Origin of the sequence: Noviherbaspirillum suwonense, from assembly GCF_900182955.1 — a bacterium.
Classification (GTDB): Bacteria; Pseudomonadota; Gammaproteobacteria; order Burkholderiales; family Burkholderiaceae_D; genus Noviherbaspirillum_A; species Noviherbaspirillum_A suwonense.
This window is the reverse complement of the sequence record NZ_FXUL01000001.1, coordinates 508236-713741: the sequence shown is the minus strand read 5'-3', so window position 1 is coordinate 713741 and position 205506 is coordinate 508236. Positions and strand designations below refer to the sequence as shown.

General features: G+C 64.8%; 172 protein-coding genes, 2 tRNA genes and 1 pseudogene (1 of these 175 cut by a window edge). 84 read left to right on the top strand and 91 right to left on the bottom strand.

What is annotated here, in order from left to right:
* The first annotated feature begins 785 nt into the window (after positions 1–785).
* Both QOL82_RS03255 and QOL82_RS03250 read left to right on the top strand, forming a co-directional pair.
* Positions 786–1157, top strand: coding sequence for a hypothetical protein (locus tag QOL82_RS03255; protein WP_283440780.1), 372 nt, complete (start codon positions 786–788; stop codon positions 1155–1157).
* 65 nt (positions 1158–1222) lie between these two features.
* Complete coding sequence (locus tag QOL82_RS03250; protein ID WP_283440779.1) at positions 1223–2161, top strand: DNA-methyltransferase; 939 nt, start codon at positions 1223–1225, stop codon at positions 2159–2161.
* Here the strand turns inward: QOL82_RS03250 and QOL82_RS03245 are convergent.
* The 7 genes from QOL82_RS03245 to QOL82_RS03215 all read right to left on the bottom strand — a co-directional run bounded on the left by QOL82_RS03245 (position 2085) and on the right by QOL82_RS03215 (position 9150).
* Positions 2085–3254 (bottom strand): BsaWI family type II restriction enzyme, encoded by a 1170-nt coding sequence (locus QOL82_RS03245; protein WP_283440778.1) that lies wholly within the window; start codon positions 3252–3254, stop codon positions 2085–2087. The two genes, QOL82_RS03250 and QOL82_RS03245, sit on opposite strands and share 77 nt — an antisense overlap.
* Before the next feature lie 662 nt (positions 3255–3916).
* Positions 3917–3993 (bottom strand) — tRNA-Arg (locus tag QOL82_RS03240).
* Between the two features lie 71 nt (positions 3994–4064).
* Positions 4065–4141 (bottom strand) — tRNA-Pro (locus tag QOL82_RS03235).
* A gap of 59 nt (positions 4142–4200) precedes the next feature.
* Positions 4201–5538, bottom strand: coding sequence for a phosphoglucosamine mutase (gene glmM / locus QOL82_RS03230; protein ID WP_283440777.1), 1338 nt, complete (start codon positions 5536–5538; stop codon positions 4201–4203).
* Positions 5539–5566: 28 nt separating this feature from the next.
* On the bottom strand, positions 5567–6406 hold the full coding sequence (folP, locus tag QOL82_RS03225; RefSeq protein ID WP_283440776.1) for a dihydropteroate synthase: 840 nt from the start codon (positions 6404–6406) through the stop codon (positions 5567–5569).
* A gap of 85 nt (positions 6407–6491) precedes the next feature.
* The gene (ftsH, locus tag QOL82_RS03220) at positions 6492–8375 is read right to left on the bottom strand and encodes an ATP-dependent zinc metalloprotease FtsH (RefSeq protein WP_283440775.1); all 1884 of its coding nucleotides are present in this window, start codon (positions 8373–8375) and stop codon (positions 6492–6494) included.
* A 130-nt stretch (positions 8376–8505) separates the two neighbouring features.
* Complete coding sequence (locus tag QOL82_RS03215) at positions 8506–9150, bottom strand: RlmE family RNA methyltransferase (protein WP_283440774.1); 645 nt, start codon at positions 9148–9150, stop codon at positions 8506–8508.
* Between the two features lie 31 nt (positions 9151–9181).
* On the opposite strand from QOL82_RS03215, the gene QOL82_RS03210 reads away from it, so the two are divergent.
* Positions 9182–9652: a YhbY family RNA-binding protein gene (locus tag QOL82_RS03210; protein ID WP_283440773.1), complete on the top strand. Its 471-nt coding sequence runs from the start codon at positions 9182–9184 to the stop codon at positions 9650–9652.
* An 86-nt stretch (positions 9653–9738) separates the two neighbouring features.
* Here the strand turns inward: QOL82_RS03210 and greA are convergent, their stop codons facing one another.
* The 5 genes from greA to QOL82_RS03185 form a co-directional block, all read right to left on the bottom strand.
* Positions 9739–10215: a transcription elongation factor GreA gene (greA, locus tag QOL82_RS03205; protein ID WP_283440772.1), complete on the bottom strand. Its 477-nt coding sequence runs from the start codon at positions 10213–10215 to the stop codon at positions 9739–9741.
* Positions 10216–10324: 109 nt separating this feature from the next.
* Entirely contained in the window at positions 10325–13555 is a 3231-nt protein-coding gene (gene carB / locus QOL82_RS03200) for a carbamoyl-phosphate synthase large subunit (protein ID WP_283440771.1), read from the bottom strand.
* Complete coding sequence (gene carA, locus QOL82_RS03195) at positions 13548–14702, bottom strand: glutamine-hydrolyzing carbamoyl-phosphate synthase small subunit (RefSeq protein ID WP_283440770.1); 1155 nt, start codon at positions 14700–14702, stop codon at positions 13548–13550. The genes carB and carA overlap by 8 nt, the downstream gene beginning before the upstream one ends.
* 255 nt (positions 14703–14957) lie before the next feature.
* Entirely contained in the window at positions 14958–15365 is a 408-nt protein-coding gene (locus tag QOL82_RS03190) for a GlcG/HbpS family heme-binding protein (RefSeq protein ID WP_283440769.1), read from the bottom strand.
* 35 nt (positions 15366–15400) lie between these two features.
* Positions 15401–16321, bottom strand: a complete 921-nt coding sequence (locus tag QOL82_RS03185; protein WP_283440768.1) for a response regulator — start codon at positions 16319–16321, stop codon at positions 15401–15403.
* Positions 16322–16430: 109 nt separating this feature from the next.
* On the opposite strand from QOL82_RS03185, the gene QOL82_RS03180 reads away from it, so the two are divergent.
* Positions 16431–16967, top strand: coding sequence for a C40 family peptidase (locus tag QOL82_RS03180; protein WP_430438426.1), 537 nt, complete (start codon positions 16431–16433; stop codon positions 16965–16967).
* Between the two features lie 26 nt (positions 16968–16993).
* Here the strand turns inward: QOL82_RS03180 and QOL82_RS03175 are convergent, their stop codons facing one another.
* Entirely contained in the window at positions 16994–17932 is a 939-nt protein-coding gene (locus QOL82_RS03175) for a patatin-like phospholipase family protein (RefSeq protein WP_283440766.1), read from the bottom strand.
* A 143-nt stretch (positions 17933–18075) separates the two neighbouring features.
* On the opposite strand from QOL82_RS03175, the gene QOL82_RS03170 reads away from it, so the two are divergent.
* A complete protein-coding gene (locus QOL82_RS03170) occupies positions 18076–19113 on the top strand; it encodes a Fe(3+) ABC transporter substrate-binding protein (RefSeq protein ID WP_283440765.1) in 1038 nt (345 codons plus the stop codon).
* 15 nt (positions 19114–19128) lie between these two features.
* Here QOL82_RS03170 and phoR read toward each other — a convergent pair whose 3' ends face one another.
* Genes phoR through pstC form a run of 6 tightly spaced genes read right to left on the bottom strand, consistent with a single transcriptional unit; the run spans position 19129 to position 24591 of the window.
* Positions 19129–20448 (bottom strand): phosphate regulon sensor histidine kinase PhoR, encoded by a 1320-nt coding sequence (gene phoR / locus QOL82_RS03165; RefSeq protein ID WP_283440764.1) that lies wholly within the window; start codon positions 20446–20448, stop codon positions 19129–19131.
* 17 nt (positions 20449–20465) lie between these two features.
* Positions 20466–21155, bottom strand: coding sequence for a response regulator (locus QOL82_RS03160; protein WP_283440763.1), 690 nt, complete (start codon positions 21153–21155; stop codon positions 20466–20468).
* A 5-nt stretch (positions 21156–21160) separates the two neighbouring features.
* On the bottom strand, positions 21161–21868 hold the full coding sequence (gene phoU, locus QOL82_RS03155) for a phosphate signaling complex protein PhoU (protein ID WP_283440762.1): 708 nt from the start codon (positions 21866–21868) through the stop codon (positions 21161–21163).
* 32 nt (positions 21869–21900) lie between these two features.
* Entirely contained in the window at positions 21901–22695 is a 795-nt protein-coding gene (pstB, locus tag QOL82_RS03150) for a phosphate ABC transporter ATP-binding protein PstB (protein ID WP_283440761.1), read from the bottom strand.
* 19 nt (positions 22696–22714) lie between these two features.
* On the bottom strand, positions 22715–23575 hold the full coding sequence (gene pstA, locus QOL82_RS03145; protein ID WP_283440760.1) for a phosphate ABC transporter permease PstA: 861 nt from the start codon (positions 23573–23575) through the stop codon (positions 22715–22717).
* A complete protein-coding gene (gene pstC / locus QOL82_RS03140; protein WP_283440759.1) occupies positions 23572–24591 on the bottom strand; it encodes a phosphate ABC transporter permease subunit PstC in 1020 nt (339 codons plus the stop codon). Before pstC ends, pstA begins: the two co-directional genes overlap by 4 nt.
* Positions 24592–24848: 257 nt before the next feature.
* Here pstC and ppk1 point away from each other — a divergent pair, with 257 nt between their 5' ends.
* The gene (ppk1, locus tag QOL82_RS03135) at positions 24849–26948 is read left to right on the top strand and encodes a polyphosphate kinase 1 (protein ID WP_283440758.1); all 2100 of its coding nucleotides are present in this window, start codon (positions 24849–24851) and stop codon (positions 26946–26948) included.
* A gap of 8 nt (positions 26949–26956) precedes the next feature.
* Entirely contained in the window at positions 26957–27415 is a 459-nt protein-coding gene (locus QOL82_RS03130; RefSeq protein ID WP_283440757.1) for a SixA phosphatase family protein, read from the top strand.
* 90 nt (positions 27416–27505) lie between these two features.
* Here QOL82_RS03130 and QOL82_RS03125 read toward each other — a convergent pair whose 3' ends face one another.
* From QOL82_RS03125 to QOL82_RS03115, 3 genes are all read right to left on the bottom strand, one after another.
* A complete protein-coding gene (locus QOL82_RS03125) occupies positions 27506–28744 on the bottom strand; it encodes a DUF445 domain-containing protein (protein WP_283440756.1) in 1239 nt (412 codons plus the stop codon).
* A 33-nt stretch (positions 28745–28777) separates the two neighbouring features.
* Positions 28778–30235 carry a Ppx/GppA phosphatase family protein gene (locus tag QOL82_RS03120; RefSeq protein ID WP_283440755.1) on the bottom strand — a complete coding sequence of 486 codons (1458 nt, stop codon included), beginning with the start codon at positions 30233–30235 and terminating at the stop codon, positions 28778–28780.
* Positions 30236–30371: 136 nt separating this feature from the next.
* On the bottom strand, positions 30372–30782 hold the full coding sequence (locus tag QOL82_RS03115; protein ID WP_283440754.1) for a hypothetical protein: 411 nt from the start codon (positions 30780–30782) through the stop codon (positions 30372–30374).
* Positions 30783–31083: 301 nt separating this feature from the next.
* On the opposite strand from QOL82_RS03115, the gene minC reads away from it, so the two are divergent.
* The 6 genes from minC (at position 31084) to QOL82_RS03085 (ending at position 36233) form a co-directional block, all read left to right on the top strand.
* Positions 31084–31860 (top strand): septum site-determining protein MinC, encoded by a 777-nt coding sequence (gene minC / locus QOL82_RS03110; RefSeq protein WP_283440753.1) that lies wholly within the window; start codon positions 31084–31086, stop codon positions 31858–31860.
* 39 nt (positions 31861–31899) lie between these two features.
* Positions 31900–32715, top strand: a complete 816-nt coding sequence (minD, locus tag QOL82_RS03105; protein ID WP_283440752.1) for a septum site-determining protein MinD — start codon at positions 31900–31902, stop codon at positions 32713–32715.
* Between the two features lies 1 nt (position 32716).
* A complete protein-coding gene (minE, locus tag QOL82_RS03100) occupies positions 32717–32974 on the top strand; it encodes a cell division topological specificity factor MinE (RefSeq protein WP_283440751.1) in 258 nt (85 codons plus the stop codon).
* A 136-nt stretch (positions 32975–33110) separates the two neighbouring features.
* The gene (locus QOL82_RS03095; protein WP_283440750.1) at positions 33111–33269 is read left to right on the top strand and encodes a hypothetical protein; all 159 of its coding nucleotides are present in this window, start codon (positions 33111–33113) and stop codon (positions 33267–33269) included.
* 25 nt (positions 33270–33294) lie between these two features.
* Positions 33295–34095 carry a DUF429 domain-containing protein gene (locus QOL82_RS03090; RefSeq protein ID WP_283440749.1) on the top strand — a complete coding sequence of 267 codons (801 nt, stop codon included), beginning with the start codon at positions 33295–33297 and terminating at the stop codon, positions 34093–34095.
* Positions 34096–34322: 227 nt separating this feature from the next.
* Positions 34323–36233 carry an AsmA family protein gene (locus tag QOL82_RS03085; protein ID WP_283440748.1) on the top strand — a complete coding sequence of 637 codons (1911 nt, stop codon included), beginning with the start codon at positions 34323–34325 and terminating at the stop codon, positions 36231–36233.
* Between the two features lie 33 nt (positions 36234–36266).
* Here QOL82_RS03085 and QOL82_RS03080 read toward each other — a convergent pair whose 3' ends face one another.
* Positions 36267–38261 (bottom strand): acetoacetate--CoA ligase, encoded by a 1995-nt coding sequence (locus QOL82_RS03080; RefSeq protein ID WP_283440747.1) that lies wholly within the window; start codon positions 38259–38261, stop codon positions 36267–36269.
* A gap of 335 nt (positions 38262–38596) precedes the next feature.
* Here QOL82_RS03080 and QOL82_RS03075 point away from each other — a divergent pair, with 335 nt between their 5' ends.
* Entirely contained in the window at positions 38597–39346 is a 750-nt protein-coding gene (locus tag QOL82_RS03075) for an ElaB/YgaM/YqjD family protein (protein WP_283440746.1), read from the top strand.
* A gap of 101 nt (positions 39347–39447) precedes the next feature.
* Positions 39448–39813, top strand: coding sequence for a hypothetical protein (locus QOL82_RS03070; protein ID WP_283440745.1), 366 nt, complete (start codon positions 39448–39450; stop codon positions 39811–39813).
* Between the two features lie 24 nt (positions 39814–39837).
* Here QOL82_RS03070 and QOL82_RS03065 read toward each other — a convergent pair whose 3' ends face one another.
* The gene (locus tag QOL82_RS03065) at positions 39838–40764 is read right to left on the bottom strand and encodes a 3'-5' exonuclease (RefSeq protein WP_283440744.1); all 927 of its coding nucleotides are present in this window, start codon (positions 40762–40764) and stop codon (positions 39838–39840) included.
* A 255-nt stretch (positions 40765–41019) separates the two neighbouring features.
* On the opposite strand from QOL82_RS03065, the pseudogene QOL82_RS03060 reads away from it, so the two are divergent.
* From QOL82_RS03060 to QOL82_RS03050, 3 genes and pseudogenes are all read left to right on the top strand, one after another.
* Positions 41020–41274 (top strand): annotated as a pseudogene (locus QOL82_RS03060) (type II toxin-antitoxin system Phd/YefM family antitoxin).
* Positions 41271–41699, top strand: a complete 429-nt coding sequence (locus QOL82_RS03055; RefSeq protein ID WP_283440743.1) for a type II toxin-antitoxin system VapC family toxin — start codon at positions 41271–41273, stop codon at positions 41697–41699. The pseudogene QOL82_RS03060 and the gene QOL82_RS03055 overlap by 4 nt, the downstream one beginning before the upstream one ends.
* 367 nt (positions 41700–42066) lie before the next feature.
* Entirely contained in the window at positions 42067–44271 is a 2205-nt protein-coding gene (locus QOL82_RS03050) for a YgiQ family radical SAM protein (protein ID WP_430438425.1), read from the top strand.
* Between the two features lie 279 nt (positions 44272–44550).
* Here the strand turns inward: QOL82_RS03050 and QOL82_RS03045 are convergent, their stop codons facing one another.
* A complete protein-coding gene (locus QOL82_RS03045) occupies positions 44551–46686 on the bottom strand; it encodes a putative bifunctional diguanylate cyclase/phosphodiesterase (protein ID WP_283440742.1) in 2136 nt (711 codons plus the stop codon).
* A 209-nt stretch (positions 46687–46895) separates the two neighbouring features.
* On the opposite strand from QOL82_RS03045, the gene QOL82_RS03040 reads away from it, so the two are divergent.
* On the top strand, positions 46896–47390 hold the full coding sequence (locus tag QOL82_RS03040) for a dihydrofolate reductase (protein WP_283440741.1): 495 nt from the start codon (positions 46896–46898) through the stop codon (positions 47388–47390).
* Positions 47391–47510: 120 nt separating this feature from the next.
* Positions 47511–49766 (top strand): arginine/lysine/ornithine decarboxylase, encoded by a 2256-nt coding sequence (locus QOL82_RS03035; protein WP_283440740.1) that lies wholly within the window; start codon positions 47511–47513, stop codon positions 49764–49766.
* Positions 49767–49815: 49 nt separating this feature from the next.
* On the opposite strand, the gene QOL82_RS03030 is transcribed toward QOL82_RS03035, so the two are convergent.
* The 7 genes from QOL82_RS03030 to QOL82_RS03000 all read right to left on the bottom strand — a co-directional run bounded on the left by QOL82_RS03030 (position 49816) and on the right by QOL82_RS03000 (position 59646).
* On the bottom strand, positions 49816–51774 hold the full coding sequence (locus tag QOL82_RS03030) for a leucine-rich repeat domain-containing protein (RefSeq protein ID WP_283440739.1): 1959 nt from the start codon (positions 51772–51774) through the stop codon (positions 49816–49818).
* 156 nt (positions 51775–51930) lie between these two features.
* A complete protein-coding gene (locus QOL82_RS03025) occupies positions 51931–53847 on the bottom strand; it encodes a leucine-rich repeat domain-containing protein (protein WP_283440738.1) in 1917 nt (638 codons plus the stop codon).
* 97 nt (positions 53848–53944) lie between these two features.
* Positions 53945–55498: a DHA2 family efflux MFS transporter permease subunit gene (locus QOL82_RS03020; protein ID WP_283440737.1), complete on the bottom strand. Its 1554-nt coding sequence runs from the start codon at positions 55496–55498 to the stop codon at positions 53945–53947.
* Between the two features lies 1 nt (position 55499).
* Positions 55500–56735 carry an HlyD/EmrA/EmrK family protein gene (locus tag QOL82_RS03015; protein ID WP_283440736.1) on the bottom strand — a complete coding sequence of 412 codons (1236 nt, stop codon included), beginning with the start codon at positions 56733–56735 and terminating at the stop codon, positions 55500–55502.
* Positions 56732–58219 (bottom strand): efflux transporter outer membrane subunit, encoded by a 1488-nt coding sequence (locus tag QOL82_RS03010; RefSeq protein WP_283440735.1) that lies wholly within the window; start codon positions 58217–58219, stop codon positions 56732–56734. Before QOL82_RS03010 ends, QOL82_RS03015 begins: the two co-directional genes overlap by 4 nt.
* Complete coding sequence (locus tag QOL82_RS03005) at positions 58216–58764, bottom strand: MarR family winged helix-turn-helix transcriptional regulator (protein ID WP_283440734.1); 549 nt, start codon at positions 58762–58764, stop codon at positions 58216–58218. Before QOL82_RS03005 ends, QOL82_RS03010 begins: the two co-directional genes overlap by 4 nt.
* A 495-nt stretch (positions 58765–59259) precedes the next feature.
* Entirely contained in the window at positions 59260–59646 is a 387-nt protein-coding gene (locus QOL82_RS03000) for a hypothetical protein (RefSeq protein WP_283440733.1), read from the bottom strand.
* A gap of 233 nt (positions 59647–59879) precedes the next feature.
* Here QOL82_RS03000 and QOL82_RS02995 point away from each other — a divergent pair, with 233 nt between their 5' ends.
* From QOL82_RS02995 to QOL82_RS02980, 4 genes are read left to right on the top strand one after another with little or no spacing between them, the layout of a single operon-like run.
* The gene (locus tag QOL82_RS02995; RefSeq protein WP_283440732.1) at positions 59880–60875 is read left to right on the top strand and encodes a S1C family serine protease; all 996 of its coding nucleotides are present in this window, start codon (positions 59880–59882) and stop codon (positions 60873–60875) included.
* A gap of 19 nt (positions 60876–60894) precedes the next feature.
* Positions 60895–61911: an AAA family ATPase gene (locus QOL82_RS02990; RefSeq protein WP_283440731.1), complete on the top strand. Its 1017-nt coding sequence runs from the start codon at positions 60895–60897 to the stop codon at positions 61909–61911.
* Positions 61886–62833 (top strand): DUF58 domain-containing protein, encoded by a 948-nt coding sequence (locus tag QOL82_RS02985; RefSeq protein WP_283440730.1) that lies wholly within the window; start codon positions 61886–61888, stop codon positions 62831–62833. The genes QOL82_RS02990 and QOL82_RS02985 overlap by 26 nt, the downstream gene beginning before the upstream one ends.
* On the top strand, positions 62834–63889 hold the full coding sequence (locus QOL82_RS02980) for a VWA domain-containing protein (RefSeq protein ID WP_283440729.1): 1056 nt from the start codon (positions 62834–62836) through the stop codon (positions 63887–63889).
* Positions 63890–64064: 175 nt separating this feature from the next.
* On the opposite strand, the gene mdoH is transcribed toward QOL82_RS02980, so the two are convergent.
* The 7 genes from mdoH to QOL82_RS02945 all read right to left on the bottom strand — a co-directional run bounded on the left by mdoH (position 64065) and on the right by QOL82_RS02945 (position 73961).
* Entirely contained in the window at positions 64065–66557 is a 2493-nt protein-coding gene (gene mdoH / locus QOL82_RS02975; RefSeq protein ID WP_283440728.1) for a glucans biosynthesis glucosyltransferase MdoH, read from the bottom strand.
* Positions 66557–68104, bottom strand: a complete 1548-nt coding sequence (locus QOL82_RS02970) for a glucan biosynthesis protein G (RefSeq protein ID WP_430438424.1) — start codon at positions 68102–68104, stop codon at positions 66557–66559. Before QOL82_RS02970 ends, mdoH begins: the two co-directional genes overlap by 1 nt.
* Positions 68105–68384: 280 nt before the next feature.
* Entirely contained in the window at positions 68385–69419 is a 1035-nt protein-coding gene (gene gntR, locus QOL82_RS02965; protein WP_283440727.1) for an HTH-type transcriptional regulator GntR, read from the bottom strand.
* A 1131-nt stretch (positions 69420–70550) separates the two neighbouring features.
* Positions 70551–71570 carry a TRAP transporter substrate-binding protein gene (locus QOL82_RS02960; protein ID WP_283440726.1) on the bottom strand — a complete coding sequence of 340 codons (1020 nt, stop codon included), beginning with the start codon at positions 71568–71570 and terminating at the stop codon, positions 70551–70553.
* A gap of 74 nt (positions 71571–71644) precedes the next feature.
* On the bottom strand, positions 71645–72922 hold the full coding sequence (locus tag QOL82_RS02955) for a TRAP transporter large permease (RefSeq protein WP_283440725.1): 1278 nt from the start codon (positions 72920–72922) through the stop codon (positions 71645–71647).
* Positions 72919–73449 carry a TRAP transporter small permease gene (locus QOL82_RS02950; RefSeq protein ID WP_283440724.1) on the bottom strand — a complete coding sequence of 177 codons (531 nt, stop codon included), beginning with the start codon at positions 73447–73449 and terminating at the stop codon, positions 72919–72921. Before QOL82_RS02950 ends, QOL82_RS02955 begins: the two co-directional genes overlap by 4 nt.
* Positions 73450–73472: 23 nt before the next feature.
* Complete coding sequence (locus tag QOL82_RS02945; RefSeq protein ID WP_283440808.1) at positions 73473–73961, bottom strand: gluconokinase; 489 nt, start codon at positions 73959–73961, stop codon at positions 73473–73475.
* 758 nt (positions 73962–74719) lie between these two features.
* On the opposite strand from QOL82_RS02945, the gene QOL82_RS02940 reads away from it, so the two are divergent.
* Positions 74720–74959 (top strand): hypothetical protein, encoded by a 240-nt coding sequence (locus QOL82_RS02940; protein WP_283440723.1) that lies wholly within the window; start codon positions 74720–74722, stop codon positions 74957–74959.
* A 307-nt stretch (positions 74960–75266) separates the two neighbouring features.
* Here the strand turns inward: QOL82_RS02940 and QOL82_RS02935 are convergent, their stop codons facing one another.
* Genes QOL82_RS02935 through QOL82_RS02925 form a run of 3 tightly spaced genes read right to left on the bottom strand, consistent with a single transcriptional unit; the run spans position 75267 to position 77912 of the window.
* Positions 75267–76028: an ABC transporter permease gene (locus tag QOL82_RS02935; RefSeq protein WP_283440722.1), complete on the bottom strand. Its 762-nt coding sequence runs from the start codon at positions 76026–76028 to the stop codon at positions 75267–75269.
* A 10-nt stretch (positions 76029–76038) separates the two neighbouring features.
* Positions 76039–76824, bottom strand: a complete 786-nt coding sequence (locus tag QOL82_RS02930; protein ID WP_283440721.1) for an ABC transporter ATP-binding protein — start codon at positions 76822–76824, stop codon at positions 76039–76041.
* 56 nt (positions 76825–76880) lie between these two features.
* Positions 76881–77912: an ABC transporter substrate-binding protein gene (locus QOL82_RS02925; RefSeq protein ID WP_283440720.1), complete on the bottom strand. Its 1032-nt coding sequence runs from the start codon at positions 77910–77912 to the stop codon at positions 76881–76883.
* A gap of 222 nt (positions 77913–78134) precedes the next feature.
* Here QOL82_RS02925 and QOL82_RS02920 point away from each other — a divergent pair, with 222 nt between their 5' ends.
* Positions 78135–79556: an amidohydrolase family protein gene (locus QOL82_RS02920; protein WP_283440719.1), complete on the top strand. Its 1422-nt coding sequence runs from the start codon at positions 78135–78137 to the stop codon at positions 79554–79556.
* A 103-nt stretch (positions 79557–79659) separates the two neighbouring features.
* Positions 79660–80607 (top strand): alpha/beta hydrolase, encoded by a 948-nt coding sequence (locus QOL82_RS02915; RefSeq protein WP_283440718.1) that lies wholly within the window; start codon positions 79660–79662, stop codon positions 80605–80607.
* Here the strand turns inward: QOL82_RS02915 and QOL82_RS02910 are convergent.
* From QOL82_RS02910 to QOL82_RS02865, 10 genes are all read right to left on the bottom strand, one after another.
* Positions 80548–81555 (bottom strand): aromatic ring-hydroxylating oxygenase subunit alpha, encoded by a 1008-nt coding sequence (locus QOL82_RS02910; RefSeq protein ID WP_283440717.1) that lies wholly within the window; start codon positions 81553–81555, stop codon positions 80548–80550. The genes QOL82_RS02915 and QOL82_RS02910 overlap by 60 nt on opposite strands.
* A gap of 1 nt (position 81556) precedes the next feature.
* The gene (locus tag QOL82_RS02905; RefSeq protein WP_283440716.1) at positions 81557–82063 is read right to left on the bottom strand and encodes a nucleoside deaminase; all 507 of its coding nucleotides are present in this window, start codon (positions 82061–82063) and stop codon (positions 81557–81559) included.
* 233 nt (positions 82064–82296) lie between these two features.
* On the bottom strand, positions 82297–83070 hold the full coding sequence (locus QOL82_RS02900; RefSeq protein WP_283440715.1) for an SWIM zinc finger family protein: 774 nt from the start codon (positions 83068–83070) through the stop codon (positions 82297–82299).
* A gap of 33 nt (positions 83071–83103) precedes the next feature.
* On the bottom strand, positions 83104–85830 hold the full coding sequence (locus QOL82_RS02895) for a DEAD/DEAH box helicase (protein ID WP_283440714.1): 2727 nt from the start codon (positions 85828–85830) through the stop codon (positions 83104–83106).
* Between the two features lie 28 nt (positions 85831–85858).
* Positions 85859–86830 (bottom strand): D-erythronate dehydrogenase, encoded by a 972-nt coding sequence (gene denD, locus QOL82_RS02890; protein ID WP_283440713.1) that lies wholly within the window; start codon positions 86828–86830, stop codon positions 85859–85861.
* Between the two features lie 13 nt (positions 86831–86843).
* On the bottom strand, positions 86844–87620 hold the full coding sequence (gene otnI / locus QOL82_RS02885) for a 2-oxo-tetronate isomerase (protein ID WP_283440712.1): 777 nt from the start codon (positions 87618–87620) through the stop codon (positions 86844–86846).
* 20 nt (positions 87621–87640) lie between these two features.
* On the bottom strand, positions 87641–88303 hold the full coding sequence (gene otnC / locus QOL82_RS02880; RefSeq protein ID WP_283440711.1) for a 3-oxo-tetronate 4-phosphate decarboxylase: 663 nt from the start codon (positions 88301–88303) through the stop codon (positions 87641–87643).
* Entirely contained in the window at positions 88300–89595 is a 1296-nt protein-coding gene (otnK, locus tag QOL82_RS02875) for a 3-oxo-tetronate kinase (protein ID WP_283440710.1), read from the bottom strand. Before otnK ends, otnC begins: the two co-directional genes overlap by 4 nt.
* Before the next feature lie 10 nt (positions 89596–89605).
* Entirely contained in the window at positions 89606–90520 is a 915-nt protein-coding gene (ltnD, locus tag QOL82_RS02870) for an L-threonate dehydrogenase (protein WP_283440709.1), read from the bottom strand.
* A 273-nt stretch (positions 90521–90793) separates the two neighbouring features.
* A complete protein-coding gene (locus QOL82_RS02865; RefSeq protein ID WP_283440708.1) occupies positions 90794–91762 on the bottom strand; it encodes a LysR family transcriptional regulator in 969 nt (322 codons plus the stop codon).
* 118 nt (positions 91763–91880) lie between these two features.
* Here QOL82_RS02865 and QOL82_RS02860 point away from each other — a divergent pair, with 118 nt between their 5' ends.
* From QOL82_RS02860 to QOL82_RS02835, 6 genes are all read left to right on the top strand, one after another.
* Entirely contained in the window at positions 91881–92483 is a 603-nt protein-coding gene (locus tag QOL82_RS02860) for an FMN-dependent NADH-azoreductase (protein ID WP_283440707.1), read from the top strand.
* A gap of 1036 nt (positions 92484–93519) precedes the next feature.
* Entirely contained in the window at positions 93520–93834 is a 315-nt protein-coding gene (locus QOL82_RS02855; RefSeq protein ID WP_283440706.1) for an EthD family reductase, read from the top strand.
* A gap of 252 nt (positions 93835–94086) precedes the next feature.
* Positions 94087–95136: a hypothetical protein gene (locus QOL82_RS02850; protein WP_283440705.1), complete on the top strand. Its 1050-nt coding sequence runs from the start codon at positions 94087–94089 to the stop codon at positions 95134–95136.
* Positions 95137–95184: 48 nt separating this feature from the next.
* Positions 95185–95994: a hypothetical protein gene (locus QOL82_RS02845; RefSeq protein ID WP_283440704.1), complete on the top strand. Its 810-nt coding sequence runs from the start codon at positions 95185–95187 to the stop codon at positions 95992–95994.
* A 195-nt stretch (positions 95995–96189) separates the two neighbouring features.
* Positions 96190–96684, top strand: a complete 495-nt coding sequence (locus QOL82_RS02840; RefSeq protein WP_283440703.1) for a hypothetical protein — start codon at positions 96190–96192, stop codon at positions 96682–96684.
* 7 nt (positions 96685–96691) lie between these two features.
* Positions 96692–97252, top strand: coding sequence for a hypothetical protein (locus QOL82_RS02835; protein WP_283440702.1), 561 nt, complete (start codon positions 96692–96694; stop codon positions 97250–97252).
* Positions 97253–97366: 114 nt separating this feature from the next.
* Here QOL82_RS02835 and QOL82_RS02830 read toward each other — a convergent pair whose 3' ends face one another.
* Entirely contained in the window at positions 97367–98215 is an 849-nt protein-coding gene (locus QOL82_RS02830) for a CheR family methyltransferase (RefSeq protein ID WP_283440701.1), read from the bottom strand.
* Positions 98212–105027, bottom strand: a complete 6816-nt coding sequence (locus tag QOL82_RS02825; protein ID WP_430438423.1) for a HAMP domain-containing protein — start codon at positions 105025–105027, stop codon at positions 98212–98214. The genes QOL82_RS02830 and QOL82_RS02825 overlap by 4 nt, the downstream gene beginning before the upstream one ends.
* A 284-nt stretch (positions 105028–105311) precedes the next feature.
* Here QOL82_RS02825 and QOL82_RS02815 point away from each other — a divergent pair, with 284 nt between their 5' ends.
* Genes QOL82_RS02815 through QOL82_RS02800 form a run of 4 tightly spaced genes read left to right on the top strand, consistent with a single transcriptional unit; the run spans position 105312 to position 107848 of the window.
* Positions 105312–106937, top strand: a complete 1626-nt coding sequence (locus QOL82_RS02815) for a response regulator (protein ID WP_283440700.1) — start codon at positions 105312–105314, stop codon at positions 106935–106937.
* Complete coding sequence (locus QOL82_RS02810) at positions 106934–107326, top strand: hypothetical protein (protein ID WP_283440699.1); 393 nt, start codon at positions 106934–106936, stop codon at positions 107324–107326. Before QOL82_RS02815 ends, QOL82_RS02810 begins: the two co-directional genes overlap by 4 nt.
* Complete coding sequence (locus QOL82_RS02805; RefSeq protein WP_283440698.1) at positions 107323–107580, top strand: DUF5985 family protein; 258 nt, start codon at positions 107323–107325, stop codon at positions 107578–107580. Before QOL82_RS02810 ends, QOL82_RS02805 begins: the two co-directional genes overlap by 4 nt.
* On the top strand, positions 107573–107848 hold the full coding sequence (locus QOL82_RS02800) for a DUF5985 family protein (protein WP_283440697.1): 276 nt from the start codon (positions 107573–107575) through the stop codon (positions 107846–107848). Before QOL82_RS02805 ends, QOL82_RS02800 begins: the two co-directional genes overlap by 8 nt.
* A 123-nt stretch (positions 107849–107971) precedes the next feature.
* Here the strand turns inward: QOL82_RS02800 and QOL82_RS02795 are convergent, their stop codons facing one another.
* The 6 genes from QOL82_RS02795 to QOL82_RS02770 all read right to left on the bottom strand — a co-directional run bounded on the left by QOL82_RS02795 (position 107972) and on the right by QOL82_RS02770 (position 114465).
* Positions 107972–109057: a type II asparaginase gene (locus QOL82_RS02795; protein ID WP_283440696.1), complete on the bottom strand. Its 1086-nt coding sequence runs from the start codon at positions 109055–109057 to the stop codon at positions 107972–107974.
* A 1145-nt stretch (positions 109058–110202) separates the two neighbouring features.
* Positions 110203–110562: an aminoacyl-tRNA synthetase gene (locus QOL82_RS02790; protein ID WP_283440695.1), complete on the bottom strand. Its 360-nt coding sequence runs from the start codon at positions 110560–110562 to the stop codon at positions 110203–110205.
* A gap of 38 nt (positions 110563–110600) precedes the next feature.
* Positions 110601–111854 carry an ergothioneine biosynthesis protein EgtB gene (egtB, locus tag QOL82_RS02785; RefSeq protein ID WP_283440694.1) on the bottom strand — a complete coding sequence of 418 codons (1254 nt, stop codon included), beginning with the start codon at positions 111852–111854 and terminating at the stop codon, positions 110601–110603.
* 21 nt (positions 111855–111875) lie between these two features.
* Entirely contained in the window at positions 111876–112817 is a 942-nt protein-coding gene (egtD, locus tag QOL82_RS02780; RefSeq protein WP_283440693.1) for an L-histidine N(alpha)-methyltransferase, read from the bottom strand.
* 16 nt (positions 112818–112833) lie between these two features.
* Positions 112834–113361: a TlpA disulfide reductase family protein gene (locus tag QOL82_RS02775; protein WP_283440692.1), complete on the bottom strand. Its 528-nt coding sequence runs from the start codon at positions 113359–113361 to the stop codon at positions 112834–112836.
* Positions 113362–113385: 24 nt separating this feature from the next.
* Positions 113386–114465 (bottom strand): transglutaminase-like domain-containing protein, encoded by a 1080-nt coding sequence (locus tag QOL82_RS02770; protein WP_283440691.1) that lies wholly within the window; start codon positions 114463–114465, stop codon positions 113386–113388.
* A 168-nt stretch (positions 114466–114633) separates the two neighbouring features.
* Between QOL82_RS02770 and QOL82_RS02765 the strand changes: the two genes are divergently transcribed.
* The 4 genes from QOL82_RS02765 to QOL82_RS02750 all read left to right on the top strand — a co-directional run bounded on the left by QOL82_RS02765 (position 114634) and on the right by QOL82_RS02750 (position 120809).
* Entirely contained in the window at positions 114634–115308 is a 675-nt protein-coding gene (locus QOL82_RS02765) for an ABC transporter ATP-binding protein (RefSeq protein ID WP_283440690.1), read from the top strand.
* Positions 115305–117824, top strand: a complete 2520-nt coding sequence (locus QOL82_RS02760) for an ABC transporter permease (protein WP_283440689.1) — start codon at positions 115305–115307, stop codon at positions 117822–117824. The genes QOL82_RS02765 and QOL82_RS02760 overlap by 4 nt, the downstream gene beginning before the upstream one ends.
* Positions 117824–118918 carry a lipocalin-like domain-containing protein gene (locus tag QOL82_RS02755; protein WP_283440688.1) on the top strand — a complete coding sequence of 365 codons (1095 nt, stop codon included), beginning with the start codon at positions 117824–117826 and terminating at the stop codon, positions 118916–118918. The genes QOL82_RS02760 and QOL82_RS02755 overlap by 1 nt, the downstream gene beginning before the upstream one ends.
* A 106-nt stretch (positions 118919–119024) precedes the next feature.
* Positions 119025–120809 carry an ABC transporter transmembrane domain-containing protein gene (locus QOL82_RS02750; RefSeq protein WP_283440687.1) on the top strand — a complete coding sequence of 595 codons (1785 nt, stop codon included), beginning with the start codon at positions 119025–119027 and terminating at the stop codon, positions 120807–120809.
* A 78-nt stretch (positions 120810–120887) separates the two neighbouring features.
* Here QOL82_RS02750 and QOL82_RS02745 read toward each other — a convergent pair whose 3' ends face one another.
* Positions 120888–122219: a DUF3422 family protein gene (locus QOL82_RS02745; protein WP_283440686.1), complete on the bottom strand. Its 1332-nt coding sequence runs from the start codon at positions 122217–122219 to the stop codon at positions 120888–120890.
* Between the two features lie 170 nt (positions 122220–122389).
* Between QOL82_RS02745 and QOL82_RS02740 the strand changes: the two genes are divergently transcribed.
* Together QOL82_RS02740 and QOL82_RS02735 are read left to right on the top strand one after the other, a co-directional pair.
* The gene (locus QOL82_RS02740) at positions 122390–123361 is read left to right on the top strand and encodes a thymidylate synthase (protein ID WP_283440685.1); all 972 of its coding nucleotides are present in this window, start codon (positions 122390–122392) and stop codon (positions 123359–123361) included.
* 562 nt (positions 123362–123923) lie between these two features.
* Positions 123924–124376 carry a type III secretion system chaperone gene (locus tag QOL82_RS02735; protein WP_283440684.1) on the top strand — a complete coding sequence of 151 codons (453 nt, stop codon included), beginning with the start codon at positions 123924–123926 and terminating at the stop codon, positions 124374–124376.
* Positions 124377–124387: 11 nt separating this feature from the next.
* On the opposite strand, the gene QOL82_RS02730 is transcribed toward QOL82_RS02735, so the two are convergent.
* Complete coding sequence (locus QOL82_RS02730; protein ID WP_283440683.1) at positions 124388–125752, bottom strand: heavy metal sensor histidine kinase; 1365 nt, start codon at positions 125750–125752, stop codon at positions 124388–124390.
* Positions 125749–126435, bottom strand: coding sequence for a heavy metal response regulator transcription factor (locus QOL82_RS02725; RefSeq protein ID WP_283440682.1), 687 nt, complete (start codon positions 126433–126435; stop codon positions 125749–125751). Before QOL82_RS02725 ends, QOL82_RS02730 begins: the two co-directional genes overlap by 4 nt.
* A gap of 219 nt (positions 126436–126654) precedes the next feature.
* On the opposite strand from QOL82_RS02725, the gene QOL82_RS02720 reads away from it, so the two are divergent.
* The 6 genes from QOL82_RS02720 (at position 126655) to QOL82_RS02695 (ending at position 135198) form a co-directional block, all read left to right on the top strand.
* A complete protein-coding gene (locus QOL82_RS02720) occupies positions 126655–127242 on the top strand; it encodes a YceI family protein (RefSeq protein ID WP_283440681.1) in 588 nt (195 codons plus the stop codon).
* 64 nt (positions 127243–127306) lie between these two features.
* Entirely contained in the window at positions 127307–128122 is an 816-nt protein-coding gene (locus QOL82_RS02715; RefSeq protein WP_283440680.1) for a hypothetical protein, read from the top strand.
* Positions 128123–128365: 243 nt separating this feature from the next.
* Entirely contained in the window at positions 128366–130141 is a 1776-nt protein-coding gene (locus QOL82_RS02710; RefSeq protein ID WP_283440679.1) for a hypothetical protein, read from the top strand.
* Positions 130141–131808 (top strand): pentapeptide repeat-containing protein, encoded by a 1668-nt coding sequence (locus tag QOL82_RS02705; protein WP_283440678.1) that lies wholly within the window; start codon positions 130141–130143, stop codon positions 131806–131808. The genes QOL82_RS02710 and QOL82_RS02705 overlap by 1 nt, the downstream gene beginning before the upstream one ends.
* A 39-nt stretch (positions 131809–131847) precedes the next feature.
* The gene (locus QOL82_RS02700; protein WP_283440677.1) at positions 131848–132267 is read left to right on the top strand and encodes a hypothetical protein; all 420 of its coding nucleotides are present in this window, start codon (positions 131848–131850) and stop codon (positions 132265–132267) included.
* Positions 132268–132270: 3 nt separating this feature from the next.
* Positions 132271–135198, top strand: a complete 2928-nt coding sequence (locus QOL82_RS02695) for an NHL repeat-containing protein (RefSeq protein WP_283440676.1) — start codon at positions 132271–132273, stop codon at positions 135196–135198.
* Positions 135199–135201: 3 nt separating this feature from the next.
* On the opposite strand, the gene QOL82_RS02690 is transcribed toward QOL82_RS02695, so the two are convergent.
* A complete protein-coding gene (locus tag QOL82_RS02690) occupies positions 135202–136452 on the bottom strand; it encodes an Hsp70 family protein (RefSeq protein ID WP_283440675.1) in 1251 nt (416 codons plus the stop codon).
* A 148-nt stretch (positions 136453–136600) separates the two neighbouring features.
* On the opposite strand from QOL82_RS02690, the gene QOL82_RS02685 reads away from it, so the two are divergent.
* Both QOL82_RS02685 and QOL82_RS02680 read left to right on the top strand, forming a co-directional pair.
* Positions 136601–136963, top strand: a complete 363-nt coding sequence (locus QOL82_RS02685; RefSeq protein ID WP_283440674.1) for a hypothetical protein — start codon at positions 136601–136603, stop codon at positions 136961–136963.
* Between the two features lie 26 nt (positions 136964–136989).
* On the top strand, positions 136990–137565 hold the full coding sequence (locus tag QOL82_RS02680; protein ID WP_283440673.1) for a glycine zipper family protein: 576 nt from the start codon (positions 136990–136992) through the stop codon (positions 137563–137565).
* On the opposite strand, the gene QOL82_RS02675 is transcribed toward QOL82_RS02680, so the two are convergent.
* Both QOL82_RS02675 and QOL82_RS02670 read right to left on the bottom strand, forming a co-directional pair.
* Positions 137562–138371, bottom strand: a complete 810-nt coding sequence (locus QOL82_RS02675; RefSeq protein ID WP_346772279.1) for a DUF72 domain-containing protein — start codon at positions 138369–138371, stop codon at positions 137562–137564. The genes QOL82_RS02680 and QOL82_RS02675 overlap by 4 nt on opposite strands.
* A 300-nt stretch (positions 138372–138671) precedes the next feature.
* Entirely contained in the window at positions 138672–138854 is a 183-nt protein-coding gene (locus tag QOL82_RS02670) for a hypothetical protein (RefSeq protein ID WP_283440672.1), read from the bottom strand.
* Here QOL82_RS02670 and QOL82_RS02665 point away from each other — a divergent pair.
* Positions 138853–139269 carry a response regulator gene (locus QOL82_RS02665; protein ID WP_283440671.1) on the top strand — a complete coding sequence of 139 codons (417 nt, stop codon included), beginning with the start codon at positions 138853–138855 and terminating at the stop codon, positions 139267–139269. The two genes, QOL82_RS02670 and QOL82_RS02665, sit on opposite strands and share 2 nt — an antisense overlap.
* A gap of 81 nt (positions 139270–139350) precedes the next feature.
* Here QOL82_RS02665 and QOL82_RS02660 read toward each other — a convergent pair whose 3' ends face one another.
* From QOL82_RS02660 to QOL82_RS02635, 6 genes are read right to left on the bottom strand one after another with little or no spacing between them, the layout of a single operon-like run.
* Positions 139351–140322: a formylglycine-generating enzyme family protein gene (locus QOL82_RS02660; protein ID WP_283440670.1), complete on the bottom strand. Its 972-nt coding sequence runs from the start codon at positions 140320–140322 to the stop codon at positions 139351–139353.
* A complete protein-coding gene (locus QOL82_RS02655; RefSeq protein WP_283440669.1) occupies positions 140319–141938 on the bottom strand; it encodes an arylsulfatase in 1620 nt (539 codons plus the stop codon). Before QOL82_RS02655 ends, QOL82_RS02660 begins: the two co-directional genes overlap by 4 nt.
* 36 nt (positions 141939–141974) lie before the next feature.
* The gene (locus QOL82_RS02650; protein ID WP_283440668.1) at positions 141975–143027 is read right to left on the bottom strand and encodes an ABC transporter ATP-binding protein; all 1053 of its coding nucleotides are present in this window, start codon (positions 143025–143027) and stop codon (positions 141975–141977) included.
* Positions 143024–143863 (bottom strand): carbohydrate ABC transporter permease, encoded by an 840-nt coding sequence (locus QOL82_RS02645; protein WP_283440667.1) that lies wholly within the window; start codon positions 143861–143863, stop codon positions 143024–143026. The genes QOL82_RS02650 and QOL82_RS02645 overlap by 4 nt, the downstream gene beginning before the upstream one ends.
* Positions 143860–144777, bottom strand: a complete 918-nt coding sequence (locus QOL82_RS02640; protein WP_283440666.1) for a carbohydrate ABC transporter permease — start codon at positions 144775–144777, stop codon at positions 143860–143862. The genes QOL82_RS02645 and QOL82_RS02640 overlap by 4 nt, the downstream gene beginning before the upstream one ends.
* A gap of 8 nt (positions 144778–144785) precedes the next feature.
* Positions 144786–146198, bottom strand: a complete 1413-nt coding sequence (locus QOL82_RS02635) for an ABC transporter substrate-binding protein (RefSeq protein ID WP_283440665.1) — start codon at positions 146196–146198, stop codon at positions 144786–144788.
* A 259-nt stretch (positions 146199–146457) separates the two neighbouring features.
* Between QOL82_RS02635 and QOL82_RS02630 the strand changes: the two genes are divergently transcribed.
* Positions 146458–147519, top strand: a complete 1062-nt coding sequence (locus tag QOL82_RS02630) for a LacI family DNA-binding transcriptional regulator (RefSeq protein ID WP_283440664.1) — start codon at positions 146458–146460, stop codon at positions 147517–147519.
* Positions 147520–147573: 54 nt separating this feature from the next.
* On the opposite strand, the gene hrpA is transcribed toward QOL82_RS02630, so the two are convergent.
* Entirely contained in the window at positions 147574–151512 is a 3939-nt protein-coding gene (gene hrpA / locus QOL82_RS02625; protein WP_283440663.1) for an ATP-dependent RNA helicase HrpA, read from the bottom strand.
* Positions 151513–151567: 55 nt separating this feature from the next.
* Between hrpA and argA the strand changes: the two genes are divergently transcribed.
* The 4 genes from argA to QOL82_RS02605 all read left to right on the top strand — a co-directional run bounded on the left by argA (position 151568) and on the right by QOL82_RS02605 (position 154175).
* Entirely contained in the window at positions 151568–152878 is a 1311-nt protein-coding gene (gene argA, locus QOL82_RS02620; RefSeq protein ID WP_283440662.1) for an amino-acid N-acetyltransferase, read from the top strand.
* Between the two features lie 43 nt (positions 152879–152921).
* The gene (locus tag QOL82_RS02615) at positions 152922–153194 is read left to right on the top strand and encodes an oxidative damage protection protein (protein WP_283440661.1); all 273 of its coding nucleotides are present in this window, start codon (positions 152922–152924) and stop codon (positions 153192–153194) included.
* A 194-nt stretch (positions 153195–153388) separates the two neighbouring features.
* Positions 153389–153649 (top strand): hypothetical protein, encoded by a 261-nt coding sequence (locus QOL82_RS02610; protein WP_283440660.1) that lies wholly within the window; start codon positions 153389–153391, stop codon positions 153647–153649.
* 4 nt (positions 153650–153653) lie between these two features.
* Positions 153654–154175, top strand: a complete 522-nt coding sequence (locus tag QOL82_RS02605) for a helix-turn-helix transcriptional regulator (RefSeq protein WP_283440659.1) — start codon at positions 153654–153656, stop codon at positions 154173–154175.
* 61 nt (positions 154176–154236) lie between these two features.
* Here QOL82_RS02605 and rpiA read toward each other — a convergent pair whose 3' ends face one another.
* The 4 genes from rpiA to edd all read right to left on the bottom strand — a co-directional run bounded on the left by rpiA (position 154237) and on the right by edd (position 159217).
* Positions 154237–154908: a ribose-5-phosphate isomerase RpiA gene (gene rpiA / locus QOL82_RS02600; RefSeq protein ID WP_283440658.1), complete on the bottom strand. Its 672-nt coding sequence runs from the start codon at positions 154906–154908 to the stop codon at positions 154237–154239.
* 50 nt (positions 154909–154958) lie between these two features.
* Positions 154959–156293 carry a hemolysin family protein gene (locus QOL82_RS02595; protein WP_283440657.1) on the bottom strand — a complete coding sequence of 445 codons (1335 nt, stop codon included), beginning with the start codon at positions 156291–156293 and terminating at the stop codon, positions 154959–154961.
* A gap of 342 nt (positions 156294–156635) precedes the next feature.
* Positions 156636–157274: a bifunctional 4-hydroxy-2-oxoglutarate aldolase/2-dehydro-3-deoxy-phosphogluconate aldolase gene (eda, locus tag QOL82_RS02590; RefSeq protein WP_283440656.1), complete on the bottom strand. Its 639-nt coding sequence runs from the start codon at positions 157272–157274 to the stop codon at positions 156636–156638.
* Positions 157274–159217 (bottom strand): phosphogluconate dehydratase, encoded by a 1944-nt coding sequence (gene edd, locus QOL82_RS02585; protein ID WP_283440655.1) that lies wholly within the window; start codon positions 159215–159217, stop codon positions 157274–157276. Before edd ends, eda begins: the two co-directional genes overlap by 1 nt.
* 245 nt (positions 159218–159462) lie before the next feature.
* Here edd and pgi point away from each other — a divergent pair, with 245 nt between their 5' ends.
* The 4 genes from pgi to tal are packed head-to-tail and all read left to right on the top strand — an operon-like array spanning position 159463 to position 164474.
* A complete protein-coding gene (gene pgi / locus QOL82_RS02580) occupies positions 159463–161130 on the top strand; it encodes a glucose-6-phosphate isomerase (RefSeq protein WP_283440654.1) in 1668 nt (555 codons plus the stop codon).
* A 4-nt stretch (positions 161131–161134) separates the two neighbouring features.
* Positions 161135–162607, top strand: coding sequence for a glucose-6-phosphate dehydrogenase (gene zwf / locus QOL82_RS02575; RefSeq protein WP_283440653.1), 1473 nt, complete (start codon positions 161135–161137; stop codon positions 162605–162607).
* An 8-nt stretch (positions 162608–162615) separates the two neighbouring features.
* On the top strand, positions 162616–163485 hold the full coding sequence (locus QOL82_RS02570) for an SIS domain-containing protein (protein WP_283440652.1): 870 nt from the start codon (positions 162616–162618) through the stop codon (positions 163483–163485).
* Positions 163486–163541: 56 nt separating this feature from the next.
* Positions 163542–164474, top strand: a complete 933-nt coding sequence (gene tal / locus QOL82_RS02565; RefSeq protein ID WP_283440651.1) for a transaldolase — start codon at positions 163542–163544, stop codon at positions 164472–164474.
* A gap of 89 nt (positions 164475–164563) precedes the next feature.
* Here tal and QOL82_RS02560 read toward each other — a convergent pair whose 3' ends face one another.
* The gene (locus tag QOL82_RS02560; RefSeq protein ID WP_283440650.1) at positions 164564–167200 is read right to left on the bottom strand and encodes a PQQ-dependent sugar dehydrogenase; all 2637 of its coding nucleotides are present in this window, start codon (positions 167198–167200) and stop codon (positions 164564–164566) included.
* Between the two features lie 738 nt (positions 167201–167938).
* Positions 167939–170560, bottom strand: coding sequence for an alanine--tRNA ligase (alaS, locus tag QOL82_RS02555; protein ID WP_283440649.1), 2622 nt, complete (start codon positions 170558–170560; stop codon positions 167939–167941).
* 224 nt (positions 170561–170784) lie between these two features.
* Between alaS and QOL82_RS02550 the strand changes: the two genes are divergently transcribed.
* The 7 genes from QOL82_RS02550 (at position 170785) to QOL82_RS02520 (ending at position 178086) form a co-directional block, all read left to right on the top strand.
* Complete coding sequence (locus QOL82_RS02550; protein ID WP_283440648.1) at positions 170785–171858, top strand: hypothetical protein; 1074 nt, start codon at positions 170785–170787, stop codon at positions 171856–171858.
* A 182-nt stretch (positions 171859–172040) separates the two neighbouring features.
* Positions 172041–173279, top strand: a complete 1239-nt coding sequence (locus QOL82_RS02545) for a CaiB/BaiF CoA transferase family protein (RefSeq protein WP_283440647.1) — start codon at positions 172041–172043, stop codon at positions 173277–173279.
* 125 nt (positions 173280–173404) lie between these two features.
* Positions 173405–173785, top strand: coding sequence for a DUF2306 domain-containing protein (locus tag QOL82_RS02540; protein ID WP_283440646.1), 381 nt, complete (start codon positions 173405–173407; stop codon positions 173783–173785).
* Positions 173786–173788: 3 nt separating this feature from the next.
* Positions 173789–174868 carry a sensor histidine kinase gene (locus QOL82_RS02535; RefSeq protein ID WP_283440645.1) on the top strand — a complete coding sequence of 360 codons (1080 nt, stop codon included), beginning with the start codon at positions 173789–173791 and terminating at the stop codon, positions 174866–174868.
* The gene (locus QOL82_RS02530) at positions 174865–175668 is read left to right on the top strand and encodes a LytR/AlgR family response regulator transcription factor (RefSeq protein ID WP_283440644.1); all 804 of its coding nucleotides are present in this window, start codon (positions 174865–174867) and stop codon (positions 175666–175668) included. The genes QOL82_RS02535 and QOL82_RS02530 overlap by 4 nt, the downstream gene beginning before the upstream one ends.
* Before the next feature lie 61 nt (positions 175669–175729).
* The gene (locus QOL82_RS02525; RefSeq protein ID WP_283440643.1) at positions 175730–176242 is read left to right on the top strand and encodes a DUF1499 domain-containing protein; all 513 of its coding nucleotides are present in this window, start codon (positions 175730–175732) and stop codon (positions 176240–176242) included.
* Between the two features lie 104 nt (positions 176243–176346).
* Positions 176347–178086 (top strand): glutamine--tRNA ligase/YqeY domain fusion protein, encoded by a 1740-nt coding sequence (locus tag QOL82_RS02520; protein ID WP_283440642.1) that lies wholly within the window; start codon positions 176347–176349, stop codon positions 178084–178086.
* A 186-nt stretch (positions 178087–178272) separates the two neighbouring features.
* Here the strand turns inward: QOL82_RS02520 and QOL82_RS02515 are convergent, their stop codons facing one another.
* The 3 genes from QOL82_RS02515 to QOL82_RS02505 all read right to left on the bottom strand — a co-directional run bounded on the left by QOL82_RS02515 (position 178273) and on the right by QOL82_RS02505 (position 181573).
* On the bottom strand, positions 178273–180192 hold the full coding sequence (locus QOL82_RS02515; protein WP_283440641.1) for a hypothetical protein: 1920 nt from the start codon (positions 180190–180192) through the stop codon (positions 178273–178275).
* Between the two features lie 349 nt (positions 180193–180541).
* The gene (locus tag QOL82_RS02510) at positions 180542–181108 is read right to left on the bottom strand and encodes an NADPH-dependent FMN reductase (protein ID WP_283440640.1); all 567 of its coding nucleotides are present in this window, start codon (positions 181106–181108) and stop codon (positions 180542–180544) included.
* Between the two features lie 216 nt (positions 181109–181324).
* Positions 181325–181573 carry an acyl carrier protein gene (locus QOL82_RS02505; RefSeq protein ID WP_283440639.1) on the bottom strand — a complete coding sequence of 83 codons (249 nt, stop codon included), beginning with the start codon at positions 181571–181573 and terminating at the stop codon, positions 181325–181327.
* A gap of 266 nt (positions 181574–181839) precedes the next feature.
* On the opposite strand from QOL82_RS02505, the gene QOL82_RS02500 reads away from it, so the two are divergent.
* A complete protein-coding gene (locus QOL82_RS02500; RefSeq protein WP_283440638.1) occupies positions 181840–183864 on the top strand; it encodes an ATP-binding protein in 2025 nt (674 codons plus the stop codon).
* Here the strand turns inward: QOL82_RS02500 and QOL82_RS02495 are convergent.
* The 3 genes from QOL82_RS02495 to QOL82_RS02485 all read right to left on the bottom strand — a co-directional run bounded on the left by QOL82_RS02495 (position 183850) and on the right by QOL82_RS02485 (position 187268).
* Positions 183850–184803, bottom strand: coding sequence for a crotonase/enoyl-CoA hydratase family protein (locus QOL82_RS02495; RefSeq protein ID WP_283440637.1), 954 nt, complete (start codon positions 184801–184803; stop codon positions 183850–183852). The two genes, QOL82_RS02500 and QOL82_RS02495, sit on opposite strands and share 15 nt — an antisense overlap.
* A 71-nt stretch (positions 184804–184874) precedes the next feature.
* Positions 184875–186122, bottom strand: coding sequence for a beta-ketoacyl-[acyl-carrier-protein] synthase family protein (locus QOL82_RS02490; RefSeq protein ID WP_283440636.1), 1248 nt, complete (start codon positions 186120–186122; stop codon positions 184875–184877).
* A 210-nt stretch (positions 186123–186332) separates the two neighbouring features.
* Positions 186333–187268, bottom strand: a complete 936-nt coding sequence (locus QOL82_RS02485; protein WP_283440635.1) for a helix-turn-helix domain-containing protein — start codon at positions 187266–187268, stop codon at positions 186333–186335.
* A gap of 129 nt (positions 187269–187397) precedes the next feature.
* Here QOL82_RS02485 and pobA point away from each other — a divergent pair, with 129 nt between their 5' ends.
* From pobA to QOL82_RS02465, 4 genes are all read left to right on the top strand, one after another.
* Entirely contained in the window at positions 187398–188579 is a 1182-nt protein-coding gene (gene pobA, locus QOL82_RS02480; RefSeq protein ID WP_283440634.1) for a 4-hydroxybenzoate 3-monooxygenase, read from the top strand.
* Positions 188580–188747: 168 nt separating this feature from the next.
* On the top strand, positions 188748–189923 hold the full coding sequence (locus tag QOL82_RS02475) for an ABC transporter substrate-binding protein (protein WP_283440633.1): 1176 nt from the start codon (positions 188748–188750) through the stop codon (positions 189921–189923).
* 180 nt (positions 189924–190103) lie between these two features.
* Positions 190104–191444 (top strand): tetratricopeptide repeat protein, encoded by a 1341-nt coding sequence (locus tag QOL82_RS02470; protein WP_283440632.1) that lies wholly within the window; start codon positions 190104–190106, stop codon positions 191442–191444.
* Positions 191441–193210 (top strand): tetratricopeptide repeat protein, encoded by a 1770-nt coding sequence (locus QOL82_RS02465; protein WP_283440631.1) that lies wholly within the window; start codon positions 191441–191443, stop codon positions 193208–193210. Before QOL82_RS02470 ends, QOL82_RS02465 begins: the two co-directional genes overlap by 4 nt.
* 58 nt (positions 193211–193268) lie before the next feature.
* Here QOL82_RS02465 and QOL82_RS02460 read toward each other — a convergent pair whose 3' ends face one another.
* The 3 genes from QOL82_RS02460 to sctD all read right to left on the bottom strand — a co-directional run bounded on the left by QOL82_RS02460 (position 193269) and on the right by sctD (position 195212).
* Complete coding sequence (locus tag QOL82_RS02460; RefSeq protein ID WP_283440630.1) at positions 193269–193511, bottom strand: EscF/YscF/HrpA family type III secretion system needle major subunit; 243 nt, start codon at positions 193509–193511, stop codon at positions 193269–193271.
* A gap of 61 nt (positions 193512–193572) precedes the next feature.
* The gene (locus QOL82_RS02455; RefSeq protein WP_283440629.1) at positions 193573–193794 is read right to left on the bottom strand and encodes a hypothetical protein; all 222 of its coding nucleotides are present in this window, start codon (positions 193792–193794) and stop codon (positions 193573–193575) included.
* A gap of 2 nt (positions 193795–193796) precedes the next feature.
* Entirely contained in the window at positions 193797–195212 is a 1416-nt protein-coding gene (gene sctD, locus QOL82_RS02450; protein ID WP_283440628.1) for a type III secretion system inner membrane ring subunit SctD, read from the bottom strand.
* 59 nt (positions 195213–195271) lie between these two features.
* Here sctD and QOL82_RS02445 point away from each other — a divergent pair, with 59 nt between their 5' ends.
* Positions 195272–195664, top strand: a complete 393-nt coding sequence (locus QOL82_RS02445; protein WP_283440627.1) for an STAS domain-containing protein — start codon at positions 195272–195274, stop codon at positions 195662–195664.
* A 35-nt stretch (positions 195665–195699) separates the two neighbouring features.
* Here QOL82_RS02445 and sctV read toward each other — a convergent pair whose 3' ends face one another.
* Genes sctV through sctX form a run of 3 tightly spaced genes read right to left on the bottom strand, consistent with a single transcriptional unit; the run spans position 195700 to position 198558 of the window.
* Positions 195700–197802, bottom strand: a complete 2103-nt coding sequence (gene sctV, locus QOL82_RS02440; protein ID WP_283440626.1) for a type III secretion system export apparatus subunit SctV — start codon at positions 197800–197802, stop codon at positions 195700–195702.
* A gap of 1 nt (position 197803) precedes the next feature.
* Positions 197804–198172 (bottom strand): type III secretion apparatus assembly chaperone SctY, encoded by a 369-nt coding sequence (sctY, locus tag QOL82_RS02435; protein WP_283440625.1) that lies wholly within the window; start codon positions 198170–198172, stop codon positions 197804–197806.
* On the bottom strand, positions 198169–198558 hold the full coding sequence (gene sctX, locus QOL82_RS02430; RefSeq protein WP_283440624.1) for a type III secretion apparatus assembly protein SctX: 390 nt from the start codon (positions 198556–198558) through the stop codon (positions 198169–198171). Before sctX ends, sctY begins: the two co-directional genes overlap by 4 nt.
* A gap of 263 nt (positions 198559–198821) precedes the next feature.
* Between sctX and QOL82_RS02425 the strand changes: the two genes are divergently transcribed.
* The 10 genes from QOL82_RS02425 to sctL form a co-directional block, all read left to right on the top strand.
* Positions 198822–199457 (top strand): hypothetical protein, encoded by a 636-nt coding sequence (locus tag QOL82_RS02425; protein WP_283440623.1) that lies wholly within the window; start codon positions 198822–198824, stop codon positions 199455–199457.
* 67 nt (positions 199458–199524) lie between these two features.
* Complete coding sequence (locus QOL82_RS02420) at positions 199525–200043, top strand: tetratricopeptide repeat protein (protein WP_283440622.1); 519 nt, start codon at positions 199525–199527, stop codon at positions 200041–200043.
* Positions 200044–200095: 52 nt separating this feature from the next.
* Positions 200096–201319, top strand: a complete 1224-nt coding sequence (locus QOL82_RS02415; protein ID WP_283440621.1) for a nucleoside phosphorylase-I family protein — start codon at positions 200096–200098, stop codon at positions 201317–201319.
* A 28-nt stretch (positions 201320–201347) separates the two neighbouring features.
* On the top strand, positions 201348–202454 hold the full coding sequence (locus tag QOL82_RS02410) for a hypothetical protein (protein ID WP_283440620.1): 1107 nt from the start codon (positions 201348–201350) through the stop codon (positions 202452–202454).
* Between the two features lie 46 nt (positions 202455–202500).
* Positions 202501–203001 (top strand): tetratricopeptide repeat protein, encoded by a 501-nt coding sequence (locus tag QOL82_RS02405; protein ID WP_283440619.1) that lies wholly within the window; start codon positions 202501–202503, stop codon positions 202999–203001.
* Positions 202994–203467, top strand: a complete 474-nt coding sequence (locus QOL82_RS02400) for a tetratricopeptide repeat protein (RefSeq protein ID WP_283440618.1) — start codon at positions 202994–202996, stop codon at positions 203465–203467. Before QOL82_RS02405 ends, QOL82_RS02400 begins: the two co-directional genes overlap by 8 nt.
* Before the next feature lie 9 nt (positions 203468–203476).
* Entirely contained in the window at positions 203477–203890 is a 414-nt protein-coding gene (locus QOL82_RS02395; protein WP_283440617.1) for an EscF/YscF/HrpA family type III secretion system needle major subunit, read from the top strand.
* A 14-nt stretch (positions 203891–203904) separates the two neighbouring features.
* Positions 203905–204735: a type III secretion system inner membrane ring lipoprotein SctJ gene (sctJ, locus tag QOL82_RS02390; RefSeq protein ID WP_283440616.1), complete on the top strand. Its 831-nt coding sequence runs from the start codon at positions 203905–203907 to the stop codon at positions 204733–204735.
* Positions 204732–205391 (top strand): SctK family type III secretion system sorting platform protein, encoded by a 660-nt coding sequence (locus QOL82_RS02385; RefSeq protein ID WP_283440615.1) that lies wholly within the window; start codon positions 204732–204734, stop codon positions 205389–205391. The genes sctJ and QOL82_RS02385 overlap by 4 nt, the downstream gene beginning before the upstream one ends.
* Positions 205358–205506: the start of a type III secretion system stator protein SctL gene (sctL, locus tag QOL82_RS02380; protein ID WP_283440614.1), read on the top strand. The gene runs 562 nt beyond the window's last position; the window shows 149 of its 711 coding nt (coding positions 1–149); it begins with the start codon at positions 205358–205360; its stop codon lies beyond the right edge, outside the window. Before QOL82_RS02385 ends, sctL begins: the two co-directional genes overlap by 34 nt.

The window sequence follows — 205506 nt, the reverse complement described above, 5'->3', positions numbered from 1 at the left end:
GGCCAGTTATATTGGCTATTCCTGCAAATCCAACACTGACCTATCTCAGCTAAGGCCGCATGGATACTGGGCGCCCGCCATATTTCAGCACCGACTAACTAACACCGGTGGTCCGGGAATACAGGGGCGAGACCACCAAAGGCGTACAGGTTAACATAAGGGGGCTAGGTCTGATCGGTAAGGGTGTTGGGGAGCTTATCGTTGCTGTGTTGGCGCAAGTCGCCGAGATGGAAAGGGAACGCATCAGGGAACGTACAGCTAACGGTAGGGACGTTGCTAGGGCATCGCTTGAAGCCACAGGCAAGACGCACAGGGGCAAGCCTAGCTTAGGTAGGCCGGCAGTTGCAGATGCCGGTGCCGTACGTGCATGGCGTAAAGAGAACAGCGCCAGCATCAGCGCCACGGCCAAACACTTCAACCTCTCAGACTCGACAGTAAAACGTTACTGCATTACGGTGTAACAGACCACAGGCTGTGATTACAGCCCCTTAGGGGGGGGTCAACTGCTTCCCTGTAGTCAAACCATGTAGTAGCTCCAAACGAACGCCTGTAAGATACTTTAAGGGCTTCAATGTGACAAGCACCCCACTGCCAAACCGTTAAGCACTGCCACCGCGCTTGCAAATATATTTCCATTAATCAATGTCACTTTCCCGGCATGCACCCCACCCTAAAATTTTTTTTAAAAATCGCCTTGGCTTCCTTCCTTTTCGGTTGTTGGTCTTAAGTCACTCGAACAGTGCAATTCCCTTAGACTCACCCGACCACACATCATTCTAGAAACGTTGCGTAATAAGCAACTATTTACTGGCCAGATTTTTGGCATCGGCGGTACAATTATTTTTCAGCCACACAGCACCGGGCATCGTATGACAACCAAAAAGGTTACCCCTGTTTTATTCAAAGAATCTAAAGTCCCGATGAATCTGCCGCCGAAAGAACGAGTGCGCAAAAGTCGTACTACACGTATCGAAGCGGGAAGCCTGCGATTAGATGTAATGGTATCTGACGGGATTACACAGAAATTATTTGAATTGATGGATATTTGGCAATTTCAAAAGCGCAAGGATGCTATTCAATACGCGATTGAAATTGCATACGAACGTGAATTACGGTTACGCGAACGCAAAATGAAAAAGCAAGAACGGGAAGATTGAAACCCCAACAGCATCGGGTCAAATCCTAAATTTATTTTTAATAACGACATATTGGCGGTGTTTGTATGCACGAAAAAAATATTATTCTTAACGTTAATTGCCTAAATGGTTTGAAGGCCATGGCGGACAATTCTGTCGACATCTGCGTAACGTCGCCTCCATATTGGGGCCAGCGAGGTGATGACGGCATTGGAACTGAAAAAGATCCAAGAGAATATGTCAGGAACCTAACTGAAATTCTGATAGAAGTAATGAGAACACTTAAACCAAGTGGATTACTTTGGTTAAATATTGGTGATTCCTACAATACCCCAATCAATTGGTCCTTTGAAGACCACATTCACAGCACACTTGGGGCTGACAAAAAGGGGCTTCCTGCAACGAATTCAGCTTATACAAAGAATCGTGGCAGTCGTCGTGCTTTCATTGATAAAAAAGATCAATGGCTTCAGTACGGGAATCTACTGATGTTGCCCAATAGGGTAGTAATGGGGCTTTGTGATGCTGGAAATCTTTATCGTGGCGAAGTGATATGGGCGAAACGCAAAGCCATGCCTGAAGGACGGTGCCGTAGACCGCATAGGAAACATGAATGTATTTACGTAATCGCCAAGTCCGAACGGCATGCTTTTCGAGTCTCACCACCAGTCCCGTCAGTCTGGGACATCAAGCCTGATATGAATAAGACGCCCCACACTTCAACCTTTCCATTGGATTTACCGATTAAATGCATTGAAGCAAGTGGTGTTGCTAGCGGTATTGTACTTGATCCATTTATGGGAAGTGGAACAACTGGCTTGGCAGCGAAGTTACTTGGATTTGACTATATTGGCTTCGAACTGAATCCCGAAAACGCCGAAATCGCCCGCGAAAGAATCTTGGCAGGCAATGGTGCGTTACTTAACCGTGAAGCCGACCTACCCCTTACTAAAAAGACCGTAGAGAACGAAACTGCTTCCATGCCCGGACAACTTCTTTTGGAAGCTGATCTTTTCCAGGACTGAATGTAGACACTAGTATTTTTTTCCCGCTTTTCGTGCTGGGGGCACTCGGTACGGTGCGGGTGTTATAACAAAAACATGCGCTGAAATCACCATGCGATTCTATGTAATCACGTTTGTTTGAAGGTTCGTTTAATGTTCCAAATTCCCCGTAATTTACAAGGTCTCCTGTTGGGGGCGGGTATGACTTCGCATCGAAAGTTAATAGATAACTCGCATACCCTTTTTCCATCATTGCCCTGCTGCAAGGAACGTCATCAGTTACACGTTCCGCCAAAGAAGCCTTAACATGGATGCCGCCGAATAATACCAGCTCGTCTTCTAATCTACCGTATAGGGCGATATCAAGCTTTGATTCGCCAACCATATCTTGAATGCCCATCTCGGACAGCGCACTTGCTCTTTTTGGATCAGATGACAACCAGACTAAGCAAATTCCATGATTTTGCAAAACACTGTTGTAATGCTTTTCTAAAAAAAGCTCAATCGCTTCTCCGCCAGCCCGCACCCAACTTCTATCCGCTTGTGTCCGATTATATTCACGCAAATACAAACGATAAATAATATGATGATAGATGTCACTTGGATTTACGTCTGGATGGGATGAAATTGCCCCTTGAAGTGCATAAGCAATCACTTCTCGGCTTTTTGAGTTTGTCGAGGTATTTAAAGCTTTAAACATTGAAGCGATATGTACTTCCATTGCCAAGTAATCTTGCACCGGCAAGCCTTCTATAACAACGTCTTTACGTTGACCACGCCACGCCATTTCTATGATGGTACCTTTAACGATACCATCTTCTATAAATGGCTCTGCTTTTCCGGGAACGGGCAATGCAGGGATACCGTTGTTAGTTTCTTGATCTAACCACCCAATGTCATGCAGGAATTTTTTAGGGCTATACCCTAATGCCTTGAGCCAGTCAAAAAGCTCAATGACATCAAGCCGCCGATCAAAGTTTTCCACTTTTGAAACTGTTGACTGGTCAAGCGCGAGGGATAGGGCCAGATCGACTTGGGTAAACTGCACCTCCTGACGAATTTCAATAAGGCGCTCTACTAGTTTGATGTAACGCTGATCGTATATGGTAGTCATACCTACCACTTTGAATCTAAATATAAAATATTCCAAAATCGAATATTTTTAGTACAAAAAAGGCAAGGTTTAGTCCCTGCTTGTTTGTCTAGTATGCTGTTCAATGTTGGTGCAGCGGTTGATCAACCGACGCGCAGTTGTTTGCAGCCCTGTCGCCATTTGTCCGCCCGCGCAAATGAACCTATCTAGTGTCATTTTCAAGGTCACTGCGCGTCAAGATTGAATACTACAAGTTGTTCAAGATAACGAAACTATTAAAGTACATATTAGAACCTACGAAAAGGGACATTTCTAGTCTGTCGTAGTGGCCCATGCGGATAGTCTAAGTCAACTACCTGAAACGATCGTTGGCTTTCCGATTTGCTGATGCAAAATGCATGATGGACGAAGCTGAGAAAGGAAATCTATACCCTGCCTTGGGTCATTCATACGATGGGCAATCTTGTTTATACCTTGAATACAATGCTCGTCTCTACCTAAGCTTTCAACGCACTTGAACTGAAAACTGATGCATAAGGCATATTGTCCCTCCCGTAGCAGCAATATCCATGCAAGCCATGCTTGATCGCAATAAATTTGCTTACATAGCGCTTACATGGAGACGCTTTGGAGAATCGAGAGGAAGGACTTTTCGTGTAAGTTATTGATTTTTATATAATATCTGGCCTGCCCAGAGGGACTCGAACCCCCGACCCTCGGCTTAGAAGGCCGATGCTCTATCCAGCTGAGCTATGGGCAGAACAAAACAGAATCAGGAAAACTGCTGCGGAATTGAAAACGGGCTGTCTAATGACAGCCCGTTTGTGTTACTGGTCGGAGTACAAGGATTCGAACCTTGGACCCCCTGGTCCCAAACCAGGTGCGCTACCGGGCTGCGCCACACTCCGAGAAGCAGAACTATACAGGATGAAAAACAGCCGGTCAATTTTCTACGGAAATAAAATCCTCAACAGGGCACGCAAGCGGCGATGCGCCTTGCCATGCGTTCGGCGGTCTCCGCATACTTCGCTTCCACCATCACACGGATCAGCGGCTCGGTGCCGGACGGACGTATCAGCACGCGGCCTTCATCGCCCAGCTCCTCTTCGACCAGCGCCTTTTCAGCGATGATGGATTCGTCGCTGCGCCAGTCGAAGCCGGCGTTGACCTTCACGTTGATCAGTGTTTGCGGATACATCGCGATGTCGGCCGTGCATGCCGCCAGCGAGTTACCGCAGCGCTTCAGCGCGGACAGTACCTGCAGCGCGGACACGATGCCATCGCCGGTCGTGTGCTTGTCCAGGAACAGCAGGTGGCCGGAGCCTTCGCCGCCGATCAGCCAGCCTTTCTCCTGCATCACTTCCAGCACATAACGGTCGCCCACCTTGGCGCGGGCAAAGCCGACGCCCATCTCCTTGAAGGCGATTTCCAGCGCCATGTTCGTCATCAGCGTGCCGACCGCGCCGCCGACGTGGCCGGACAAGAGCCTGTCCTTGACCATCACGTAGAGCAGTTCATCGCCGGAGTAGATACGGCCAGTGTTATCGACCATCAGCAGGCGGTCGGCATCGCCGTCGAGCGCAATGCCCAGGTCGGCCTTGTGCTCCTGCACGGCCTTGGCAAGGTTCTGCGGCGCGGTGGCGCCATGCTTGTCGTTGATGTTCATGCCGTTGGGCTGGTTGCCGATGGCGATGACTTCTGCGCCGAGTTCGTGGAACACATCGGGCGCAATGTTGTATGCGGCGCCATGCGCGCAGTCGACCACGAGTTTCAGTCCCTTCAGGTCCAGCTCGTTCGGGAAGGTGCTCTTGCAAAACTCGATGTAGCGGCCACGCGCATCGTCCAGGCGCTTGGCACGGCCCAGGTTTTCCGAGGACACGCAGTCCAGCGGCATTTCCAGCGCTTCCTCGATCGCGGCTTCCACTTCGTCCGGCAGCTTGTTGCCCTGGGCGGAAAAGAACTTGATGCCGTTGTCATGGAACGGGTTGTGCGACGCGGAGATCACCACGCCGGCGGAGAGCCGCAATGCGCGCGTGAGATAGGCGACTGCCGGCGTCGGCAACGGACCGCCGAGCATCGTGTCGACGCCGGCCGCGGCGAAGCCGGCTTCCAGCGCGGCTTCGAGCATATAGCCCGAAATGCGGGTGTCCTTGCCGATCAGCACGACCGGCCGGCCGCTCGACGAGGCGGATTGCGCCAGCACCTTGCCGGCGGCATAACCGAGGCGCATGACGAAGTCGGGTGTGATGGGCATCTGCCCGACGAGGCCGCGGACACCGTCCGTGCCGAAATATTTTCTTTTCATTTCAGGATTCCAGGTTAACTTAAAGCAATTACGTCAGTGCATGCCTGATCTTTAGCGCATCCACTGTTCCCGCGACATCGTGCACGCGAATAATGTCCGCGCCACGGTCGGCAGCCATCAGGGCGGCGGCCAAACTTCCCGCCATGCGTTCGGCCACCGGCCTGCCTGTGACCTGGCCTATCATCGATTTCCGGGATACGCCGACCAGCATGGGCAAGCCCAGTGCCTCCTTCATCGCGCGCAGGTTCTTGAAGAGCTGAAGGTTGTGCTCGAGGTTTTTTCCAAAGCCGAAACCCGGATCGACGCAGATGCGCGCACGCGCGACGCCCGCCGTCGACAGCCGGTCGACCGCCTGCTGGAGGAAACCGGACACTTCGGCGATCACGTCGTCGTAATGCGGCGCCAGCTGCATGTTTTCAGGGTCGTTCTGCATGTGCATGATGCACAGGCCGCAATCGGCCTCGGCCACCGCGTCGACCGCCTGTGCCGAGCGAAATCCATTGACGTCGTTGATCATGTCGGCGCCGGCCATCAACGCTTCGCGCATGACCAGCGGGTTGCGGGTGTCCACCGACAGCGGCTTGCCGCAGTCGCGCAGCGCATACAGCACCGGCAGCAGGCGCCTGAGTTCTTCCTCGACCGGCAGCGCCCTGACGCCGGGACGGGTCGATTCGGCGCCGATGTCGATGATGTCCACGCCGTCGCTCATCATCTGTTCGGCATGGCCCAGCGCGCTTTCCAGCAGGTTGAAGCGCCCGCCATCGGAAAATGAATCGGGCGTGACGTTCAGGATGCCCATGACCAGCGGACGCGATCCGTCTTCCGCCAACGGCAAATCATAGCGGCCGCATTGCAAGATACGCTGCATCGGTTTCCCACAAAAAAATAAAGGTGGAGATTTTACTCCCCACCTTCCATCAGAACAGGTAATTAGAACGCCGTTTCGACCTGGGTCAAGCCGGCGCCGTGGCCGTCGGCGTCACGCCGCCGCTGCCGTTATCGGTCGGGCGCTTGGTCGGCACGCCGTACTTCGGCAGCCTCGGCTCACGGCCTTCCATGATGTCGTTGATCTGGTCGGCGTCGATGGTTTCCCATTCGAGCAGCGTGTTGGCCATCAGCTCGACCTTCGCCTTGTTCTCTTCGAGCAGGCGGCGCGACAGCGCGTACTGCGCATCCAGGATCGTGCGGATTTCCTGGTCGACCTTCTGCTGCGTCGCCTCGGACACGGTCTTGGCCGACATGCGGCCGAAGTAGTTGTCCTGCTCGGCATCCTCGTAGACCATAGTGCCCAGGGTCTCGGACATGCCATAGCGGGTCACCATCGCACGCGCCAGCTTGGTCGCACGTTCGAAGTCGTTCGATGCGCCCGTCGACATCTGGTGCATGAAGATTTCCTCGGCAATCCGGCCGGCGAACAGGATGGCGATTTCCTCGAGCATCTTGTCCTTGTACATGTTCACGCGGTCATGTTCCGGCAGCTGCCAAGTCAGGCCGAGCGCAAAACCGCGCGGCATGATGGTGACCTTGTGAACCGGGTCCGCCTTGGGCAGCAGCTTGGCGACCACCGCGTGGCCCGACTCATGGAACGCGGTGTTGCGCCGCTCTTCCTCGCGCATCACGGCCGACTTGCGTTCCGGGCCCATGACGATCTTGTCCTTCGCGTCCTCGAAATCCTGCATCTCGACCAGGCGCTTGCTGCGGCGGGCTGCGAACAGCGCAGCCTCGTTGACCAGGTTGGCCAGGTCGGCGCCCGAGAAGCCGGGCGTGCCGCGGGCCAGAATATCGGCCTTGACGTCAGGCGCAATGGGCACCTTGCGCATGTGGACGTACAGGATCTGCTCGCGGCCGCGGATGTCCGGCAGGCCGACGATGACCTGGCGGTCGAAACGGCCCGGGCGCAGCAGCGCCTTGTCGAGCACGTCGGCACGGTTGGTCGCGGCAATCACGATCACGCCGGCATTGGCTTCGAAACCGTCCATCTCGACCAGCAGCTGGTTCAGCGTCTGCTCGCGTTCGTCGTTGCCGCCTCCCATGCCGGCGCCGCGGTGACGGCCGACCGCATCGATCTCGTCGATGAAGATGATGCAGGGAGAATGCTTCTTCGCGTTTTCGAACATGTCGCGAACGCGCGACGCGCCGACGCCGACGAACATCTCGACGAAGTCCGAACCGGAAATGGTAAAGAACGGCACCTTGGCTTCGCCGGCGATCGCGCGGGCCAGCAGGGTCTTACCGGTACCGGGAGGGCCTACCATCAGCACGCCGCGGGGAATGCGGCCGCCGAGCTTCTGGAACTTGGTCGGGTCGCGCAGGAAGTCGACCAGCTCCTGGACTTCCTCCTTCGCTTCATCGCAGCCGGCAACATCGGCAAAGGTCACGGCATTGCTGTTTTCATCCAGCATGCGGGCCTTGGACTTGCCGAAGGAGAAAGCGCCGCCCTTGCCGCCGCCCTGCATCTGGCGCATGAAGAACACCCAGACGCCGATCAGCAACAGCATCGGGAACCAGGAAATGAAGACCTGCGACAGGAAGGAAGGCGGTTCCGGCTGCTTGACATCGAACTTGACGTCATTGTTCACCAGGTCGCCGATCAGGCCGCGATCGAGGTTGGTGACGGTGGCCTTGATCTTCTTGCCATCCGAGGTCGTCGCAACGATGGTGCGGTCCTCAATCGTGGCGTCCTTGATCCGCTTGGCCTTCACCTCGTCGAGGAAATCCGAGTAAGGAATTGGCGTCGCGCCGCCCGCCAGTCCGCGGTCATCGAACTGTTTAAAAACAGTAAAGAGGACCAACGCTATGACCACCCAGATGGCGGCTTTGGAAAACATGTTGTTCACTAGAACTCCTTGGGCTCAGAAGGCCCTTTTACGCGTTCGCAAATTCTACCCGCATTAAAGGCCGCTTACTAGGCACGATATCGGGCTGAAAACACCCTTAATCAAGGGCTAAAACTCGCTGATTCCTTGTTTAAACCAGATTCTTCAGCGTTTTCCCAAGCAAAAAAATCTCGGAGGATTTATCGCGGCTGGCTTTTGGCTTTTTCTGGACGACGGTCTTGAATTCCTTCCTGAATTTGAGCACGAGTTCATTAAATCCTGTTCCATTAAAACATTTGACGAGCAGCGAACCCGAAGGTTTCATGTGGGCACGAGTGAATTCGATGGCGAGGTCGATGATGTGCTCGACCCGCGCGGCATCGGCCACGGCGATGCCGGACAGGTTGGGCGCCATGTCCGACAGCACCAGGTCGACCTTGCGGCCGGCGAGTATCCGTTCCAGTTGCACCAGCACTTCCTCTTCCCGGAAATCGCCCAGGATGAACTGGACATCGGCGATCGGCTCCATGGGCAGCATGTCCAGCCCGATGATGGTGCCGTTGATGCCGCCGTTTTCGCCGCCCGCCAGCTTGTGGCGCGCGTACTGCGACCAGCTGCCGGGCGTGCTGCCGAGGTCGACGATGATCTGGCCCGGGCGGATCAGTTTTTCGGTTTCATCGATTTCCTTTAATTTATAAGCAGCACGGGCACGATAACCCTCTTTCTGCGCGAGCTTCACATAGGGGTCGTTAATGTGGTCGTGCAGCCAGTTTTTGTTTAATTTGTTCTTTGCCATTCGCGTAGAATACTGCTTTTAAAGGATTTTTATGTTGAAACTCACTCCCGCCGAGCGCAGCGAACTGCGCTCCCAGGCCCACGGACTCAAGCCCGTCGTACTGATCGGAGACGCTGGCCTCACGCCTGCCGTCATGAAGGAAATCGATGCCGGGCTTAATGTGCACGGCCTGATCAAGGTAAGGGTGTTTGGCGACGACCGCGACGCGCGGGTCGGGATGTACGACACCATCTGCTCGGAACTCGGCGCTGCGCCCATCCAGCACATCGGCAAGCTGCTGGTTGTATATCGCCCCAAGAAAGAAGATGAAAAGCAGCGCTCGGACCGGAAAGGCCCCGGCATGCGCGAAGTGACCATCGTCAAACCCAGCCCCAGCGGCACCAAGCGGCCTTCGGTCACCCGTGTACTGCTCAAGGGAAACGAGCGGGTCACTGCCGGCGGCAACATCAAGCGCGCAAAGCCGCGTCAGTCCAGCCAGAAAAAATCGTCGTTGGGCAGCTGACCAACGCAGCCGTGTCGGCTACGCACACCGGACCATGCCGGGTGCGCCAGCCAGGCAAGCCGCCTGGCCGCAATTTCAGCAGATAACTAGATATAACGGACTTCCAGCACTTCGTACTCGCGAACGCCTGCTGGCGCCTGCACCTCGACCACATCCCCGGCTGACTTTCCGATCAGCGCGCGTGCGATGGGCGACGTAATCGATACTTTCTTTTCCTTCAGGTCGGCTTCATCGACGCCGACGATCTGGTAGGTTACCTCGTCGCCGCTGTCCATGTCCTCGAGGCGTACCGTCGAGCCGAACACGATGCGGCCGTCTGCGTCCAGCAGCACCGGGTCGATGATCTGCGCGGCGCTCAGCTTGCCTTCGAGGTCCGCGATCCGGCCCTCGATGAAGCTCTGGCGCTCCTTGGCGGCATCGTACTCAGCATTTTCGGACAGGTCTCCCTGCGCCCGGGCTTCCGAGATCGCATTGATGACTGCCGGGCGGTCCTTGGTTTTCAGGCGGGCAAGTTCTTCCTTGAGAAGTTCTGCGCCGTATTTCGTGATAGGTACTGAGCTCATATTTTTGACCGATAGAAATGAAAACCACAGGGGCCACAAAGAAGATTCCCCGGCAAGCCGGGGAATGCTGTGCGTTGTGGCCGCTGTGGCCTTGGGTTGAATCGCGGGGCTAGTTTAAGGTGTTATGCAGGCCTTGTAAATCATAGGCATGCAACTCGTCCAGATGGGCCATGCCTTCGACCGCCGCTTCCGCGCCGGCGATGGTGGTATAGGTCGTGACCCGCGCCGCCAGCGCCGACGTGCGTATCGCACGGGAATCGGTGATGGCATTGCGCTTCTCTTCCACCGTGTTGACCACCAGCGCGATTTCGTGGTTCTTGATCATGTCGACGATATGCGGCCGTCCCTCGGCCACCTTGTTCACCACGTCGACCGGGATGCCGGCCGCGCTGATCGCCGCGGCGGTGCCCTTGGTGGCGACGATGGAGAAGCCGATGCCTACCAGGTCGCGCGCGACCTGCACCGCGCGCGGCTTGTCGCTCGCCTTGACGCTCAGAAACACCTTGCCCGAACTCGGCAGGCGGATGCTCGCGCCCATCTGCGACTTGACGAAAGCCTCGCCGAAGGTCATGCCCACGCCCATGACTTCGCCGGTCGACTTCATTTCCGGGCCGAGGATGGTGTCCACGCCCGGGAATTTGACGAAGGGGAACACCGCTTCCTTGACGCTGAAGTACGGCGGCACCACCTCGTTCATGATGCCCTGGCTGTCGAGCGACTGGCCGACCATGCAGCGCGCGGCGATCTTGGCCAGCTGCAGGCCGGTCGCCTTCGACACGTAGGGCACGGTGCGCGATGCGCGCGGATTGACTTCCAGCACATAGACCACGTCCTGCAGCTGGCCGTCGATTTCCTTCTGCTGGATCGCGAATTGCACGTTCATCAGGCCGACCACGTTCAGGCCCTTGGCCATCAGCGAAGTCTGGCGCTTGAGTTCGTCGATGGTGGCCTGCGACAGCGAATACGGCGGCAGCGAGCAGGCCGAGTCGCCGGAGTGCACGCCCGCCTGTTCGATATGCTCCATCACGCCGCCGATGAAGGTGCGCTTGCCGTCGGACAGGCAATCGACGTCGACCTCGATCGCGTCGTTCAGGAAGCGGTCCAGCAGCACCGGCGAGTCGTGCGACACCTTGACCGCCTCGCGCATGTAGCGCTCGAGGTCACGCTGCTCGTGGACGATTTCCATCGCGCGGCCGCCCAGCACGTAGGACGGGCGGACCACCAGCGGATAGCCGATTTCCTGCGCCAGGCGCAGCGCGTCTTCTTCTGTGCGCGCGGTGCGGTTGGGCGGCTGGCGCAGCGCCAGGTCCTGCAGCAGCTTCTGGAAGCGCTCGCGGTCCTCGGCGGCGTCGATCATGTCCGGCGAGGTGCCGACGATGGGCACGCCGTTGGCTTCCAGGTCCAGCGCCAGCTTCAGCGGCGTCTGGCCGCCGTACTGCACGATCACGCCGTACGGCTTCTCCTTGTCGACGATTTCCAGCACGTCTTCCAGCGTCAGCGGCTCGAAGTACAGCCGGTCCGACGTGTCGTAGTCGGTGGACACGGTTTCCGGATTGCAGTTGACCATGATGGTTTCATAGCCGTCTTCCCGCATTGCCAGCGCCGCGTGCACGCAGCAGTAGTCGAACTCGATGCCCTGCCCGATCCGGTTCGGTCCGCCGCCCAGCACCATGATCTTCTTGCGGTCGGTCGGGCGCGATTCGCACTCTTCCTCGTAAGTCGAATACATGTAGGCGGTATCGGTGTCGAACTCGCCGGCGCAGGTGTCGACCCGCTTGTAGACCGGGCGCACATTCAGCGCATGCCGCCTCTCGCGCACTGCCTTGTCGGTGGTCTTCAGCAGCTTGGCCAGACGACGGTCGGCGAAGCCCTTGCGCTTCAACTGGAACAGCACATCCTTTTCCAGGCTTTCCAGCGCCTGGGTTTCCAGCCACAGCTCGATGTCGACGATTTCCTTGATCTGGGCCAGGAACCACGGGTCGATATGGGTCAGCTGGTGCACTTCCTCCAGCGTGAAGCCCTGGGCGAACGCGTCGCCGACATACCAGATGCGGTCCGGGCCCGGCTCGCCGAGCTCTTCCTCGATCACTTCGCGGTCGGTGGTCTTCTCGTTCATGCCGTCGACGCCGACTTCCAGGCCGCGCAGCGCCTTCTGGAAGGATTCCTGGAAGGTGCGGCCGATGGCCATCACCTCGCCGACCGATTTCATCTGGGTCGTCAGGTGGCTGTCGGCCTGCGGGAATTTCTCGAAAGCAAAGCGCGGGATCTTGGTGACCACGTAGTCGATGCTCGGCTCGAATGACGCCGGGGTTGCGCCGCCGGTGATTTCGTTGCGCAGCTCGTCGAGCGTGAAGCCGACCGCCAGCTTGGCCGCGACCTTGGCGATCGGGAAGCCGGTGGCCTTCGAAGCCAGCGCCGACGAGCGCGACACCCGCGGGTTCATCTCGATGACGATCATCCGGCCATCTTTCGGATTGACCGAAAACTGCACGTTGGAGCCGCCGGTGTCGACGCCGATTTCACGCAGCACCGCCAGCGAGGCGTTCCGCATGATCTGGTATTCCTTGTCGGTCAGCGTCTGTGCCGGCGCGACCGTGATCGAGTCGCCGGTATGCACGCCCATCGGGTCCAGGTTTTCGATCGAGCAGACGATGATGCAGTTGTCCGCCTTGTCGCGGACCACTTCCATCTCGTACTCTTTCCAGCCGATCAATGATTCCTCGATCAGCAGTTCGCTGGTCGGCGATGCTTCCAGGCCGCGCTTGCAGATTGCCTCGAATTCCTCGGCGTTATAGGCGATGCCGCCGCCGCTGCCGCCCATCGTGAACGATGGCCGGATGATGGACGGGAAACCCAGTTCCTTCTGTACCGCCCATGCCTCGTCCAGGCTGTGCGCGATGCCCGACCGCGCCGAACCCAGGCCGATCTTCGTCATCGCTTCCTTGAACTTGGAACGGTCTTCCGCCTTGTCGATGGCTTCCGGCGATGCGCCTATCAGTTCGCACTTGTACTTGTCGAGCACGCCATGCCGGTGCAGGTCCAGCGCGCAGTTCAGCGCGGTCTGGCCGCCCATGGTCGGCAGGATCGCGTCAGGGCGTTCCTTGTCGATGATGCGTTCGACCATCTGCCAGGTGATTGGCTCGATATAGGTGACGTCCGCCATTTCCGGGTCGGTCATGATGGTCGCCGGATTGCTGTTGACCAGGATGACGCGGTAGCCCTCTTCGCGCAGCGCCTTGCAGGCCTGTGCGCCGGAGTAATCGAATTCGCAGGCCTGGCCGATGACGATGGGGCCGGCGCCGATGATCAGGATGCTTTTAATGTCGTTGCGCTTAGGCATTTTTGTATTTCTCCATCATCGCCATGAAGCGATCGAACAAGGGTGCGATATCCATAGGGCCAGGCGATGCTTCCGGGTGGCCCTGGAAGCAGAAAGCCGGCTTGTCGGTGCGCTCGAATCCCTGCAGGGAATTGTCGAACAGCGAAACATGCGTGACGCGGCAGTTGGCCGGCAGCGTGGCCTGGTCGACCGCGAAGCCGTGGTTCTGCGAGGTGATCATCACCTTGCCGCTGTCGAGGTCCTGCACCGGATGGTTCGCGCCATGGTGGCCGAATTTCATCTTCAGCGTCTTGGCGCCCGACGCCAGCGCCATCAGCTGGTGGCCGAGGCAGATGCCGAAGGTCGGGATGCCGCGCTCGATCAGTTGCTTGCTGGCCTTGATTGCGTAGTCGCACGGCTCCGGGTCGCCGGGGCCGTTGGACAGGAAGATGCCGTCCGGCTTCAGCGCCAGCGCTTCTTCCGCCGTCGCCTGGGCGGGCAGCACGGTGACCTTGCAGCCGCGTTCGGCCAGCATGCGCAGGATGTTGTACTTGATGCCGTAGTCGAATGCGACCACGTGATACTTCGGCGCGGTCTGCTGGCCGGTCCCCTGTCCCAGCTTCCACTCGGTCTCGGTCCAGACATAGGATGTCTTGGTCGACACGACCTTGGCCAGGTCCATGCCGGACAGGCCCGGGAACGATTTGGCGAGCGCCAGCGCGTCTTCGACCGAGGCATCGGCGCCGGCCAGGATCGCACCGTTCTGCGCGCCCTTTTCGCGCAGCAGGCGCGTCAGGCGGCGGGTGTCGATGCCGGCGATGCCGACCACGTTCTGCGACTTCAGATAGTCGGAGAGCGATTGGGTGGAACGGAAATTGGATACGCGGATGGGCAGGTCGCGGATGATCAGGCCGGCGGCATGGATGCGGCTCGATTCTGCATCCTCGGCATTGATGCCGGTGTTGCCGATGTGCGGATAGGTAAGCGTGACGATCTGGCTGTTATAGCTGGGATCGGTGATGATTTCCTGGTAGCCGGTCATCGCCGTGTTGAACACGACTTCGCCTATGGTCTGGCCGGAAGCGCCGATCGACACGCCCTGGAAGATCGAGCCGTCTGCGAGCGCAAGGATGGCCGGTACTGGTTGGCCCTGGAAAAATGGCGGCAAGGGTAACTCCTGAGATGGTTACCGCCGCTGCGCTGGGCCTGTACACCCGTCTGCAACTCCGCCTGCGAATTGGCGCAAGGAACGTGGATGGGTCGGTCTAGGAACTGGATGGAAGGGTAGGCGCTACGGCGGAAAATATTTTGGCTAAACCAAACAATTATAGCGCGTAGCACCCCTCTCAGGCAAGCAGCTTTGCCCGTCCTGCATGGCGCACGGGACGCCGTAAACAGCGGCAGCAGGCGCTGCCGCGGGGACTTAGATGTTCAGTGCGGCGATACCTGCCTTCGCGATCTGCACGTCCTCGGACGACTTCACGCCCGACACGCCGACTGCGCCGACGCACTGGCCGCCGACCGTGATGGGAACGCCGCCTTCGAGCATGCCTTCGAGGTTCGGCGCGGTGATGAAGGAAAAGCGGCCGTTGTTGATCATGTCTTCATAGATCTTGGTTTCGCGGCGGCCGAGGGCGGCGGTGCGGGCCTTGGCGGGCGCGATGTGGGCCGAGATCGGCGCTGCGCCGTCGAGCCGCTGCAGCCACAGCAGGTTGCCGCCGTCGTCCACGACCGAGATGGTGACCGCCCAGCTATGCGCCAGGGCTTCGGCTTCTGCGGCGGCGGCGATTTTTTTGACCTCTTCGAGGGTCAGCACTTGCTTGGACTGCATCTTGGCTCCTTAAAATAAAGCACGATTGTACGATTTTATTTGCCCAAAAAGGCGGATTCTTCGACGGGGCCGACCGCGCCGGCGCAGCCGCGCGCCATCCCTGCCCGGCCGCGCCGCCGCGCCGCGTCCCAGAGTTCATGCAGCACCGGCTCTGCTGCGGGATCGAGCGCGGGATCGTCGAGGGTGGCGACGCCGCAGCAGACGGCGATCGCGGGAGCGGCGCCCGGTTCTTCGGCCAGCACCGCGCGGGCCGCATCGCACAGCCTCACCGCGAAACTGCGGGCGGCGGCGGCGTCGAGGCTGGCCGTGGCGACGGTGTACTCCTCCGCGCCGGTGCGCGCCAGCAGGTCGGTCTGGCGTATGACCCGCTTCAGCCCGGGCAGCATGCGTTCGTCGATGCCGGGCCTGGCGGCAATGGAAAGACTCAGCAGCGCAAGCGCCTGCCGGTGCCGCAGCGCGTTGGCCAGCAGCCGTTCCGCGCCGGACTGGAATGCGTAGGGCGACAGGGCCGGCGCCGGGCCTTCCTGGCTGGCATGCAGCCGCTGCGCGCCGACCAGCTGCGCCAGCAGCGTCATCCGGGAAACCAGCTGCCCCGTCGGCATGCCCTTGGTGATCAGATCGGTCGCGCCGGCTTCCCTGGCCTGGCGCCGCTCGTCCGCGTCGTCGGTGCCGGAGACTACGACCACCGGCATTTCCCGCAGCTTCTCGGAGCGGGACCCGCGCATCCGGCGCAGCAGTCCGTAGCCGTCGAGCCGCGGCATGGTCAGGTCGGTGATCAGCAGGTCGACTGAATCATTGCGCAGGAGGAATTCCCAGGCCTCTTCGCCGTCGAGCGCCTCGGAAAACTGGTAGAGGTCGGAAAGATGTTTCGAGAGGGTGGCCCGCACGATGCGCGAGTCGTCGGCAATCAGTGCGTGCGGCCTGGAAAAGCCGTTTTCTGCGAGGTCGGATGCCATGTGCCGCCTTTTTGAATGAGAAATATAGTTACCTTAGTGCAATTTTTCTTTGACAATATGTAGGACTATCGCTTACATTCGACGCCTTGCATGGTACAAGCTAGAAATAATGACAGTCAAACGCTCAAGATTTTCTTCTTTACTGGTCGCGCCCGTCCTCCTGGCAGCGTCGCTGGCATCCATGCCCGCCGCCTGGGGCACCGAGCCGGTCCATACCGAACGCAATGCCGCGATGAATGTGCTGCACAGCTTTACCGACCGCGCATCCGACCTGGCGATCCGCGCGATGGCGCTGGTGGGCATACGCTACCAGTACGGCGGCAACACCCCGGAACACGGGCTCGATTGCAGCGGCCTGGTGCGTTATGTGTTCAAGCAGGCATGGGGCGCGGAACTGCCGCGCACGTCCGAGGAAATCAGCCGCGTCGGCGCCAAGGTGGACAGCAGCGACCTGCAGCCGGGCGACCTGGTGTTCTACAACACGCTGCGCCGCGGCTTCTCGCATGTCGGCATCTACCTGGGCGACAACAAGTTCATCCACTCCCCTTCCGCCGGCAGCTCGATCCGCATCGAAAGCATGGACCTGAGCTACTGGAAAAAGCGCTTCAACGGCGCGCGCCGCATCAACGACCCCGAGCAGAACTGATTTCTCTGCGCTGGCGCGCTAATGCGCTAGTGCACCGCGGCGCCTTCGCGCTTGGCCTTGAGCTTGGCCCGCAGGTCGGGCATCACGGTCGCGGTCGCCTGCTCGCCGGCCAGGATCGCCAGGTTCCGGCCACTGAAGTCACTCCCCTTCATCGCACCCAGGCTGGGCGTGATCACCACGTCGGCATCCTTCATTTCCAGCCGGTTGATGGTCTGGCCCATGATGGCGAAGGTTTGCAGCACCACGTCCAGATTGCTGGTTGCCGGCTGCGCGTCGGGGTCGGCGGAAATATTCACCGCGATCACGAAATCGGCGCCCATCTCGCGGGCATAGCGCACCGGGACCGGCGCCACCAGGCCGCCGTCGACATAACTGTGCTCGCCGATCTTCACCGGCTGGAACACGCCCGGCACCGATGACGACGCCCTCACCGCCATGCCGGCATTGCCGCGCTGGAACAGGATGGGCTTGCCGCTGTTGAGGTCGGTCGCGACCGCGCCGAAGGACACCGGGAATTTTTCGATCGGCACGTTGCGCACCGCGCGGTTCACATAGCGCTGGATCGCCTCGCCCTTGAGCACGCCCGAACTCTTGGCAAACAGCGGTATCGCCCAGTCCGATATCGCCGCCTCGTCCATTTCGAGCGCCATCCGGTTGAGCTTGAAGCCGTTGTTTCCGGCCGCATACATCGCGCCGACCACGCTGCCGGCGCTGGTGCCGACCACGATGTCCGGCACGATGCCCTGCGCTTCCAGCGCCTTGATCACGCCGATGTGCGCGAAGCCGCGCGCGGCGCCGCCGCCCAGCGCAAGCCCGATGCGGACCGGGCGCGCGACCGGCGCGGGCGCCTCGACATGGGACGGTTCGACCGCGGCCTTTGCAGCCGGCGACGTGCTGCGCGTCGACGCGCAGCCTGCCAGCAGCACGAACACCAGGGGAGCAAGCAATTTAATTGGCTTTGACATGAAGAAATAGATCCAACAAGAAACGAACCAGCGATTGTAACGGAACTCGACCCCGCTGGACGCAGCGCCAAATGAGAATGATTCACATTTGCGTGGGACTTGGCTATACTTGCGCAGCCTTCAACTTGCCAGGAAATCACCTTATGCGCCCTATTCTCCGCCTGTCCCTGCTGTCCGCGGCAATCGCCGTCGCCAGCCCCGCCTTTGCCCAGGAAAACGTGCTGAACCTGTATTCGGCCCGGCACTACCAGACCGACGAGCAGCTTTACGACAACTTCACCAAGCAGACGGGCATCAAGATCAACCGCATCGAAGCCGATGACAACCAGCTGTTCGAGCGGCTCAAGAGCGAGGGCAAGAACAGCCCGGCCGACGTGATCCTGATGGTGGACGCCGCCCGCCTGTGGCGCGCCGAGGCGGAGGAACTGTTCCAGCCGGTGAAGTCGGCGGTGCTGGAGTCGCGCATCCCGGCCAACCTGCGCTCCGCCGATGAAGGCCGCGGACCGGAGTGGTTCGGTTTCTCGACCCGCGCCCGCGTCATCGTCTACAACAAGGTGGCGGTCAACAAGGCCGACGTGTCGACCTACGAGTCGCTGGCCGACCCGAAGAACAAGGGCAAGGTCTGCACCCGTTCGGGTTCGCATCCGTACAACTTGTCGATGATCGGGGCGATGATCGATCGTAACGGCGAAGCGGCAACCGAAACTTGGGCCAAGGGCATGGTCGCCAACTTTGCGCGGCCGCCGCGCGGCGGCGACACGGACCAGATCAAGAGCGTCGCCACCGGCGAATGCGGCGTCGCGCTGACCAACAGCTATTACTACGTCCGCATGCTGCGCTCGACCAATCCGGCGGACAAGGACATGGTCAACCGCCTCGGCTTCGTCTGGCCCAACCAGCAGACCTCGGGCACGCATGTGAACGTCTCGGGCGGCGGCGTGGCGCGCAATGCGCCGCACCGCGAAGCCGCGGTCAAGTTCCTCGAATACCTGTCCAGCGACGAGGCGCAGGGCTATTTTGCCAATGGCAACAATGAATGGCCGGTGGTGACGACCGCGGTCGTGAAGAACCCGGCGCTGGACGCGCTGGGCAAGTTCAAGATGGAAAACGTGTCGGTTTCCGCGATGGGCAAGAACCAGGCGACCGCGCAGAAGATCCTGGACCGCGCCGGCTACAAGTAAGCCGGCAGGCGCGCGTCAGGCGGTCTTTGCCTGCAGCGTCGCCGGCTCGGTGATGACGGCGCGCGCCGGGAAGGTGACGGTGAAGGTGCTGCCGCGTTCCGGCACGGACTCGATGCCGAGCTGCGCGCCGTGGCGCAGCAGCACATGCTTGACGATGGCCAGCCCCAGGCCGGTGCCGCGCGTCTCGCGCGAGCGGCTCTTGTCGACCCGGTAGAAGCGCTCGGTCAGCCTGGCGATGTGTTCGGGACGGATGCCGATGCCGTTGTCGCGCACCGCGAACTGCGGCCCGTCCGTGCCGGGTCGCCAGATCATCTCTATCGTGCCGCCGTCGGGCGTGTAGCGGACCGCGTTCGACACCAGGTTGCCGAAGGCGCTGCGCAGTTCCTCGACGCTGCCGGTGATGTCCGGCCCCTCCGCTTCCAGCGTGATCGTGTGCCTGCCCGAGGACAGCGCCTGCGCATCCTGCAATACCTGCCCGAGCAGGCTTTTCATCCGCACCGGCTCGGGCCGCAGCGGGTAGTCGAGCGACTCCAGCCGGGTCAGCGACAGCATGTCCTCGACCAGGTTCTGCATGCGCCGGCCCTGCTCGGCCATCAGCGCCAGGTGCGACTGGCGCGTCTGCGGATCGAGGTTGGGCTGCGCCTGCGCGATCTCGAGGAAGCCGTTGATCACGGTCAGCGGCGTGCGCAGTTCATGGGACGCGTTGGCGATGAAGTCGCGCCGCATGTGCTCGATGCGCTCGGACTCGGTGGCGTCATGGGTCACCAGGATCTGCCGCCGGTTTTCGAACGGGATGATATGGACGATCAGCTTGCGCTCGCGCAGCGACAGCGTCAGCGGCTGCTCGTAGCGGCCCAGGATCAGGTAGTCGATGAAATGCGGGCTGCGGATCAGGTTGGTCACCCGCATGCCCTTGTCGCGCTCGCGCTTCAGGCCCAGGTGCCGCTCCGCCGCCGGATTGCACCATTCGAGGAAAAGCACGTCGTCCATGATGACGACGCCGTCCGGCAGCAGGCTCATGGCCTGGCGGAAGCGGGTCAGCCATTCGTTCAGCTCGGTGCGGTTGCGGTCGTCCTCGCGGCGCAGCCGGTACAGCCGCACGAAGATGTCGGTCCACGCGCCCCAGCCGTCCGGCAGGCGGGTCTCGGGATGCTCCAGCCACATTGACAGCCGCCACAGGTAGCCGAGCTGCATCACGACCAGCGCCAGCGCGGCGCACAGGGCCACCGCCAGTCCGGCGACAAGGCCGGAGAAATAGGCGACGACGCCCGCGCCGGCCAGTATCAGCGCCATCCGCAGTATCGCGGGAACCCAGAACAGGAGCTTGGGATTCATCGTGCGGCGGGCATCCTTTACTTTTCCGAAAGCATGTAGCCGACGCTGCGCACGGTGCGGATCAGCGACTCGGCTTCCTTCAGCGCCTTGCGCAGCCGCAGCACATGCACGTCCACCGTCCGTTCCTCGATGACCGCATGGTCGCCCCAGACGCGGTCCAGCAGCTGGCTGCGGGAAAACACCCGCTCCGGGTGCGCCATGAAGAACTTCAGCAGCCGGTATTCCGCATGGCCGATGTCGATGCGGCTGTCGTTCAGGCTGACCGTGCAGCTGACCGGGTCGAGCGCCACCGCGCCGATGCGCATCAGCGTCTGCGCATGCTCGGGCGCCTTGCGCCGCAGCAGCGCCTTGACGCGCGCGGTCAGTTCGCGCGGCGAGAACGGCTTGGTCACATAGTCGTCCGCGCCCTGGTTGAGGCCGGCGATCTTGTCCTCTTCCATGCTCTTGGCCGTCAGCATGATGACCGGCAGCGTGGCGAAGTTGCGGTCGCCGCGCAGCCGCGACAGCAGGCGCAGGCCGGACTGGTCGGGCAGCATCCAGTCCAGCAGCACCAGCTGCGGCATGCGCTGCTGCAGGTAGTCCCAGGCGCCGCCGGCGGTATCGACCGCCGCGACGTTCCAGCCGCCTTCGCGCAGGGTGTAGCGCACCAGTTCGACGATGGCAGGCTCGTCTTCGACGATCAGGATTTCCGGGTTGTCTGCCGCCATACAGCCTAGTCCTTTGCCTTGTTGTTTGCACTCGCCGCGTAGTCGGTGTGCCGTATATCCTTGCCCTCGACCACGTAGATCACGTATTCGGCGATGTTTTTCGCATGGTCGCCGATGCGCTCCACCGCCTTGGCCACCCACAGCGTGTCGAGCGCGGTGGAGATGGTGCGCGGATCCTCCATCATGAAGGTGATCAGGTTGCGCATGATAGACCGGAATTCATGGTCGACCGCCTTGTCCTGCGCAATCAGCGCGGTCGCCTGCTGCGCGTCGAGGCGGGCGAAGCAGTCGAGCGCGTCGTGCAGCAGCGCGCCGGCGGATGCGGCGATCACGCGCACGGTCTCGTAATGGTTGATCGCGGCCACGCCGCGCTCCTTCATGCTGCGGGCGGCCCGCGCGATCTTGGTCGCCTCGTCGCCGACCCGCTCCAGGTCGGTGATCACCTTGATGGTCGCCATCACCGTGCGCAGGTCGTTGGCGGCAGGCTGGCGCCGCACGATCAGGTGGCTGCAGGCGTCGTCCAGCGTAACTTCGAGCCGGTTGACCTGCTCGTCGGCCTGCATGATCTTCTCCGCCCGGTCGGCGTCGCCGGTGCGGAAGCATTCGAGCGCGTCGTTGAACTGGTTCTCGACCAGGCCGCCCATCAGCAGCACCTTGGAGCGGATCTGCTCCAGGTCTAGGTCATACTGTTTTGACGAGTGCTCATGGGGCATCGTGTTCTCCTGGTTGCCTGCGTAAATCCCGGTCAGCCGAAGCGGCCGGTAATGTAGTCCTGGGTCTCGCGCCGGCCCGGGTTCATGAATATCTGGTCGGTCTCGCCGAACTCGACCAGTTCGCCCAGGTACATGTAGGCGGTGTAGTCCGAGCAGCGGGCGGCCTGCTGCATGTTGTGGGTCACGATCGCGATGGTGTACTCGCCTTTCAGCTCGCTGATCAGCTCCTCGATCTTGGCCGTCGAGATCGGGTCCAGCGCCGAGGTCGGCTCGTCCAGCAGCAGCACTTCGGGCTTGACCGCGACGCCGCGGGCGATGCACAGCCGCTGCTGCTGGCCGCCGGACAGCGACAGGCCGCTCTTGTGCAGCTTGTCCTTGACCTCGCCCCACAGCGCCGCCTTGTTCAGCGCCCACTCGACCCGCTCGTCCATCTCGCCGCGGGCCAGGTTTTCATACAGCCGCACGCCGAAGGCGATGTTTTCATAGACCGTCATCGGGAACGGCGTCGGCTTCTGGAACACCATGCCGACGCGGGCGCGCAGCATGTTGACGTCGAGGCCGTGCTCGAGGATGTTGCGGCCGTTGTAGAGGATCTGGCCTTCGGCGCGCTGGCCGGGATACAGGTCGTACATCCGGTTCAGCGTGCGCAGCAGCGTCGACTTGCCGCAGCCGGACGGGCCGATGAAGGCGGTGACCTTCTTCTCGTGGATCTTCAGGTTGATGTTCTTCAGGCCCTGGAAGGCGCCGTAGAAGAAATTCAGGTCGGCGATTTCAAAGGTGGCCCGCGGCGCGGACACCGCTGGTACGGCGGACAGTTGGCTGTTCATGATAGTTGTCGGCATGCGTTTAGCGTTGCGTTTTCTGGCGGAAGAGCGTGCGTGAAAGGATGTTAAGGCCCAGCACGCTGAAGGTGATCAGCAGCGCCCCGCCCCATGCCAGCGAACGCCAGTTGTCGTACGGGCTCATCGCGAACTGGTAGATCACGACCGGCAGGTTGGCCATCGGCGCATTCATGTCGGTGCTGAAGAACTGGTTGTTGAGCGCGGTGAACAGCAGCGGCGCGGTTTCGCCGGCGATGCGCGCGACAGCCAGCAGCACGCCGGTGATGACGCCGGACTTGACCGCGCGCAGCCGGACCATGGTCGCCACCTTCCAGCGCGGCGCGCCCAGCGCGAAGGCCGCCTCGCGCAGGCTGGTCGGCACCAGGTTGAGCATGTTGTCGGTGGTGCGCACCACCACCGGGATCGCGATCAGCGCGATCGCCAGGCTGCCGGCCCAGCCGGAAAAATGCTTGATATGGGCGACGTAGATCGAATAGATGAACAGGCCGATCACGATGGACGGCGCCGACAGCATGATGTCGGTGACGAAACGGGTGAGCTGGGCGAACCGGCTTTCCTCGCCGTACTCGGCGAGGTAGATGCCGGCCAGGATGCCGATCGGCGTGCTCACGCCGGTCGCGATGCCCACCATCAGCAGGCTGCCGACGATGGCATTGAGCAGGCCGCCGCCCTCGCTGCCGGGCGCCGGCGTGCTCTCGGCAAACAGCGCCGGGTCGATCGCGCCGAAGCCCTTGACGACCAGCGTCCCGAGTATCCACAGCAGGAAGAATATGCCGAAGGCCATCGCCAGCACCGACAGCGCGATGCCGACGCGGTGGGTCAGCAGCCGGCGGCGATAGACCGGGTTCTTTCGTGCGTCCTTCATTTTGCGCCCTCCCTCTTCTGCATGGTCAGCAGCATCATCTTGGCCGCCGCCAGCACGATGAAGGTGATGGCGAACAGGATCAGGCCGAGCGCGAACAGCGAGGACACGTGCAGCGGCGTGTCCGCCTCGGCGAATTCATTGGCCAGCGTCGACGCGATGCTGTTGCCGGCAGAAAAGAGCGACCAGGACAGCTTGTGCGCATTGCCGATGACGAAGGTGATCGCCATCGTCTCGCCCAGCGCCCGGCCCAGTCCCAGCATCACGCCGCCGACCACGCCGATCCGGGTATAGGGCAGCACGACCTTGCGCACCACTTCCCAGCGGGTGCAGCCGAGCGCATAGGCCGACTCCTTCAGCACGGCGGGCACGACGTCGAACACGTCGCGCATCACCGACGCGATGAAGGGAATGATCATGATGGCCAGGATGAAGCCGGCGGCCAGCATGCCGATGCCCATCGCCGGGCCGCTGAACAGCTGCCCGATCACGGGCAGGTGGCCAAGCGTGTTTTTCAGCAGCGGCTGCACGTGGTCGGCAAAGAACGGCGCGAAGACGAACAGCCCCCACATGCCGTAGATGATGCTGGGCACGCCGGCCAGCAATTCCACCGCGGTGCCGAGGGGACGCTTGAGCCAGGCCGGGCAGATTTCCGTCAGGAACAGCGCGATGCCGAAGCTGACCGGGAAAGCGACCAGCAGCGCGATGAACGAGGTGATCAGCGTGCCGGCGATCGCGATGAGCGCGCCGTAGCGGTCGTTGACCGGGTCCCATTCCACCGTCGTCAGAAAACCGGGGCCGAATTCCATGAAGGCCGGCGTCGCGCCGACGACCAGCGAGGCAATGATCCCGGCCAGCATCAGCAGCACCAGCACCGCGAAACCGAGCGTGATCTTGTGAAAGAGAAAATCCTGGAAGCGCTGCCGGCGCATCGTGCCGGCCAGCGCGAGGTCCGCGGCGGCGCTGGCCATTGCCGGCGTCATCGCGGCGTCATGCAGGGAATCGGAATTAGCGCTCATTGCCGCCCTCCTGGTTGACGGCGCTGCATGGCCGTGCGCGTTGCAGCGAGCCTGCAAGCAAGAATCTCTGGAGTCGCATCGCTGTTCCTGACCGGGCGTTTATCACAGCGCGCACTCTATCGGACAAATATGACAGCTTTATGACGTGATGTAATGCAGATGACAGGGGGCGCAGCCGCCGGTTCAACCGGATGTCACGCAGCTGTCATATTCTCTGCCTACACTCTGGGCAGCCAAAACAGGACCAACTGCGTTATATGACACAAAAAAACAAGGCGACGCCTGCCGCTACCGGCGAGAAGCTGCCGCCGGATGTGATCCTGAACCGCGAGCTTTCCCAGCTGGCATTCAACCGCCGCGTGCTGGCGCAGGCCGAGGACCCGGCCGTGCCGCTGCTGGAACGGCTGCGCTACCTTTGCATCGTCAGCAGCAACATGGACGAGTTCTTCGAAGTGCGGGTGGCCAGCCTGCTCGCGCGCATCGAAGGCCATGCCGCCGGCGTCCCGGTGTCCGATGCGGCGCTGGAAGATGCAAGCGCGGAATCCCACGAGATCGTCGAGCGGCAATATGCGATCCTGAACGGGGAGATCCTGCCGGAGCTGTCCCGCCACGGCGTGCACCTGCTGCGCGACCAGGACCGCAACGAGGCGCAGCGGGCCTGGGTCAAATCCTACTTCGACCGCGAGGTGCGGCCGCTGCTGACGCCGATCGGGCTGGACCCGGCCCATCCGTTTCCGCAGGTGGTCAACAAGAGCCTGAATTTCATCGTCGAGCTGTCGGGCAAGGATGCGTTCGGGCGCGGCACCGCGATCGCCATCATGAAGGCGCCGCGCGTGCTGCCGCGCGTGATCCGGCTGCCGGACGCGCTCTCGGCGGACGGCGGCATGTCCTTCTGCCTGCTGTCGTCGGTGATCCATGCGCATATCTCGGACCTGTTCACCGGGCGCGAGGTACTGGCGTATTCCCAGTTCCGGGTCACCCGCGACAGCGACCTGTGGGTCGACGAGGAAGAGGTGAAGAACCTGCGCCAGGCGCTGCAAAGCGAGTTGCAGTCCCGACATTTCGGCTTCGCCGTCCGGCTGGAAGTGGCGCGCAACTGCCCGCCGACGCTGTCGAACTTCCTGCTCAACCAGTTTTCCATCCCGGCAAGCCGGCTGTACGCGGTCGACGGCCCGGTCAACATGACGCGGCTGCTGGCGCTGGCCGACGCGGTGGACCAGCCGGCGCTGCGCTTTCCGCCGTTCACGCCGTCCTACCCGCCCGCCCTCGACGCCGCCGACATCTTCGCGGTGCTGCGCAAGAAGGACATGCTGCTGCACCACCCGTTCCAGTCCTTCGTGCCGGTGCTGGAATTCGTGCGCAGCGCCGCGCACGATCCCAACGTGGTCGCCATCAAGCAGACCATATACCGGACCGGCATGAATTCGCTGCTGATGGAGTCGCTTATCCTGGCGGCGCAGCGCGGCAAGGAAGTCACGGTGATCGTCGAACTGATGGCCCGCTTCGACGAGGAAGCCAACATCAACTGGGCCGACCGGCTCGAGCGCGTCGGCGCGCAGGTGGTGTACGGCGTGGTCGGCCTGAAGACGCATGCGAAGCTGGCGCTGGTGATACGGCGCGAGGGAGGCGAGCTGAAGCAGTACGCCCACCTCGGCACCGGCAACTATCATCCGACCACGACCAAGCTGTATACCGACTTCGGCCTGCTCACCGCCAATCCGCTGCTGACGACCGAGGTCAACGAGGTCTTCATCCACCTGACCAGCCTGACCAAGCCCAAGAACCTGCAATACCTGTGGCTGGCGCCGTTCGACCTGCAGCGGGAAATGATCCGCGCGATCCGCAACGAGGCCCGCATCGCCCGACTGGGCCGGCCCGGGCACATCATCGCCAAGATGAATGCGCTGGTCGACGAATCGGTGATCCGCGCGCTGTACGCGGCGTCGAGCGATGGCGTGAAGATCGACCTGATCGTGCGCGGCGCCTGCTCGCTGCGGCCGGGCGTGCCGGGCCTGTCGAAGAATATCCGGGTGCGCTCCATCGTCGGCCGTTTCCTCGAACACAGCCGCATCTTCTACTTCCGCAACGACCTGGCGCATGACGTCTACCTGTCCAGCGCAGACTGGATGAACCGCAACCTGTTTCGCCGGATCGAAGTCGCATTCCCGGTGCTGGACCGCGCGCTCAAGCGGCGGGTGCTGAAGGAGGGCCTGGAGCCTTACCTGAAGGACAATGCGAACGCATGGGAACTGGCAGCCGACGGCCGCTACCGCCGGCGCCGCGCGCGCGGCAAGCAGCCCGCGTTCAGCGCGCAGCAATACCTGATGAAAACCCTGGGCAAAATTTCCGGAAAGTGAGCGATGCAATGGACCTGATTCTATGGCGGCATGCGGAAGCCGAGGAAGGCGAGCCGGACGCAGCGCGGGCGCTGACGGCCAAAGGACGCAAGCAGGCGATGAAGATGGCCGGCTGGCTGGACCATCACCTGCCCGCCGGCTGCCGCATCCTGTGCAGCCCGACGCGGCGCACCGTGCAGACGGCCGATGCGCTGGGGCGCAAGTACCGCATCCATGCGGACCTCGGCACCGAAGGCAATGCGCAGCGCATCCTGGAGCTGGCCAACTGGCCCGACGCACGCGAGCCGGTGCTGCTGGTCGGCCACCAGCCGGTGCTGGGGCAGCTGGCGGCGCTGCTGGTGCATGGCGCGGAAGCCGACTGGACGCTGCGCAAGGGCGCGGTCTGGTGGATCTCGCGACGCGAGCGGCATGGCCAGGCGCAGGTCTACCTGAAGGCCGTCATGTCGCCGGAGTTCTGCGGGAAATAAGCGACGGATCCTGCGCGCCGTCGCTGGCGGCGGGCCGCCGGTTTTTCCCCGCGGATCTCCGCTGCCGCGATTGCCGCCGCCGCGGCCGGGTCACAGCGCCATCGACACCAGGTGCAGCAGCAGCCCGACCAGGCCGCCGACCAGCGTGCCGTTGATGCGGATGTATTGCAGGTCGCGACCGACATAGGACTCGAACTTGCGCGACACGGTCTCGGCGTCCCATTTCTGGATCACGCGCTTGACCAGCGAGGCGATCAGGTGGCGCCGGCTCGAGATCGCATTCGCGGCGAACTGTCGGATCCAGCCATTGAGCTTGTCCTGCACCGCGGCGTCGCGCTGCAGCGCATTGCCGACGCCCGCCAGCGCCCGCTCGAACTGCGCGGCAATCCGCGAATCGGGCTTGTCGGCGTCGGCCAGCAGGCGGTCGCGCACGGTGGTCCAGACCGTGTGTGTGTAGCTCTTGAACAGCGGATGCTGCAGCGTCTGGTCCACCACGCCGGCAATGCGCGCCTCGTAGTCCGGCGAACTGCGCAGCTTGTCCATGAACTCCTGCACGCTGCGATGAAACCGCTCGCGCCATTCGCTGTCTTCCTGCCGCATCTCGTCGAGGATGGCCTGCGATTCGGTCATGATCTTCTCGAACAGCTTCTCGTCGATGATGCGCGGCATCCATCGCGGGCTGGCGTCGTGGATCTTCTGGCGTATCGTGTCCTGGTTGCGCTCCAGGGCCGTGGCCGCCATGCCGACCAGGTGATCGAACAGCTGCTGGTGCCGGCGGTCGGCCACCAGCACGTCCAGCACCTCGGCCAGCAGCGGCCCGAAACGCACGTTCTTCAGTCCCGAGGACAGCGTCGACTGCAGGAAGCTGCCGACATCCTGGTCTTCCACCATCCGCACCACGGTCGGCACGCCCCGCGTGATCTGCAGCGCCACGTCGCGGCTGTTGCCCGGCTCGCTGAGCCAGTGCGCGGCCGCGCCGGCGAAGTCGATGTGCCGCAGCTCCTCGGCCAGCACTTCGCGGGTCATGAAATTGTTTTCGAGAAAATCGGCGACGCTGCTGCCGATGCGGTCCTTGTTGGCCGGCACGATGGCGGTGTGCGGGATCGGCAGCCCGAGCGGATGCCGGAACAGCGCGGTGACGGCGAACCAGTCGGCCAGCGCGCCCACCATCGCGGCTTCGGCGAAGGCGACCACGAAGGACAGCCACGGATAACGCGGCTGCAGCAGCCGCGCGGCGACGAAGACCACCGCCATCAGCACAAGCAGGCCGGTGGCGATGCGGCGCATCTTGACCATGCCGGCCGGCGGCGCGGTGTCCGGCATCCGCATCAGCGCTGGTTCCGCATCGGGGCGCGGCCCGGGTCAGCCCGCAAGGCGCACCTGGAAGTCGGTGCCCACTTCCTTCCAGTAGTCGCGCTCCTTGTCGAGCCAGAATGACAGCGTCGGATGCGCGACCAGCCAGTCGCGCGGAAACTCCAGCTCGATGCGGTTGCGGATGCGCAGGCCCACCTGCTGCAGCGAGCCTTCGATGCGGGCATGCATGAAGATGACCGCGAGGCGCAGCGACAGCACCGCGCGCACGAAGTCGGGCTCGGTCAGCATGGCGTCGAGCTTGTGCAGGTTGCCCTTCTGGCCCAGGATCAGCCGGCTCATCAGACGCTGGTCGCGGTTGGTGAAACCGGACAGGTCGGCGTTTTCTATCATGTAGGCGCCATGCTTGTGATAGCCGCTGTGGGACACCGCCATGCCGACCTCGTGCAGCAGCCCGCTCCAGTACAGCGGCCGGGTGGTGGCGTCGTTGCCGGGCCGGAGCCGGGCGTACAGCGTGGCGGCGATGTCGGCGGTGCGGCCGGCCCGCGCCTCGTCCACCTGGAAACGCTGAAGGAAGGCGCGCACCGACTGTTCGCGCCGGTCGCGGCGGGTGGCCCGCAGCTGCAGGTCCCACAGCACGCCCATGCGCAGGCCGGCCTCGATCGGCTGCATCACCGCGATGTCCAGTTCCTGCATCACCGCGATCAGGATCGCCAGCCCGCCTACCAGCACCGGCGCCCGGTCGGGTTTCATGCCGGGAAGCTGAATGGCGGCGACGCTGCCGAATTCGATCAGCCGCTGCTTCAGCGCATTCAGGCTGGCCAGCGTCAGCCGGCCGTCGCCCAGGCCGTTCTTCGCGATCGCTTCCGAGATCGAGCGCAGCGTGCCCGACGAACCGTAGGCGGTGTCCCAGACATGCGCCTTGTACAGCGGCGCGGCATCTTCGAAATAGCCGCAGGCCGAGATGATTGCGGCTTCGAACGACGCGGCGTCGATGCGGCCGTCGATGAAGAAGCCGTCGCTCTGGCGCACCGTGCCGGTGCTGAAGGAATCGACCAGCAGGATGTCCAGGCCCTTCCCGATGATCAGCTCGGTCGAGCCGCCGCCGATGTCCAGCACCAGGCGGCGCTCGCCCGGATTGGCCAGCGAGCAGGCCACGCCCAGGTAGATCAGCCTGCCCTCCTCCTCGCCCGAGATGATCTCGATCGGGTAGCCGATCGCATTCTCGGCTTCGGGCAGGAAGGCGTCGGCATTCTTCGCGATCCGCAGCGTATTGGTCGCCACCACGCGCACCGCGTCGAGCTCGTAGGCGGCGAGCACGGTGGCGAAGCGCGCCAGCGACTCGGCAGCCACCCGCATCGCCTGCGGCGTCAGGTTGCCGTCGGCATCCAGGCCCGCGCCCAGCCTGATCGGGTCGCGGGCGCTCTTGATCACGCGGATGGCGTTGCCGTCGTAATGGCCGATATGCAAGCGAAAACTGTTGGAGCCAAGATCAACGGCGGCGAACATGGATATCTTTCTTCAATGATGGGCGACCGGGTGGAAGCGGCCCTCGCGGGCTGAGCGGCAATCATAACGGAACAAGCCGCCAGGCTTCCCCGAAATTAAGGCTGCTCCCGGTTTTCCTCAAGGCGCGGCGCCCGCGCTACTGCGCCGCGTTGCGGATTGCCCGGTAGGTTTCCATCGCCGTGCCGGCGCCGTCCGCGCCGGATGCGATCCGGAAGGCGCGGCGCCGTGCCGCATCGTCGGCGGCGAGCGCCTGCAGCCAGCCGATGACCTCGCCGCAGGAGGCAGCCCGTCCCTGCAGTTCCTTCCTGAGCTGGACCAGGAAGGCGGCAAATGGCGCCAGTTCTTCCGGGACATGGTCGAGCCGCGCATAGGCCGGCACCAGCGCCGGGTTCCAGGCCAGCAGCGCCTGGGCCAGCTTCTGCAGCACCGGCGGGTCGGGCAGGCCGTCGTCGCTGTCGCTGAACGAGACCGTGGCGTCCAGGTCTTCCTCCCGGTCGGTGTCCGTCAGGGCGGCGCTGCGGAACGGGGCTGCAGAAAATGGCCTCATGGAAATTGTCTCCTCTGGAAAAGGCGCTATGTAACCATTCGACCGAATCAGTTTTCCCTGAATGAGGCAAATCGCCGATCGGACGCGCCGATACCCGGTTTTTAATGTCGGCGCGGGAAGAAGAAAGGCAGAACTATGACGTTATAATGACCGCCGGACTGCAAGCGCCCGGCCGTTTCGGGCGCTTCGCATGTCGGGCCGCCGGATCGCGGCCCGTTTTTTGTTATGAAGCGGCAACTTGCCTTCGACCATGGCCGATGTTGCCTGATCCGGAATTCCTTACGCCACCACCTGGTTTTTTATGTCGACTACTCCAGTACGCAAGCCTATCGAAATCAAGATTTCCACCGTGGTTGCGGTGGCTGCCATATTGAACGACACGAGCATGCCGGCGCTGCAGGAGGCAATGGCGCAGTTGACTGGCGGCGCTGCCGACTATTTCGACGACGAGTTCGCGATCCTCGATATCGGCCAGCTGACGCAGGACCATCCGCCGATCGACTGGCCGGCGCTGATCGCGCTGTTCAAGTCGCACCGGCTGACGCCGGTGGCGGTGCGCAATGCGCCGCCGGCGCTGGAAGCCGAGATCATTTCCCACGGCCTGAGCCTGGACGTGGTGGCCAAGCCGCGCATGGCGGCGCGGGCCGAAGCCCAGGCCGCCCCGGCCCCGGCGCCGGCTCCCGTCGCCGCGGCCCCCGCCGCGCCGCCGCCGGTCATCCAGCAGCCGGCGCGCGGCACCATGATCATCGACACGCCGGTGCGCGCCGGCCAGCGTGTCTATGCGCATGGCTGCGACCTGATCGTGACGGCCGCGGTCAACAATGGCGCTGAACTGATTGCCGACGGCAGCATCCACGTCTATGCGCCGCTGCGCGGGCGGGCGCTGGCCGGCGCCAGCGGCGACAGCGACGCCAGGATCTTCGCGATGAGCATGGAGCCTGAACTGGTTTCCATCGCCGGCTACTACCGTACCTTCGAGGACGGCCTGCCCAAGGAACTGGCGCAGGCGCCGGGCCAGGTGCGCCTGCTGGGCGACCGCATCGAGGTCATCGCAATGACGTCCGCATTGCATCGTTAATAGTTGTCACCACCGTTTTTCATATAAAGGAGTTTGTTTGTGGCAAAGATAATCGTCGTAACGTCCGGCAAGGGCGGCGTTGGCAAAACCACTTCCAGCGCCAGCTTCGCGTCCGGCCTGGCTCTGCGCGGCCACAAGACTGCGGTGCTCGACTTCGACGTCGGCCTGCGCAACCTCGACCTGATCATGGGTTGCGAGCGGCGCGTGGTCTATGACCTGATCAATGTCATCAACCAGGAAGCGACGCTGAACCAGGCGCTGATCAAGGACAAGCACTGCGAGAACCTGTTCGTGCTGCCGGCGTCGCAAACCCGCGACAAGGACGCGCTGACCGAGGAAGGCGTCGAGCGCGTGCTCAAGGACCTGGCGGCCATGGACTTCGAGTACATCATCTGCGACTCCCCCGCCGGCATCGAGCGCGGCGCCGTGATGGCGCTGACCTTCGCCGACGAGGCCGTCATCGTGACCAACCCGGAAGTGTCCTCGGTGCGCGACTCCGACCGCATCCTCGGCATCATCCAGGCCAAGTCGCGCCGCGCGCAAGCCGGCGGCGAACCGGTCAAGGAACACCTGCTGATCACCCGCTACGTGCCCAAGCGCGTCGACGCCGGTGAAATGCTGTCCTACACCGACGTCCAGGAAATATTGCGCATACCGCTGATCGGCATCATTCCGGAATCGGAGTCGGTGCTGCATGCATCCAACCAGGGCAACCCGGCGATCCATATCGATGGCAGCGACGTGTCGCAGGCCTACAAGGACGTGGTCTCGCGCTTTCTCGGCGAAGAAGTGCCGATGCGCTTCACCACTTACGAAAAACCCGGGCTGTTCCAGAGAATCTTTAGAGGCAAGTGACATGGCCCTCCTCTCCTTCCTGTTCAGCAACAAGCCCAAGTCCGCCACCGCGGCCAAGGAACGGCTGCAGATCATCATTGCGCGTGAACGCAATGGCACCGCGGGGCCGGATTTCCTGCCGGCCCTGCACAAGGAACTGATCGCGGTCATTTCGAAGTACACCAAGGTCAATGCCGACGACATCAAGATCTCGCTCGACCGCCAGGGCAACCTGGAGGTGCTCGACGTGAACGTGGTGCTGCCAGACGCGCCGCGCTGACCCGCCGACCTCCGATCCCTGCAGGCGGCTGCGGCTGGCTGCCGCCGCGCATTGTGTACGGCAACGTACTGTGCGCGGCGTTCCTCCGCGGCATACTGGGCCGGTATAACAATGCCGGCCTGCGCCGCCTACTGCAATGATCAAGCTCTCCCGACTGCTGCTTCGCCTGACCGCCTTCCTGGCGGTGCTGCTGCTGTGCGGCCTGGCGGCGTCGGCGCTGCTGGGATGGACGCCGGGCGCGAAGGGCCTGCCGGCCGACGTGGCCTCGGCCTACCAGCCCGGCGCCGGCAACTAGGCGCGCCGCGGACACGGCCAGCGCAATGAAACTCCACGGCGTCGACTACACGTCCGCACCCAGCCGCCGCAAGGGCATCACGATCGCCAGCGGCGAACTGCATGGCGACGTCCTCATCCTCGAATCGCTGACCAGCCTGCCCGACCATGCGGCCTTCGATGCATGGCTGCGCCAGCCGGGGCCCTGGCTGGGCGCGTTCGATTTCCCGTTCTCGCTGCCGCGCGAATTGGTCGAACACCTGCAATGGCCCACCGAATGGGCGCCGCTGATGCGGCATGTGACCAGCCTCACCCGGCCGGAGATGCGCGAGACCTTCAAGGCCTTCTGCGACGCCCGCCCGGTGGGCGGCAAGTTTGCGCACCGGGCCACCGACTTTCCGGCGGGCTCGTCGCCATCGATGAAATGGGTCAATCCGCCGGTGGCCTACATGCTGCATGCGGGCGTGCCGCAATTGCTGGCCGCCGGCGTCACCATCTATCAGCTCCATCCGGGCGACCCGGACCGCATTGCGTTCGAGGGCTATCCCGGCATGGTGGCCCGCGACATCACGCGCGCGTCCTACAAGAACGACCTGCGCAGCAAGCAGACGCCGGCGCGGCGCGAGGCACGGGAACGGATCGTCGGCATGCTCGAAGCGGGCCAGCACCGGTGGGACGTGAAGCTCGATGCCGGCGATTTTCGCGAGGCGCTGGTGGACGACGGCAGCGGCGACCTGCTGGACGCGGCGCTGTGCGCGGTGCTGGCGGCATGGGCATGGCAGCGGCGCGAAGCGCGTTACGGCATGCCGGAATTCGATGCGCTGGAGGGATGGATCGTCGGGGCCTGACCGCGCATCGGGGAGTCGCCTCGGTGCTGCGCGGCACGGGACTGGCGCGGCGGCGCGGCGTATCGCGCGGTCGGACGCCCAGCCGTCGGCCTCGCTGCGCGACGGCTGACCCGATGCGATGCCGCCTCCTGCCCGTGCGAGGCTCGCTGCCGCTGCATCGGCGGATTGAATTGCCTGCAAAGTCGAAGCCAGGCCCGGGCGCCGGAACCGATAACAAGGAATAAAAAATGGCTGGATGGCGGAAGAAGGCGGCGGTAACGGCGGCGGTGCTTGCGCTGCTGCTGGCCGTCGCTGCGCTGGTCGCACATGCGATGTTCGACGGCGAGCGCCTGAAGGCGATGGCGCAGGATCATGCGCGCACCGCGTGGTCGCGCGAGCTTGCGATCGACACCCTGTCGCTGCGGCTGTTCCCGGTCCCGGGCGTGCGCGCGACCGGCATTACGCTTTCCGCGCCGGCCTGGGCACAGTCGCCGCAGCTGGCCGCGGCCGACCTGCTCGACGTCAGCCTGTCCTGGCGCGCGCTGCTGTCCGGCCGTGTCGCGCCGGGCGCGCTGCATGTCGAAGGCGGCCGCCTGATGCTGGAACGCGCCGCCGACGGGCGTCGCAGCTGGGATCTGGACAGCCGCAGCGACGGCAGGATGGACTGGCGGCAGCTGGCGCAGGTCGAGCTGCGCAAGGTGGAGATCGTCTACCGCGATGGCGGCGCCAGACCGCGCAGCTGGCGGCTGCCGTCGCTGTCGGCCAGCGCCAGCCCGAACTGGCAGGACCTGCGGCTGCAGGGCCAGGTCGAGCATGCGCAGCAGACGATGACGCTGCAGGCCCGGCTGGCCGACCTGTCGCAGGCCGGCGCCGACGGCGCGGCGACCGACGGCGAAATCGCGGCAATCTGGCCGTCGGGCCGGCTCGACGTCAGGGGCAGGCTGCCGCTGTCGCTGCAAAGCGGCGACGCCGCTGCCGCCGTCGCTCTGGAAGCGCAGTCGGTGGACGCGCTGCTGCGCTTTTTCGACATCGAGGCGGCGCGGCCGCTGCAGGCGCCGCTGTCGGTCCACGCGACGCTGAAGGCTGCGGCAGACCACCTGGACATCGACAAGCTGCGCGTGAAGCTGGGACAGACCGAGGCGTCCGGCACGTTCCGGCTGCAGCGCAGCGGCGAGCGCACCCGCATCGACGGCGCGATCGACAGCCCCGCCATCGACTGGGCGGTGCTCACCCGCGACGCCGGACGCCCGACGCCGCCGCCGATACCCAGGAACGAACTGTTCCGGCATTACCCGCTTGCGTGGACCGCGGTCGATGCGCTCGACGGCGCCGACATGGCGCTGGCGGTAAAGATCAGAAAGCTGACGCTGCGCTCCGGCATCGCGCTGGCCGATGTCGCGGCGACCGTCGACAGCCATGACGACAAGGTCGACATCCCCGCGTTTTCGATGCAGCTGCTGGGCGGCAAGGCCAGCGGCAGCCTGAAGCTGGCCGGCGCGAAGCGTTCGGCGCAGCTGAAGCTGGCCGCCGGCGGCGTGCGGCTCGAACGGTTTTTCAGCGAGCGCGGCCGCAAGGTCCCGGTCAGCGGCGGACCGATGCAGATCGATGCGAATGTCAGCGGCCGCGGCGAGTCGCTGCGAGAGATGGCGGCCACCCTCGACGGCCTGGCGACGATACGCGGCGGTGCGACGCTGGTCCGCTCGGAAAAGGCGGGCGAGGTCGAGAGCCTGCTGACCAGCATGACGGCGCTGCTGTCGGAAAAGGATGCGCCGCAGATAAAGCTCGGCTGCTTCGCCGCCCGCCTGCCCTTTTCCAACGGCGTGGCGGCGCGCGCGGCGGTCGGGGCGCGCAGCGAGGCCAGCAAGCTGCTGACCTCGGGCACGGTCGACCTCAGGCGCCAGACCGTGGACCTGCACGGCCGGGTGCAGGCCCGCAACGGCGTCAGCCTGGGCATCGCGGCGCTGTCGGGCGACATCAGCATCGCCGGCAGGCTGCGCAAGCCGAAGATGGCGCTGGACCCGGTCGGCACGCCGTCGGCGCTGGCGCGCCTGGGCGCGGCCATCGTCACCGGCGGCCTGAGCCTGGTCGCCACCGCCGCCTGGGATGCGGCCAATCCCGGCCCGGACCCGTGCGAGGCGGTGTTCAGCGACAAGGGCTAAATCGGCCGCCGGGCGAGCGCCGGGCAGCCCTGCCTAATCCTGCGCGGCCCGCTGCGTCGCCAGGTCCATGTAGAAGTTCAGGCTTTCCGGATTGGCCATCGCGTCGCGGTTGGCCACCTGTTCGACCGGCATGCCGAGGAACAGCTTCTTGACCGGCAGCTCCATCTTCTTCCCGGTCAGCGTGCGCGGCACCTGCTGCACCTGGAAAATCGCGTTGGGCACATGCCGGGCCGACAGCGCGCTGCGGATCTTCTCGCGGATGCGCTGCTCCAGCGCCTCATCCAGCGTCACGCCGTCGCGCAGCACCACGAACAGCGGCATCCACGACTCGCGCCCCAGGTATTCGAGGTCGACCACGAGGCTGTCCAGCACTTCGGGCAGCTCTTCGACCACGCGGTAGATTTCCGCCGTCCCCATCCGTATTCCGTGCCGGTTGATGGTGGTGTCGGAGCGGCCATAGATGATGGCGCCGCCGCGCGGCGTGATGCGCAGCCAGTCGCCGTGCCGCCAGAGTCCGGGATAGGTCTCGAAGTAGCTTTCGAGATAGCGCTTATTGCCGGCGTCGTTCCAGAAATACAGCGGCATCGACGGCATCGGCTCGGTCACGACCAGTTCGCCGACTTCGTCCTGCAGCCTGTTGCCATTGTCGTCCAGCGCGTAGACCGCGATGCCCAGCCCGCGCGCCTGCATCTCGCCCGCATACACCGGCAGGATCGGGCAGGCGCCGACGAAGGACGCGGCAATGTCGGTGCCGCCGCTGATGGCCGCCAGCAGCAGGTCTTCCTTCACATGCCGATAGATCCATTCATAGCCGTCGACCGACAGCGGCGAGCCGGTCGCGCCGACCGAGCGCAGAGGCGACAGGTCGGCGAGCTGCGCCGGCTCGATGCCGGACTTCATGCAGTTGCCGAAGTAGGCGGCGCCGGCGCCGAAGAAGGTCATGCCGGTCTCGCCGGCAAAGCGCCACAGCGTGCCGAGGTCGGGGTAGCCGGGGTTGCCGTCGTAGATGCAGATGGTGGCGCCGACCAGCAGCCCCATCACCTGCGAGTTCCACATGATCCAGCCGGTGGTCGAGAACCACAGGAAGCGGTCGTCCGGCCCCAGGTCCAGGTGCAGCGCATGGCCCTTGATGCCTTCGATCAGCGCGCCGCCGTGGCCGTGGACGATGGGCTTGGGCATGCCGGTGGTGCCGGACGAATACAGTATCCACAGCGGATGGTCGAACGGCAGCTGCTCGAAGTGCATCGGCTCCGCGCCGGCCGCCGGGTGGTCCAGCAGCGATTGCCAGGATAGCGCGCCGCCCAGGCTGGCGCCGGCGTCCAGGTAAGGCAGCAGCACCGTGTTCTGCAGCGTCGGCAGCGACTCGCGCATCGTGCGCACCACGTCCAGCCGGTCGAAATCGCGGCCGCCGTAGCGGTAGCCGTCGACCGCCAGCAGCAGCTTCGGGTCGATCTGGCGGAAGCGGTCGAGCACGCTGGCGTGGCCCATGTCGGGCGAACAGCTGGACCAGATCGCGCCTATGCTGGCGCAGGCCAGGAAGGCTACCGCGGTCTCGGGGATATTCGGCAGGTAGGCGACGACCCGGTCGCCCGGCCCGATGCCCAGCGCGCGCAGCGCATTGGCGACCGCGCGGATCTGGTCGCGCAATTCGGCCCAAGACAGCTGCGACAGGCCGCGCAATTCCGAGCGCGAGATGATGGCCGGCTTCGCCGCGCCGTCGGCATCGTCATGGAAGCGGAAAACCTGCTCGGCGAAATTGAGCCTGGCGCCGGCAAACCAGTTCGCGCCCGGCATCCGGTGCTGGTCCAGCACCTGCGTATAGGGGGCCGAGCTTTTGATATCGAAGTATTGCCAGATCGACTCCCAGAAATCTTCCAGGCGCGTCACCGACCATTCCCAGCATTCCTCATAGCTGCCGAAGGAGAGGTTCTTTTCCCGCGCCAGCCAGTGCAGGTAGTCCTGCAACCGGCTGTCGGCAATACGCTGCGGGGACGGGGTCCATAGGGGTGTTGGCTGCTCGGACTGCATGGGGGCGCTCCTTTGTTGTTGGTATGGAAAACTGTCTCCATGACAGATTAACGCAAAAGCCATGTGCGATGACAGGCCAGACCAGGCTGCGCAGGCGCAAACGACCGGCCTGATTGCCGCTTATTTTGGCGCGGCCTGCTTGCCATTTTAATAAATGTCCTTATTGTGTTCGGTAGCGAACCGAATCCGTGCAGACAAATGTTTTATCTTGTTTTCAACATGTGGCGAGTGCTTACACCCGGCTTGTCCTGAGGTTCGCGGCCGGCTTTTCTGGCGCGCCTTTAATGCGCATCCTTTATGGATGCTTGATATACGACTTTTCAAAGGAAATCATCATGGTGGATACAAGCAAGAACATGCCAGGCAGCAGCACCGGTCCGACCTCCGGCACCACCGGCAGCGGTTCCACGGTCAGCAACACCACCGGTAGCAATGCGACCGGCAGTGGCAATATGGGCGGCGCTTCAAAAGGCGGCAATACCGGCAGCGGCGGCAACATGGGCAGCGGTTCCATGAGCGGCGGCGCTTCGGGCAGCGACAACAAGAACAGCAGCGGTACGACCGGCAGCAGCGGCTCGATGGGCAGCAGCACCACCACGCCTACATCGTCGTCGGACACCAAGAGCGCGTCGACCCCTGCCAGCGGCACTTCGGGCAGCACCGGCAGCACCACGCCAGCGCCAGGTTCGATGGGCGGCTCGATAAACCAGGCGAAAGAGTCTGCCAAGGAAACCGTCAACCAGGCGAAAGAGTCCGTCAAGGAAACCGTCGACCAGGCCAAGGAATCGGTCAAGGAAACCGTCGACCAGGCGAAGACGACTGCGCATGACACGATAGACAAGGCAGCCGATGCTGCCCGTCCTACCGTCGAGAAACTGTCGGGCACCGCGCACATGGCTGTCGACAAGGTATCCACCGTTGCTTCGCAGGCAGCCACCAAGGTGTCGGAAAAAGCATCGCAGATGAAGGACCTGCAAGACCAGGTCATCGCCGACACCCGCGTGCGTGTTCGCGAAAAGCCAATGACCGCACTGGCGATTGCCGCCGGCGCCGGTTACATCCTGAGCCGCATCCTGCGCCGCTAACGCGCATGGGCTGGCGGGCCGACCGGTCCGCCAGCATAGTCTGGCTGCATCCAGTTCGCTGGCATGCAGCGTTGCGCCTGCTGGCGAATATTGGAAAGACCATGTTGAAAACGAATTACCTGCTGTCCGGCTGCCTGATGCTGGGCATTCTGGCCACCCTGCCCGCCTGCGGACGCAAGGATGCAGTCGCCACGCCGACCGCAGTTTCCCAGCCCGGTGCGGCTACCGTGGAAAGCAAGGGCGTGTCGGTTGCCGCCCCGCCATCTGAAATGCCCAAGCAGGATGCCGCCATACCGCCGCAGTCGCCTACCGTTGCCGCAACGGTGCCCGATTCGGCCAGTCCTTCGCAAGCCAATCCAAAGACGTTGGACAAGGAACAGGAATCGACCGCGATGCCGATGCCCGGCCAGGTCAATAATCACTCCACGCCTGAATCCATCGACAAGCCGGGCGCACAGCCCAAGTAAGCCGCCTGCCCGGACTTGGGGGCTTCAGATTTCGCGGCTGAATATCTTCCCGACCCGCATCGAGAAACGGCACAGCGCATCCATCGCCTCGAAGTCCAGGCTGGCTGGACGGCCGCCGTACACGTGCGCCTTCAGCCAGGCGATTTCGTCGGGCATCATGTCGCCGCTCAGCGTGCGATGCCAGCAGCGGCGTTCCGGGTCCCAGCGGTAGGTGCGCGCCTTGAGCAGGTCCTTGCTGTCATACGGCGCTTTCACCGCATAGACCCGGAAGTCCCTGTCCTGCGCCTTTTCCAGCAGGCAGGCCAGCGCCAGCCGGCCTGATACCGGAAGCGGCGTCTGCAGCAATTCCAGCAGCGCCAGGCAATCGGTCTGCGCCCGGTGCGCATCGTAGAAGAATCCCATCCGGTAGGCGAGATATTCAAGCTTGGCGGAAGGCATGCTTTCGGACGACCAGCCCACCTGGTGCAGCGAGCAGGCCCATGGCAGCGTCCGGAAGACCGGCAGCCTTTCTTCCAGGAACGGGCGGTCGAAGCGGGCGTTATGGGCGATCACCAGGTCCAGTCCCTGCACCAGTTCCGCTACCCGTTCATCGTCTATCTTTTTACCGGCCACCATGTCATCGGTAATCCCGTGGACCGCCGTCGATGCCGGCGGGATCGGCACGCCAGGATCTTCGAGCTGGTCGAAAATTTCCAGTATCCGGAACACCTGGCCGCTTTCCCTGCAGTATTCAAATACCACCATCGCAAACTCGATGATCGCATCCGTCTCCAGGTTAAGGCCTGTCGTCTCGGTGTCGACCACCGCACCGCGCGCAAGCGCCCTGCCGTCCGGTTCGGCATAGCCGCTGCGTTCGGGCAGGCGGCGCAGGATGCGGTAAGCGGGATGGCATTCGAGGCGCCTGGCCAGCTGCTCGGCATCGCCGGCGCTGAGGGGATCTTGTTCTGACATGAAAACGGGGTGAAGACGGTAATCGCGCCGAGTATACCGGGCTTTGGCGCGGTATTTCTGTTTATGAATCCAGCTCGATAAGGCGTCCCATGTCGTCCCGCGGCCTCGATTGCGGCGTTTGCCCCTTCCGCCGCCACTATGCCGGATCGCCTTTATTCAACAACGGCGGTCGCTGTCCCGCCTGTTCGAGCATCTTGCGACTCACACTAATTAGTAACAACATTTCTACATTCGCCATTTCAATGAGATGTTTCCATGCCGATCACGACCATCTCGGGTCGCGAATTCAACTAGGGTGCCAGCGAAGCGAAGCGCGCGGCGAACAGTGGACAGGTGTTCATCACAGCCCGGGGTCGACCTGCCCATGTTCTTTTGAGTTTTGAAGACTATCAACGCCTCACGAGGCAACGGCGGAACATTGCTGATGCGCTGGCCATGCCCGATGTTGCCGACATCGAGTTCGAGCCGCCGCGCATTACACTCAAAATCCAGCCGGCTGACTTTTCATGATGTTCGTTCTGGATACCAACGTGGTGTCGGAACTGCGCAAGGTGTGGCTTGGCAAGGCCGATATGAACCTGGCGGCATGGACAGAAAGCGTCGACGCCTCCGACCTCTTCGTATCCGCTATCACCATCATGGAACTGGAAATCGGCGTTCTATCCATAGAGCGAAAAAACGCCGCCCAGGGAATGCTGTTGCGGTCCTGGCTGCAGCAGCACGTGTTGCCTGAGTTCACACAACGCACGCTGGCTATCGATACTGCCGTGGCACAACGCCGCGCCCGCTTGCATGTGCCCGACAAACGCAGCGAGCGCGACGCACTCATCGCGGCAACTGCCCTTGTGCATCGTATGACGGTGGCGACTCGCAACGTCGCTGATTTCAAACCTACAGGAATCAACCTCCTCAATCCGTGGGCGAAATCGCCATGACAGCAGCGCGGAAGAAACTGCGAAGCCGAGCGGACATTCTGGATTTTGGCGGCCAGTCCGGGTGGTATTGCAAGCGTTTTATCGAATTCGAGATCGCGCCAGTACGGCGAAAGCATCATGCGGCGTAGTTGAAGGGAATCAACTACTGCATTTCTCCAGGAAACACCCGGGAGCAGACTTCAACGATACGCTGCAAGAAAAATTTCGTCCGCCAGTCCCGCAGTACTGCGCTTGTTTCACGCGAGTTCGCTGGCAATTTCAGCGCCGCCCGGCCAGTTTCCGTCAAAGCTGTCATACTCCCGTCTTCCCCCGTATGCTCACCCGGCATGTCCGCGATCGCGGCGCATGCGCATTACCTCTGGCCCCCATGGAAGCTCCAAAAAATATCCGTTCCTACCCGCGTTATCGTCCCGACTATCAGACGCCGGCGCCCTTCCTGCCGACCACGCGGGCCGAGATGGATGCGCTGGGCTGGGACAGCTGCGACGTGATCCTGGTGACGGGCGATGCGTATATCGACCATCCGAGCTTTGGCATGGCGTTGGTGGGCCGGCTGCTGGAGGCGCAGGGTTTCCGGGTCGGCATCCTGACCCAGCCGAACTGGCTGTCGGTCGACGACTTCCGCTCGCTGGGACGGCCGAACCTGTATTTCGGCATCACCGCCGGCAACATGGATTCGATGATCAACCGCTACACGTCGGACCGCAAGATCCGCTCCGAGGATGCCTATACGCCCAACGGCGACCCGGACAAGCGGCCCGACCGCGCGGTGGTGGTGTATGCGCAGCGGGTGCGCGAAGCATATCCGGAAGTCAACGTGGTGATCGGCAGCATCGAGGCCAGCCTGCGCCGGATTGCGCATTACGATTACTGGTCGGACAAGGTCAAGCGCTCGGTGCTGCCCGACTCCAAGGCGGATATTCTCATTTTCGGCAATGCCGAACGTGCGCTGATCGCACTGACGCACCGGGTTGCCGCCGGGGAGCCGATCCGCTCGATCCGCGACCTGCGCGGCACGGCCTTCATGGTGCCGCGCGGCTGGAAGCCGGCAGCCGACTGGACCGAAGCCAACTCCACGCGCATCGACACCCCGGGACGGATCGAAGCGCATCCCGACCCGTATGAAATGAAGTCCAAGGAAGACGCGTCCTGCAAGACCGAGGCCGCGCCCGAGGAGCCGAAGCCGATCCTGATCCTGTCCCGCGAGGAGCGGATGGCCGCGCTGAAGGAAGTGCGCAACCGCAGCGTCGTGCGCCTGCCGTCGTTCGAGCAGGTCAAGGACGATCCGGTGATGTATGCGCATGCGTCCCGCGTGTTCCACCTGGAGTCCAATCCCGGCAATGCCCGTGCGCTGGTGCAGCAGCATGGCGAACGCGACGTCTGGCTGAATCCGCCGCCGCTGCCGCTGGCGATGGACGAAATGGACTTCGTGTTCGACATGCCCTATGCCCGCGCGCCGCATCCGCGCTATGGCAAGGCGCGCATCCCGGCCTGGGAAATGATCCGCTTCTCGGTCAACATCATGCGCGGCTGCTTCGGCGGCTGCACTTTCTGCTCGATCACCGAGCATGAAGGCCGCATCATCCAGAGCCGCTCCGAGCCGTCCATCCTGCGCGAGATCGAGCTGATCCGCGACAAGACCAAGGGCTTCACCGGCACCATTTCCGACCTGGGCGGGCCGACCGCGAACATGTACCGGCTGGCCTGCAAGGACAAGGCGATCGAGGAATCCTGCCGCCGCCTGTCATGTGTTTATCCGACCATCTGTTCGAATCTTGGCACCGATCATTCGAAGCTGATCCAGCTCTACCGCAAGGCGCGCGCCATCCCTGGCGTGAAGAAGATCCTGGTCAGCTCGGGCCTGCGTTACGACCTCGCGGTGCGCTCGCCCGAATATGTGAAGGAACTGGTGACGCATCATGTCGGCGGACTGTTGAAGATCGCACCCGAACATTCCGAAAACGGCCCCCTGTCCAAGATGATGAAGCCGGGCATGGGCGCTTATCACGCGTTCAAGGAGATGTTCGAACGTTTTTCGAAGGAAGCCGGCAAGGAACAGTATTTGATTCCCTACTTCATCGCGGCCCACCCGGGCACTACCGACGAGGACATGCTGAACCTGGCGCTATGGCTGAAGCAGAATGACTTCCGGCTCGACCAGGTGCAGACCTTCCTGCCGACGCCGATGGCGCTGGCGACCGCGATGTACCACACGCGCAAGAATCCGCTGCACAAGGTGACCGACGAATCGGAAATCGTCGAGACGGTGCGGGCCGGCAAGGTGCGCAAGCTGCACAAGGCTTTCCTGCGCTATCACGACCCTGCCAACTGGGACATCCTGCGCGAAGGCCTGCACCGGATGGGGCGTTCCGACCTGATCGGCAACGGCCCGCAGCACCTGGTGCCGCGCGGCACGTCGTCGCCGGCGCTGCAGGCGATCGAGCGCAAGCGCGAAACGCCGGGACCGGACAAGCTGGCCCGCAAGTTCGGCCAGAACAAGCCTCGTCCGGGCGCCGCCGTGCAACGCCAGCCGGTGCGCAGTGCGCGCGGCAAGCCCGGCCGGATGGTGTGATACCGATCCCGGCTCAAAACGCGCCATGAAACACCGTAGGGTGTAATAAGCGCAAGCGCATTACACCATTCGTTGCGCACAGGCGATGGGGGCTGATTGGCGAGTGGCGCAATGCGCTACGCTCATTACACCCCACGAGCCTGCGAGCCACGCAGTCGAATTGATCCCATCCGGTACGCCATGACCTGGGGTGGGCATGAGACAGGTGCCGCCGGGCTTATGTTGCGGGTGGCACGTTGGATGAGCCGGCGGCGTCGGGGTCGTCGCCGCTTGGTCGGGCTACTGCGCCCCGACCGCCACCGCCTGCGGGATGCGGCCTACTTCACCCGCCGGAACCGGTCGCCCGAAGTAGAAACCCTGGACCACGTCGCAGCCCAGCTGCTGCAGCGTCTCGACCTGGTCCGCCGTCTCCACGCCTTCGGCGATCACCTGCATGCCGAGGTTATGCCCGAGCTGGATGATGGAGCGGGCGATCGCTTTGTCCTTGCTGGAGGTGGTCAGGTGGTCGATGAACTGCTTGTCGATCTTCAGTGCATCCAGCGCAAACTGCTTCAGGTAGGCCAGCGACGAATAGCCGGTGCCGAAGTCATCCACCGACAGCTTGAGCCCCAGGTCCTTCAGCGAGCGCAGCAGGTTGCGGGTGTGTTCAGTATTGGACATCAGCATGCTCTCGGTCAGCTCGATCTCGAGCTGGTACGGCGGCAGCTGGTTGGCCTCGAGCACCCGCTGTATCTGCGGTACCAGGTTCTTGTCGGCGAACTGGCGCGGCGACAGGTTGACCGACAGCGAACACTGCTCGGGCAGCATGCTGTTCCATGCATGGCGCTGGCGGCAGCCGGTGGAGAACACCCATTGCCCCATCGGGATGATCAGCCCGGTTTCCTCCAGCATCGGCACGAAGGTGCTGGGCGCGATGCTGCCGATGCGATCGTGGTCCCAGCGCAGCAGCGCCTCGTAGCCGACGACCCTGCCGGTTCCGATGTCGACCTGCGGCTGGTAATGCAGGAAGAAGCCGTCATCCTCCACCGCCACGCGCAGCGCCTGCTCCAGCATCAGCCGGTGGCGCGCCTTCGCATTCATTTCGGGCATGTAGAAATGGTAAAGGTTGCGGCCGTCGCTCTTGGCCTGGTACATCGCCACGCCCGCGGCCTGCATCAGCATGTCGACGTCGTCGCTGCATTCGGGAAAGCTGGCGATGCCGATGCTGGCGCTGATGGTGACCTGCATGCCGTCCTCGAGCCGGAACGGGCAGCGCAGCGCGGTCAGGATCTTGCCGGCGATCTGCGCGGCGCTGGAGGCGTCGTCGAGCTCGTCGAGCACGACCGAGAACTCGTCGCCGCCGATGCGCGAGACGATGTCGTAGGAACGCACGCATTCCCTGATGCTGGTGGCGACCGCGGCAAGCAGGAAGTCGCCCGCCGCGTGCCCGAGCGTGTCATTGATGCGCTTGAAATGATCGAGGTCGATGAACATCAGCGCCACGCTCTTGCGCGCCCGGCGCGCCCGGTCGAGCGCGATCCGGAAGGCGGACTTGAAACCGCTGCGGTTGTTCAAACCCGTCAGGGGGTCGGTCACCGCCTGTCGGCGCAGGGCTTCTTCCAGCGCCTTGCGCTGCGAGATGTCCTGGAACACGATGACCAGGCCGTCGCCGTTCCCAGCCAGCCGCGAAACGCACAGCGACACCGGGAAGTGGGTGCGGTCATGCCGCATGAAGATCGTTTCCTCGATCCGGGTCTCCTTCCCGTGGCGCAACGTGTGGAAAAACGGGGTATGTTCCCAATGCGGGACATCTCCGGCAGGAAACGGGTAGAACATCCGGTAGTCGGCCCCGACCAGCTGATCATTCTCGACCTTCAGCATCAGGCGCGCCGCTGGGTTGGCAAACCGCATGTGCCCGTCCCGGTCGAGTCCGATCACGCCCTCGCCGGCCGCATTGAGCATCGATTCGTAATAGGCCTTGGTGCTGTCGATATGGCTGATCGCCTGCCGCAGGCGGCGCCGGTTGCCGTCGAGTTCGAGCAGCACCGCGACCTTGCTCGACAGTACTGGCTCGGCCACCGGCCTGCCGAGGTAGTCGATGGCGCCTGCCTCGTACGCCCTTGCGATGGCGGCGGCGTCCCAGACGCCGTTGCTGAGCAGGATGACGGGGATATGCCGGGTCCGCGAATTTTCGCGTATCCACTGGGTCAATGCATAACCGTCCATGCCGGGAAGTGCGACGTCGGCCAGCACCAGCGCGATGTCTTCGGCGACCAGGATTTCCAGCGCCCGTTCACCGCTGTCTGCATGCTGCGACTGCGCGCCCAGGCTGTGCAGGAGCGGCAGCAGGCCCGGCGGCGCATCGGACTGGGGGCCGACCAGTAACACGGTCTGCTGGATTGCCGGTCCGGCCGGCTTGGTGAGGAGTGAGTCCATAGTCGCGGGTGAGTGGCGCATCGCCTCCGGGGTGCTGCATGGCAGGCACGAGATTTTTGATTAAATACAGTGTTTGCTTTCTAGATCGATCCAGCTCTCCCTGTAAAGTTCCATTACAGGCAATCGTGTCTGTTTCTCATCATTCGTTTCGTTTACCATGGCGGCTTTCATGGGCTTGCCCTGCCCCTCCCCCATCTTTTTCATTACCCATGTCCCAGCCCCGAATTTCCCTGATCGTCGCCATGGATCGCAAGCGCGGCATCGGCATCGAGAACCGCCTGCCGTGGAAACTGCCCGAGGACCTCGCCCATTTCAAGCGCACCACTACCGGGCACGCGATCATCATGGGCCGCAAGACCTTCGATTCGATCGGCCGGCCGCTTCCGGGTCGCCGCAACATCGTCGTGACGCGCGACCCGGCCTGGCAAAGGGACGGCGTGCTGGCAGCCGCGACGCCGGAACAGGCGCGCGAACTCGCGCAGCGCGAGACGGAAGCCTTCATCATCGGCGGCGCCGAACTGTTTGCGCAGACCATCGCGCTTGCCGACCGGATGATCGTGACCGAGATCGACTCGGAATTCGACTGCGACACCTTCTTCCCGGCCATAGACCCGGCGTCCTGGCGGGAGACCGGACGCGACACATTCCAGTCGACTGCCAGCGGACTGGACTTTGCGATCGTGACCTACGACCGCGTGCGATAAATCGCAAGCTGTGCGGTCTGCTTTTGCAGCGCACCCGACACATATCTGCGAAAATTCGGCTTTTGCCTTATTGGCGTGGACAGGGAGGCGCATGCTGCGCCTCGTCCATCAGGAGAGTTCATGAAATTCCGCTTCCCCATCGTCATCATCGACGAAGACTTCCGTTCCGAAAATACTTCCGGCCTGGGCATCCGCGCGCTGGCCGACGCCATGGAAAAGGAAGGCATGGAAGTCCTCGGCGTCACCAGCTATGGCGACCTGTCTCAGTTCGCCCAGCAGCAATCCCGCGCGTCGGCCTTCATCCTGTCCATCGACGACGAGGAATTCGGCGGCGGCTCGACCGAAGAAACCGACACCGCGCTGAAATCGCTGCGCGCCTTCGTCGAGGAAATTCGCTACAAGAACGCCGACATCCCGATTTACCTGTATGGCGAAACCCGCACCTCGCGCCATATACCGAACGACATCCTGCGCGAACTGCACGGCTTCATCCACATGTTCGAGGACACGCCCGAGTTCGTCGCGCGCCACATCATCCGCGAGGCGAAGTCCTACCTCGACGGCCTGTCGCCGCCGTTCTTCCGCGCGCTGGTCCATTACGCGCAGGACGGTTCCTACTCATGGCATTGCCCCGGACATTCGGGCGGCGTCGCCTTCCTGAAGTCGCCTATTGGCCAGATGTTCCACCAGTTCTTCGGTGAAAACATGCTGCGCGCCGACGTCTGCAATGCGGTCGAGGAACTCGGCCAGCTGCTCGACCATACCGGACCGGTAGCCGCCTCGGAGCGCAATGCGGCCCGCATCTTCAATGCCGACCATTGCTACTTCGTCACCAACGGCACGTCGACCTCGAACAAGATGGTCTGGCATTCGACCGTGGCGCCGGGCGACATCGTCGTGGTCGACCGCAACTGCCACAAGTCCATCCTGCATTCCATCATCATGACCGGCGCGATCCCGGTGTTCCTGATGCCGACCCGGAACCACCTCGGCATCATCGGCCCGATTCCGCTGGAAGAATTCAAGATGGAAAACATCATGAAGAAGGTGGAAGCCAACCCGTTCGCCCGCGAGGCCGTCAACAAGAAGCCGCGCATCCTGACCATCACGCAGTCGACCTACGATGGCGTGCTGTACAACGTCGAGACCCTGAAGAGCATGCTCGACGGCGAGATCGACACGCTGCATTTCGACGAGGCGTGGCTGCCGCACGCGACCTTCCACGACTTCTACCGCGACATGCACGCGATCGGCAAGGACAGGCCGCGCGCCAAGGAGTCGATGATCTTCTCGACCCAGTCGACCCACAAGCTGCTGGCCGGGCTGTCGCAGGCGTCGCAGATCCTGGTGCGCGAGTCCGAGACCGTGAAGCTGGACCAGGACGCGTTCAACGAAGCCTACCTGATGCACACGTCGACCTCGCCGCAATACGCGATCATCGCGTCCTGCGACGTCGCGGCCGCCATGATGGAGCCGCCGGGCGGCACCGCGCTGGTCGAGGAAAGCATCCTGGAAGCGCTGGACTTCCGCCGCGCCATGCGCAAGATCGACCAGGAATGGGGCCAGGACTGGTGGTTCCAGGTCTGGGGCCCGGATCACTTCGCCGAGGATGGCATCGGCTCGCGCGAGGACTGGATGATCCGCGCCGAGGACGACTGGCACGGCTTCGGCAAGCTCGCGCCGGGCTTCAACATGCTCGACCCGATCAAGGCGACCATCGTCACGCCCGGCCTGTCGCTGGACGGCCAGTTCGGCGACACCGGCATCCCGGCGTCCATCGTCACCAAGTACCTGGCCGAGCATGGCGTGATCGTCGAGAAGGCCGGCCTGTACTCCTTCTTCATCATGTTCACCATCGGCATCACCAAGGGCCGCTGGAACACCTTGCTGACGGCGCTGCAGCAGTTCAAGGACGACTACGACAAGAACCAGCCGATGTGGCGCATCCTGCCCGAGTTCGCCGCGGCCAACCCGCGCTACGAGCGGGTCGGCCTGCGCGACCTGTGCCAGCAGATCCACGGCTTCTACAAGCTCTACGACGTGGCACGGCTGACGACCGAGATGTACCTGTCGGACATGCTGCCGGCGATGAAGCCGTCGGACGCGTTTGCCCGCATGGCCCACCGCGAGATCGACCGGGTGCCCATCGACGAACTCGAAGGCCGCGTCACGTCCATCCTGCTGACGCCCTACCCGCCCGGCATTCCGCTGCTGATCCCGGGCGAGCGCTTCAACCGCACCATCGTCGACTACCTGAAGTTCGCACGCGACTTCAACGAGCGCTTCCCGGGCTTCGAGACCGACGTGCATGGCCTGGTGACCCGGGAAGTCGATGGCAAGCGCGGCTACTTCGTTGACTGCGTGCGGCAGGAGTGAAGGCTGTGCCGCTGCCTGACCTTGCGAGGTCAGGCAGCGTCGCGCCGGTTCAGTGAACAAGCTTCAGATCGGGCCGATCCCGGACGGCGTCATCGAACCGGTGCCGGACGCCGGCGTCCAGCAAGGCGCCGGTCAGGTCCAGCACCTGCAGAGACTGGTTCTCACGCAGGCCGTCGGCCAGCGCCAGGGTCTCCGCGCGATTCAGCACAGCGCCGCACAGCCGGAGTTCCACCAGGTGCGCCTTGCCGGGCAGGCTGTCAAAAAACCGGCATAGCGCAGCGCTGCCTTCGGTCCTGGGCGCAAGGGAACCCAGGTCAAGGCGCGCTGTCAGGCGGTCGCGGGCGAGGCTCTTGAAGAGGCTGTCCTGGGCGCGCACCGTGCCCCCGCTTATTTCTTCCGCCGTCCCGGTGTCCGGTGCAACGATTGCAAGTCTGGTGCCGATCAAGCCCTTTTTGGGTAGCTGGCCGAGGCTGTCCAGCATATAAGCCAGAAAATCGAACTGGCAGGATTGAGTTTCGCCAGCCTGGCATGGCTGCGGATGGAATTCAATATTGCGCAGCTTGAGCGTGGACAGGCATTTGACGCCGGAAAACTGTTCGTACCCATCACCGACGCCGTTTGCGTCGTCCACCTTCCACAGGATCTTGGCCGGCACACCGATGCGTACCGTGGCACGCCGGTTGAACAGTTGCCTGAGCGCGGGCGCCGGATCGTCCTGCTTCAGTGCCGCCTGCGCTTCGGCCGCAGAGTCAGCCAGTTCCGCCTCGTGCCCGGCATTGGAATGCATGGTCCGAAAATTTACGGGTGGCCTGCTGGTCGTGCTTGTCGTCGCAGGACCCGATGCATTGGCTGCGGGAGTGGTCGTGGTCGTGGTCGTGGTGGATGCGCTGGCTGTATTGCCGGCAAGTGCTTTCGCGCCATTCCCCGTTGTCGCAACGACAGCGCCCGCGGAGCCCTTGCCTGCTTTGCCGCCGCTTCCGCCTGGCTGTTTTCCCTGCGGCGCGGCCAAGGCGGCTGCTCCGGGATCAAACCCGACGACCTGCAGGTCCGGCCTTTGCGAAAATGCCTTCGCGAGTGCCGCGCTGCCGGCGTCCGGAATGCTGCAATTGTTCAGGACGAGCGTTTTTATCGAAGTATTCGCTTTCAGCGCGCCGGCAAGCTCGCCGGCTGCCTTGTCGTCGAACTCGCAATCAGCCAGTTCAAGTTCCGTGATTTTCTTATTGCTGGCTAAAATTTCATTGTCGAACACAAGACAGCCCAGTCGGTCGTATTCCGGCTGGTAGTCCTTGACCCGGACACGGACCACGATCTTGCTGCGCGCAAGCGCATCGTAAAGATTCTTGACACACATGTCGTCCATGGCGCTGAACCCCATGGTTGCCGGAAGCATGGGCAGGTCGAGGTCTACAGTCGGCGCCGAATTCCCACTGTTCGCCAGATCGTCAAGATCACTGATCAACCGGCTTACGAACACTATCTGATCGATACGCTGCACCTTGCTGTCAGGTGTAGGGGCAAGCCTCAGATCGAGATGACGGATCGGAAGCTGCTTGAGCCATTTTCGCCCGCACATCTGCCCGTACGGATCGGACTTGCTTTCCAGCGCGAACGACGCCGGCAGCACCAGCCTGACTTCGTTCGCGTTTTTGAAGATGGTCTTTAATGCCTTCAGCGGATCGCTCGCCTGCATCGCTACCCGTGTCAGGTCGGCCGAAGCGCGCAGGGCCTTCTCCCGCGCAGATGGCGTCTGAGCTGGTGCATAGGCAGGTTGCGATCCGGAAGCGCCGGATTTTCCCGTCGGCGACGGCTGCCTGGCGGCCGGGTTCGCCATGTGCCCGCCGGTTGGCGTCGATGTGGTGCTCACTGCCGGCGACTTGCCGGCTTGGCCGGGACTGCTGCCACCGCGCCCGTTGGCCCCGCTGGCCGTAATATCTTCGTTATCGTTGTCGCTATCGCTATCCTGAGCGACCTGGCGATTGCTCGAATTGTTCTTGACTGGCTGGGCCACTCGCATTCTCCTGGCAGCTTCGTCCAACCGAATGCCGAACGAAGCTGCCTGAGTGCCTGGGGTGAAATAATAGTTCTACGCTCACGCAGGCTTGATCAAACCTCTTCGCCTGCCTTCGCATGCACGGCGCTTATACCCAGGCTGGCCGTGTATAGCCTACTGGATTACCTCGATGTCGCGCCTTGCCAGCAATGCGCCGTACAAGGTCTTGCCGCCCTTATCCGAGGTCGTGCATCCGCGCAGGTCGATCAAGCTGATGGAGCGATTCTGCTTCAGCGCCTTGGCAAGCGCGAAAGCGCCGGAATCGCTCAACTTCACATTGGAAAGGTCAAGTTCCTGCAGCACGGTGTTGGTTGCGAGGCTCTCGAAATAATCGGCATGCTGCCCTGAAGGCAACCATGCCGAGTCGAATCCGGCAAGGCTGAGGCGAATGACCATCGTATCCGCCGCCAGCGCTGCAAATAATCGATGGAAAAGGAGTTCCTTTTCTGTTCGGGTGATCGAGACTACGGAAGCCTGCAGCTGCGCCGAGTGCACATCGATTCCAAGCCTCAAACTTGATTTTTTCTGTGTAGTCAATCGATCGCAGTTCTGCAGCAATGTGATGATCATGCCCACCGTTTCCAGGACATTAACGGCGCTGCCAGCCTCGCTCGTCAAATCGAGATAACGCAGAGGAGCCTGTTCCAGCCATTCCCGTTGAATAAATTCACGATAGGGATTAACCGTCTTTAACAGGCTCTCCGCTGCACCAATCCTGAATAAGGATTCAGGCAGCTCTATCCTGGCCCACTGGTCGTTGGCAATAACCTTTTTCAACGCTTCCAGCGGCGCTTCCCCCCGAAATGCCGCACGGGTCTCGACTGCGGATGCGCGCAATGCGCTTTCCCGGGCAGTCCTGATCCGCACCGAGGAGGAATCTGCCGGGGCGATATGCGATCCGGCCAGCGCGAGCGTCGTCGCCAGCCGCGGGTTTGGCGGAAACCAGAGGTCCAGGTCGTTGACGGTGGACGAACCGGTTGCCGGAAATACGCTGCCTGGAAGCCTGCGACCGCCTACGACATCGAGCCGCGTGGCTGTCGTCGTGGTCGCGTTCGATGGGCTAGCAGTATTGAAAGGGAACGGCGTGCCGCTGCTGCTCGTCAGCATTCGCATCGAACTTGCAGATCCTTCCGAAGGGTCGATCGCTTTCGCGTCGTGTCCGTCGCCCTGGACGATCGCCTTTACCGGCGAGCTGATTCGGCCCGGAGTCAGGCCCATCACCAACATGTCCGGTCGACGCTCGAACGCCTCGGCGAAGGCACGTGCGCCATCAGGCGAAATAACGCAATCCCTGAAAACAAGCGTCCTGACAGCCTTGTTTGTCTCGAGTGCGCCGGCCAGCTCACTGGCATCGGCATCGTTAAAGTCGCAGTCCCACAGTTCCAGCCAGGTGATATCTTCATTGTTGCCGAAAAGCTCACCTTCTCTCAGCCAGGATTTTTTATCGAGTTCCGGCTGGTAGTCTTGTACCCGGATATGGGCCACGAGGGCTGTCTGGGCCAGCGCCCTGTACAAGTTGAGTGAGTAGGTTTCATCTATGCTGCCACCCGATGAAATTCGCTTGCGCATAGGCACATCGAGGTCAATGAACCTGCTGAGGTCGCCCGGCCGGCCATGACATGCTTTCAGCACATGGGTGACATAAGCCATTTGCTCATAGGGCTGGCCGCTTGAGCCAAAATCCGAACGATGCAGGTTCAGATTGAAATGATCGATCAGCGTCTCCATCCCATCCAGCTGGTGGGTGCTGCTGTCTTGCGCCGGCCCGCGTATCGCCAGCGTCGAGGATGCGCCATAAATGGGCCGGGATCCCGCAAGGCCTGCTGCTTCCATGGCGGCCGGCGGCAAGTTCAAAGGCATTTGCAAACACCCGCTGTCCGCTGGCGAAACGGCAGTCAGTACTGGCGTCTTGCTGGATCGGCCCGGTCTTTCGCCGCCACGGCCACCCTCCCGGCTCGCCCCGCGCCCAGCTTCAGTACTGCCTTGGGCAATGCTTTTCCCGCTTGAATTACTGACGACCGGATGTGCCACTAATTTTCTCCCCTTGCGCTCGCCCGACCGGATGCCGGATGAAGCTGCCTGAGTGCCAGGAGAAAATCAGTAGTTCGACGCCCGCACAAGCGATCGATCAGTGCGCACCGCCCGCATCAACCGGCGCCGCGCTGCGCGACGGCTTGGTCATCCAGACCAGCCCGATCAGCAGCAAGAACAGGATCGCCGACATATAGAAAATGTCGGTCGCGCCCAGCGTACCGGCCTGGACCGACAGCGTGCGCTCGATCACGGCCCAGGCGCCCTGTTCCGACATGCCCTGCGCCTGCATGCCCTGCACCGCGGCGGTGAACGCCGGATTGCCCGGGCCGCTATGTTCGGCCAGCTGCGCATGATGCAGCGCGCTGCGGTTGTCCCACAGCGTCGAGGTCAGCGAGGTGCCCATGCCGCCGAACATGATGCGCACGAAGTTCGACAGGCCGGCCGCCGCCGGTATCTTCTCCGGCGACAGGCCGGACAGGATGATGGAAGTCAGCGGGATGAAGAACATCGCCATCGCCGCGCCCTGGATGATGGTCGGGATCATCAGCGTCATGGTGTCGACGTCGGGCGTGAAGCGCGAGCGCATGAAGAACACCAGTGCGAAGATCAGGAAGGCGGTGGAAGCCACATAGCGGGCGTCGATTTTCGGCAGCAGCTTGCCGACCACCGGCGAGAGCAATATCGCAAAGATGCCGACCGGCGCCATCACCTTGCCGGCCTCGGTGGCGGTGTAGCCGATCTGCGTCTGCAGCCACAGCGGCAGGATCACGAGGCTGCCGAAGAACAGGCCGTAGGCGACCGAGATCGCGACCACGCCGCCGCTGAAGTTACGGCCCTTGAACAGCGACAGGTCGACCACCGGATGGTCGTCGCCCAGTTCCCAGATGATGAAGTAGATGAAGGACACCAGCGCGACCGCGGTCAGGATGATGATCTCGCCCGAGTTGAACCAGTCCAGTTCCTTGCCCTTGTCCAGCATGATCTGCAGCGAGCCGACCCAGATCACCAGCAGCGCCAGGCCGATCTTGTCGATCGGCAGCCGTACCGTCTTCGACTCGCGTTCCTTGTAGATCGACCAGGTCGCCCAGGCCGCGAAAACGCCGATCGGGATGTTGATGTAGAAGATCCACGGCCAGGTGTAGTTGTCCGATATCCAGCCGCCCAGCAGCGGCCCCATGATGGGCGCGACCAGCGTCGTCATGCCCCAGAAGGCCAGCGCCATGCCGCTCTTGGCCGGCGTATAACTGCCCAGCAGCAGCGCCTGCGACAGCGGGATCATCGGGCCGGCGACCGCGCCCTGCAGCACGCGCGCCGCGATCAGCACTTCGATGCTGGGCGCGATGCCGCACAGGAAGGAGGCCAGCACGAACAGCAGGATGGACGTGATGAACAGGCGCACCTGGCCAAAGCGCATCGTCAGCCAGCCGGTCAGGGGCACCGAGATCGCGTTGGACACCGCGAACGACGTGATGACCCAGGTGCCCTGCTGCGGCGACACGCCCATGTCGCCCGAGATGGCGGGAATGGACACGTTGGCGATCGACGAGTCGAGCACGTTCATGAACACGGCCAGCGACAGCGCCAGCGTGCCGAGGACGAGCGGCGCGCCGGTCAGCGGCGGCAATGCGGGGCGTGGAGGTCCGGCCATGCTATTTCTTCGCGACCGCTGGGCTGCCGTTGGCGCTGCCTGCGGCGCTACCGGCGCCGCTGTTGACGGCGATGATGCGCGCGATCTCGGCGTCGGCGTCGCGGTCGGCGGACTCGAACACGCGGGTTTCGTAGGCCGGCGCGGTGCGGGCGGCGGCGGCGGTCGTCAGCGAGGTGCCGTCATCGCGGGCGATGTCGACCTTCACCTGCATCGACAGGCCGATGCGCAGCGGCCGCTCGGCCAGTTCCCTGGGGTCGAGCGCAATGCGCACCGGCACCCGCTGCACCACCTTGATCCAGTTGCCGCTCGCGTTCTGGCTCGGCAGCAGCGCAAATGCCGCGCCGGTGCCGGCGGCCATGCCTACCACCTTGCCGTGGTAGGTCACATCCGAGCCGTACAGGTCGGAATGCAGCGTCACCGGCTGGTCGATGCGCATGTGCGCAAGCTGCACTTCCTTGAAATTTGCATCCACCCACAGCGAATTGAGCGGCACGATGGACAGCAGCGGCGCGCCCGGCGCGACCCGCTGGCCGACCTGCACCGAGCGCCGCGCCACGTAGCCGGTGATGGGCGCCGGCAAGGTGGTGCGGGCGCTGGCGAGGTAGGCGGCGCGCACCTGGCTCGCGGCGCGCAGCACGTTCGGGTTCTCGGCCACCGGCGTGGTGCTGGTGAGCGCCTGGTTCGAGGCCAGCTGCTCGCGCGCGGCCTGCAGCGCCGACTCCGCGCCCTTGACCGCATTGCGCGCATGCTCGATGTCCTCGCCCGACACCGCGCCGGTGCCGATCAGGCTGGTGCGGCGCGCCAGGTCGTCGCGGGCGCGGTTGAGCTCGGTGGTGCGCAGCGCAATGTTGGCATTGAGCGCGCCGGTATTGACGAACAGCGTGCGGGTCTCGCGGACCGCCTGCGCCAGTTGCGCCTCGGCCTGGGCCAGCGCCACCTTGGCGTCGCTCGGGTCGAGTTCGATCAATGGCTTGCCGGCCTCGACCCGCTCGGTGTCGTCGGCATGGATCGCGATCACGGTGCCGCCGACCTGCGGCGTCACCTGCACCACGTTGCCGGCGACATACGCGTCATCGGTGCTTTCGAAGTGCCGGGCGAAGACGAACCACCATGCGCCGTAGGCCACGAGCGCGGCCAGCACGACGAGGGTGAAAGCGATGAGCAGCACGCGGCGCTTGCCGTTCTTGCGGGGCGCTTGCGCCTGGAGAGTGTCTTGCGATGGGCTGGGTGCGTTCATGATGCGGATTTCGTAAGAGGATGACGGGAGGTGTCTTGTACGGCGGCCGGCGCGATGCCGGCGGCGTCGGCGTCGAAGCCGCCGCCGAGCGCCTTGATCAGCCCGACCCGGAGGTCGGCCCGGCGTGCCTGGTTTTCCAGCTCGACCTTGCGCTGGACCACCAGCGCGAGTTCGCTCGCCAGCACCGGCAGCATGTTGGTGGTGCCGGCCTTTTCGCGCTGGCGCGCCAACCGCAGCGCATTGGTCGCGGCCTGGGTGGCGGCGCGCTGATGCCCGCCCTGGGCCTCGGCCGCGCGCAGCGACTGGACCTGGTCGGCCACTTCGCGCAGCGCATCGGTCAGCGTCTGGTTATAGGTGGCGACCGCATTGTCGTAGCCGGCGACCCGGCCCTTGAGCTGGGCGCGCAGCCGGCCGCCTTCGAACACCGGCAGCCTGATCGCCGGGCCGATGCCGACGATGCGGCTGCCGGACTCCAGCAGCCTGTCGAGCGACAGCGTCGAGAAGCCGGCGAATGCGGACAGGTTGATATTGGGATAGAACTGCGCGCGGGCGCTGTCGATCTCGCCCTGCGCGGCCTCGACACGCCAGCGCGACGCGACGATGTCGGGACGCCGGCCGACCAGGCTCAGCGGCAGCGCGTCGGGCAAGGCGATGGCCGCATCCGTCGGCATGGCCGCCGGCATGATGGACAGGCCGCGGTCCGGTCCCTTGCCGAGCAGCGCGGCGATCTGGTTCCGGGTCAGCGCCATGCCTTCCTGCCACTGGACGATTTCCGCACGCAGGCCTTCGAGCTGCTGGCGCGTCTGTTCGCTCTCGCTCTCGGTGTCGAGCCCGGCCTTGAAACGCAGTTCGGTCAGCCGGCCCAGCCGTTCGCGCGCGGTCAGCTGCTGGCGCGTCAGTTCGAGCTGCGCATTCTGGCGGGCCAGCTGCAGCCATGCCCGGGCGATCGAACTGGTCAGCATCAGCCGTGCGCTGTACTGCTCGGCCTCGGCTGCCCTGCCCTGCGACAGCGCGGCCTGCAATTCGGCTTCATGGCGGCCCCAGAAATCGAATTCATAATTGAAGTTCAGCGCCAGCTGGGTGTCGGCCTTGTATTCGCCCGCCAGCGGCGGCGGGATCAGGCCGGTCTCGGTATAGCGCTGGTAAGTGCTGGAGAAGCCGGCGCCGACCGTGGGCAGCCGGTTCGCGCCGCTGGCTTCCACGCTGGCGCGCGCGGCGGCGATGCGCGATGCGGCGATCTGCAGCCCCGGATTGCCGGCCATCGCTTCATCGACCAGCGCCTGCAGCGGCGCGCCGCCGATCTGGGCGGCCCAGTCCAGCGCCGGCCAGGCGCCGCCCTGCGCAGGCAGGCTGGCGCTGGCGGCCAGGCCGGCGGGGGATTGCGGCTGGGCGCTGCTCTCTATGCCCTTGAAGTTGGCGCAGGACGCCAGCAGCAGCGTGGCGCCGAGCGCGGCCAGCCTGGGAACGGGTGAAAATCTCATCATGCCTTGCCTGGTGTGGAATGGTTGGACGACGGGGCCTCGGCCGCACGCCGGCTCGACGCCGCGCACTGGCTGTTGCTGTCGACAAATTTGGTCAGGAGACTGCGTAACTGGGTGATTTCATCCGGGCCGAATTCGGCGAAGCTGCGCTGCAGCACGCCGCTGTAGAGGCCGGGCAGCAGCGCGCCCAAGCGCTGGCCTTCGGCCGTCAGCCGCAGGTCGGTGATGCGGCGGTCGCCGCTGCGGGCGGCACGCTCCAGCAGGCCGCGCCGTTCCAGGCGGTCGACCATGCGCGTCATCGACGCCGAATCGAGATACAGCTCGCGCGAAAGTTCGGCCGCCGTGCCGCAGCGACCGCTCGAAAGCATCAGCAGGATGCTGCCCTGCGCATGCGTGATGTCGTGGCCGTTAAGCTCGAGGTCGACCGCGCGCACCAGCGTGGTTCGGGCGCGTGCGAGCAGATAGCCCAGGCCGTGTCCGATGGTGCGTTCCTGATCCAGGTTCCGATCCTGATCGTTTTCGCGATCCGTTGCCGCCGTGTTGACCAATCGATAACTCCAGCTATGCCCGTAACTGCCTAGGCAGTAATATACCGCAATTTTTGGCCCGCGAATGTGTGCGCCATGCCGCTTCTCATTTGCCTGAGTGTAATAGCAGTTACAGCGTCAATAAACCGCTGAACACGCAATGAGCCATTGTCAATCCAGGAACAATGGCCCGCTGAAACCGTGAATAACCCGGGAAAATTGCATTTCCACTTGTTGTTTTTCAGCAGAAATAATTTCCACAAGGATACAAATTTGCCGTTTTCGGCTATCATTCTTCCTGTCTCCTCCTTCCTGCAAGGGAACGGGTTCAGTCCGCGGCCACAAGGCCCGCGGACTTTTTTTTGTCCTACGTGGTATCACCGATAGGCGCGTTCACCAAAATGAGGCAAAATGCGCCGGCAGCATAAAAAAATCCATTGCCTGAAGGCGAGGAGTGTGAGGAGACAGGAAGCCCGCGTTTGTTAACGCGGGCTTTTTTATTTCGACACCGGCGTTTTAGCGCCCGGCATCCACATCGGTGTCTTCGGGATCGATCGACTCGACATCTTCGACCTGGTCGACATCGATATCCGCGCCGTCCGTTTCGACGCTGTCGCGTCCGGCGGCGGCACGCTCGCCGGTGCCGCCCGAATCGGTGTCGCTGTCGAGGTCGGCGTCGCCGACATCCGGGCCTGCGGTGCCGCCGGCGGTGCTGCGGTCAGGGTCGGAGGTCGTGCCTTCGTCCATCTCCAGGCCGACGTCGCCCGACAGGCCGACGCCCTGCATGTCGCTGCCGGTATCGGACAGGTCGCTCGGGCCGAGCGAGCCGGTGTCATGGCCGCGTCCCAGGCTGCGGTCGCGTCCGCCGGTCAGGTAGTCCGGGTCCAGGGTGCTGTCTGCCATATTTCCTCCATGATTGATCAATCGATCACTTTTAGAGCAGGGGTCGATTAAACAGTTCTGGGGGTTTTGGCTGCCAGGCTTGCGTCGGATCATTCGTTGATCGACCATTCAAAACAGTTTGCGAACAATCAAGGAGTTAAAAAAATCGGTCCCGGTGCGATGCAAAGGGTTTCGATAAGTGATACCTTGGTCAAACTGTTTGCATTTTAATCAGGCAATCCGGGCAGGATCTGATGAAGAAAGCGCCGCTATACAGCAGCTCACGCCGTAGTGCGCCCAAAGCGCCTGCGACGCCTCTCCGTGGCGAATCCGCCCCGGACAACCGTCAGGCTGCCGGTTCCAATCCCACTCCGAATCCAGAGACCGCCAGCGCTGCTGCCGACGCTTCGGCAAAGCAGGCGCCGCCCGCGAAGGCGCGCCGCATGCAGCGGTTCCGGTCCGTCATCGCGCGCCACGACCGGCTGCTGCTGGTCGTCACGACCGCCCTGAGCACCCTGCTGCTGCTGATGGCCTGGACTGCGGGCCGGCCGCAGCCGCGCGAACTCACGCAAAAGGATATCGACGCCGCCGTGCTGCACACCATGGAGGAAAAGGTGATGCCGTCGGCCGAGGCGCGCGCGTTCCGGGCGATACACCCGTCGGTGGTGCGCGTGCGCCAGATGGGCCATGTCGACGGCAAGGAAGGCGACGTGATCAAGGGCGTCGGCACCGGCGTCGTCATCCTCGACAAGGGCGTGATCCTGACCAACCTGCACGTGGTGGACGGCGCCGAGAAGGTGCAGGTGACGTTCGCCGACGGCACGGTGTCGGAAGCCGGCGTCATCACGGTCCAGCCTCAGAACGACCTCGCGGTGCTGCAGGCCAAGACCATCCCCGACGACCTGGTCGCCGCGACGCTGCGCCCGAGCCGCGACCTGGCGATGGGCGACCATGTAATCGCGGTCGGCTTCCCGTTCGGCATCGGGCCGTCGGTGTCGGGCGGCATCGTCTCGGGCCTGAAGCGGGAATACCGTTCGCCCGAGGGCAACAAGATCCTGTCCAACCTGATCCAGTTCGACGCCGCCGCCAATCCCGGCAATTCCGGCGGACCGCTGGTGACCATGGACGGCGAGGTGGTCGGCATCGTGACCGCCATCCTGAACCCTGGCGACCAGGGAGTATTCATCGGCATCGGCTTCGCGGTTCCGATTGAAAATGCGGCGACGGCAGTCGGCATGTCGCCTTTCTGAACGCAACCGGCGAAACCAGATGATTGAACGGCAGACAGGCGGCACCGACGTGTCGCGGCAGATGGAGCAGGTGCTGTATGAAGTGAAGAAGGTCGTGGTCGGACAGGACCATTTCCTCGAGCGGGTGCTGGTCGCCATCCTGGCCCAGGGCCACCTGCTGGTCGAGGGCGTGCCCGGCCTGGCCAAGACGCTGACGGTCAAGACGCTGGCGCGCACGCTGCGCGGCAGCTTCAAGCGCATCCAGTTCACGCCCGACCTGGTGCCGGCCGACCTGGTCGGCACCCGCATCTACAACCAGAAGACCGGCGAGTTCTCCACCTCGTTCGGCCCGGTGTTCACCCACCTGCTGCTGGCCGACGAGATCAACCGCGCGCCGGCCAAGGTGCAGAGCGCGCTGCTGGAAGTGATGCAGGAGTACCAGGTCACCATCGCCGGCGAAACCCACAAGGTGCCGCAGCCCTTCCTGGTGATGGCGACGCAGAATCCGATCGAGACCGAGGGCACCTATCCGCTGCCGGAGGCGCAGGTCGACCGCTTCATGATGAAGATCATGGTCGGCTACCCGACCGAGGAAGAGGAATTCGTCATCGCCAACCGCGTGACCGGGCCGGCGGCGTCGGTGTCGGCGGTGACCAGCATGGAGCACCTGGCCGAGCTGCAGCGCGAATGCCGCAACGGCTACGTCGACCCGTCGCTGATCCAGTACGCGGTGCGGCTGGTGTCCGCGACCCGCGAGCCGGAGCGCCACGGCGTGCGCGATGTCGCGCCCTACCTGACCTATGGCGCCAGCCCGCGCGCCACCATCGGCCTGGTCGAATGCGCGCGGGCGCTGGCCTTCCTGCGCGGACGCAACTATGCGCTGCCGGAAGACATGGTCGACATCGCGCCCGACGTGCTGCGGCACCGGCTGTCGCTGTCCTACCAGGCGCTGTCGGAAGGCATCAATGCCGACATGCTGATCCAGCGCATCATGAAACACCTGCCGGCGCCGGAACATGCGCTCGAAAGCCATGCCCGCTACGACAATAACGCCTGAGGCGCTGCTGCACCGGCTCGAATGGACAGTGCTGCGGCGGCTGGACGGCCTGCTGCACGGGGACTACCGCACGCTGTTCCGCGGCCACGGGGTGGACCTGGCCGACCTGCGCGAATACCAGCACAGCGACGACGTCCGCCATATCGACTGGAATGTCACCGCGCGGCTGCAGACGCCCTACGTCCGGGTCTACAACGAGGAAAGGGAAACCAGCGCCTGGTTCCTGCTGGACCTGACGTCCTCGCTCGACTTCGGCTCGGGCGCGGTGAAGAAGCGCGCGGTGGCGGCCGAGCTGGTCGGCGTGCTGGCGCGGATGCTGGCGCGGCATGGCAACCGGGTCGGCGCGGTCCTGTACAGCGGCCGGGTCGAGGCGGTGATACCGGCCGGCAGCGGCCGCCGGCACGTGCTGCACATCCTGCACCGGATGCTGGCGATGGCGGAGCGCACGCCGGCCACGGGCGCGCCGCCCTCGGAGACCCGGCTGCAGGAACTGCTGCAGTCGGCCGGCCATGCGATCGCGCGGCGCTCGCTGCTGTTCGTCGTGTCGGACTTCATCAGCGCGCCCGGCTGGGACAAGCCGCTGGCGCAGCTGTCGCAGCGGCACGAGGTGCTGGCGGTGCGGCTGTACGACCCGCTGGAGCAGGAGCTGCCCGACCTCGGCTTCGTCACGATGCAGGATGCGGAGAGCGGCGAGCAGCTGTTCGTCGATACCAACGACCGCGGCTTCCGCAAGCGCTTCGCGGCGCTGGCCGAGGCGCGCGAGGAAGCGCTGCGCGCCGCATTCGCGCATGCCGGCGTCGACGTGCTGGAACTGTCCACCGAGGACCACCTGATGGATGCCGTGATGCGCTTCGCCGACCTGCGCAAGCGCCGCAGCAGCCTGACCGCGGGCGGGGTGCTGCCCAGACAACCGGAGCATTAGATGACTTTCCTGTGGCCCGAGATGCTGTTCCTGCTGCTGCTGGCGCCGCTGCTGCTCGGGCTGTACCTGTGGCTTTTGCGGCGCAAGAAAAAAGCCGCGGTGCGCTATGCCAGCCTGGCCATGGTCAGGGAAGCAATGGGCCCGGCGCAGCGGATGCGCCGCCATATCCCGCCGATCCTCTTCCTGCTGTCGATCATCGTGATGCTGCTGGCGGTGGCGCGGCCGGCGGCCGTGGTGACGCTGCCGTCGATGAACGAGACCGTCATCCTGGCCATCGACGTATCGGGCAGCATGCGGGCCAACGACGTGCAGCCGAGCCGGCTGGCCGCGGCGCAGGCGGCGGCGCGTGCCTTCATCGAGGACCAGCCGCAGAACACCCGCATCGGCGTGGTGTCGTTCGCCGGCACCGCGTCGCTGGTGCAGGCGCCGACCCGCACCAAGGAGGACCTGCTGGCCGCCATCGACCGCTTCCAGCTGCAGCGCGGCACCGCGGTCGGCAGCGGCATCCTGGTGTCGCTCAAGGCGCTGATCCCGGAAGTCGAGTTCGATCTGCAGTCCGACAACCCGCGCCCGACCAAGCGCGAAGGCGGCTCCCGCTCGCTCGACAAGCAGCAGCCGGCGCCGAACCAGGCCGCCGAATTCAGGCCGGTGGCGCCGGGCTCGTATTCGTCGGCCGTGATCATCCTGCTGACCGACGGCCAGACCACCACCGGCCCCGACCCGATCGAGTCGGCCAAGATGGCGGCCGAGCGCGGCGTGCGGGTCTTCACCGTCGGCGTCGGCACGGTCAGCGGCGAAATACTCGGGGAGGAAGGCTGGTCGATGCGGGTAAGGCTGGACGAGGATGCGCTGAAGGACATCGCCAAGACCACCAGCGCGCAGTACTTCTACGCGGGCACCGCGACTGACCTGACCAATATCTACAAGTCGCTGAATTCGCGGCTGGTGATGGAAAAGAAATCGACCGAGATCACCGCGCTGTTCGCCGCGCTGGCGGCCGTGCTGGCGGTGCTCTCGGCGATGCTGTCGATGCTGTGGTTCAACCGTATCCTGTAAGGCCGGTTTCCTCGCCGCGTGCGCGCGTGCGAATCAACGGGTGTCGGCGATGACCGGCGAACGGTGTAATGCGCTTCGCGCATTACACCACCGGGCGGCTGCTCATTAACGGGCGTCCGCGACGATCGAAGAACGGTGTAATGCGCTTCGCTCATTACGCCCTGCGAAAACCGCCCTACGCCGCCTTTACCAGCGCCTGCCATGCCGGATGCGTGGCTTCGCCGCTCCACAGCGCCAGGTGCAGCCGCGACAGCAGGCGCGGGTCGTTCAGCAGCGACCATTTTTCCACTTCGGACAGCTGCGCCGGGTCGCTGTGGAGCACCTTGTCGACCATTTTCTCGCGCTTCTCGCTGAGGCGGCGCACGCCGTCGCGCGGGCGCACGCTGGCGCAGGCCAGTGCATTGAGCAGCGGGTCGACCGCGACCTCGGCGAAGCCGGGTTGCTCCGGCGTGGCCGCCGAATGGGCGCGGGCTTCCACCAGCTCGCGCGGCGGCTCGGCCTCTTCCGGGATCAGGAACAGCTTCATGCGGCGGAACAGGCGGCCCAGCGAAACCCGGCTCGACAGCACGGAGATCGGGATCGACAGCACCAGCGCGCCGGCGATCGGCAGCAGCCACGGCAGGTAGGACGGATCGAGCATGAACACGCCGCCGCCCCAGACCAGGCCCAGCAGCGTGTGCATGCCATGCTTGCGCACGCCTTCGTCCCAGTGCGTCTCGGAGTCCTGCCGCGGCGGCGACTTCCAGGTCATCTCGATGCCGAGGAAGGCGGCGCTGACGAAGCGGCTGTGGAACAGCATGCGCACCGGCGCCAGCATCATCGAGAACAGCAGCTCGATGATCATGCTGACGGCGACCCGGAACCGTCCGCCGAAGCCGCGCGCCCCCTGCAGCCAGATCAGCAGCACGCTCAGGATCTTCGGCAGGAACAGCAGCAGCGCGGTGGCGCCGAACAGGGCCAGCGCCTTTTCCGGATGCCATTGCGGCCAGATCGGGAACAGCTGCCGCGGCTCGACGAAATACTGCGGCTCGGTCAGCGCATGCCAGGCCAGCATGCCGGTCGATAGCACCAGGAACATGAACCACAGCGGCGCGGAGATATACGCCATCACGCCGGTCACGAACACGGCCCGGTGCACCGGGTGCATGCCGCGCGCGGCGAACAGCCGGAAGTTCATCAGGTTGCCGTGGCACCAGCGGCGGTCGCGCTTCAATTCGTCGAGCAGGTTGGGCGGCATTTCCTCGTAGCTGCCGCCGAGGTCGTAGGCGATCCACACGCCCCAGCCGGCGCGCCGCATCAGCGCCGCTTCGACGAAGTCATGGGACATGATTTCACCGGCCAGCGAGCCATTGCCCGGCAGCGGCGCCAGCGCGCAGTGGCGGACGAAGGGGTCGAGCCGGATGATGGCGTTATGGCCCCAGTAATGGGACTCGCCCAGCTGCCAGTAATGCAGGCCGGCGGTGAACAGCGGGCCGTAGACGCGGGTCGAGAACTGCTGGATGCGGGCATACAGCGTGTCGCGCCCGGCCGCGCGCGGCGCGGTCTGGATGATGCCGGCGCTCGGCTGGGCTTCCATCAGCCGCACCAGCGTGGTCAGGCAGTCGCCGCTCATCACGCTGTCGGCGTCGAGCACGATCATGTAGCGGTAGTCCTTGGCCCAGCGGCGGCAGAAGTCGTCGATGTTGCCGCTCTTGCGCTTGACCCGGCGGAAACGCCGCCGGTAGAAGATGCGGCCGAAGCCGTCGACCGCCTTGCACAGCCGCGACCATGCGGCCACTTCGGCTGCGCAGGTGTCGCTCTGGTAGCTGTCGCTCAGCACGAAGAAGTCGAAGCGGTCGAGGTCGCCGGTGCGGGCGACCGACTCATAGGTCGCCCGCAGCCCGGCGAACACCGCGGTCACGTCTTCATTGCAGATCGGCATGACGATCGCGGTCCGCGTGGTCTCGGCGATCGGCGTGCGGTCGGCGGCATTACGCGAAATCAGGTAGCGGTCGCTGCCGCGCAAGAGCACCAGGAAACCCGTCATCGCGGTCCAGAAGCCGGCGGACACCCAGCAGAACAGCACCGCGAAGAACAGCATCGTGACGATTTCCATCGGCCGCGTGCCCTGGTAGGGCAGCACCCGTGACATGAACCAGGTCGCCAGCGCGGTCTGCGACAGCATCAGCAGCAGCAGCACGCCACGGCGCAGGCCGCCGGTGGGCTGCCGTTCGGCCGACGCGTCCGGCGCATTGCCGCCGGCCTGCGGCGAATCGGCCGGCCACGGCTCGCGGGTGAAGGTCGGCCGGCGCGCGATCCAGTCGCGCGGCCGGCGCAGCACCGACTCGCTCCAGCGGGTGACCGCATTGAGCGTGCCCCACGGATGCGGCGTCATCGACACCCGGTTCAGCGGCGGCATGCAGGCCAGGCGCGCATGGCCGTCCGCCGTCTCGGCGGTGCCGGGCGCGGCGTCGGCCAGGCGGATGCGGGCGCCGACCGAGCCATAGGCCGGGTCCGACGGCTGCGCCTGTTCGGCCGCCAGCGCAAGATGCAGCGCGGCGAACGCCTGCGCCGGCGTCGTGTCCGGCCCGATCGCGACACGGGCTTCGACCGCCGATCGCAGGTCCGCCGGCAGTTGCAGGCGGTCGAGGTAGCGCGCGACCTTCAGCGATGCTTCGGTGGCGCGCATCAATCCGGGCTCAGTATGTAGCTCCACGTTTCAGACAGAGTGAGGTTGTTGTTCCGCAGGAAGCCGCGCAGCTCCACGGGCTTGGATGTGTCATTGCGCGTCATCCTCAGGGCGATGCGCCAGCCGCCGGTGGCTTCATTGCGTATGGTATGGGTCTCCAGCAGCTTGCCGTTGCCGTCGACGCTGACCACCGCCTCGGGCTTGGCGTCGGCCGGCAGCTTGGCCAGCGCCGGGCCTTCGAAGTCGACCAGCAGCGCAATGCTGTCGTCGGGCTTCCTCAGGTAGCCGTGGCCGCGGCGGGTTTGCGTCACCCACGAAAGGGGCGGCTTGCGTTCCTTGTCCTTCTGCCACAGCAGGCGGTATTCGAAGTCGAACGGCACGCCCGGCTTGGGCGGCGCATCCGGCACCCAGTAGGTGACGATGTTGTCGTTGGTTTCGTCCGGCGTCGGGATCTGCACCAGTTCGACCCGGCCCGAACCCCATTTACCCTTCGGTTCGACCCAGGCGCTTGGCCGCAGTTCAAAGCGGGACTCCAGGTCCTGGTAGCTGGTGAAGTCGCGGTCGCGCTGCATCATGCCGAAGCCGCCGGGATTGCTGAGCGCATACGACGTCACCAGCAGCTTCTTCGGGTTCAGCAGGGGCCGCCAGATCCATTCGCCGGTGCCCGACTCGACCGAAAGGCCGTCGGAATCATGCACCTCGGGACGGAAGTCCTCGGCCGGCGAACGCTGGTTTTCGCCGGAGAAGAACATCGACGTCAGCGGCGCCAGGCCGACCTTGGTGATGTTTTCGCGGGCGAACAGCCGCGACTTCACGTCGACGGCGGTGTCGACGCCCGGACGCAGCAGGAAACGGTAGGCGCCCGTCATCCGGCGCGAATTGAGCAGCGCGTAGATGACCAGCTCCTTCGCGCCCGCCTCCGGCCTCTCGATCCAGAAGTCGGTGAAGAGCGGGAATTCCTCGCCGGAATTGAGGGCGGTGTCGATCGCCAGGCCGCGCGTGGACAGGCCGTAACGCTGGTCCTTGCCCACCGCCCGGAAATAGCTGGCGCCCAGAAAGACCAGGACCTCGTCCTTGTACTTCGGCGTATTGACCGGGTAATGCACGCGGAAACCGGCGAAGTCCAGGCCGTTCATGTCCTTCGGGTTGATCTTGTTGGCGCCGTAGTTGAAGGACTTCGGATCGAACGCGATCGGCCGCACCGCCTTGCCGACGACTTCATTGATCCGGACCGGCGTATCGAAAATGCGGCCCGGGTGGAAAAAGGCGACCTCGAACGGCAGCTTGGCGTCGCGCCACAATGCCTTGTCGGGATTGAAACGGATGTCGCGATACTGGTCGTAGCCCAGGTCCTGCAGCGCCTTGGGCAGCTCACCCTTGGGCTTCTTGTAGGGCGACGCGGCCAGGGTCTTGGCCTGGCTCGCGACATCCTCGAAATTGAACGCCCATGCCTGCGGCTGGAGCGCGAGCAGCGCCAGCGCGACGGCGGCAGCCGGCATCAGCGACGCGGCGCGCGGGGAAAACGAAAACAGCTTGTTACCGGCCATGTATATCCAATCAGGTGTTGCCCTGCGTGGCGCGTTCCTGGAAGCCGCCACACGATTGCACTATTGTTAAATTCGAAAAACGGGCAGTACTTTGCCAACTTGCTGGGGATTTGTCGAGCCGGGTTCGGGAAGGAGGAAAGCGCTGGTTGTCGAACGAACTCTGGTTCTGATCCGGCTACGACGCAACGGTTCCCCACCCGTACGAAACCCGCACGCAGCCATCAAGATAACAGCTTGGCCGCGCGCCGCCGCATTCCCGCGCAAGAATCGTGCGCGTTGCTCAGGCGCTTTCGCGGGCCATCAGCGTGAAACCGAGGTCGATCTGCCGGCTCGCGGGCGGCGTTCCCTCGATGGCCTGGCGCAGCAGGGTCGCCGCCTCGTAGCCGATCCGGTAGCGCGGCGTGGCGATGGTGGTCAGCGACGGGTTCATCCACGCCGACGCCGGCAGGTCGTTGAAGCCGGCAATGGCCAGCTTGCCCGGCACCGCGATCCCGCGCCGCTGGCACTGGTAGATCGCGCCATAGGCCAGGTCGTCATTGCAGCAGAACAGCGCGTCGCAATCGGGCGCGACCGCCAGCAGGCGCCCCAGCATTTCGGCGCCCAGCCCGACAGTCGACGGGTCCGGCACCAGCAGCTCGCGCCGCGCCTCGTAAAGACCCGCCTCCCGCAGCGCGATCCGGTAACCCTCCGCCCGTTTCAGCGTGCGCTCGTCCAGCTGCGCGCCGAGGAAACCGATGCGCCGGTACCCCTTGCCCAGCAGGTGCCGCACCATGGTCCGCGCCGCCTCCTGCTGCGAAAAGCCGACGGTCATGTCCTCCGGATCATCGGACAAATCCATCATCGACACCACCGGCACCTGGCTCGCCGCCAGCATCGCCCGCACCTGCTCGCTCTGCCGCAGCCCGGTCAGCAGCACGCCATCCGGGTGCGACTGCAGGTTAATCCCGAGCAGCTTCTCCTCTTCGGCATCCGAATAGCGGGTGTCGGAGATCAGCACCTGGTACCCGTACTGGTCCAGCGCGTCCTGTATCCCGGCCAGCACGTCGGTGAACACCGCGTTCGACAGAGACGGTATGAGCACCGCGATGACCTTGGAGCGCGAGGATGCGAGCGCCCGCGCGGCGCGGTTGGGGACGTAGCCGAGCTTGCGGACGGCGTGTTCGACGCGGGCGCGGAGTTCGGCGGAGACCATCCCGGGTTGGGAGATGGCGCGCGAGGCGGTCATGGTGCCGACGCCGGCGTGGCGGGCGACGTCGGCGAGGGTGACGCGGCCGCGTGAGCGGCTTTTCGGGGCGGGCGCGGCAGCTGAGCTCATGGAATTGGGTTTGGGATTATTGGGTGAAATGGATAGTTTATTGTGGATGGGGGTGGGGGAACAGGTGTTGGCTCCTGTGAGGACGTGGTTTGGGTCCGATGGTGATCGGTGGCTCGTGACACGTGGCGATATGTGTGGTTGGCTCCGCGCAGCGACCGTTGCTGTTGCAGTTAGCTCCGCGCAGCGACCGTTGCCGTTGCCGTTGCCGTTGCCGTTCCGCGTAGCGACAGTTGCAGTTGCCGTTGCCGTTGCCGTTGCCGTTGCAGTTGGCTCCGCGCAGCGACAGTTGCGGTTGCCGTTGCCGTTGCTTGTGAAGTAGCCGTTGCCGTTGCAGTGGGTCCCCGTTGATGACGCCACGTCGCTGGTGCCGAAATCGGATAAAGAAGCGTCCGCTGTCTGAGCGAAGCGAGTTTCGGACGCTTCCCGATTTCGGTGCCAGCGGCGTGGGCACCCCGCGCAGCGGGGCGGCATCTTCGGGGTCGCCTTCTCTTGCCTACTTCTCTTGGCGAAGCAAGAGAAGTAGGTCGGCTGCCGGGCCGAAACCCGGCTAGGTCGTCCGGCAGGCCAGCCGGTGTTGCTTCACCCGCCAGCCGGCGTACCGTCGCGAAGCCGCTTCTGCAGTTTGCGACGGCTGCACGTTACGAGAACGCGCCACAGCGCAAGACGCCGATGCTCCGTCTGCTGACGGGTGAAACATTAAAGCTTCACTACCGTGGGGAGTAGCCGGGTGTTCGGCCCGGCAGCCGACCCGCTTTTTTGCTTCGCCAAAAAAGTGGGGCAAAAAAGGCGACCCCTACGATGGCGGTCCGCTGCGCGGACTGCACGCGCCGCCAGCACCTGAAACGGGAAGCGTCCGAAACTCGCTTCGCTCAGACAGCGGACGCTTCTTTATCCGTTTCAGGCACTGGCGACGCGTCGCCATCTAACGGGGATTCACTGCAACAGCAACGGCCACTTCAAAGGCAACTGCAACGGCAACGGCAACGGCAACTGCAAATGTCGCTACGCGGAACGGCAACGGTCGCTGTGCGGCGCTAACCGCAACCGCAACCGCAACGGTCGCTGCGCGGGCAAAGACAGCGGTCGCTGCACAAGCCGGCAGCCCCGCCATCCCTACCCTCCCCTAAACCTCTACTTGCGCACCTTCGCAATCTCCCCCTGCAACTCCTTCAACACCTCCGCGCCGCCATCGGCCGCAAACTTATCGAACGCCGGCTTCGCCTTCTCCCGCATCCGCGCCAGCTCCGCATCCGCCACCACGTTGACCTGCATCCCCTTGCCCTTCAGGGTGTCGATCGCCTTGCCGGCGGCAGCCCGCGTATCCTTCCGCTCGAAGTCGCGCGACGCAACCGCCGACTCCTGCAGGACCCGCTTCTCGTCAGCCGACAGCCCATCCCACCACTTCTTGCTGGCCAGGATGATCCATGGGCTGTAGACGTGCTTGGTGATGGACAGGTACTTCTGCACTTCGTAGAACTTGCTCGACTCGATCGTGGTGACCGGGTTTTCCTGGCCATCGACGGTCTTGGTTTCCAGCGCGGTGAAGAGCTCGGAGAACGGCAGCGGCACGGCGTTCGCGCCGAAGCTGTTAAACATGTCGATGTAGACCGGGTTCTGCATCACGCGCAGCTTCACGCCCTGCATGTCTTCGAGCTTGGCGACCGGGCGCTTGGTGTTGGTGAGATTGCGGAAGCCGTTTTCCCAGTAGACGAGGCCGACCAGGCCCTTTTCCTGCAGCTTGGCGGCGAGCTTCTGGCCGAACGGGCCGTCCAGCACGGCGTCGGCTTCGGCTTCGTTATTGAACAGGAACGGCAGGTCGTACACGCCGAAGTCCTTGACGATGCCGACCAGCGTGGCGGTCGAGCCGACCATCATTTCCTGGGCGCCGCCGATCAGGGCGTTCTGCATCTGGATGTCGCTGCCCAGGCTGGCGTTGCCGAAGCCCTTGGCCTTGACCTTGTTGCCGGTGCGCTTGGCGAGGTCTTCGGCGAAGAACTTCACTGCGCGGCCCTGGTTGCTGTCTTCCGACAGGCCGTAGCCGAAACGGATGATGCGCGGCTTGAAGTCGGCGGCGACGGCGCTGCCGGCGGCCGATGCGAGGCTGGCTGCGGCCAGCGCCATGACGAGGGATTTGACCAGGTATTTTTTCATGTCTGCTCCGTGTTGTTGATTGATTTGATTGATTTGAATGATTTGACCAAGTTGTCTTGCGCTGCGCCCGGACGCTAGCGCAGCAGCGCCATCGGCGCGGTGATGATGCCCGGGAAAATGATGAACAGGATGATCAGCACGAGATAGGTCAGTAGGAACGGCCAGATGCCCTTGGTCGCGCTCTCCAGCGATATCTTGGCCACGCCGCACACCACGTTGAGCACCGTGCAGACCGGCGGATGGATCAGGCCCAGCGTGCCGACCAGGATGAACATCACGCCGAAATAGGTCGGGTCGATGCCGGCCTTCAACGCGATCGGCATCAGCACCGGGCCCATCACCAGGATGGTCGGGGTCAGGTCCATCACGGTGCCGATGGCCAGCAGCAGCAGCATGATGCAGAACATCAGCAGGCGCGGGTCGCCCAGCAGCGGCGCCAGGAAGTCGGTGACCTGCGCAGGCAGGTCGGCCAGCGTCACCATGTAGGACGACACCAGCGCGCCGGCGCAGAGGAACATCACGGTGCTGGTGGTGCGGGACGCGTCGACCAGCAGCTTGACCAGTTCGTTGAACTTCACTTCGCGGTAGATGAACAGGCTGACGAACAGCGAGTACACCGCTGCCACCACGGCCGCTTCGGTCGGCGTGAACAGGCCGCCGCGCAGGCCGCCCAGGATGATCACCGGCAGCATCAGCGCCCAGACGCCGTCGATGACCGCGCGCCGGCGGTCGGCCCACGAGGCCTTGGGCTGCGGGGTGACCTTCATCTTGCGGGCCAGGATGGTCCAGACGATGACCAGCGCCACGCCCATCAGGATGCCCGGCACCACGCCGGCCAGGAACAGGTTGCTGATCGAGGTATTGGTGGTGACGCCGAAAATGATGAAGGGCATCGACGGCGGGATGATGGGCGCGATGATGCCGCCGGACGCGATCAGGCCGGCCGAGCGCGGCACCGCGTAGCCGTGGTCGCGCATCATCGGGATCAGCAGCGTCGCCAGCGCGGCCGTGTCGGCAATCGCCGAGCCGGACAGGCTGGCCAGCAGCACCGCGGCGGCGATGGCGACATAGCCGAGGCCGCCCTGTATGTGCCCGACCAGGCTGACCGCCAGGTTGATGATGCGGCGCGAGATGCCGCCGGCATTCATCAGCTCGCCGGCCAGGATGAAGAAGGGCACGGCCATCAGCGGGAAGTTGTCGGCGCCGGACAGCAGGTTCTGTGCGACCAGCTGCGCATCGAAGAAGTCGAGGTGGAACATCAGCGCGACGCCGGTCAGCACCAGCGCGAACGCGATCGGCATGCCCAGCACCATCAGCAGCACCAGGGAGCCCAGGAAGATGGCGAGCGTCATTCCATCACCCCCGGCGCTTCAGGCTGGGAGGCGGCGCCGGCGTCGCCGGGCACCATCGCATCGGGGCTGCCGCGCAGGATGCGCAGCAGGTTGGCGGCGACGATGACGATCATCGAGGCCGCGCACAGCAGGCCGGCCGAGGCCATGAAGGCCGTCGGGTAGCGCAGCACGGTCGAATAGGTGCTCATGCCGATCAGCGTCTGGGTCCAGCTGCCATACAGGAACAGGCTCAGCGCATACAGCATCAGCAGGTGGCTGACGACCGCGCAGGCCACGCGCAGCTTGCGCGGGATGCGCGCCTGCACCAGCTCCACGCCCAGGTGCGCATGGTGGCGCAGGCCGAGGATCGCGCCGAGAAAAATCAGCCAGACGAACATCAGCCGCGATATTTCCTCGGCTGCGGCGATGCCGGAATTGAACACATAGCGCAGCACCACGTTGCCGAACACCAGCGCGACCATCACGGTCAGCGCCAGCGCCATCAGCCATTCGACCACGCGCTCAAGGCGTGGAACCGGAACCTTCATGTCGTCCTCCTTATAAAATACTTTTAATCCGCCTGCTGGCGGCAATGCTGCATCAGCTGTTCGATCAGTTGTTCCGGGGTGTCGGCGATGTCGAGCACGATGCCGGCTTCATCGGCCTGCAGCGGCTCCAGGTCGCGCAGCTGGCTTTCCAGCAGCGCCGGCGGCATGAAATGCCCGGGACGCTGGTGCATGCGCTGCGCAATCAGCGCGCGGTCGCCGTGCAGGTGGACAAATACGAGTGCGGGGTCGCCTGCCCGCAGCAGGTCGCGGTAGCGGCGTTTCAGCGAGGAGCACGAGAGCACCAGGCCTTCGTTGCGCGCCGCGGCGGCGGCAATGCGGGATTGCAGCAGCAGCAGCCAGTCCCGGCGGTCGATGTCGGTCAGCGGCGTGCCGGCCGCCATCTTGGCGACGTTGGCCGGCGGATGATCGTCGTCGCCTTCCGCGTAGGCGATGCCCAGCGCGTCGGCAAGGCGGCGGCCCATCTCGCTCTTGCCGCAACCGGACACACCCATCACCACCCAGCGCCTGCGCCGGGCGTTTTCCATCCATCGATCCAATGACTCGGCCACTACCGTCTCCATCCATGCTGTTGCGCTTGATAGCGCTATCAGAGGACGCGATTTTTATCCGATTATGCTTTTTTGTAAAGCGATTTTTCGCAGCTTCCGACGGATTCTGCCGACCGGCGTCCAACCCAAGGCACGGCGTGCCGGGTGAGATCGATGGTTCCGATTCGTCACCGCGGCCCGCAGGATCGTAGGGTTAACAAGCGCAGCGCATTACACCACAGGCCAATCAAGTACCATCGACTGTCCGCAACGAATGATGTAATGCGCTTGCGCTTGTTAAAACCTACGGATTTTCGTCGCACCTTGTGAACCGGGACGGGTATGAACCGCGGTGTTCCCCCGACATGCCACGGCGCCGGCACTCTCTGATATCGCTATCAAGCCGTTACATTCAGGCAAAAAAAATGCCCAGAAGCGAAGCCCCTGGGCAATGAATATGCGGGAAATCCCGCAGTCGGTACAGCAATGTTATCAAAAAGATACTTAATCGGGGTGATTTAAATCATGGATGCAATGGAAATTGCGCCGCTATCGTCTGGACACATAACTCCACTGTAAACGGGACGGATTTCACTATTCATGGCGACGATCCCTACACGCAGCTATAAGCAAACGCAATAGTAGGTATGAGCACTGAAAATTGGAAACCCGCCCGGACCAACCCCATACTTGTTCCATACAGAAATCACCAGGAGTAAACGATGTCCACGATCACTTTTCCACATGCAGCCCGCAACGAAGCTCCCTCGACCTATGCGCAGAACGTCGGCTATGCGTTCCGCTCGCTGCTGGCCGCCCTGCTCGCGGTGAAGCCGCAGCAACCGGCGTCGCCGCGTTCAACGCTGCGTGACCAGCTCGCGGTGTTCAGGCTGGCCCGTGACTACGAGGCGCTGTCGCCGAACCTGGCCGCAGAACTCCGCTTCATCGCCTCGCGCGGTTAAGCCGGCCCGTCTCCGCCAGGTCCCGCAATCTTGCGCACCCTGCCATGACCGCCATGCAGCTTGAATTGCTGGCCATTGGATGCGTCGCCGTCACGACGCTCGCGACCGGCGTATCCATGGTGCTTGCGATGCGCCGGTCGCGGTAGAACGCCGGCTTCCTGCAATAGCGATGCAGCCCCGCGCTGCTTCGTACGGGACACCACGAGCCGCAATGGATGACGGCGCCGCAAGCCCAAACCATGGGCGCTGCGGCGCCCGGCGCCAGCCCGCAACGCCCCTTCCCCGCATCAGTTCACCTCATCTCCGCTCAGCGCGCACCGCGATGCGCCCAGCCCGTCGTCCGCTTCTCCACCACTGAAAACAGCTCATACATCGTCATCGCCATTGCGCCGATGACCACCAGGCCGGCAAAGGCCAGCGGCATCCGCATCGACGAGCCGGCCGACACCAGCAGGTAGCCGATGCCCTCGTTCGACGCGGTCATTTCCGACACCGTGGTGCCGACGAAGGCCAGCGTGATGGCGACCTTCAGTGACGCGAAGAAATACGGCATCGAACGCGGCAGTCCCACCTTCAGCAGCACGTCCATCCGGCGCGCGCCCAGCACCCGCAGCACATCCTCCATTTCCGGCTCCAGCGTCGCCAGCCCGGTCGCGATATTGACCATGATCGGGAAGAAGGAAATCAGGAAGGCGGTCAGTATCGCCGGCCCCGCGCCGATGCCGAACCAGACCACCAGGATGGGCACGAAGGCCGCCTTGGGCAAGGCATTGAACGCGGTCATCAGCGGGTATGCGGCGGCGTAGAGGAAGGGCGACGAACCGATCGCCATGCCCAGCACCACGCCGACCAGCACCGCCAGCGCGAAGCCGGCCATCGTGACCCAGAACGTGCGCCATGCATGCATCGCGATGGGGCCGGCAAATTCGATTAGCGACTGCACGATGGCCAGCGGGCTCGGAAACACGAATTCGGAGACGTTGAAGACGCTGCAGACCAGCTGCCATATCACCAGCACCGCGGCCAGCAGCAGCCACGGCGCGCTCTTGCGCACTAAGTTGTTTTTCATGTTCGGGCTTTCAGGACGTGCGTACGCGGCCGATGTGCTCGCGCAGTTCATGGACCAGCGCGGTGAACGGCTCGGTGTAGGTGACCTCCAGTTCGCGCGGGCCGGGCAAGGGGTTCGTCTTGCACGCCACGATGCGGCCCGGCCGCCGGCTCATCACGTAGATGGTGTCGGCCAGGAAGGCCGCCTCGCGCAGGTCATGCGTGACCAGGATGACGTTGAAGCGCTGCGCCGCCTGCAGGTCGCGCAGGATGCACCACAGCTCCTCGCGGGTGAACGCGTCCAGCGCGCCGAAAGGCTCGTCGAGCAGCAGCATCTTGGGCTCGTGGATCAGCGCGCGGCAGATCGATGCGCGCTGCTGCATGCCGCCCGACAGCTGCCACGGAAACTGGTGCGCATAGCCATCCAGCCCGACGGCCTTCAGCAGCTTCAGCGCCTGCGCCTCGTACTCCGCGCGGTGGCTGCGGAAGCGGCTGCGATGCGGCTCGACGATTTCCAGCGGCAGCAGCACGTTGTCCAGCGTGGTCCGCCACGGCAGCAGCGTCGGCGCCTGGAAGGCCATGCCGACGATCTTCAGCGGCCCGGTGACCGGCGCGCCGTCGATGCTGACGCTGCCGCGGGTCGGCGCCTTGAGCCCGGTCGCCAGCTTCATGAAGGTCGACTTGCCGCAGCCCGACGGCCCGACGATGGCAATGAATTCGCCCTGCCGGGTGCTGAGCGTGATGTCTTCCACCGCGAAGTCGCCGCTGTCGCCATAGGCCAGGAAAACGTTTTTGAAATCTACAAAGGTGTCGGTCATGGATGCTTCGGATAAGGGCCCGCATCGGCGCGATGCGGGCCGGTTGGCGCAGGCGGCTATTTCGGGAAGACGTTGAGTTCGGCCTTCGACGGCAGGAAGGACGCGTTCCACACCGCGTTGGGGTCGACCCGGGTCTTGGTGCCATAGGCATCCGACACCTGCGACGCCATCAGCGACAGGCGCGGCGCCGACACCTGCCCGTAGCCTTCGGCTTTCGCATTGGCGGTGGCGATGGAACTGGCGATGGTCAGCTTCAGCCGGCGCGCCTCCAGCTTTTCGTCGACCAGCGCGTCCCGCGCCTTGATCGCGGCGACCGCCGCGTCCGGGTTGGCCATCACGTCCTTCGACGCCTTGGCGAAGGCCCGCAGGAAGCCCCTGATCGCATCCGGATGCTGCTTGACGAAAGCGTCCGACGCGATGATCGCGTTGCCGTACATCTTCACGCCGTAGTTCGGATACGACATCACCACGATGTCCTCGTCCTTGACGCCGCGGGCGTTCAGGTTCAGCAGCGACGTGAAGTAGAAGCCGGTGATGGCGTCGATGTCGCCGCGCGCCAGCATGGTCTCGCGCAGCTGCGGGTCCATGCTGACCCAGTTGACCTTGGCCGCATCCAGGCCATTGGCCTTGGCGAAGATCGGATAGGCGCGGCGGCCGGCGTCGAAGACCGGCGCGCCCAGCTTCTTGCCCGCGAGGTCGGCCGGCGTCTTGATGCCGGACTTCTTCAGCGCCAGCACCGCGGCCGGCGTGTCGTTATAGACCATCATCACCGCTACCGGCTTGCTGGGAGCGGACGGGTTGTTGGCGGTGAATTCCATCAGCGCGGCCATGTCCGCGAAGCCCATGTCATAGCTGCCGGACGCAACCCGGTTGACCGCATTGCCCGAGCCGTTGCCGGCGTCGATGGTCACATCGAGCTTCTCCTGCTCGAAGTAGCCCTTGCTCTTGGCGACCAGGAACAGTGCGGACGGGCCTTCGAAGCGCCAGTCGAGCTGGAACTTGACCTTGGTCTCCTGCGCAAGGGTTTGTGCCGACGCCGCGCACAGCAACAGTGCAGCGGCAACATGAAATGACTTGAAACGGGGCATGGCTATCCGATCCTAAGGTGATGTTCCAGAATGGTGCGCACCGCATTGGCGCCTTGCATGGTCCAGGCGGCGGCCGCTCATGCAGGTTCAGCAAGTTCCATACCCGAAACAATCACGGGCCCGGCGATGGCAGGAAACTTGCTGCGCAGCTTTCCTGTCCTTCAACTGCCTTCAACCGGCCGTGCCCGGCCCTGCCCATCCCTGACTACCGACGATCGAGCAATGACCACTTCCTCCATCCTGCTGACCAATATCCATGACATCCTCACCGGCCGCGCCGATAACGGCGGCCGTGCAGCCGGCCCCGACATCCGCGTGGCGGACGGCCGCATCCAGGCGATCGGCCACCTGGCGCCGCTGCCCGGCGAACGCGTGCTCGACGCCACCGACTGCGTGGTCTATCCGGCCTGGGTCAACACCCATCATCACCTGTTCCAGTCGCTGCTGAAGGGCGACCCGTCCGGCCTGAACCTGTCGCTGACCGACTGGCTGGCGGCCACGCCCTACCGCTACCGCGCCCGCTTCGACGAGAAGCTGTTCCGGCTGGCCGCGCGCATCGGCCTGGTCGAACTGGCGCTGTCCGGCTGCGGCACCGTGGCCGACCATCATTATTTGTACTACCCCGGCATGCCGTATGACAGCTCTGCCATCCTGTTCGAGGAGGCCGACGCGCTGGGCCTGCGCTTCGTGCTGTGCCGCGGCGGCGCGACCCAGACCCGGCAGCTCGAGGCCGAACTGCCGAGCGCGCTGCGGCCGGAGTCGCTGGCGGACTACCAGGAAGACGTCGCGCGGCTGGCGCGGCAGTATCACGACGCCGGCCCGGCTGCCATGCGCCGCATCGTGATGGCGCCGACCACGCCGCTGTATTCGGTGCAGCCGGCCGAGTTGCGCGAGCTGGCCGCGTTTGGTCGCAGCCTGGGCCTGCGGCTGCACAGCCACCTGTCGGAGACGGTTGAATACCAGCAGGCCGCGCGCGGCAAGTTCAACTGCTCGCCGGTGGAATTCGTCGGCGAGCATGACTGGCTGGGGCCGGACGTCTGGTATGCGCACCTGGTCAAGCTCGACGCGCACGAGATCGCGCTGCTGGGCCAGACCGGCACCGGCATTGCCCATTGCCCGCAGAGCAATGGCCGGCTGGGCAGCGGCATTGCGCCGGTGCGGCAACTGGAGGCGGCCGGCGTGACAGTGTCGATCGGCGTCGACGGCGCGGCATCCAACGAAGCGGCCGACATGATTTCCGAGACCCATGCGGCCTGGCTGATGCAGCGGGCGCGCGGCGGCCAGGATGCGCTGCCCGGCTACGCAGGCGGCACGCAAGAGGGCGGCGCCGACGCCGCCAGCATCGAGGACGTGGTGCGCTGGGGCACCACCGGCGGCGCCCGCGTGCTGGGGCTGGACGGCTTGCAGGGCATCACGGTCGGCGCCTGCGCCGACATCGCCGTGTATTCGCTGGACGACCCGCGCTATTTCGGCCTGCACGACCCGGCCATCGGCCCGGTCGCCTCGGGTGGGCGGCCGCACCTGAAGTGGCTGCTGGTGGATGGCCGCATCGTGGTCGAGGACGACAGGCTGCCCGGCGTGGACATCCGGCAGCTGGGACGGGAGGCACGGGAGGCAGTGCGCTCGCTGCTGGCGGCGGCGTGAGGCCAACGTGCTGATTAGCGGATAAACAACCCAAAGAACGATTATTTTAATGAACTCCCGGTTATTCCTTGCGACTCAGCCAGGATCACCGGAGGGTTATGCAATGTTCTTGAAAACGATGCTGTCGATCGCGGTCTCGCTGTTTTTCACATTCCTCTCTGTCGATGCCACGGCGGGACGGGCCATCAAGGACAGCTACCAGTCGACGGTCCTGGGCCGCAAGGTCGAGTTCACCGTCTATCTGCCTGACGAATATGCCAGAACGGCCGGAAAACTCTCCGCCATTTACCTTTTGCATGGCCTCGATGGCGACCAGAACGAATGGCTGGAAAACGGCACCATCGGAATCTTCAATACACTCGTCAAAAAGGGCGTCTTGCAGCCCAGAGTGGTGATCATGCCCAGCTTCGGCCCGCAGTCCTGGTGGGTGGATGGCGCCGCGGACAAGGCCGAGACGGCGTTGATGCAGGAGCTGATGCCTCATGTCGAATCGAAGTACCGGCTTCTAAGCGACCGCGCCGGGCGGGCTGTCGCCGGCTGGTCGATGGGAGGTTACGGCGCGCTGAATCTTGCGATGAAGTACCCGGACCGCTTCTGCGGCGCCGCCGTCGTCGCTCCTGAAATCTATGACCCGTTGCCGGCGGAGACCTCGGCAATCCGGCGCATGCCGCAGTTCATGACCGACCAGGCATTCGACCCTGCCGAATGGCAGGCGCTCAATTACACCGCTCGTCTCAACGCCTACCGCAGCAGCAGCATCAAGGTGCCCATCTGGATCGTAACCGGCGACGACGACGCTTTGCTGGGACTGGTGCCGATGGCAGCCCAGCTGTATGGCAGACTGCTGGAGATCCAGCCAGGACAAAGCGAACTGCGGGTAATCAATGGCGAACTGGACTGGGCCACCGTGCGCAATGCCTTGCCGAACGCGCTACGCTACATCAACCGCAAATGCCAGTCCGACGCGCACCGCAATGCAGCGATTCGCACCTTAAAGCACACCGTAGCGCAGGCCGACGCGCTTCAACATCCGCCGGTACGCGGCAGATAGTCGGTCCGCCCGCTGCGGCAATTCCACGCCCGGCTCCAGCGGGATTTTCCTGGGCCGCTGCGATTCCAGTATCTCCAGGTCCTGCAGGAAGATGCGGTCCTGGAAAGCGCGCAGTTCATCGTCCGACGCGGTGTCGTTGTTCATCGCCAGCACGATCCATGCGTGGTGATGCTCCTCGTCCAGCGGCTGCACGAACAGGCTGATGGCCTCGACCAGGCCGCCCTGCTTTTCCGGCAGCTTGGTCAGGATGGCGGTGAGCGGGCGCACCACGCGGTAAGTGTATTCGACCATCGAGCCGTCGCTGGCCATCAGGTTGGCCTGCGGCTGGTAGGCGCGGCAGCCGGTCGCGATCACGCCTTCCATGCCCTCCGCGCCGAGGCCGTCGTCATACGGACCGACCTGGTAGTCGGGCACCTCGGTATAACGCGGGTCGCCGAGGATGCCGTTATGGATGAACGGGAAATGCGCCATGTCGAGGAAGTTCTCGATGATGCGCGGCCCGCAGGCATGTACCGGATAAGGACCGCACAGCACCGTGCGCAGCCGGCCTTCTGCCTGCTCGGGAAAAGGCGGCAAGGCAAGCGCCGGGGCGCCGACGCAGGCCCAGACCAGCCCATACGCTTCGCGCGCCTGGAAGGTGCGCGCGCAGGCGGCGCGCGGCGGCGTGTCGTACGGGTGGGCGGGCTGCAGCCGGCAGACGCCGGCGCTGTCGAACTGCCAGCCGTGATAGCCGCATACCAGCCGGTCGCCGGCGATTGCCCCAAGCGACAGCCGGGCGCCGCGATGCGGGCAACGGTCATCCCATGCATGCACCGCGCCATCGGCGCTGCGCCAGACCACGATCTCCTCGCCGAGCAGCCGCGCCGGCTGCATCGCGCCGGGCTGCAACGCGGCGCTGGCGGCGACCGGGTGCCAGTCGTTCCACAGTACGGGGTCGATGACGCTCATCTCAGTGCCCCCAGAATCCAAGATGCGGCGCGGCCGCTTCCTCTTCCATTTCCGGCACCGGCCCCACGACCTCGGTCGCGCGCTGGCCGCTGGCGAAGACCTCGCGGCACGGCAGCGACAGCGTCGGATTGTCCGGATGGCTGCCCGTTAGTTCGAGCAGCCGCTCTTCCGACATCGCATAGACCACGCGGCCGATATTGCACCAGTAGATGGCGCCGGCGCACATCGCGCACGGCTCAGCGCTGGTGTACAGCGTGCATCGCGCGAGCGCCTCGCGCGGCAGCCTTTGCGCGGCCAGCGCCGCCACGACACGTTCGGCATGCTGGGTCGGGTCGCCTTCCGGCGGCATCGAGTTGTTGCCGGCTTCGGCGACGACATTGCCGTGTTCATCGGCGACGATGGCGCCGAACGGGTGCCGGCCCGCCGCCTTGGCCCGCTCGGCGCAGGCAAGGGCAAGGCGCAGCAGGTCGAGGTCGGACTTGCCGGGCGATGTTGGCATCTGGGGCATGGATACTCCTGATAGTTGCAGATTGAATAGGCGTAGGCACTATAGCGAATTTATACGGGATGAGGGCCGATGCGGGGCAGCCGCAAGCGGCCGATCGCCACGGCCGCGGCCGGGACGCGCGGTCCTGGCCGCGAGACGGCGCGGCGCGCTCCACGCCGGTTCAGGCCGGACGCATCCTGGCTGGCGGACCCTGCCGCGCAGGGCTTCCCGGCCCGATGCGCTTCCCGGCCGGCTCAGCCTTTCGCGCGCGTGCGCCGCGGCGGCTTTGCCGGCGGGGGCGGCGCATCGATCTCGATGCCGAACAGCGCAGACAGGTCGGCATCGGCCAGGCCTGCGGCTGCCGCATCCGATGCAGCCGATGCATCCGCGGCCGGCCCGCTGCCCGCCTGCCGGATCAGTTCCTGCGGATCGACATGGCGCAGCAGGAACAGCAGTTCCGGCTGGCTGTCGAGTCGGTTGCCTGCTGCGTACAGCGCCGCGGCGACATGCTTGCACATGAATGCGTCGTCCGGGCAGCTGCAGCGGAAATCGATCTGCTTCGGCGTCGGAAACAGGCCGGAACCGGGACGCGTGACAACCTCCATCACCGAGTCCGACAGGCGGCCCTGCAGCAGTTCGACCAGCGTCGCCACCTTGCCCGCGCATTCGTCGAGGATGGCTTTCCAGTCGCGTTCGGGCAAGGGCTCGATGGCTATCCTGACCTTGTAGACCGCGGCGCCGCTGACCAGCGCATCGATGGCGCCGGGGCCGATCTGCAGGTCCAACACCGCGCCGTGCCGCACGCAGCTGCGCCCGCGCGGAAGGCGGTTGGCGAAGTCGCTGTAGGCTTCCAGGTTGCGACACCACTTGATGCCCCAGAAGGTCCGCGCGATCGCCCGTCCCTCGACCGCAACCGGCTGGCAGTCGACGCCCTTTTTCTTCAGCGATGCCAGCGCGGCCCGCGCCTGCTCGCGCCGTTCCGATACCGGTATGTAAGGCGGCCAGTAGTTGTCGTAATGCCTGCCCATGTCATTGCTCCCGTAGAGTCGCGGCTGCCGCCCTCACTGTTCATCGAGCGCGCTGTTGATGTCAAGCTTCACCATCTGCAGCAGCGCCTCGTTGCTCATCTCTGTCAGCGGCATTTCGCCGCCGTCGGCAAGGATGGTATTCGACAAGCCGAGCTTGTCCTCGATCATCGCGTCTATCCTTTCTTCGACCGTGCCGCGGCAAATGAATTTATGGACCAGCACATTCTTCTTCTGCCCGATGCGGTACGCGCGGTCGGTCGCCTGGTTTTCGACTGCCGGGTTCCACCAGCGGTCAAAGTGGATCACGTGCGACGCCGCGGTCAGGTTCAGGCCGGTGCCGCCGGCCTTGATCGACAGCACGAAGAACGGCGGCCCCTCGTCATCCTGGAAACGGTCGACCAGCGCCTTGCGGGACTTGACCGGCGTGCCGCCATGCAGCACCAGGCCAGGACGGCCAAACACGGTCTGCAGGAAGCCGGCCAGCGGCGCGGTCATTTCCTGGAACTGGGTGAACACCAGCAGCTTCTGCTGGCGCGCGGCGATCTCCTCGGCCAGCGCCCGCAGCCGGGCGAACTTGCCGCTGTCCTCCGGCGCATAGCCGCCGTCGCCCAGCCACAGCGACGGGTGGTTGCAGATCTGCTTGAAGCGCAGCAGGAAGGCCAGCACCGCGCCGCGGCGGGCGATGCCGTCCAGCCCGCCGATCTGCGCTGCCAGCGCATCCACCGCCTGCCCGTACAGCTTGGCCTGCGCGTGCGACAGGCCGCAGTAGGCCTTCACCTCGGTCTTGTCCGGCAGGTCGGCGATGATGCGCCTGTCGCTCTTCAGCCGGCGCAGGATGTAGGGCTGCACCAGCCGCCGCAGCGGCCCGTAGTCCGGGTGGTCCTGCTTCTCCAGCCGGCGCACGAAACGGGTGAAGGCGGCGCCGGTGCCGAGCAGGCCGGGGCAAATGAAATCGAACAGCGACCATAGCTCGCCCAGCCGGTTTTCGACGGGCGTGCCGGTCAGCGCCAGCCGCACCCGGCTGTGCAGTGCCTTGGCCGCCCTGGTCTGGCGCGCGCCCGGATTCTTGATCGCCTGCGCCTCGTCCAGCACGACCATCGACCAGCGCGTCTCCAGCAGCCACGGCAGCCGGATCAGGCTGCCATAGCTGGTGATGACCAGGTCGACCCCGGACAGGCCGTCGCCGCCGAGCGTAGCCAGGTCCCTGGCGGGCATGGCCGATGCATGCGCGACCAGCACGCGCAGGCCGGGCGCGAAGCGCGCAATCTCGGCCTGCCAGTTGCCGATCAGCGATGCCGGCAGCACCAGCAGGTGCGGCCCGGCGTCGCCTTCCCGCTTGGCCAGCGACAGCAGCGCCAGCACCTGCACGGTCTTGCCCAGGCCCATGTCGTCGGCCAGGCAGGCGCCCAGGCCAAGCCGGTTGAGCCACCATAGCCAGCGCAGCCCGTCCTGCTGATAAGGGCGCAGCGACGCATGGAATGCCGGGCCGGGTTCGGCATCGCCCTGCGGCTTGCGCAGCCCTTCCAGCACGGTTTCCATCCAGTCGCCGGCGACCACGCTGGACCAGTCGGCCACGCTGTCCGGCAGCTCGGCCTCGCCGCCGGCCGCCAGGTTCGCGCCGGCCAGCAGGCGCATGCCTTCGAGGAAGGAGATGCCGTCACCGGCCGACGCGGACTGGACTTTCTTCCAGTGGGCGAGCACGCGGTCGAGCTTGTTCCGGTCGAGTTCGACCCAGCGGCCCTTGAGGCGCACCAGGCCGTCGCCGGCGGCCATCAGCTGCCGCCACTCGTCGTCGGACAGCGCCTCGCCGTCCAGCGACAGCGACACGTCGAAATCCAGCATCGCGTCCATCCCGATGCCGCTCGCGTTCTTGCCGATATTGACCTTCACCTGCGGCCGCGGCGGCGCCTGCGGCTTCCACCAGTCGGGTACGCGGACAACGATGCCGGCCGCTTCGAAGACGGGGATGTTGCGCAGGAACTGGTGGGCCTCGGCCGGCGTCCAGGCGAGCGGCCGGAACACCGCGCCGGAATCGACCAGCGAGCGCAGCCACGGACTGTTTTCCGCGGCCCGGTTCACCGGCAGCAGCAGTCCCAGCAGCATGTCGCGGTTGCCGGCGCCGGCATATTCCTGCAGCGCGCGTCCCAGCGGCTGATGCCGCGCGCCGGCCTGCTGCGAGACCTGCCCGACATAGGTCGCGAGGAAGGCGAACGGCGCCTGCTCGTTGGCCCTGTTCTCGGCGAGGTGGAAGCAGACGCGACCGACCATGTGCCAGCCCGGGTGCTGCCGCCGCAGCCAGGCCTGCACATCGCCGTCATGCGCGGCGATGGCCGCGCGGGCCGTCGCCAGCAGGCCGTCCAGCAATGCCTGCAGGCGGGCGGCGTCGAGATACTCGGCGCCCGTCATCGGCGGCGCGGCTGCCAGCAGGCGTTCCAGTTCCGCCGCGGGCATGTCCGGCTCCACCGTCTCCCAGCGTTCGGCCAGCCCGGGAGCCGCACACAGCCGCGCCATGAAACCCTGGGCCAGTTCGCGGCCGAACGCCAGCGACGGCGGCAGCCAGGTCGTCAGCTCGACCGCGCCCAGGTGCAGCAGGCCGGGACCGTCGCCCTGCGCATAGGCGCGCTCGATGCGCGCCTGCGCCGCCGGGTCGAGGTCCGGGTTTCCCGGCAGATGCTCGAGGTGCATGCGGCCGGCCGGCGAGATGGCCAGTTCAAGCGACATGCCTGCGCCGGCGCCCTGCGGCTTGTCGGATAAGGGCATGCGGTCCTTCTGTCGGGATGGAAAGCCGCTAGCTTAATTCATCCTCGACATGGGCCCGGATCACGCTCTCGAAATCGGCGTCGCCTTCCAGCCCCAGCGCGCGTGCGCGGCTGTCGTCCCAGGCGCCCGGCCAGCTCTGCACGATGCGTTCCACCGCCGGGTCGGGCGCGAAGCGTATGCGAGCAACGGCTTCGGGGCCGCCGACCTTTTCCAGCGCCGCCACCATGTCGGCCACGCTGACCGACAGGCCAGGCAGGTTGATGGTGCGGCTGGTTCCGAGCGCGTCGCCCGACAGCTCGTGCCCGGCGATCAGCGCGGCGATCGCGCGCCGCGGCGACAGCAGCCACAGCCGCAGCGCCGGCGACACCGGGCAGACGGCGTCCTCGCCGTTGAGCGGCTCGCGGATGATGCCGCTGGCAAAGGACGACGCGGCCTTGTTCGGCTTGCCGGGCCGCACGCTGATGGTGGGCAGGCGCAGCACGCGGCCGTCGACGAAGCCCTTGCGGCTGAAGTCGTTGAGCAGCAGTTCGGCAATGGCTTTCTGCGCGCCGTAGGACGACTGCGGGTTGAGCGCGGTGTCGTCGCGCACCACGTCCGGCAGCTTGCCGCCGTACACGGCCACCGAGCTGGTGAACACCACGCGCGGCTTGTGGCCGGCGGCGCGGCAGGCTTCCAGCAGCAGCCGCGACGCGTCGAGGTTGATCCTCATGCCGAGGTCGAAGTCGGCTTCGGCCTGGCCGCTGACCACCGCCGCGAGATGGAAGACCGACGTGGCGCCGGCGTCGATCAGCGAGTGCATCAGCGCCGGGTCGGTGATGTCGCCGGTGACCACGCGCACGCGCGGGTCGCCGAAGTCGTTGGCCTGGACCACGTCGACCAGCACCAGCTGGTCTATGGCTTGCTGGCTGCCGTCCACGCCGGACAATGTGCCGCGGGCCAGCAGAGCGCGGGCCAGCTTCTGGCCGAGGAATCCGGCGCCGCCGGTAATGAGTACGTTCATCGATGCATCCTTGTCATTGGTAAGCGGACAGCCATGCCAGGCCATCTTCGGTGCGGCCGCGCGGACGGTATTCGCAGCCTATCCAGCCGGTGTAGCCGAGTTCGTCGAGCAGCTTGTACAGGTAGGGGTAATTGACTTCGCCGTCGTCAGGCTCGTTGCGGGCCGGGGCGCTGGCGATCTGCACATGGCCGATGCCGTCGAACCATTTTTTGAACTTCATCGCCAGGTCGCCTTCCATGATCTGCGCATGATAGAAGTCCATCTGCACCTTGACGTTGGGCTCGCCGCATTCCTCGCGCAGCGCATGCGCATCGGCCTGGGTTTGCAGGAAGTAGCCCGGCATGTCGCGGCCATTGATCGGCTCCAGCAGCACCTCGACGCCGGCAAGGCCGCATTCGCGCGCCGCATGCCGGAGGTTGGCGAGATAGACCGCGCGGTGTGCGGCCATGTCCGATCCTGCCGGGATCAGCCCGGCCATCATGTGCAGCCGGCGCGTGCCCAGCGCCTTCGCATACTCGAGCGCGCGCGCGACGCCGGCGCGGAACTCGTCCTCGCGGCCCGGCAGCGCGGCAATGCCGCGCTCGCCTGCCGTCCAGTCGCCCGGCGGCATGTTGAACAGCGCATTCTCCAGCTGGCTTTCCTGCAGCCAGGCGGCCACCTCGGCCGGCGCATGGTCGTAAGGGAACAGGAATTCCACGCCCTTGAAACCGGCGGCGGCCGCCGCGGCGAAGCGCTGCGGAAAGGGCACTTCATTGAACATCATCGACAGGTTGGCGGCGAACTTGGGCATGCTGGTCTCCGGTAATCGTTTTAGATATCGAGTGAAAACGCCGTCTTCAGTTCGGCGATCTGCTGCGCATCGAGCGGCCTGACCGGCACGTCGCGCAGCATCAGGAAAAGCTTCGCGGTTTCCTCCAGCTCCTCGGCTGCATAGACCGCGGCTTCCAGGCTGCTGCCGGACACCACCGGCCCATGGTTGGCCAGCAGCACCGCCGCATGCTTTTTCGCCAGCGCGCCGATGGCGTCGCCGAGCGCCGGGTCGCCGGGACGGTGATACGGCAGAAGCGGCAGCCGGCCTATCTTCATCACGAAGTACGGCGTCAGCGGCGGGATGCAGTCGTCATGGTTCAGGCCGCACATGCAGGACACCGCGGCCGAGTGGGTCGAATGCAGGTGCACGATGGCGCCCGCGCCGGGCCGCTGCTGGTACATCGCGCGGTGCAGGAAGGCTTCCTTGGACGGCGGGTCGCCGTCCTGCAGCCGGCCTTCCCAGTCCAGCCGCGACAGGCGGGCCGGGTCGAGCCGGCCCAGGCTGGCATTGGTCGGCGTAAGCAGCCAGCCGTCTTCGAGGCGCACGCTGAGGTTGCCGCTGCTGCCGGCGGTCAGCCCGCGCTCGAACAGCGACTTGCCGAAGTCGACCACCTGTTCGCGCAGCCGGTTCTCGTCGGCATGGGTGTGGACGGCGGCGCTCATGGCAGGCGGCTCCAGGCCTTGGTGAAGAAGTCCTCGCTGCCGAAATTGCCGGACTTCAGCGCCAGCACAAGCGGCTGCGCCTGTTCCGACGATGTCGCCGCGCCGCCGTCCTGCAGCGCCGCGGTCCACGGCACGCCGGGGTCGATCTCGGGCCCGATGCGCAGGCCCGTGATGCCCAGCGCCTTGACCACCGCGCCCGAGGTCTCGCCGCCGGCGACGATGAGCTGTCCGACGCCCAGCTTCACGAGCCCGACGGCGATGGCGGCCAGCGCCCGCTCCACCAGTTCGCCGGCCTCGGCCACGCCCAGTTGCGACTGCACCGCCCTGACCTGCTCTGGCGCGGCGGTGGCGTACACCAGCAACGGCCCCTGCTCAATGTGCTGCGCGGCCCAGGCCAGCGCCGCGCCGGCCACGTCGTCGCCCCTCGCCAGCGCCAGCGGATCGACGGCGAAGGACGGCGCGGCCTTCTGCATCGCCGCCACCTGCTTTTGCGTCGCCACCGAACAGCTGCCGGAAATCACCGCGCGCAGGCCGCCGGTCTCGGGCAGGCGGTCGGCGGCGTCGAGCCGGGCCAGCAGGTTGCGGCGGCGGAAGTTCTCGGGCAGGCCCAGCGCAATGCCGGAGCCGCCGGTGATCAGCGGCATGTCGGCGCAGGCCGCGCCGATCGACACCAGGTCATGGTTGGTCAGCGCGTCGGTCACCGCGAGCGAGACGCCCTGCGACCGCAGCTCCGCAAAGCGGGCGGCAATGGCCGCGGCGCCCTTGGCAACCGTGTGATACTCGACCAGGCCGACGCTGCCCTTGACCTGCTGCTGCAGCACCCGCACCAGGCTGGGGTCGGTCATCGGCGTCAGCGGATGGTTGCGCATGCCCGACTCGTTGAGCAGTTCATCGCCGACGAACAGGTAGCCCTTGTAGATGGTGCGGCCGTTCGCCGGGAACGCCGGGCAGGCGATGGTGAAGTCGGTGTCCAGCGCCTGCATCAGCGCCTCGGCGACCGGGCCGATATTGCCTTCCGGCGTGGAGTCGAAGGTCGAGCAGTACTTGAAATAGAACTGCTGGCAGCCGCTCCGCTGCAGCCAGGCCAGCGCCGCCAGCGCGTCGGAGACCGCCTCGGCCGCCGGCACCGTGCGCGACTTCAGCGCGATCACGACCGCGTCCGCGCCTTCCGGCGGCGGCCCGTCGGGCACGCCGATCAGCTGCACGGTGCGCATGCCGGCCTTCACCAGCATGCCGGCCAGGTCGGTGGCGCCGGTGAAATCGTCGGCGATACATCCGAGTAATACTTTCATCGCATTTCCTTCAGGATGGCTGCTTGCCGCGCGCAACGGGCAGCGTAATGCCGGGGAAGAGCTTGATCACCGCCGCGTCGTCCTCGCCGCCATGGCCGGCGGCCGAAGCCTGCATGAACATCTGGTGCGCGGTGGCCGACAGCGGCAGCGGGAACACGCTCTTCTTCGCGTAGTCGAGCACGATGCCCAGGTCCTTGACGAAGATATTGACTGCCGACAGCGGCGTGTAGTCGCCGGCCAGGATATGCGGCACCCGGTTCTGGAACATCCACGAACTGCCGGCGCTGTTGGAGATGACCTCATACAGCGCGTCCGGGTCGCAGCCGGCGCGCAGGCCCAGCGCCATTGCCTCGGCGGCGGCGGCGATGTGCACGCCGGCCAGCAGCTGGTTGATCATCTTGACCTTGGAACCCTGCCCCGGCTGTTCGCCGAGCCGGTAGAGCTTCGAGCAGATCGCGCTGAACAGCCGCTCGCAGCGCGCGAAATCTTCCGGCGCGCCGGCGGCCATCACCGACATCTCGCCGGATGCCGCGCGGGCCGCGCCGCCGGAGATCGGCGCATCGATGAAGCGCAGGCCCATCGCCGCCAGCCGCGCGCCGAGCGCCTCGGCAAATTCCGGCGCGACCGTCGCGCAGGCAATCACGATGGCGCCCGGCTTGAGCTGCGCGGCCGCGCCCTGCTCGCCGAACAGCACCGCTTCGGTCTGCTGCGCATTCACCACCACGATGACCAGCGCGTCCACCCGGCCGGCCAGCGCCGCCGGCGATTCGGCTGTCTGCGCGCCGGCCGCGGCCAGCGCCTGCAGCGCTTCCGGCCTCAGGTCGAACGCATGCACCTCCAGTCCGCCGCGCAGCATCGACTGCGCGATGCCCATTCCCATTGCGCCGAGGCCGACGATGCCGACCCGGCCGATCTGCTCTGCCATGTGACCTGCTCCCAAGGATGACTGCTGTGATGGTGACGGCCGCAAGGTGCGCCGCGGTGGCGTGGGCTGGAAAAACGGACTGCGGCATTGCCGCCTGCGCCAAAGTTGTATGACAAGATGGTATGCAGGGGTTTTCAGACTGTCAAGGTTTTGTTCCGGCAGGGGTTAACCACAGGAATCAACATCGCTCGCGGGCATTCTGCAGCGCATGGTAACGGCCGTCGCCGCCGCGCGTGGCGAGGCCCTTTTCCGCTGCGCCAGTTCGCCGCCGGCTCAGGCCGGAGCCAGGTCGCCCTGCCGCCCGCGCTTCTTCCCATGCGCCAGCCGCTCCTGCGCCGCTTCGCATTTCGGCCCGGAAAACTCTGCCGCCATCGCGTCCAGGAACACCCGGGTGCGGCTGGGCATCAACCGCCTGCCCGGAAACACCGCATAGGCCGTATGGGCCGGCGCGGTCCAGTCCGGCAGCACCTGCACCAGCTGCCCGGCGCGCAGGTACGGGTCGGCGAAATGGTCCACCAGCACCGCGATGCCGGCGTCGGCGCAGGCCAGCCGCAGCAGCACCTCGGGCGAGTTGATGGTGGCCCGGCCGGGCGGCAGGTCTTCCCAGCGTTCCGCGCCGCGGCTCAGCTGCCAGCTTCCCGGCTCGCCGCTGCGGGTCAGCAGGCGCAGCGTGTCATGCGCCATCAGGTCCTGCGGCGTTGCCGGCATGCCGCGCTTCTGCAGGTAGGCCGGCGACGCATACAGGCTGTTGGAGAACACCGCCAGCTGGCGCGCCGCCAGCGTCGCATCGTCCGGCAGGCTGCCCATGCGGATGGCGACGTCGAAGTTCTCGCCGATCAGGTCGACCCGGCGCGGACTGAGGTCCACTTCCAGCGTGATGGCCGGATAGCTGATCATGAAGCGCGCCAGCATCGGCCCGAGCATGACGTTCGCGATGTCATTGGGCATGGACACCCGCAGCCGTCCGCCCGGCTCGGCCTGCCGATGCTGCGCCAGCGCCGACACCGCCTCGACCTCCGCCAGCACCGAGCGCGCATGTTCGAGCATGTCTGCGCCGAAATCGGTCACCGTGAGCTTGCGGGTGGTCCGCAGCAGCAGCCGCTCGCCCAGCTGCGCCTCCAGCTGCGCGATCCGGCGCGACACGGTGGACTTGGGCAGCCCCGCGCGGTCGGCGGCGCGGCTGAAGCTGCCGGTGTCGACGACATGCGCAAACAGCATCAGGTCGTTCGGTTCAATATGCATGGCCCCACCCTCGCAATTATCCCATTAACGGCACAATGTAACCCATTTCCGTGGCTTCTGTAATAGGTTTTGGATCAGTAGAATGCAAGTCATACCACTTCTCTTTCCGAGGAACACCATGAACATCCTTCAGATCAATTCCAGCGCCCGCAGCGAAGGCTCGCAATCGACACGCCTCGCCAACACCATCGTCGAGCGCCTGAAAGCGACCCAGCCGGACACCCGTCTGACGATCCGCGACCTCGCCAGCAACCCGCACCCCGCGCTGGACGAAGCCGCCCTCGGCGCCCTGTTCACGCCTGCCGACCAGCGCACCCCCGAACAGAATGCGCGAGTCGCGCTGGACGACGCGCTGATCGCTGAAATCCAGGACGCCGACGTGCTGGTGATGGGCGTGCCGATGTACAACTTCGGCGTGACCACGCAGCTCAAGAACTGGATCGACGCGATCGCCCGCGCGAAGGTGACGTTCCAGTACACCGCGAACGGCCCGGAAGGCCTGCTGAAGAACAAGAAGGTCTTCGTTGCGCTGACCCGCGGCGGGTTCTATCGCGATACCGATGCGGACAGCCAGGTGCCTTACCTGAAAATGGTGCTGGGATTCCTGGGGCTGACGGATGTGGAATTCGTTTATGCCGAGGGCATGGCGATGGGTGCCGAGGCGGAGCAGAAGGCGATTGCGTCGGCGCTGCAGCAGATTGAGGATGTGCTGCCGGCATAAGGGCGAGAGTGCGCGCCTGCGCGGCGGCGGCTGTACGTGCCGTTGGGTAACGGGGTTGCCGTTAGCGCCGCGCAGCGACCATGGCTGTTGACGTTCCGCGTAGCGACAGTTGCCATTGACGTTGACCGCGTAGCGACCGTTGCAGTTAGCCCCGCGCATCGACAGTTGCGGTTGCTGCTGCCGCTGCCGCTGCCGTTGCCGTTGCCGTTGCAGTGAATCCCCGTTAGATGGCGACGCGTCGCCAGCGCCTGAAACGGATAAAGAAGCGTCCGCTGTCTGAGCGAAGCGAGTTTCGGACGCTTCCCGTTTCAGGTGCTGGCGGCGCGTGCAGTCCGCGCAGCGGACCGCCATCGTAGGGGTCGCCTTTTTTGCCCCACTTTTTTGGCGAAGCAAAAAAGCGGGTCGGCTGCCGGGCCGAACACCCGGCTACTCCCCACGGCAGTGAAGCCTCAATGTTCCACCCGTCAGCAGACGCAGCATCGTCGCCTTGCGCTGTGGCGCGTTCTCGTAACGTGCAGCCGTCGCAAACTGCAAAAGCGGCTTCGCGACGGTACGCCTGCTGGCGGATGAAGCAATACGTGTGTCCTGCCGGACGACCTAGCCGGGTTTCGGCCCGGCAGCCGACCTACTTCTCTTGCTTCGCCAAGAGAAGTAGGCAAGAGAAGGCGACCCCGGAGATGCCGCCCCGCTACGCGGGGTGCCCACGCCGCTGGCACCGAAATCGGGAAGCGTCCGAAACTCGCTTCGCTCAGACAGCGGACGCTTCTTTATCCGATTTCGGCACCAGCGGCGTGGCGTCATCAACGGGGACCCACTGCAACAGCCACTGCCAAGGCAACGGCCACGGCCACTTCACAGACAACGGCAACTGCAACTGTCGCTGCGCGGAGCTAACTGCAACCGCAACGGTCGCTGCGCGGAACAAACCAAACCACTTGCGGGAAGCCAATCGGCTTTAATGCTCCCCTTGCCTGCAATCCGCTTTCTCTGCATGATCAATGCTCCCAACAACCCTTCAATAACCCGGAGACAGATCATGATCAAAGTCAGCGTGATGTACCCCAATACCCCTGGCGCGCGCTTCAACCATGAGTACTACCGCGACAAGCACATGCCGATGGTGAAGGAAAAAATGGGCGACAGCTGCAAGAGCTACACCGTCGACAAGGGCCTCGCAGGCGGCGCCCCCGGCGCTCCCGCAACCTACGTCGCCATGTGCCATATCTTCTGCGATTCCGTCGAAGCCTTCCAGGCAAGCTTCGGCCCGCATGCCCCCGAAATCATGGCCGACATTCCCAACTACACCGACCAGACGCCGGTAATCCAGTTCAGCGAAGTCGTCGTCGGATAGTCCCCCAGGGCGCGGCGTCGTGCCGCGCCTCGGCAGCTTCCCTCCAGCAAGTCCATCGCGCCAGCCAGGCGCCCGCATCCCATATCCCCTGAACGTGTTATTGCCGATAAGAAATTTATTGCCAATAATCCAGTCCGCGATTGCCCTGCATCCGACTGGCGGCAATCTGCCGGCGTCAGCCAGGTTCTTTCATCCGTGAAAATCCTTGCCTCGCCCGACACTCGAACAACAAAAATTTACAGGGAAACAGGAATGCGTAATTTCAAGCTGAAACTCGGCCTCACCGTGCTGATCAATGCGTCGCTGCTGGGATGCGGCGGTGGTGGGAGCGGCAGCAATGACAGCGTTGCGGCCAGCGTCGGCAGCGCCGGGAATTCGGGTGCGACCTACTCCGCGATCACCAGGGCAAATTACGAGACCGTCGCGTCCACGGTGCTCGATCCACTGGGCGAACTGACCAGCCTCAATAGCGCGACCGGCCTGATCGCGTCCGGCGTCGAGGTGAACGAAGCGAATGCGAATGCGGCAGCGTCCAGCCTGGCCTCGGTATCGACCCGGATCTACAAGCGCTTTACCCGGACCACGGGCCAGTTCGTGACGGGCGCGACCTACACCGAAGCCTGCAGCCGCGGCGGCAGCGTGACAGTGAGTGAATCGGCTGCCAGCGACGACAGGGTCACGGCCGGCGATCGTGCGACGCTCACCGCCAACAACTGCGCCGAAGACGATTTGCCGGCATTGAATGGCACGCTGTCGATCGTGATCGACTCGGTGTCCGGCGATCCGGTCAACACCAACCGCTACAGCCTGGGCCTGACAGCCACGTTCGGCAACCTGTTGATGAACAACGGCGACCGGCGCGTGCAGATCGACGGCGCCCTGAAGATCCTGGCCAGCCAGAACGGCAGCAGCGACATCAGCGTCGGCCTGTCGGGCCAGCGCCTCGGCCTGAGCGTCACGCAGTCGGGCATGGCGACCAATGCCTACAGCCTTGCCGATTTCAACCTGACCGGCACGGAAAGCGGCAGCACGACATCGCTGTCGGGCAGCTATACGCTGTCGGGCACCTCGGCCAGGCTGGGCGCCTATGTCTACCGGGTCGAGACGGTGCGTCCGGTCGTGACCTCGGGTTTCGGTTCGTTCGTTTCCGCTGGTGCGATGCGCATTACCGGCTCGCCGGCGATGGTCACCGTGACGGCGCTCGACGGCACGTCGCTGCTGGTGGAATACAGCGCCAACGGCGATGGCGTCGTCTCGGCGTCGAGCACCCTCACCCGCTCGCAGTTCGACGCGCTCAACTGATCCCGTTCCAGGAACAGGCGTCGCTTTCGGGCGGCGCTGCCTTCTCCCATGCAATCTGAAAAAATCACGCTGGCTGTCTTCGCGTTCGCCGGTGCGGCGGCAGCGCTGCCGGCACATGCGCAGTTCGACGCATCGATGGCGCCCGCGGTCCGCTATACGAGCATTTCGGAACATGACCGTGCCGGCAGCCGCATCGTCCACGAGAGCGGCTGGCTGCCCGGCATTGCCGGCAGGCTCGCGCATCGATCCGGGCCGCTGGAACTGTTTGGCGAGGCCGCGGTGTTCCAGGCCGATATCGACTATGACGGGCAGCTGCAGAACGGCCGGCCCTACCGCAGCGAGACCGGCACGCGGATGGCCGAGGCGCAACTGGGGCTGCGGTACCGCATCCTGGATGCGACCGACATCGTCGCGGCACTGGGCGTCGATTCCTGGCGGCGGCATATCGGCGGCAGCGGCCAGGCAATCGGCTTGCAGGAACATGCGCGATCCGGCCGCCTGCTGATCGGCATCGAGCAGGCATGGCGTTTCGCCGGGACCGGGACCGGGATCGGCCCCGGCACGCTGACCGCGGGAGCGAGCTTCGTGCATGCGACGCCGGAGCGCCTGCGCATCGGTTTCTCCGGCCTGCTCGACGACGTGTCCATCCGCACCCGCTCCGCGAACGGCGTCGCCCTGGCGCTGCGCTATCGGCCCGAGGCGCAGTCGAGGCTGGTCTTCGCAGCCCAGTTCGATTATCTGCGGGTGCCGCGCAGCGCCGCCTACCCGGTCACGCGGGACGGGCGGGCCGCGGGCGAGGTCACGCAGCCCGAGCATGTGCGGCAGAACCTGACGCTGTCGGTGCGGTACAGCTTCTGACCGAAGCCCCGCAGCCGGCGCCAGGCATGCAGGACATGCCGTCAATGTTGCGCGGGGCCGCAAGCCGTCCGGATAGCCAGAGCCATTCAGGTTACTCAACGCGCCGGTCCAGCGACGCACTGCCGGCAGAGCACCGCAGGCCGATTTACCCGAAGCACCCACCCCAGATCCACTCCACCATAAAAAGGACATTTCATGATCAAGAGGATTCCCGGCATCGCCGCTCTCGCCGCAGTTGTTTTTCTCAGCACCGGCTGCGCGGTGAATCGCGCCACCGCGACCCTGACTCCAGGCGCGGACCTGGGCAAGGTGCGCACCATCTATATCGAAAAGGAAAAGGGCGACGATCGCGCGATCGACCTGATCCTGAAGACAAACCTGGAAAAACGCGGCTATACCGTGACGACAGGCGACGCGCCCAAGTCAGACAAGCCGGTCGACGCAGCGCTGTCCTACGTGGACAGGTGGATGTGGGACATCACCATGTACATGCTCGAACTCACGGTCACCCTGCGCGACCCGGTCACCAGCTTTCCGATGGCCGTCGGGAATTCCTACCACACGTCCCTGACCAGGAAGTCGCCGGACGAGATGGTCGACGAGGTTCTGGGCAACATGCTCAGTCCGGCCAAGGCCGCCGCAGCGCAAGCGCCGGCGGCCGCAGCAGCATCAGCGGCACCTGCGCGCTGAGGCCGTCATGAACATCATCAAGCCACACGTCTTCGCCGCGCGCATCGCAGCGCAAAAGAGCGTGGCCGCGCTGCTGGCGGCGCTGTTCCTGCTTGGCGGCTGCGCGTCGCCGCCGACGCATGAAGGGATGGTCCCGACCGGCATCGCCGTCAGCAGGAAACTCCAGGAAACCGTGCGCCTGAACGTGTCGGGCGGCGCCGTGACGGCGGATGGGCCGGGCATTTCCAATGCCGCGCTGGAAGCGGCGCTGAACCAGGCGATCAGCGAGTCCAGGCTGTTCTCGCAGGTCGTCAAGGGCAATGGCGGCGACTACCTGCTGACCGCAAACGTGTTCGCGCTGCACCAGCCGATGTTCGGGATGGCGATGACGGTCAGCATGGAAGTCGGCTGGACGCTGAAACGGATGGCGACCGACAAGGTCGTCTGGCAGGAAGGGATCCGGTCGGAACACACGAGCACGCCCGGCGAAGCATTCGCCGGCGTGACGCGCGTCCGGCTGGCAACGGAAGGCGCGGCGAAGAACAATATCGCCGCGGCCATGGCCAGGATCGCGGCGCAGTCGCTGTAGCATGCATCGACCCGGCGACGCCTTCCTGGGCCGCCGCGGCACTTTCATCAACACCTTGGCATGCAACGCGCTTGCATGCGCCAGGCGCACTGCATGCCAGGCCTGCCTGCTGCCCTACGCCACCCGCCTGTACAGCCCCGACTCCGCATGCACCGCCCTGAAGTCCACGTCGTTGGGCAACTGCACCATCGCATCGCCGGGATGCATGCTGAGATAGCCGAACACGGCCAGGCTTTCGTGGAACAGCGCCAGCGCGCGCTGGCGGAGCGCCGGGCGCAGGTCGGACAGCGCGCCGCGGCAGACGATGAGCTGGAACTCGTTGAAGCTGGCGTCGGTGGCGAGGTTGTACTGCGCCCAGATGATGTTGCGGCCCAGTTCGGGCAGGAAGGCGAGGTTGCCGTCCTCATCCGGCTCGGCTTCGAGGTAGTCCGACAGCGACAGCCGGCCGCCGCAGCGCAGGTAGTTCTGCTGGTAGCGCGCGAACTCGGCGGCGGGGATGCGGCCGCGCCTGGCGGCGCCGAGCGTCGCCTCGCTGGACGAGGTGGCGAACAGCAGCGTCTTGTCGTAGAAGCCTTCCTCGCGCAGCAGGATGGCGAGCGTGTACACGTCCTCCGCGCCGCTGCATTCGGACACCCATACCCGCGCCATCGGGCAGGACCGCAGCCACGGCCCCAGCGCCTGGCGCAGGCTGGCGATGCGCGCCGGGTCGTCGAACAGCGCAACCGGCCGTACCGACAGGCAGCGCACCAGCGCCAGGCCGGTCGCTTCGTCATGCAGCGCCTGCGCCTGCAGCACCGACAGCGACGGCAGGTCGCGCGCGCGCATGAAGGCAAGCAGGCGCTCGCGCAGCGGCGCCCGCTCCAGCGCCCGCAGGTCGGCGTCGAAGCGCCGGTGCAGCGCCTCCAGCAAAAGGTCGGCCTCGATCTCCTCGACTGCGCTGCGGGCGATTGCGCCCTGGCTCATTGCGACAGCCATACGCGCATCAGCGACAGCAGCTGCGCGATGTCGACCGGCTTGGTGATGTAGTCCGATGCGCCGGCCGCGATGCACTTGTCGCGGTCGCCCTTCATCGCCTTCGCGGTCAGCGTGATGATGGGCAGCGACTTGAACTGCGGGATGTTGCGGATCGCGCGCATCGTGTCGTAGCCATCCATCTCCGGCATCATGATGTCCATCAGCACGATCTCGATGGCCGGGTCCTGACGCAGCAGCTCGATGCCGTCGCGGCCGTTCTCGGCGAACGACACCACCATGTCCTGCCGCTCCAGCGCGGTCGTCAGCGCGAAGATGTTGCGCAGGTCGTCGTCGACGATCAGCACGCGCCGGCCGGCCAGGCCGCTCTGCGCCGCATGCACCTCCTCCAGCATCTTGCGCTGGAACTCGGGCAGCGCCGCCGGCGAGCGGTGCAGGAACAGCGCCGTCTCGTCCAGCAGCCGCTCGGGCGAACGGGCGTCCTTGATGACGATGGTCTTGGCGACCCGCCGCAGCCGCGCCACTTCCTTGCGGTTCAGGTCGCGCGCGGTGTAGATCACAATCGGCGTGCGCCGCATGTCCTCGTCATCGCTGATCGCGTCGAGCAGCGCGAAGCCGTCGATGTCGGGCAGCGTCAGGTCCAGCACCGCGCAGTCGAAGCGCCCGGCCTTCAGCGCCGCCAGCGCCTTCTCGCCGGAGTCCACCGCGGTGATGTCGAGGTCGGCCGCGCCGATCAGCTCGACGATGCGGCGACGCTGCACCTCGTCGTCCTCCACCACCAGCAGGCTGGGCTTGCTGCGCACCAGGAACTGCTGGATGCGGCTGAACTCCTCGTCCAGCCGCGCCGCCGGCACCGGCTTGACCAGGTAGGAAATGGCGCCCTGCCGCAGACCGCGCTCGCGCTCGTCGATGCGCGACAGGATATGCACCGGGATATGCCGGGTCGACGGGTCGCGCTTGAGCCGTTCCAGCACGGTGAAGCCGTCGGTGTCCGGCAGGTCGATATCGAGCACGATGGCGGTCGGCTGGTAGTCGCGCGCCAGCGTCAGCGCCGAGTCGCCGCTGTGGGTGACGATGCCCTTGAAGCCTTTTTCGCGGGCCAGGTCGAGCAGTCCCCGGGCATGGGCGCCGTCGTCCTCGACGATCAGCACCGCCGGGTCGCCGGGCGCCACGGTGTTCCTGTCGTCGCCGGTGTCGTGGCCGACCAGCATCGCGGCATTGTCGGCGGCATGCGCGGCGCTGATGGCCTGCGCGGCCAGGCGCAGCGACGGCAGGTTGTCGGTCGCGATGGCCGGCGCGGCGGCCGGCAGGTTGACGAATTCCTGGTAGCCCTTGCGGACATACGGCAGGTAGAGCGTGAACGTGCTGCCGGCGCCGACCGTGCTGGTCACGCGGATCTCGCCGCCCAGCAGCCGCGACAGCTCGCGGCTGATCGACAGGCCGAGCCCGGTGCCGCCGTACTTGCGGGCGGTGCTGCCGTCGGCCTGCTGGAAGGCTTCGAAGATCAGCTGCAGCTTGTCGGCCGGGATGCCGACGCCGGTGTCGGTGACGGCGAAGGCCAGCACCGCGTCGGCGCTGCGCAGCAGCGGATGGTCGGCGCTCCAGCCCGAATCGACCAGGCCGATATGCAGCGTGACCTGGCCGCGGGCGGTGAACTTGAACGCGTTCGACAGCAGGTTCTTCAGGATCTGCTGCAGGCGCGTGGTGTCGGTCATCAGCGACGACGGCAATTGCGCATCGAGCTGGATCTCGAAGCTGATCTGCTTGGCCTCGGCCATGTGGCGGAAGGTGCGCTCGACGAAGTTGGCCAGCTGCGGGAAGCGGAATTCGCTCATCTCCAGCGTCACCGTGCCGGACTCGATCTTCGACAGGTCGAGGATGTCGTTGATCAGCGTCAGCAGGTCGGTGCCCGAGCCGTGGATGGTGCGGGCATACTCGACCTCGCTGATCGACAGGTTGCCCTGCGGGTTGTCGCGCAGCTGCTGCGCCAAGATCAGCAGGCTGTTCAGCGGCGTGCGCAATTCATGCGACATGTTGGCCAGGAACTCGGACTTGTACTTCGACGACAGCGCCAGCTGCGTCGCCTTGTCTTCCAGCGCCAGCTTGGCCTGCTCGACCTCGCGGTTCTTGCGCTCGACCTCGATGTTCTGGTCGGACAGCAGCCGGGCCTTCTCCGCCAGCTCCATATTGGTCTGCTGCAGTTCCTGCGCCAGCCGCTGCGACTGCGTCAGCAGGCTCTCGGTGCGGCTGTTGGCCTCGATGGTGTTGAGCACCACGCCGATGGATTCCATCAGCTGGTCGAGGAAGGACAGGTGGGTGTCGGTGAAGCGGTCCAGCGACGCGATCTCGATGACCGCCTTGACCTGCTGCTCGAACAGGATGGGCAGCACGACGATGTTGGACGGCGGCGCCGCGCCCAGCCCCGACGAGATCTGGATATAGTCGCGCGGCACGTTGGTCAGCCAGATGCGGCGCTTCTCGACCGCGCACTGCCCGACCAGGCCCTCGCCGGGTCCGAAGGATGTCGGCAGCTTGCGGCTGGAACGGTAGCCATAGCTGGCGATCATCTGCAGCCGCGCCGGCGCGGTCTGCGCGTCCATCATGTAGAACACGCCATGATGCGCCGACACCAGCGGCGCCAGCTCGGACAGGATCAGCCGGGTCACCGCTTCCAGGTCGCGCTGGCCCTGCAGCAGGCGCGTGAACTGGGCCAGGTTGGTTTTCAGCCAGTCCTGCTCGGCATTCTTCTGCGTGGTCTCCTTCAGGTTGCGGATCATCTCGTTGATGTTGTCCTTCAGGTCGGACACCTCGCCGCGCGCCTCGACCTGGATCGAGCGCGACAAGTCGCCGCGGGTCACCGCGGTCGCCACCTCGGCAATCGCGCGCACCTGCGTGGTCAGGTTGGCCGCAAGCTGGTTGACGTTCTCGGTCAGGTCCTTCCAGGTGCCGGATGCGCCCGGCACGCTGGCCTGCCCGCCCAGCTTGCCCTCGACGCCGACCTCGCGCGCCACGGTCGTCACCTGGTCGGCGAACACCGCCAGCGTGTCGGTCATCTCGTTGATCGTGTTGGCCAGCGCCGCGATCTCGCCCTGCGCCGCAACGGTCAGTTTCTTTTTCAGGTCGCCCTTCGCGACCGCAGTCACCACGCCGGCAATGCCGCGCACCTGCGCCGTCAGGTTGGCCGCCATGAAGTTCACGTTCTCGGTCAGGTCCTTCCAGGTGCCGCCGACGCCCTTCACCTGCGCCTGGCCGCCCAGCTTGCCCTCGGTGCCCACTTCACGCGCAACGCGGGTCACCTCGGATGCAAACGAACTCAGCTGGTCCACCATCACGTTGATGGTGTCCTTCAGTTCAAGAATCTCGCCCTTCACGTCCACGGTGATCTTCTTCGACAGGTCGCCGTTTGCCACGGCCGTCGTCACCTCGGCGATGTTCCTCACCTGGCCCGTCAGGTTCGACGCCATGAAGTTCACGTTGTCGGTCAAATCCTTCCAGGTGCCGGACGCGCCTGGCACGTTCGCCTGTCCGCCCAGCCGGCCCTCGGTGCCGACCTCCCTCGCGACGCGGGTCACTTCCGACGCGAACGAACGCAGCTGGTCCACCATCGTGTTGATCGTGTCCTTCAGCTGCAAAATCTCGCCGCGCACGTCCACCGTGATCTTCTTCGACAGGTCGCCGTTCGCCACCGCCGTGGTCACGTCCGCGATGTTCCTCACCTGCGAGGTCAGGTTGCCCGCCATCGAGTTCACCGAGTCGGTCAGGTCCTTCCAGGTGCCGGCAACGCCGGGCACGTTGGCCTGGCCGCCGAGCTTGCCCTCGGTACCCACTTCACGCGCCACGCGAGTCACTTCGGAGGCGAAGGAACTCAGCTGGTCCACCATCACGTTGATGGTGTCCTTCAGTTCCAGGATCTCGCCCTTCACGTCGGCGGTGATCTTCTTCGACAGGTCGCCGTTTGCAACAGCGGTCGTCACCTCGGCAATGTTACGCACCTGCCCGGTCAGGTTGGACGCCATGAAGTTCACGTTGTCCGTCAAATCCTTCCATGTGCCGCCGACGCCCTTCACCTGCGCCTGGCCGCCGAGCTTGCCCTCGGTGCCGACTTCACGTGCAACGCGGGTCACTTCCGACGCGAACGAACTCAGCTGGTCCACCATCACGTTGATGGTGTTTTTCAGCTGCAAAATCTCGCCCTTCGCGTCCGCGGTAATTTTCTTCGACAGGTCGCCGTTCGCCACGGCGGTCGTCACGTCCGCGATGTTACGCACCTGCCCGGTCAGGTTACCCGCCATCGAGTTCACCGAGTCGGTCAGGTCCTTCCAGGTGCCCGCAACGCCGGGCACGTTTGCCTGTCCGCCCAGCTCGCCTTCGGTGCCCACCTCGCGCGCGACGCGGGTCACCTCGGAGGCGAAGGAACGCAACTGGTCCACCATCGTGTTGATCGTATCCTTCAGCTCAAGGATCTCGCCCTTCGCGTCGGCGGTAATCTTCTTCGACAGGTCGCCGTTCGCCACCGCGGTGGTCACGTCCGCGATGTTCCTCACCTGCCCGGTCAGGTTGCCGGCCATCGAGTTCACGTTATCGGTCAGGTCCTTCCAGGTGCCGGCAACGCCCGGCACATTGGCCTGGCCGCCCAGCTTGCCCTCGGTGCCGACCTCGCGCGCAACGCGGGTCACCTCGGATGCGAACGAGCTGAGCTGGTCCACCATCACGTTGATGGTGTTCTTCAGTTCGAGAATCTCGCCTTTCGCATCGGCGGTAATCTTCTTCGACAGGTCGCCGTTCGCCACGGCGGTGGTCACGTCCGCGATATTACGCACCTGCCCGGTCAGGTTACCCGCCATCGAGTTCACCGAGTCGGTCAGGTCCTTCCAGGTGCCGGCAACGCCCGGCACGTTCGCCTGCCCGCCCAGCTCGCCCTCGGTGCCGACCTCGCGTGCGACACGGGTCACCTCGGACGCAAACGAGCTGAGCTGATCCACCATCACGTTGATGGTGTCCTTCAGTTCGAGGATCTCGCCCTTCACGTCAACGGTGATCTTCTTCGACAGGTCGCCGTTCGCCACCGCGGTCGTTACGTCCGCGATGTTACGCACCTGCCCGGTCAGGTTCGACGCCATGAAGTTCACGTTGTCGGTCAGGTCTTTCCAGGTGCCGCCCACGCCCTTCACCTGCGCCTGGCCGCCCAGCTTGCCCTCGGTGCCGACCTCGCGTGCGACACGGGTCACTTCGGATGCGAACGAGCTGAGCTGGTCCACCATCACGTTGATGGTGTTCTTCAGTTCGAGGATCTCGCCCTTGGCGTCAGCGGTAATCTTCTTCGACAAATCGCCGTTCGCAACAGCGGTGGTTACGTCGGCGATATTACGCACCTGCCCGGTCAGGTTACCCGCCATCGAGTTCACCGAGTCGGTCAAATCCTTCCACGTGCCCGCAACGCCCGGCACGTTTGCCTGTCCGCCGAGCTTGCCTTCGGTGCCGACTTCGCGCGCAACGCGGGTCACTTCCGACGCGAACGAGCTGAGCTGGTCCACCATCACGTTGATGGTGTCCTTCAGTTCAAGGATCTCGCCTTTCGCGTCCGCGGTAATCTTCTTCGACAGGTCGCCGTTCGCCACCGCGGTGGTCACGTCGGCGATATTACGCACCTGCCCGGTCAGGTTACCCGCCATCGAGTTCACCGAATCGGTCAGGTCCTTCCAGGTGCCGGCGACGCCCTTCACCTGCGCCTGGCCGCCCAGCTTGCCCTCGGTGCCTACTTCACGCGCGACACGGGTCACCTCGGATGCAAACGAGCTCAACTGGTCCACCATCACGTTGATGGTTTCCTTGAGCTGCAGGATCTCGCCGCGGGCATCGGCCGCGATTTTCTTCGACAGGTCGCCGTTTGCGACGGCGGTCGTTACTTCCGCGATGTTGCGGACCTGGCCCGTCAGGTTCGACGCCATGAAGTTCACGTTGTCCGTCAAATCCTTCCAGGTGCCGCCGACGCCCGGCACATACGCCTGGCCGCCTAGCTTGCCCTCGGTGCCGACCTCCCTCGCCACGCGGGTCACTTCCGACGCGAACGAACGCAGCTGGTCCACCATCGTGTTGATCGTGTCCTTCAGCTGCAGGATCTCGCCGCGCACGTCCACCGTGATCTTCTTCGACAGGTCGCCGTTCGCCACCGCCGTGGTCACGTCCGCGATGTTCCTCACCTGCGAGGTCAGGTTGCCCGCCATCGAGTTCACCGAGTCGGTCAGGTCTTTCCAGGTGCCTGCAACGCCGGGCACGTTGGCCTGGCCGCCGAGCTTGCCCTCGGTGCCGACCTCGCGCGCCACGCGGGTCACCTCGGAGGCGAATGAGCTGAGCTGGTCCACCATCGTATTGGCGGTGGTGGCGGCGCGCAGGAACTGGCCTTCCAGCGGCCGGCCGTCCACATCCAGCGCCATCGTCTGCGACAGGTCGCCCTTGGCCACCGCGCCGATGACCCGCGCCATTTCCGTGGTCGGCCGCACCAGGTCGTCGATCAGCGTGTTGACGGAATTGACGATGGTGCCCCAGCCCCCGGAGACCGTGCCGGGCGTGGCCCGCTGCAGCAGCCGCCCTTCCCGGCCCACTGTCTGGCTGACGCTGGCGATTTCCTGCGCCATCAGTTCGCTGTTCTCGATGATGTCGTTCAGCGTATCGGCGATCTTGCCGTCCAGACCGGTCAGGTCGGTCGGCATGCGGACAGAAAAGTCGCCCTTTTTCAGCGCGGTCAGCGCAGCCAGCAACAGCTTTTTATCAAGGTCGTTCGGGAATTCCGTAAGCGCGTGCATGTCAGATTGGTCTCCAATTGGTTTTGACATTCTCCAATGGCACTGATAGCCTTGCAAGCGATTTGTTGCCCCCAAAAAACTTATGATTCAAACATATCGAATACCGCACACGAATTTCTATATAGCAATTCAATAGAAATCCAAGAAGTTTGCTATCCGGTCCGCCGCAACGCAGGAGCGCGGCGGAATTTCCAGCGCAAGTTAACTGCTTCGGGCAACAGCGCCGCGGCGGCATCGGAGGGACAGCCCTCCGGCGGTCGCGGCACCTTATTTATGGCAGAAACGTGCAGAAAACCGATACGCCCAAGATCCTGATCGTCAATGACGACCCCGCGAGCCTGTTCGCACTCGCCAGCCTGCTGTCGCGCTGGGCCGAGGACAACGGCTGCGCCGTGCTGACCGCCCGGTCCGGCGAGGAAGCGCTGCGCCAGGTGCTGCAGCATGAATTCGCGGTGATTCTGCTGGACGTCAACATGCCCGGCATGGACGGCTTCGAGACCGCCGAGGCGATCCATTCGCGACCGCGCTCGGCGGCCATCCCGATCATTTTCATCACCGCTTACCTGGCCGACGAGATGCACCGGCTGAAGGGCTATGAGAAAGGCGCGGTCGACTACCTGTTCACGCCGGTGATACCGCAGATGCTGCAGGCCAAGGTCGGCGTGTTCGTCGCCATGGCCCGCAAGACCCTGGAGCTGCAGAGCCATGCGGAAGCGCTGCGCACCCGCACCCTCGAACTGTCCGCGCTCAACGAGCGGCTGGAGCAGGAAAAGCGCGAAAGGGAAGCGGCGGTGCTGCAGAACCGGGCCAAGGATGAATTCCTGGCGATGCTGGGGCATGAATTGCGCAACCCGCTTTCGGCCATCAGCAGCGCGGCCACCCTGATCGGCCTGGAAGGCGTCAGCCCGGAAAGCGCGCGGCGGGCCCAGCACATCATCGGCCGCCAGTGCCAGCACCTGAGCCATATCGTCGACGACCTGCTGGACCTGGGCCGCGTCATGTCGGGCAAGATCCTGCTGGAACGCAAGCGCTTCGACCTGTCGGCGCTGCTGGCGACCTGCATGGAAACCCTGAGCGCGACCGGCCGCACCCGCGACTACACGGTGCGCCTGGAAAGCGCGCCGGCCTGGGTCGACGCCGACCCGACGCGGGTCGAACAGATCATCATCAACCTGCTCGACAATGCCTTCAAGTACACCGCGCCCGGCGGCGTGGTCGAGATCGCCGCCGGCGTCGACGGCGGCGACGCGCTGCTGGAAGTGCGCGACAGCGGCGTCGGCATTGCGCCCGAACTGCTGCCGCACGTGTTCGACGTGTTCGTCCAGGGCGAGAGTTCGCTGGACCGGGCGCAGGGCGGCATGGGCATCGGCCTGGCGCTGGTGCACCAGCTGGTCGGCCTGCACGACGGCAGCATCGCCGCGTTCAGCGACGGCGCCGGCAAGGGCAGCCGCTTCGTGCTGCGCCTGCCCGAAGCCAGGGCGCCGAGCGCCGCGCCCGCGCCTTCGACCGCCCTTGCCGACGCAGCGCAGGCGGACTGCTGCGCGCTGATCGTCGAGGACAATGAAGACGGCCGGGAAATGATGGTCATGCTGCTCGACTCCTTCGGTATCCGCGTGCTGCAGGCGGCCGACGGCGCCGCGGGACTGGAGGCTGCCTGCACGCACTTGCCCGACATTGCGCTGGTCGACCTCGGCCTGCCCGGCATGGATGGCTACGAAGTCGCGCGGCGCCTGCGCGCCACGCCGGCCACCAGGGGCATGCGCCTGGTCGCGCTGACCGGCTACGGCCTGTATGAAGACCAGCAGCGGGCGCTGCAGGCCGGCTTCGACCTGCACCTGGTCAAGCCGGTGCCGCCGGAACGCCTGCGCGAAGTCATTGCATCCTGCCGCAAGGCGCCCGTCATTGGATGACGCCGGAGGTTCTGACAGAAGATCTGCGCCGGCTGATCTTCTCGATTCCATCGATTCCGCACCTGGAAGCCATCCTGCTGATACGCGGCAGCGGCGCCTCGTGGGACGCGCCGCGGCTTGCGCAGCGGCTCTACCTGCCGGTCGAGCGCACCGCGGGCATCCTGGGCGACCTGGCCGTCGCGCGCATCTGCGCCGTCGAGCCTGCGGCCGGCGCGTCCCACCGCTACGCGCCCTCCACTGCTGAGCTGGACACGCTGATCGGCAGCCTGGAGCGCTACTACAGCCAGAACCTGATCGAAGTGACCAACATGATTCACGCAAGCCTGCGCCGGCATTCCCGCATCCGGGAATTCGCCGATGCGTTCAAATGGGACAGGAAAAAACCATGATCGCTTCCGTCATCTACGGCCTGTGCGCGCTGACGTCCCTGCTGTCGGCGGTGCTGCTCTGGCGCAGCTACCTGCGCAGCCGCTACCGGCTGCTGCTATGGAGCGCGCTGTGCTTCACCGGGCTCACGCTGTCGAATGTGCTTCTGATGCTGGACAAGCTGATCTTCCCGGATGTCGACCTGCTGCCGCTGCGCCTCGCCGCCTCGCTGGTGGCGCTGCTGCCGCTGATCTACGGACTCATCACAGATGACTGACTACTACGGCATGAGCCACCTGGTGATCGGCGCCATCGCGGCGCTGTCCTTCGTCATCGGCAGCTTCTTCATGCGCTTCTGGCGCGTCACCGGCGACCGTTTCTTCCTGCTCTTCGGCCTGTCCTTCTGGATAGAGACGGCCAACCGGGTAATGCTCGGCGTACTGCCGGCCTGGCGCGAGGACCTGCCGGCCTATTACATGGTGCGCCTGCTGGCCTATGCGCTGATCCTGTACGCGATCATCGACAAGAACCGCCGGCGCGACTGACGCCGTGACCGCGCGCGGCGCGGCGCGGCATGGCGGCGTGCCGCTGCTCGAATCCGCGGCGTCCTTCAGCTGTTCGACCCTTTAACCCGCCGCCTGTCGGAGCGCCAGGCGCAGGCGCGGCGTTCAATAGGTATAGAACATCTGCTGTATCGCGCGGGTATCGCGGGTCTTGGTCAGCGCCAGCATCAGCAGGATGCGCGCCTTCTGCGGGTTCAGCGTGTCGGAGACCACGAAGTCCAGTTCATCGTCATTGGCTTCGCCATTGCGCGCCACGATGCCCTGCCCGACCCGGCTCGACCGCACGATCACCACGCCCTTGCGCCGCGCCTCGGTCAGCGCCGGCCGCACCTGCGCGGCAAGGCTGCCGTCGCCGACGCCCGCATACACCAGGCCGATGTCGCCGGCATTGACGAAGGCGTCGATGCCCACCCGGCTCACATTGGCATGGCTGTAGACCACGTCCACCGCCGGCAACTGCTCCAGCGCGCTCACATCGAACTCGGTTTCCAGCGTGTGGCGGCGGGTCGACATCCGGTAGAAGTGCGCGCGGTTGTCCTGCATGTAGCCTAGCAGCCCCAGTTCCGGCGAACGGAACGTGTCCAGCGTCGACGTGTTGGCCTTCGTCACATCCCGCGCGCCGTTGATCTGGTCGTTCAGCACCACCAGCACGCCCTTGCCCACCGCGTCCTTGCTGCCGGCGACGATGACCGCGTTATACAGGTTGATCGGCCCATCAGCGCTGATCGCCGTCGACGGCCGCATCGAACCGACGATCACCACCGGCTTCCTGCTCTTGACCACGAGGTTCAGGAAATACGCCGTTTCCTCGATCGTGTCGGTGCCATGGGTAATGACGATCCCGTCCACGTCAGGCTGCGCCAGCAATGCATTGACCCGCTTGGCCAGCGTCAGCCAGTGCGCATTGGTCATGCTCTCGCTGGCGATCTGGAACACCTGCTCGCCGCTCACGTTCGCCACTTTCTTCAGCTCCGGCACCGCGGCAATCAGCGCCTCGACGCCGACCTTGGCTGCGGTATACCCGATCGTGGTGGTGGAACTTGCGCCGGTGCCGGCGATGGTGCCGCCGGTGGCGAGGATCCGTACGTTGGGGAGGGGTGCGGCGGCTTGCTGGGCCGCGGCCAAGGGGGCTAGCGCTAGGAACAGCGCGTAGAGGAATAATGCTGGTAGCCGATATAAATGTGGCGACATGGCGGACTCCGGTTGGTTAGGTGGCGGGGATGGTGCGCGCATTGACAATGTGCCCGGTTCGGAAAAGGGATGCCATTGCATGGCTTGGGCCGGGAGCGGGCAGCACGGGTTCAGCGCAGCGGACAGTGTAATGCCGCGTTCATCACGTCTTATGACCAATCGTAAGGTCATCCGTTTCGCAGGGCGATCGTGGCGCCGCGCAGCGACGGTTGCGGTTGGGATTGCGGTTAGCTCCGCGCAGCGACTGTTGCAGTTGCAGTTAGCTCCGCGCAGCGACGGTTGCCGTTGCCGTTGCGGTTGCCGTTGCCGTTGTCTGTGAAGTGGCCGTTGCCTTGGCAGTGGCCGTTGCAGTGAATCCCCGTTGATGACGCCACGTCGCTGGTGCCGAAATCGGATAAAGAAGCGTCCGCTGTCTGAGCGAAGCGAGTTTCGGACGCTTCCCGATTTCGGTGCCAGCGGCGTGGGCACCCCGCGCAGCGGGGCGGCATCTCCGGGGTCGCCTTTTCTTGGTTACTTCTTTTGGCGAAGCAAAAGAAGTGACCCGGCCGCCGGGACGGACTCCCGGCTAGGTCGTCCGGCAGGACAGACGGTATTGCTTCATCCGCCAGCAGGCGTACCGTCGCGAAGCCGCTTTTGCAGTTTGCGACGGCTGCACGTTACGAGAACGCGCCACAGCGCAAGGCGACGATGCTGCGTCTGCTGACGGGTGAAACATTGAGGCTTCACTGCCGTGGGGAGTAGCCGGGTGTTCGGCCCGGCAGCCGACCCGCTTTTTTGCTTCGCCAAAAAAGTGGGGCAAAAAAGGCGACCCCTACGATGGCGGTCCGCTGCGCGGACTGCACGCGCCGCCAGCACCTGAAACGGGAAGCGTCCGAAACTCGCTTCGCTCAGACAGCGGACGCTTCTTTATCCGTTTCAGGCACTGGCGACGCGTCGCCATCTAACGGGGATTCACTACAACGGCAACGGCCACTTCAAAGGCAACCGCAACTGCAACGGCAACGGCAACTGCAACGGCCACAGCTGCAACGGCGCCAGTTCACAAGCCACTGCAACTGTCGCTGCGCGGAACGTCAACAGCAACGGTCGCTGCGCAGAGCTAACTGCAACCGCAACGGTCGCCGCGCGGGGCACACCGCACCCCCTTACCGCTTCTTCCCGCCATGCTCCAGCAAGTGGACCACCGCCTTCACCACCGCATACATCAACGCATGCTGCCGATCCGGATGATCCGAAACCTGCACCGTCACAGCACCCGCATGGATGCAATGCCCATGCCCATGTCCATGCCCCACCCCCCCCTCGCGCTCAAAGCGCACATCAATTTCATACTCCGCGATCAACGGCCCGCAAGCCGCCCAATTCCGCGTCCACTTGGGCATGGCAACCGTCCCATCCCACAATGTCCCCGCATCCTCGTAGAACTCCTCCACCTTGTGCCCCAGCAGGTGCGCCAGCTGCCGCTCCCTCGCCACACAGCTGCGAAAATATTCCTCATCGCTCATGCGCATCACACCACCTCCATCGATGATTCAGGCCGCATTCAGCCCAGCGAACGCGCCAGCCGCACGCCACTGAACTGCCACCGCGCAGACGCGGGAAAGAAGTTGCGGTAGGTCGGCCGCGCATGCCCGGCCGGGGTCGCGCAGGACGAACCGCGCAGCACGTACTGGTTGGACATGAACTTGCCGTTGTACTCGCCCAGCGCGCCCGGCTGCGGCGCATAACCGGGGTAAGGGGCATAGCTGCTCGACGTCCATTGCCAGCAGGCGCCGAAGAGCTGGCACAGGCCGTCGGCATCGGCATGGCCGCCCGGATGCAGGCTGCGCGCGGCGTCGTCGCGCGCGTCGCCGGCTGCATGTTCCCATTCCGCCTCGGTCGGCAGCCGCGCGCCGGACCAGCGGGCAAAGGCGTCGGCTTCGAAATACGACAGGTGGGTGACCGGGCGGTTCAGGTCGAGCGGCTGCAGGCCGTGCAGCGTGAACTCGTGCCACTGGCCGTCTTGCTCGTGCCAGTACAGCGGACTGGCAAGGCCGTTGTTGCGTGCCCAGTCCCAGCCCTCCGAGAGCCAGTATGCCGGGTCGCGGTAGCCGCCGGCCTGCACGAAGGCCAGGTACTCGCCGTTGGTCGAGAGGCGGGACGCCAGCGCATACGGCTCGACGAACTGGCGGTGCCGCGGCAGCTCGTTGTCGAAGCTGTAGCCGTCGCCGTCATGGCCGATCTCGACCACGCCGGCGTCGACAGCCTGCCAGCGCTGGGGCCTGGCGGCGGGCATGGCCGGCAGCGGGCCGGCGGCATAGGCCGGATAGAGCGGGTTCATCGACAGCAGGTGCTTGACGTCGGTCAGCAGCAGCTCCTGGTGCTGCTGTTCATGATGCAGGCCCAGGTCCACAAGCATCGCCACCGCCTCGTCGCCCTGCCGCAGCAGCGCGCCGATGCGGGCATCGACCGCATGCCGGTAGGACAGCACTTCATCGAACGAGGGCCGCGTGATCAGGCCGCGCTGCGCCCGCGCATGCTTCTCGCCGACGCCGTTGTAATAGGAGTTGTAGAGCATCCGGAATGCCGGATGATGCGGCGCGAAGCCGGGCTCGTGGCGTTCCAGGATGAAGGTCTCGAAAAACCAGGTCGTGTGCGCCAGGTGCCACTTGACCGGGCTGGCGTCCGGCATCGACTGCACGCAGCAGTCTTCTTCCGACAGCGGCTCGGCCAGGCTGACCGAGCGCCGGCGCACCGCGTCGAAGCGCTGCTGCAGCGCGGCGCCTGCGATGGCTGCATCTGCGACATTGTCATTCATCGTGTGTTCCTTTCCAGGGCCTCAGCCGCGCCGCGCATGGCAGACCATGAACCAGCCGCGTTCGTCGGTCCATCGCTGCGCCAGGTGAAAACCGGCCTCCTGCAGCAGGCCGGCAAAGCTGTCCGGGGTGTACTTGTAGCTGTTTTCGGTGTGGATGCGCTCGCCTTCGCCGAAGCGCCGCACGCCGCCGTTCCAGCGCACGGTGAGGTCGCGCCGCGCCTCCAAGTGCATCTCGATCCGGCTCAGTTCCGGGTTGAAGAAGCCGCGGTGCTTCCACTCGCGCAGGTTGAAGTCCGCGCCCAGCAGGCGGTTCAGGTGATGCAGCAGGTTCAGGTTGAAGCTCGCGGTCACGCCCAGCGCATCGTCGTAGGCGGCGTCCAGCACCGCGCGGTCCTTGACGAGGTCGACGCCGATCAGCAGGTCGCCGTCGGCCTGGCGCAACCGGCGCAGGAAGGCCAGCGCCTCGCCCGGGTGGAAATTGCCGATCGACGAGCCCGGGTAGAAGAACAGCCGCCGCGCGTCCGACACCGCCGGCGGCAGGTCGAGCGTCGATGAAAAGTCCATGCCCAGCGCCAGCATGCGGATATCCGGAAACTGCCGCTCCAGCTGGGCCACGGCCGCCTTCAGGAAATCCGCCGATATATCGATCGGCACGTATTGCGACGGCGCCAGCGACGGGAACAGCCGCGCCGCCTTCGCGCAGTTGCCGGCGCCGAGGTCGATCAGCGTGGCGCCGGCGCCGACCGACGATGCGATCTCGGCGCCGTGGCGCTCGAAGATGGCCGCTTCGGTGCGGGTCGGGTAGTACTCGGGCAGCTCGCAGATGGCTTCGAACAGCTTGGAGCCGAGCGCGTCGTACAGGTATTTGGGCGAGGTGGTCGCGCGCGGCGCCGTCAGGCCGGCGATCAGTTCATCGCGGATGACATTGGTTTCGGTGTCGCTGCGTTGGAGGTTGTCGGCCAATGTCGGGGTTCCGTTCTTATTTCAAGAGTTCAAGCACCGGCGCCTGCTGCGCCGGGTCGTCGTAGTCGGCTTCGCCGACGATCTGGTAGCGCAGCATGCCGTGGCGGTCGACCAGGAAACTGGCCGGCAGCATGCGCACCCGCCATGCCTTCATCACGTCCGAGTCGGCGTCGCGCAGCATGGTCAGCGACACCGGGGTGCGCTCCAGGAACTGCTTTATGCGCGGCACGCCTTCGCCGACATTCACCGCCAGCACGCGCAGCCCCCTGCCGCCCAGCTTCTGCTGCAGGCGCTGCAGCGACGGCATTTCCTCGCGACACGGCTCGCACCAGGTCGCCCAGAAATTCACCAGCACCACCTCGCCCTTGAATGCGGACAGGTCGACGTCGCGGCCGGCCAGGTCGGGCAGCACCAGCGGCGCCGGCGCCTGGCCGCCCTCGGCCGAAAAGGCTTTCCAGCTGGCCGCCTGCGCATGGCCGCCGAACAGGCAGGCCGACACCGCGCACGCGGACAGGAAAGCAGGCAAAGGATGGTATTTCATCATCTTTGAATTCGCCCCGGCATGCGGTCAAACAAGCAATTCACGCGACGTGATGGTGTAGCGGAAATTTTCCGGGTCGAGGCTGTCGATGCGCGACACCTTGCCCTGGCCCACCACTTCGGCATTCGGGTACATGAAGAAGCCGACCGGCCCGCGCGCGGCGCCCGGCAGCTTCACGTCATGCGCATAGTTGTAGGCCAGCCAGTTCATTTCCCACGAGCCGAACAGGCGCTTGCGGGCCGCCTCGACCTTGGCGTCGGACAGCGGCAGGCCGCCGCTCTCCTCCAGCACCACCTTGCGCACGTCGGCAGGGTCGACCGGCACCCAGCCGTAGCCCGCCAGCCAGAATTCGGCGCGGCAATGCTGGGCCTTGGTGATGTCGCCGGACTTGCCGAGCGACTTGTAGCCCAGCTTCGAGTCGGCCACGCGGATGCCGTAGACGTCGCGCGACGGCACGCCGACCGAGCGCATCAGGCCGACGAACAGCGCATTGAGGTCGCCGCACTTGCCGCCGAGGTTGTTGGTCTCCAGCATGGTCTTGATGTCGCCGACGCCGCAGCCGCGCACCTTGGGGTCGCGCTGGGTGTTCTCGACGATCCATTCGTACACCGCATGGGCGCGTTCGAGGTCGTTGCGCGAACCCCTGGTGATTTCCTGCGCGGTCTTCCGCACGATGCCGTCGGTCGGCAGCAGCTCGGTGGCGGCGAGGTATTTGGCGCGGTCGGCCTCGGCCAGCACCGCGCGGTCGGACGGCGCGCTCAGGTCGGCGGCGCGGTCGCGGGTGGCGAAGCGGGTGACCGCCTCGACCACCGGCTTCTGGCCGCTGCCGAATTCGGCGGCGACGATGCCGGCGCCATAGACCGGGTCCTGCACCAGCTGGGCCTGGCCGGAAGGCGCATTGAACGTGGTGCTGATCACCTTCTGGTAATCGGTGTTGACGGTCGGCACCGGGATCCAGATGCGCGCGGGCGCGCCCTCCAGCAATTCAACCCGGGTCGTGACCTCGAACGTGCGCCACTTCTCCTTTTCGTCCGCGGCGAAACCGAGTGGCGCCATGCCGGCGGCCGACAGGGCGGCGGTGGTTTTCAAAAAGGAACGTCTGTCCATGCTATCTCCAGGAATCATGCTCAATAAAAAGGGGAAAGGCCGGTGCCGGCCGGAATGCTGTCAGCGGGAAGATGCCACATCCACTAGACTGGCGGAGTTTATCGTATTCACCACACCTCTGCCGATGACACCCCTCCCCCTTGCACGCCGCCGCGCCGGACCGACCCAATGGAAATGAACCGCCTGGAACTGGCGCCGGCGCTGGAGTGCCGCGGCCTGCGCAAGCAGTATGGCAAGCGGGTCGTGCTGTCGGGGCTGGACTTCGCGCTCGCCCCGGGCGAGTACGTCGCGGTGATGGGCGAATCGGGCGTGGGCAAGTCGACGCTGCTGAACCTGGTGGCCGGCCTCGACCAGGCCGACGGCGGCGCGCTGCTGATCGACGGCGTGCCGATGTCGGGCCTCGATGACGACGCCGCCACGCTGCTGCGGCGGCAGAAGCTGGGCTTCATCTTCCAGGCCTTCCATATCCTGCCGCACCTGACGCTGGCGCAGAACGTGGCGCTGCCGCTTCTGCTGAACCGGCTGCCGCTGCAGCGCGCGACCGAGCTGCTGGACGCGGTCGGTCTGCAGGGACGAGGCCAGGACTTTCCGCGCCAGCTGTCGGGCGGCGAACTGCAGCGGGTCGCCATCGCACGCGCGCTGGTCCACCGGCCGCGCCTGCTGCTGGCCGACGAGCCGACCGGCAACCTCGACCCGGACACCGCGCACGAGGTGCTGCAGCTGCTGCGCGACGAAATCAAGGCCAGCGGCGCATCGGCCATCATGGTCACCCACTCCCACGCGGCCGCGGCCAGCGCCGACCGCGTCCTGGTGCTGACGCAGGACGGGTTGCACCCGGCATGAACGGCCTGCTGACGCGCTGGCTGCTGGCCGGCGAATGGCGCATCCACCCGGTGCGCGCCGCGGTGGCGATGGGCGCGATCGCGCTCGGCGTGGCGCTCGGCTTCGCGATCCACCTGATCAACGCGGCCGCGTTCAACGAATTCACCGCGGCCGTCAAGAGCGTCTCCGGCCTTTCGGACCTGCAGGTGCGCGGCCCGCAGGCGACGCTGGACGAGGCGCTGTTCCCGAGGCTGGCCGAACACACGGGCGTCGCGCTGGCCAGCCCCGTGCTCGAACTCGACGCAACGCTGCCCGACCGCGCCGGCGTGCTGAAGATACTGGGCATCGACGCCTTCCGCGCCGGCGCCATCGCGCCGGACCTGCTGGGCGTGCCTTCCGAAGACCGCGGCTACGACACGCTGATGGATGATGCGATCTTCCTGTCGCCCGCCGCGATGGAATGGCTGAAGCTGCGGGCGGGCGACCGGCTGACGCTGCGCGCCGGCGCCGGCAATGTCACGCTGCGCGTGGCCGGCGGCCTGGTCCGCGCGCGGCCCGGCCAGCGCATCGCGGTGATGGACATCGCCGCCGCGCAATGGCGTTTCGACCGGCTGGGCCGGATCTCGCGCATCGAGCTGAAGCTGGAGCCGGGCATCGACCGCGAGGCGTTCCGCGCGCAGCTGCGGCAGGAATTCGGCGACGCGCTGCTGGCCACCGAGACGGAGGACCAGGAAGCCCGCAGCAACAACATGTCCCGCGCCTACCGGGTCAACCTGAACGTGCTGGCGCTGGTGGCGCTGTTTACCGGCGCCTTCCTGGTGTTTTCGACGCAGGCGCTGTCGGTGATCCGCCGCCGCCAGCAGTTCGCGCTGCTGCGGGTCATGGGCAGCACCCGCGGCCAGCTGCTGGCGCAGGTGCTGGTCGAGGGCGCGCTGCTGGGCGTGGCCGGATCGCTGCTCGGCCTGCTGCTGGGCTACGGGATGGCGGCGGCGGCGCTGCGGGCCTTCGGCGGCGACCTTGGCGGCGGCTATTTTCCCGGCGTGCGGCCCAGCGTGCAGTTCCAGCCGCTGGCCGCGCTGGTGTTCTTCCTGGCCGGCTCCGGCATCTCGGTGCTGGGCAGCGCCAGCCCGGCATGGGAGGCGGCCCGCGCGCGCCCTGCGCCGGCGCTGAAGGCCGGCAGCGAGGATGTCGCGCTGTCGCGGCTGGCGCGGCCCTGGCCGGCGCTGCTCTGCCTCGGGCTGGGCGCGCTGCTGACCCGGCTGCCGCCGGTCGGCGGCCTGCCCATCTTCGGCTATCTCGCGGTGGCGCTGCTGCTGATCGGCGGCATTGCGCTGATGCCGCGCTGCGCCGCCTTGCTGTTCGGCGCCACGTCCGGGCTGGGACGCGGCGTGGTCGGCACGCTGGCGCTGGCCCGCCTCGCAAATGCGCCCAACCAGGCGTCGATCGCGCTGGGCGGCGTGCTGTCGAGCTTCGCGCTGATGGTGGCGATGGCCATCATGGTGTCGAGCTTCCGCGTCTCGGTCGACGACTGGCTGCGCCACCTGCTGCCGGCCGACCTCTACCTGCGCAGCGCCAGCGCCGGCGACGCCGGCGCGCTCGGGCCGGACGCGCAGCGCCGCATCGGCGCCGTGCCGGGCGTGCTGCGCGCCGACTTCCAGCGGGTCACGCAGCTGACGCTGGACCCGGCCCAGCCCAGCGTCGCGCTGATCGCCAGGCCGATCGACGCCGCCGACCCGGGCCGCATGCTGCCGCTCACCGGCGACACGGTCGACGCCACCCGCCTGCCGGCCGGCAGCCGCCCGGTATGGGTGTCCGAGGCGATGGTCGACCTCTACGGCTACCGGCGCGGCGCGACGGTGATGCTGCCGCTGGGCGCGGGCCGCCAGCCCTTCGTCGTCGCCGGCGTCTGGCGCGACTATGCGCGCCAGAGCGGCGCGATCCAGATGCGGCTAGCAGACTACCAGGCGCTGTCCGGCGACACCGGCGTCAATGACGCCGCGCTGTGGCTGAGGCCGGGAACGACGCCGGCGCAGGCCGCCGCCGGATTGCGCGCGCTGCCGTTCGGCCCGTCGCTGGAGCTGTCCGAGCCGGGCGAGATCCGGGCGCTCAGCCTGAAGATATTCGACCGCAGCTTCGCGGTCACCTACCTGCTCGAAGCGGTGGCCATCATCATCGGCCTGTTCGGCATTGCCGCGACCTTCTCGGCCCAGACCATGGCCCGGGCCCGCGAGTTCGGCATGCTGCGCCATGTCGGCGTGACCCGGCGCCAGGTGCTGGCGATGCTGGCGGCCGAAGGCGGCCTGCTGACCGCCGCCGGCATCGCGGTCGGCTTTTTGCTCGGCTGGTGCATCAGCCTGATCCTGGTATTCATCGTCAATCCGCAGTCCTTCCACTGGACCATGGAGCTGCACATGCCCTGGGGCACGCTGGCCGCGGTGGCGGCGGCGCTGCTGGCGTCCGCCGCGCTGACCGCGCTGCTGGCCGGCCGGCAGGCGGTGTCGGGCGATGCGGTGCGCGCGGTCAGGGAGGACTGGTGATGTGGAAATCATGGTTGTACGGCTTGCTGGCGATGCTGGCGACAACGCTGGCGACGGGCCTGATTCCGGCGGCGCAGGCCGCGCCGCCGGCGTTTGCCGCGGTCAGCCCGGATGCGCCGCTGGAATTTCCGCGCGACTTCGGCGCGCACCCGGACTACCGGACCGAGTGGTGGTACGCGACCGGCTGGCTCGACATGCCCGACGGCAAGCCGCTTGGCTTCCAGGTCACGTTTTTCCGCGCCGCGACCGAGCATGACCGGGCCAATCCCAGCAAGTTCGCGCCAGACCAGCTGATCATTGCGCATGCCGCGCTGTCCGATCCGGCGGACGGACGGCTGCTGCATGACCAGAAAGCGTCCCGCGCCGGCTTCGGCCTGGCCCATGCGAAGACCGGCGACACCGATGTGAAGCTGGAGCGCTGGCATTTCCGGCGCGGCGCCGACGGCGCCTACCGGACCCGCGTCGAGGGCGCCGAGTTCACGCTCGACCTGGTGCTGACGCCGACCCAGCCGCTGATGCTGCAGGGCGAGCGCGGCTTTTCCCGCAAGGGCCCCCACCCCGGGCAGGCCAGCCACTACTACAGCGAGCCGCACCTGAAAGTCAGCGGCAGCGTGACCCGGCGCGGCAAGCCGGCGGCGGTCGCCGGCAGCGCCTGGCTCGACCATGAATGGTCCAGCACCATCCTCGACAAGGACGCGCAGGGCTGGGACTGGACCGGCGTGAACCTCGACGACGGCTCGGCGCTGATGGCCTTCCGCATCCGCAGCCGGGACGGCAAGACGCTGTGGTCGCATGCCGCGCTGCGCGACGCCGCCGGCCGCGTGACGCAGTACCCGCAGGAGCAGATCGTCTTCGCGCCGTCCCGCGTCTGGCGCTCGCCGCGCACCAATGCCAGCTACCCGGTGCAGATGGAAATCCGCACCGGCGACATCCGCTGGATGCTCACGCCGCTGCAGGACGACCAGGAACTCGACTCGCGCACCTCCACCGGCTCGGTCTACTGGGAAGGCGCGGTCGCGGTCAGCCGCAACGGCCAGGCCGCCGGCCGCGGCTACCTTGAACTGACCGGCTACCTGAAAGCCCTGAAACTTTGACCATCCTGGATACCTTGAACAACTTGAACGCCTTGAACAACTTCAGCTTTCCGTACGCTCCGCCTGTTCCACCTGCCGGCCGCACTTCGGCGACCGCGGGCATGCGATGAAGCAGGACGTCAGCCAACGCAAGTCCGCGCTGGGCACGCTGGCGGGCCTGCTGCCCTTCATGGCCCCGTACCGCGGCCGCTTCATCCTGGCCGGCATCGCGCTGCTGGTCGCGGCGGCCGCCACGCTGGCGATCCCGGTGGCCTTCCGCCAGATGATAGACCTGGGCTTCGTGTCCGGCGCCGCCGCCCAGGGCGCGCGCCACATCAACCTGTATTTCATTGCGCTGTTCGCGGTGGCCTGCGTGCTGGCCGTCGCGACGGCGGCCCGCTTCTACATGGTGTCCTGGCTGGGCGAGCGGGTCACCGCCGACCTGCGCAGCGCGGTCTATGCGCACGTGGTGATGCAAAGCCCGCAGTTCTTCGAGACCACGCGCTCCGGCGAAGTGCTGTCGCGCCTGACCACGGACACCACGCTGATCCAGTCGGTGGTTGGCACCAGCATCTCGATGGCGCTGCGCAATGCGCTGCTGTTCGTCGGCGGCATGGCGATGCTGTTCATCACCAGCGTCAAGCTGTCGTCCATCATCCTGGTCACGCTGCTGGCGGTGGTCCTGCCCATCGTGCTGTTCGGCCGCCGCGTGCGCAAGCTCTCGCGCGAGTCGCAGGACCGGATCGCCGACGCGTCCGCGCTGGCCGGCGAGATGCTCAACGCGGTCAGCACGGTGCAGGCCTACACCCATGAAGTGCTGGAGGCGCGCCGCTTCGGCCGCTCGGTCGAGGACGCGTTCAACACCGCGCTGCGCCGCATCCGCGCCCGCTCGATGCTGACGCTGGTGGCCATCCTGCTGGTGTTCGGCGCGATCGTCTTCGTGCTGTGGCTGGGCGCGCATGCGGTGATCGAGGGCACGATGACCGCTGGCCAGCTCGGCCAGTTCATCCTGTACGCGACCATCGTCGCCGGCGCGATCGCCGCCCTGTCCGAAGTGCTGGGCGAAGCGCAGCGCGCCGCCGGCGCGACCGAGCGACTGCTGGAACTGCTGGCCGAGCAGTCGCCTATCCATGCGCCCGCGCAGCCGGCGGCGCCGGGCGTGCGCAGCCCAGGCGGCGCGGCGCTGTCGCTGCGCGACGTCAGCTTCCACTACCCGTCGCGGCCACAGGCGGCCTCGGTCTCCGGGCTGACGGTGGACATCAGGCCGGGCGAGACGGTGGCCATCGTCGGCCCGTCCGGCGCCGGCAAGACCACGCTGTTCCAGCTGCTGCTGCGCTTCTACGACCCGCAGCAGGGCAGCGTGCTGCTCGACGGCGTCGACATCCGGCTGCTGGACCTGCACGTGCTGCGGGAAGCGATCGGCATCGTGCCGCAGGACACCGTGGTGTTCTCGGCCGATGCGATGGAAAACATCCGCTACGGCCGCGACGGCGCCAGCGACGACGAAGTGATCGCAGCGGCAAAAATGGCCGCCGCGCATGAGTTCATCGAGCGCATGCCCGAGGGTTACCGCACCTTCCTTGGCGAACGCGGCGTGCGCCTGTCCGGCGGCCAGCGCCAGCGCATCGCCATCGCCCGCGCGCTGCTGAAGAATCCGCCGCTGCTGCTGCTGGACGAAGCCACGAGCGCGCTGGACGCGGAATCGGAACGGCTGGTGCAGGGCGCGCTGGAGACCGCGATGCAGAACCGGACCACGCTGGTCATTGCCCACCGGCTGGCGACCGTGCAGCGGGCCGACCGCATCCTGGTGATGGAGCACGGGCGCGTGGTGGAAACCGGCACGCATGCGCAGCTGGTGGCGCGCGGCGGCCTGTACGCGGGGCTGGCGGCGCTGCAGTTCAACCTGGCCTAGTCCGAGGCGGCGGCAGGATTCATCGGCCGCCGTGCCGGCCTTGCGCCGGTGTTGCCTGGGCCTTGCTTCAGCCCCCGATCAGCCCTTGTGCATGCGCCGGTGCATCCGGCGCAGCCCCAGCCACACCGCCCCCAGCACCAGCGGCACCAGCAGCCCGGTCGCGATATCCGGGTTCAGCGGCAGGCCGGCCGCCTTCGCCGCCTTGCCGGCGTAGCCCAGCAGCCCGACCATGTAATACGAGATCGCCACCACCGACAGCCCTTCCACCGCCTGCTGCAGCTTCAGCTGCTGCGCCGCGCGCCGGTTCATCGACTGCAGTATCTGGCGGTTCTGCTGCTCCTGCACGATGCCGACGCGGGTGCGCAGCAGGTCGTTGGTCTGCGCGATCCGCCGCGCCAGTGCTTCCTGGCGGCTGGCGATGGCCGCGCAGGTATTGACCGCCGGCGTCAGCCTGCGCTCCATGAATTCGCCAACCGTCGGAAAGCCTTCCATCCGCTCTTCCCGCAATTCGTCGATGCGCGAGCGCACCAGCCGGAAATAGGCTTGCGACGCCGAGAAGCGGTAGCTGTCGTCGACCGCCAGCTTTTCCAGACGGGCCGCCAGCCGCGTGATCTGGCCCAGCAGCGCCTGCTCGTCGTCCGGGTTGTTCTCGCCGTGGCTGTCGTCGGTGGCGACCATGGCCGCGGTCAGCGCCGCCAGTTCGCCCTCGATCGCGTTGAGCACGGGCGTGGCCTGCTGCGCATGCGGCAGGCCGAGCAGGCACATCATCCGGTAGGTCTCGATCTCCAGCACCCGCTGCACCAGGCGGCCGGCCTGCTGCTCCATCAGGCCGACGTCGCGCACGACCAGCCGCGAGAAGCCGTCGGCCTGGATCAGGAAATCGGTCCACAGCTCGGCGTCATGCAGCACCCGGCTGGCCACCAGCGTATTGCCCTCGAACACCCGGCGCAGGCGCCGGCCGTAGTCCTGCACCGGCGTGTCCGAGCCGTCCAGCACCACGTGGGTGGCGACCATGATCTTGCCGTCCAGGCCGGCCAGCCATTGCTGGGGCACCTGTTGCAGCGGCATCCGCTCGAACGCATGCTCGATTTCCGGCGCCGTGTCCTGCCGCTGCGAAAAGGTGTAGGTCGCGAACTCGGTATGGCATTCCCACTTGAGGCGGAACCGTCCGAAATCGTGGAAGAAGAACTTGCCCTCGGCCGCCGGCGCGGTCACGCCGAAATGGCCGCACAGTTCGGCCAGGATCGCATGCTGTATGCCGCTGTTGATGCCGCCGGCCGGCGTGCCGTTGCCGGCATAGACCGCCAGGTGCGTGATTGCCTCCGGGCCGTGCAGATGCAGGAAGGGCCGGGAATGCACTTCGGCGGCGAGCGGCACGCGCAGCGGGTGGTTAAGGCTGGAAAAGATCATGTCTTGCAATCCGTGTAACGGCCAACGCGCATTCTAGAGCCTATTCGCCCTGCCCAGCTCGCCGATGCAGGCCGGATTGCGCGCGGCGCCGCATTGCGCCTCCTCGCCCTGCCTGGCCGGGATGCCCGGCCAGGCAGCCGCTCGCGGACCTCGGTTAAAATAACGGCGCCATGAAACAATACCTCGACCTCGTACGCACCATACTCGACACCGGAAGCTGGTCGGACAACCGCACCGGCATCCGCACCATCAGCATCCCGGGCGCGATGATGCGCTTCGACCTGGCCGAGGGATTCCCCGCCGTCACCACCAAGAAACTCGCATTCAAGTCGGTGGTCGGCGAGCTGTGCGGCTTCCTCCGGGCGTCCCGCAGCGCCGCCGACTTCCGCGCGCTGGGCTGCAAGGTCTGGGACCAGAATGCCAATGAGAACGCCGACTGGCTGGCCAACCCGTACCGCGAAGGCCCGGACGACCTCGGCCCGGTGTACGGCGTCCAGTGGCGGCAATGGCCGGCCTACAAGCTGCTGGACCGGGACGCCGCCGCCCAGCTGGCCGACGCCCAGCGGCGCGGCTTCCGCATCGTCTCCACCGTGGCCGACGAAGGCCGCGAGAAAGTGATGCTGTACAAGGCCATCGACCAGATCCGCGACTGCGTCGACACCATCATGAAGAACCCCGGCAGCCGCCGGATCCTGTTCCACGGCTGGAACCCGGCCGAACTCGACGCCGTCGCCCTGCCCGCCTGCCACCTGCTGTACCAGCTGATCCCGAATGCCGCGACCCGCGAGATCTCGCTGTGCCTGTACATCCGCAGCAATGACATCGGCCTCGGCGCACCGTTCAACCTGGCCGAGGGCGCCGCGCTGCTGCACCTGATCGGCCGCCTGACCGGCTACAAGCCGCGCTGGTTCACCTATTTCATCGGCGACGCGCACATCTACGAAAACCACCTCGGCATGCTGGAGGAACAGCTGACGCGCACGCCTTACCCGGCGCCGCGGCTGCTGCTGTCGGACCGCATCCCCGACTTTGCGCTGACCGGGAAGTACGAGCCGGAATGGCTGGAGAAGGTCGAGCCAGGCGATTTTTCTTTGGCTGATTACCAGCACCATGCGCCGATCACCGCGCCGATGGCGGTCTGACTGGCGGCTGCATCGGCACGCATCGGGCTGGCCGCCGGCGACTTGACCTGAGGCTGGACGACGGCCGCCGGCCGCCGGACCCAGCCGGATGCGCATGCGGAAGCCTGGCCATGCCGCGCGGGCGCTGACGTCATTCGGATCACTGCGCCCATCGTCGGCCTTTCCCGATTTGGGCGATCAGCGCTACAGATGTTTGGGCGCGGAACCTTTGTTGGCGTATTTCTACCCACACAGCGCTACCCAGACCCGGGAGCTTAATCCTCCTCCAGGCGTGGCCACAAGCTGCGGCCTGGGCGCAGGACGCACTGGTTCACCGGCTTTTCAGCAGCGTCCGGACATTCAGGCCTTGGGTTATCCAAGCCATTAAATCATCAAGGCATCAGGTCATTCATCCTTGATTCATTAGTCCCTTGAGCCATAAGACCCCTGAATCATCGAGGCACTAAACCGCCGATCCATTACACCCTCAATCCATCTAGCCATCCAGGCGATCGGGCAGGCACTGCGCCGACCGCGACTTCCTGGGATGGCTTCCTACTGATTCACCTGGAGACCCGTTCTCATGCATGCACACGACATCGTCCGCGACTTCGGCGCGACGGCCAAACTTCCGGACTTCGCGCTGGATGACCGCGGCATGGCCAGGCTGCAGCTGGACGGCACCCTGGTCATCGACTTCGAATTCGACGCCACCAACAACGTCCTGCACCTCTATTCGTCCATCGCACCCGCGCCGGCCGACTGCGAAGCCCAGCTTCGGCTGCTGATGGAAGCCAACCTGTTCCTGGACCGCAGCGTGGGGACCACCCTCGCCCTCGACGGCATGACCGGCGAATTCATGTGCTGCGTCCGGCTGGAGCCCGACACGCTCGGCGCCGACGACCTGGTCCGGCATGTCGAACGCATGGCCGACGCGGTCGAGCGCCTGCGCGCCGACCTGGCCGCGCTGGACGCCGCCATCGCGGCCCCTGCGCCGGATGCCGGCGAAATCCGCTTCGGCTCGCTGCGCGGCTGAACCGCCGCCGGTCAGGCCGGCGCGCCTTCCAGCGTCAGGCCTATCGTGTTGATCCCGCCGCCGCTGCGGGCAAACACGGTGCCGCCATGCATCTTGGCGATCGCCTTCACGATGGCCAGCCCCAGGCCGTGGCTGTCCTGGCTGTAGGCACGCGACGGGTCGGCCCGGTAGAAGCGGTCGAACAGCCGCGTCAGGTGTTCGCCGGGGATCGATGCGCCGGGGTTGGATACCGCGACCTCGATCCCGTTTTCCTGTTCCCGCAGCGCGACCTGCAGCCGGCTGCCGGGCGGACTGTGCTGGATCGCGTTATGCAGCAGGTTGCTCATCGCACGCCGGAACAGCGCCCGGTCCACCGACGCCACCGCGTCGCCCAGCGTATCGACCGCCAGCGACTTTTCCTCGATCAGCGGTTCCAGGAACTCGATGGTCTTGTGCACCTCGGCCGCCAGCGACGCCTGCGCCAGGCCGTCTGCCGTCTCGCCGCGGTCGGCGCGGGCCAGGAACAGCATGTCGTTGACGATGGCCCGCAGCCGCTCCAGTTCCTCCAGGTTGGACTGCAGCGTTTCCTCCAGCTCGCAGCGGCTGCGCTCGCGGGTCAGCGCCACCTGGGTCGCGCCGATCAGGTTGCCGATCGGCGTGCGCAGTTCATGTGCAACGTCCGCATTGAAGCCTTCCAGCTGCGCATACGCGGTTTCCAGCCGGTCCAGCGCGCCGTTGAACGATGCCGCCAGCGGCGCCAGCTCGGCCACGCCGGGCGTGGCCAGCCGCTGCGACAGGTTGCGGGCATTCAGGTCCCGCGCGCCGGCGCACAGCCGGGCCAGCGGCCGCAGGCCGAAGCGCGACACCCAGTAGCCCAGCATGGCCACGCAGGCGATGCCGCAGACGGAAATCGCGGTCAGCGCAATGACGAACGCATGCAGCGTCTTCGCCTCGGGCTCGGTGCTGATGCCGACCAGCAGGTAGATTTCCGGGTAGTCGGGCAGCGGCTTCAGGGTGTCGCCCAGCGTTTTCAAAGGATAGGCGCTGTCCTTCACGGTCAGCAGCTTGACCGACTTGCCGAACGCCGGGTGGCCGATGTCCGGAATCGAAAAGCCGTAGTTCAGCGCGGTGTTCTCGCAGGCGATCCAGAACCGGGTATTGCCGTCGGTGGTGGTGATGGTCGTCAGCGTGTTGCGCAGTTCGTCCCAGCGCTCGACGCTGCGCACTTCCGACACCAGCCGCGCGGCGACTTCGAGCTTGCCGCGCAGGTCGGCCTCCTGCTGCCGCTCCAGCGTGGTGGCCAGCGCCCGGTACAAGGCGAAGCCGGACAGCGCGAACACCGCGGCGGCGACCAGCGCGAAGGTGACCGCGAGCCGCACGGCGATCGAGCGCATCATGCGGCGTCCTGCGCGGGGCGGGCTTCCAGCACGTAGCCCATGCCGCGTATCGTGTGCAGCAGCTTGCGCTCGAACGGGCCGTCGATCTTGGTGCGCAGCCGCTTGATGGCGACCTCGACCACGTTGGTGTTGCTGTCGAAATTCATGTCCCAGACCAGTTCGGCGATCTCGGTCTTGGACAGGATCTGGCCCTGGCGCCGGCCCAGCGTGGTCAGCAGCAGGAACTCCTTGGAGGTCAGGTCGAGCCGGGTGCCGCTGCGGGAGGCCTTGCGGGCGATCAGGTCCACGTGCAGGTCGGCGACCTGCAGCTGCGACGCTTCCTGCGGCTTGCCGCGACGCACCAGCGCCTGCAGCCGCGCCAGCAGTTCCAGGAAGGAAAACGGCTTGACCAGGTAATCGTCGGCGCCGGCCTGCAGCCCGCGCACCCGGTCTTCGACCCGGTCGCGGGCCGTCAGCATGATGACCGGCGTCTGCCGCCGCTGCCGCAGCGCTTCCAGCACGCCGAAGCCGTCCACGCCCGGCAGCATCACGTCCAGCACGATGGCGTCATAGTCGTTTTCGCAGGCGAGGTGGCGGCCGTCGAGCCCGTTGCGGGCGACATCGACCACGCAGCTGTGCTCGGTCAGGCCCTTGTGCAGGTAGTCGGCGGTCTTGGTTTCGTCCTCGACGATCAAAATCTTCATAAGGGGATTATTGCGCGAAAGCGATTGTTGCTGGATTACAAAATTGTCAGATTGCAGACAGGATGTTGTCGGTATGCGCTGGCTACACTGTGCGGCATCGATCGGGCGGCGTCGACCGCTGGTTTCCGCAGCCGCATTTTAAGGCGGATCGCATTTGCCGGGCCTGGCGTCGCCGGGCCGGCGCGATCCGCCCAAACACCAACCATAACAGGTACATCCATGAAAAAAGCCTTGCTGTCGCGCCTCTCGCTGTCCTTCATCGCCCTCGCCGCCCTGTCCGGCGCCGCTGCCGCAGCCCCGGCCGGCACCTACAAGATCGATCCGGCGCACTCGGTCGCCTACTTCGAGGTCGGCCATGCCGGCGGCATCAGCCGCTTCATGGGCCGTTTCAACGACATCGCCGGCGAACTGGTGGTCGACACGCCGGAAAAAAGCAAGATCAAGGTCGACGTCAAGGTCGACAGCGTCGACACCCGCACCGAAGCGCTGGACAAGCACCTGAAAAGCCCGGACTTCTTCAACGCCGTCCAGTTCCCGATGCTGAGCTTCGCCTCGACCGCGATCGCGCTCAACGGCTCGGGCGAAGGCACGGTCGCCGGCAACCTGACGCTGCACGGCGTAACCAAGCCGGTCACGTTCAAGCTCAAGGAAATCGGTTCCGGCAACGGCCCGAGGGGTGATGCGCGGGTAGGCTACACCGCCAGCGCCACCATCAAGCGCAGCGACTTCGGCATCGCCTACGGCATCCCGAAGGCGGCGACCGACGACGTCGACCTGCGCATCAATATCGAAGCCATCAAGCAATAAGCTTCACGCAACGCCCTGCCCCGGCCGCATTGCGGCCGGTCCTCGTTTCCGCCGAATGCCATCCATGCCCGATCCGTCCTTTGTCCTTCCCCTGCTGCTGCAAAGCGTGCTGGTGCCGGCCGCCGTCTGCGCGGCGCTGCTGCTGTTGCTGGGCCGCGCGCGCAGCGACTGGTCCGCGCCCGTCGCCATTGCCGGCGGCCTGCTGGCCTCGATGGCGGCGACCTATCATGCGCAATGGTCGTTCCCGCCGCACCAGGCACTGGACTGGATGCCGCTGGTGATCGCGCTGGCGCTCTGCGCCATCGTCGTCGAGCGGCGCGCCGCATGGTGGCGCAGGCTGCTGCTGTCTGCGCTCACCGCCGCCGTGGTGGCCTGGCCCGCGCTGGGCAGCGCCGGCGCGGCCAACACCATTATCACGGTCGCGGTAATGGCGCTGCTGATGGCCGGCGTCTGGAGCGCGCTGGCCCCGGCGGCGCAACGGCCAGCCGCGCCGCTGGCGCTGACCCTGGCCGCCGGCGGCGCCGGGCTGGCGCTGATGATAGATGCGAGCCAGCTGCTCGGCCAGCTGTGCGGCGGACTCGGCGTGGCCATTGCCGCATGCGGCATCCTGCGGCTGCGCGGCAGCGGCGGCTTCGGCGCTGCGGCGGTCGGCGCCAGCGTGCTGCTGCTCGGCGCGCTGCTGGGATATGCCCGCATCTACGCCGGCTTCGGCATCCCGATGATGGCGCTGCTGCTCGCCGCGCTGCTGGCCGAGCCGCTGCTGACGGCGCTGCGCCGGCGGCCGGCCGCCATCCTGCCCGCCGCGGTGCTGACCGCGATCCCGGTGCTGGCGGCAATCGGCATGGCCGTCAAGGCCATGCAGGATTCCGGCGGATACTGACCGGGCACATCGCCGGGCCGGGGCTGCCGGATCGCCGCATGCGCTGCGTCCCGGCGCCTTGTTCGTGCTTCAGTTCTGTCCCTGTACATCTCTTTAATCGCACTTTTACCCATTAATCGCACTTCTCCCTGAACAAATTTGTCGATGCCGCACTAACGCAGTAGCCCCTGGCGCGCCGGGAAACCGGGCACGCGATGCATCACACGGGCTTTTCGCGTTACTGATCTGCGGAAGGAATCGACAATGCCCCCATTTCAAACACCTCGCCCTCCGCAATTTCTGCAGTTCCCGCCATTCCTGTCGTTCCAGCGCACCTCGTACTCCTCGCAATTCCTGTCCGCACCGTTTTCCGCGATCCTGTTCTTCATCATCGCCGCTGCGCTGCAAGGCTGCGGCGGCGACAGCCAGCCAGCGCCTCGCGCCGCGCTGCGCGGCGAAGTGCCGCCGGCCTCCTGCCCCAATGCCAACCTGGCGTCGCAAACCACCGTCATCCATGTCGCGCCCACCGGCGTCGACAGCGACAGCTGCGGCGACAGGCAGGCCGCGCCTTGCGCCAGCATAGCCGCCGGCATTGCGCGCTGCGGCGTGGCCGGATGTGCGGTCGCCGTGCGGCATGGCCTCTATCCGACAACCGCGTCCATCGTGCTGCGGGACGCGGTCAGCGTCCACGGCAGCTGCCGCTTCGGCGATGAACCGGAACGCTTCTACCGCACCGTGATCGACGCGGCGCCGCCGGCCGGCGAACCGGCGATCGTCGCCGCCGGCATCAACTCCGGCACCGCGCTGACCGGCATCGTCGTCATTGCCCGGGACGCAACCGCGCCTGGCGAGGCGAGCATTGCGATGCGGGTCGGCGCGAGCCGCGGGCTGACGCTGGCGGCGGTGACGCTCGCATCCGGCCGCGGCGGCGACGGCGCCGCCGGCGTCGGCAATCCAGGCGGCCCGGGCGGCGCCGGCGGCAACCCGGCGACCCTCTTCGATTACGGCGACGGCGGCGCGGCCTGCCCGTCCGGCCCGCCCGCAGGCGGCGGCAAGGGTGGCGCGGGCCGCGACGCCAACCGCTTTTCGATCCAGGGCGCCGGCTGCGGACCCGACTGCGCCTGTGCGCCCGAAAGCTCCACCCTGCCCGCCGGCCTGCTTGCCGGGCAGCCCAGCGGCAAGGCCAGGGGCGGCGCGGGTGGCGGCAACGGCGCATTCGGCGGCAACTGCACCGGCCATCCGTCGGCCGACCCCACGCCTGGCGATGGCGGCGCCGGGCAGCCCGGCGAAATCGGCGACTGCTCAGCGCTGGGCGGACAAAGCGCCGCCGTAGCGGCGTCGGCCGGCGCCTTCGCAAGCGGCCGCTGGGTCGCGGGACGCGGCGGCGCCGGCGCCGCAGGCGGCGCAGGGAGCGGCGGCGGCGGTGGCGGCGCTGGCGGCTACAGCACGTGGGTGCCGTTTATCGGCGCAACTGAATCCTATTTCGGCTTTCCGGGCGGCGGTGGCGGTGGTGGCGGCTGCGGCGGCGGCGGCGGTGGCGGCGGCCAGCAGGGCGGCGCATCGATTCCGCTGGTGCTGGTCGATGCCGGCATCGCCGGGCTGTCCGACGGCGCCAGCCTGATCCCCGGCCCGGGGGGCAATGGCGGAACCGGCGGCACGGGCGCTGCCGGCGGACCCGGCGGCATGGCCGGCAGCGGCTACAACGGCGGCAAGGTGTCCCGGCCTTACGTGTTCTATCCCAATGTGGCGATGCCCGGCGCCGGCGCCGGCGGCGGCGATGGCGGGCCCGGCGGCGCGGGCGCGGGCGGCGCCGGCGGCAACGGCGGACCGTCGTTCGGCATCGCGCTGCTGGGCAATTCACCGGATCCCGCGCCCGGCGGCGTCTACGCCGGCACGCCGGGCGCGGCCGGGAAACCGGGCGCGGGCAGCGCCAACCCGGCGCTTGCCGGCAATCTCAACAGCCAGTGCCGCAGCGCCGACGGGCAGGCCGGCCTGCAGGGCGCAAGCGCTTTCGCCCACCGCTACGGGGAAGGAAACTGATGCAAGACCATCAACCGATGCTTGGCGCAAAAAAAGGCGCAGGCCGACCCGTGCTGATCCTGCTGATGGTGCTGGCATTGCTGGCCCTGCTGCCCGCCTTGACGCATGCGCCGCTGCCCTTTGCGGCGAGCGCCCATGCCCAGTCGCCGCCGGCCTGCCCGAACCTGCCGCACGATCCGCCGGGCCTGGACTTCAGCAACCGCGACCTGTCCGGCCTGAACTTCAGCCGGCGCGACCTGCGCATGGCCAACTTCAGCGGCAGCACGCTGAAAGGCACGGTGTTCATCGGCGCGGACCTGTCGGGGGCCAATTTCAGCGGCGCCCAGGTGCTGGCCAGCGCGCGGGAGGACCTGCATCCGACCGACTTCTCCGGCGCAAAGCTGAGCAGCGCCTGCCTTGCCGGCATGCGCTTTTCCGGACGCACCTACTTCACTTACGCCGACATCAGCTGCGCCGACTTTTCCCTTAACGACCTGTCCGGCGGGCACGCGATCTTCGGTCCGAGCCCGCTCAGGATCGATGCGGCCGGCTGCAAGCCGGCTTTCCGGGGCACGGTCATGCATTGTGAATTCGTCGACGACTGGCCCAGGCTTGATTTCGGCGCGGGCGCCGGCAACCCGGGCGCCAACCTCAGCGCCTGCGGCGCACAAATGGCCGGCCTGCGCTTCGACGGCGCGAACCTGGCCGGCGTCAACCTGGCCGGCGCCAATCTCGACGGCGCCAGCCTGGCCGGCGCCAATCTGAGCGGCGCCACGCTGGACCGGGCCAGCCTGCAGTGCGGGCCGCAGCAATGCGCGGACCTGGAAAACGCCAACCTGCAGGGCGCTTCGCTGATCGCCGCCAACCTGAGCGGCGCCAACCTGTACCAGGCGGTGCTGTCGGGCGTCGCCGGCAGGCCGGCCGCCAACCTTTCGTTCGCCCACCTGCGCAACGTCAACCTGTCGCAGGCGCAACTGACCGGCGCGAACTTCAGCGGCGCGAGCTTCTACGGCACCAATGCCGGCGCCTGCGACACCACCGGAAACGGCAACAATGGCTACACCAGGGCTTGCGCCAGCGCCTACGGCGCGACGATGACCGGCACTCTGTTGACCAATGCCTACCTGTACGGCGTGGATTTCGGCGCCGCCGCCATCACCGGCGCCAATTTCACCGGCGCGGTGCTGGTGGCCGCCGACTTCAGCGGCGCCGTCATCGGCACCAGTTCGGACAACGTGCCCACCACCTTCTACGGCGCCTGGCTGCAGGGCACCAACCTGGACGCCGCCGCGTCGCTGCGGGACGCCGACCTCAGCAATGCCTACTTCGACTTCCGCCGCGAGGGCAACCAGCTCTACCTGATGCTGCCCGGCCGGACCTATAACCGCCATGCATGCGGCGCCGGCGGCTGCACGCCGGCCAGCCTGGCCGACGTCTGCGTCTGGCTGAACTACCGGCAGGCGACGGCGCCGGCCGACAACGCCAGCGTCATCTGCCCGGACGGGTTTTCCAGCGCCAGCGGATGCGGGCGCGCCCGCGCCGACGGCGGCAACCCGCACTGGAACAGCGGCCAGCCGATGAATGCGCCGCAGGGCTGGTACGCCCTCGCCGCAAGCTATGCGAGCGCGGCGCCGCCGGCATCGATATGCAACGGGCGCGGCGCCGGCGCGGCCGTCGTCAACTGGTGATGCGCCCACCCCACCCTCAAGCCATTCTGAAGGAACGCGATGAAAAGACCCGCGCCAGGCAGCAAGGAACTGCCGATCGACATTGCACGTCGCGAATTCCTGTCGCGCGCAGCGGCAGCCGGCCTGGCCGCCGGCCTGCCGCCGCTGCTCGCGTCCTGCGGCGGCGGCTCGACCGCCGCCGTGGCGCCGTCGCCGACCGAGTCGCGGCTGCTGTTCTTCAACCTGTCCCACAGCCGGCAAAATGCGACCGAGCATCACCTGCACATTGCCGGCCAACGGCTCAGGCTCACGCCGGTGGACGAGGCGCCGCATGTGCTGGACCTCGCGCGACAGGGCAATGGCTTCCTGCGCGGCGTGCCCGGCGCCAGCATCACGCATCATGTCGAGGCCGGCCTGCCGGCGAACGCGGTGGCGCTGGGCTATGTCAGCTGCCTGGAAGATCCGGCGGCGGGCACCTAGGCGATGTCCTCGCTCTACCTGAGCCTGCCGCGCTCCGCCCTCGGGGCCGCCGCCGCGCGCATGCGCGGGCGGATGCAGCGTTCGGCCAAGCGCCGCTATTACGGCCTGCCGGCGGCGCTCGACGCCGCCGACCTGCACGAGGAGGCGATGCTGGTCGACAGCCACGACCATGCAGGCGCACTGATCGGCTCGCATGTCGAGCTGCTCAGCCTCGATCCCGAAAGCGCCGCCTACATCCATGTCGGCTACATCGGCCCGGACCAGACCACGGTGCAGCTCGCGGCCACGCTGCAGTCACGCGGCATGGCCACGGTGGAACAGCAGCCCGGGCAGCACAACCTGTCAGGCTGGGCGACGCTGCGTCCGCTGATCAATGACGGCGCCAGGCCGCCCGCGCCCTACCGCAAGAGCGACGGCAAGCTCAACGTCTACCTGCCGGACTGGCACCCGGATGTCGATATCGGCGTCGCACGCGCGGTGGTGGCGACGCATCCGCTGGTGCGGGACGATGAGACGCTGGGACGCGACGTCACGCCGCTGACCGGCGTCGGCGCCCGGTCGGCGGAGGACGCCAGGGGTCGCATCTGGAGCCGGCGCGACGGCATCGGACATATAGAACGCGCTGCGAACGTCGCGGCCGACGCGCCGGTCGCGATGACCTTCACCGCGGCCACGCCGGAAACGGGGCTGTATGTGACGCAGCCGGGCGTGGTCGATCGCGGCGGCGGCGCAATCGACATCAGCCTGGGCAACGTGAACAACTGGTTCCTGCGCTGGCTGGGCATGTGGGTGCGCTTCTACGGCCCCGATCCCGCGACCGGGGCGATTCCGGCCAGCCAGCTGCCGGCCGATACGCTGGGCAATGCGCAGGGCGCGCGGCCGCCCGGCTCGGACACCGTGACCGCGCTGTTCGCCGGCATGCTGCCGCCGGTCGACACCGTGGCCGGCATCCCGTTCTCGCCGGGCACCCTGACTGTGCAGGTGAAGAAGCCGCCGCAGGCGGCGTCGATGGAAGTGCTGTACGGCGGGCTGGGAAAGTCGGGCAGCCTGGACGACCCGGAAAACCTGCGGATGGCCGGCGAGAATGCGACGGTCTTCTTCAACTATTTCATCGTCGGCCTATATATGGTTGCCGGCGCGAGCGGGCTGAGCGCGGCGGGCAGCCAGTTTTTCGACCTGTGCCTGAAGGGACTCCTCGCCGAACTCCAGGTAATTCGCTCGGCAGTCGGCAACAATAAACCGGTATCGCCCGAGGCGCTGGTGATGGCCTTCTGCAAGACCGTGTTCGATACCGGCGCATCGACGCTGATCGGGCAAATCATGAAATTCGTCCTGGCCGAACTGGCATCCGCCGAGATCATCGACTCGGTGCCCGCCGTGGGAACGATAGCGCGTGCGGTCAGCGTCACGATCGGGGCGGTCAAACTCGCGGAAACCACGGTCGAGATCGCGCTGTCGCCGCCGCTGTACCGTTTCAACCTGGTGCTGACGCATACACTGTCGACCGTGATCCAGCCGCAGCGGCTGGGCAACGGCCCGGGGCGTTTTCCGACCACCGCTGCCGGCGAGATCCTGTATTACCGGGTCAGCTACCTGTTCGACAACGGCACGCCGCACCTGCTGGAGCCGGTGGACGTGGCCGGCGGCTCCGCCGCGCCGATCCCGGTGACGCTGTCCGGCATCCCGCTCGGCGGCCGGGTGAACATCGTCGTCGGCTTCTACATCCGCAAGGCAGGCACGCCGGCGGGCCAGAACGACTGGTGCGCGGCGCAGGGCAGCACCGGCCTGGTCGACAACAACGGTGCGACCGCGCCCGGCATCGAGGTCCAGAACGTCAGGAAACCCATTCAGGCCAGCACCGTCTATATCCATACCGGCAAGACGGCGCTCGATGCCAGCGGCCGCCACCTGTGGCTGCCCGACCCCGACGGCAGCCACGCCCCCGCCTACCTGCCGCCGCCCGGCGACCAGCAGCCCAGCCTGGGCGGCCTGCGCGCCATCACGGTCAGGCAGGACCGCTACGTCGGCTACGCGTGGAAAGCCTACAGCGGCGCACGCCGCGGCTGCGGGTCGGATGCGCCCGGCCAGTTCGATTACGCCGCCAACGTCGGCGCCTTCCCCGGCAACGCGGAACAGGGCTATGCCAGCATCGCCTGCGGCCTGGCCGGCGGTTCGACCCTCGGCTACAGCCTGCTGTCCGACGCCGCCAATGTCTACCTGGACCCGGACCAGCTCTTCCTGCGCCCGGTCACGCTGGGCGACGCATCCGCCTTCCCGTCGCCCGCATCGGGCCTGGCGCTGGGGCAGCTGAACCTGGCATCCAGCACGCTGCTGCTGCATCCGTCCGGCCAGCTCGTCAGCATCAACAATGAACACAGCAAACTCGAGATGCTGCGCCTGCCGGCAAGGCCGGTGGACGAGGCAAGCGCGAGCCGGCTGCACCTGGCGCGCACCTATGCCGGCGCCGGCTCGCGGCCCGGGCTGATGCGCTCGCCGGTCGCCGCCGCGGTGTCGTCCGACGGCGTGATCCTGGTGCTCGAAGGCAGCGACGGCAACAACCGGATACAGGCGTTCGACGCCGGCGGCAATCCCGTTCCGTATTTCAGCAAGCAGCCGCGGCCCTATTTTCTGCAGCTTCCGGACAGCAGCGATGCGCTCTACCTGGACCTGGCGGTGGAATACAGCGGCTACCTGTACGTGCTGTCGAGCGGCGACAGCGACGCGCACCGGCTCGACATCTATCACGCCGGGCAGGCCGGCGCGGCGCCGATCTGCTCGACCACCGGCATCAACGCGGCCCGCCTCGCGGTGGACTTCTGGTGCAATCTGTATACGCTCAACTACGAGGTCCTGCGCCTGCCCGATGGCAGCATCCCGGCGACCCTGACCGAGCCGTCGATCAGCTTCTGGGCGCCGCCGGCGCCGGCATGAGGCTCAGCGAAAGCGCCGCGCCGCATCGAGCGCCAGCCCGCTGCCTATGCTGCCGAACAGGTCGCCCTCGACCTTGCGCGCATCCGGCGCCAGCGCGGCGATGCGTTCGCGCAGCAGCTGGACGCCGCTGGAGCCGCCGGTGAAGAACACCGTGTCGATGTCGCCTGCGCCGACGCCGGCATCGCGCAGCAATGCGCCGACCGTGCGCTCGACCGACTCGACCAGGTGCGACACCGCGCCGTCGAAACCGTCGCGCGTGAGCAGCAGGTCGACCGGCGGCGCCAGCCGTTCCAGCTTCAGCGGCGCCGTGGGGCTGGCGGACAGCGCGATCTTGCCCTCCTCCACCTTCAGCGCCAGCCAGTGGCCGGCGCGTTCCTCGATCAGCCCGCGCAGCCGGTCCAGCGCCACGGTGTCGCAGGCGTCCCGGTACAGGTCCTTCAGCTGCAGCATCGCCTTCTGGGTATAGGCAAAATTGATGGTGTGCCAGGTCGCCAGGTTGAAGTAATAGCTGGACGGAACCTCGCTGCCGCTGCGCAGCCGGCTGCCCAGGCCCAGCAGCGGCATCACTGCCGCCAGGCTCAGGTACTTGTCGAAGTCGGTGCCGCCGATATGCACGCCGCCGTTCGCGAGGATGTCGCTGCGGCGGTCGGCGATGCCGGCGCGCTGCGGCGACAGCCGGACCAGCGAGAAGTCCGAGGTGCCGCCGCCGATGTCCGCCACCAGCACCAGTTCCTCGCGGGCGATGCCTGCCTCGTAGTCGAAGGCGGCCGCGATCGGCTCGTACTGGAAGGCGACATCGCGGAAGCCGACCGCCAGCGCGATCTCGCGCAAGGTGTCCTCGGCCAGCCGGTCGGCCTGCGGGTCGCCGTCGATGAAATGGACCGGGCGGCCGAACACCGCATGCTCGAACTGGCAACCGGCCGCCGCCTCGCCGCGCCGCCGCAGTTCGCCGATGAACTGCGTCAACAGCCCGCGAAACGGCAGCGCCTGGCCCAGCACCTCGGTCTGGCCCTCGATCAGCGGCGTGCCCAGCAGGCTTTTGAGCGAGCGCATCAGCCGGCCCTCGTAGCCGGCCAGGTATTGCGCCAGCCCTTCGCGGCCGAAACTGGCGCGCTCCTCCTCGGCGTTGAAGAACACCACCGACGGCAGGGTCGGCTTTCCATCCTCCAGCGGCAGCAGCGGGGACAGGCCCGGCCGGTGCCAGCCCATCGTGGAATTGGACGTGCCGAAATCGACACCGCAAGCATTTGTCATCGCATTGCCCGGTAAATAACGAACGCGGATTTTAGTGCATACTTAAATCGATTGTGTGCTGCCAGTCAGGTTTGTATCCGGACGTAACAAACGGATTCCGGCAACGCCGGCGAATTACAATTTTGCTATTGCACCTTTGGAGAAAATCGTGAAGATTCCGAGTCTGCTGCTCTCCGGCGCGCTGGCTGCGGCGCTGGCATGCGCCGCGACGCCCGCATCCGCGCACGGACATCGCGGCGGCCACGCCAGGCTGGGCTTTTACTTCGGCGTGCCGCTGGCCGTCCCCTATTACTATCCGCCGGCCTACTATTACGGCCCGCCGGTCTATTACCGCGAACCGCTGGCCGTGGCGCCGACCTACTACATCCAGCAGGACAATGTCACCGCAGCGCCGCCTCCGCCGCCGAACGGCTACTGGTACTACTGCCGCGACCCGCAGGGTTATTACCCGCAGGTGCAGCAGTGTCCGACGCCGTGGCAGCAGGTGCCGGCCCAGCCCCAGAACCGTTAGTCATCTAGTCAGTCAGGCAGATCACCATGTCCCTCATTTACAAGATCGTTTCCTGCATCGGCCTGCTCGCGCTCGCCGGCTGCACCACGATGCCCAGCGGCCCGAACGTGATGGCGCTGCCGGGCAACGGCAAGACCTTCGAGCAGTTCCGCAATGATGACTTCCAGTGCCGCCAGTATGCGCAGTCGCAGCTCGGCGGCGCCACGCCTACCACCGCGATGGAAGACAGCGGCGTGCGCAGCGCCGCGCTGGGCACCCTGCTGGGCGCCGCCGCGGGCGCGGCAGTCAACGGCGGCCGCGGCGCCGCGGTCGGCGCCGGCACCGGGCTGGCATTCGGCGGCCTCGCCGGCGCCGGGGCGGGCCAGGCGTCCGGTTACGGCGTGCAGCGCCGCTACGACTATGCCTACATGCAATGCATGTATGCGCAAGGCAACCGGGTGCCGTCGGCAGGCGGCTATGCCAGCGACAACCGCTTTTCGTCGGGCTATGCGTCGCCGGCCTACTCGAACCCGTCGTATGTCAGTCCGTCGTATGCGAACCCGTCCTACCCCAGCCCGCCGCCGCCGCCACCCGGTCCGGCGCCGGCGCCGCCGCCGCGCTAGGCGCTGACCAGCGCCTTCGTCGCCAGCGCGTTCGGCACCGCCGCGCCGCTGGCGGTGTTATCGAAGATGCACCAGACCTGCCGCCCCAGCCGATGATGTTCAATCAGCCGGGCGGCATTTTCTTCCAGGTAATCGCGCGGATAGTCGGAATGGTAGATCACCGGCGAGCCGTGCAGCCTGACGTAGACCACGTCCTCGTACAGCGCCGGCGCCGGTTCGACCGCGACCTGCGGATCGGCCTCTACCCGTGCAACCTTGTGCCGCGCCAGCAATTCCGCGGCCTCCTTGCCGAACCAGGTCTGGTGACGCGCCTCGCAGGCGATCGCCACGTCCAGCCGTTCGCGCAAGCGGGAAAAGAGTGCACTGGCGGCAGTTGCATCCAGCGCCAGGCTGGGCGGCAACTGCACCAGCAGGCAGCCGAAACGGTCTCCCAGGTTGGACGCGCCATCGAGGAAATCCTCGACTTCCTGCTCGATGCCATGCAGCCGCCTGACGTGGGTGATTTCCTTCGGCAGTTTCACCGAGAAGCGGAAGGCCGGCGGCACGCTGTCGCGCCAGCGCGCATAGGTGGCCGGGCGGTGCGGCCGGTAGAACGAGGAGTTGATCTCCACCGCCGGCAGCACACGGGCATATCGTTCGAGATGGCTGCCCTCGCCCGGAAATTGCGGCGCGACCGCGCTGGACAGGCTCCAGCCGGCGCAGCCTACGAGGATGTCGGACGGCGCGGTCGTCGTCACTTTCGACGCTTGCGAAAACAGGTCGGGCATATCGTGGAAGCAGCATGGAATAAAGTCTGTATGTTGCATTCGTGCACGCGGCCTGCGCGTTGCGCAAGGATAAACGCGGCAATACTTACCTGTTTTCCTACATGCGATTCAGTCTATGTCCGATTCGCCCAAGAAACACGCGGTGCTAGCCTGACGAAAATCCGGCAACGCGGCAGGCCAGGCCTGCCCCTGACCGGCAATGGGGTCAACACCAACGAGCGTCACAACGACGAGGAGAACGCAATGGGTAAATATTTTCTGGCATGGCTGTTGGGCGTACCGGCTATTGTGCTGGTGCTGATCTACTTTTTCATGCACTGACCACCGTGCAGGCCTGAATCACCCGGCGGCAGGAAGCACTGCCGCCGCCTTTTCACTTTTCTGTGCTTTGCGCCACGAGCGCAGCATATCTGCCTGACGATGTTGTTGGCGCACCGAGCAAGGATAGATCGTGCAACACCCAGCAACATCCACAGCCGTTTCCGGTTCAAATGACATACATGGACCGAAGGTGTTCAGCATGCCAGATTCATCGACGCCGCCAACCACGGTCTTTTCTGGAAACAGCGATTTCCGCATTCTCCTCATCGACGACAACTGCGACGCCATCGACTCGATGGGTTCCTTGCTGACGCTGCTCGACTATGACGTCCGCACCGCCGAGGACGCCGAATCCGCGCTGGTCATCGCCGCCAGTTTCCGGCCGCACCTGATCCTGTCCGATATCGGCCTGCCCGGCATGGACGGCTACCAGCTCGCGCCGGAACTGCGCCGGCTTGCCGGCGAGCGCAAGCTGGTCCTTGCCGCCGCCACCGGCTACGGCCTGGCCAGCGACAAGAAAAAGGCGCGCGAGGCCGGATTCGACTACCACCTGGTCAAGCCCCTCGACGCCGACATGCTGATCGAATTCGTCGCGCAGCAGCTGCGGGACTACTAGGACGGCATTCCGTCGCAATAAGACACCGCAGCACCGCATGGTCCCACCGGGCACGGCGCGGGCCGCCCAGCCCGGCGCTTCTCAACGCTCTACCGCATCGCCCGCCACCCGGAAGCCGCAGTTCGACGACGCGCTCGCCGGCGTGTTCGACCCCCTCGCCGCCACCCGGTAACGGTTGCAATAGGATTCGTGGCACAGGAAGGAGCCGCCGCGCATCGAGCGCCGGCCAGTCGGGGCCGCATGCGCCGCGTCGCGCGCAGCCGGATCGCGGAAGTAGTCGGGACTGAACCAGTCCGCGCACCATTCCCAGACATTGCCGGCGACATTGTGCAGGCCATAGCCGTTGGCCCCGAATGCCTGTACCGGCACGGTTCCCGGCAGCCATCCGGCGGCCGGCGCGTTCGGAAATTCACCCTGCCAGATATTGCACTGCGCTTCCCCGCCCGGCGCCAGCTCGTCGCCCCATGCATAGCGCTTGTCCACCAGGCCGCCGCGCGCCGCGTACTCCCATTCGGCTTCTGTCGGCAGGCGCGTGCCGCTCCAGGCGCAGTAAGCCTGCGCGTCATGCCACGACACGTGAACGACCGGGTGGTCGGCCCTTGCATAGATATGCGAGCCCGGCCCCTCGGGACGCTGCCAGCTTGCATGCTCGATCTCCAGCCACCACGGCAGGCCCGACGGCGCCTGCCGCCCGGACGGCCTCAGCGCTTCCGGCACCTGCAGGTAGAACACGAAGGACGTGCCCAGCCGTTCGGCATCGGTGACATGCCGGGTGGCGCGGACGAACTCGGCGAACTGCCGGTTGGTGACGGTCGTTGCGGCAATGCGAAACGGCGCGACATCCAGCGCCATGCTCGGCCCTTCGCCGTCGGCCGCGTAGCCCTCGATGCCGTCCGCGCCCATCCTGAAGCGCCCGCCGGGCAAGGCCAGCAGCGCGCCGCGCAGCGCGTCGGGGCTGCGCGGGCCGGCGGCAGGCCGCGGCTGCGGCAGGGCTGCGTTGGCCGACGGCACGCAGCACGGCTTGACGCCGCCGGGCCGTGCCGCCGCGCTCATGCTTCCTCTTCCTCCCAGAATGCCGCCGGCTGCGCCCGCATCAGTTCCAGGATCTTCTCGCGCGGGATGACGCCGCAGCGCGCGGCCCAATCGTCGTAGCGGGCGCGCATGTCGGCCACCCGCTCCGGGTATTGCGCCGCCAGGTCGCGGGTCTCGGTGCGGTCGGACGCCATGTCGTACAGTTCCCACGGGTCCGGGTACTTGCGCACCAGCTTCCAGTCGCCGATGCGGACCGCGGCATTGCCCTCGTGCTCCCAGAACATCGGCGCGCGCTCGGCGATGTCGCCGTTGAACACCGCCGTCAGCGCCTGGCCTTCAAGCGGCGGCACCGCCTTGCCGTCGCGCTGCTGCGGATAGGCGGTCGCCGAGATGTCCAGGATGGTCGCCATGATGTCCGGCAGGTAGCCCGGCGTGTGGCGCACGCCGCCCTTCTCGCCGATGCCCTGCGGCCAGTGGAAGATCAGCGGCGTCGAGATGCCGCCTTCGTGTATCCAGTGCTTGTACAGCCGGAACGGCGTGTTCGACAGGTTGGCCCAGGCGGTGCCGTAGCTCTGGTAGGTGTCTTCCGGGCCGGGCATGATGTCGGGCTTGTTGCCGAAGCGGACCTCGGCGCCGTCACGGGTATGCGACCTGGCGATCATCAGGTTGTTGACCAGTTCCTCCACCGGCACGCCGACCGGTATGTCCTCGGCGCAGGCGCCGTTGTCGGACATGAAGATGACCAGCGTGTTGTCGAGCTGCCCGGTCTCTTCCAGCGCATCCAGGATGCGGCCGATGCCCTGGTCCATGCGGTCGATCTGCGCCGCATACACCTCCATGCAGCGCAGCAGCCATTCCTTGTGCTCGGCCTGCGTCCATGCCGGCTGCGTCGGATCGCGCTCCGTCAGCGCCCAGGCCTTGTCGAGGATGCCGGCGTCGACCAGCCGCTGCAGCCGCGCCTCGCGCAGCGCGTCCCAGCCGGCGTCGAAGCGGCCCTTGTACCTGGCGATGTCCTCGTCATGCGCATGCAGCGGCCAGTGCGGCGCGGTATAGGCCACGTACTCGAAGAACGGCTGGTCCGGGTGCTGCTGCGCATGCTGCCGGATGTAGTCGGCGGCCTGGTCGCTGATCGCGTCGGTGTAGAAGAAGCTTTTGTCGTGCTGCGCTTCATGCTCGATGTTCTCGTTGCCGCGGGTCAGCGTGTTGGGGTCGTAGAAGCTGCCCGCGCCGATGATGGTGCCGAAAAATTCGTCGAAGCCGCGCTGCAGCGGCCAGCTTGCGGTCGGCTCGGTCAGGTTGCCTGCCACGTGCCACTTGCCGCTCATGTAATTGCGGTAGCCGTTGGTCTTCAGCGCCTCCGGTATCGTCACGCACTGGTCGTTGAGGTTGCCGGCATAGCCTTCCGGGCCGAAGCTGTAGGTCAGCACGCCGATGCCGGTCTGGTGCGGATGCAGCCCGGTCAGCAGCGACGCGCGCGACGGGCTGCAGCGGGCGGTGTTGTAGAACTGCGAGAAGCGCAGGCCGTTGGCGGCCAGCCTGTCGAGGTTGGGCGTCTCCACTTCGCCGCCGTAGCAGCCGATGTCGGAATAGCCCATGTCGTCATTCAGGATCAGCACGATGTTTGGTTTCTTGTTCATTTACCGGGTCTCCTTGTCTGGGTTTTTATCGCGGCGCTACAGCCGCATGCCGCTGTCCTGGTCGAACAGGTGCGCGGCGGCCGGGTCGAAGCGCAGGAACACCTGCTGCCCTTCCGCCAGCGACTGGGCCTGCTCGGTCTTCATCTTGATTTGCTGGCCGGCGAGGCGCAGCAGCACGATGGCGCTGTCGCCCAGGTCCTCGATGAACTCGATCTGCGCCGGCATGCCGTCGGCCGCGATGCGCAGGTCGCCCGGCCGCACGCCCAGCGTTACATTGCCATGCCGCCCGGCCGCGCCTTCCACCGGCAGGCGCGCGCCCGCCAGTTCGACCTGGCCGTCCGCCAGCGCCGCCGGCAGCAGGTTCATCGGCGGCGTGCCGATGAAGCTCGCCACCGCGGCGCTGGCCGGGCGCAGGTAGATGCCCTTGGGCGTGCCGACCTGCACCACGCGGCCTTCCATGAAGACCGCCATGCGGTCGGCCACCGTCATCGCCTCCTCCTGGTCGTGCGTCACATAGACCACGGTCACGCCCAGCTCGCGCTGCAGCCGCCGCAGCTCGGCCCGGGTCTCGATGCGCAGCTTCGCGTCGAGGTTGGACAGCGGTTCGTCGAGCAGGAACAGCCGCGGCTTGCGCACGATGGCCCGCGCCAGCGCACAGCGCTGCTGCTGGCCGCCCGACAGCTGGCCGGGCCGGCGCGCCAGCAGGTGGCCGATGCCCACCTTGCCGGCGGCGTCCTTCACCGCCTCGTCGCGCTGCGCGGCGGCCACGCCTGTCATCTTGAGCGGAAAGGCAATGTTCTCGGCCACCGTCATGTGCGGGTACAGCGCGTAGCTCTGGAACACCATCGCCACGTCGCGCTCGCCCGGGTCGGCATGGGTGACGTCGGCATCGTCCAGCATCACGCGGCCGGCGCTCACCGACTCCAGGCCCGCCAGGATGCGCAGCGTGGTGGTCTTGCCCGAACCCGACGGCCCGAGCAGCGCGAAGAACTCGCCGGGCCGGATGTCCAGGTCCAGCCCATGCAGGGCGGTGAAGCTGCCATGCTTCTTGACCACGCCCTCGATACGTACGCTGCCTGACTGGCTCATCGACGTCCCCCGCCCTTGACTGCGCCCACGGTCAACCCCTTCACGATATGTCGTTGCGCGAACAGCCCGATCAGGATGACCGGCGCCATCGCCAGCATGGCCCCGGCAGCCAGCCGCGCCCACTGGGTCTGTTCGACAGAAATGAAATTGAACATCGCGACCGTCACCGGCCGCACCTTGTTGCCGCCCAGGACCACGGCGAACAGGAACTCGTTCCATGCGTTCAGGAACACGAAGATGGTCGTCACCGCGATGCCGCCGCGCACCTGCGGCAGGATCACGTACCACAGCGTGCGCATGCGCCCTGCCCGGTCCAGCAGCGCCGCTTCCTCCATCTCGAACGGGATGTCCTCGAAGTAGGACACCATCAGCCAGATCGCGAACGGCAGCGAGAACGACAGGTAGATGGCGGTGAGGCCGCTGTAGCTGTCCAGCCCGCCTATCTTCTGCAGCACCAGGTAGTAGGGAATGATCAGCCCCATCGGCGGCAGCATCTGCGTTGCCAGCACGTAGAAGCCGGACGCCCGCTTGGCCGGGTAGTTCAGCCGCGCCAGCGCATAGGCCGCGGGTATCGCGAACAGCATGGTCAGCAGCGTGGTGCTGAGCGAGACGACCAGGCTGGACCACAGGTTGGGCAGGATGGACGAGGTGCCGAAGAGCACCTCGCGGTAGTTGTCGAGCGTCGGCGTGAAGCGCCACACCGGCGGGTAGGCCAGCACGTCGCGCTCGGACTTGAAGGAGGTCAGCAGCGCCCACAGCACCGGGAATGCCCATACCGCGAGCAGCAGGCCCGCCATCAGCCACAGGAGCGCATTGCGCAGCGGATGCGGCTTCATCGTGCCTTCCTCAGCCGGAACATCAGCCAGGAGATCGCCAGCGTGATCCCCATCAGCACCATGGCCAGCGACGCGCCGTAGCCCACGTTGAGTTCCGAAAACGAGGTGCGGTACGCATACAGGTTCAGGATCTCGGTGGACGTGCCCGGCCCGCCGCCGGTGGCCGCGAAGATCGCGGCGAATGCCGACAGCGCCGTCATCATGCGCATGATCACCACCATCACGATGGCCGGCCGTATCAGCGGCAGCGTGATGTAGACGAAGCGCTGCCATGGCCGCGCGCGGTCCAGCCGGGCCGCCTCGTAGACATCGGGCGGCAGCGTCGACAGCGTGGCCAGCATCACCAGGAAGGCGAACGGCGTCCACTGCCAGGTGTGGATGGCGATGACCGAGATCAGCGCCAGCTGCGGGTCGCCCAGCCAGTTGTAGCTCGGCAGGCCGACCGAGCGCGTGACCAGGTCGACCAGGCCGAAGTCCGGCGCCAGCACCAGCGTGCGCCAGAACAGGCCGACCACCACCGGCGCGAGCACGATGGGGAGAATCGCCGCGATGCGCAGCGCGCCCTGCCCCTTCGGTATCTGCAGCACCAGCAGCGCCAGCGACAGGCCGATGACGACCTGCAGCGCGACCGTGCTGGCGGTGTACACCAGCGTGAGCCACAGCGAATTCCAGAAGCGCGGGTCGGCGCCCATCTTGGTGTAATTGTCCAGCCCGGCGAAGCCCGACAGCCAGGGCATGCCGAGGTCGATGCGCTGCATGCTGTTCCACGCGAGGTAGACCAGCGGAATGGTGGTGGTGACGAGCAGCAGCAGCAGCGCCGGCGCCAGCAGCGCAATCGCGAAGCGCTGCTCCTGGCGCGCGAGCGTCACCGGCCCGGCCCGGCCTGCCGCCGGCGCCGTGATCGAGATAGCCATGCGCGGACTCAGCCCTTCAGGATCTGCTGGATCCTGGCCTGCGCCTCGTCCAGCGCTTCCTTCGGCTTCTTCTGCCCGACCAGCGCAGTCTGTATCGCGGTGGCCATGGTGTCGCCGATGGCCGGCCACTGCGGCACGCGCGGACGCCATTCGACGTCGGTGTCCTGCTCCAGCGACTCCAGCGCGGCCGGGATGAAGTTGTCGCCCATGCCCTGCATCGCGGCGGCGAACTCGGGCGCGCGCCACAGCGACGTGCGGTTCAGGCCGGAGCGCTTGGCCGGGCCGGCGAACTTCCACGAGGTGCGGGCCTGGGTCTCGAACGACGATGCCCAGGTGATGAAGAGCCAGGTGGCCTTCTTGGCGCGGTCGCTCAGCGCCGCGTTGATAGGGAAGCCCCAGTTCCAGATCGACGTCACCCGCTTGCCGGCCGGTCCCTTGGGCCAGCGCGCATAGGCGACCTTGCCGACCACCTTGGACTTTTCCGGGTTGTTGATGACGGCCGCCGACGAGTGCGCGTCGATATAGCAGGCCAGGTTCCCCTGCGAGAACGCGTCGGCGATGTCGGGCCAGTTCCAGTTGCGCACCGCCGGCGACGCGTACGCGGCCAGCGTGTCGACATACCACTGCAGCGCCTCGACTGCCTTCGGCGAATTGACCACGACGTTCTTGCCGTCGAACCAGCTGCCGCCGAAGCCGCGCAGCAGCGACGGGTAGATATACATGTTCTGGCCGGCCCCGGCAAAGCCGCGCAGCGCCAGCCCGTAGACGCGGTTCGGCGCGTCGGTCAGCGCGCGCGCGTTGGACACCAGCTCTTCATAGGTCTCGGCCGGCTTCAGGCCCTTTGCGGCGTACAGGTCCTTGCGGTAGACCTGCACGGTGACTTCGCCGTCGTAGGGAATGCCGTAAGGCTTGCCGTCGACCGAGTCGGCGTCGCGCCAGGCCTTCAGGATGTCCTCGTACTTGAACCAGGCCGGGTCGGTCAGGCTGGCGTCGTTCAGGTAGCGGTCCAGCGGCTCGACCCACTTGTTGGCGACATAGAGCGGGTAATACATCGGGTCGGCCGCATGGGTCGCATAGGTGGCGGTCCTGGACGACAGGTCCAGCGTCGCCTTCTGGCGGATCTGCCCGGGCGGCACTTTCTCCATGCGCACCTTGATGCCGGTCAGCGCCTCGAACTGCGGCAGCAACGTGCCCAGGTTGTCGAAATAACTGGCGGGAATGACGGCCACGGCGATCGATTCGCCTTCCACCTGCCGCCAGTTGATCTTGGCGCTCTTGTACGGGGCCAGGTCATCGCCCTGCGCCAGCGCGCCGCGCATCAGCGGCGGCGTCAATGCCAGCGCGCCGAGCGCGGCGGCGGCGCCGACCAGCTTGCGTTTGCCGGGCTGCGGCACGCCGCCGAGGACTGTCTTTTTATGCATGATGTCGTCTCCTGTTTGTGCGGCGGCTGGCTGCGTCCTGTCGTCCGCTGCCCATGCGTCGGCGCGCTGTTTTCTGGATGTCGGTGCTGCGTTGACCTTGAAACCGTGTCGTCGATTAAATCCATGTAATCGATTACATGGATTTAATGTAACATCGAAAACAGGCTCGCACAACGAGAGCATTTAGAATATTTACGCATTTCATTAGAACAATTTTGAAAACGATTGCAGCGTCGCAGCATGGCAACCCGGAAAACGCATGAGCCTGAAAACCACTAGCACCGACCGCGCCAGGCCGGGAGACAGCCGCATGCGCGTCGGCGCCAAGGACGTTGCCCGCCTGGCCGGCGTTTCCACCGCGACCGTGTCGCGGGTGATGAACAGTCCCGAGCAGGTCGACCCCGACACCCGGCGCCGGGTGACCGAGGCGGCGGCCCGGCTGCGCTATGTGCCGCATGGCGCGGCCCGCTCGCTGCGCAGCCACCGCAGCAAGATGATAGGCGCGGTGATTCCCTCGTTCGACTATGCGCTGTACGCGCGCACCACCAGCGCGCTGCAGCAGCGGCTGGACGAGCGCGGCTATTCGCTGGTGCTGGCCGAGCATCATTACGACCTGGGCGCGGAACTGCGGGTGGCCGGCCAGCTGATGGAGCATGGCGTGGACGCGCTGGTCTTCGTCGGCCTCGACCACGATCCCAACCTGTTCGGCCTGCTGGACGATTATGGCCGGCCCTATGTGCTGACCTGGGGCGTCGATCCCTACCGCCGCCACCCGAGCGTCGGCTTCGACAACCATGCGGCGACCTATGAAATGACCCGGCACCTGCTGGCGCTCGGCCATACCCGCTTCGGCCTGCTCAGCGCGCCGGTGGACGGCAACGACCGCGCCCGCGCCCGCGGCGCCGGCATGCGCGCGGCGCTGGCCGAGGCCGGCCTGCAGCTCGACGAATCGCGCGTGGCCTATGCGCCGATCTCGCTTGCGGCGGCGCAGGCGGGGATGGAAAGGCTGCTGGCCCTGCCTTCGCCGCCGACCGCGCTGGTGGCGACCAACGACGTGTTCGCGGTCGGCGCGATGATGGCCTGCCGACAGGCCGGGGTGCGGATTCCGCAGGACATCTCGATCACCGGGGTCGACAACACCGACCTCGGCGCAACCCAGACGCCGGGACTGACCAGCATCAGGACGCCCATCATCGAGATCGGCGTCGCCGCGGCCGACCAGCTGATCGCGCGCCTGGAAGGCAGGGAGCACCAGGACTTCCAGTCGTTTCCGATCGAGATCATCCATCGGGGAAGCACCGGCAAGCCTGCGGCCGGCTGAGGCCGTCATGCAGGCGATGCGGCGCAGCGCGCCCCAGCGCCACCGCAGAACGCCCTAGCGCTGCAGCGCTTCCCAGACCTTCTGCAGGCGCTTGACCGAGATCGGCATCGGCGTCTTCAGTTCCTGCGCGAACAGCGACACCCGCAGCTCTTCCAGCAGCCACCGGTATTCCTGCATCTTCGGGTCGCGCGCCGCCTGTCCCTTCTGCGCGCGCTGCCACGGCGCCGCCGCCTGCTGCCATTCGCCCATCAGCTTGGCGTCGCGCGCCGGGTCGGTGCGCAGCTTGTCGAGCCGCACGCCGATGGCCTTCAGGTAGCGCGGGTAATGGCTCAGCTGCGCATAGTCGGTGTCGACGATGAAGCGCTTGCCCACCAGCGCCTGCACCTGCGACTGGATGTCGGCCACCGCCTGCGCATGCGCGCGGGCGCCCTGCAGCTTCTTGGGCAAGGCATGGAATTCGGCCAGCACCTGTCCGGCCAGCCGCGCGAGTTCGTTGACCAACAGCCCCAGCCTGGCCTTGCCCTGGTCGCGCCGCGCGCTGAATTCCTCGGCATTGCGCGGCAGCGGCTCCTGCAGGCAGGCGCGGTCGAGTCCGGCCTCGATGATCTGGTCCCGCAGCTCCTCCTGCGAGCCGAGCGCCATGTACTGCATGCCCATCTGCTGCAGGCCCGGGATATTCTTTTCCAGGAACTTGATCTGTTCCTTCAGCTGGAGCGCGAACAGCCGGCGCATGCCGCTGCGGTGCATGCGCGCCGCTTCCGCCGGGTCGTCGAACACTTCGAGGTCGCAGTGGCTGCCGCGGTCCACCAGCGCCGGGAAGCCGATCAGCTTCTGCTTGCCCTGCTGGATTTCCAGCAGTTCCGGCAGTTCGCCAAAGGACCAGGTCGTCAGGTTCTGGTATGCGCCCGGCGTGGCGGCCCTGTCCTCCTTATCCTGCTTGTCCTGCCTTCCCTGCGCCGGCTGCTGCCGCTGCGCCGCGGGCCGGCCGGCGCCCGTGCCGGCTGCGGGCGCGGCTTCCTCGGTGATCGCGGTCTGTTCGGCCAGCTTCTGGAACTGCTCGCGCGCCTGGCCGCCCAGCTCGGCTTGCAGCGCGGCCAGGTTGCGGCCCATGTCGAGCTGGCGGCCATGCTCGTCGATCACCTTGAAGTTCATGAAGTGATGCGCCGGCAGCGTCTCGGGCTTGAAGTCGGCAAGGCGCGGCACGATGCCGGCCTGCTCCCGCACGTCGGCGATCAGCGCGTCGAGCAAACTGCCGCGGCCATAGGTCTTGCGTTCATGGACACGGGCGACGAAACCCGCCGCATAGTCCGGCAGCGGCACGCAATGGCGGCGCAGCTTCTGCGGCAGCGATTTCAGCAGCAAATGCGCCTTTTCCTTCAGCATGCCGGGCACCAGCCATTCGGCGCGCTCGGCCGACACCTGGTTCAGCGCAAACAGCGGCACCGCCAGCGTGACGCCGTCGCGCGGCGTGCCCGGCTCGAAGTGATAGGTCAGGCCCATCTCCACGCCGGCAATGCGCGTGGTCTTCGGGAACAGGTCGGTGGTGATGCCGGCGGCCTCGTGCCGCATCAGGTCTTCCCGGTTCAGGAACAGCAGCTTCGGATTGTCCGCGCTCGCGCCGCGGTACCACTTCTCGAAGGCCGCGCCGTTGTGGATGTCTTCCGGCACCTGCTCGTCGTAGAAGGCCGCGATCAGCTCGTCGTCGACCAGCACGTCGAGCCGGCGCGACTTGTGTTCCAGGTTCTCGATCTCGCGCACCAGCTTCTGGTTGTGCGCAAGGAACGGCGCCCTGGTGTCGAAATCGCCACCAACCAGCGCGTCGCGTATGAAGATCTCGCGCGCCTCCACCGGGTTGATCGCGCCATAGCTGATGCGGCGCTGGCTGTAGACCACCAGCCCATGCAGCGTCGCCCGCTCGGACGCCACCACCTGGGCGCCGCGCTTTTCCCAGCGCGGTTCGCCATAGGACTTCTTCAGCAGGTGCGCGCCGACCCGCTCCAGCCATTCCGGCTGGATCTGCGCAATGGTGCGGGCATACAGCCGCGTCGTGTCGACCAGCTCGGCCGCGACCACCCAGCGCCCGGCCTTCTTCTGCAGGCTGGAGCCGGGCCAGATGTTGAACCGGATGCCGCGCGCACCGAGGTACTGCGCGTCTTCCTCGCCCTTGAAGCCGATATTGCCCAGCAGGCCGGTCAGCAGCGCCGAATGCAGCTGCTCGTAGGTCGCCGGCGCGTCATTGAGCCGCCAGCCCTGCTCGCGCACCACGGTCAGCAGCTGGGTATGGACGTCGCGCCATTCGCGCAGCCGCATCTGCGACAGGAAGTTGGCGCGGCAGTTTTCCTGCAGCTGGCGATTGGTTTTCTTGTGCTCGATCGCATCGTCGAACCAGTTCCAGATTTTCAAATAGCTGAGGAACTCCGATTTTTCATCGGCGAATTTCTTGTGCGCCTGGTCGGCGGCGGCCTGCGCCTCCAGCGGCCGGTCCCGCGGGTCCTGCACCGACAGCGCCGACGCGATGATCAGCATCTCGCTCAGGCAGCCGCTGGCCTGCGCGGCCAGGATCATCCGGCCCACGCGCGGATCCAGCGGCAGCTTGGCGAGCTGGCGGCCCAGCGGCGTCAGCGCATTGGCGTCGTCCACCGCCCCCAGTTCCTGCAGCAGCTGGTAGCCGTCGGCAATTGCGCGGCCCAGCGGCGGCTCGATGAAGGGGAAGCTCTCGACATCGGCCAGCTTCAGCGACTTCATCCGCAGGATGACGGCGGCCAGCGACGAGCGCAAAATTTCCGGCTCGGTGAATTTCGGCCGCTGCTGGAAGTCCTGTTCCTCGTACAGCCGGATGCAGACGCCGGCCGCGACCCGGCCGCAGCGGCCCGCGCGCTGGTTCGCGGCGGACTGCGCGATCGGCTCGATCTGCAGCTGCTCGACCTTGTTGCGGTAGCTGTAGCGCTTGACCCTGGCGGTGCCGGCGTCGACCACGTAGCGTATGCCCGGCACCGTCAGCGAGGTCTCGGCGACGTTGGTCGCCAGCACGATGCGGCGCGCGTTCGACGCCTTGAACACCCGCTCCTGCTCCTGCGCCGACAGCCGCGCAAACAGCGGCAATATCTCCACATGCGGCGGATGGTGCTTCCGGAGCGTCTCGGCCGCGTCGCGGATCTCGCGCTCGCCCGGCAGGAACACCAGCACGTCGCCCTGGCCGACGCTGCAAAGCTCGTCGACCGCGTCTGCCACCGCGTCCATCAGGTCGCGCTTGTCGCGCCCTTTCTGGGCGGCGGTCGGCGCCGCGCCGGGCTTGGGCGCGCCCTCGCCCGGCTCCACCGGCCGGTAGCGGACCTCGACCGGATACATCCGGCCCGACACCTCGATCACCGGCGCCGGCCGGTCGCCGCGGCCGAAGTGGCGCGCAAAGCGGTCGGCGTCGATGGTGGCCGACGTGATGATGATCTTCAGGTCGGGCCGGCGCGGCAGCAACTGCTTCAGGTAGCCGAGCAGGAAGTCGATGTTGAGGCTGCGTTCATGCGCCTCGTCGATGATGATGGTGTCGTACTGCTTCAGCAGCGGGTCGGTCTGGGTCTCGGCCAGCAATATGCCGTCGGTCATCAGCTTGACCCAGGCGCCCTTGGTCAGGTTGTCGTTGAAGCGCACCTTGAAGCCGACATGCTCGCCCAGCGGCGTGCCCAGCTCCTGCGCGATCCGGCGCGCGGTCGAGCTGGCGGCGATGCGGCGCGGCTGCGTGTGGCCGATCAGCCCGCGTTCGCCGCGGCCGAGCGCCAGGCAGATCTTGGGCAGCTGGGTAGTCTTGCCGGAACCGGTCTCGCCGCTGACGATGATGACCTGGTGCGCCTGCAGCGCGGCGGCGATCTCGTCGCGCCGGCCCGACACCGGCAGCTCTTCGGGAAAGACGATGGCCGGCAGCGGGTGGCGGAACGGCGGTGGCGGCGCCTTGCGCCCGGCCGGCGTCTGCGGCGCCTGGTCCTGTTGGTTGCTGTGCATGGATTCTTGGGAAGGTTCAGGTGCAGACATGGCGGGCCGAATTATAATGCCGCTCATGGAAAATCCCGTTCAATTCGTACAGTGGCTGCGTTCTGTCGCGCCATACATTCATGCCTTTCGCGGTAAAACATTCGTGGTCGCCTTTCCGGGTGAACTGGTCAAGGCCGGCGCCCTGCCGGTGCTGGCGCAGGACCTGTCGCTGCTGCATGCGCTGGGCATACGGATCGTGGTCGTGCATGGTTCGCGGCCCCAGGTCGAGGAACAGCTGGCATTGCGCAATGTCGAGGCCCGATTCCACAATGGCGTGCGCATCACCGACACCGCCGCGCTCGAATGCGCGAAGGAAGCCGCCGGCGAACTCCGGCTGGACATCGAGGCCGCGTTCAGCCAGGGCCTTCCCAACACGCCGATGGCGCATGCCGAAATCCGCATCATCTCGGGCAACTTCGTGACAGCCCGGCCGATCGGCATCATCGATGGCGTCGACCTGGAGCTGACCGGCGTGACCCGGAAGATCGCATATGAGACCATACAGCCGATTCTCAATGCCGGCGGCCTGGTGCTGCTGTCGCCGCTCGGCTTTTCCCCGACCGGCGAGGTGTTCAACCTGACCATGGAAGACGTCGCCGTCGCCGCCTCGATCGCGCTGCGGGCCGACAAGATCATCTTCATCACCGAGACGCCGATGATGACCGACATGACCGGCGCGGAAATCCACGAACTGTCGGGCCACCAGGCGCGCGCCATCATCGACAGCGGCTGCCTGCCGCCGGACTCGGCCTTCTACCTGCGGCATGCGATGCAGGCCTGCACCGGCGGCGTGCCGCGCGCCCACGTGGTGCCGTTCTCGACCGACGGCTCGGCGCTGCTGGAACTGTTCACGCACGATGGCGTCGGCACCATGATCTCGTCGCAGAACCTGGAAAGCCTGCGGGATGCGTCGATCGACGACGTCGGCGGCATTCTGAAGCTGATCGAACCGCTGGAAGCCGACGGCACGCTGGTCAAGCGCGGGCGCGAACTGATCGAACGCGAGATCGATTATTTTTCCGTCATCGAGCATGACGGCGTGATCTTCGGCTGCGCCGCGCTCTACCCGTTCCCCGAGGAACAGATGGCCGAAATGGCTTGTCTGACGGTAAACCCGGAGGTGCAGGCGCAGGGCGACGGCGAACGCTTGCTGAAACACATGGAAAACCGGGCGCGCGCGGCCGGCGTCAAGAAACTTTTCGTGCTGACCACCCGCACCGCGCACTGGTTCATCAAGCGCGGCTTCGTGCCCGCCACCGTCGACGCGCTGCCCAAGGACAGGCAGCACATGTATAACTGGCAGCGAAAATCGATGGTGCTGGTAAAAACCCTCTGATTCCGTCACTCGAACCGAACCACATTCAACCTGGAGAAACACTATGGCCCGCATGGTCCACTGCATCAAACTCAACAAGGAAGCCGAAGGCCTGGACTTCCCGCCCTACCCGGGCGAACTCGGCAAGCGACTCTGGGAAAGCGTGTCCAAGGAAGCCTGGGCCGCCTGGCTCAAGCACCAGACCATGCTGGTCAATGAAAACCGGCTGAACCTTGCCGACACCCGCGCCCGCAAATACCTGGCGACACAGATGGAAAAGCATTTCTTCGGCGAAGGCGCCGACGCAGCCATGGGCTACGTCCCGCCGACTGAGTAAAACGACGCCCGCAGCGATGTAATGCTGCTTCCGGTTACGAACGCCGTTCGGCTCACGCTGAACGGCGTTTTTCTTTTGTATTCAAGCGTTTAGGCGGTGACCGACCGTGATGGATCATCGCGTGCATTTATCTTCGTATTTCTATCGGTTGTCACTTGACAACCATAAACCGTATACCTAGGATGGAGCACCCGATGACCAGACCCAGCCACCCGAAAAAGGAAATCGAACAGGCCTTGAGACATGCCGAACGGCATGGATGGCGTGTCGAACCGGGCGGCAGCCACGCATGGGGCCGTATCTATTGTCCGCACAACAGCGCCGATTGCCGTTGCGGCGAGTTTTGCATCACCAGTATCTGGAGCACCCCGAAAAACCCGTTCAGCCATGCGCGAGCCGTCATCCGCGTCGTGGACAGATGCGCGCTGATCAATTGCATCATGGAAAAGGAGTAAGGCAATGGAATACGACTTCACGCTGAAGTACCAGCTTGCCGCCGACGACCGCGACCCCGCCGCCATCGTCGAGCGCCTGGGCGCCGCCGGCTGCGACGACGCGCTGGTCGGCACCGGCGTCGCGCAGCGCATTGCGCTGGCGTTCACCCGCGAAGCGGAAACCGCGGACGCGGCGCTGCGCAGCGCGCTGGCCGACGTCAGGCGCGCGCTTCCGGGCGCCAGGCTGACCGAGGCGGGACCCGATTATGTCGGCCTGACGGACGTGGCTGACCTGCTGGCCATGAGCCGGCAAAACCTGCGCAAGCTGATGCTGAATCACCCGGACAGCTTTCCGCCGCCGGTCCATGAAGGCAGCGCGTCGATCTGGCGGCTGGCGGACCTGCTGGCGTGGTTTGCGGAGCGCGGCCATGCATTGCAACCGGCGCTGCTCGAAGCCGCCGGCGCGGCCAGGCAGGTGAACCTGGCCCGGGATGCCGGGCAACTGTCGCCGGAAATGCTGCAAGGCATCAAGCCGCTGATTTCCTGAGGTCCGGGCATGCTGCGCGGCGGCCGACGGCATTCGAGGCCGGCCGCCGCAGCGCCGGTTGCTAGAACACCAGCGTCTTCACGCCGTCCGGGCTGCCCAGCAGCGCCACGTCGGCGCAGCGCTGGGCGAACAGGCCCACCGTCACCACGCCGACGATGTTGTTGACCGTGGCTTCGAACTGCGCCGGGTTGCCGATCTGCAGGCCAGCCACGTCGAGGATGTAGCAGCCGTTGTCGGTGACCAGCGGCTGCCCGTCCTTCAGGCGCAGCGTCGGCTCGCCGCCCAGGGCCGCGAGCTTGCGGCTGACGATCGCATGCGCCATCGGGATTACTTCGACCGGCAGCGGAAAGCGGCCCAGCGTCTGGACCAGCTTGGAGCCGTCGGCGATGCAGACGAATTTGTCGGCGGCCGACGTGACGATCTTTTCCCGCGTCAGCGCGGCGCCGCCGCCCTTGATCATCGCGCCCTGCGGTGTGATCTCGTCGGCGCCGTCGATGTATACCGGCAGCGAGGTCACGTCGTTGAGGTCGACCACCTTGATGCCATGCGAACGCAGCCGCGCCGCCGTGGCGTCAGACGAGGCGACCGCGCCCTGTATCCGGTCCCGGATGCCGGCCAGCTCGTCGATGAAGAAATTGGCGGTGGAACCGGTGCCGACGCCGATGATCGCGTCGTCCACCACGTATTGCAGCGCGGCGCGGGCTACCGCCTGCTTTTGTTCGTCCTGGGTCATGATGATGCGGGCTGAAAAATGAAAAGCCGCATTTTACGCGGAGTCGGCGCCTAGACGCCGGTTTCCTCGACCGCGACCCGCCGCGGGTAGACCCGTATCAGCACGATGCGCGGCCCGTTCATTTTCTTGACCACCACGTCGAACTGGGCGAACGGGATCTTCTGGCCCTCGTGCGGGATCTCGCCCAGCTTTTCCATCACCAGGCCGCCGACCGATTCGGCGTCCTCCAGGTCCATTTCCTCGTTCTCGACGTCGATGCCCAGCGCCCGTTCGAGCGTGAAGATCGGCAGGCTGCCCTTGCCCATCAGCGTGCCGTCGTCGAGCCGGGTCCAATCGTTGTCGCTCTGCCGGAATTCGTCCCGTATCTCGCCGACCAGCGCGCCGAGCAGGTTGTCCAGCGTCAGGAAGCCCATCGGCTTGTGGCCCTTCTTGCCGACCACGGCGAAATGCGGCGCGCCGGTGCGAAAGCGCCGCATCAGCTCGACTGCGGGCATGCGCGGCGATACATGGGAAACCGGCCTCAGGAAAGCCGCCAGGTCGGTGATCTTCTTGCCGCTCTGCTCGGCCAGGAACAGGTCCTTCAGGTGGATCACGCCCAGCACCTCGATGCCGTCCTCGGCAAAATACGGGTAGCGGCTGTAGCGCGTCCGGTACACGGTGGCCAGGTTTTCCTCCAGCGTGCGGCCGCGCTCGAGGGCGGCGATTTCATGGATCGGGCGCATCAGGTCGGACACTTCGAGTTCGCCGAAATCCAGCGTCTGCGCCAGCACATTCCATTCGTCGGTGCTGAACTTGCTGCTGCTGCGGCTGCTGCGCAGGATAAGCTTGAGCTCGTCGGCCGAATAATGCGCGTCATGGCCGCCCGGCGCATTCAGCCCGGCCAGCCGCAGCACGCCGTTGGCGCTGCCGTTGAGCACCCAGATGATCGGATACATCAGCCAGTAGAAACCGTACAGCGGCGTCGCCGTCCACAGGCCGACGCGCTCCGGGTAGCGGATCGCCATCGATTTCGGCGCCAGTTCGCCAATGACGATATGCAGGAAGGAAATCAGGAAGAAGGCGAAGAAAAACGAGACGCCATGGATAATCTCGGGCGACGTGACGCCGGCCATTGCGAACGCCGGCTCCAGCAGGCGCGCAAACGCCGGTTCGCCGACCCAGCCCAGGCCCAGCGACGCCAGCGTGATGCCCAGCTGGCATGCCGACAGGTAGGCATCGAGCTGCCCATGGACCTTGGCCAGCATGCGGCCGCGCAGGCCCTGGGTCTTGGCAATCGCGCGGATGCGGGTTTGGCGCAGCTTGACCAGGCCGAATTCGGCGGCCACGAAGAATCCGTTCAGCGCCACGAGGAAGAAGGCGAGAACGACCAGCAAAAGGTTATCCATTACAAAGTTTGTTGTTGACGAAAGCGCATTATCGGGGAGATTGGCCGCTCGTGCCGGAATTGCGCTTACCGGGAGGACGGCAAAATCCGGGGATTGGCCACGGCGGGACAGGCTCCGTGGCGAAAAAACCGGATGCGTTCCGGCTCGGGCGCGTTGGAAAGACGAGGGATAAGGAGAGGCTTTCGGGAGGGAGATGGCTGCGAAGGCGCGGCTGCCGGCTGTCTTGCGAGCTGCCGCCCGTCATATATGGCAGGCGGCAGCGCATCCCGCGAACGGCGGCAGCGTCATCCGCGCCGCCCGGCGCCCATGCAGGCATGCAGGCATGCCGGCTTCACGCCATGTTCAGGCCGGCTGGCGCAGTGCCGACGCCGCGCGCGCCAGCGCGGTGATGCGGCCCCAGTCGCCGGCGGCCAGCGCATCCTTGGGCGTGAGCCACGAGCCGCCGACGCAGGCGACATTGCGGCAGGCCAGGAATTGCGCCGCGTTTTCCTGGGACACGCCGCCGGTCGGGCAGAACATCATGTCGCCCAGCGGGCCGGCCAGCGCATTGAGCATGCCGATGCCGCCGGCCGGGACGGCGGGAAACAGCTTCAACTGCCGGAAGCCGGCCTCGCGCGCGGCCATGACCTCGGACGGCGTCATCACGCCGGGCAGCAGCGGCAGGCCGCTGCTTTTCGCCGCGGCGATCAGCGCCGGCGTGAGGCCGGGCGAGACGCCGAACACCGCGCCGGCGTCGCGCGCGGCGGCGAACTCCTGCGGCTGCGTCAGCGTACCGACGCCGACGATGGCGTCCGGCACCTGCTCGGCGATGGCGCGGATCGCCGGCAGGCCGTGCGCGGTGCGCAGCGTGACTTCGAGCACGCGGATGCCGCCGGCCACCAGCGCGCGCGCCAGCGGCACCGCATGCGCGAGGTCGTCGATCGCGATCACCGGGATCACGGCCGAGGTGCGCATGATGTCGAGTACGGAGAGGTTCTGCATTATCGGGTTTCCTTTTCGATGGCTGCCGGCTTGTGCTTGATCAGCGTGTCTTCGTCGCTGAATTCCTTGGCGTCGGTATTGCCGCCAGGCTGGTTGATTTCCGGGTCCACCCGCTTGATCAGCGGCGGCAGGCCGAAGGTCGCGGCGCCTTCCTCGGCGGTAGTGACAGCGGCGCGGAACATTGCAAACAGTTCGCGCCCGTGGCCGACTTCATTCGATGCGAGATGCGGCACCGGGACCGCGCGGGCATCCCAGTCCTCGTCCGGCACCAGCGCCTGCAGGATGCCCTGCTCCGCGTCCAGCAGGATCATGTCGCCGGTGCGGACCCGGCCCAGCGGCCCGCCGGCCAGCACTTCCGGCGACACGTGGATGGCGGCCGGCACCTTGCCCGACGCGCCGGACATGCGGCCGTCGGTCACCAGCGCGACATGGCGGCCGGCATCCTGCAGCACGCCCAGCGCCGGGGTCAGCGAATGCAGCTCCGGCATGCCGTTGGCGCGCGGTCCCTGGAAGCGCACCACGGCGACGAAGTCGCGGTCGAGCTTGCCGTCGCTGAATGCATGCAGGAAATCGTCCTGCGAGTCGAACACGATGGCAGGCGCGCGGATCACCCGGTACTGCGGCTTGACCGCCGAGACCTTGATCACCGAGCGACCCAGGTTGCCCGACATCAGGCGCAGGCCGCCGTCGGCGGAAAACGGGTTGGACGCCGGCCGGATGACATTCTCGTCGCCGCTGGCCGCCGGCGCGTCGCGCCAGACCAGCTTGTCGTCGATCAGCAGCGGTTCGGCCGCATGCTTGCGCAGGCCCTGGCCGAGGATGGTCTTCACGTCTTCATGCAGCAGCCCGGCGTCCAGCAGTTCGCGGATCACGTAGCCGGTGCCGCCGGCCGCATGGAAATGGTTGACGTCCGCCTCGCCGTTCGGGTAGATGCGGGCCAGCAGCGGCACCGCGCTCGACAGGTCGTTGAAGTCGTTCCAGTCGATGACGATGCCGGCCGCCCGCGCGATCGCCACCAGGTGCATCGTGTGATTGGTCGAGCCGCCGGTGGTCAGCAGCGCGACGATCGCATTAACGATGGCTTTTTCATCGACCACGTGGCCGACCGGCAGGTATTCGCCGGCCTCGTCGACGATCTGCACCGCGCGCTGGGCGGCGGCGGCGGTCAGCGCGTCCCGCAGCGGCGTGCCCGGGGTGATGAAGGCGGCGCCCGGCAGGTGCAGGCCCATGACTTCCATCAGCATCTGGTTGCTGTTGGCGGTGCCGTAGAAGGTGCAGGTGCCGGCCGAATGGTAGGAACGGGATTCCGCTTCCAGCAGTTCCTCGCGGCTCAGCTTGCCCTGCGCGTAGAGCTGGCGGATCCGGGCCTTCTCGGAGTTGGCCATGCCGGTGGTCATCGGCCCGCCCGGGATGAAGACCGCCGGGAGGTGCGAATAATGTAGCGCGCCAATCAGCAGGCCCGGCACGATCTTGTCGCAGATGCCGAGGTAGACGGCAGCGTCGAACATATTGTGCGACAGCGCTACCGCGGTCGCCATCGCGATGGTGTCGCGGGAAAACAGCGACAGCTCCATGCCCGGCTGGCCCTGGGTCACGCCGTCGCACATCGCGGGCGTGCCGCCGGCGAACTGGGCGACGCCGCCCGCCTCGCGCACCGCGGCCTTGATCTTCGCCGGGAAATGCTCGAACGGCTGGTGTGCGGACAGCATGTCGTTGTACGACGATACGATGGCCACCGACGGCTTCCTCTGCTCCTTCAGCACCAGCTTGTCATTGGCCGGGAAAGCGGCGAAACCGTGGGCGAGATTGGTGCAGCCGAGCGCGCCGCGCTGCACGCCCTGGCGCCGTGCCAGTTCGAGACGGGCCAGGTAGGCGCTGCGGTAAGGCTGGCTGCGCTCGATGATGCGCGCCGTGACGGACGCGATGACGGGGTGTAGCGGCATGGTCATTCCTTGCTAAAAATAGTCATGAAATTATACTACAATGTGGCCGTTGCGATTTCCGTCCGCAAAGCCCGTTAGCCGTTGATTCCGCGCAAAGGATCTGCTCTCTTGCCGCCAGATCCAGCAGGTCTGCCCTAGCGTAAACACAGTGCGTCGCGCTGGCGGTGCTGACCAATCCGATAACTTGTAGTGAAATTACCTTTGCATCCTATATACTTGGCACAATTTCATTCATAGCCACGATCATGTCTGCTACCGACCTGCGTTCCACCGCCGCCTGGACGGCCCTGCAAAACCATTACGCGCATGCCCGCGACTGGCGCATGCGCGACCTGTTCGATGTCGATACGCAGCGCTTCCATGCATTTTCGGAAGAAGCGGCGGGCATCTTCCTCGACTATTCGAAAAATGCCGTCACCCGCGAAACGATGGACCTGCTGTGCGCGCTTGCCCGCGAACGCGGCGTCGAGGCGCAGCGCGCCGCCATGTTCGCCGGCGACCGGATCAACAACACCGAGCAGCGCGCGGTCCTGCATACCGCGCTGCGCGTCCCGCGAGGCGAGAAGCTGATGCTGGATGGACAAGACATCAACGCCGAGGTTCATGCGGTGCTGGATCGGCTTGGACATTGCGCCGAACGCGTGCGTTCCGGCGACTGGACCGGCTACACCGGCCAGGCGATCACCGATGTCGTCAACATCGGCATCGGCGGCTCCTACCTCGGCCCGAAAATGGTCTGCGAGGCGCTGCGCGGCATCGCCCACCCGCGCATCGCGATGCATTTCGTCTCGAACGTGGACGGCCACGACCTCGACGCGCTGCTGGCACGGGTGAAGCCGGAGACCACGCTGTTCATCGTCGCTTCCAAGACCTTCACCACGCAGGAAACCATGATGAATGCGCAGTCCGCGCGCGCCTGGTTCCTGAAAACAGGCGAGGAAGCCGACCTGGCCCGCCATTTCGTCGCGGTGTCGACCAATACCCAGGCGGTGACCGATTTCGGCATCGACCCGGCCAACATGTTCGGCTTCTGGGACTGGGTCGGCGGCCGCTACTCGGTCTGGTCGGCGATCGGCCTGCCGGTGGCGATCGCCGTCGGCCACGATGGCTTCCGCGAATTCCTGGCCGGCGCCCACGGCATGGACCAGCACTTCTGCAGCGCGCCGCTGGAGCGCAACCTGCCCGCCATCCTGGCGCTGGTCGGCATCTGGAACCGCAACTTCCTGGGCAGCACCTCGATCTCGGTCGCGCCCTATCACCAGGACCTGGCCAGCTTCCCCGGCTACCTAGAGCAGCTGGACATGGAAAGCAACGGCAAGCGCGTCGACCGCGACGGCGCGCCGCTGTCCGTCGCCACCAGCCCGGTCATCTGGGGCGACACCGGCACCAACGGCCAGCACGCGTACTTCCAGATGCTGCACCAGGGCACCGACCCGGTGCCGGTCGACTTCATCGCCGCGCTGCGGCCATCGCATGCGCTGGCCGGCCACCAGGAAGCGCTGCTGGCCAACTGCTTCGCGCAGAGCGAGGCGCTGATGCGCGGCCGGACCCAGGACGAGGTCGCCGCCGAGCTGCAGGCGCAGGGGCTGGCGGCCGACCGCATCGCCGCGCTGGCGCCGCACCGCACCTTTCCCGGCAACCGGCCCAGCAACACGCTGCTGCTGCAGTCGCTGACGCCGGCCAGCCTCGGCGCGCTGATTGCGCTGTATGAACACAAGGTCTTCGTGCAGGGCGTCATCTGGGGCATCAACAGCTTCGACCAGTGGGGCGTGGAACTGGGCAAGGTTCTTGCACGCGCCATCCAGAACGAACTGATGACCGCACCCGATGTCGATGCCCATGACGCTTCGACCAATGGCCTGATTGCGCGCGCCCGCGAGGCGCTCCAGGCCCAACCTTCCGGAGAATCCTGACCCCATGGCACTTACCGACTTCGATTTCGTACTGTTTGGCGGCGGCGGCGACCTCGCCATGCGCAAGCTGATCCCGGCGCTGTACGCGCTCAGCCGCGGCAAGGGCTTTCCCGAGGGCGGCCGCATCATCGCCGTGGGCAGGCACGACTGGAGCCGCGAGCACTACCTGGAAGAGCTGGACAAGCAGGCCAAGCCGAATATCGAAGAGGACAGGCTGGATGAAGGCGCGTGGAAGGCCTTCCGCGAACGGGTCAACTACGTGTCGCTGAATGCGAGCGACGCCGGGACCTACCAGCCGCTGAAGGAAGCGCTGCGCGACGACGACAAGCTCACCCGCGTCTACTACCTGGCGGTGCCGCCCAACCTGTTCGCCGGCATCTGCCAGAACATCGCCGAGGCCGGACTTGCCACCCCGAACGCGCGGGTGGTGCTGGAAAAGCCGCTGGGACGCGACCTCGAAGGCGCGCGCCAGATCAATGCCGACGTCGGCAAGGTGTTTTCCGAGTCGCAGATCTTCCGCATCGACCATTACCTGGGCAAGGAAGCGGTGCAGAACCTGCTGGCCCTGCGCTTCGGCAATATCCTGTTCGAACCGCTGTGGCGGCGCGAATGGATCTCCGACGTCCAGATCACCATCGCCGAGGAACTCGGCGTGGGCAACCGGATGGGCTACTACGAAAGCTCGGGCGCGTTGCGGGACATGCTCCAGAACCACCTGCTGCAGCTGCTGTGCATCGTCGCCATGGAGCCGCCGGTGGACGGCACGCCCGACGCGGTGCGCGACGAGAAGCTCAAGGTGCTGCGCGCACTGAAACGCTTCACGCCCAACAGCCTGGTGCAGAACGTGGTGCGCGGCCAGTACAAGAGCGGCCATGTCGACGGCGTGGCGGTGCCGGGCTATCGCAAGGAGCCGGACGCCAACCCGCAGTCGCGCACCGAGACCTTCGTCGCGGTCAAGGCCGAGATCGACACCTGGCGCTGGTCCGGCGTTCCCTTCTACCTGCGCACCGGCAAGCGCATGGCCGACCAGCTGGCGGAAATCGTGGTGCGCTTCAAGTCGATCCCGCATTCGATCTTCAACCAGCCGATCAGCAGCTTCCAGCCCAATTCGCTGGTGATCCGGCTGCAGCCGGACGAGGGCCTGAACCTGAACCTGATGGCCAAGACGCCGGGCGACGGCATGCGCCTGAAGCTGGTCGACCTCGAACTGGACTTCCGCGAAACCTTCAAGAAGCCGCGCATGGAAGCCTACGAGCGGCTGCTGATGGACGTGCTGCGCGGCCAGCTCACGCTGTTCATGCGCAGCGACGAACTGGAAGCGGCATGGGAGTGGGTCGAGCCCATCCTGCATTTCTGGGACCAGGAAGACAATGACCCGCTGTTCTACACCGCCGGTTCCTGGGGCCCGGGCGCGGCCAGCGCGCTGATAGGCCGCGACGGCCTGCAGTGGCGCGAAGAAGCGCTGCCCGAGGAATAAGGCCCGCCATGCTGCTGGACGCGATCCGCACCCGGTTCGACGCCTTGTCCAAGTCCGAGCGCAAGGTCGCGGCGGCGGTGCTGGACAACCCGGAACTGACGCTCGCGGAAAACATCACCGCGCTGGCGCGCAGCGCCCAGGTGTCGGAGCCGACGGTCGTGCGCTTCTGCCGCGCGGTCGGCTGCGACGGCTGGCACGAGTTCAAGCTCAAGCTGGCGCAGGGCCTGGCGCTGGCGCCCGCCGGCAATGACGAGACGCCGTTGCAGGACGACCTCGCCGGCGACCTGATCGCCAAGATCTGCGGGCGCTCGATCAACACGCTGCTCGACCTGCGCAACAGCCTCGATGCGCAGACCATACAGCGCGCGCTCGACATCCTGGCCAATGCGTCCAAGATCGAGTTCTACGGCCAGGGCAGCTCCGGCCTGGTGGCGGCCGATGCGCAGCACAAGTTCTTCCGGTCCGGCGTGCCGACGGTGGCCTACTCCGACCCGCATACCCATGCGATCTCGGCGGCGCTGCTGGAACCGGGCGACGCCGTGGTCGCCATCTCGCAGCGCGGCGGCAGCGTGGCGCTGCTGCACAGCGTGCAGCTGGCGCGGCGCGCCGGCGCCGACATCATCGCCATCGCGCCGTCGGGCACGCCGCTGGCGGCGCTGGCGACGGTGCTGGTGCCGGTCGACCTGCCGGTCGACACCGACCCGTACCGGCCCATCACCGCCCGGCTGGCGCACCTGGTCGTCATCGACATCCTCGCCGTCGGTCTGGCGCTGCGCCGCGGCCCCGAATTCCGGCGCAGGATGGAGGCGGCGCAGAAGGCGCTGCAGCGCATCGACATCCAGTTCGACTCGCTGCTGGAACTACCGGAGCGGCGATAATATTCCCGGCGGCGCGGCCCGGCGCCGGGCACACTTCAACTTGCGGACCCCACACCATGAACCAGCTAGAACAGCTCAAGCAGCACACCACCATCGTCGCCGACACCGGCGACTTCCAGGCGATCGAAGCCTATTCGCCGCAGGACGCCACCACCAACCCGTCGCTGATCCTGAAAGCCGTGCAGAAGGACGAGTACCGTCCGCTGCTGGAGCAGTCGGCGCGCGATTTCAAGTCGCATGGCGCGGCGCACATCATCGACCAGCTGCTGGTGGCGTTCGGCCGGCGCATCCTGGATATCATCCCGGGCCGGGTGTCGACCGAAGTCGACGCCCGTCTCTCTTTCGACACCGAGGCCACGGTCGCCAAGGGACGCGAGCTGATCGCGCTGTATGAAGCCGCCGGCGTCGACCGCGAGCGGGTGCTGATCAAGATCGCATCGACCTGGGAAGGCATACGCGCGGCCGAAGCGCTGCAGAAGGACGGCATCCGCTGCAACATGACGCTGCTGTTCGCGCTGCCGCAGGCGGTGGCCTGCGCCGATGCCGGCGCCCAGCTGATCTCGCCCTTCGTCGGCCGCATCTACGACTGGCACAAGAAGGCCAGCGGCAAGGAATACCACGGCGCCGACGACCCGGGCGTGCAATCGGTCCAGCGCATCTACAACTATTACCGCAAGTTCGGCCACGCCACCGAAGTGATGGGCGCGAGCTTCCGCAATACGTCGCAGATCGTCGAGCTTGCCGGCTGCGACCTGCTGACCATCAGCCCCGAACTGCTGCAGAAGCTGGCCGACGGCACCGCGCCGGTGACCCGCAAGCTGAGCCCCGAAGGCGCCCGCGACAGCGACCTGCAGAAACTGGACCTGGACGAAAAGACCTTCCGCTTCATGCTCAATGAAGATGCGATGGCCACCGAAAAGCTGGCCGAAGGCATACGCCAGTTCTGCGCCGACGCGGTGAAGCTGGAAGGCATGATCGCGGCGCTGTAACAGCAATCCCCTGCTCCCTGCCCCGCGCACGGCAGCCCGGTCGCATGTCCCGGGCAGGCAGCCCCGCCGGGGCTGCCCAGCCTAGGCTGCTACCTGACTATCACCATGTAGACGCTCGTCGGCGCATTCCATGGCCCCAGCGTCACCGTGCCCGCGTCGAAGCGCTTGCGGAACACGCTGAATGTCTGGATGACATTGTTGCTCTCGCGGGTCGTGATGTCGGTCGACGTATCGGCCCAGCTGTCGTCCACCCATGCCGGCACGCCCGTCCTGTTGTCCAGGCCGATATAGATATCGGCCGCCGCGTTGAGCGTGAAACTGGCCAATGGCGCGCCGGTGTAGAACTTGGAGTCATTGGCGGTCCGTATCCACTGGGCGCCGACCAGGTTGCCGGGGATGGACGCAAAGGTATAGGCGCGGTCGCCATAGGCCTGGTTATTCACCTGCAGGTCGCTGCGCACCGACCAGTCGGCTGCATTGGCGTTATCGGCCACCTGCAGGTTGGCAATGCCCACCGGCTGCGCCGCACCGCAGCCGGTCACGCGAGCGCCGGCCCAGTCTGCATGGTCGAAGTCCTTGCCATCGCCGCCATCGTTGACGATCAGCCGCATCTGCTGCCTGCCGGCCACGCCGACGCTGACCCGCCTTCGCGCGTCGGCGCCGCGCACGAGACCGCTGTCGTAGGCTTTCACGCCGTCGAGATAGACCTGGAACACGACGCTGCCGAGGTTGCCGGATTCATCGTCGACCCCCACGTCCGAGATGAAGCTGCCGGAGCAGGCTCCCGCCAGGTTATAGATCACTTCCGACGGCGCATGCACGCCCAGTCCGCGCGGGTAGGCAATGGTGTCCAGGGTGATGGTCCTGCCGTCGCTGGCGCCCGTCTCGCCGTTGCTCCGGTTATTTTCGATCGGTCCCCAGCCGTTGGCCACTGTCCCCACCGGCGTGAAATCGGTGATCTGCTTCTTCATGAAGACGTCACGGGACGCGGTGGCGCTGACGCCCATCGAGTCGGTTGCCGTGAGCCGGATGCGGATCCAGCTGTTGGCCTCGCCCGCCTCGAACGGCGTTGCGACAAAAGAGCCGCCGGCGCCGTTGGGCGGGGCGAGGAAATCGTGGGCATGGGCATCGTGCTGGAAGTCCACGTCCCAGGCCAGCGAGACCGGCGGCAGGTTGCCGTCTTCCGGGTCGATGCCGGCGCCGGAATACGCGATGGGTTCACCGGGGCTGAAGCTGCCGCCGACGGCAGGCGCATCGATGCGCGCCACCGGCGGACGGTTGGTCGTCACGCTCAGCAGGACGCTGCGCGAATCGAGGCTGCGATCGGCGCTGGAGACCCGCACGCGAAATGTTGCGCCGCTATCCGCCAGCGTCACCGGTGGCGTGGTGTAGCTCGGCGCGGTGGCCCCGCCGATCGCGACGCCGTTGCGGAACCACTGGTACGACGTGACGCCGGTGGCGCTCACGCTGAAGGTGGCCGCGGTGCCGACCAGCACGGTCTGCGGCTGCGGCTCGGCCACGATGGCCGGCGACTGGCTGGTGCTGAAGCCGATCTTCCCCAGCGTCCCTGCGCCGGGCGCCGGCGTGCCGGTGCCCTGGTTGCGTGCGACGTAGTACAGCTCGCCGGCCGGCGTCACGGTCAGCGCAATCGGGTTGCCGATCGCGCTGGCAAACTCTTCCGACGTGGCCGGGGAGGCAGGGTCGATGGAACGGATCTGACCGGTGCAGAAATCGGCAAAGAAATAGCGGCCGGCGAACCTGGCCGGGAACTGCGCCGAGGCGGGGTTATAAAACGCACCGCCAGTCAGCGAGCATGCGCCGCCGACATGCTGGTACGCATGCACCGGATTGACGAAGCGGCTGTCCGACACATTGCCTTCGGCCGCCGGCCAGCCATAGTTCGCGCCGCGCTGGTTGCGATTGACTTCTTCCCAGCTGTTCTGGCCCACATCGTTGATGAAAATGAGGCCTGAGCCCGGCTGGGCCGCGATCGAATACGGATTGCGCAGGCCGAGCGCCCAGACGGGCTGGTAGGCGCCGGCGTTGCTGTAGAACGGATTGTCCGATGGCACCGTGCCGTCGGCATTGATGCGCAGGATCTTGCCGAAGGCGCTTTCCAGGCGCTGCGAGGTCGAGCTGGCGAAAGGCTGCGGACTGTCCTCGTGGTTGCCCACCGCGATGTACAACTTGCCGTCGCTGCCGAACGCCAGCCCGCCGCCCATGTGGAAATTCGTCCCGGCCGGCACGTTGGGCAGGTCGATGATGACTCTCTCGCTGCCGGCGACGACGCGGTCGTTCGCCTCGGTCACGCGCAGCACGCGGTTGTTGGACCCGCTGGCGCTGCGCACCGTGCAATAAAAATACAGGAAGTGATTGCTGCTGAAACCGGGGTCGGCCACGACGCCAAGACAGCCGTGTTCGGCCACCGAGTCGACGTTGGCCACCTGGTAGAAGATGGGCGACAGGACGGCGTCATTTTTGGCGATGAGGACCTGGCCATTCTGCTGCACGATCAGCAGGCGGTTGTCCGGCAGCGCAGCCATCGCCGTGGGACTGGTCAGCCCGCGGTACAGCTGCCGGTCCGTGAAGCCCGTCGGCACGTTGGCGGCCAGCAGGCTGGTCGCTGCGCACAGGAGCAGGCAAAGCAGCGCAAACTGCTTCCACCAGGCGGGGGCGCGGCTTGGAGGCGTAAATGACGGCGTGCTGGTAACAAGGGCGGTGGCCATGGAAATTCCTCCACAGGAGAGAGCGGCACACGGAAGTAGCGCGGATAGCGTGGACGGTCGGTCGGTCCCGCTCCGTACTGGCTGAATGGCAGTAAACCTGGGCAGGCCAGCCTGCGCCTGCAGGGCATTGCCGTATCGGACAAGCAGAAGACGTCGAAACGTGGCTTCGAAGGGAAGTCGCAAGGACGGCCCTTCCCGCATTGCGGGGCAGGAAGCCATCAAGCCGCAAGTATCCACCTTGCGTCTTACCCCCCATCTTGAGATAGATTAAATCAGGCTGAGGGAAAGGCGCCCTTTCCGCATGCGCCATGGGCGCAGCGGATCGGCCGATGGTTGCCGGCTGTCGGCTTGAATGAGGATGCGCGGCAATGCGGCCTGGACTTGGCCGGCAGGGAATCCGCAGATCCGCAGGCTGCAGCGAGAAAATCGTGTTGCAGCACCGCCGCCGAAATCAGCAACCCGCCAGGACGTGAGGGGTGGATGGCCGATGGCATAATGCCAACCCCGGTTCAGAAAGCGCCCAGAAACACCGTAGGGTGTAATACGCGAAGCGCATTACACCCTACGAGGCACGGTGACGAACCGGAACCATCGATCTGATCCGGTATGCCATGACTTCGGATAGGTATAAGGGCCTGGTCTAGTAATGGTTTAGCAATGCAATGGGCAACGGTGCGGTCCGGTGCGATGCGCTGCCGCCGATTACACCCTGCCCATATGCCCGCCAGCGCCGGCCGCTCAGGCCCGTCCGCGCACCCAGTCCGCCACGCCGTCCAGCGCGCGCGGCAGGCCGCTCGGGTCGGTGCCGCCGGCCTGGGCCATGTCCGGCCGTCCGCCGCCCTTGCCGCCGACCTGCTGGGCGACGAAGTTCACCAGTTCGCCCGCCTTGACGCGCGAGGTGGCGTCCGCCGTGACGCCGGCGATCAGCGTGACCTTGCCGTCGTTGACCGCCGCCAGCACGATGGCCGCCGACTTCAGCTTGTCCTTGAGCTTGTCCATCGTGCTGCGCAGCGACGCCACGTCGGCGCCGTCCAGCGTTGCCGCCAGCACCTTCAGCCCGTTGATGTCGACCGCCTGGCCGACCAGTTCGTCGCCCTTGCTGGCCGCCGCCTTCGCCTTCATCGCGTTCAGTTCGCGTTCGAGCTGGCGCACCTGGTCCTGCACCTGCTGGATGCGCGCGCCGATTTCGTCCGGCTGCGCCTTCAGCGCCGCTGCCGCTTCATTGACCTGCGTGCTCAGCTTCTGCACCAGCGCCAGCGCGTTTTCGCCGGTCACCGCTTCGACCCGGCGGATGCCCGACGCGACGCCGCCTTCGGAGACGATCTTGAACAGGCCGATGTCGCCGGTGCGGGTCACGTGGGTGCCGCCGCACAGCTCGCGCGACGAACCGATGCCCAGCACCCGCACCTCGTCGCCATATTTCTCGCCGAACAGCGCCATCGCGCCGTGGCTGATCGCCTCGTCGTAGGCCATGTGCTGCGCCTCGGTCGGATGGTTTTCCAGGATCTCGTGGTTGACGATGGCCTCGACCCGGCGGATCTCGTCCTGCGTCAGCGGCGCATTGTGGCTGAAGTCGAAGCGCGTCTTGTCGGCGTCGACCAGTGAACCCTTCTGCGATACGTGGCCGCCCAAGACGGTGCGCAGGGCCGCGTGCATCAGGTGCGTGGCAGAGTGGTTGCGCATGGTCTGCGCGCGGTGGCGGGCATCGACGCGGGCATTGAGCACGTCGCCGACCGCCAGCGTGCCGGACTCCAGCACGCCGTGATGGCCATGCACGTCAGGCTGCAGCTTGCGGGTGTCCTGCACGCGGAACTCGCCGGCTTCCGACTCCAGCGTGCCGATGTCGCCGGCCTGGCCGCCCGACTCCGCATAGAACGGCGTGCTGTCCAGCACCACGATGGCTTCCTGCCCGGCTTCCACCTTCTCGACCGGCGCGCCGTCGACATACAGCGCCAGCACTTCGCCTTCCAGTTGCAGCGCGTCGTAGCCGACGAAGCGGGTCTTGGGACCGCTGTATTCGACCGAGGTCGCCATCTCGAACCTGCCGGCCGCGCGCGCGGTCGACTTCTGGTGCGACATCGCGGCCTCGAATCCGGCCTCGTCCAGCGTCACGTCGCGTTCGCGGCAGATGTCGGCAGTCAGGTCCAGCGGGAAGCCGTAGGTGTCGTACAGCGTGAAGGCGGTCTTGCCGTCGAGGTAGGCCGGGTCCTTCGCCAATGCGGCTTCCAGGATCTTCATGCCGTTTTCCAGCGTCTCGCCGAAGCGCTCCTCTTCCAGCTTCAGCGCCTGCTCGACGCGTGCAGCCGCCTCCTTCAGTTCAGGGTAGGCCGCGCCCATCTCCTGCACCAGGTCCGGCACCAGCCGGTGGAAGAATGGCTTGGTCTGGCCCAGCTTGTGCCCGTGCCGCAGCGCGCGGCGGATGATGCGGCGCAGCACGTAGCCGCGGCCTTCGCTGGCCGGGATCACGCCGTCGACGATCAGGAACGAGCAGGCGCGGATATGGTCGGCGATCACGCGCAGCGAGTTGTTGGCGAGGTCCGTGGTGTTGGTCTCGCGCGCGGCGGCGGCGATCAGGCGGGAGAACAGGTCGATCTCGTAGTTGCTGTGCACATGCTGCAGCACCGCGGCCAGCCGCTCCAGGCCCATGCCGGTGTCGACGCAGGGCTTGGGCAGCGGCGTCAGCGTGGCCACGCCGTTGGCGTCGATCTGGCGGTCGAACTGCATGAACACGTTGTTCCAGATCTCGATATAGCGGTCGCCGTCCTGCTCCGGGCTGCCCGGCGGGCCGCCCCAGACGTCCGGGCCGTGGTCATAGAAAATCTCGGAGCACGGGCCGCACGGGCCGGTGTCGGCCATCTGCCAAAAGTTGTCGGACGCATACGGTGCGCCCTTGTTGTCGCCGATGCGCACCACGCGCTCGGCCGGCAGGCCGATCACGTTGACCCAGATGTCGAACGCCTCGTCATCGGTCTCGTACACGGTGGCCCACAGCTTTTCCGGCGGCAGCTGGTAGACCGTGGTCAGCAGTTCCCAGGCCCAGACCAGCGCGTCGCGCTTGAAGTAGTCGCCGAAGGACCAGTTGCCCAGCATTTCGAAGAAGGTGTGATGGCGCGCGGTGTAACCGACGTTTTCCAGGTCGTTGTGCTTGCCGCCGGCGCGCAGGCAGCGCTGCACCGAGGCGGCGCGCACGTAATTGCGCTTGTCGGTGCCCAGGAACACGTCCTTGAACTGCACCATGCCGGAATTGGTAAACAGCAGTGTCGGGTCGTTGCCGGGAACCAGGCTGGACGAACGGACGACCGTGTGGCCTTTGGTTTCAAAAAACTTGAGAAATTTATCGCGAATGTCGGACGAGTTCATGGTCGGGGCAGTGTCGTGGTGGCGGCGTAATGCAAACGGTCGATTATACGGGATAAGGCAGGCCGGGAATTTCGCCTGCCGGACCAGCACTGCTGCACGAAACCCTGGCGCCGCCCGGCCCGACAGATTAATGCCTTGCAGCAGATTCCTGCAACCGCCTACTCAGAACCGTGCGGACGCGGCGCATTGCCTGCCGCATTACCAATTCGACATGGAGCGTGGACATGAGATCAAGGACATATGCAATCGCGGCGGCATGCACGATGCTGGCTGCGGCATGCGGCGGCAATGACAACCGCCAGGCGGGCGCCGGGCCTGACACCCCCACCCCGGCGCCCGCGCCTGCGCCGGCGACCCCCTTGCTGCTGGGAAGCGAAATGGTGTACCGGATCGGCGCCGGCGACGCCTACGAGTTTTTCACGCTGCAACAAGGCCAGCCAACGACCGACGGATACACGGCTTTTTCGGTCACGTTCGCAGACGAGAACGGCGTAAGCCCGCCTCCGGTCGACTATATGCTGACGAAAAACGGCTGGGTGCTCGGCGAGGGTGCCGGCGCACTCAGGCTGGACGACAATGGCGCCACGCTGTCGGCACGGGAGAGCGACGGCGGGAGTGTGAGCTGGGCCCGATACCGGGAAGTGGATGTGTCCGGGCAGCTTGTGACGAGTTACCTGAGCGACTATTTCACCTACCGGCCCAAGGACCTGGCGCTGCTGGACAATGCGATTTTCCCGGCCGGAAGCAGGCTTGCGTACACGACCGACAACAAGCCGAAAAATGACCAGTACGATGTGTCCAGCCCGGTGTCGCCCTATCAGCTTTCCAGCACGCTGCTGCCCTCATCCATCGCCGACCTGCTGGAGCGCGCCACAACGGCCGACCCGGTCTGCGTTGGCAGGAACAAGCATTCCGCCCTGACATTCACCGGCTCCGCTGCCCAGGGTTCCGGCACGGTCACCGCGTACGAGGCAGACGAAAAAACCAGCGTTCCCTGCGCCATCACCGGCCCGGTCCGGGCGAGCGGCAACTGGCAGCTGCGCTCTGTGAACGGCGCAAACATCCTGGTGCTGACCATTCCCGGCCTCGACGACGGCGATCTCGAACCGGCGCTCAGCGGCTACAGCATTGTCGACGCTGACGCCCTGACGACATTCAACGAGATCGACGGCAAGGTCGTCCAGGGTTACTTCCTGCCCGCGGTGACCGCCCTGCCGCCGGATAGTGAAATGCATGCCAGCTATTTCCTCAATCCGACCGCATGGAATTTCGTCAAGGCGCGGCTGCCGATCAAGTGAGCGGGCCGGGTTAGGTAAGGCAGACAAACGGCGCCGGAGATCCAAGCGCCGTCCTGCCCGATCCTGCCGCGCGATCAGTGCTGCAAGCGCACGCGCCGGCGATATACCGTCTCCATACTGCATCTTTCCCTCCCTTGCCCTACACTCCTGTCCACCCACAAAACTTGCAGGAGACCGGCAACATGACCCCACCTTCCCCCAAGACATCGCTCGGCCACATCCGCGTGCTCGACCTGACCCGCGTGCTGGCCGGCCCGTGGTGTGCGCAGAACCTGGCCGACCTCGGCGCCGACGTGATCAAGGTCGAGCGGCCGGGCGCCGGCGACGACACCCGCTCGTGGGGGCCGCCCTACCTCCGGGACCAGGACGGCAATGACACGACCGAGGCGGCCTATTACCTCGCCGCCAACCGCGGCAAGCGCTCGATCACCCTCGACATTTCGTCGCCCGAAGGCCAGCAGATCGTGCGCGACCTGGTTTTGCATTGCGATGTCGTGCTGGAGAATTACAAGGTCGGGCAGCTGAAGAAGTACGGCCTCGACTACGAATCGCTGCGCGCGATCCGGCCCGACCTGGTGTTCTGCTCGGTCACCGGCTTCGGCCAGGACGGCCCGTATGCGCACCGGCCCGGCTACGACTTCATCATCCAGGGCATGGGCGGCTTCATGTCCATCACCGGCGAGCGGGACGACCTGCCGGGCGGCGGCCCGCAGAAGGCGGGCATCGCGATTTCCGACCTGATGACGGGCATGTACGCGAGCATCGCGGTGCTGGCAGCGCTGACCCACCGCGACCGCACCGGCGAAGGCCAGTACATCGACATGGCGCTGCTCGACGTGCAGGTGGCGATGATGGCCAACATGGCGACCAATTTCCTGTCGAGCGGCAATGCGCCGGTGCGCTGGGGCAATGCGCATCCGAACATCGTGCCCTACCAGACCTTCGCGACGGCGGACGGCCACATCATTGTGGCGGTGGGCAACGACGGCCAGTATCGCAAGTTCGTCAACGCCGGCGGCCGGCCCGACCTGGCCGACGACCCGCGCTTCGCGACCAACCCGGAACGGGTGCGCAACCGCGACCTGCTGGTGCCGCTGCTGGCGCACATGGTCAAGGCCAGGACCAAGCAGGAATGGATAGACCAGCTCGAACAGGCCGGCGTGCCGTGCGGCCCGATCAACCGGCTCGATGAAGTGTTCGACAATCCGCAGGTGCAGGCGCGCGGCATGAAGCTCGCGCTGCCGCATCCGGCGGCCGGGCAGGTAAACCTGGTGCGCAGCCCGATGCGGATGTCGGCGACGCCCCCGCGGCACGACATGCCGCCGCCGATGCTGGGCCAGCATACCGACGAAGTGCTGGCGGAGCTGCTGGGACAGGACGCGCAGCAGATCGCGGCGCTGCGCGCAAAAGGCGTGGTCTGATGTTCGCCTCGTCGCCGCCGGCGGCAACTGGCGGCATGCCGCCGGCATTTCGTCGCATGCCGCTGGGCCGGCGCGCGGACGCTCGGGAAAATGGGTTCCTCGATACCCTTTTCCGGAGAGCGATCATGATTTTCACCCCAGTCATCCTGATACACATGGCCACCGCCATTGCGTCGGTGGCGGTAGGCGGCGCGATGTTTCTGATGAAAAAAGGCACCGTGCAGCACAGGCTGAGCGGCCGCCTCTGGGTGGTGCTGATGGCCGTCACCGCGCTGGTGTCCTTCGCGATCCAGAGCCGCGGCCACTTCAGCTGGATACACCTGCTGTCCCTGGTCGTGCTGTTCATGCTGGTGCGCGCCGTGCTGGCGGTGCGCAGGCGCAACATCCGCCTGCACCAGCGCCTGGTGATCGGCACCTATACCGGCCTGCTGATCGCCGGCATGTTCGCGCTGGCCCCGTGGCGCCGACTGGGCCACCTGGTCTGGCATGCGGCCAGCCTGGCGTAGGCAATGAATACCGCGAGTCCCGCCATTACGAATGCCCGGCCCGGCCGCGGCCGGCGCATGCTGGTCCGGCTGGCCATCGTCACCGGCTTCAATGTCCTCTGCGCGCTGACCATTACCTACCTGGTCAAGATGGGCGGCTCATTCACCGAAAACCTGGTGTTTTCGTTCTGCATCGGCACGCTGGCCTGGCTGTTCATCGACGGCGGCCGCATGCTGATCTGGGGCGAGAACAAGCCGGCCGGCCTGCCCTTCCTGCTGCTGACCATGCTGGCGCTGCCGCTGGCGCAGATGGGCGGCAGCGCGCTGGCGGCCTGGCTGCTGGGCATGCCGGCGCACCCGGTGCTGGCGACCGACTCCAGCCATGCGGCAGCCATCCTGCTGTTCTCGGTGCTGGCGGGGCTGAGCGCAACCTGGTTTTTCTGGAACCGCGGCAAGCTTGCCTTCCTGCAGGCCGAAGCCGAAGCCGAAAAGGCGCGCGTCGCCGGCATCGAGCGGCAGGCGATGCAGGCGCAGCTGCAGATGCTGCAGGCGCAGATCGAGCCGCACATGCTGTTCAACACCCTGGCCAACCTGCAGGGCCTGATCGCGACCGACCCGCCGCGCGCGCAGCTGCTGCTCGAACAGCTGATCGCCTACCTGCGCGCGACGCTGAAGAGTTCGCGCGCGGCATCCACCACGCTGGCCGAGGAATTCAGCCTGATGGAAGCCTACCTCGGGCTGATGGCGATCCGCATGGGCGAACGCCTGGCCTACCGGCTGGACCTGCCGGCGCCGCTGGCCGGCGTGCAGGTCGCGCCGATGCTGCTGCAGCCCCTGGTGGAAAACGCGATACGGCACGGGCTGGAGCCCAAGATCGAAGGCGGCCGCATCGACGTCAGCGCCGCCCGGGAAGGCGCTACACTGGTGCTGACCGTCCGCGACACCGGCCTTGGCCTGGATGCGCCCGCCAGCCACGGCACCGGCCTCGGGCTGGAAAATATCCGGGAGCGGCTGCAGGCGCTGTATGGCCCTGCCGCCGGCCTCAGCCTGGCAGCCGGCGCGCCGTGCGGCGCCGTCGCCACCCTTACCGTGCCATTGCCATGAACGATACCGCCCCACGCGCGCTGATTGCCGAAGACGAACCGGTGCTTGCCCAGGCCCTGGCGCAGGCGCTGGCACGGCTGTGGCCGGCGCTGCAGGTCGTCGCCAGCGTGACCAACGGCGTCGCCGCGGTCGAGCATACGCTGGCGCTGCAGCCGGACGTGCTGTTCCTCGACATCCGCATGCCGGGCCGCAGCGGCCTGGAAGCGGCCGAACTGCTGGCCGAGGACTGGCCGGACGGCCAGCCCTTCCCGCTGGTGGTGTTCGTGACGGCCTATGACGACTATGCGCTGCAGGCGTTCGACCAGTCCGCAGCCGACTACGTGCTGAAACCGGTGTCGGACGCGCGGCTTGCCAAAACGGTGGCGCGGCTGCAGGCCAGGCTGGCGCAGCCGGCGGCGCGCGGCGATGCGCTGGAACAGGTGCTGAACCAGCTGCGCGCCGTCGCACCGGCGGCGCCGGCGGCCGGCAGCGCCCCGCGCCTGACCGTAATACGCGCGGCGGTCGGCAACCAGATCCGGCTGATCCGCGTCAGCGACGTGATCTATTTCGAGGCCACCGACAAGTATGTCAACGTGGTGAGCGCGGACAGCGAGTCGCTGATCCGGATGAGCCTGCGCGAACTGCACGACCAGCTCGACCCGGCCCAGTTCTGGCAGGTCCACCGCGGCACGGTGGTCGCCATCGACCATGTCAGCGCCGCGGTGCGCGACGAAAGCGGCCGGCTCCGGCTGACGCTGCGCGGCAGGAGCGAGACCCTGCCGGTCAGCCGCGTCTTTGCGCACCTGTTCAAGCAAATGTAGCAATGGCCGCCCCGGCGCAGCCTGCTATGATCGGCGGCTCGATCCCCGCGCTGGAGTACGCATGCTGAAAACACTGGGCGTCATCGCCGCCGTCATCGTCGTCGGCCTGCCGGCCGCCGCACTGGTCGCCGGACAAATGAACATGCTGTCCGGCCGCCGCCCGCAAGACCTCGGCGCCCGCGACGGCCTGCTGAAACCGCCGGTCGCCGCGTCCTGGAACTCGGTGTCCAGCCAGGCGGCGCGCCACCCGCATACCGACTACCACGAGATCGCGCCGCTGCGCTACCAGGGCGACGGCCATGCGGCCCTTGCGCGCCTGGCGGCCATCGTCGCGGCGATGCCCGGCGCCGCGATCGTCACTTCGACGCCTGGCTACCTGTATGCCGAATTCCAGACGCCGCTGCTGAAATTCGTCGACGATGTCGAATTCCTGCTGGACGAGCCGGCCAGCGTCATCCAGATGCGCTCGGCTTCGCGCCTCGGGCGCAAGGACTTCGGTGCCAACCGCAAGCGGCTCGAGGCGGTGCGACAGCGCTTTGAGTCCCCGACCCAGGCCCGGCCGGCCGTCCGCTGAGCCGGTCATGCCGGCAGCAGGGCCGGCCCGGTGCGATGAACACAGCACAGGCGCTACGGTAAAATGCCGGCACCCACCATTGCACGTCTACCCCGCATAATGCCATGAGCAACGATCCAAAGAATACCGCCGCCGCGCCGACCTCCAACTTCCTGCGAGCGATCATCGACAACGATGCAGCCACCGGCCACTATGCCGGCCGCGAGGATGCGCACGGCAAGCCGCTGCCGGCCGTCGTCACCCGCTTCCCGCCCGAACCCAACGGCTACCTGCACATCGGCCATGCAAAATCCATCTGCCTGAACTTCGGCCTGGCGCGGGACTATGCCGGGCGCTGCCACCTGCGCTTCGATGACACCAACCCGGCCAAGGAAGACCAGGAATACGTCGACACCATCATCGACAGCGTGCGCTGGCTCGGTTTCGACTGGACGCAGGACGGTAGCGAACACCTGTACTACGCCAGCGACTATTTCCCGCTGCTCTACCAGATGGCCGAATACCTGATCACTGCCGGCCATGCGTATGTCGACAGCCAGAGCGCCGAGGACATGGCCGCCAGCCGCGGCAGCTTCAGCGAGCCGGGACGCGACTCGCCGTTCCGCAACCGCCCTGCCGACGAATCGCTGGACCTGTTCCGCCGGATGAAGGCGGGCGAGTTCGCGGACGGCGAGCATATCCTCCGGGCGAAGATCGACATGGCTTCGCCCAACATGAATATGCGCGACCCGGCCATCTACCGGATACGCCATGCGCATCACCACCGTACCGGCGACGCCTGGTGCATCTACCCGATGTACGACTACACCCATCCGATTTCGGATGCGCTGGAAAACATCACGCATTCGCTGTGCACGCTGGAGTTCCAGGACCACCGGCCGTTCTACGACTGGGTGCTGGAACGCCTGGCCGAGGGCGGCTTCCTGAAGCGGCCGCTGCCGCACCAGTATGAATTTGCCCGCCTGAACCTGACCTATGCAATCACCAGCAAGCGCAAGCTGCTGCAGCTGGTCGAGGAAAAGATCGTCGATGGCTGGGACGACCCGCGGATGCCAACCATCGTCGGCATCCGCCGGCGCGGTTATACGCCGGAGTCGGTGCAGCTGTTCTGCGAACGGATCGGCGTGGCCAAGGCGGACAGCTGGATCGACATGAGCATCCTGGAAGGCGCGCTGCGCGACGACCTCGACCCGAAGGCGCCGCGGGCCGCGGCGGTGTTGAACCCGCTGAAGCTGGTGATCGACAACTTCCCGGAAAACGACACCGTCGAATGCAGCGCGCCGGTGCATCCGCACGACCCTTCGCGCGGCGTGCGCACTTTCCCGATCAGCAAGACGCTGTGGATCGAGGAAGAGGACTTCATGGAAGTGCCGAGCAAGGGCTATTTCCGGCTCTTCCCCGGCAACAAGGTCAGGCTGCGCTATGGCTACGTGGTGGAATGCACCGGCTGCGACAAGGACGAGAATGGCAAGGTCATCGCGGTTCACTGCAATTACTTCGCCGACAGCAAGAGCGGCACCGAAGGCTCGGCTAATTACAAGGTCAAGGGCAACATCCACTGGGTCAGCGCGGCCCATGCGCTGCAGGCGGAGATACGGCTGTACGACAGGCTGTTCTCCGACCCGCATCCGGATGCCGGCGGGCGCGACTTCAAGCTCGCGCTGAACCCGGCCGCCAAGACCGTGATCAACGCCTACCTGGAGCCCGGCATGGCCTCGACCCTGCCGGACCAGCGCTTCCAGTTCGAGCGGCACGGCTACTTCGTCGCCGACCGCGTCGATTCCCAGCCTGGCAAGCCGGTGTTCAACCGGATCGCCACGCTCAAGGACAGCTGGGCGAAATAAGCGCGCGGCGCCCGGCAGTACATGTAGCTAGAGCATGTTCGCCCTGACCGGATTGGGCGAGGCAGAGGCGGACTGCCCGCGGAACGAGGCATGCAGACGAGTCGTACCGGGGTACGGCGCGGGGGCGCAACGCAGTGCGGCGGGCAATCCAGCCGGCATCGACAAGCAAGTCAGAGCGAATATGCGCTAGTGTGCGGCCTTGCTGTCGTGCTCCTGGCGCCATGTACGCTCCGCATCGATGGCGAAGATCAGCAGCGTCAGCAGTTCCGGGAAAGCGCTCGCCGCTTTCGTTTCAGCCTCTCCCCGCGATTCGGCGAGCAGGATGTCGCGCACCGCGATGAATGCGCGCCGCTCCCTGACCTGGGGCCGCAGGGTCTTGATTACCTTGTCGAGGGAGGACTGTTCCTTGCCCTGCTCCAGGTCGACCTTGTGGCAATAGGACATCAGGCGCCCTACCGACTTGCTCATCTCCGGCGTCAGCACGTCTTTCAGCTGCGCTTCGGCCGCTTCCCATTTCCGGTAATTGGCGCTGTCGGTCGTCGCCTTCACCAAATCCGCCTTCAATGTCCTGGCAGCCTCGCCAGCCGCGCTTATCGCCTGCTGGGCGGCCGCATCAGGCGATCTGCTTTCCATCGATTTGACCCGGCGCTTTTTCCGAACCGTTTTCTCGCGCTGTTGCGTCGGGGTCTCGCCGTCGCTCTTCTGCCTGAGATCGACTGCAGCAGCCAGGTCCGCCAGGCGCTTCCGGTCTGACGGGATTCTGGGCGATTTCGCATCGCCTCTGCTGGGGCCCCTGTTGCTGCCGAAAGTGCTGGCGGTGCTGCTGGCGCTCAATCCGGAACTTGACAGAAGCGCGTCCCGCGGCGTGCGGGGCGAACTGGAAGAAACGTCGCGCAGACTGGTTTCTTCGCGATTTCCGGCGTCGGCTTGCTGCCTGTCCTTCATTTCGTGGAGGGCTGCGTTCATGTTCAACGCGAATCCGGTAGGCCTGCCATAGGTTCTGTTCGGGCGGTCGGCGGGAGCGGACGCAGCCAGGCCCGGCCCCTGGGTGCCGACGGGATCTACCGGTGGTTTTCCCTCCGGCACCGGCGGCGGCGCACTGGTGGGCGGCGGCGTCCTGGCCTCGCTCCCATTTTTCCGCGGCGGCGAATCTTTCGGCGGTGTGGAGGTTGGCGAAGTGCTTGCCGTCGTTGTCGAGGCTGTTGTCGAAGCCGTCGAACTGCTTGCCGGCGAAGGAGAAAATACCGGCATGGACCGTTGGGCAGCATCCTTGTCGCGTGTTCGCGGCGAGATCGTCGCATAGATATTCGTCGCGGTACGCGCTCTCAATGCAAACGCTATCTGCGCAACGTCGCTTTTCACGCTGTCATCCAGCCGGAATGCGGTCTGCGTCTTGCCGTGGGCGGTGACGCACAGGCTGATGAGCCACTGGGCTTCCGGCCCGACATAGCCGCCGAGCGCCTCGCGGTTTGCAACCAGCTTCATCCGCGCAGCCCAGATCGCACTGACTTCTTCCTCGCTTAGCTGCTGCCCGATCGCGTATGCCTGGTCGCGGATCGAATCGGTGTTGATCTCGCCGTTTTCGCTTTCGGTGAACTTCGACAGTACCCCGCAGGCCGTTGCCAGCGCCGCCCGCTGCTCGTCTTCCTTCTTCTGGAATTCGCCGCTTGGATCATGCGGCACCACTATCTGCAGCACCAGCTTTTCGTTGGCGAGCCAGCACTTCACATAGCTGTTGGCGCCGGCCAGCCGATCCTGCTCGGCTTTCATCAAATACTCCAGCGGACCAAGCATCTTGCCGACGGACAGCCGGACCGGGTCTGACGTCAGCAGCAACTCGATCGCCTTTGCAGCCTTGACCGCATTTTCCGTGCCCGTCAGGCTTTCCTGCATCTTCGCCAGATAATAAGACCATGCCTTGCGGCTGTCCGCATCGAGCTTCTGTGCTTCATTCTTTCTTATCTTGATGACCGGCGCGGTATAGGCGCCTTCCAGCTTCACGCCTGTTTCATCGGGATACTGGGAGAGAAACTGGTACAGGGCTGCTGCGCTGTTGGGTGGATCGAATGCCAGACTTCTGGATTTCACTACATTTTTATCACTCACAAAATTCCCCATCTATGACAACGGGCAACTAGGTGCCACCTCTGCCGACATGGTTCATCAGGTGAACATTGCTACGGCTACCGACCTTCGGCCCACAACAGGCGGGCCAATGCGCCGGGCGGTTGTCATGAGGCGACGTGAATTCAGGCACATCGGCGATCAGTTGACGCATGCCGCGGCCAGGCCACGGCGGTGTCGCAGCGGGACAGATGCAACGATTGCCGCGCTGCCGGCGGCTGGGAATCCGCGCGGAGCAGCTGACGGCCTGCTATCGGGAAAAGTCGGATGCGCCGGCGATATCGAACGCCCTGGCTTGGACGCCCATTCTCCGGCGGCACGATGAGAACGTCTACCTTGCAGTCGATGCCAGACGTTGCACCCAGGCGGCGTAGGCATTGACGAAGGTCTGCAGAAACTTGCGGGCGGACTCGTCCTGCAGCTTGCCATCTTCGCCGAACCACTTGCCGGCATTGCCCAGGTAGGCTTCCGGCTGCTGCAGCGGATGCACATCGAGGAAGGTCAGCATCTGGCGCAGATGATGGTTGGCGCCGAAGCCGCCTATTGCGCCGGGCGACACTGTGACAACGCCGCCGGGCTTGCCCTGCCATGCGCTTTGTCCATACGGACGCGAGCCGATGTCGATCGCGTTCTTCAACGCTGCCGGCACGGAACGGTTGTACTCGGGCGACACGAACAGCACGCCGTCCGCCGCCTTGATGCGCTGCCGGAACGCGATCCACTCGGCCGGCGGCGCCTCGTCGAGGTCCTGGTTGTACATCGACAGCTGGCCGATCTCGACCTGGCTTAATTTAATCGATGCCGGCGCCAGGTCTGCCAGCGCAAACGCGGTCTTCCGGTTCAACGAGTCCTTGCGCAAACTGCCTACCAGCACCGCGATATCCAGTACTTTCTCCATGGCTGCATCCTTCCGATTGGTTGTCAAAAATGAGGTCGCGCAGCATTAACTTGCACGATTGGTGCAGACAGTAGCACAGCGGCAAATAGACGTTTTGCGTCGCCCGGAACACGCGTCCGCCAACGCGACAAAGTCTGCGGCGGCACAAACTTCTCGTTTCGCACCGGGGCTGGCACGCGTTGCGGCAGTCTTACAATGCCGGGCGCTGGCAGTGCGTCATTCCGGCGCCTGCTCCCTCAGGATGGCGTTCGTGATCTGCTCGAGGGAAGGATTTGGCGGCAGCAGCAGCGACTCGAAACGGAAGCCGAACGCGTCTTCCATGTCGAGCATGATGTCAACCAGGTGCAGCGAATCGATGCCGATGTCGCTCAGCCGCGATGCCGCTGTGACCTGTTCGATATCGATTGCGAAGCGCCGGTGGAGCGAGGACAGAAGCTGCTTCAGGATCTGGTCGTTGGATGACATGGCGGCTTCCGGTTTGGTGTGCGCGTGCGCCTGGTCCTGTCTGCCCAGGAAGGACACTGCGAAGGCTGCCATGGTAGGGATGGAAGCAGTCACACTCCCCAATAATTAGGGAAAGCTTAAAAGAACACGCCCCGGTCATGCCTGGCCAGGCCGACATCGCGACGCGTTCGGATCCGACGCAAAAAAATGGCGCATTGATTCATCAAACATCACCAACGCCGACGACCCCGATGCAGGCCTTGCGCACGAATGCTGGAAACATGTCCATGACGAAAAAGTTGATGTTGTCGGAGAACGTGCGTGCGCAGGCGTCCCTGCGGGCCAGGCTGGGCATGCCGGTTTGTCTGGGCATGCTCTGCAGCCTGTGGTACTGGGGTCCGGTCTCGCCGCAGATACGCCCCTGGCACATCGCCCTGGCCTTCGGCTTCCATGTCGCCTACAACGCGGCGGTGCTGCTGGCCGTGCGGCCCGCGTCCCGCGTGAAGCCGGCGCTCGTCGCCAGGACGACCGCCGTGATGGACCCGCTGCTGCTGTCGCTGGGACTGGGCCTGCTGGGAGAGTCCGGCCAGCTGTTCACCTGCTTCTACCTGTTCACCATCCTCGGTTTCGGCTTCCGTATCGGCGCCAGGACGATGGCGCTTTGCCAGGCTGCGGCGATCGCCGGCTTTATTGCCGTGGCGCTGGTCTCACCGGCATGGCGGCCGCACCCGATAGCCGCCTTGTCCGTGCTGCTGTTCCTTGCGGTCGTGCCGCTGTATGCGAAACCGCTGATCATCGGCCTGCAACAGGCCTGCGCGCATGCGGAGTCGGAGAGTCGCGCCAAGACGCAGCTGCTGGCTAACGTAAGCCATGAACTGCGCACGCCGCTGACCGGCATCGTTTCCTGCGCCCAGCTGATAGGCGAGGAGAACGCGGACCCGCACGTGCGCAGGCGCAGCGACACGATACTCACGCTGTCGCGGGAACTCATGGGCCAGATCAACCACTTGCTGGACTCGGCCAAATATGGCGCCGGCGCACTGCAGCTCGACCGCGCGCCTTTCCGCATCGCCGATCTTGCCGAGCAGCTGCGCCGGACGCTGGCCGCAACCGCGCTGACCAAGGGCGTGGTGCTGCATGTCAGCACCGATGAACGAATCGCCGCCAGCCTGCTGGGCGACGCATTCCACCTGGCCCGGGTATTGCTGAACCTGGGCGGCAATGCGCTTAAATTCACCGAACACGGCGAAGTGCTGATCCGGTTCTCCTTGCTCGAGCAGACGCCTGCCGCATGCCGCGTCCGGTTCAGCTGCCGCGACACGGGAATCGGCATCGCGCCCGAACTGCATCAGAAGATTTTCGAGCCGTTCTACCAGGCTTCGGCAGGCACTACGCGCAAGTACGGCGGCACCGGGCTCGGCCTGGGCATCGTCCGGGGCATACTGGGCGCGATGGGCAGCCGCCTGGCGGTGCACAGCGCCTGCGGCCAGGGCAGCCTGTTCGAATTCGACCTGTGGCTGGACCGGGCGCCGCCGCCCGCCGCGTTCGCAATGCCGGAGACGGCCCGCAACAAGCGCATTCTGGTCGCGGACGACAATGCGACCAACCTCGTGCTGACCAGGGAGCTGCTGGAGCGGGACGGCCACCAGGTCGTGACCGCGGCAGGCGGCCGCGAGGCGATACGCCTGCTCGGCACGATGCAGTTCGACCTTGCGATACTGGACTACAACCTGGGCGACATGGACGGCGCGTCGGTGCTGCAGATCTACCGCTTCGGTACGCTCGACCCGGCGCCGACCTATCTGCTGACAGCGGACAGCGCAGCCGCAACCGCGCGCCGGCTGATGGACGCCGGCGCCGCGGGCGTGCTGCACAAGCCGATCGACCTTTCCACGCTGCGGCAGGCGATCAACCACGTATTTTCGGCGGGACAGGCGCCGTGCCAGGACGGCGCGCCCGTCCTGTACATCGACCCGGATGCGATGGCCGAACTTCGCGAACTGGGCGGCGACAGCCTTTTTTTCGAACAGCTGCTGGCGACGGCGGCAACGGATATCAAGGCGCTCTGCGACATCCTGTGTTCAGCCGTCCGGCGACAGGACCTGGACGCAACGCACGAGAAGGCGCATGCATTGAAGGGCATCACTGTCAGCGTCGGCGCCGTCCGGCTCTCCGTGGTTGCGACCCGCCTGATGCATATTGCGCAGGCCGACCTGCAGCGGGAAGGCGCTGCGCTGGCCGACGAGATCGGCGCGACGGCGGCGCACAGCATCCATTCGCTGCGCAGCCTGATGCTGTCAGCCGACGGCTGACAGCATCTCGACAGCCTGGCCGGCCTCCACTGCCGGCTCCCTGCGGGCGTACTGCATGCTGATCAGCATGTCCATGACCCGCAGCTCGTCGGGCGACAGCCTGAGCGCGAGGTCGACCCAGTTTTCCACGACCTGCCGCAGCTCCGCCATGTCGAGCGGCGATGTTCTTTCCAGCGCGCGGCGCACGCTGAGGCGGGCGGCGCGCCGGCTCGCGTGGCGGGCAATGTAGCGTCCGACCGTCGCCACTCCCGCGCCGCGGCCGCAGACTTCATCGACCAGGCCCATTGCGTGCAATTCGTAGGCCGAGTACACCTTCCCGGACGTCATCAGCCTTTGCGCCTGGTGCACCGGCATCCGGCGCGACAGCAGGCTCATTGCACCGGTGCAGGGAAACAGCCCGAACATGATTTCCGGAAAGCCGAAGGTGCTGTGCTCTTCCGCGACCAGGTAGTCGGCCGCCAGCGCCGCTTCGAAGCCGCCGCCCATTGCACGGCCCTGGACCAGCGAGATCGTGCTCAGGTCGGGGTTCGAACATGCGCAGCCCTCGGCAATCATATCGATGCAGAGGCGCGCATAGCCCAGCAGCGATTCACGGTCGCGGTTGCGTATGCAGGCGCGGAACAGGCGCAGGTCGCCGCCGAGGCTGAAATAATCCGGGTGGCCGGAACGCAGCACCGCATAGGCGACCGGCTCGACCGCGCCATCGTAATGCCAGCGGGAGGCGCCGGCCTGCAGCCGCCGGCGCACATCGCGCAGTTCGTGCAGCAGCGGCAGCGAGAAGTTGTGGACGGGCTGCGCGACGTTCCGCTTCATCGTGACCCACAGGGTATTGGCGGCGCTGGCGATGCCCTTGTCGAGCGCCACGTCGACATGGCTGTAGCCGGCATGCCTGCAGTCGGCATGGTTCGGAAGCGAAAACGACATATCCGGTGCGCCCATGTTGATAGCTCCCAGTTTGGTGATGCACAGGTGGCGGCTGTCGATTCCGGCCCATCGCCGGCCCTGCCCCGTCAGCCGGTAAATTTCGATACGATCAGCGCCACATTGGTCCCGCCGAAGCCGCACGAGAGCGACATCGCCGCATGCACTTCCTGGTCCTTCAGCGACTTTCCGACGATATGGTTCATCATGCAGGCCGGGTCCGGCTCAGCCAGGCCGGCGGTCGCCGGCAGCATCCGGTGCCGGACCGCGGTCACGGCCACCAGGCATTCGATGGCGCTTGCCGCGCCCAGCAAATGGCCGTGTAGCCCCTTGGTCGAACTTACCGGCACGGATGCGCTTCCGCTGCCGAAGACCGAACGGATGGCGCTGGCCTCGACCGGGTCGCCGCCGCGGGTGGCAGTGCCGTGCGCATTGAGGTATTGCAGCTGGGATGGCTCGAGCCCGGCGTCGGCCAGGGCCATGCGCATCGCCCTGGCCTGGCCGGCGGCGCTCGGCATGGCCACATGGTGCGCATCGGCCGCGACTCCGTAGCCGGACAGGTAGGCAAGGCAGGCGGCGCCCCGCGCCTGCGCATGACGTTCCGATTCCAGCACCAGGAAGGCCGCGCCCTCCGCCAGCACCAGCCCGGTGCGCCGGAGGTCGAACGGACGACAGGAACTGGCGATATCCGCGCTATCCGCGCGGGCCAGCGCGCGTGCGCCTTCGAAGCCGAAAAACAGTGCGGCCGTCAATGGCGCCTCGGCGCCGCCGGCCACGGCGATATCGAGGTAGCCATCGCGTATCGCACGCGCCGCCTCGCCGATTGCCGCGCCCGACGCGGTGCAGGCGCTGCCGTGCGTATGGACCGGGCCGCCGATGCCATGCCGGATCGAGATTTGCGCGGCGCCGCCGTTCTGCATGATGGCCATAGGCGCATAGGGACTGCCAGCCTGCTTCTGCCCGCACAGGAGCTGCCGGTAGCTCGTCTGGGCGGTCGCGCTGCCGCCATTCACGTTGCCGTAGTACAGGCCGGCGCGGCTGCCGAAGCGTTCCATCCGGTCCAGTCCCGCATCGTTGAGCGCATCGCGCGCTGCCAGCAGCGCGAGCTGCTGGCAGCGGTCGAGATAGACGCGTTCCAGCGCGGGAAATTCACTGGCCGGATCGCCGTGCACGACGCCCGCCGGATAGGCGCGGCTGAGCGGAGGCGCCTGGAATTGCCGTATGCCCGAACGGCTGTCCAGCAAGGCTTCCGCAAGGGCGGCGATGCTCGCGCCTATCGGCGACAGGATGCCCATTCCGGTGATGACGACCGCCTGCCTTGTGTCCATTGCGTCCATCGTGGCTCCATTTCAGTTCGCGACGCGCCGTGCAAGCTGCGGCGACTGCATGGATGCTGGACATCCCGCGGCCGCTGGTCAACCGCGTAGTCGGGCGTGGGCGATTGAAAGACAGTCCCTATCCGAGCGGACAGAATTCGATATGGAATCGACAAGCTCTGTTGTAGAGGCTCCACAGTAGCGACGCCACGGCGCCCTGTCGGCCGCGGCTCACTGTCCCGGGCCGGATGCGCTGAACGTGGCCAGCGCCCGCGCCCGGAAGGCGCTGGGGGACATGCCGACGCGCTGCTTGAAGAAGCGGGTGAAATAGGCCGGATCGGTGAAGCCGAGCGCATAGGACACCGCGCTGACCGGCCTGGCCGAGTAAGCCAGGCTGCGCCGCGCCTCCAGCAGCAGGCGTTCATGGATCAATTCGAGCGCCGACTGCCGGGCCGACTGCCGGCACAGCGCATTAAGGTGCGCGGGCGAGATGCCGAGGCGCGCGGCATACCAGGAAACCGCGTGCCGGGTGCTGTACTCGTCTTCGACCAGCTGCGAGAACCGGTCGAAGTGGCCCGGCCCGCGGGCGGCGCGCCGGGCTGGCAGCGGCTGCAGCGCGGACGGTGCCATCTGGCGCGCCAGCCAGGCAAGCATGCCGGCAAGCAGCGCCTCGAGCAGCAGTTCGCGGTGCGGCGCATCCTGCCGGTACTCCCGGTCTATCGTCGAAAAATGCATCCGCAGCGCATCGCCCTCCTCGCCGGACGGCAGCGTATGCAGGTAGGGCTTGCGCAGCCGCAGCAGCATTTCCCCGGCAGCGCCGCCGACCCGGGCCAGCAGCGGATACGCCAGGGTCAGCACATGGCCCTGCGTGTGCGGGGCGAAGTTGAAACCGTGGATGCACATCTGCGGCACCAGCAGGATCTGCCCCGCCTGCATGTCCAGCGCATCGTCGTCGGCGCGGATGCGGGCCTGTCCGGCTTTCAGGTAGAGCAGCTGGAACAGTCCATGGTGCTGGTGCGGCCGGATCTGCCAATTGTGCAATGTGCTGCGGGCCGCGATGGTCTCGCAATGCATCATGTCCGGCGTCGGCCACGGCGCGTGTTCGCCATAGAGCTTGAATACCGGGATGGAAGCGAGGGAAGGCGGCGGCGCTGTCGGGCTGGGCATGGAGTTCCACGAATCCACGAAATGTGCAAATTTTAACTGCAAATGTCCATTCCGCATCCGGCGCCGCCGGAGGATCATCGGGCTGCGGACGGCAGGCATGGCCGGCCCGCACACCGCGAGGAGACCACAATGAAAACCCAGGTTGCCATTATCGGCGCCGGACCGTCCGGGCTGTTGCTCGGACAACTGCTGCACCGCCAGGGCATCGACACCGTCATCATCGAAGCAAGGTCGCCCGACTACGTGCTCGGCCGCATCCGCGCCGGCGTGCTGGAGCAGGGAACGGTCGAACTGCTGCGCGAGGCCGGCGTTTCCGCGCGCATGGACCGGGAAGGCCAGATCCATGAAGGCGTCGCATTTTCCTTTGCTGGCCGCCAGGAAAGAATCGACCTGAAAGCGCTGAGCGGCGGAAAGACCGTCATGGTCTACGGCCAGACCGAAGTCACCCGCGACCTGATGGAAGCCCGGGCCAGCAGCGGCGGCCTGTCGGTTTATGAAGCGCAGGACGTCGCCGTGCACGATTTTTATTCGGACAGGCCGCGCGTGTCCTACGTCAAGGACGGCGAGACCGTCATGCTCGAATGCGATTACATCGCCGGCTGCGACGGCTTCCACGGCGTGTCCCGCAAGTCGGTGCCGGCCGACGCGATCAAGGTGTTCGAACGGGTTTATCCATTCGGCTGGCTCGGCATCCTGTCACGAACGCCGCCGGTCGCGCACGAGCTGATCTACGCCAACCACGAGCGCGGTTTTGCGCTGTGCAGCATGCGCTCCGACCAGTTGAGCCGCTATTACATACAATGCGGCCTCGATGAAAAGATCGAGGACTGGTCCGACGAACGCTTCTGGGACGAACTCAGGGCGCGCCTGCCGGCCGACACCGCGGCGGCGCTGCACACCGGCCCGTCGATCGAAAAGAGCATCGCCCCGCTGCGCAGTTTCGTGGCCGAACCGATGCAGTTCGGCCGCATGTTCCTGGTGGGCGACGCAGCGCACATCGTGCCGCCGACCGGGGCCAAGGGCCTCAACCTGGCCGCCAGCGATGTCTATACGCTGTATCACATCCTGCGCAAGACGCTGCTGCAGGGACGCACCGACCTGGTCGGTAAATATTCCGAGATCTGCCTGCGGCGCATCTGGAAAGCCGAGCGCTTTTCCTGGTGGATGACGTCGGTGCTGCACAAGTTTTCCGACGACGGCTTCAGCCAGCGCATACAGCTGGCCGAACTGGAGTACTACACCGGCTCGGTCGCCGGGCGCACGACCATCGCCGAAAACTATGTCGGACTTCCGTACGAAGCGATCGAATGACGCTGCGCCGCTGGCTGGCGGCGAGCGGAAACGTCCAGTCGCAGCCTTCGAAAGTGTTCGTTAAACGAACGAAAGCTTGATTAACGAACTGCAAGAATTAAACCCTTTCCGCTATGCTATCGCTGGACAAGCAAGTAAATTAAAAACATCTATCCTCAGGAGACAATAATGAAATTCCGCACCCTGCTCCGCGCGGCGGCGATCATAGGCGCATTCGGCCTCGCCGCCCCGGGCGCGCAAGCGCAGGAGACCATCAAGATAGGGGTGATCGCCGCATTTTCCGGACCGTTCGCCGATTACGGCAAGCAGATGGAAGGCGGCATGAAAGCCTATATGAAACAGCACGGCGACACGGTCGCTGGCAAGAAGATCGAACTGATCCTCAAGGACACCACCGGTCCGTCGCCCGAAATCGCCAAGCGCCTGGCGCAGGAGCTGGTTACCCGCGACAAGGTCGACCTGCTCGCCGGCTTCGGGCTGACGCCGGAAGCGCTGGCCGTTGCGCCGATCGCGGAGCAGGCCAAGAAGCCGATGATCATCATGAACGCGGCCACGTCCATCATCACCACCAAGTCCGACTACATCGCGCGGGTCTCGATGACACTGCCGCAGGTGTCGGCGCCGATGGCGAGCTGGGCGATCAAGAACAACATCAAGCGCGTCGTCACGCTGGTCGCCGACTATGGCCCGGGCATCGATGCCGAAACCGCGTTCAAGAACACGCTGGCCGCCGGCGGCGGCCAGATCGTCGAATCGATCCGCGTCCCGCTGCGCAACCCGGAATTCGCGCCATTCATCCAGCGCATCAAGGACGCCAAGCCTGAAGCGGTGTTCGTGTTCGTGCCGGCCGGCGAACAGGGCGTGGCGTTCATGAAAGGCTACCGCGAGCGCGGACTGGCCGAGGCCGGCATCAAGGTGATCGCGACCGGCGACCTGACCGACGACCACGTGCTGCCCGCGATGGGCGATGCGACGCTGGGCGTCATCACCTCCTTCCATTATTCGGCCGCCCACAATTCCCCGGAAAACAAGGCATTCCTGAAGAATTTTGCCGATGCAAACCCGGGCGCCGGCCGTCCCAACTTCATGGCCGTTGCCGCCTATGACGGCATGAGCGCAATCTACGATGTCGCCAACAAGCTGGGCGGCAAGATCGATGGCGAAAAGGCGATGGCGGTGCTGAAGGGCATGAAGATCAACAGCCCGCGCGGCCCGATCACGATCGACCCGCAAACCCGCGACGTGGTGCAGACCGTGTATATCCGCAAGGTGGAAAAGGTCAACGGCGAACTGTATAACGTCGAATTCGACAAGTTCGACAATATGAAAGACCCGGGCAAATAATTCCGGCACGCCTCGTGACACGCCGCCTCGCGCGGCGTTTTTTTTGTCCTGAACAGTTGACGCCACGGCCCTGCATGGAACCAATGCCTGGGGCTGCCGACTCACGGGTAAAGGTCCGGCTCCCATCGGCCAATTCATCCGGGCCTCCGCAAGCCTCCCTCCTCCACCAGGACCGCCGTCATGTCACCAACCGTAGAATATGCGCTGCGCGCAGCCCGCGTGCTGCAGCAGCAAGGCGCCGAAGCCGAAGCCGTCGACCTCCTCAAGCGCCTCCTTTCCTCTTCCCCTGCTTGCGTACCCGCACTGCAAATGCTGGGCCTGCTCTGCGCGACGCACGGCGACATGCGCGGCGCGGTGCGCCTGCTGCGCCAGGGATGTGTCGTCGAACCTGAAAACGGCCCGTTGCGGCTGCACCTGGCCCGCGTCGAATGGGAAGTCGGCATGCCGGCCCAGGCGGCCGCGTCGTACGAGCAGGCCATCGCCTGCCACTGCGCCTCCGCCGACGTGCGGGTCGACTATGCAATAGCGCTGCAGGCACTGAAACAAGGCGCGGCAGCCCTGGCGCAATGCGACCAGGCCATCCAGGCCGACCCGCATCACGCCCGCGCATGGAACACCAAGGCCGGGCTGCTGCACATGCAGGATCGGTTCGGCCAGGCGCTTTGCTGCCATGAACGGGCGATCGCCATCGCGCCCAGTGCGACGGCCTGGACGGACATGGCTGCCACGCTGTCCGCGCTGGGGCGACTCGACGAATCCGTGCAGTGCCATGACAAGGCGCTCGACTGCGATCCGGCGGATGCAATTGCATGGACAAGCAAGGGCGCGACGCTGGCGAAAATGGGGCAGCACCGGCGTGCGCTGGGCTGCCACCTGCGTGCGACCGGACTCGACCCCGCGCTCGCCATTGCGTGGAGCAATACGGGCGTCGCCCTGGCTTGCATGGCGTGCGGCGACGAGGCGCTGGCCGCCCATGACAAGGCCGTCTCGTTGCAGCCAGCCTCCCCCGTACTCTGGCTGCAGCGCGGCGAAGCGCTGATGGACCTCGGGCGCGCAGCCGAATCGCTGGCAAGCTTCAACGCGGCGATACGGCTGGAGCCTTCCAGCGCCGCCGCCTGGCACTGCCGTGCCGTTGCGCTATGCAACGATGGACGCCTGTGGGAAGCGCTGGAAAGCCTGGACGAGACCATCTGCCTCGACGCCACGCATGCGCCGGCGCTTCTCCTGCGCGCGGAAGTCCTGCAGCTGCTCAGCCGCGATGCGGGAACGCCGTCGTCGCCGGAGCAGGCGTCGTTATCGACGACAGGCAGGATTAGGCTGCGACTGAAAAAAGCCGCCATTCCGCTTACGAACGGCGATCGCGCGGATGGCGGGTGCAGTATCCAGCGCTATCGCCGGATCGGGGACAGCGCAGCGACGGGATGCGCGGATCTGTGCGTATGGACAGCGGCCGAATCGATCGAGGCCGAGCGCCGCAAGCTGTCGCTTCGCGCCGTCGATCGATGCCGGGGAGCGGCATGAACGACCCGGGTGCGCATGCCGCCACCCCGGACCATGCACCCGCCGTCGCGCTCTTCGGCGCACCCGCCGACGCATTGCTGCTGCTGGCCTCGATCCCAGCGGATCACAAAAACTATCCGCAGGCGCTGCACCTGCGCGGCATCCTGCATGTGGCACAGGGCGACACGGCGCAGGCCATCGACCTGTTCGAACAGGCATTGCGCTGGCTGCCCGAGCATGACGAACTGCTGTCCAACCTGTCGCGCGCCTATGCCGCCACGGCCCGGTTTGCCGACGCACTCCGTTTGCTGGACCAGGTCGTCGACCTGGGCAAGGCGAGCGCCGCCACCTGTTCCGACCGCGCAGCCCTGCTCGAGAAACTCGGCAAGGACGCCGCGGCGCTCGACAGCTATCGAGCAGCCCTGGACCTGGACCCAAGCTATTTTCCGGCATGGGCCGGCAAGGGAAACCTGCTGCATAAAATGGAGAACTACGGGGAGGCGCTGTCTTGCCAGGACCGCGCTGTCAGCATGCATCCCGAGAATGCCTTGGCCAGAAGCAGCCGCGCCAGCACCCTGGACAAGCTGGGCCGCATGCGGGAAGGATTGGCCGAACATGAGCGGGCACAGGCGCTGCGTCCTGACAACGCCACCATCTGGTGCGGGCACGGCGTAAGCCTTGTCCTCCTGTACAGGCTGGAAGATGGCCTGCATTGCTTCGATCGGGCGCTCGCCCTCGACCCGTCGCACCTGCAGGCAATGATCAACCGCGCGTCGGTGCTGGCCGAACTGCAGCGCCACGGGGAATCCCTCGAACAGTTCGCAGCCGTACTGCGGCTCGCGCCCATTGGAAGCAGAGTGCGGGCGCAGGCGCTCCATTTCATGGGCATGGTGATGCTTGCGCTGGGAAACCCGGCCGGCTGGGCCGGTCATGAATACCGGCTGCAATTAAACAGCGAAACCGCGGTCCGCGATGCGATGGCTGCAAGATGGTCGGGCGCGGAAGCGGTGGCCGGCAAGCGCATCCTGCTCTGGAGCGAACAGGGCTACGGCGACACCATCCAGTTCTGCCGCTACAGCACTGTCCTTGCCGCATTGGGCGCCACCGTGCTGCTCGAAGCGCCTGCGCCCCTGCTGGGCCTTTGCGCATCGCTGCCGGCCAGCGCGGTCTTTGCCAAGGGAGGCGACCTTCCCAAACATGACTTCCATATCCCGATGATGAGCATGCCGTTCGCGTTGCAAAACCAGCCGCCCTCCGGAAGCGCGCCCTGCGCCGGCGGATATCTGCGGTCAGATACGCAGCGTATCGAAAAATGGAAGCATGCCCTTCCGCCGGCGGAGAAAAGGCCGAGGATAGGCATTGCCTGTTCCGGCGCGCCACGCCACAAGCGCAATGCGCAGCGTTCGATCCCGCTTGAGAAGATGCTTCCGCTGGCCCGGCTCGCCCAGCTCGTAATTCTTCAGACGGAACTGACGCCTCATGACGCAGCCATTGCGGCCGCCATGCCGGCCATCATCCAGCCTTCGCTGGACAGCGGCGACTTCTCCGACGTTGCCGGGCTTATTGCGAATGTCGACCTGGTCGTCGCCGTGGACACGTCCATTGCCCACCTGGCAGGCGCAATGGGCGTGCCGGTCTGGATTGTGCTGCCATGGAACGCGGAATGGCGATGGATGACCAGGCGCGCCGACACTCCGTGGTACGGAAGCGCCACGCTGTTTCGCCAGCCCGCCCCAGGCGACTGGGATAGCGTCATCGCCGACGTGCTTCGTGCGCTTGGTACCTAGGAAAAGCGTCCGCCACCCCGGCCCAGCGCGATTGGCGTAAGGACAGTCAGCGCATCAATCAGGCAGATCGTTGCACGACGCTTTTCATCGTGTCCGAGAACTCTTTCAGCACTGTACTGTAAGTGTTTGCGCTGATCGTGTAGGCGGACATCGTGTACTGCAATTCGATCAGGTCACCGATTCCGCTGCTGGTGCCTTGTTGCGCCTTCTCGAGCCCGGCGCGCAGATCCACCTCCGCCTTGGTGATCCCGGTTTTGGCGAGACTGGCGATCTCGCCCAGGGTGACATAAGTGTCGGGCATAAAAACATCTCCTTCAGCATTCAATGAGGCCAAGCTGGCCAATAATATTCACGTTACCCAACTACCGTACGCGCAACGTCCTGAGCACCTGGAGCGCGCCAGCGACAGCCTGCAAGGCGCCTTCCAATTCCTTATGCGTGTTGCGGTCGTTTAACTTGCGCAGATCTCCCTGCAGACGCAGTTGCATGGTCAGCAGGTCCATGACCAGCTTTCGCTTCACCGCGCCGTCCTTGTCGGCATATAAGCGTTCTTCAAGCTCCAGCACTCTTGTCATCGACACCATATTCACCTCGCAATGCGCACCCGCTGGCGCCCCTCGAAAACAACCTCTCCATCCTTTACGGAAACCAGCGTATGGCCATTCACTTCCCCACCTTGGTTGACGTGTTCGCCGGTCTGGGTAACGATGTAGGGCACCGCTCCGCCGACAATCGCGAGGACGCCGACCGGCGGCTTCGGAATCAGCCGGCTCACCGTTGCCCTGATCGCCAGCACATTGCCATAGTCGCGATTGAACGCGACCAGCAAATCTTCCCAGCGACGAATTTCCTCCATCGTCAATTTTCCGGACAGATTCATTTCCGGCGCTTCGGCGCCGATCACAAGGCGATCGGCGAGACCGGCCGCCGTAATCCTGTCCCGCAGCACCTTGCGCAACTGCTCGGGGAGCAATACTTGCGATTGGACTTCCACGATGCCCGTCACGTCCGCCAGCAGCCTTGCCTCCAGCTTCGCCACCTCGGCTGCCGACGACGCTGCGCCAGCCAGCTGCACCACCCCGCCCGTCACGGTTTCAACTTTCACATGGACGGCCGTAGCGTCCGCGGCGAGAAGCTTCCTGGCGGCTTGCATCAGGTCGTCTTCCACCAATACCTTGAGCTGCGCAGTCGGCGACATCGGTTCGAGCAGGCCGGAAAGCACGCGCTGCTGCTCCGAACTGCGCACGTACCCGGTCACGACCCACTGCCCTCTCGCCTGTCCCTGGCCATGCTCCTTCGCCTGCTCCAGGACCAGCTTCGTACGCGGAAAATCCTTGAGCAGTTCCTGCACCCCAACGGGCGCCGGGTCTGGCGCTGCCTCGGTCACCGCGGGGATCGCATCGGCCACTTCCGCGACATGTCTCGCCTGGAGCAGGCTGAAGACGCCAAAACCGCCGGCCATCAGCAACGGAACAATCAGGAAAACATAAGGCCACCATCTTCCGCGTGCCGATGGCACGGCAGCCAGCGCATCGATCTCCGTCGCAACGTCGTTCTCTGCCGCAGGGTCGTCTGCATCCTGCGATTCGAGTACATGGCGGGTTTCCTCACCGCTTGCTGTTCCACTCCTTATCGGCATCACGGAGCTGTGGTCGGGCCAGGGCGCGTCCTCCCTGTCCACCGAAATCCATACGTTGCCAAGCTGGACGGGCAACCCGAACGTCAACTCCTCTTCCTCGTCGATTTCATCGCCATGCGCGTTGCGCACGAGTCCATCGAGCGGATCGATCCACGCATCTTCGCCATCGAACCGCAATACGGCATGCCGGTCTTCGATGCCGCTTCCTTCCAGAATCAGGGTGCAGCTGTCGTCCGCGCCCAGCATATATTCGCCGACCGACAGGCACAGACGGCTTCCGGCTTGAGCTCCATGCAGAATCCTGAGCTCTACCGGTGCCTCTTCCGACATTCCATAGGCATCAGCGCCAAGCAACGCATTCACAATATCTTCCCGAACTTTGACTAACAGTTACAATACATTTTTGGTACCCGAGATCCGCGATGAGCATCTATTCCGACACTGTGAACGGCGTACTTTTTCTCCGCCCCGGACACGACGTCGATTTCGAAGTTGGCAAGGAAATCCGGGACAGGCTTGCCATCGCAACGAATGACGGCGTCTTTCATGTCATCATCGACTTCAGCCTTGCCACGCTGGTAAGCGCCGCAACGCTGCGGATCATTCTGGACGCGGCGAACCGGATTCAACGGCATCGCGGCTGCATCGTTGTCACAGGCGCCAGCCCGCAATTTGGCAGCCTGCTCGCCATCTCCGATGTGCTGAAGATCGTCCCCGCCTTTGCGCTGATAGCCGAAGGGCAAGCCCATCTGCAGACGTTCATGAGTGAACGCAATGCGACACTCACAGGCGAGGAAGACGAGCCTGATAACTGACCCCGAAAAATATCCCTTCCTGTAGTCCGAGGTGTTCATATCTCGATCTTCGCGAGTGGCTGGATATTTATTTCCGACGTCAGCTCCTGGTACGAAACCACCGCAAGTTCGTATAGATCCTGCTCGATCAACTTGCGCATGTATCGCCGGATGTCCATCGATGTCAACATGACCGGCCTGGCCGACATCATCCCGATATCGCCGACAGTGGCTTTAATCTTTTCAAGCAGCTTGCGCGAAACGGTGGGATCCAGGGCCAGGTAGGAGCCGCCGGAAGTCTGCCGGATCGCGCCGCGCACCGTATCCTCGACGGACGGCGCGAGCAGGTAGGCAGCAAGGATGTTCTGGCCATTGGAATATTTGTGGCTGATGTGCCGCTTGAGCGCCACGCGCACGTACTCGGTCAGCAGCACGGAATCCTTTTCCTTCTGGCCCCATTCGATGAGCGCCTCCATCACCGCGCGGACATTGCGTATCGAAATTTCCTCGCTGACCAGCCGCTGCAGGATTTCAGCAATCTTGTGTATTGGAAGCACGCGCTGCACTTCCTTTGCGAGCTCCGGAAACGCGGACTCGACTTCAGTGATGATCAACCGGGTTTCCTGAATGCCGAGAAATTCGGACGCATATTTTTTAAGCACGAACGCGATGTGATAGCTCAGGACCTGCGTGGGCTCAAGAAAGGAAATGCCCGCACGGGACAGCGGCCCCTTGAGCTCGCCGCTCACCCATATCGTTGCGAGGCCAGGCAGAAACTTTTTGTCCGTCTCGAACGGAATCGACAGGGCTGCTAGGTTGTCCGGATGCTCGCGCACCAGCAGATAATCCGGCCTGAGCCTGCCTTGGGACACCGGAATTTCGGCAACCATCAATGCATAGTTTTGCAACGGCATCTCTCCACTGAAGCGGAGCTGAATGCCGGGAAACACCACGCCGAGGTCGAAATATAGTGCGCGCCTTATCCTGACGAGCTCATCGTTCAAAAGTTCATACGAAAAGGCGCTTTCCAGGCCGGGATGGACATCCACCATCAACGGCACCGTGGGCTTGAAGGTATCGCCATCCGCCGGCTTGCCGGCCTGGGAGCCCCGCGCATCCGCGTCCATCGCCGATACGGTCGTCACCTTTCCGGTCTTCGCATCCACGACCCGGCGTTCGCCGCGAAAGAACGTATATCCAGCCGCCCCGACAACTGCGCTCAGTATCAGGAAAGTCATGGTAGGCATGCCCGGTATCAGGCCGAATCCGAGCATGACGACAGAGCCGATCATGAAAGCCTTGGGCTGGGACAACAATTGCGAACCGATGTCGGAGCCGATGTTGGAAGCGCCGTCCGATGATGTCACCCGGGTCACGATCATGCCCGCGCAAATCGAAATGAACAGCGCAGGAATCTGGGAAATAAGCCCATCACCAATGGTCAGGATCGAATAAACCTTGATCGCCTGGCTCGCCGACATTCCACGTTGGGTGACGCCGACGATCAATCCTCCAAGCAGATTGACGGCAACGATGATCAGTCCAGCGATGGCATCACCCTTGACGAATTTCATCGCGCCGTCCATCGCACCGTATAGCTGGCTTTCCTTTTCGACCAGGCCGCGTCTGCGCCTGGCCTCGTCCATGTCGATCACGCCGGCGCGCATGTCGCCGTCGATCGACATCTGCTTGCCGGGCATCGCGTCGAGGGAAAATCGCGCCCCGACCTCGGCGACCCGCTCAGTTCCCTTGGTGATCACGACAAACTGGACGATCGTCAGGATCAGGAAGACGACCAAGCCGACGACCAGGTTGCCGCCCACCACGAAGTTACCGAACGTGTAGATGATGTGGCCTGCATCGCCGTCGAGCAGTATCAGCCGCGTGGTCGCGATGCCGATCGCCAGCCGGAACAGGGTCGTGACAAGCAGGACCGACGGAAAGGACGAGAACGCCAGTGGACTTGGCAAATACATCGCCACCATCAGCAAAATGGCCGACAGGCACATGTTGACGGCAATGAGGCCGTCGATCAGCCACGTCGGCAGCGGCAATATCATCATGAAGATGATGCAGACGATCAGCGTAGCAAGCACGAGGTCATTGCGCCTGACGATGCGCTGCAGCATCGACTGCACCGTATTGAAGATCGCATCCATGCTAGCGCGACCCGCTTTCAGTTACCCCGGCCCTGGCGCCGACGAAACATCGCATGGACCTCGCTGCATCGGCACGCCGCCCCGTCCGGGAATAAGCCAAACTGCGCAACAAAAAAACGTCTTCACCATGATTGCCGATTTCGGCAAGCGAATCGAGCAGCAGCAATGCCTCGTGGGGCCGATCGGAGCGCAGATAAGCGTAGGCCAGGGACTTGACGACATGCCGATCGGAAGAATCCATCGCATGCATTGCATGAAGTAGAACGGCCGCCTTTTCGGCAAGACCATACTGGAGATAGGTATGCGCAAGAACCTTGAGTAGGTCGCGCTGCTCGGGAGCAAGGGGATTGGACGAAGGGGAACGGCTCATATCTGACGCAGCGCAGCCTGCAGTAGCCAGACCTGATTTCTACGACCGATTTCGTCCGATACCAGGGACGCGGCTGTGCCCAACGCCCGGGCCGCTTTCGGAAGCGCTTGCGCCGCCAGCCGCAGCTCTCTGGGCGCCGCACAGAGCGCTTCAAGAAACCGGGCGGGTAAAAGGATGTCCAGGGTACTCAGGTCGGGCTGCAGCGCTTTCAGAATGGCATCGTTCAAATCCGGCAGCGCGAATAACAACGCCAGTTCAGAGCGTGCCGGAATATCCGCCGGACCGACATCCGCGCGCAACGGAATTGCCAGTGCCGGCGTGACGAATGGTGAAACGATGTTCAAACCGGACGAAAACTGCCGTTCCTCTTTTCGGATTGCTGTCATGTCTTGGTTAGGTCTTTATTGAGCAAGGAATAATGTCGCGCCTGCAAACCGTGCGACCGCTTTACAACCTAATTACTAGCAAGCATGAAGGCTCAAAATTATGGGCACTCGACGCGCAAGAGTTTGTGCCGAAACACCATAAATTGTTCAAGCAAAAAATCGGATGCCATTTGAACCGGGCTCTCGTGCCAGTTACTTAAGCTCCAGAACAAGCCAGTGTTCGAGATGCAGCTTATGAAAATGCGTTTATAAAGAAAATTCCCATGCAAAATACCCCCAAGATCTTTACCGCCGTCGACATTGAAGAGATCAGGAAGCAGTATCCACAGCCCGCTATAAAGAATGGCGCGGTCACCGAGCCCAAGGATACGACCGAAGTCTTCTGGGAACTGTCGCGCCTTTGCTATACGTTATTTACCGTGCTCGGCGCTGTCGGCAAATTCATCAACGAAGTAATCAGGAACGATGTCGCCGCGCTGGCAGCCAGGAACAGCGCGCAATCACTTGTACTTGAGTCCGGCCCCAAGCCATCCGAAACGCCGCCGAAAGATAACCAGCCATTCGGTTTTGGCGGCACCGATGAGAATGCGCTGCAAAGGGCTAACGAGTTAATGGACTATTTCCATCAATTCGGCATCGCTAGTGACTTTCCACCTGGCTACGACAAAGATCAGAGCATCAGGGTTACGGAAACGACGAGAAACCAGATGACAGTCGGCCAATTCAATAATTATATCAATCTGATGAACAACCAGGTTGATCGCTACAAAAACAACTCTGGAACGGAAAGCACGAAGGCGAAAGGAACGCTGGACTCAATCAATGCCGCGATAGAGCTATCAACGGCTGTCGTTAAGAGCATTACCACTACGCAAACTACTGTGGCGGCAAAGATATAAAAAAAAGGACATGATTTCCAGAAATTCACTGAATCGGCAATAAAATAAAAGGGTTTAAGTCGACCTAATGAACAAGATACCGGCATTAGAAACAGACCAGAACGAATTAGCCGCCAATGAGGCTGAAAGCAAAATAATTGCTTCCAGGTGTAATTTTGCGGATGAATTATTAAATATTTTTCACCATGAGCCGTTGAATGTGGAAATCGCAAAGCAACTTTACAGTTTTGGCTATGCTTTATACCAACAATCCCGCTTTTCTGAAGCAGCAGAAGTATTTCTTTATTTACTGATGTATTCGAAATCTGACACAAAGATTCAACTTGCGTTAGCAGCGTGCTATCAAGTTCAGTCTGACTTTAGAATCGCAGCGAAATTCTATCAGGCGGCAATCGACCTAGGCCATAAGGACCCATCGGCTTATTTCCATTTGGGTGAGTGCCTGTTGCGGCTTAACCAGAAATCTGAGGCAATCGAACAGTTTCGACGGGCCGCACATCACGCTAATGGAGCGGAAAACTTAGACGCTATTTCTATGAAAGCATTAGGAATACTGGAACTGGTTCAGAAATTTGAAAACGCATAATCTTGAACTACACGTTTATAAGAATTCTAGCTATAGAAGAAAGATTACATAAATGACCATTCCCATTTTTGAGAAAATTCCTGAAAACGGAAATAGCTATCCAAAAACCAAGACCTTGGAAGAGCTTACGCACGTGGAACTTCTACCGCAATTTCTGCGAGACCAATCAGCAGTACAATTTTATAATCGCGCCGAATCTGCAGCCAGTAAGTTTTCTCAGGCTGTGAGCATTCCCCAACTCGAAATTCCTGAAATTTCAATCATTGATTTCATTGCCCTGCTAAAGGAATTTCAAAGAACAACTACATCATCTGATGTGCGCACAGCAATAGTCAACGCAAACAAAATAAGCTTGGAACTGGATCAAAACCGAGCGGCCGAACTGGCGAATAAAACTTTAATGAACGCACAGCAGGCAAAAAAAGATGACGATGAAAAAGCAAAAAAAATTGCCAACTGGGTTCTGGGCGTCGCAAGCTTTCTTATGTCGATTGTTGCAATTGCACTGACCATCGCCACCGGAGGCGCCGCCCTTATTCTAGTTATCGGTGTTGTAGGTGCGGTAATGGCGGCACTAAACGTGGCCGACCTCGTTGTACATGAAATTGGCTGTAAGCGAAAAAATGAGTATGGGGAAGAAGTTCCGCTCAGCATATCGATACCGGAACTTGCAATCGTATGCCAGGAGGCGGACACCCGTAACGGCGGGACACTAGTGATCGGCCTTAATTCGCAGGCAGGAACTCCTGGGGCGCTTACAAAGGAAGAGTACGAAAAGCGAAAGGAAGCAATCTCGCTGGGAGTAAGCGTGGGGGTCGGCGTAGTCATGCTGTTATTCGCGTTCGTCGGTATCGCAAGCGCCATCCGTGGGGGCGTGGGGCTGCTTCAGACAGGAACGAAGACAGTCGAGGCAGCAGCGGATGCGGGTGAAGCACTTGCCAGCACGACCGCACAGGTCTCGCAAGCCGCTTCCCGTGGTCAGACCGTAGCAATGCTCGTATCTTCCGCCGGCTCCATGATTACTGCTGGTGGAGCGGGATACAACGCCTATCTCTCCTTCATCATGGCATTCCAGAATTCTGACTTGCGCACCAGCCAGATCAATGAAAAGGATATTCAATCCGTTATTGAAGCACTCCAGCAACAGTTTGAAAAAAATCAGCAGAACTTTAGATCCGCAATGGATTTCCAGCAAACACTACGGACAAGAATCGCTGATGCAATGGAAGCGTTCCACGCAAGTTCCGTATCCATTGCACGCAACTGCCATTTCTAAAACAACTTTTCACGAGGCGGAAATAGCAATGAAGACTGAAAACCAGATTAACAACAATTCTTTTCTATTAAATGAATTCGAGCCGATAAAAAATATTGAATCAACTCAGAGCTCACTAGCTTCAAACGCAAAAACCGCTGCTCGGTCCTACAGTGTCGTTATCGAAAAAGAAATTTATAGCTCTTCTCAAGATGGCATGGGCGGAAATGATGAATGGAATTCAATAAGGTCAATAGAAAATGTTAACACCATCAAAGATGACGACAGGAACAATGTTTCCAGCGCGTTAAAGGCAATGGACGATCAGGGTTTTTCAATTGCAGCAACTGCCGTTTCCTTGATGGTGCTCTTCCTTTCTCTTTTTTCAAAGCTGCAAAAAGCCCAGATGGACATGGCCGCTAGTCAGCTTAATCTCGTCTTGATTGACATGAGAAAACAGATCGAGGAACTAAAAAAAGAGCAGAAAACACAGTTTGGAAAAGATATAGCGATGGCATCGCTCGAGGCGGCCAGCTCAGTTGTTCAATTCGTTTCAAGTGCTGTTACCACTACGCAGTTAAAAGTAAAATTGTCGGAGCAGACAAGAATAGGTGACGAAATGAAGCTGGCAGCGGCTGGCCCCAGCGCTGAAGCACAAATCGCACAGACCAAAACTAAAATTCCTCAAGCATCCTTGGCAGCTGATGCGGAAAATCTTCCGAGTGCAAATAGAACCGATGTAAAACGGGTGACGGCAAAGGCTAAAAGTGATATTGCCGCATCGGAAGCGCAGGTCGCTGATGTTAAAAAGGCTGTACCGCCAAAGTCGATCAACACATTGCGAGAAGAAAGTACTCAAATAAGATCCGAAACCGAGTACATAAACAACCGGCAACAGCTATTTTCGGCAACCTCAGGCATTCTGAAAGCGGGTAGCCCTGCGGTACAAGGCGCGCTAGGGAATGCAGCTACAGAACATCAAATAGAAGCAAAAAAAGCAGATAACGCAAAGGAAAATAACAATGCACTCTATCGGCAGTACATGGCCGTCGCCGATGGAATGCGGGACGCAATTCGAGGAGCAATTGCCTTGTTGCAAGATATGCAAAGTCAGGACCCAAATAATTCAACCGCAAGCAGCAAGAGAATGTCCTAGATTTCAAAACTTTGAGTCAGCGCGATATTCGCGGAAGGATAATTCAATGCCAGCAACTAAGGATACAGATCTAGCCAACAGTAATGTCGTTGAGGGTCAATTACTCCTAGACTCGTTCACTACATTCTTAAAGAAAAACTCGCCCTTTCCCTCGCTGGAAATGGATGCTATCTATAATGTGGCTGTGCAAGTCTATGATCAGGGTAAATTACAAGAAGCATCCAGATTTTTCGGAATGCTAAACCTGCTTGATCCACTAAATCCTCTTTATCTCGCAGCACAAGGAAAGTGTCTGAAGCGTCTCGGTGCATATCAGGATGCATCGGAATTGTTTCGATTAGCGTGGGAGACCGACAAGGAACTGCCTGAACTAGCTCTCCATAGCGCGGAATGCCTTATGTTATCGAAAAGGCCGGAGGAAGCAGTCTCGTTGATTACGTTGGCTTTAAAGACAATGGCAATGCGTAGCCACGACAAAAATCAGAAGTTGAAAGAAAAGGCCGAAGCATGGCTTTCCTTGCTTAAAGTGGCAAGTCCTCATGAGTAAGAACATGTATCGCTCCTCAGTGCTCAACGCAGATGAAATCCGTCTGTTTGTGGAGATCGGATTAATGGCATGCGGCGCTGGGAACACAGCTGCCGCAGATTCGATATTTTCGGGACTGCGCGCATTACGGCCAAATGACCCACAGTGCTATATTGGGTTGGCGATGGCACGCATTGAGTCCGGCAATGCTCAGGACGCGGTGGCTTTGCTGCAAAGCGCAGCGCAGCTTCCCTTCTTCAACACAGTTGAATACAAAGTCTTTATCGCACTAAGCCTGATCGCTGCTGGCTGCCGCAACGAGGCAGAACGTTTATTGCGACAACTTATCACTGACTTACAGTCTGAATGCCCTGAGTACCGGCTTGCCAAGGCATTACTTTCCCAACATAGAATGGATATGCATGTCATTGCACAGCCGCTTAACTTCATCAATGCCGCTGCAACAGACTCTTACCAGAAAGCATAAGGAACTGCGATGACCATAGAAACGGCTGTTGCGAGCAGGATGAGGGTGTCTGATGACATGGCTCCGACGGTTCCATCGGACGCACAGATGAGCGATGACGAAATGCGTGCTGCGGGCTGGCTTAGCGAAGCATTGTCTGCACCCGACGATGCTGGCGCAGCAAGCCATGCGCAACCGTCGACCAGCATGGCCAACATGGGAGACACGATATTAAGGGGATTGGTTAGGGTAAGTGATAGCTATATGAAAACTGCGGGGGAACTGCATACCGCAATTGACGGAGCCGGAGCGAATAGTCCGAGCATACAAAGTGCCTTGCAAATGCACATGTCGTTCATCGAAGTTTCATTGCAAGCTGATACTGCATCCAAATGCATCAGCAAATCAGAGCAGACTGTCGAGCAGTTGGTTAAGCAACAGTGACAGCACAGTCCTTTATGGAAAAACGCCCTACTCGCGCAGTCCTGCTTGTGGCAGGCTTGTTAATCGCCTTGCTTGTCACTGGATGTTCGCGGTCAGTTGAGTTACTTACGGACGTTCCAGAGGGCGAGGTGAACGAGGTCCTATCGGCGCTGATGGCCGCCGGCATATCGGCATCCAAGACAAATGGGAAAGAGGGAATGGCAAGCATCGCTGTCGACCAACGCCAAATTGGAAAAGCAATTGCCAAGTTAAACGCCGAAGGGCTACCTCACGAACGATTTGCAAAAATGGGAGAAGTTTTTCGCAAGGAAGGTTTGATTTCCTCTCCTCTCGAGGAACGTGCCCGGTATTTATGGGCACTTTCACAGGAACTGTCTTCAACCGTATCGCAAATTGACGGCGTTTTAAAAGCGCGGGTCCATGTCGTCCTTCCTGAGAGAAGCAGCGGGACCGACCCAACACTCCCGTCATCTGCGGCTGTTTTTGTCAAATACCGAAAATTGAACAGTCTCGAGGAGGTCAGTACGCAGATCAAGCGACTAGTTGCAAACAGCATCCCAGGACTGACCGTAGACAAAGTTTCGGTAATCCTTCTGCCAGCAGTGTCACCGAACAGCAAAGATGACTTTTTGCACGTAGCTACCTTCACTAAAGTTTGGGGCTTCCAGGTTGCCAATGAAAGCGTCGCAGGCTTGAACGCTTTGCTCGCAACGATGCTAATTCTTATCTTGTCCACATTAACAGCAAGCGCATTGATGGCGTTGAAGATCTTCGGTACAAGCTGGCGGCGTGCTATCCCTGTGTGGAAATCGAAAAACCGTGAAGATACCGGACTGGGGTCGTGAGCTCATTGGAAAATCTAATCCAGCTACAGGCATCATCACCGCTGCTGACCAGCAAAATTTACCGGTTTAATTTTTGTCCTGCTAGTTATATTCATCCTTCCCGCAGAAGAGGCTTTGACGACGGCAAGCTCAGCAGCCTGGTTTGGAAAACGGCCCGCTCGCAGCCGGCATTATCCCAGTTCATATTAAAGAAACTTAATATCGATGAGCAGGCATCGTTCGATATGAATTATCCTGATTGGCCACTGATTCTGTTGGAACCACCTCAGTTAAGCCGGCTTCAACGCCATATTGCCGCAGTCCTCTTCAATCCTCGAATTCGACATAGCGTACGTCATGACGAGGTTGTCGCGTGGCGGGAGAGGCTTGGGGTCAATGCGTATAAATTTGCACTTAACGGCTTTAATCTTTTGCCGCGCACGGTGTGGCCACTAGTGGATCACGAAATAGCAGATCTTGAGGCTGTGAGTTCTGGATTACTTGAATTGGCGATGTCAACTGCGCCTCGCCCTCTTTTTTTGCGCGCTGTTCTTAAGCTTCCTGACGTCTCCTTTGCGCCAAAAATAGAATTAGTTTTTGCCCGAAAGCTTATCTATTCACTCATGTCTATTTTGGAGCCGGAATGGCGTTCATATTTTCTAGCGACCCAACAGTAAAACGTCCCGAAGCGGGCGAAAAAATAATCAAAGGTAAAGATTTTTGGTCTTACCGCCTTGCAGCAGAGATCATACATGACGCATTTTTACGCGAAAAGAGCATCATTCACGCAGC

Excerpts from the sequence above, each read along its gene's own strand:
- QOL82_RS03250 (WP_283440779.1), top strand. The coding sequence starts at position 1,223 with ATGCACGAAAAAAATATTATTCTTAACGTTAATTGCCTAAATGGTTTG.
- QOL82_RS03245 (WP_283440778.1), bottom strand. The coding sequence starts at position 3,254 with ATGACTACCATATACGATCAGCGTTACATCAAACTAGTAGAGCGCCTT.
- glmM (WP_283440777.1), bottom strand. The coding sequence starts at position 5,538 with ATGAAAAGAAAATATTTCGGCACGGACGGTGTCCGCGGCCTCGTCGGG.
- folP (WP_283440776.1), bottom strand. The coding sequence starts at position 6,406 with ATGCAGCGTATCTTGCAATGCGGCCGCTATGATTTGCCGTTGGCGGAA.
- QOL82_RS03215 (WP_283440774.1), bottom strand. The coding sequence starts at position 9,150 with ATGGCAAAGAACAAATTAAACAAAAACTGGCTGCACGACCACATTAAC.
- QOL82_RS03210 (WP_283440773.1), top strand. The coding sequence starts at position 9,182 with ATGTTGAAACTCACTCCCGCCGAGCGCAGCGAACTGCGCTCCCAGGCC.
- greA (WP_283440772.1), bottom strand. The coding sequence starts at position 10,215 with ATGAGCTCAGTACCTATCACGAAATACGGCGCAGAACTTCTCAAGGAA.
- carB (WP_283440771.1), bottom strand. The coding sequence starts at position 13,555 with ATGCCTAAGCGCAACGACATTAAAAGCATCCTGATCATCGGCGCCGGC.
- QOL82_RS03190 (WP_283440769.1), bottom strand. The coding sequence starts at position 15,365 with ATGCAGTCCAAGCAAGTGCTGACCCTCGAAGAGGTCAAAAAAATCGCC.
- QOL82_RS03185 (WP_283440768.1), bottom strand. The coding sequence starts at position 16,321 with ATGGCATCCGACCTCGCAGAAAACGGCTTTTCCAGGCCGCACGCACTG.
- QOL82_RS03180 (WP_430438426.1), top strand. The coding sequence starts at position 16,431 with ATGACAGTCAAACGCTCAAGATTTTCTTCTTTACTGGTCGCGCCCGTC.
- QOL82_RS03175 (WP_283440766.1), bottom strand. The coding sequence starts at position 17,932 with ATGTCAAAGCCAATTAAATTGCTTGCTCCCCTGGTGTTCGTGCTGCTG.
- QOL82_RS03170 (WP_283440765.1), top strand. The coding sequence starts at position 18,076 with ATGCGCCCTATTCTCCGCCTGTCCCTGCTGTCCGCGGCAATCGCCGTC.
- phoR (WP_283440764.1), bottom strand. The coding sequence starts at position 20,448 with ATGAATCCCAAGCTCCTGTTCTGGGTTCCCGCGATACTGCGGATGGCG.
- QOL82_RS03160 (WP_283440763.1), bottom strand. The coding sequence starts at position 21,155 with ATGGCGGCAGACAACCCGGAAATCCTGATCGTCGAAGACGAGCCTGCC.
- phoU (WP_283440762.1), bottom strand. The coding sequence starts at position 21,868 with ATGCCCCATGAGCACTCGTCAAAACAGTATGACCTAGACCTGGAGCAG.
- pstB (WP_283440761.1), bottom strand. The coding sequence starts at position 22,695 with ATGAACAGCCAACTGTCCGCCGTACCAGCGGTGTCCGCGCCGCGGGCC.
- pstA (WP_283440760.1), bottom strand. The coding sequence starts at position 23,575 with ATGAAGGACGCACGAAAGAACCCGGTCTATCGCCGCCGGCTGCTGACC.
- pstC (WP_283440759.1), bottom strand. The coding sequence starts at position 24,591 with ATGAGCGCTAATTCCGATTCCCTGCATGACGCCGCGATGACGCCGGCA.
- ppk1 (WP_283440758.1), top strand. The coding sequence starts at position 24,849 with ATGACACAAAAAAACAAGGCGACGCCTGCCGCTACCGGCGAGAAGCTG.
- QOL82_RS03130 (WP_283440757.1), top strand. The coding sequence starts at position 26,957 with ATGGACCTGATTCTATGGCGGCATGCGGAAGCCGAGGAAGGCGAGCCG.
- QOL82_RS03125 (WP_283440756.1), bottom strand. The coding sequence starts at position 28,744 with ATGCGGATGCCGGACACCGCGCCGCCGGCCGGCATGGTCAAGATGCGC.
- QOL82_RS03120 (WP_283440755.1), bottom strand. The coding sequence starts at position 30,235 with ATGTTCGCCGCCGTTGATCTTGGCTCCAACAGTTTTCGCTTGCATATC.
- QOL82_RS03115 (WP_283440754.1), bottom strand. The coding sequence starts at position 30,782 with ATGAGGCCATTTTCTGCAGCCCCGTTCCGCAGCGCCGCCCTGACGGAC.
- minC (WP_283440753.1), top strand. The coding sequence starts at position 31,084 with ATGTCGACTACTCCAGTACGCAAGCCTATCGAAATCAAGATTTCCACC.
- minE (WP_283440751.1), top strand. The coding sequence starts at position 32,717 with ATGGCCCTCCTCTCCTTCCTGTTCAGCAACAAGCCCAAGTCCGCCACC.
- QOL82_RS03095 (WP_283440750.1), top strand. The coding sequence starts at position 33,111 with ATGATCAAGCTCTCCCGACTGCTGCTTCGCCTGACCGCCTTCCTGGCG.
- QOL82_RS03090 (WP_283440749.1), top strand. The coding sequence starts at position 33,295 with ATGAAACTCCACGGCGTCGACTACACGTCCGCACCCAGCCGCCGCAAG.
- QOL82_RS03085 (WP_283440748.1), top strand. The coding sequence starts at position 34,323 with ATGGCTGGATGGCGGAAGAAGGCGGCGGTAACGGCGGCGGTGCTTGCG.
- QOL82_RS03080 (WP_283440747.1), bottom strand. The coding sequence starts at position 38,261 with ATGCAGTCCGAGCAGCCAACACCCCTATGGACCCCGTCCCCGCAGCGT.
- QOL82_RS03075 (WP_283440746.1), top strand. The coding sequence starts at position 38,597 with ATGGTGGATACAAGCAAGAACATGCCAGGCAGCAGCACCGGTCCGACC.
- QOL82_RS03070 (WP_283440745.1), top strand. The coding sequence starts at position 39,448 with ATGTTGAAAACGAATTACCTGCTGTCCGGCTGCCTGATGCTGGGCATT.
- QOL82_RS03065 (WP_283440744.1), bottom strand. The coding sequence starts at position 40,764 with ATGTCAGAACAAGATCCCCTCAGCGCCGGCGATGCCGAGCAGCTGGCC.
- QOL82_RS03055 (WP_283440743.1), top strand. The coding sequence starts at position 41,271 with ATGATGTTCGTTCTGGATACCAACGTGGTGTCGGAACTGCGCAAGGTG.
- QOL82_RS03050 (WP_430438425.1), top strand. The coding sequence starts at position 42,067 with ATGGAAGCTCCAAAAAATATCCGTTCCTACCCGCGTTATCGTCCCGAC.
- QOL82_RS03045 (WP_283440742.1), bottom strand. The coding sequence starts at position 46,686 with ATGGACTCACTCCTCACCAAGCCGGCCGGACCGGCAATCCAGCAGACC.
- QOL82_RS03040 (WP_283440741.1), top strand. The coding sequence starts at position 46,896 with ATGTCCCAGCCCCGAATTTCCCTGATCGTCGCCATGGATCGCAAGCGC.
- QOL82_RS03035 (WP_283440740.1), top strand. The coding sequence starts at position 47,511 with ATGAAATTCCGCTTCCCCATCGTCATCATCGACGAAGACTTCCGTTCC.
- QOL82_RS03020 (WP_283440737.1), bottom strand. The coding sequence starts at position 55,498 with ATGGCCGGACCTCCACGCCCCGCATTGCCGCCGCTGACCGGCGCGCCG.
- QOL82_RS03015 (WP_283440736.1), bottom strand. The coding sequence starts at position 56,735 with ATGAACGCACCCAGCCCATCGCAAGACACTCTCCAGGCGCAAGCGCCC.
- QOL82_RS03010 (WP_283440735.1), bottom strand. The coding sequence starts at position 58,219 with ATGATGAGATTTTCACCCGTTCCCAGGCTGGCCGCGCTCGGCGCCACG.
- QOL82_RS03000 (WP_283440733.1), bottom strand. The coding sequence starts at position 59,646 with ATGGCAGACAGCACCCTGGACCCGGACTACCTGACCGGCGGACGCGAC.
- QOL82_RS02995 (WP_283440732.1), top strand. The coding sequence starts at position 59,880 with ATGAAGAAAGCGCCGCTATACAGCAGCTCACGCCGTAGTGCGCCCAAA.
- QOL82_RS02990 (WP_283440731.1), top strand. The coding sequence starts at position 60,895 with ATGATTGAACGGCAGACAGGCGGCACCGACGTGTCGCGGCAGATGGAG.
- QOL82_RS02985 (WP_283440730.1), top strand. The coding sequence starts at position 61,886 with ATGCCCGCTACGACAATAACGCCTGAGGCGCTGCTGCACCGGCTCGAA.
- QOL82_RS02980 (WP_283440729.1), top strand. The coding sequence starts at position 62,834 with ATGACTTTCCTGTGGCCCGAGATGCTGTTCCTGCTGCTGCTGGCGCCG.
- mdoH (WP_283440728.1), bottom strand. The coding sequence starts at position 66,557 with ATGCGCGCCACCGAAGCATCGCTGAAGGTCGCGCGCTACCTCGACCGC.
- QOL82_RS02970 (WP_430438424.1), bottom strand. The coding sequence starts at position 68,104 with ATGGCCGGTAACAAGCTGTTTTCGTTTTCCCCGCGCGCCGCGTCGCTG.
- gntR (WP_283440727.1), bottom strand. The coding sequence starts at position 69,419 with ATGAGCTCAGCTGCCGCGCCCGCCCCGAAAAGCCGCTCACGCGGCCGC.
- QOL82_RS02960 (WP_283440726.1), bottom strand. The coding sequence starts at position 71,570 with ATGAAAAAATACCTGGTCAAATCCCTCGTCATGGCGCTGGCCGCAGCC.
- QOL82_RS02955 (WP_283440725.1), bottom strand. The coding sequence starts at position 72,922 with ATGACGCTCGCCATCTTCCTGGGCTCCCTGGTGCTGCTGATGGTGCTG.
- QOL82_RS02950 (WP_283440724.1), bottom strand. The coding sequence starts at position 73,449 with ATGAAGGTTCCGGTTCCACGCCTTGAGCGCGTGGTCGAATGGCTGATG.
- QOL82_RS02945 (WP_283440808.1), bottom strand. The coding sequence starts at position 73,961 with ATGGGTGTGTCCGGTTGCGGCAAGAGCGAGATGGGCCGCCGCCTTGCC.
- QOL82_RS02940 (WP_283440723.1), top strand. The coding sequence starts at position 74,720 with ATGTCCACGATCACTTTTCCACATGCAGCCCGCAACGAAGCTCCCTCG.
- QOL82_RS02935 (WP_283440722.1), bottom strand. The coding sequence starts at position 76,028 with ATGAAAAACAACTTAGTGCGCAAGAGCGCGCCGTGGCTGCTGCTGGCC.
- QOL82_RS02930 (WP_283440721.1), bottom strand. The coding sequence starts at position 76,824 with ATGACCGACACCTTTGTAGATTTCAAAAACGTTTTCCTGGCCTATGGC.
- QOL82_RS02925 (WP_283440720.1), bottom strand. The coding sequence starts at position 77,912 with ATGCCCCGTTTCAAGTCATTTCATGTTGCCGCTGCACTGTTGCTGTGC.
- QOL82_RS02920 (WP_283440719.1), top strand. The coding sequence starts at position 78,135 with ATGACCACTTCCTCCATCCTGCTGACCAATATCCATGACATCCTCACC.
- QOL82_RS02915 (WP_283440718.1), top strand. The coding sequence starts at position 79,660 with ATGTTCTTGAAAACGATGCTGTCGATCGCGGTCTCGCTGTTTTTCACA.
- QOL82_RS02910 (WP_283440717.1), bottom strand. The coding sequence starts at position 81,555 with ATGAGCGTCATCGACCCCGTACTGTGGAACGACTGGCACCCGGTCGCC.
- QOL82_RS02905 (WP_283440716.1), bottom strand. The coding sequence starts at position 82,063 with ATGCCCCAGATGCCAACATCGCCCGGCAAGTCCGACCTCGACCTGCTG.
- QOL82_RS02900 (WP_283440715.1), bottom strand. The coding sequence starts at position 83,070 with ATGGGCAGGCATTACGACAACTACTGGCCGCCTTACATACCGGTATCG.
- QOL82_RS02895 (WP_283440714.1), bottom strand. The coding sequence starts at position 85,830 with ATGCCCTTATCCGACAAGCCGCAGGGCGCCGGCGCAGGCATGTCGCTT.
- denD (WP_283440713.1), bottom strand. The coding sequence starts at position 86,830 with ATGAACGTACTCATTACCGGCGGCGCCGGATTCCTCGGCCAGAAGCTG.
- otnI (WP_283440712.1), bottom strand. The coding sequence starts at position 87,620 with ATGCCCAAGTTCGCCGCCAACCTGTCGATGATGTTCAATGAAGTGCCC.
- otnC (WP_283440711.1), bottom strand. The coding sequence starts at position 88,303 with ATGAGCGCCGCCGTCCACACCCATGCCGACGAGAACCGGCTGCGCGAA.
- otnK (WP_283440710.1), bottom strand. The coding sequence starts at position 89,595 with ATGAAAGTATTACTCGGATGTATCGCCGACGATTTCACCGGCGCCACC.
- ltnD (WP_283440709.1), bottom strand. The coding sequence starts at position 90,520 with ATGGCAGAGCAGATCGGCCGGGTCGGCATCGTCGGCCTCGGCGCAATG.
- QOL82_RS02865 (WP_283440708.1), bottom strand. The coding sequence starts at position 91,762 with ATGCATATTGAACCGAACGACCTGATGCTGTTTGCGCATGTCGTCGAC.
- QOL82_RS02860 (WP_283440707.1), top strand. The coding sequence starts at position 91,881 with ATGAACATCCTTCAGATCAATTCCAGCGCCCGCAGCGAAGGCTCGCAA.
- QOL82_RS02855 (WP_283440706.1), top strand. The coding sequence starts at position 93,520 with ATGATCAAAGTCAGCGTGATGTACCCCAATACCCCTGGCGCGCGCTTC.
- QOL82_RS02850 (WP_283440705.1), top strand. The coding sequence starts at position 94,087 with ATGCGTAATTTCAAGCTGAAACTCGGCCTCACCGTGCTGATCAATGCG.
- QOL82_RS02845 (WP_283440704.1), top strand. The coding sequence starts at position 95,185 with ATGCAATCTGAAAAAATCACGCTGGCTGTCTTCGCGTTCGCCGGTGCG.
- QOL82_RS02840 (WP_283440703.1), top strand. The coding sequence starts at position 96,190 with ATGATCAAGAGGATTCCCGGCATCGCCGCTCTCGCCGCAGTTGTTTTT.
- QOL82_RS02835 (WP_283440702.1), top strand. The coding sequence starts at position 96,692 with ATGAACATCATCAAGCCACACGTCTTCGCCGCGCGCATCGCAGCGCAA.
- QOL82_RS02830 (WP_283440701.1), bottom strand. The coding sequence starts at position 98,215 with ATGAGCCAGGGCGCAATCGCCCGCAGCGCAGTCGAGGAGATCGAGGCC.
- QOL82_RS02825 (WP_430438423.1), bottom strand. The coding sequence starts at position 105,027 with ATGCACGCGCTTACGGAATTCCCGAACGACCTTGATAAAAAGCTGTTG.
- QOL82_RS02810 (WP_283440699.1), top strand. The coding sequence starts at position 106,934 with ATGACGCCGGAGGTTCTGACAGAAGATCTGCGCCGGCTGATCTTCTCG.
- QOL82_RS02805 (WP_283440698.1), top strand. The coding sequence starts at position 107,323 with ATGATCGCTTCCGTCATCTACGGCCTGTGCGCGCTGACGTCCCTGCTG.
- QOL82_RS02800 (WP_283440697.1), top strand. The coding sequence starts at position 107,573 with ATGACTGACTACTACGGCATGAGCCACCTGGTGATCGGCGCCATCGCG.
- QOL82_RS02795 (WP_283440696.1), bottom strand. The coding sequence starts at position 109,057 with ATGTCGCCACATTTATATCGGCTACCAGCATTATTCCTCTACGCGCTG.
- QOL82_RS02790 (WP_283440695.1), bottom strand. The coding sequence starts at position 110,562 with ATGAGCGATGAGGAATATTTTCGCAGCTGTGTGGCGAGGGAGCGGCAG.
- egtB (WP_283440694.1), bottom strand. The coding sequence starts at position 111,854 with ATGAATGACAATGTCGCAGATGCAGCCATCGCAGGCGCCGCGCTGCAG.
- QOL82_RS02775 (WP_283440692.1), bottom strand. The coding sequence starts at position 113,361 with ATGATGAAATACCATCCTTTGCCTGCTTTCCTGTCCGCGTGCGCGGTG.
- QOL82_RS02770 (WP_283440691.1), bottom strand. The coding sequence starts at position 114,465 with ATGGACAGACGTTCCTTTTTGAAAACCACCGCCGCCCTGTCGGCCGCC.
- QOL82_RS02765 (WP_283440690.1), top strand. The coding sequence starts at position 114,634 with ATGGAAATGAACCGCCTGGAACTGGCGCCGGCGCTGGAGTGCCGCGGC.
- QOL82_RS02760 (WP_283440689.1), top strand. The coding sequence starts at position 115,305 with ATGAACGGCCTGCTGACGCGCTGGCTGCTGGCCGGCGAATGGCGCATC.
- QOL82_RS02755 (WP_283440688.1), top strand. The coding sequence starts at position 117,824 with ATGTGGAAATCATGGTTGTACGGCTTGCTGGCGATGCTGGCGACAACG.
- QOL82_RS02750 (WP_283440687.1), top strand. The coding sequence starts at position 119,025 with ATGAAGCAGGACGTCAGCCAACGCAAGTCCGCGCTGGGCACGCTGGCG.
- QOL82_RS02745 (WP_283440686.1), bottom strand. The coding sequence starts at position 122,219 with ATGATCTTTTCCAGCCTTAACCACCCGCTGCGCGTGCCGCTCGCCGCC.
- QOL82_RS02740 (WP_283440685.1), top strand. The coding sequence starts at position 122,390 with ATGAAACAATACCTCGACCTCGTACGCACCATACTCGACACCGGAAGC.
- QOL82_RS02735 (WP_283440684.1), top strand. The coding sequence starts at position 123,924 with ATGCATGCACACGACATCGTCCGCGACTTCGGCGCGACGGCCAAACTT.
- QOL82_RS02730 (WP_283440683.1), bottom strand. The coding sequence starts at position 125,752 with ATGATGCGCTCGATCGCCGTGCGGCTCGCGGTCACCTTCGCGCTGGTC.
- QOL82_RS02725 (WP_283440682.1), bottom strand. The coding sequence starts at position 126,435 with ATGAAGATTTTGATCGTCGAGGACGAAACCAAGACCGCCGACTACCTG.
- QOL82_RS02720 (WP_283440681.1), top strand. The coding sequence starts at position 126,655 with ATGAAAAAAGCCTTGCTGTCGCGCCTCTCGCTGTCCTTCATCGCCCTC.
- QOL82_RS02715 (WP_283440680.1), top strand. The coding sequence starts at position 127,307 with ATGCCCGATCCGTCCTTTGTCCTTCCCCTGCTGCTGCAAAGCGTGCTG.
- QOL82_RS02710 (WP_283440679.1), top strand. The coding sequence starts at position 128,366 with ATGCCCCCATTTCAAACACCTCGCCCTCCGCAATTTCTGCAGTTCCCG.
- QOL82_RS02705 (WP_283440678.1), top strand. The coding sequence starts at position 130,141 with ATGCAAGACCATCAACCGATGCTTGGCGCAAAAAAAGGCGCAGGCCGA.
- QOL82_RS02700 (WP_283440677.1), top strand. The coding sequence starts at position 131,848 with ATGAAAAGACCCGCGCCAGGCAGCAAGGAACTGCCGATCGACATTGCA.
- QOL82_RS02695 (WP_283440676.1), top strand. The coding sequence starts at position 132,271 with ATGTCCTCGCTCTACCTGAGCCTGCCGCGCTCCGCCCTCGGGGCCGCC.
- QOL82_RS02690 (WP_283440675.1), bottom strand. The coding sequence starts at position 136,452 with ATGACAAATGCTTGCGGTGTCGATTTCGGCACGTCCAATTCCACGATG.
- QOL82_RS02680 (WP_283440673.1), top strand. The coding sequence starts at position 136,990 with ATGTCCCTCATTTACAAGATCGTTTCCTGCATCGGCCTGCTCGCGCTC.
- QOL82_RS02675 (WP_346772279.1), bottom strand. The coding sequence starts at position 138,371 with ATGCAACATACAGACTTTATTCCATGCTGCTTCCACGATATGCCCGAC.
- QOL82_RS02665 (WP_283440671.1), top strand. The coding sequence starts at position 138,853 with ATGCCAGATTCATCGACGCCGCCAACCACGGTCTTTTCTGGAAACAGC.
- QOL82_RS02670 (WP_283440672.1), bottom strand. The coding sequence starts at position 138,854 with ATGCTGAACACCTTCGGTCCATGTATGTCATTTGAACCGGAAACGGCT.
- QOL82_RS02660 (WP_283440670.1), bottom strand. The coding sequence starts at position 140,322 with ATGAGCGCGGCGGCACGGCCCGGCGGCGTCAAGCCGTGCTGCGTGCCG.
- QOL82_RS02655 (WP_283440669.1), bottom strand. The coding sequence starts at position 141,938 with ATGAACAAGAAACCAAACATCGTGCTGATCCTGAATGACGACATGGGC.
- QOL82_RS02650 (WP_283440668.1), bottom strand. The coding sequence starts at position 143,027 with ATGAGCCAGTCAGGCAGCGTACGTATCGAGGGCGTGGTCAAGAAGCAT.
- QOL82_RS02645 (WP_283440667.1), bottom strand. The coding sequence starts at position 143,863 with ATGAAGCCGCATCCGCTGCGCAATGCGCTCCTGTGGCTGATGGCGGGC.
- QOL82_RS02640 (WP_283440666.1), bottom strand. The coding sequence starts at position 144,777 with ATGGCTATCTCGATCACGGCGCCGGCGGCAGGCCGGGCCGGGCCGGTG.
- QOL82_RS02635 (WP_283440665.1), bottom strand. The coding sequence starts at position 146,198 with ATGCATAAAAAGACAGTCCTCGGCGGCGTGCCGCAGCCCGGCAAACGC.
- QOL82_RS02630 (WP_283440664.1), top strand. The coding sequence starts at position 146,458 with ATGAGCCTGAAAACCACTAGCACCGACCGCGCCAGGCCGGGAGACAGC.
- hrpA (WP_283440663.1), bottom strand. The coding sequence starts at position 151,512 with ATGCACAGCAACCAACAGGACCAGGCGCCGCAGACGCCGGCCGGGCGC.
- argA (WP_283440662.1), top strand. The coding sequence starts at position 151,568 with ATGGAAAATCCCGTTCAATTCGTACAGTGGCTGCGTTCTGTCGCGCCA.
- QOL82_RS02615 (WP_283440661.1), top strand. The coding sequence starts at position 152,922 with ATGGCCCGCATGGTCCACTGCATCAAACTCAACAAGGAAGCCGAAGGC.
- QOL82_RS02610 (WP_283440660.1), top strand. The coding sequence starts at position 153,389 with ATGACCAGACCCAGCCACCCGAAAAAGGAAATCGAACAGGCCTTGAGA.
- QOL82_RS02605 (WP_283440659.1), top strand. The coding sequence starts at position 153,654 with ATGGAATACGACTTCACGCTGAAGTACCAGCTTGCCGCCGACGACCGC.
- rpiA (WP_283440658.1), bottom strand. The coding sequence starts at position 154,908 with ATGACCCAGGACGAACAAAAGCAGGCGGTAGCCCGCGCCGCGCTGCAA.
- QOL82_RS02595 (WP_283440657.1), bottom strand. The coding sequence starts at position 156,293 with ATGGATAACCTTTTGCTGGTCGTTCTCGCCTTCTTCCTCGTGGCGCTG.
- eda (WP_283440656.1), bottom strand. The coding sequence starts at position 157,274 with ATGCAGAACCTCTCCGTACTCGACATCATGCGCACCTCGGCCGTGATC.
- edd (WP_283440655.1), bottom strand. The coding sequence starts at position 159,217 with ATGCCGCTACACCCCGTCATCGCGTCCGTCACGGCGCGCATCATCGAG.
- pgi (WP_283440654.1), top strand. The coding sequence starts at position 159,463 with ATGTCTGCTACCGACCTGCGTTCCACCGCCGCCTGGACGGCCCTGCAA.
- zwf (WP_283440653.1), top strand. The coding sequence starts at position 161,135 with ATGGCACTTACCGACTTCGATTTCGTACTGTTTGGCGGCGGCGGCGAC.
- QOL82_RS02570 (WP_283440652.1), top strand. The coding sequence starts at position 162,616 with ATGCTGCTGGACGCGATCCGCACCCGGTTCGACGCCTTGTCCAAGTCC.
- tal (WP_283440651.1), top strand. The coding sequence starts at position 163,542 with ATGAACCAGCTAGAACAGCTCAAGCAGCACACCACCATCGTCGCCGAC.
- QOL82_RS02560 (WP_283440650.1), bottom strand. The coding sequence starts at position 167,200 with ATGGCCACCGCCCTTGTTACCAGCACGCCGTCATTTACGCCTCCAAGC.
- alaS (WP_283440649.1), bottom strand. The coding sequence starts at position 170,560 with ATGAACTCGTCCGACATTCGCGATAAATTTCTCAAGTTTTTTGAAACC.
- QOL82_RS02550 (WP_283440648.1), top strand. The coding sequence starts at position 170,785 with ATGAGATCAAGGACATATGCAATCGCGGCGGCATGCACGATGCTGGCT.
- QOL82_RS02545 (WP_283440647.1), top strand. The coding sequence starts at position 172,041 with ATGACCCCACCTTCCCCCAAGACATCGCTCGGCCACATCCGCGTGCTC.
- QOL82_RS02540 (WP_283440646.1), top strand. The coding sequence starts at position 173,405 with ATGATTTTCACCCCAGTCATCCTGATACACATGGCCACCGCCATTGCG.
- QOL82_RS02535 (WP_283440645.1), top strand. The coding sequence starts at position 173,789 with ATGAATACCGCGAGTCCCGCCATTACGAATGCCCGGCCCGGCCGCGGC.
- QOL82_RS02530 (WP_283440644.1), top strand. The coding sequence starts at position 174,865 with ATGAACGATACCGCCCCACGCGCGCTGATTGCCGAAGACGAACCGGTG.
- QOL82_RS02525 (WP_283440643.1), top strand. The coding sequence starts at position 175,730 with ATGCTGAAAACACTGGGCGTCATCGCCGCCGTCATCGTCGTCGGCCTG.
- QOL82_RS02520 (WP_283440642.1), top strand. The coding sequence starts at position 176,347 with ATGAGCAACGATCCAAAGAATACCGCCGCCGCGCCGACCTCCAACTTC.
- QOL82_RS02510 (WP_283440640.1), bottom strand. The coding sequence starts at position 181,108 with ATGGAGAAAGTACTGGATATCGCGGTGCTGGTAGGCAGTTTGCGCAAG.
- QOL82_RS02505 (WP_283440639.1), bottom strand. The coding sequence starts at position 181,573 with ATGTCATCCAACGACCAGATCCTGAAGCAGCTTCTGTCCTCGCTCCAC.
- QOL82_RS02500 (WP_283440638.1), top strand. The coding sequence starts at position 181,840 with ATGACGAAAAAGTTGATGTTGTCGGAGAACGTGCGTGCGCAGGCGTCC.
- QOL82_RS02495 (WP_283440637.1), bottom strand. The coding sequence starts at position 184,803 with ATGGGCGCACCGGATATGTCGTTTTCGCTTCCGAACCATGCCGACTGC.
- QOL82_RS02490 (WP_283440636.1), bottom strand. The coding sequence starts at position 186,122 with ATGGACGCAATGGACACAAGGCAGGCGGTCGTCATCACCGGAATGGGC.
- QOL82_RS02485 (WP_283440635.1), bottom strand. The coding sequence starts at position 187,268 with ATGCCCAGCCCGACAGCGCCGCCGCCTTCCCTCGCTTCCATCCCGGTA.
- pobA (WP_283440634.1), top strand. The coding sequence starts at position 187,398 with ATGAAAACCCAGGTTGCCATTATCGGCGCCGGACCGTCCGGGCTGTTG.
- QOL82_RS02475 (WP_283440633.1), top strand. The coding sequence starts at position 188,748 with ATGAAATTCCGCACCCTGCTCCGCGCGGCGGCGATCATAGGCGCATTC.
- QOL82_RS02470 (WP_283440632.1), top strand. The coding sequence starts at position 190,104 with ATGTCACCAACCGTAGAATATGCGCTGCGCGCAGCCCGCGTGCTGCAG.
- QOL82_RS02465 (WP_283440631.1), top strand. The coding sequence starts at position 191,441 with ATGAACGACCCGGGTGCGCATGCCGCCACCCCGGACCATGCACCCGCC.
- QOL82_RS02460 (WP_283440630.1), bottom strand. The coding sequence starts at position 193,511 with ATGCCCGACACTTATGTCACCCTGGGCGAGATCGCCAGTCTCGCCAAA.
- QOL82_RS02455 (WP_283440629.1), bottom strand. The coding sequence starts at position 193,794 with ATGGTGTCGATGACAAGAGTGCTGGAGCTTGAAGAACGCTTATATGCC.
- QOL82_RS02445 (WP_283440627.1), top strand. The coding sequence starts at position 195,272 with ATGAGCATCTATTCCGACACTGTGAACGGCGTACTTTTTCTCCGCCCC.
- sctV (WP_283440626.1), bottom strand. The coding sequence starts at position 197,802 with ATGGATGCGATCTTCAATACGGTGCAGTCGATGCTGCAGCGCATCGTC.
- sctY (WP_283440625.1), bottom strand. The coding sequence starts at position 198,172 with ATGAGCCGTTCCCCTTCGTCCAATCCCCTTGCTCCCGAGCAGCGCGAC.
- sctX (WP_283440624.1), bottom strand. The coding sequence starts at position 198,558 with ATGACAGCAATCCGAAAAGAGGAACGGCAGTTTTCGTCCGGTTTGAAC.
- QOL82_RS02425 (WP_283440623.1), top strand. The coding sequence starts at position 198,822 with ATGCAAAATACCCCCAAGATCTTTACCGCCGTCGACATTGAAGAGATC.
- QOL82_RS02420 (WP_283440622.1), top strand. The coding sequence starts at position 199,525 with ATGAACAAGATACCGGCATTAGAAACAGACCAGAACGAATTAGCCGCC.
- QOL82_RS02415 (WP_283440621.1), top strand. The coding sequence starts at position 200,096 with ATGACCATTCCCATTTTTGAGAAAATTCCTGAAAACGGAAATAGCTAT.
- QOL82_RS02410 (WP_283440620.1), top strand. The coding sequence starts at position 201,348 with ATGAAGACTGAAAACCAGATTAACAACAATTCTTTTCTATTAAATGAA.
- QOL82_RS02405 (WP_283440619.1), top strand. The coding sequence starts at position 202,501 with ATGCCAGCAACTAAGGATACAGATCTAGCCAACAGTAATGTCGTTGAG.
- QOL82_RS02400 (WP_283440618.1), top strand. The coding sequence starts at position 202,994 with ATGAGTAAGAACATGTATCGCTCCTCAGTGCTCAACGCAGATGAAATC.
- QOL82_RS02395 (WP_283440617.1), top strand. The coding sequence starts at position 203,477 with ATGACCATAGAAACGGCTGTTGCGAGCAGGATGAGGGTGTCTGATGAC.
- sctJ (WP_283440616.1), top strand. The coding sequence starts at position 203,905 with ATGGAAAAACGCCCTACTCGCGCAGTCCTGCTTGTGGCAGGCTTGTTA.